This is a genomic window from Bradyrhizobium diversitatis (assembly GCF_016031635.1).
Lineage (GTDB): Bacteria > Pseudomonadota > Alphaproteobacteria > Rhizobiales > Xanthobacteraceae > Bradyrhizobium > Bradyrhizobium diversitatis.
This window is the reverse complement of sequence record NZ_JACEGD010000002.1, coordinates 171,790-335,519: the sequence shown is the minus strand read 5'-3', so window position 1 is coordinate 335,519 and position 163,730 is coordinate 171,790. Positions and strand designations below refer to the sequence as shown.

The 163,730-nt window shown below is 64.7% G+C and carries 148 protein-coding genes, 1 other RNA gene and 1 pseudogene (1 of these 150 running past the window's edge); 69 read left to right on the top strand and 81 right to left on the bottom strand.

Annotation, left to right across the window (positions count from 1 at the left end; all coding sequences use genetic code 11):
* Positions 1-235, bottom strand: a 235-nt coding sequence (locus H1B27_RS03020) for a transposase (protein ID WP_197964937.1), incomplete at its 3' end; no start/stop codon positions are given.
* A 1,324-nt stretch (positions 236-1,559) separates the two neighbouring features.
* Here H1B27_RS03020 and H1B27_RS03015 point away from each other — a divergent pair.
* A complete protein-coding gene (locus tag H1B27_RS03015; protein WP_197964936.1) occupies positions 1,560-3,260 on the top strand; it encodes a recombinase family protein in 1,701 nt (566 codons plus the stop codon).
* Positions 3,261-3,389: 129 nt separating this feature from the next.
* Here the strand turns inward: H1B27_RS03015 and H1B27_RS03005 are convergent, their stop codons facing one another.
* The 6 genes from H1B27_RS03005 to H1B27_RS02980 form a co-directional block, all read right to left on the bottom strand.
* Positions 3,390-4,310: a metallophosphoesterase gene (locus tag H1B27_RS03005; RefSeq protein ID WP_197964935.1), complete on the bottom strand. Its 921-nt coding sequence runs from the start codon at positions 4,308-4,310 to the stop codon at positions 3,390-3,392.
* A 127-nt stretch (positions 4,311-4,437) separates the two neighbouring features.
* Complete coding sequence (gene ruvB / locus H1B27_RS03000; protein ID WP_197964934.1) at positions 4,438-5,490, bottom strand: Holliday junction branch migration DNA helicase RuvB; 1,053 nt, start codon at positions 5,488-5,490, stop codon at positions 4,438-4,440.
* Positions 5,487-5,948 carry a hypothetical protein gene (locus H1B27_RS02995; RefSeq protein WP_197964933.1) on the bottom strand — a complete coding sequence of 154 codons (462 nt, stop codon included), beginning with the start codon at positions 5,946-5,948 and terminating at the stop codon, positions 5,487-5,489. The genes ruvB and H1B27_RS02995 overlap by 4 nt, the downstream gene beginning before the upstream one ends.
* Positions 5,945-6,562: a Holliday junction branch migration protein RuvA gene (gene ruvA, locus H1B27_RS02990; protein ID WP_061880907.1), complete on the bottom strand. Its 618-nt coding sequence runs from the start codon at positions 6,560-6,562 to the stop codon at positions 5,945-5,947. The genes H1B27_RS02995 and ruvA overlap by 4 nt, the downstream gene beginning before the upstream one ends.
* Positions 6,563-6,802: 240 nt before the next feature.
* Entirely contained in the window at positions 6,803-7,330 is a 528-nt protein-coding gene (ruvC, locus tag H1B27_RS02985; RefSeq protein WP_197964932.1) for a crossover junction endodeoxyribonuclease RuvC, read from the bottom strand.
* Between the two features lie 209 nt (positions 7,331-7,539).
* Positions 7,540-8,286: a YebC/PmpR family DNA-binding transcriptional regulator gene (locus tag H1B27_RS02980; protein ID WP_061880909.1), complete on the bottom strand. Its 747-nt coding sequence runs from the start codon at positions 8,284-8,286 to the stop codon at positions 7,540-7,542.
* A gap of 204 nt (positions 8,287-8,490) precedes the next feature.
* Here H1B27_RS02980 and H1B27_RS02975 point away from each other — a divergent pair, with 204 nt between their 5' ends.
* The 6 genes and pseudogenes from H1B27_RS02975 to H1B27_RS40950 all read left to right on the top strand — a co-directional run bounded on the left by H1B27_RS02975 (position 8,491) and on the right by H1B27_RS40950 (position 16,425).
* On the top strand, positions 8,491-10,239 hold the full coding sequence (locus H1B27_RS02975; protein ID WP_197964931.1) for a methyl-accepting chemotaxis protein: 1,749 nt from the start codon (positions 8,491-8,493) through the stop codon (positions 10,237-10,239).
* 118 nt (positions 10,240-10,357) lie between these two features.
* The gene (locus H1B27_RS02970; protein ID WP_197964930.1) at positions 10,358-11,782 is read left to right on the top strand and encodes a methyl-accepting chemotaxis protein; all 1,425 of its coding nucleotides are present in this window, start codon (positions 10,358-10,360) and stop codon (positions 11,780-11,782) included.
* Between the two features lie 80 nt (positions 11,783-11,862).
* Positions 11,863-12,381 (top strand): hypothetical protein, encoded by a 519-nt coding sequence (locus tag H1B27_RS02965; protein WP_197964929.1) that lies wholly within the window; start codon positions 11,863-11,865, stop codon positions 12,379-12,381.
* Positions 12,382-12,444: 63 nt separating this feature from the next.
* Positions 12,445-12,909: a (2Fe-2S)-binding protein gene (locus H1B27_RS02960; RefSeq protein WP_197964928.1), complete on the top strand. Its 465-nt coding sequence runs from the start codon at positions 12,445-12,447 to the stop codon at positions 12,907-12,909.
* A gap of 8 nt (positions 12,910-12,917) precedes the next feature.
* Positions 12,918-15,086, top strand: coding sequence for a xanthine dehydrogenase family protein molybdopterin-binding subunit (locus tag H1B27_RS02955; RefSeq protein ID WP_197964927.1), 2,169 nt, complete (start codon positions 12,918-12,920; stop codon positions 15,084-15,086).
* Positions 15,083-16,425: pseudogene (locus H1B27_RS40950) on the top strand (c-type cytochrome). The gene H1B27_RS02955 and the pseudogene H1B27_RS40950 overlap by 4 nt, the downstream one beginning before the upstream one ends.
* A 207-nt stretch (positions 16,426-16,632) precedes the next feature.
* On the opposite strand, the gene H1B27_RS02945 reads toward H1B27_RS40950, so the two are convergent.
* The 5 genes from H1B27_RS02945 to H1B27_RS02925 form a co-directional block, all read right to left on the bottom strand.
* On the bottom strand, positions 16,633-17,457 hold the full coding sequence (locus H1B27_RS02945; protein WP_197964926.1) for a TIGR00282 family metallophosphoesterase: 825 nt from the start codon (positions 17,455-17,457) through the stop codon (positions 16,633-16,635).
* A complete protein-coding gene (locus H1B27_RS02940; RefSeq protein WP_197964925.1) occupies positions 17,435-18,031 on the bottom strand; it encodes a 5-formyltetrahydrofolate cyclo-ligase in 597 nt (198 codons plus the stop codon). Before H1B27_RS02940 ends, H1B27_RS02945 begins: the two co-directional genes overlap by 23 nt.
* 170 nt (positions 18,032-18,201) lie before the next feature.
* A non-coding RNA gene (ssrS, locus tag H1B27_RS02935) (6S RNA) lies at positions 18,202-18,362 on the bottom strand.
* 272 nt (positions 18,363-18,634) lie between these two features.
* The gene (locus tag H1B27_RS02930; protein WP_028182480.1) at positions 18,635-19,018 is read right to left on the bottom strand and encodes a cell division protein ZapA; all 384 of its coding nucleotides are present in this window, start codon (positions 19,016-19,018) and stop codon (positions 18,635-18,637) included.
* Entirely contained in the window at positions 19,015-19,335 is a 321-nt protein-coding gene (locus tag H1B27_RS02925; protein ID WP_014439722.1) for a DUF4164 domain-containing protein, read from the bottom strand. The genes H1B27_RS02930 and H1B27_RS02925 overlap by 4 nt, the downstream gene beginning before the upstream one ends.
* A 366-nt stretch (positions 19,336-19,701) precedes the next feature.
* On the opposite strand from H1B27_RS02925, the gene tkt reads away from it, so the two are divergent.
* The 8 genes from tkt (at position 19,702) to H1B27_RS02885 (ending at position 29,294) form a co-directional block, all read left to right on the top strand.
* Positions 19,702-21,687 carry a transketolase gene (gene tkt / locus H1B27_RS02920; RefSeq protein WP_197964924.1) on the top strand — a complete coding sequence of 662 codons (1,986 nt, stop codon included), beginning with the start codon at positions 19,702-19,704 and terminating at the stop codon, positions 21,685-21,687.
* Positions 21,688-21,836: 149 nt separating this feature from the next.
* A complete protein-coding gene (gap, locus tag H1B27_RS02915) occupies positions 21,837-22,844 on the top strand; it encodes a type I glyceraldehyde-3-phosphate dehydrogenase (protein ID WP_061880918.1) in 1,008 nt (335 codons plus the stop codon).
* 153 nt (positions 22,845-22,997) lie between these two features.
* On the top strand, positions 22,998-24,194 hold the full coding sequence (locus H1B27_RS02910) for a phosphoglycerate kinase (RefSeq protein WP_197964923.1): 1,197 nt from the start codon (positions 22,998-23,000) through the stop codon (positions 24,192-24,194).
* 51 nt (positions 24,195-24,245) lie between these two features.
* On the top strand, positions 24,246-25,313 hold the full coding sequence (fba, locus tag H1B27_RS02905) for a class II fructose-bisphosphate aldolase (RefSeq protein ID WP_197964922.1): 1,068 nt from the start codon (positions 24,246-24,248) through the stop codon (positions 25,311-25,313).
* A gap of 259 nt (positions 25,314-25,572) precedes the next feature.
* Positions 25,573-26,598: a class I fructose-bisphosphate aldolase gene (locus tag H1B27_RS02900; RefSeq protein WP_197964921.1), complete on the top strand. Its 1,026-nt coding sequence runs from the start codon at positions 25,573-25,575 to the stop codon at positions 26,596-26,598.
* A gap of 3 nt (positions 26,599-26,601) precedes the next feature.
* Positions 26,602-27,318 carry a thiamine phosphate synthase gene (locus tag H1B27_RS02895; RefSeq protein WP_197964920.1) on the top strand — a complete coding sequence of 239 codons (717 nt, stop codon included), beginning with the start codon at positions 26,602-26,604 and terminating at the stop codon, positions 27,316-27,318.
* Entirely contained in the window at positions 27,315-28,391 is a 1,077-nt protein-coding gene (locus tag H1B27_RS02890) for a tetratricopeptide repeat protein (RefSeq protein WP_197964919.1), read from the top strand. The genes H1B27_RS02895 and H1B27_RS02890 overlap by 4 nt, the downstream gene beginning before the upstream one ends.
* A 111-nt stretch (positions 28,392-28,502) precedes the next feature.
* Entirely contained in the window at positions 28,503-29,294 is a 792-nt protein-coding gene (locus H1B27_RS02885; RefSeq protein ID WP_197964918.1) for an inositol monophosphatase family protein, read from the top strand.
* Positions 29,295-29,731: 437 nt separating this feature from the next.
* On the opposite strand, the gene H1B27_RS02880 is transcribed toward H1B27_RS02885, so the two are convergent.
* The 4 genes from H1B27_RS02880 to H1B27_RS02865 all read right to left on the bottom strand — a co-directional run bounded on the left by H1B27_RS02880 (position 29,732) and on the right by H1B27_RS02865 (position 36,690).
* The gene (locus tag H1B27_RS02880) at positions 29,732-30,859 is read right to left on the bottom strand and encodes an AAA family ATPase (protein WP_197964917.1); all 1,128 of its coding nucleotides are present in this window, start codon (positions 30,857-30,859) and stop codon (positions 29,732-29,734) included.
* A 223-nt stretch (positions 30,860-31,082) separates the two neighbouring features.
* Positions 31,083-34,241 (bottom strand): multidrug efflux RND transporter permease subunit, encoded by a 3,159-nt coding sequence (locus H1B27_RS02875; protein WP_197964916.1) that lies wholly within the window; start codon positions 34,239-34,241, stop codon positions 31,083-31,085.
* A gap of 6 nt (positions 34,242-34,247) precedes the next feature.
* Positions 34,248-35,441: an efflux RND transporter periplasmic adaptor subunit gene (locus tag H1B27_RS02870; protein WP_197964950.1), complete on the bottom strand. Its 1,194-nt coding sequence runs from the start codon at positions 35,439-35,441 to the stop codon at positions 34,248-34,250.
* Between the two features lie 229 nt (positions 35,442-35,670).
* The gene (locus tag H1B27_RS02865; protein WP_197964915.1) at positions 35,671-36,690 is read right to left on the bottom strand and encodes an SAM-dependent methyltransferase; all 1,020 of its coding nucleotides are present in this window, start codon (positions 36,688-36,690) and stop codon (positions 35,671-35,673) included.
* A gap of 168 nt (positions 36,691-36,858) precedes the next feature.
* Between H1B27_RS02865 and H1B27_RS02860 the strand changes: the two genes are divergently transcribed.
* From H1B27_RS02860 to H1B27_RS02850, 3 genes are all read left to right on the top strand, one after another.
* Positions 36,859-37,875 carry a hypothetical protein gene (locus tag H1B27_RS02860; protein ID WP_061880928.1) on the top strand — a complete coding sequence of 339 codons (1,017 nt, stop codon included), beginning with the start codon at positions 36,859-36,861 and terminating at the stop codon, positions 37,873-37,875.
* Positions 37,876-38,070: 195 nt separating this feature from the next.
* The gene (locus tag H1B27_RS02855; protein ID WP_061880929.1) at positions 38,071-39,099 is read left to right on the top strand and encodes a peptidoglycan -binding protein; all 1,029 of its coding nucleotides are present in this window, start codon (positions 38,071-38,073) and stop codon (positions 39,097-39,099) included.
* A gap of 109 nt (positions 39,100-39,208) precedes the next feature.
* On the top strand, positions 39,209-39,655 hold the full coding sequence (locus H1B27_RS02850; RefSeq protein ID WP_197964949.1) for a GNAT family N-acetyltransferase: 447 nt from the start codon (positions 39,209-39,211) through the stop codon (positions 39,653-39,655).
* A gap of 24 nt (positions 39,656-39,679) precedes the next feature.
* Here H1B27_RS02850 and H1B27_RS02845 read toward each other — a convergent pair whose 3' ends face one another.
* The gene (locus H1B27_RS02845) at positions 39,680-41,530 is read right to left on the bottom strand and encodes an ABC transporter ATP-binding protein/permease (RefSeq protein WP_197964914.1); all 1,851 of its coding nucleotides are present in this window, start codon (positions 41,528-41,530) and stop codon (positions 39,680-39,682) included.
* 197 nt (positions 41,531-41,727) lie between these two features.
* On the opposite strand from H1B27_RS02845, the gene rpmE reads away from it, so the two are divergent.
* On the top strand, positions 41,728-41,955 hold the full coding sequence (gene rpmE / locus H1B27_RS02840) for a 50S ribosomal protein L31 (protein ID WP_028182497.1): 228 nt from the start codon (positions 41,728-41,730) through the stop codon (positions 41,953-41,955).
* 178 nt (positions 41,956-42,133) lie between these two features.
* Here the strand turns inward: rpmE and rcdA are convergent, their stop codons facing one another.
* Entirely contained in the window at positions 42,134-42,643 is a 510-nt protein-coding gene (gene rcdA / locus H1B27_RS02835) for a protease adaptor protein RcdA (protein WP_028182498.1), read from the bottom strand.
* Between the two features lie 609 nt (positions 42,644-43,252).
* On the bottom strand, positions 43,253-43,444 hold the full coding sequence (locus H1B27_RS02830) for a DUF1192 domain-containing protein (protein WP_197964913.1): 192 nt from the start codon (positions 43,442-43,444) through the stop codon (positions 43,253-43,255).
* A gap of 112 nt (positions 43,445-43,556) precedes the next feature.
* Here H1B27_RS02830 and H1B27_RS02825 point away from each other — a divergent pair, with 112 nt between their 5' ends.
* Both H1B27_RS02825 and H1B27_RS02820 read left to right on the top strand, forming a co-directional pair.
* Positions 43,557-44,555, top strand: a complete 999-nt coding sequence (locus tag H1B27_RS02825) for an NAD(P)H-quinone oxidoreductase (protein WP_197964912.1) — start codon at positions 43,557-43,559, stop codon at positions 44,553-44,555.
* A gap of 151 nt (positions 44,556-44,706) precedes the next feature.
* Complete coding sequence (locus tag H1B27_RS02820) at positions 44,707-47,583, top strand: EAL domain-containing protein (protein ID WP_197964911.1); 2,877 nt, start codon at positions 44,707-44,709, stop codon at positions 47,581-47,583.
* Positions 47,584-47,823: 240 nt separating this feature from the next.
* Here the strand turns inward: H1B27_RS02820 and H1B27_RS02815 are convergent, their stop codons facing one another.
* Positions 47,824-48,087, bottom strand: a complete 264-nt coding sequence (locus tag H1B27_RS02815; protein ID WP_197964910.1) for a DUF7662 domain-containing protein — start codon at positions 48,085-48,087, stop codon at positions 47,824-47,826.
* Between the two features lie 144 nt (positions 48,088-48,231).
* Between H1B27_RS02815 and H1B27_RS02810 the strand changes: the two genes are divergently transcribed.
* Positions 48,232-49,728, top strand: coding sequence for a sensor domain-containing diguanylate cyclase (locus H1B27_RS02810; RefSeq protein WP_197964909.1), 1,497 nt, complete (start codon positions 48,232-48,234; stop codon positions 49,726-49,728).
* Between the two features lie 206 nt (positions 49,729-49,934).
* On the opposite strand, the gene H1B27_RS02805 is transcribed toward H1B27_RS02810, so the two are convergent.
* Positions 49,935-50,813: a UTP--glucose-1-phosphate uridylyltransferase gene (locus tag H1B27_RS02805; protein ID WP_061880937.1), complete on the bottom strand. Its 879-nt coding sequence runs from the start codon at positions 50,811-50,813 to the stop codon at positions 49,935-49,937.
* 208 nt (positions 50,814-51,021) lie between these two features.
* On the opposite strand from H1B27_RS02805, the gene H1B27_RS02800 reads away from it, so the two are divergent.
* Together H1B27_RS02800 and H1B27_RS02795 are read left to right on the top strand one after the other, a co-directional pair.
* Entirely contained in the window at positions 51,022-52,404 is a 1,383-nt protein-coding gene (locus H1B27_RS02800; protein ID WP_246515149.1) for a lytic murein transglycosylase, read from the top strand.
* Between the two features lie 169 nt (positions 52,405-52,573).
* The gene (locus tag H1B27_RS02795) at positions 52,574-54,277 is read left to right on the top strand and encodes an SGNH/GDSL hydrolase family protein (protein ID WP_197964907.1); all 1,704 of its coding nucleotides are present in this window, start codon (positions 52,574-52,576) and stop codon (positions 54,275-54,277) included.
* Between the two features lie 78 nt (positions 54,278-54,355).
* On the opposite strand, the gene H1B27_RS02790 is transcribed toward H1B27_RS02795, so the two are convergent.
* Both H1B27_RS02790 and H1B27_RS02785 read right to left on the bottom strand, forming a co-directional pair.
* Positions 54,356-54,724, bottom strand: coding sequence for a CsbD family protein (locus H1B27_RS02790; RefSeq protein ID WP_131871924.1), 369 nt, complete (start codon positions 54,722-54,724; stop codon positions 54,356-54,358).
* Positions 54,725-54,784: 60 nt separating this feature from the next.
* Complete coding sequence (locus H1B27_RS02785; protein ID WP_197964906.1) at positions 54,785-55,522, bottom strand: SDR family NAD(P)-dependent oxidoreductase; 738 nt, start codon at positions 55,520-55,522, stop codon at positions 54,785-54,787.
* 96 nt (positions 55,523-55,618) lie between these two features.
* On the opposite strand from H1B27_RS02785, the gene H1B27_RS02780 reads away from it, so the two are divergent.
* Together H1B27_RS02780 and H1B27_RS02775 are read left to right on the top strand one after the other, a co-directional pair.
* Positions 55,619-56,398 (top strand): SDR family NAD(P)-dependent oxidoreductase, encoded by a 780-nt coding sequence (locus tag H1B27_RS02780; RefSeq protein ID WP_197964905.1) that lies wholly within the window; start codon positions 55,619-55,621, stop codon positions 56,396-56,398.
* Between the two features lie 98 nt (positions 56,399-56,496).
* Positions 56,497-57,384, top strand: coding sequence for a TauD/TfdA dioxygenase family protein (locus H1B27_RS02775; RefSeq protein WP_197964904.1), 888 nt, complete (start codon positions 56,497-56,499; stop codon positions 57,382-57,384).
* A 252-nt stretch (positions 57,385-57,636) separates the two neighbouring features.
* Here the strand turns inward: H1B27_RS02775 and H1B27_RS02770 are convergent, their stop codons facing one another.
* Complete coding sequence (locus H1B27_RS02770) at positions 57,637-58,281, bottom strand: YqgE/AlgH family protein (RefSeq protein ID WP_061880942.1); 645 nt, start codon at positions 58,279-58,281, stop codon at positions 57,637-57,639.
* A 142-nt stretch (positions 58,282-58,423) separates the two neighbouring features.
* On the opposite strand from H1B27_RS02770, the gene H1B27_RS02765 reads away from it, so the two are divergent.
* The 3 genes from H1B27_RS02765 to H1B27_RS02755 all read left to right on the top strand — a co-directional run bounded on the left by H1B27_RS02765 (position 58,424) and on the right by H1B27_RS02755 (position 61,954).
* Positions 58,424-59,263, top strand: a complete 840-nt coding sequence (locus H1B27_RS02765; RefSeq protein ID WP_197964903.1) for a protein-disulfide reductase DsbD domain-containing protein — start codon at positions 58,424-58,426, stop codon at positions 59,261-59,263.
* A 310-nt stretch (positions 59,264-59,573) separates the two neighbouring features.
* Positions 59,574-60,941, top strand: a complete 1,368-nt coding sequence (locus H1B27_RS02760; RefSeq protein ID WP_197964948.1) for a flippase — start codon at positions 59,574-59,576, stop codon at positions 60,939-60,941.
* A 188-nt stretch (positions 60,942-61,129) separates the two neighbouring features.
* Positions 61,130-61,954 (top strand): sulfite exporter TauE/SafE family protein, encoded by an 825-nt coding sequence (locus H1B27_RS02755; RefSeq protein WP_197964902.1) that lies wholly within the window; start codon positions 61,130-61,132, stop codon positions 61,952-61,954.
* 132 nt (positions 61,955-62,086) lie between these two features.
* Here the strand turns inward: H1B27_RS02755 and H1B27_RS02750 are convergent, their stop codons facing one another.
* The 7 genes from H1B27_RS02750 to H1B27_RS02720 all read right to left on the bottom strand — a co-directional run bounded on the left by H1B27_RS02750 (position 62,087) and on the right by H1B27_RS02720 (position 68,652).
* Positions 62,087-62,875 carry a 3-hydroxybutyrate dehydrogenase gene (locus H1B27_RS02750; RefSeq protein WP_061880945.1) on the bottom strand — a complete coding sequence of 263 codons (789 nt, stop codon included), beginning with the start codon at positions 62,873-62,875 and terminating at the stop codon, positions 62,087-62,089.
* Position 62,876: 1 nt separating this feature from the next.
* Positions 62,877-64,052, bottom strand: coding sequence for a DUF3734 domain-containing protein (locus H1B27_RS02745; protein ID WP_197964901.1), 1,176 nt, complete (start codon positions 64,050-64,052; stop codon positions 62,877-62,879).
* A 78-nt stretch (positions 64,053-64,130) separates the two neighbouring features.
* Positions 64,131-64,634, bottom strand: coding sequence for a CAP domain-containing protein (locus tag H1B27_RS02740; RefSeq protein WP_061880947.1), 504 nt, complete (start codon positions 64,632-64,634; stop codon positions 64,131-64,133).
* A 197-nt stretch (positions 64,635-64,831) separates the two neighbouring features.
* A complete protein-coding gene (locus tag H1B27_RS02735; RefSeq protein WP_028178407.1) occupies positions 64,832-65,866 on the bottom strand; it encodes a sulfate/molybdate ABC transporter ATP-binding protein in 1,035 nt (344 codons plus the stop codon).
* Positions 65,856-66,767: a sulfate ABC transporter permease subunit CysW gene (gene cysW / locus H1B27_RS02730; RefSeq protein ID WP_061880949.1), complete on the bottom strand. Its 912-nt coding sequence runs from the start codon at positions 66,765-66,767 to the stop codon at positions 65,856-65,858. The genes H1B27_RS02735 and cysW overlap by 11 nt, the downstream gene beginning before the upstream one ends.
* A 9-nt stretch (positions 66,768-66,776) precedes the next feature.
* Positions 66,777-67,583 (bottom strand): sulfate ABC transporter permease subunit CysT, encoded by an 807-nt coding sequence (cysT, locus tag H1B27_RS02725; RefSeq protein ID WP_210343200.1) that lies wholly within the window; start codon positions 67,581-67,583, stop codon positions 66,777-66,779.
* A 67-nt stretch (positions 67,584-67,650) separates the two neighbouring features.
* A complete protein-coding gene (locus H1B27_RS02720) occupies positions 67,651-68,652 on the bottom strand; it encodes a sulfate ABC transporter substrate-binding protein (RefSeq protein ID WP_156505192.1) in 1,002 nt (333 codons plus the stop codon).
* Here H1B27_RS02720 and H1B27_RS02715 point away from each other — a divergent pair.
* Entirely contained in the window at positions 68,639-68,782 is a 144-nt protein-coding gene (locus H1B27_RS02715; RefSeq protein ID WP_156505193.1) for a hypothetical protein, read from the top strand. The genes H1B27_RS02720 and H1B27_RS02715 overlap by 14 nt on opposite strands.
* Here the strand turns inward: H1B27_RS02715 and H1B27_RS02710 are convergent.
* Genes H1B27_RS02710 through cysG form a run of 5 tightly spaced genes read right to left on the bottom strand, consistent with a single transcriptional unit; the run spans position 68,761 to position 73,390 of the window.
* The gene (locus H1B27_RS02710; RefSeq protein WP_061880951.1) at positions 68,761-69,486 is read right to left on the bottom strand and encodes a phosphoadenylyl-sulfate reductase; all 726 of its coding nucleotides are present in this window, start codon (positions 69,484-69,486) and stop codon (positions 68,761-68,763) included. The genes H1B27_RS02715 and H1B27_RS02710 overlap by 22 nt on opposite strands.
* Positions 69,483-69,998, bottom strand: coding sequence for a DUF934 domain-containing protein (locus H1B27_RS02705; protein ID WP_061880952.1), 516 nt, complete (start codon positions 69,996-69,998; stop codon positions 69,483-69,485). Before H1B27_RS02705 ends, H1B27_RS02710 begins: the two co-directional genes overlap by 4 nt.
* Complete coding sequence (locus H1B27_RS02700) at positions 69,985-71,640, bottom strand: nitrite/sulfite reductase (protein WP_197964899.1); 1,656 nt, start codon at positions 71,638-71,640, stop codon at positions 69,985-69,987. The genes H1B27_RS02705 and H1B27_RS02700 overlap by 14 nt, the downstream gene beginning before the upstream one ends.
* Before the next feature lie 11 nt (positions 71,641-71,651).
* A complete protein-coding gene (locus tag H1B27_RS02695) occupies positions 71,652-71,969 on the bottom strand; it encodes a DUF2849 domain-containing protein (protein ID WP_028178414.1) in 318 nt (105 codons plus the stop codon).
* Complete coding sequence (gene cysG, locus H1B27_RS02690) at positions 71,966-73,390, bottom strand: siroheme synthase CysG (protein WP_197964898.1); 1,425 nt, start codon at positions 73,388-73,390, stop codon at positions 71,966-71,968. The genes H1B27_RS02695 and cysG overlap by 4 nt, the downstream gene beginning before the upstream one ends.
* Positions 73,391-73,634: 244 nt before the next feature.
* On the opposite strand from cysG, the gene cysD reads away from it, so the two are divergent.
* The 4 genes from cysD (at position 73,635) to H1B27_RS02670 (ending at position 79,152) form a co-directional block, all read left to right on the top strand.
* A complete protein-coding gene (gene cysD, locus H1B27_RS02685; protein WP_197964947.1) occupies positions 73,635-74,429 on the top strand; it encodes a sulfate adenylyltransferase subunit CysD in 795 nt (264 codons plus the stop codon).
* Between the two features lie 14 nt (positions 74,430-74,443).
* Positions 74,444-76,360: an adenylyl-sulfate kinase gene (cysC, locus tag H1B27_RS02680; RefSeq protein WP_197964897.1), complete on the top strand. Its 1,917-nt coding sequence runs from the start codon at positions 74,444-74,446 to the stop codon at positions 76,358-76,360.
* A 296-nt stretch (positions 76,361-76,656) separates the two neighbouring features.
* Positions 76,657-78,822: a malate synthase G gene (locus tag H1B27_RS02675; RefSeq protein ID WP_197964896.1), complete on the top strand. Its 2,166-nt coding sequence runs from the start codon at positions 76,657-76,659 to the stop codon at positions 78,820-78,822.
* A gap of 129 nt (positions 78,823-78,951) precedes the next feature.
* A complete protein-coding gene (locus H1B27_RS02670; RefSeq protein WP_061880957.1) occupies positions 78,952-79,152 on the top strand; it encodes a CsbD family protein in 201 nt (66 codons plus the stop codon).
* Between the two features lie 119 nt (positions 79,153-79,271).
* On the opposite strand, the gene H1B27_RS02665 is transcribed toward H1B27_RS02670, so the two are convergent.
* The 3 genes from H1B27_RS02665 to H1B27_RS02655 form a co-directional block, all read right to left on the bottom strand.
* Positions 79,272-79,427, bottom strand: coding sequence for a Thivi_2564 family membrane protein (locus H1B27_RS02665; protein WP_061880958.1), 156 nt, complete (start codon positions 79,425-79,427; stop codon positions 79,272-79,274).
* A gap of 218 nt (positions 79,428-79,645) precedes the next feature.
* Positions 79,646-80,293: a DUF2865 domain-containing protein gene (locus tag H1B27_RS02660; protein WP_197964895.1), complete on the bottom strand. Its 648-nt coding sequence runs from the start codon at positions 80,291-80,293 to the stop codon at positions 79,646-79,648.
* A gap of 16 nt (positions 80,294-80,309) precedes the next feature.
* Positions 80,310-81,095 carry a L,D-transpeptidase gene (locus H1B27_RS02655; RefSeq protein ID WP_197964894.1) on the bottom strand — a complete coding sequence of 262 codons (786 nt, stop codon included), beginning with the start codon at positions 81,093-81,095 and terminating at the stop codon, positions 80,310-80,312.
* Between the two features lie 207 nt (positions 81,096-81,302).
* On the opposite strand from H1B27_RS02655, the gene H1B27_RS02650 reads away from it, so the two are divergent.
* The 5 genes from H1B27_RS02650 to H1B27_RS02630 all read left to right on the top strand — a co-directional run bounded on the left by H1B27_RS02650 (position 81,303) and on the right by H1B27_RS02630 (position 85,435).
* Positions 81,303-82,415, top strand: a complete 1,113-nt coding sequence (locus H1B27_RS02650) for an AI-2E family transporter (protein ID WP_061880961.1) — start codon at positions 81,303-81,305, stop codon at positions 82,413-82,415.
* 77 nt (positions 82,416-82,492) lie between these two features.
* The gene (locus H1B27_RS02645; protein ID WP_131871948.1) at positions 82,493-82,864 is read left to right on the top strand and encodes an ElaB/YgaM/YqjD family protein; all 372 of its coding nucleotides are present in this window, start codon (positions 82,493-82,495) and stop codon (positions 82,862-82,864) included.
* A gap of 94 nt (positions 82,865-82,958) precedes the next feature.
* On the top strand, positions 82,959-83,414 hold the full coding sequence (locus tag H1B27_RS02640; RefSeq protein ID WP_061880963.1) for a hypothetical protein: 456 nt from the start codon (positions 82,959-82,961) through the stop codon (positions 83,412-83,414).
* A 187-nt stretch (positions 83,415-83,601) separates the two neighbouring features.
* The gene (locus tag H1B27_RS02635; RefSeq protein WP_197964893.1) at positions 83,602-84,744 is read left to right on the top strand and encodes an OpgC domain-containing protein; all 1,143 of its coding nucleotides are present in this window, start codon (positions 83,602-83,604) and stop codon (positions 84,742-84,744) included.
* 46 nt (positions 84,745-84,790) lie between these two features.
* A complete protein-coding gene (locus H1B27_RS02630) occupies positions 84,791-85,435 on the top strand; it encodes a TetR/AcrR family transcriptional regulator (RefSeq protein WP_197964892.1) in 645 nt (214 codons plus the stop codon).
* Here the strand turns inward: H1B27_RS02630 and H1B27_RS02625 are convergent.
* The 16 genes from H1B27_RS02625 to urtA all read right to left on the bottom strand — a co-directional run bounded on the left by H1B27_RS02625 (position 85,432) and on the right by urtA (position 100,017).
* Entirely contained in the window at positions 85,432-87,093 is a 1,662-nt protein-coding gene (locus H1B27_RS02625) for a CHASE domain-containing protein (protein ID WP_197964891.1), read from the bottom strand. The two genes, H1B27_RS02630 and H1B27_RS02625, sit on opposite strands and share 4 nt — an antisense overlap.
* A gap of 299 nt (positions 87,094-87,392) precedes the next feature.
* Entirely contained in the window at positions 87,393-88,016 is a 624-nt protein-coding gene (ureG, locus tag H1B27_RS02620) for an urease accessory protein UreG (RefSeq protein WP_197964890.1), read from the bottom strand.
* A 38-nt stretch (positions 88,017-88,054) separates the two neighbouring features.
* Positions 88,055-88,783, bottom strand: coding sequence for an urease accessory protein UreF (locus H1B27_RS02615; RefSeq protein WP_197964946.1), 729 nt, complete (start codon positions 88,781-88,783; stop codon positions 88,055-88,057).
* Positions 88,764-89,396, bottom strand: a complete 633-nt coding sequence (locus H1B27_RS02610) for an urease accessory protein UreE (RefSeq protein ID WP_197964889.1) — start codon at positions 89,394-89,396, stop codon at positions 88,764-88,766. The genes H1B27_RS02615 and H1B27_RS02610 overlap by 20 nt, the downstream gene beginning before the upstream one ends.
* Before the next feature lie 12 nt (positions 89,397-89,408).
* Positions 89,409-89,708 carry a putative quinol monooxygenase gene (locus H1B27_RS02605; RefSeq protein ID WP_027573733.1) on the bottom strand — a complete coding sequence of 100 codons (300 nt, stop codon included), beginning with the start codon at positions 89,706-89,708 and terminating at the stop codon, positions 89,409-89,411.
* 123 nt (positions 89,709-89,831) lie between these two features.
* On the bottom strand, positions 89,832-91,547 hold the full coding sequence (gene ureC, locus H1B27_RS02600; RefSeq protein WP_197964888.1) for an urease subunit alpha: 1,716 nt from the start codon (positions 91,545-91,547) through the stop codon (positions 89,832-89,834).
* 34 nt (positions 91,548-91,581) lie between these two features.
* Positions 91,582-92,121 (bottom strand): HD domain-containing protein, encoded by a 540-nt coding sequence (locus H1B27_RS02595; protein WP_197964887.1) that lies wholly within the window; start codon positions 92,119-92,121, stop codon positions 91,582-91,584.
* Between the two features lie 3 nt (positions 92,122-92,124).
* A complete protein-coding gene (locus tag H1B27_RS02590) occupies positions 92,125-92,592 on the bottom strand; it encodes an endonuclease domain-containing protein (protein ID WP_246515119.1) in 468 nt (155 codons plus the stop codon).
* Between the two features lie 117 nt (positions 92,593-92,709).
* Positions 92,710-93,015 (bottom strand): urease subunit beta, encoded by a 306-nt coding sequence (locus H1B27_RS02585; protein ID WP_061880972.1) that lies wholly within the window; start codon positions 93,013-93,015, stop codon positions 92,710-92,712.
* 130 nt (positions 93,016-93,145) lie between these two features.
* Positions 93,146-93,448: an urease subunit gamma gene (locus H1B27_RS02580; RefSeq protein ID WP_007605424.1), complete on the bottom strand. Its 303-nt coding sequence runs from the start codon at positions 93,446-93,448 to the stop codon at positions 93,146-93,148.
* Positions 93,449-93,485: 37 nt separating this feature from the next.
* Positions 93,486-94,316: an urease accessory protein UreD gene (locus H1B27_RS02575; protein WP_197964885.1), complete on the bottom strand. Its 831-nt coding sequence runs from the start codon at positions 94,314-94,316 to the stop codon at positions 93,486-93,488.
* A 51-nt stretch (positions 94,317-94,367) separates the two neighbouring features.
* Positions 94,368-95,063 (bottom strand): urea ABC transporter ATP-binding subunit UrtE, encoded by a 696-nt coding sequence (urtE, locus tag H1B27_RS02570; RefSeq protein ID WP_028177269.1) that lies wholly within the window; start codon positions 95,061-95,063, stop codon positions 94,368-94,370.
* A gap of 2 nt (positions 95,064-95,065) precedes the next feature.
* Positions 95,066-95,827, bottom strand: coding sequence for an urea ABC transporter ATP-binding protein UrtD (urtD, locus tag H1B27_RS02565; RefSeq protein WP_197964884.1), 762 nt, complete (start codon positions 95,825-95,827; stop codon positions 95,066-95,068).
* A gap of 4 nt (positions 95,828-95,831) precedes the next feature.
* The gene (urtC, locus tag H1B27_RS02560; protein WP_061880975.1) at positions 95,832-97,001 is read right to left on the bottom strand and encodes an urea ABC transporter permease subunit UrtC; all 1,170 of its coding nucleotides are present in this window, start codon (positions 96,999-97,001) and stop codon (positions 95,832-95,834) included.
* Positions 96,998-98,605 carry an urea ABC transporter permease subunit UrtB gene (gene urtB / locus H1B27_RS02555; protein ID WP_197964883.1) on the bottom strand — a complete coding sequence of 536 codons (1,608 nt, stop codon included), beginning with the start codon at positions 98,603-98,605 and terminating at the stop codon, positions 96,998-97,000. The genes urtC and urtB overlap by 4 nt, the downstream gene beginning before the upstream one ends.
* Before the next feature lie 83 nt (positions 98,606-98,688).
* Positions 98,689-100,017 (bottom strand): urea ABC transporter substrate-binding protein, encoded by a 1,329-nt coding sequence (gene urtA, locus H1B27_RS02550; RefSeq protein WP_028177273.1) that lies wholly within the window; start codon positions 100,015-100,017, stop codon positions 98,689-98,691.
* A 480-nt stretch (positions 100,018-100,497) separates the two neighbouring features.
* Between urtA and H1B27_RS02545 the strand changes: the two genes are divergently transcribed.
* The 3 genes from H1B27_RS02545 (at position 100,498) to H1B27_RS02535 (ending at position 102,870) form a co-directional block, all read left to right on the top strand.
* Complete coding sequence (locus H1B27_RS02545; protein ID WP_197964882.1) at positions 100,498-102,081, top strand: DEAD/DEAH box helicase; 1,584 nt, start codon at positions 100,498-100,500, stop codon at positions 102,079-102,081.
* A gap of 23 nt (positions 102,082-102,104) precedes the next feature.
* Positions 102,105-102,392: a translation initiation factor IF-1 gene (infA, locus tag H1B27_RS02540; RefSeq protein ID WP_024340539.1), complete on the top strand. Its 288-nt coding sequence runs from the start codon at positions 102,105-102,107 to the stop codon at positions 102,390-102,392.
* 265 nt (positions 102,393-102,657) lie between these two features.
* On the top strand, positions 102,658-102,870 hold the full coding sequence (locus H1B27_RS02535) for a cold-shock protein (RefSeq protein ID WP_014439634.1): 213 nt from the start codon (positions 102,658-102,660) through the stop codon (positions 102,868-102,870).
* Positions 102,871-103,038: 168 nt separating this feature from the next.
* On the opposite strand, the gene H1B27_RS02530 is transcribed toward H1B27_RS02535, so the two are convergent.
* Both H1B27_RS02530 and H1B27_RS02525 read right to left on the bottom strand, forming a co-directional pair.
* Entirely contained in the window at positions 103,039-103,524 is a 486-nt protein-coding gene (locus H1B27_RS02530; RefSeq protein WP_197964881.1) for a pilus assembly protein N-terminal domain-containing protein, read from the bottom strand.
* A gap of 112 nt (positions 103,525-103,636) precedes the next feature.
* The gene (locus H1B27_RS02525; RefSeq protein ID WP_061880980.1) at positions 103,637-104,464 is read right to left on the bottom strand and encodes a sterol desaturase family protein; all 828 of its coding nucleotides are present in this window, start codon (positions 104,462-104,464) and stop codon (positions 103,637-103,639) included.
* 265 nt (positions 104,465-104,729) lie between these two features.
* On the opposite strand from H1B27_RS02525, the gene H1B27_RS02520 reads away from it, so the two are divergent.
* From H1B27_RS02520 to H1B27_RS02475, 10 genes are all read left to right on the top strand, one after another.
* Entirely contained in the window at positions 104,730-104,894 is a 165-nt protein-coding gene (locus H1B27_RS02520; RefSeq protein WP_028177277.1) for a Flp family type IVb pilin, read from the top strand.
* Positions 104,895-104,964: 70 nt separating this feature from the next.
* A complete protein-coding gene (locus H1B27_RS02515) occupies positions 104,965-105,111 on the top strand; it encodes a hypothetical protein (RefSeq protein ID WP_193374332.1) in 147 nt (48 codons plus the stop codon).
* 120 nt (positions 105,112-105,231) lie between these two features.
* Entirely contained in the window at positions 105,232-105,756 is a 525-nt protein-coding gene (locus tag H1B27_RS02510; RefSeq protein WP_028177278.1) for an A24 family peptidase, read from the top strand.
* A 127-nt stretch (positions 105,757-105,883) separates the two neighbouring features.
* Entirely contained in the window at positions 105,884-106,681 is a 798-nt protein-coding gene (cpaB, locus tag H1B27_RS02505) for a Flp pilus assembly protein CpaB (RefSeq protein WP_197964880.1), read from the top strand.
* Positions 106,682-106,692: 11 nt separating this feature from the next.
* On the top strand, positions 106,693-108,156 hold the full coding sequence (locus H1B27_RS02500; RefSeq protein ID WP_197964945.1) for a type II and III secretion system protein family protein: 1,464 nt from the start codon (positions 106,693-106,695) through the stop codon (positions 108,154-108,156).
* Positions 108,157-108,176: 20 nt separating this feature from the next.
* Positions 108,177-108,911, top strand: a complete 735-nt coding sequence (locus tag H1B27_RS02495) for a CpaD family pilus assembly protein (protein ID WP_061880983.1) — start codon at positions 108,177-108,179, stop codon at positions 108,909-108,911.
* Positions 108,908-110,176: a CpaE/TadZ family protein gene (locus H1B27_RS02490; RefSeq protein WP_061880984.1), complete on the top strand. Its 1,269-nt coding sequence runs from the start codon at positions 108,908-108,910 to the stop codon at positions 110,174-110,176. Before H1B27_RS02495 ends, H1B27_RS02490 begins: the two co-directional genes overlap by 4 nt.
* Positions 110,177-110,196: 20 nt before the next feature.
* Positions 110,197-111,666: a TadA family conjugal transfer-associated ATPase gene (locus tag H1B27_RS02485; RefSeq protein WP_061880985.1), complete on the top strand. Its 1,470-nt coding sequence runs from the start codon at positions 110,197-110,199 to the stop codon at positions 111,664-111,666.
* Positions 111,667-111,682: 16 nt separating this feature from the next.
* Positions 111,683-112,660 carry a type II secretion system F family protein gene (locus H1B27_RS02480; protein WP_197964879.1) on the top strand — a complete coding sequence of 326 codons (978 nt, stop codon included), beginning with the start codon at positions 111,683-111,685 and terminating at the stop codon, positions 112,658-112,660.
* A 9-nt stretch (positions 112,661-112,669) separates the two neighbouring features.
* A complete protein-coding gene (locus tag H1B27_RS02475; RefSeq protein ID WP_061880986.1) occupies positions 112,670-113,644 on the top strand; it encodes a type II secretion system F family protein in 975 nt (324 codons plus the stop codon).
* Positions 113,645-113,700: 56 nt separating this feature from the next.
* Here the strand turns inward: H1B27_RS02475 and H1B27_RS02470 are convergent, their stop codons facing one another.
* Both H1B27_RS02470 and H1B27_RS02465 read right to left on the bottom strand, forming a co-directional pair.
* Positions 113,701-114,528 carry a tetratricopeptide repeat protein gene (locus H1B27_RS02470; RefSeq protein WP_197964878.1) on the bottom strand — a complete coding sequence of 276 codons (828 nt, stop codon included), beginning with the start codon at positions 114,526-114,528 and terminating at the stop codon, positions 113,701-113,703.
* 207 nt (positions 114,529-114,735) lie between these two features.
* Entirely contained in the window at positions 114,736-114,939 is a 204-nt protein-coding gene (locus tag H1B27_RS02465; protein ID WP_028177287.1) for a hypothetical protein, read from the bottom strand.
* A 198-nt stretch (positions 114,940-115,137) separates the two neighbouring features.
* On the opposite strand from H1B27_RS02465, the gene H1B27_RS02460 reads away from it, so the two are divergent.
* The 3 genes from H1B27_RS02460 to H1B27_RS02450 all read left to right on the top strand — a co-directional run bounded on the left by H1B27_RS02460 (position 115,138) and on the right by H1B27_RS02450 (position 117,964).
* Positions 115,138-116,511, top strand: a complete 1,374-nt coding sequence (locus tag H1B27_RS02460; RefSeq protein ID WP_197964877.1) for a leucyl aminopeptidase family protein — start codon at positions 115,138-115,140, stop codon at positions 116,509-116,511.
* The gene (locus H1B27_RS02455; protein ID WP_197964876.1) at positions 116,504-117,358 is read left to right on the top strand and encodes a C40 family peptidase; all 855 of its coding nucleotides are present in this window, start codon (positions 116,504-116,506) and stop codon (positions 117,356-117,358) included. The genes H1B27_RS02460 and H1B27_RS02455 overlap by 8 nt, the downstream gene beginning before the upstream one ends.
* A gap of 279 nt (positions 117,359-117,637) precedes the next feature.
* Positions 117,638-117,964 (top strand): BA14K family protein, encoded by a 327-nt coding sequence (locus H1B27_RS02450; protein WP_061880990.1) that lies wholly within the window; start codon positions 117,638-117,640, stop codon positions 117,962-117,964.
* Positions 117,965-118,031: 67 nt separating this feature from the next.
* Here H1B27_RS02450 and H1B27_RS02445 read toward each other — a convergent pair whose 3' ends face one another.
* From H1B27_RS02445 to H1B27_RS02420, 6 genes are all read right to left on the bottom strand, one after another.
* Complete coding sequence (locus tag H1B27_RS02445; protein ID WP_197964875.1) at positions 118,032-119,669, bottom strand: ABC transporter ATP-binding protein; 1,638 nt, start codon at positions 119,667-119,669, stop codon at positions 118,032-118,034.
* Positions 119,670-119,673: 4 nt separating this feature from the next.
* Positions 119,674-120,855: an ABC transporter permease gene (locus H1B27_RS02440; protein ID WP_061880992.1), complete on the bottom strand. Its 1,182-nt coding sequence runs from the start codon at positions 120,853-120,855 to the stop codon at positions 119,674-119,676.
* On the bottom strand, positions 120,855-121,964 hold the full coding sequence (locus H1B27_RS02435; protein ID WP_061880993.1) for a microcin C ABC transporter permease YejB: 1,110 nt from the start codon (positions 121,962-121,964) through the stop codon (positions 120,855-120,857). The genes H1B27_RS02440 and H1B27_RS02435 overlap by 1 nt, the downstream gene beginning before the upstream one ends.
* A 2-nt stretch (positions 121,965-121,966) precedes the next feature.
* A complete protein-coding gene (locus H1B27_RS02430) occupies positions 121,967-123,850 on the bottom strand; it encodes an extracellular solute-binding protein (RefSeq protein ID WP_197964874.1) in 1,884 nt (627 codons plus the stop codon).
* A gap of 14 nt (positions 123,851-123,864) precedes the next feature.
* Positions 123,865-125,766: an extracellular solute-binding protein gene (locus tag H1B27_RS02425; protein ID WP_197964873.1), complete on the bottom strand. Its 1,902-nt coding sequence runs from the start codon at positions 125,764-125,766 to the stop codon at positions 123,865-123,867.
* Positions 125,767-125,978: 212 nt separating this feature from the next.
* Positions 125,979-126,533, bottom strand: a complete 555-nt coding sequence (locus H1B27_RS02420) for a c-type cytochrome (protein WP_061880996.1) — start codon at positions 126,531-126,533, stop codon at positions 125,979-125,981.
* 234 nt (positions 126,534-126,767) lie between these two features.
* Between H1B27_RS02420 and H1B27_RS02415 the strand changes: the two genes are divergently transcribed.
* Entirely contained in the window at positions 126,768-127,508 is a 741-nt protein-coding gene (locus H1B27_RS02415) for a 3-deoxy-manno-octulosonate cytidylyltransferase (protein WP_197964944.1), read from the top strand.
* A gap of 21 nt (positions 127,509-127,529) precedes the next feature.
* Entirely contained in the window at positions 127,530-128,387 is an 858-nt protein-coding gene (locus H1B27_RS02410) for a prephenate dehydratase (RefSeq protein ID WP_061880998.1), read from the top strand.
* Positions 128,388-128,474: 87 nt separating this feature from the next.
* Here H1B27_RS02410 and H1B27_RS02405 read toward each other — a convergent pair whose 3' ends face one another.
* A complete protein-coding gene (locus tag H1B27_RS02405) occupies positions 128,475-129,491 on the bottom strand; it encodes an LLM class flavin-dependent oxidoreductase (RefSeq protein ID WP_197964872.1) in 1,017 nt (338 codons plus the stop codon).
* 375 nt (positions 129,492-129,866) lie between these two features.
* On the opposite strand from H1B27_RS02405, the gene metF reads away from it, so the two are divergent.
* Both metF and metH read left to right on the top strand, forming a co-directional pair.
* Positions 129,867-130,778, top strand: a complete 912-nt coding sequence (gene metF / locus H1B27_RS02400; protein WP_061881000.1) for a methylenetetrahydrofolate reductase [NAD(P)H] — start codon at positions 129,867-129,869, stop codon at positions 130,776-130,778.
* 6 nt (positions 130,779-130,784) lie between these two features.
* Positions 130,785-134,630, top strand: coding sequence for a methionine synthase (gene metH / locus H1B27_RS02395; protein ID WP_197964871.1), 3,846 nt, complete (start codon positions 130,785-130,787; stop codon positions 134,628-134,630).
* A 299-nt stretch (positions 134,631-134,929) separates the two neighbouring features.
* Here metH and H1B27_RS02390 read toward each other — a convergent pair whose 3' ends face one another.
* From H1B27_RS02390 to H1B27_RS02350, 9 genes are all read right to left on the bottom strand, one after another.
* Positions 134,930-135,559, bottom strand: coding sequence for a glutathione S-transferase family protein (locus tag H1B27_RS02390; RefSeq protein WP_197964870.1), 630 nt, complete (start codon positions 135,557-135,559; stop codon positions 134,930-134,932).
* A 251-nt stretch (positions 135,560-135,810) separates the two neighbouring features.
* On the bottom strand, positions 135,811-136,404 hold the full coding sequence (locus H1B27_RS02385) for a GNAT family N-acetyltransferase (RefSeq protein WP_197964869.1): 594 nt from the start codon (positions 136,402-136,404) through the stop codon (positions 135,811-135,813).
* A 205-nt stretch (positions 136,405-136,609) separates the two neighbouring features.
* Positions 136,610-138,115 carry a glycerol kinase GlpK gene (gene glpK / locus H1B27_RS02380; protein ID WP_197964868.1) on the bottom strand — a complete coding sequence of 502 codons (1,506 nt, stop codon included), beginning with the start codon at positions 138,113-138,115 and terminating at the stop codon, positions 136,610-136,612.
* Between the two features lie 250 nt (positions 138,116-138,365).
* Complete coding sequence (locus tag H1B27_RS02375) at positions 138,366-139,139, bottom strand: SDR family NAD(P)-dependent oxidoreductase (RefSeq protein ID WP_197964867.1); 774 nt, start codon at positions 139,137-139,139, stop codon at positions 138,366-138,368.
* Positions 139,140-139,262: 123 nt separating this feature from the next.
* Positions 139,263-140,405: a pimeloyl-CoA dehydrogenase small subunit gene (gene pimD / locus H1B27_RS02370; RefSeq protein ID WP_197964866.1), complete on the bottom strand. Its 1,143-nt coding sequence runs from the start codon at positions 140,403-140,405 to the stop codon at positions 139,263-139,265.
* 134 nt (positions 140,406-140,539) lie between these two features.
* Positions 140,540-141,730 carry a pimeloyl-CoA dehydrogenase large subunit gene (gene pimC, locus H1B27_RS02365; protein ID WP_197964865.1) on the bottom strand — a complete coding sequence of 397 codons (1,191 nt, stop codon included), beginning with the start codon at positions 141,728-141,730 and terminating at the stop codon, positions 140,540-140,542.
* A 149-nt stretch (positions 141,731-141,879) separates the two neighbouring features.
* A complete protein-coding gene (locus tag H1B27_RS02360) occupies positions 141,880-143,067 on the bottom strand; it encodes an acetyl-CoA C-acyltransferase (protein WP_061881008.1) in 1,188 nt (395 codons plus the stop codon).
* Positions 143,064-144,746, bottom strand: a complete 1,683-nt coding sequence (gene pimA / locus H1B27_RS02355) for a dicarboxylate--CoA ligase PimA (protein WP_197964864.1) — start codon at positions 144,744-144,746, stop codon at positions 143,064-143,066. Before pimA ends, H1B27_RS02360 begins: the two co-directional genes overlap by 4 nt.
* A gap of 200 nt (positions 144,747-144,946) precedes the next feature.
* Positions 144,947-147,043, bottom strand: a complete 2,097-nt coding sequence (locus H1B27_RS02350) for a 3-hydroxyacyl-CoA dehydrogenase NAD-binding domain-containing protein (protein ID WP_197964863.1) — start codon at positions 147,041-147,043, stop codon at positions 144,947-144,949.
* Positions 147,044-147,173: 130 nt separating this feature from the next.
* Here H1B27_RS02350 and H1B27_RS02345 point away from each other — a divergent pair, with 130 nt between their 5' ends.
* The 10 genes from H1B27_RS02345 (at position 147,174) to H1B27_RS02300 (ending at position 158,513) form a co-directional block, all read left to right on the top strand.
* Positions 147,174-148,040 carry an IclR family transcriptional regulator gene (locus tag H1B27_RS02345; protein ID WP_197964862.1) on the top strand — a complete coding sequence of 289 codons (867 nt, stop codon included), beginning with the start codon at positions 147,174-147,176 and terminating at the stop codon, positions 148,038-148,040.
* A gap of 66 nt (positions 148,041-148,106) precedes the next feature.
* Positions 148,107-148,904: an ABC transporter ATP-binding protein gene (locus H1B27_RS02340; RefSeq protein ID WP_061881012.1), complete on the top strand. Its 798-nt coding sequence runs from the start codon at positions 148,107-148,109 to the stop codon at positions 148,902-148,904.
* On the top strand, positions 148,901-149,614 hold the full coding sequence (locus tag H1B27_RS02335) for an ABC transporter ATP-binding protein (RefSeq protein WP_025033919.1): 714 nt from the start codon (positions 148,901-148,903) through the stop codon (positions 149,612-149,614). The genes H1B27_RS02340 and H1B27_RS02335 overlap by 4 nt, the downstream gene beginning before the upstream one ends.
* Positions 149,615-149,627: 13 nt before the next feature.
* Positions 149,628-150,506: a branched-chain amino acid ABC transporter permease gene (locus tag H1B27_RS02330; RefSeq protein WP_028179412.1), complete on the top strand. Its 879-nt coding sequence runs from the start codon at positions 149,628-149,630 to the stop codon at positions 150,504-150,506.
* A 2-nt stretch (positions 150,507-150,508) separates the two neighbouring features.
* Positions 150,509-151,528: a branched-chain amino acid ABC transporter permease gene (locus tag H1B27_RS02325; protein WP_061881013.1), complete on the top strand. Its 1,020-nt coding sequence runs from the start codon at positions 150,509-150,511 to the stop codon at positions 151,526-151,528.
* A 38-nt stretch (positions 151,529-151,566) separates the two neighbouring features.
* Positions 151,567-152,802: an ABC transporter substrate-binding protein gene (locus H1B27_RS02320; protein ID WP_197964861.1), complete on the top strand. Its 1,236-nt coding sequence runs from the start codon at positions 151,567-151,569 to the stop codon at positions 152,800-152,802.
* A 117-nt stretch (positions 152,803-152,919) separates the two neighbouring features.
* A complete protein-coding gene (locus H1B27_RS02315) occupies positions 152,920-154,146 on the top strand; it encodes an ABC transporter substrate-binding protein (protein WP_197964860.1) in 1,227 nt (408 codons plus the stop codon).
* A gap of 256 nt (positions 154,147-154,402) precedes the next feature.
* A complete protein-coding gene (locus H1B27_RS02310; protein ID WP_197964859.1) occupies positions 154,403-155,632 on the top strand; it encodes an ABC transporter substrate-binding protein in 1,230 nt (409 codons plus the stop codon).
* A gap of 174 nt (positions 155,633-155,806) precedes the next feature.
* Positions 155,807-157,036 (top strand): ABC transporter substrate-binding protein, encoded by a 1,230-nt coding sequence (locus tag H1B27_RS02305; protein WP_194390000.1) that lies wholly within the window; start codon positions 155,807-155,809, stop codon positions 157,034-157,036.
* Between the two features lie 193 nt (positions 157,037-157,229).
* Positions 157,230-158,513 (top strand): glycerate kinase type-2 family protein, encoded by a 1,284-nt coding sequence (locus tag H1B27_RS02300; protein ID WP_197964858.1) that lies wholly within the window; start codon positions 157,230-157,232, stop codon positions 158,511-158,513.
* Positions 158,514-158,587: 74 nt separating this feature from the next.
* Here the strand turns inward: H1B27_RS02300 and H1B27_RS02295 are convergent, their stop codons facing one another.
* The 6 genes in view from H1B27_RS02295 to hyfB are tightly spaced (at most 3 nt apart) and all read right to left on the bottom strand, a layout consistent with a single transcriptional unit that may run on beyond the window.
* Entirely contained in the window at positions 158,588-159,112 is a 525-nt protein-coding gene (locus tag H1B27_RS02295; protein ID WP_197964857.1) for an NADH-quinone oxidoreductase subunit B family protein, read from the bottom strand.
* Between the two features lie 3 nt (positions 159,113-159,115).
* A complete protein-coding gene (locus H1B27_RS02290; protein WP_197964856.1) occupies positions 159,116-160,624 on the bottom strand; it encodes a hydrogenase large subunit in 1,509 nt (502 codons plus the stop codon).
* A 3-nt stretch (positions 160,625-160,627) separates the two neighbouring features.
* Positions 160,628-162,067 carry a hydrogenase 4 subunit F gene (locus H1B27_RS02285; protein ID WP_197964855.1) on the bottom strand — a complete coding sequence of 480 codons (1,440 nt, stop codon included), beginning with the start codon at positions 162,065-162,067 and terminating at the stop codon, positions 160,628-160,630.
* Entirely contained in the window at positions 162,064-162,726 is a 663-nt protein-coding gene (locus H1B27_RS02280) for a hydrogenase-4 component E (RefSeq protein ID WP_197964854.1), read from the bottom strand. Before H1B27_RS02280 ends, H1B27_RS02285 begins: the two co-directional genes overlap by 4 nt.
* A 1-nt stretch (position 162,727) precedes the next feature.
* Positions 162,728-163,684 carry a respiratory chain complex I subunit 1 family protein gene (locus tag H1B27_RS02275; RefSeq protein WP_061881022.1) on the bottom strand — a complete coding sequence of 319 codons (957 nt, stop codon included), beginning with the start codon at positions 163,682-163,684 and terminating at the stop codon, positions 162,728-162,730.
* Positions 163,681-163,730 carry the end of a hydrogenase 4 subunit B gene (hyfB, locus tag H1B27_RS02270; RefSeq protein WP_197964853.1) on the bottom strand. The gene runs 1,951 nt beyond the window's last position, so 50 of the gene's 2,001 nt are visible here — the last part of the coding sequence; the start codon falls outside the window, past its right edge; its stop codon occupies positions 163,681-163,683. Before hyfB ends, H1B27_RS02275 begins: the two co-directional genes overlap by 4 nt.

Below are 163,730 nucleotides of genomic sequence, written 5' to 3'. Positions count from 1 at the left end.
CCGCCGCATCGAGCATCTGCTCGGCCAGGAGCTTCTTCAGCTTCGCATTCTCGTCCTCGAGCGCCTTGAGCCGCCTGGCCTCGGAGACATCCATGCCGCCAAACTTGGCCTTCCAATTGTAGAACGTCGCCTCGGAGATCCCGTGCTTGCGGGCCAGATCGGCCGTTTTGGCTCCGGCCTCGTGCTCCTTCAGCACCGCGATGATCTGCTCTTCCGTAAAACGCTTCCGCTTCATCTGTCCGTCCTTCGTCAGGGCAGACTCTAAATCCTTCTGGAGGAAATTCTTAGGGGCAGGTCAGCTTGCTTTTTCATGAACGTCTCGGCTCGCTGCCGATAGCACATTGCGAATCGCGTGGACGCTGACTTCAACAGGCCACCAGTTTCGCACCAGAAACAACCCGCAAAAGCGTAGGGAACGTGGTCGAATTCCGCGAAAAGCGCAGGAAATTCGCTGGCTCCATCCGCCTATGATCAGGTTGTCGAATGGCTGATTGAGCGCTAACCGAATTCGAACCTAGTTTGGCAGCGCGGGAAATCACGGGCAAGTCGTGACCGATCGAGGCTGTTTTCCCACGGAAGAGCCGCAGCGCGGTCCAGCCCCACTGCGGCCATCCCGGACTAACTAAAAATTGGTGCTCAAATCTCTCCGGTGTTCTCACAGTAGAACACCCCGTTCCGAAAATGGATTCCGTATAACTACCGCAACTCGACGTCACACAATTGTAACTTTCGCCCTAAGATGACACGGATCGCTCTCCAGCCCCAATGCTCCCGGCTGCCGATTCAATCGCGGATCAGAGCGCCGGGAGTGCTAGGCCGCGCAGGCTTGGTGCAGATCTTAACCGGCCCGGACATTTCCGTCCGACGTTGAGCTTTTCTTGAGTTCCTCGACATTGAGTATCCCCAATGATTTAAGCCGGGAGCCGGAACGTGTTCATTTCGATACCCCAAGCTGTTGCTGGCCCCGAGCCGGCGATGCCCCCCGCCGAATCTACCCTCCTTTGTTTAGCAAATCCTCGCCCGCCCACGATCATCTTCGCAGCAACACGCTGGCGCCTGACATTTGAAAAATCTCATTTTCATTCACTATCGCAGCAGTCAACATGAACGGACTCGCCATCGCAGATCGAGACTTTCATGAGCGGTTCAAAAGCAAAAGTGATTTGTAGCTTTGTGGTGATTCTTGTCGGGTCACGGCGCTTGCCGAGTGAAGCTGCCGCTGAAGGGCGATCTAGATCTGGCGAGCCACTTAAAATCACAGAGGAGCTTCGATCGGGTCTTCGACTGGAGGATGCGAACGCCGCACACGCGATCCCTGCGACCTGTCCGTAGCGCAAGACCGAAATTTACGCTAGCTTCTGAAGGCTTTGCTGTGATGCGTACCCGAATGCGATTGCCTCGGGGTCAAAAGGCGATCATCCGACCGCTTGATCCTTCCCACCCTCAAAGTTGGGACAATCCCGATAATGAGGAACTTTGGCTTGAGCTGGCGCGTGCCATCGGACGGCAGCTTGCGCGGGATGAAAAAGGCGGTTTGGAGCAGCGGATAGGGGAACGGGATGGCGATAGCGTCACCAAACAAGAGGGCCGTGATATACGCCCGCTATTCGAGCGACATGCAAAAAGTGACCTCGATTGACGGTCAGCTATTACTCTGCCGGAAGGTCGCCGCACGCAATGACCTAGATGTCGTCGGTGAATTTGTCGACGCTGCAAAGTCTGGTCTTACGGAGGATACCCGCGATGGCTATCAGCGATTGCTCAATGGTGTGCGGAAGCAAGACTTTGACGTGATCATCGTCGAGCATTTCGACCGCCTGTCGCGCGATCCCGCCACCATCCAGCGTCTCAAGCAGGTGTTTGAGTTCAACCGCGTTGAGCTGATGGATCAGAAAGGCGTTTATGCCACCGCAACTGACATCAGCATCGCAAGTCTCTACAATACGATCTACAAGCCGCAGCTTGCTGACAAGGTTCGGCGTGGGCATGATAACGCCGTCAACAATGGAAGAATTCCTGGCTCGTACGCCTATGGTTATCGGCCAAGGCCGGGCGTGCCTGGCGAGCGGATGATCGATGAGAGCGAAGCAAAGATCGTGCGCCGTATCTTCATCGAGTATACGGCAGGCCGTTCAACGCGAGATATCGCCGCCGATCTTACCCGCGAAGGCGTAGCCTCGCCTGGGGCTACCCGTCACAAGAACAAGGCTGGTCGCACCACCTGGAATCATCAGTGCATCACTGGCGGTCGCCATGGTCGCGGCATTATCGGCAATGAGCTGTATATCGGCGAGATACATTGGAATGTTCGCTCAACAATTCTCAATCCGGAAACGCAGAAGAAGCAGAAGCGCCGCAATCCCGAAGAACGCCACATCATCGTAAAAAACGCCGAGCTGCGGATTATTCCGCAAGCGCTCTGGGATAGCGCGCAGAAGGTTCGCAATGAACGCGCTATCCATATGTTCGGGCCGTCCGGCAAGCCGCGGCGCCGACCTGTGGTCCCGCGCAACAACGAGCACCCGCTTGCGGGAGTCCTTCGGTGCGGTGTCTGCAACGGCCGTATGCGAATCGCTCAATCCTCCCGGAATGGAGGGCCGCGTGCCGCATGCGCCAACGCGCATCAGCGAGGCACCTGCGAGCATACCCGCAGCTTTGATATGGACGTTCTACTGAAGGATGTTGCCGAAAAAATGGAAGTAAGATTGCTTTCACCGAAAGCCATTGAAGAGGCGATGCGTGCCTGGAAGGAGGAGCGAAAGAAGGATCAGCGAAAGGACAGCGAATGCTCTAACCTGGAGCGTCGGCGCCGTGTGCTGAATGCCGAGATCGAACGCTTGTCATATGCGATCGCAAACAGCCGTCGCAAGCCGGATGAGTTGATCAAGCGGTTAGATGAATGCGACGTGGAACGGGAAACTGTCGAGGAACGCTTGCGCTTGCTCGGCAATGGCGTCGAAAACGTGATCCCGTTCGACCACCCGAAGTTCGGTGACCGATACCGTTCGGAAGCTAAGAGACTGGTCACCGGGCTCAAGATAAATCCGAAGGCGATTGAAACTCGCATCGCTTTCCGTAACTTGGTCGACTGCATTATAGTGCATCCCGTGCGCAAGCGGATGCCCTACGAATATACACCGTATCTGAACGCCGCTGCCCTTTTCAGCATGAAACTCTTCTCAGAAGATGGTGAGAAATCACGAACGATCAGCACTGCCTATCACGACAACGTCCAGTCCGGGAAGTCCGTGTCCTCGTAATAGACGCGGACCTGCATGTGGTGGCGGCCGTCGCGGATCTCGCCGTCCAGATGGGCAGTCACGTCGTGAGCCTCTTCGCTTGTCGCTGCCGGCCCGTTTTGCGCAAAAACCGCGGTCCGCGCAAGCGCGTTACGACACAACCGGCGCGGTCTGCCCCAGCCTCACCTCGACGATCTCTGGCGGCACCCCGACGCGGAGCGGCATGATGCTGCAACCGAGGCCACCGGAGATGATGACGTCGCATTTCAGCCTGACATGACCATAGGCGAGGCGGACGCCGTCCTGCGGCGGCACCGCGGGGGACCAGCCGAGCAGACGGACCTGGCCGCCATGGGTGTGGCCGGACAGTTGCAGCGCGACACGCGACGGCACGCGCGGCGCGATGTTGGGCTCATGCGCGAGCAGAATGACGGGCGCATCGTCCGTGACCTTGGCGAGCGTCGCGCTGAGATCGTCGGCGCCGAACCGCGCCATGCCGCGAAACCGGCGCGCCGGCAGGAACGCGAGTTGATCGCCGAGGCCGGCGAGCCAGAACGGGCGGCCGTCCTTGGTGAGGCGCACGACGTCGTTCTCGTAGACGGGGATGCCGGCCGCTTCCAGCGCGCGGTGCGCGACGGTCACTCCCTGCCCGGCTCGCTGCACGAGCCTGTCATCCCAATAGTCGTGGTTGCCCATGACGGCGTGGACGCCAAGCGGCGCCTTGAGGCCGGCCAGCACGCGTGCCCATTCGCTGCACGGAATGATGCGCGTGACCTGATGCAGGCCGGCGACATAGTCGCCGAGCAGCACGATGAGGTCGGCCTTCAGCGCGTTGGTGCGGTCGACGATGGCCGCGACCCGGTCAAGCGGCATCCAGGGATCGCAGGCATGGAGATCGGCGATGACGGCGATCTTGAGCGGAAGATCCGCCGGCCACTGCTGTGGCATCGGATGATAGGGGGTGACGCGGAGCCGCAGCATCGGCTCGACGCCGACGCCATAGGCGGCCGTCGAGACGCCGAGGGCGGACAGACCACCGATGGAACGGATGAGATGACGGCGCGTGATCATGGAAGCCCGATGATGATGCGGCGTCTTGATGATATCCGATTGGAGCGGAATTGGGGTGCGTTCGTGCAGATCGTCTGCACGAGGTTAACGGAAATTCATCAAAGCCGGAACGGCGCGGTTCAGCAGATCACTCGTCGTTGTCATCCGTGCCGAACAGGCCGAACTGCGCCGCGGCATCGCGCGAGGGCTCGGCGATGCCGAGATGGCGGAAGGCGTGCGAGGTGAGCAGGCGGCCGCGCGGCGTGCGCTGCAGATAGCCGCACTGGATCAGATAAGGCTCGATGATGTCCTCGATGGCATCGCGCGGCTCCGACAAGGCCGCAGCCATCGTCTCGACACCGACCGGGCCGCCACCATAGTTGAGCGCGATGGTCGAGAGATAGCGGCGGTCCATCGCGTCGAGACCGGCGGCGTCGACCTCGAGCGCGCTCAACGCGTGGTCGGCGATCTTGCGGTCGATCGTGGCGGCATCCGCCGCCGAGGCGAAATCGCGGACGCGCCGCAGTAGCCGGCCGGCGATGCGGGGCGTGCCGCGGGCGCGGCGCGCGATCTCGTTGGCGCCATCAGCGCTCATGCCGACATTAAGTACGCGCGCGCCACGGCTGACGATGCTCTCCAATTCCTCGATCGTGTAGAAATTGAGCCGGACCGGAATGCCGAAGCGATCGCGCAGGGGATTGGTGAGCAGGCCCGCCCGCGTGGTGGCGCCGACCAGGGTGAATTTCGACAGCTCGATCTTCACCGAGCGCGCCGCCGGGCCTTCGCCGATGATGAGGTCGAGCTGAAAATCCTCCATCGCGGGATAGAGCACCTCTTCCACCGCCGGACTGAGGCGATGGATCTCGTCGATGAAGAGTACGTCGCGCTCTTCGAGATTGGTGAGGAGGGCGGCGAGATCGCCGGCCTTGGCGATGACCGGCCCCGAGGTGGCGCGAAAGCCGACGCCGAGCTCCTTGGCCACGATCTGCGCCAGCGTGGTCTTGCCGAGGCCGGGTGGGCCGACGAACAGCACGTGATCCAGCGCCTCGCCACGCTTGCGCGCCGCCTCGATGAAGATCGACAGATTCTTGCGCGCCTGCTGCTGGCCGACGAAGTCCGACAGCGATTGCGGGCGCAGCGCGGTATCGCCGACATCGTCGCTGCGGCGCTCGGGCGAGACCATGCGCGGAGGAGTAGTCATGCTCGGGCTCTGTGGGCCATTCTGCCCACGAAAAGGGACAGCTGCACAAGAACAAACAAGACAGCGCTTTGTAGCAGGAGTTCAGACCATATGTATTGATCGATCTGTCCGATAAACACCAAAGCGAGAACGAGGTACGAGGCCGGAGCGATCAGCAAGACGTTCCACCATGTTACGTGGCCGCGAAATAGTATGATCGCAGCGACAAGAACACCGGCGATCAGGCCCGGCAAAGACCACATTTTGAAACCAATGAGCGCAACATACGGCGCATCGCGCGAGATCGAAAAACAACGGATGACGCGGGTCAGCAGACACCCCGACGCCGAGAATGCAGCCGTGGCAAGAATGCCGATTAGCACTGTCCCCGCGAACACGACACCAAAGAAATATATCGCACGCTGTATGTTCGGGAGCTTTGGACCCTCCGCGCGATCGAGGCCGTGATCGGAATTCACTTCGCGAGCTCCTTCAGGCCGAGACGGATGAGCTGCGCCGTCTCGGCGCCCTCACCGGCGCTGCGCGAGGCCGAGGCAATCGCAGCGGCCGCCTGCGGCTGGCCGTAGCCGAGATTGACCAGCGCGGAGATCGCATCCGCCACGGGCCGCGGCGCGCGCTGGTCGTCGACGGCGCCGGCAAGATGCACCACGGCCGGATCGACATTGGCGAACGCCGGCGCCTTGTCCTTCAACTCGGTGACGATGCGCTCGGCGACCTTGGGGCCAACGCCGGGCGTGCGTGCCACCGCGGCCTTGTCGCGCAGCGCAATCGCATTGGCGAGGTCGGCGGTCGAGAGCGTGCCGAGCACGGCGAGCGCCACCTTGGCGCCGACGCCCTGCACGGTCTGGAGCAGGCGAAACCATTCGCGCTCCTGGTCGGTGCGGAAGCCGAACAGCTTGATCTGGTCCTCGCGAACATAGGTCTCGATCGATAGCACCGCGGCTTCACCCGGCGAAGGCAGATGCTGCAAGGTGCGCGAGGAGCAATGCACCTGGTAGCCGACCCCGCCGACGTCGAGGATGACGAAATCCTCGCCGTAGGAATCGATCAGGCCCTTGAGCTTGCCGATCATGGCTGCGCACCCATCGCTTGAAGGACGCACGGCAACGACTCGCCGTTCCCTCCCCCCTTGTGGGGGAGGGTCAGGGAGGGGGGTGCCACACGGGGATTCTCTCGAAGGCGCGAGCACCGCGTGCGCCGCCCACCAACGACCGCGGCACCACCGCTGCGGCTACCCCTCTCCCCGGCCCTCCCCCACAAGGGGGGAGGGAGCGCACCGCCGATGCCGCTCATCTGTGCCTCGCGACGCGCATCATATCCCCACCACCTTCAGCCGCAGCGCGGTGCTCTGGCGATGATGGGCGTGGGTGATGGCTATGGCGAGCGCGTCGGCGGCGTCCGCGGACGGGGGCTCCGCTTTCGGCAGCAGGATCTTCAGCATCATCGCGATCTGTTGCTTGTCGGCGTGGCCGGCACCGACCACCGTCTTCTTGACCTGGTTCGGCGCGTATTCGGCGACAGAGATGCCGAACATTGCGGGCGCCAGCATGGCGACGCCGCGGGCCTGGCCGAGTTTCAGCGTGGCAACGCCGTCCTTGTTGACGAAGGTCTGTTCGACCGCCGCTTCCATCGGCTGGTGGCTAGAGAGAACGGAAGCAAGCCCTTCGTGGATCGCGAGCAGCCGGCCCGACAAGGGCAGATCATCCGGCGGTTCCACCGAGCCGCAGGCGATGTAGATCAGGCGATTGCCCTCAGCCTCGATGACGCCCCAGCCGGTGCGGCGCAGGCCGGGGTCGATGCCGATGATGCGGACGGGGCCACGAATCGGGAGCGCAGTCATGGGCCAGTGATAGCGGCTGGCCGCCGCGGGGGAAACAGAAACAGAACGGAAGTAACAGGGGAAAGGCGGTCTCGTGCCCCGGACGCGACGCAACGCAAAGTGGTGCGGCGCTGAACCGGGGCCCATTTTGCCAGCGATGCCCAGAGAACGATGGGTCCCGGCTCTGCGCAGCAGCGTTTCACGCTGCAGCGCGTCCGGGACAAGCGAGCCTAGCCGCCCATCTTCGCCATCAGCGCGTCCGATATCTCGAAATTGGCGTAGACCTGCTGCACGTCGTCATGCTCGTTGAGCAGGTCCATCAGCTTGAGCAGCTTCTCGCCGGTCTCGTCGTCGACCGCGACCGTGTTCTGCGGCTTCCAGATCAGCGCAGCCTTGCGCGGCTCGCCGAACTTGGCTTCCAGCGCCTTGGCGACGTCGCGATAGCCTTCGGTCGAGGCGTAGATCTCGTGGCCGTTCTCGCCCGAGACCACGTCGTCGGCGCCGGCTTCGATCGCGGCGTCCAGCACCGCATCGTCGGAGGCGACGCTGCGGTCGTATTCGATGATGCCGGTGCGGTCGAACATGAACGAGACTGAGCCGGTTTCGCCGAGATTGCCGCCGGACTTGGTGAAGAAGGAGCGGATGTCGGAGGCGGCCCGGTTGCGGTTGTCGGTCAGCGCCTCGACGATGACGGCGACGCCGCCGGGGCCGTAGCCCTCGTAGCGGATTTCGTCATAGTTCTCGCCGTCGCTGCCGAGCGCCTTCTTGATGGCGCGCTCGATGTTGTCCTTCGGCATGTTCTCCTGGCGCGCGGCGATCACGGCGGCACGCAGGCGTGGGTTCATGGCGGGGTCGGGCGTGCCGAGCTTGGCCGCGACGGTGATTTCCCGCGCCAGCTTGCCGAACAGTTTCGACTTCTGGGCATCCTGCCGCCCCTTGCGGTGCATGATGTTCTTGAATTGGGAATGTCCGGCCATGCGTGGTCTCGTTAAGGAATCGTGCGCCAAGGTGAGCGTGGGAAGCGCGGCCTTATAGGCCGCCAACCCACCGAAATGAAAGAGGCTCTACGACTTTAAGGTAACACCGTACTCGCCCGTGCCTAGAGGTCAGGCACCGTTAACCCTGATTTCATTCCGGGCTGCGAAAATAGCGCCCGACCGTTCTCCGACAAGAGAGGCCCGATGGCGTTCGGATTATTTCGGAAGCGTCTGCCGGACCCGGCTGCGCCTGCGACAGCCCTGGAGGCTCCGCAGCCGGCGGCCGATTCCGCGCGCGCCCCGGCCGCCGACAGTGATTCGGCCCGGGAAATCCTGGAACTGCTGGAACTCGAGCTCGGCGCCATGATCCGCCAGCTCGAACGCGCCGCCAATTCGGTGGCCGGAGGCGCCGAGGCGACCGCCGCGACGCTTGCCGCCATTCGCGACCGCACCGACGCCCTGACCGGTCGGACCAACGCGGCGCAGTCGACCGCCTCCACCTTCGCCCATGCCGCCGACAAGTTCACCCAGTCCGCGCAAGGAATCGGCGCGCAGGTCCGGAATGCGGGCAAGCTCGCCGACGAGGCCAGCGCCGCGGCGCAGGAAGCCCGCGCCAATGTCGAGCGCCTGCGCGAATCCTCCGCCGCCATCGGCAACGTCGTCAATCTGATCGCACAGATCGCGCGGCAGACGACGCTGCTCGCGCTCAACTCCACCATCGAGGCCGCACGCGCCGGTGATGCGGGCAGAGGCTTTGCGGTCGTCGCGACCGAGGTCAAGGCGCTCGCGGTGCAGACGCAAGGAGCGACGGAAGAGATCACAAGGAAGATCGACGCGCTCCAGCGCGACGCCGCCGGCTCTGCCGATGCCGTGCACCGCATTTCGCAGGCGATCGAGGCGATCCGCCCGGTGTTCGACACCGTCAACGGCGCGGTCGCCGAGCAGAACGCCACGACCAGCGAAGTTTCCGGAAATGCCGCCAGCGCGTCGGAGTTCATCATCTCGGTCGGCGAGAGCGCGGCCGAGATCGATGCCGCGACCAAGGCGGCCGAGACCCATGGCGAGAGCGTCGCCAGTGCCGGCAAGGCCGTCACCACTTTTGCTCAAAAGCTGAAATCGCGCTGCGCCGTGCTGCTCGGCCAGAGCGAGCACGACGACCGCCGCAAGACCGAGCGGCTGCCCTGCCATCTCAGATTCGAGACCACGCGCGGGGTGATGCCGGTCTATGAAATCGCGATGGACGGCGTTCTGATCGGCGGCGCGGATGCAGGCAGGCTCGCACCGCAAGCGCTGATCGAAGGCACACTCGAAGACATCGGCGCCTGCCGCCTGCGCGTCGTCGAGCAGTCCAAGGCCGGCGCCCGCGCGCAATTCGTTGGTGCCGGCGCCGCGCTCGGCGAGAAGGTCGAGGACAAGCTCTGGTCGATCCATGAGGAGAACACGGAGCTGGTCACCCGTGCCATGGAGGCGGGCAATGCGCTGACGAAGATATTCGAGCAGGCGGTTGCGCGCGGCGAGGTTAAGCTGGAGGACCTGTTCGACACGGACTATGTGGAAATTGCGGGCACCAATCCGCAGCAATTCCGCACGAGATATCTGGACTGGGCCGACCGGGCCCTGCCGCCGTTCCAGGAAGCTTTTCTGGCGAGGGAGCCGCGGATGGCGTTCTGCGCCATGGTCGACCGCAACGGCTTCCTGCCCGTGCACAACGAGATCTATTCGCATCCGCAGCGACCGGGCGACGTCGCCTGGAACACGGCCAACAGCCGCAACCGGCGGATGTTCAACGATCCGGCGGGGCTCGCCGCTGCGCGCAACCTGCGCTCGTACCTGGTCCAGAGCTATGCGCGCGACATGGGCAACGGCAACACGGTGATGATGCGCGAGATCGACGTCCCGATCCGCGTGCAGGGCCGTCACTGGGGCGGCTTCCGCACGGCCTACAAGCTGTAGTGCTCTCCCGAGTGCACTCTTGGGCAAGACACCGGCCGCGAATCATCCTCTAAGCCGAAACTGGAATGGGAGTGCCGCCGAGAGCCGATCAACGGCCCTGACTCGAGAGAGCCCGTACATGTCCCAGGCACAGCTTGCAGTATTGGACACCGGATCGAACCGGACGCTCGCCGAGCGGCTGATCGATCAGCTCGCCGACCGCATCGGCGGCCTTGGCGTGGAACTCGCCGACATCGCCGGCAACGTCCAGGAGGTCGCAAACCGCGTCGCGAACCAGTCGGAACGGTTCCACCACCTGCAGGAGACGGCCGAGACGATGGTGTCGGCCAACCACGACATCGCCAACGCATCGCAGGCCGTGCAAACGACGACGTCCGCGGCAGTCGGCGAGATCGCGCAATCGCGCAGCGCCGTCGACACCGCGGTCAGCCATATCTCCGAACTCGTCGCGGCCGTGGAGCGGATCGAGGCGCGCCTGTCCGCCGTCGGCTCGGCGCTGGCGCAGGTGGCGAAGGTCTCCGGCTCGATCGAGGCGATCGCGAAGCAGACCAATCTGCTCGCCCTCAACGCCACCATCGAGGCGGCGCGCGCCGGCAATGCCGGCCGCGGCTTCGCGGTGGTCGCGAGCGAGGTCAAGAACCTCGCGGAAGCCACCCGCCAGGCCACGCATGAGATCTCCGACACCGTGCGTGATCTCGACGGCCAGATCGAAGGCCTGATCGGCGAGAGCAGCGACGCTTCGCAGCGCGCCAAGACCGCCGGCGAAGGCGCGCAAGCGATCTCCGGCATCATCTCACGGGTGCAGCAGGGCTTCGCCTCCGTGGAGGCGGAGATCGGCAGCGTCACGCGCGCGGCGACCTCCAACCTCGGGCATTGCGACATCGTCATCAGCGAGCTCAACGAGCTCGCCAAGGGCGTCGACCTGTCCTCGCGCGACCTCAAGAACGCCGACGAGCGGGTGGCGAAGCTGCTCGACGCCTCCGAAGGCCTGATCGCGCTGATCGCCGACAGCGGCGTGGAGACGTCGGACGCGCCGCTGATCCGCGTCGTCGTCGACACCGCGAAGCGGATTTCGGCGGAGTTCGAAGCTGCGATCGACCGCGGCGAGATCACGCTCGACCAGCTGATGGACGAGAACTACCGCGAGATATCAGGCACCGATCCAAGACAATACCTCACCGACTACGTCGCGTTCACCGATCGCGTGCTGCCCGCGATCCAGGATCCGATCCAGAAATCCGATCCCCGCATCGTGTTCTGCGTCGCCTGGGCGAGGGGCGGCTATCTGCCGACCCACAATCCGAACTACCGGCTGCCGCAAGGCAAGGACCCGGTCTGGAACAACGCCAATTGCCGCAACCGCCGCCTGTTCACCGACCGCACGGTGAAGAAGGTCGCAGCCAACACGAAGCCGTTCCTGCTGCAGACCTACCGCCGCGACATGGGCGGCGGGCAGTTCGTGCTGATGAAGGACCTGTCCTCGCCGATCATGATCCGCGGCAGGCATTGGGGCGCCTTCCGGATGGGCTTTCGTCAGGGCTGACGGGCGCTCCTGCGGCCCTTGAATCAAAAACCTGAAAAACAACCCCATGCACAGTAGCCGGGGTGTGCGAAATCAATGGCTTGCGCCGGCAGGCCCTGACGCGCTTTGACTCGTCGGGCAAAACAGGGGTAGAATGCGACTATTCCGAAATCCTCCCCTTCCCTTCTCCCCTTGTGGGAGAAGGTGGCGCGAAGCGCCGGATGAGGGGTCTGTCTCCGCGGGTAGAACTGCTCGATAGTGACGAGGGTCATACGCGGATAGAGACCCCTCACCCCAACGCGTTCGCATCCACTGACGTCGCCGCCCTCTCCCACAAGGGGAGAGGGCACAACAATGCCGGTCGTGCTCGCGGCCGTCGCCGTTTTTCCCAATCGCACGAGTTTCGTCTTTGCATGATTTTGCGCGTTCGCACGATCATCTGCGGCGGTCGACATCGCACGCGACGAAAAGGGTCAAAACATGACGATTATCATATCAATTGGCCCAAAACCTTTGCAGCGATCGCCGCACAAATTCGTGAATGTCATGGCCTCACGCCTCGTTCGCGCAAATATGCATTGCCGGAAATTTCGACGCTTCATCGTTTCGCATCGGTATGATTATCGTCGCGCAAAATTCGTCGAATTGATCGCCGCAAGCGATCGCCGAGCAAAGGAATGCATATGGCAACTGTTCTCACCATCAATGGCGAAACGAAATCCTTCGACGCGCCACCTGACATGCCGCTGCTGTGGGTGCTGCGCGACATCCTCGGAATGACCGGCACCAAGTTCGGCTGCGGCATCGCGCAGTGCGGCGCCTGCACGGTGCATGTCGACGGCAAGGCGGTCCGCTCCTGCGTGCTGCCGGTGAGCGCGGTCGAGAACCGCGCCGTCACCACGATCGAAGCCGTCGGCAGCACGCCTGCGGGCGCGAAGGTGCAGAAGGCCTGGTTGGAGGCCGAAGTGATCCAGTGCGGCTACTGCCAGTCCGGCCAGATCATGTCCGCCGCAGCGCTGCTGGCGGCAACGCCGAACCCCGACGATTCCGACATCGACGCCGCCATGGCCGGCAACATCTGCCGCTGCGGCACCTATGTGCGCATCCGCGAGGCCATCAAGCAGGCCGCCAACGGCCGTCAGTCCTGAGGTTCGCCATGAACGCACATCACAGCATCTCCCGCCGCGCAGCTCTGACCGGCGGTCTCGCCGCCGGCTTCCTGCTCGCCTTCCATCTGCCGCTGCGCGCCGCCGTGAACGAGCCGGTGCAGCCGCGCGACACGACCGACGGCAAGTTCGCGCCCAATGCCTTCATCCGCATCGACGAGACCGGCCATACCGTGCTGATCATGCCGCAGGTCGAGATGGGCCAAGGCACCTATACCTCGATCTCCGCGGTGCTCGCCGAGGAGCTAGATGCCGACTGGAGCAAGGTCGAGGTCCAGCACGCCCCGCCTGACGACAAGCTCTACGGCAATCCGACCTTCGGCCTGCAAGTCACCGGCAATTCCAACTCGATCCGCGCCTGGTGGCTGCCGCTGCGCAAGGCCGGCGCCACCGCGCGCGCGATGCTGGTGCAGGCGGCGGCCGCAGAATGGGGCGTCGATCCGGCAAGCTGCACGGCCGCCAAGGGCGAGGTCGCGCATGCAGCGAGCGGCCGCAGGCTCGCGTACGGCACGCTGGCGCTCGCAGCCCAAGCTCAGACGCCGCCGAAGGACGCTGCGCTGAAGGACCCCAGGGACTTCGTCCTCATCGGCCAGCCCTTGAAGCGGCTCGACACGCCGGACAAGGTCAACGGCAAGGCCATCTACGGCATCGACGCCATCCTGCCCGGCATGAAGTTCGCGACCGTCGCCGCCTGCCCGGTGTTCGGCGGCAAGGTCGGCAAGGTCGACGACCGCGCCGCGGTGAAGCTTCCCGGCGTGCGCAAGGTTGTCGTGCTCGAGGACATGGTCGCCGTGATCGGCGATCACATGTGGGCGGCCAAGAAGGGGCTCGAAGCGCTCGAGATCGAGTGGGACGAAGGGCCGAACGCCGAGATCACCACCAAGGACGTCTGGGACGACCTGCGCAAGGCCAGCCGGAAGGACGGCGCAGTCGCCAAATCCGACGGCGACATCGCCAAGGCGCTCGCCGGCGGCGACAAGTTCGAGGCGGTCTACGAGCTGCCATTCCTGGCGCACGCCTCGATGGAGCCGATCAACGCCACGGTGCATGTGAAGCCCGACTCCTGCGAGATCTGGACCGGCACGCAGATCATGACGCGCGTGCAGTCGGAGGCGGCGAAGGCCGCGGGCCTGCCGATCGACAAGGTGATCGTCAACAATCACCTGCTCGGCGGCGGCTTCGGCCGCAAGCTCGAGCCCGACATGGTGGTCGCGGCGGTGAAGATCGCCAAGCAGGTCGACTATCCCGTGAAGGTGGTGTGGACCCGCGAGGAGGACATCCAGCACGACGTCTACCGCCCGGTCTATCGCGACGAGATCACGGCGTCGCTGGTCGACGGCAAGGTCGCGGGCTGGAAGTACAAGGTCGCCGGCTCCGCCGTGCTGGCGCGCTGGCTGCCGCCGGCGTTCCAGAAGGGCATCGACATCGACGCGATCGACGCCGCGGTGGATGCTCCCTACGACTTCGCCAACTTCCATGTCGAATATGTCCGCGCCGAGCCGCTGTCGGTGCCGACGGGTTTCTGGCGCGGCGTCGGCCCGAATAACAACGTGTTCGCGGTCGAATGCGCGATGGACGAGCTCGCGCGCAAGGCGGGCAAGGACCCGATCGCGTTCCGAAAGTCCATGCTGACGAAGAATCCGCGGATGCTGGCGGTGCTCGACCAGGTCGCGGAGAAATCCGGCTGGGGGCAACCCCTGCCGCCGCGCGTCGGCCGCGGCGTCTGCGTGCAGCCGTCATTCGCAAGCTTCATCGCGACGGTGGTGGAGGCGGAGATCGACGACATCGGCGAGATCACGCTCCGCCGCATCACCTCGGTGGTCGACACCGGCATCGCCGTCAACCCCGACACCGTGAAGGCGCAGATCGAGGGCGGGCTGATCTTCGGCCTGACCGCGGCGCTCTATGGCGAGATCACCATCGACAAGGGCCGCGTGCAGCAGTCGAACTTCCACGACTACCGCATGATGCGCATCAACGAGACGCCGAAGATCGAGGTCATCGTCGTCAAGAGCGGCGAAGCGCCCGGCGGCATCGGCGAAGCCGGCGTCAATGCCGGACCGCCGGCGCTGCGCAATGCGATTTACGCCGCGACCGGCGTGGCGCTGCGGCGCCTGCCGATCGACCGGAAACTGCTGGCTGCGGGGAAGAAGGCATGAGCGGCAAGATGCGTATCCTCACAAGCGTCGTCGCGATTGCCATCGTCGCGGCAGCGGTCGGCGTCTTCATCATCCGTGGGCCCGGCCCGCTCGACTTCGCCGGCGGCACGAAAGTGCCGCTGGCGGACTACCGCGCGGGCAAGCCGACCGGCGTGCCGGCGAAGCTGGAGAAAGCCGGCATCGTCGAGCGCGGCGAATATCTCACCAAGGCCGCCGACTGCATGGTCTGCCACACCAAGCCGGGCGAGAAGGAGTACTCCGGCGGGCTCGCTTTCAAGCTGCCGTTCGGCACGCTTTATTCCACCAACATCACGCCGGACAAGGACACCGGCATCGGCAATTACAGCGACCAGGATTTCCTGAACGCGGTCCAGCACGGCAAGCGCCGTGACGGCGCGCGGCTCTATCCGGCGATGCCCTACACGTCCTACACCTTCATGACCGACGAGGACGTGCTGGCGGTGAAGGCCTATCTGTTCAGCCTGCCGGCGGTGCGCGCCAAGGCGCCCGACAACACGCTGTCGTTCCCGTTCAACCAGCGCTGGGCGATGATGTTCTGGTCGGCCGTGTTCAATCCGGACACGCGCTTTGCGCCCGACACCTCGAAGAGCCCTGAGTGGAACAGAGGCGCGTATCTCGCCGAGGCGCTGGCGCATTGCGGCGAGTGCCACACGCCGCGCAATCTCGGCTTCGCGCTGGACAACCGCAGGAAGTTCGCCGGCGCCATCACGGCGGGCTGGCGCGCCTTCACATCTCCTCCGACAAGGCGACAGGTCTCGGCAACTGGAGCGACCAGGATCTGATCTCGTATCTGTCGCTCGGCCATGCGCCGGGTCATGGCTCGGCCTCGGGCCCGATGGGTGAGGCGGTCGACCACAGCTTGAGCAGGCTCGTCCCCGAAGACATCAGCAGCATCGTTGCTTACCTGCGCAGCGTGCCGCCGCAGCGCTCGCCCGACCTGCCCGCCACCACGGCGCCCGTCGCCCCCGCCTCGCACCGCGACGGCGTCACGGCGAACGCCCGCGGCAAGCAGGTGTTCGCGAGCGCCTGCGCCAGCTGCCACGGCTGGAGCGGCGAGAGCCCGGTCTCGCCGATGGCGACACTGACCGGCACCTGGGCTGTCAACGACCCCGCCGCCACCAACGTCGCGCAGATCGTGCTCTCGGGCACCAAGCGGCATACGCCCGACGGTGCGTTGTCGATGCCGGCGTTCGGCCATGCCTATACCGACGACGAGATCGCGGCGGTGGCGAACTATGTCACGGCGCGGTTCGGCGCGAAGGGCTCGAAGCTGACGGCGAAGGATGTGGCGGAGCTGCGTCAGCAGACGGCAGAGTAGCGTATGGCGAGATTGATGCGTGATCGCGCGTCAATCTCCGTTGTCGTCCCGGACAAGCGTAGCGAAGCGGAGCGCAGATCCGGGACCCATAACCACAGGATGTGGTTCGGCGAAGACTCGCAGTTACCAGCTTCGCGCAACAACTTCTCCCTGGGGTTATGGGTCCCCGCCTTCGCGGGGACGACACCTGGCGTGGAGCGTGGTTCTTCAGCTCAGCCAGAATCTTGGCGTCGCCGGCTCCAGCCGGCCGCCCACGCGCACCGGTGCAATCTTCAGCGCGAGCCCCGTCGCGTCATCCGTCTCCACGGCGACGGCGCTGAGCGTTGCCGCACCGGCTGCCGGCTCGAAGCGGCCCGACGGAATCCCCGTGGTGAACCGGCGCAGCGGTTCTTCCTTCTGCATGCCGATGATGGAATCGTAGTCGCCGGTCATGCCGGCGTCGGTCATGTAGGCGGTGCCGCCTGACAGGATCTGGTGGTCGGCGGTCGGCACATGGGTGTGGGTGCCGACGACGAGGCTGGCGCGGCCGTCGCAGAAGAAGCCGATGCCCTGCTTCTCGCTGCTCGCCTCGCAATGAAAATCGACGACAATGGCGTCCGCGGCAACGCCGAGCGGGCAGGCCCCGAGCTCGCGCTCCAGCGCCGCGAAGGGATCGTCGAACGGGGTCATGAAGACGCGGCCCAGAGCGTTGACGACGAGGGCATGCCGGCCGTTCTTGGTCTCGACCAGGGCGGCGCCGCGGCCGGGCGTGCCGCGCGGATAGTTGGCGGGGCGCACCAGGCGGTCGGCGCGCTCGATGAAGACGAGGGCCTCGCGCTGGTCCCAGGAATGATTGCCGAGCGTCACCGCGTCGGCGCCGGCCTCGAGAAACTCCTGGTAGATCGCTTCCGTGATGCCGAAGCCGCCGGCGGAATTCTCGCCGTTGACGACGACGAAATCGAGCGACCAGTCCTTGACCATGCCGGGCAGATATTCGGCGATGGCCTCGCGCCCGCTACGGCCGACGACATCACCCACGAAGAGAATGCGCAACTTCAGAACTCCGGAAATCGAACACGTCCGATTCCGTTAGCACATAATCCAGCGCGACGTCGTGGGATAGTGCCGGAACCGCCTCGATCTCCTGCACCGCAAAGGCAAGCCCGATGCCGATGATTTGCTTGGTCTTGCGCAAATGCGCGAAGGTGAAATCGTAATGGCCGGCGCCATAGCCGATGCGATGGCCGAGACGGTCGAAGGCCGCAAGCGGTGTCAGCATGATGTCGGGGATCACTTCGCTTGCTGCCGGCGACGGCTCGGGAATGCCGAGCGGGCCGAGCATCAGGCGGTCGTTCGGATGGAAGATGCGGAAGATCAGCGACTGGCCGCGCGCGGTGACGCAAGGCAGCGCCAGCTTCGCGCCCTGCTCGGCGAGCTTCCGCATCAACGGCATCGGATCGATCTCGTTGCGGATCGGCGAATAGCCGGAGACGATGCTGCCGGGCAGCAGCTCGAACGGCAACCCGCGCTTGGCGAGCTTTGCGGCCGCAGCGATGCGTTTCTTCTCGCTCAGCGCGTCGCGCCTGGCGAGGGCCTTGGCACGGAGCTCGGCTTTGGTGTTGGGCATGTGCTTCGGTCCCCACGTCATCACCCGCGAACGCGGGTGATCCAGTATTCCAGAGGCGGTGGTGATTCACACAAGGGCCGCGGCGTACTGGATTCCCCGCTTTCGCGGGGAATGACACCTGTTGAATTGGCGGCAGTCGTTTCAACAAGCACAAACCAAGCAAACAAAAGTACGAAGCCGCGAACGCCGTTGAAGCACTCGATCCCGGAGTTCCCTACGAAAGTAGGTGGGCACCATATGTCCGGGCCCACGGGCCCGGCCAGGGACAGTTCCCTAAAGGATCGATAAGGCCCCGGGGATATATGGCTCCTGACGCACGTCGCAGCCTCGCTTGGGCAATGTAACAACGATAGTGAGGAAGTGCCAGTGCGGTAAAAAGCGAGCTTCGGCCGAGCCACGGCGGAAGTGTGCTCCCTCCCCCGCTTGCGGGGGAGGGTTGGGGTGTCTCCGCGACGGGACAATCCCCTAGAGGAGAGAACCCTCACCCGGCGCGCGGGACGATGCTGCGCATCGCCCGGACGCGCCGACCTCTCCCGCAAGCGGGAGAGGCGCGTCGCCCGCGGCCAAACCGACTACAACAATAGGCAACCTCTTCTGCGGTCCCTACCCGATCGCGATGCCGCCACCGACGGTGCGGTTCAGCACCTGGGTCGACTTCTCGATGCGTTCGGCTGCGGCGTTGAGCGCGTTCACCACCGCAGTCTGCGTCATCCGGGCGCGCTCGACGGCGGCGTTGCGGAAGTCCCGGAGCTCGACCAGCTCCTGCTCCATGGTGCGGATGCGGTTGCCGGCGTCGATCAACTCGTCGCACACGGTCAGCGCCGCCATCACGGTGAGGCGCGCATCGCCGATCTCGCCGAATTTTCCGCGCAGCGACTGGATGCGTGTCTCCAGGCTCTCGGCGAGCTTGAGCAGCCGCACCTCCTGGCCCTCCTCGCAGGCCATGCGGTATTGCCGGCCGTTGATGGTGACGTTGATGTGGCTCATCCGTCCTCTCCGGTATCGAGCACCGAGCGTATCGTGACGATTGCGGAATCCAGCCGGTCGGAAATCTCGCGATTGGTGCGCTCGAGCTTGCGCGCCTTCACCAGCGCGCCGTCGAGCTCGTCGGCAAGTCGCGAGCGATCCGCGCCGAGCGCCTGGATCCGCGCCGCGAGCTCGTTCTCGTCGCGATCGGCATCGCGTCGCCGCTCGACCGCGCTTTCGAGTGCGTCGAGCGCCGCCGTGAGCCTGCGGGTCGCAATCTCGATCTCGACGGCGGATGATTCCGTCATGGCGGAGCTATTGGACACGCGATCGTTCATGCAGTCAGCGGCGGAACCTGGCGGCCTTTGCCCAGTGGCCTTTCCCTGGAGCTTGCCGTCCGGCAAAAGACTCGGTTCGGCAAGCGGTTAGAAGCAGAAATTTACGTGGCAAGCTAGCCCAGCGCAACGCCGCCGCAAAACTATGCACCGATCAATCGGGACGCGGTTGCGATCGATCGATTCCTTCCTGCACGATCCCGGCGGAAAACTGATCTCGACCGGCAACTTTTACGGCCAAACCGGCGTTTGACCGCCTTGGACTCCCGGAACCGAGGTGCTATCCCAGCGCCAACCTTCAGTGGCCGCCAGGCTTCTTCCCGCGCGGGCATACATCGCCAAGCGCCTCATTTCAGACGGATTTCAGACATGACGCAGGTCGATCACACCCGTATGGCCAACGCGATCCGCGGCCTATCGATGGACGCTGTCGAGAAGGCGAAATCGGGCCATCCCGGCCTGCCGATGGGTGCCGCCGACATCGCCACGGTGCTGTTCACGCAGTTCCTGAAATTCGACGCCGCGGCGCCGGCCTGGCCGGACCGCGACCGCTTCGTGCTCTCCGCCGGCCACGGCTCGATGCTGCTCTATTCGCTGCTGTATTTGACCGGCAATACCGAGATGACGCTGGACCAGATCAAGCAGTTCCGCCAGGTCGACTCGCTCACCCCCGGGCATCCCGAGAATTTCCGCACCAGGGGCATCGAGACCACCACCGGGCCGCTCGGCCAGGGCATCTCGACCGCGGTCGGCATGGCGCTCGCCGAGAAGATGCTGGCGGCCGAATTCGGCAAGAAGATCGTCGACCACCACACCTATGTGCTCGCCTCCGACGGCGACCTGATGGAAGGCGTGTCGCAGGAAGCAATCGCGATGGCCGGGCACTGGAAGCTCAACAAGCTGATCGTGCTCTACGACGACAACGGCATCTCGATCGACGGCCCGACCTCGATCTCCGATTCCGTCGACCAGGTGAAGCGCTTCAAGTCGGCGGGCTGGGCCGCCGAGAAGATCGACGGCCAGGATCAGGCCGCCATTGCCGCCGCCATCACCCGCGCGCAAAAATCGAACAAGCCGACGCTGATCGCCTGCCGCACCACCATCGGCTTCGGCGCGCCGCACAAGCAAGGCACCTCGAAGGTTCATGGCGAGGCGCTAGGGGCCGACGAGCTCAAGGCCGCCAAGGAAAATCTCGGCATCGCGCTCGAGCCGTTCTCGGTGCCCGACGACGTGCTGAAGGCGTGGCGCGCGGCCGGCAGCCGTGGCGCAGCCGCACGTCAGGAATGGGAAGCACGGATCAGTGAGCTCGGCAGCCGCAAGCGCGCCGAGTTCGAGCGGCGCCTGCGTCATGAGCGTCCGGCCTCGCTGGCCAAGGCGCTGAAGGCGCACAAGAAGGAGCTGCTGGAGAAGCCGCTGACGGCGGCGACGCGCAAATCGTCGGAGGCTGCGATCGAGGTGATCGCTGCCGCGATGCCGATGGAATTCCTCGCCGGCTCCGCCGATCTCACCGGCTCCAACAACAACAAGGCCAAGTCGGCGACCGCGTTCTCGGCCAAGACGCCGAAGGGCCGCTTCATCCATTACGGCATCCGTGAGCACGGCATGTGCGCCGCGATGAACGGCATCTTCCTGCACGGCGGCTTCGCGCCGAACGGCGCGACCTTCCTGGTGTTCACCGATTACGCACGTCCCGCGATGCGCCTCGCCGCGCTGATGGGCACCGGCGTCGTCTATGTGATGACGCACGATTCCATCGGCCTCGGCGAGGACGGGCCGACGCATCAGCCGGTCGAGCATCTCGCCGCGCTTCGCGCCATTCCGAACATGCGCGTGTTCCGCCCGTGCGATTCCATCGAGGTCGCAGAATGCTGGGAGCTCGCGCTTAACCGCGTCGACGGACCCACCGTGCTGGCGCTGACGCGGCAGAACCTGCCGCAGCTGCGGACCACCGCACCGAATGACAATCCCTGCGCAGCCGGCGCCTATGAGCTGGTCGCGGCCCAGGGCGAAGCCAAGGCGACGCTGTTCGCCTCCGGCTCCGAGGTCGAGATCGCGGTCGCGGCCCAGAAGCAGCTCGCGGAACGCGGCGTCGCGTCACGCGTTGTCTCCGTTCCCTCGCTCGAGCTGCTGTTAGCGCAACCAGAGGCCAAGCGTGCCGCAATCATCGGCAACGCGCCGGTCAAGATCGCGATCGAGGCCGCCGTGCGCTGGGGCTGGGACGCCGTGATCGGCCAGGACGGCGAATTCATCGGCATGCATTCCTTCGGCGAAAGCGGTCCCGCCAAGGAGCTTTACAAGCATTTCGGGATTACCGCCGAGGCCGCGGTTAACGCTGTGCTGAAGCGCATTTCCTGAGAGTTGAGCTTGCCCCAAAAAAGGACTACCTAGTCTTCCATATGATCAAGCACCGCCCGGCCGAACCGGGCGCCCGCCCCTAAAAAACCCTCGCAGGCGCACGAAAGCGCGTTGTGCGGGATGACAACGGTCATTGAAGGAGACGAAACATGGCAGTCCGCGTCGGAATCAACGGTTTTGGCCGCATCGGCCGCAACGTCCTGCGGGCTATCGCGGAGTCAGGCCGCAAGGACATCGAGGTCGTGGGCATCAACGATCTCGGCCCGGTCGAGACCAACGCCCATCTGCTCCGTTTCGACAGCGTCCATGGCCGCTTCCCCGGCACCGTCACCGTCGACGGCGACTCGATCAACCTCGGCGGCGGCAAGATCAAGGTGACCGCCGAGCGCGATCCCGCGAAGCTGCCCTGGAAGGACCTCGGCGTCGACATCGCGCTGGAATGCACCGGCATCTTCACCTCGAAGGACAAGGCCTCCGCGCATCTGACCGCCGGCGCCAAGCGCGTGCTGGTGTCCGCGCCGGCCGACGGCGCCGATGCCACCATCGTCTACGGCGTCAACCACGACACCCTGACCAAGGATCATCTGGTCGTCTCCAACGGCTCCTGCACGACGAACTGCCTCGCGCCCGTCGCCAAGGTGCTGAACGATCTCGTCGGGATCGAGACCGGCTTCATGACCACGATCCACGCCTATACCGGCGACCAGCCGACGCTGGACACGCTGCACAAGGATCTCTACCGCGGCCGCGCCGCTGCGATGTCGATGATCCCGACCTCGACCGGTGCTGCGAAGGCGATCGGCCTCGTGCTGCCCGAGCTGAAGGGCAAGCTCGACGGCGTCGCGATCCGCGTGCCGACCCCGAACGTCTCGGTGGTCGACCTCAAGATCGTCGCCAAGCGCGCCACCGACGCCAAGGAGATCAACGCGGCGATGAAGCGCGCCAGCGAGCAGCAGCTCAAGGGCATCCTCGGCTACACCAGCGCGCCGAACGTCTCGATCGACTTCAACCACGATCCGCACTCCTCGACCTTCCACGAGGACCAGACCAAGGTGCAGAACGGCACGCTGGTGCGCGTGATGTCCTGGTACGACAACGAGTGGGGCTTCTCGAACCGCATGGCGGACACCGCCGTCGCGATGGCGAAGGTGATCTGAGCAGGGTCTCGTGTCCCGGACGCGGTGCAGCGCGCTTGCGCTGCTCCGCAGAGCCGGGACCCATTCAACCGCGGGACTCGCTGTCACGTGGGTCCCGGTTCTGCAGCGCACCGCTCCGCGCTGCGCAGCGCCCGGGACAAGAGAGAGCGTCCGATGACCAACAAATTCCGCACCCTCGACGACGTCGACGTGAAGGGCAAGCGCGTGCTGCTGCGCGTCGACCTCAACGTGCCCATGGAGAATGGGCGCGTCACCGACTCGACGCGGCTCGAGCGCGTGGCGCCGACCATCACCGAGCTCGCCGACAAGGGCGGCAAGGTCATCCTGCTCGCGCATTTCGGCCGGCCGAAGGGGCGCGATGCCAAGGACTCGCTCAAGCCCGTCGCGGAAGCGCTGTCGAAGGTCGTGAAGAAGCCCGTCGGCTTTGCCGATGATTGCATCGGCGAGCCCGCGGCAAAGGCCGTGGCCGGCCTAGAGGACGGCGACATCCTCTGTCTCGAAAACACCCGCTTCCACAAGGAAGAGGAAAAGAACGATCCCGCCTTCGTCGCGGAGCTCGCCAAGCTCGGCGACATCTGGGTCAATGACGCGTTCTCGGCTGCGCACCGCGCCCATGCCTCGACCGAAGGCCTCGGCCACAAGCTGCCGGCCTATGCCGGCCGCACCATGCAGGCCGAGCTCGATGCGCTGGAGAAGGCGCTGGGGTCCCCGACCAAGCCGGTGATCGCCATCATCGGCGGCGCCAAGGTCTCGACCAAGATCGACCTCCTGGAAAATCTCGTGACCAAGGTCGACGCGCTCGTGATCGGCGGCGGCATGGCTAACACCTTCCTGCACGCCCAGGGCGTCGCGATCGGCAAGTCGCTGGCCGAGAAGGATCTCGCCCCGACCGCGTTGCGCATCATGGAGAAGGCGGACGCGGCCAACTGCGCCATCATCCTCCCCGTGGATGCGACCGTCGCCTATCATTTCGCGGCCAACGCGCCGTCGCATGCCTATGGGCTCGATGCGATCCCGGCCGACGGCATGATTCTCGATGTCGGCCCGCAATCGGTCGCCCGCGTCCACGCGGCGATCGACGATGCGGCAACCCTGGTCTGGAACGGACCGCTGGGCGCCTTCGAGATGCAGCCGTTCGACCGCGGCACGGTCGCGGCCGCCAAGCACGCCGCCGAGCGCACCAAGGCGAAGAAGCTGGTCTCGATCGCGGGCGGCGGCGACACTGTCGCTGCACTAAACCAGGCCCATGTGGCCGGTGACTTCACCTATGTCTCGACCGCCGGTGGCGCGTTCCTCGAATGGATGGAAGGCAAGCCGCTGCCCGGCGTCGAAGTTCTGCGCATCAAGTAAGCAAGCGGCCTTTCAAGTCAGCCTTGCAGGCCCCAACGGGAGAAAAGACAGATGGCTCGGATCACGTTACGTCAACTGCTCGACCACGCGGCGGAGAACGATTACGGCGTACCGGCCTTCAACATCAACAACATGGAGCAGGCGCTGGCCATTATGGACGCCGCCAACCAGGTCGACGCGCCCGTGATCATCCAGGCCTCGCGCGGCGCGCGTTCCTACGCCAACGACGTCATGCTCAAGCACATGATGGACGCGGTGACCGAGATCTATCCGCACATTCCGGTCTGCGTGCATCTCGACCACGGCAACGAGCCGGCGACCTGCATGACCGCGATCCAGGCCGGCTTCACCTCGGTCATGATGGACGGCTCGCTCAAGGCCGACGGCAAGACCCCCGGCGACTGGGGCTACAATGTCGGCGTCACCAAGACCGTGACCGACATGGCCCATCTCGGCGGCATCTCGGTGGAAGGCGAGCTCGGCGTGCTCGGCTCGCTCGAAACCGGCATGGGCGACAAGGAAGACGGCCACGGCGCCGAGGGCAAGCTCAGCCACGACCAGCTCCTGACCAATCCGGACGAGGCCGTGAAGTTCGTGCAGGAGACCAAGGTCGACGCGCTCGCGATCGCGATGGGGACTTCTCACGGCGCTTACAAATTTACCCGCAAGCCCGACGGCGACATCCTCGCCATGAACGTGATCGAGGAGATCCACCGCAAGCTGCCGAACACCCATCTCGTCATGCACGGCTCCTCGTCGGTGCCGCAGGACCTCCAGGACATCATCAACGCCTATGGCGGCAAGATGAAGCCGACCTGGGGCGTGCCTGTCGCCGAGATCCAGCGCGGCATCAAGAACGGCGTGCGCAAGATCAACATCGACACCGACAACCGCATGGCGATGACCGGCCAGATCCGCAAGGTTCTCAAGGACAATCCGGAAGAGTTCGATCCGCGCAAATATTTGAAGCCGGCGATGGAAGCGATGACCAAGCTGTGCAAGCAGCGGCTCCAGGAGTTCAATACCGCCGGCCAGGCCTCCAAGATCAAGAGGGTGCTGACCACCGCCGAGATGGCCAAGCGCTACGCCAAGGGCGAGCTCGACCCCAAGGTGGCGTAAGCGATCGCGAAAGTCGCGAGGGCCCGCACACTCTCTCCGTCATTCCGGGGCGCCGCAAAGCGGCGAGCCCGGAATCCATAACCACAGCCTGGGGTTATGGATTCCGGGCCTGCGCCTTCCGGCGCATCCCGGAATGACGGGCTCTCTTGTCGCACGATCTCCCTCCCCTTTTACCCTGCGACGAACGTTAACTCGGCAATTGCCCGAGAACGGTCTATTTTTGCGGGCAAGGGCAGAATCGATTTGGGAGGACCTCTCGATGAATCTGACTGAGCTCAACAGGATCGCCACCGCCATGGTCGTATCAGGCAAGGGCATCCTTGCCGCCGACGAATCCTCCGGCACCATCAAGAAGCGCTTCGACGCCATCGGCGTGGAATCGACGGAACAGAACCGCCGCGACTATCGCGAGATGCTGTTTCGCGCCAAGGACGCCATGAGCCAGTACATCTCCGGTGTGATCCTCTATGACGAGACGATCTGGCAGGATGCCAAGGACGGCACGCCGCTGGTCAGGCTGATCGAGCAGAGCGGCGCCATCCCTGGGATCAAGGTCGACGAGGGCACGCAGGCCCTGCCGATGTGCCCGGGCGAGCTGGTGACCGTCGGGCTCGACAGGCTCGCCGAGCGGCTGAAGAAATATTACGAGCGCGGCGCGCGTTTCGCCAAATGGCGTGCGGTGATCGACATCGGCAGCGGCATTCCCTCGATGACCGCGATCAGCGTCAACGCCCACACGCTGGCGCGCTACGCCGCGCTGTGCCAGGCCGCGCAGATCGTGCCGATCGTCGAGCCGGAAGTGCTGATGGACGGCGACCACGACATCGACCGCTGCTATGAGGTGACGAGCCGCGTGCTCAACAAGACCTTCCAGGAATTGCGCGTGCAGCGCGTTGCGCTCGAAGGCATGGTGCTGAAGCCGAACATGGCAATCTCAGGCAAGAAGTGTCCGAAGCAGGCCTCCGTCGAGGAGGTCGCGGAGAAGACGATCCGGCTGCTCAAGGCCTGCGTGCCCGCAGCGGTGCCCGGCATCGCTTTCCTCTCCGGCGGCCAGTCCGACGAGGAGGCGACCGCGCATCTCAATGCCATGCACAAGCTCGGCCCGCTGCCCTGGGGCCTGACCTTCTCCTACGGCCGCGCGCTCCAGGCCGCGCCGCAGAAGGCCTGGTCCGGGAGGCCTGAGAACGTCGCGGCCGGACAGCGCGCCTTCAGCCATCGCGCGCGGATGAACGGCCTTGCCTCCAAGGGCGAATGGCAAAGCAGCCTGGAACAGAAGGCAGCCTAGATCTTGTCGAACAAACCGCCTCCGCCGCGCCCGGCGCCGCGTCTCTACCTCGCGACGCCTATTGTCGATGACCCTGCGCGGCTCGTCGCCGATTTGCCGGGCCTGCTCGCTTCGGCCGATGTCGCGGCCGTGCTGCTGCGGCTGAAGGAGACCGACCAGCGCACCATGATCTCGCGCATCAAGGCGTTGGCACCGCCGGTGCAGAAGGCAGGCGCAGCCCTCCTCGTCGACGGCCATCCTGACATCGTCGCGCGCGGCGGCGCCGACGGCGCGCACCTCACCGGCCTTGCCGCGCTGGAAGAGGCGGCGCCCTCGCTCAAGCCCGATCGCATCGCCGGCGTCGGCGGCCTCGCCACGCGCCACGATTCCATGAGCGCGGGCGAGATGGGCGCCGACTATGTGCTGTTCGGCGAGCCCGACGAGAAAGGCCAGCGCCCGTCATCCCAGGCCATCGCCGAACGGCTGGACTGGTGGGCCGAGCTGTTCGAGCCGCCCTGCGTCGGCTTTGCCACGTCACTGGAAGAGGCCCACGATTTCGCCGCCAGCGGCGCCGATTTCGTGCTGGTCGGCGACTTCATCTGGGCCGATCCGCGCGGGCCCAAGGCGGCGCTGGTCGAGGCCGACGCTGCGATCAGGAAGGCCCATGCGACGGCACTTGCCGGCCAAGATCCTGCGAGCCAGGAGCCCGCGGGTCAGGAGCACGGCCAGCGCCCGACATGAAGCTTCCGCACATCACCATGCTGGCCGCGCTGCTGCTCACGGCGCCCGCGGCCGCGCAGCTCCAGATCACGCCGCCGGCCGCAACGCCGAACGCTCCCGCCGAAAAAAAGAAGCCCAGGCCGCACACGATCACCAAGAAGAAGGAGGCCGCTCCCGCGCCGAAACCTTCGGCCTCGCCCAAGCCGTCCCCCTCGCCCAAGCCGGCCGCGACCGTGATCCCCGCACCGCCGACCGACGATCCCAACGTCGATCTTGTCTACGGCGCCTACCAGCGCGGCCAGTACAAGACGGCGTTCGAGCTCGCCACCGCCCGTGCACAAGCCGGCGATCCCAAGGCGATGACCATGCTCGGCGAGCTCTATTCCAACGCCATGGGCATCCGGCGCGACTACGCCAAGGCGGCCGAATGGTACAAGCGCGCCGCCGATTCCGGCGATCGCGAGGCGATGTTCGCGCTCGCCATGCTGCGCATGTCGGGCCGCGGCGGCCCGGTCGACAAGGGCGAGGCGGTCAAGCTGATGGCCTCTGCCGCCAAGCTCGGCGAGCCCAAGGCTGCCTATAACCTCGCCTTGCTCTATCTGGACGGCCAGACCCTGCCGCAGGACGTCAAGCGCTCGGCGGAGCTGCTGCGCCAGGCCGCCGATGCAGGCCTGCCCGAGGCGCAATATGCGCTCGCGACCTTCTACAAGGAAGGCACCGGTGTGCCGAAGGACCCGGAACGCGCGGTGCGGCTGCTCCAGGCCGCCTCGCTCGCCGACAATGTCGATGCCGAGGTCGAATATGCGATCGCGATGTTCAACGGCACCGGCACACCAAAGAACCAGCCGGCGGCCGTAGCCCTGCTCCGCAAGGCGTCCCGCCAGGGCAGCGCGATCGCGCAGAACCGGCTGGCATGGGTGCTGATCAACGGCGTGGGCACAGCCATGGACAAGGTCGAGGGCTTCAAATGGCACCTGGTGGCCAAAACGGCCGGCAAGGGCGACCCTGATCTCGACAAGCAATTATACGATCTGCCGGCCGACGAGCGGGCCAAGGCTGAGGCCGCCGCCAAGAAATGGCTCGGGACCAAATGACTTGACGCAATGACTTGACGCAAGCGCCCTCGCAGGGCACCCAATCCCTCAAACAGGCGCGACGTCCCGTCCCTGCCCCTGATCCCCCGCCCCCGATCAAGTCCAGAGCTCATGCTGTATTCCGCCACTATCAACGTCATGGTCAAGGCCGCGCGCCGCGCCGGCCGCAGCCTCAAGCGCGATCTCGGCGAGATCGAGCATCTCCAGGTCTCGCTGAAGGGGCCGGCGAATTTCGTCTCGCTCGCCGACAAGCGCGCCGAGGAGATCCTCTATCAGGACCTCGCCAAGGCAAGGCCCGGCTACGGCTTCATCGGCGAAGAGGGCGGCACCCGCGAAGGCACCGACAAGAGCCATACCTGGATCGTCGATCCGCTCGACGGCACCACCAATTTCCTGCACGGCATTCCGCAATTCGCGATCTCGATCGGCCTCGCGCGTGAAGGCACGATCATCGCCGGCGTGATCTACAACCCCGCCAATGACGAGCTCTACATCGCCGAGCGCGGCAAGGGCGCCTTCCTCAACGACCAGCGCTTGCGCGTGGCCGGCCGCCGCCAGCTCAGCGAATGCGTGGTGGCCTGCGGCCTGCCCCATATCGGCCGCGGCGACCACGAGGAATTCCGCCGCGAGATGACCGCGATCCAGAATCGCGTCGCGGGCCTGCGCCGCTTCGGCGCCGCCTCGCTCGACCTCGCCTTCGTCGCCGCCGGCCGCCTCGACGGCTATTGGGAGCGCAATCTGCAATCCTGGGACATCGCCGCCGGGCAGATCATGGTGAAGGAAGCCGGCGGCACGGTGAGCGACATCGACACCCCGGGCGATGCGCTGGTCACCGGGCATGTGGTGTGCGGGAATGAGTTCGTGCACGGGGAATTGGTGAAGATTTTGCGGAAGCCGGCGTAGGGCGAGAACCACGCCCCACGCTGTCATCATCCGCGAAGGCGGATGATCCAATATTCAGAGAGGGCAGTTGGATGCGGAACGGCCGTGGCATACTGGATGCTCCGCCTGGGGCGCGCTATATGCTCGAGACGTAAAGCCCAGCGACGGTGAGGGCAGCAAAGATTATCCATGGAACGGCTAGGTCACTCAAGACGCCGCCCCGGCAGGCCGAAGACAGCGTTCCGGGAAGCCAGTAGAGCATAATAAACAGTGTGACCCCTATGCCGCCCCACTTGATATAGCTGGGTTGCCTATCGATCGGCTTTCGGGAATCAAGCAAAACGTAGACCGCGCCGGTAAGTAGGTAAGCGATCGCGATGGCAGCCACGCTCCTCATGGATCACTTGCTCCTTCCGAAGCCCGTTGGGTCGGCAGCGCGGCGGCTCGATCTGCAACAACTAAGCGCCGTCATCGTCGGCTTCCTCGTCCCGATATTCCCCGCCGAGGGTCAGGCCCTCGATCATGGTAGCGCCGTTTGACTTGATCACCCGGCGAAGCGGGACCGAGCTCTCGTTTCGCAAGGCCTCCATCAACTGCTCCGAGTGGGTGACGATCCAGATGTCGGCGCGGGCCGATGCCTTGACGATCAGCCGGGCCAACGGCGCCAGCAGGGACGGATGCAGGCTGGTCTCTGGTTCGTTCAGCGCGATGAACGGCGGCAGCCGATAGCCCATGAACACGGCGAGCAGGCAAATGTATTTCAGCGTGCCGTCGGACAGTTCATGCGCCCCAAACGGACGTGGCATATCCTCGAGTTGCAGGTCGAATTCACACGAGCCGTTTCTTTCCCACGCGCGGAGCTCAGCGCCCGGGAAGGCATCCTGGATCGCGTCCTGCAAGTCCGTTGCGTCTTCCCTGATGGTATAGAGTGTCGCCAGGGCCGCGGCCAAGTCGCTTCCATCGGCACCGAGCGAGGGCGTGGTGATCGCCAGGCACGGCTTTCGTATCGGTGACGCAGGATCGGTGCGAAAGTCGTGATAGAAGCGCCAGCCCAGCATTGCGCTTCTGATCAAATCGATTTCAGGACATTCCTTGCCGTTGAAGAAGCCCGCAAGCGCCGGCTCGGACGGCAGCACAGCATCCTTGTGGCTGCTCCATGCGCCGCTGTCGCTGCGGACGCTGACGTGCGAATTCTTCCGCTCCATCAGCAGAACCGTTCGTTTGCCCTGCGTCGCCTCGATACTCTCTTCCTTGATCATCGGCTCGCCGCCAAACGCTGCCGCAACCGGGCTCGGAAATCCGATCTCAATAGAGTATTTCAGGCGATCGAATCTGGCCGATAATCGCAGTCGTCCATCCTCGCCCCGTTTGCGGATGCCTGACCAGCAGACCGAATTCAATCCGCCTTCTTCGGCGATCGTGCGCGTGATTCGACCTGCCGCTGCGTCGCGCAACAGCGACAAGGACTTGTAGAGATTGGATTTGCCGACACCATTCTCACCCACGAAGACGGACAGGGGGTGGATTGGTAGGGAGAGCCGCCGGATCGAGCGATAGTTCGAAATCGCAATATCGGTCAGACGCATCAGGTGCTCTCAATGGGGAGGCATGCATTCGCGCTGCAAGGCGAATGCACGTTCCTTCAATCCAGAGATGTAGTCTGGATCGACGGACCCGAGAAGGCAAGCTCCGCTCGTCATTCCGGGACGCGCCTCCGGCGCGAGCCCGAAATCCATGGATCGACTGCGATTGCGGCACGATGGATTCCGGGCTCGTGCTTCGCACGCCCCGGAATGACGAAGAGAAGCCTCAGTGGCCGGTGTGCGCCCGAGCCGGCGGCCCATACGCCTTGCCGTCCTTCGCCGCCGCCGGCTCCCGATCCCCGCCCAGCACGCGCTGCACCGAGACGAAGAACACCGGCACCATCAGGAGCGCCAGGATCACCACCGCGATCATGCCGCCCATCACGATGCTACCCAGCGCCTGCTGGCTGGCGCCGCCGGCACCATGCGCGATCGCCATCGGCAGCACGCCGCAGATGAAGGCGAGGCCGGTCATCAGGATCGGGCGGAAGCGCAGGCGGCAGGCCTCGATGGTGGCTTCCACCAGCGGCTTGCCTTCCTTGCGCAGATCCTTCGCGAACTCGATGATCAGGATCGCGTCCTTCGCGGCGAGGCCGATGATGGTGATCAGGCCGACGGTGAAGTAGACGTCGTTGGGCAGGCCGCGCAGCATGGCGGCGGCGACGGCGCCGACGATGCCGAGCGGCACGGTCAGCAGCACCGCGAGCGGAATGGTCCAGCTCTCGTACAGCGCGGCGAGGCACAGGAACACCACGAATACCGAGAGCGCCAGCAGGAACGGCGCCTGCGAGCCCGAGAGCTTTTCCTGGAGCGATTGTCCGGTCCATTCATAGCCGAAGCCGCGCGGCAGTCTGTCGGCAAGCTGCTCCATCTCGGCGATCGCATCGCCCGAGGTGAAGCCGGGCCTTGCTTCGCCGGAGATGCGCACCGCCGGATAATAGTTGAAGCCGGCGATCTGCGTCGGACCGCGGGCCCATTCCACCGTGGCAAAGGACGAGAACGGCACCAGCTGGCCGCGGCTGTTCTTGACGTTGTAGTTGAGGATGTCCTCGGTCCGCATGCGGTCGCGCGCGTCGGCCTGCACGACGACACGCTGCATGCGGCCGCGGTTCGGGAAGTCGTTGATGTAGTTCGAGCCGAGATTGGTCGAGATCGTGTTGTTGATGTCCTCGAAGGTGACGCCGAAGGCGCCGGCCTTCTCGCGGTCGATCATGAGATTGACAACGCCAGCCTCGGGCAGGCCTTCGATATAGACCTTCTGAAGCACCGGGCTCGCATTGGCCGCCGCGATCAGCTGGTCGGCAGCGCGCATCAAGGCCGAATAGCCCTTCTGGCCGCGGTCCTGGAGGCGGAACGAGAATCCGGAGGAGTTGCCGAGATTGTCGATCGGCGGCGGCTGCAGCGCCGAGATCTTGGCGTCGCGGATCGATGAGAGGTCGCGGTTGATGTCGTTGACGATCGCCGCGGCGGAATCCTTGGGTCCGCGCTCCGACCAGTCCTTCAGCGTGATGAAGGCCTGCGCGGTGTTCATGCCCTGGCCGGAGAAGCTGAAGCCCGTGAGGAAGGTGACATCTTTGACGCCCGGCCGAGCGGCAAGATATTTTTCGACCTTCTCGATCACGGCCTCGGTGCGGGCGTAGGACGAATCCGACGGCGTCTGCACGTCGGTGGTGACGAAGCCCTGGTCGTCGACGGGCAGGAAGCCGCCGGGCAGGCTGACGAAGGCCCAGGACAGGCCGACCAGCAGCGCGGCATAGACCAGCATCAGGCGCCCGGTGCGCTTCAGCGAGAAGCCGACCGTACCTGCGTAGCGAAACCGCGCGGCCTCCAGCATGTGATTGAACCAGCCGAACACGAAATTGCTGGAATGACCGTGCCCCTTGGCGATTGGCTTGAGCAGGGTCGCACACAGCGCCGGCGTCAGCGACAGCGCGAGGAAGGCGGAGAAGCCGATCGCGGCGACCATGGTGACGGAGAACTGGCGGTAGATGATGCCGACCGAGCCCGGGAAGAACGCCATCGGCACGAACACCGCCATCAGCACCAGGGTGATGCCGATGATGGCGCCGGTGATCTGCGACATCGCCTTGCGCGTGGCTTCCTTCGGCGGCAGGCCTTCCTCGGCCATGATGCGTTCGACGTTCTCGACCACGACGATGGCGTCGTCGACGAGGATGCCGACCGCAAGCACCATGCCGAACATCGAGAGCATGTTGATGGAGTAGCCGGCGAGCAGCAGCGTGGAACAGGCGCCCAACAGCGCCACCGGCACCACGATGGTCGGAATGATGGTGTAGCGGATGTTCTGGAGGAACAGGAACATCACCACGAACACCAGCACCACGGCTTCGACCAGCGTCGTCAGCACCTTCTTGATCGAGGCCTCGACCACAGGCGTGATGTTGTAGGGGATCTCGTAGGTGATGTTGGCCGGGAAGAAGCGCGACAGCTCCTTCATCTTCGCTTCGACCGCGCTCGCGGTCGCCAGCGCATTGCCGGTCGGCGACATCAGCACCGACAGACCCGCGGTCGGCTTGCCGTTGAGGCGCGTGTTGAACTGGTAGCTGAGCCCGCCGACCTCGACGCGCGCGACATCGCGCAGGCGCACGGTCGAGCCGTCGGCATTGGCGCGCAGGATGATGGCGCCGAATTCGTCCGGCGAGGAGAGTTGCCCCTTGACCAGCACCAGCGTCGAGGTGCGCTGGCTGGACGTCGAAGGTTCGGCACCGATGCTGCCGGAGGCCACCTGCGCGTTCTGCGCGGCGATGGCCTTGTTGACGTCATCGGCGGTCAGCCCATAGCCGACGAGCTTGGCCGGATCGACCCAGACGCGCAAGCTGCGCTCGGTCGAGTACAGCGTGGCGCGACCGACGCCGGGAATGCGGCGGATCTCACCCAGCACGTTGCGGATCATGAAGTCGCCGAGGCCGACCTCATCCAGGCTGCCGTCGGTCGAGCTCAGCGTGATGATCTGAAGCACCGCGCTGGAGGCTTCCTCGATCAGGATGCCCTGCTGCATCACCGCGCGCGGCAGGCGCGCCTCGACGCGCTTGATGCGGTTCTGGACTTCCACCGAGGCGTCGTTGGTATCGGTGCCGGGCTGGAAATTGGCGATGATCTCGACCTGGCCGAGCGAGTCGCTGGTCGATTCGAAATTGAGAATGCCGGAGGCGCCGTTGAGCTCCTCCTCGATCAGCCGCGTGACGCTGTTGTAGAGGTTTTCGGGCGACGCACCGGGATAACTGGTCGAGATCGAGATCGAGGGCGGCGCGATGATCGGATATTGCGCGATCGGCAGCAGCGGCACCGCGATCGCGCCGATCAAGCAGATGAACAGCGCGACCACCCAGGCGAAGATCGGCCTGTCGATGAAGAAGCTCGGCATAGCGCGTTACCGCGTGAGCTGCTGGGCGTGCCGGTTGTCCGCGGTCGCTTCCGCCTCCGACCAGGATTGCGGCTTGACCTTGTCGCCGGCCGCGAATTTCTGGAAACCTTCGACCACGACCTTGTCACCGGCCTTCAGGCCTTCGGTGACGAACCAGAGTCCTTCCTGCACCGATCCCGTGCGCACCGGCTGGACCACGATGTGGTTGTCGTCCTTGACGACGAACACCTCGCTGCCGCCGCCGCCATTGCGCTGGACCGCCTGCTGCGGCACCGCGATCGCGTCGGAATCGAGACCCTGGTCGATGCGGACCCGGACATACATGCCCGGCAGCAGTTCGCGCCTGGGATTGGGGAACTCGCCGCGCAACGTCACCTGCCCGGTGTGGGCGTCGACCTTGGCGTCGGAGAACAGCAGCTTGCCATCGAGCGAATAGATGGTGTTGTCGTCGAGCACCAGGCGCACCTTGGCGGCATCGGCGGCGATGCGCTCGAGGTCGCCGGTCTCGAAGGCACGGCGGAGCTGGTTGAGTTCATTCACCGACTGGGTGAAGTCGGCATAGATCGGATCGAGCTGCTGGATCGTGGCGAGATTGGTCTCGTTCTGCACGGCGAGCGCGCCCTCGCTGACCAGCGCCGCACCGACCACGCCGTCGATCGGCGCGCGCACGGTGGCATAGTCGAGATTGAGTTTTGCCCGGGCGAGCTCGGCCTTGCGGCCCTCGACCTCGGCATGGGCCTGACGTTCGGCCGCGATCGCCTTCTCGTTCTCGGCTTCCGGGGCAGCGCGATCCTTGGTGAGGGCGGCGATACGATGCGCCTGCTGTTTGGCCTGCATCAATGCCGCTTCGGCCTTGGCGAGCGCGGCCTCGTTGGCCAACACCTCGACCTCAAAGGGACGCGGATCGATACGGTAGAGCGGATCGCCCGCCTTCACCTCGCTGCCCTGGCGGAACAGACGCTGGACCACGATACCGGACACGCGCGGCCGCACATCGGAGACGCGCGTCGGCGCGATGCGGCCCGGCAGTTCGCGCACCACGGCGCGCGGCTGCGGCTTGACGACGACGACGCTCACGTCAGGCGCAACCGGCTGGGCGGCGGATACGGCGGAGCTGGATTCGTCGCAAGCACCAAGAAGCGGCGCAAGGGCCGCGAGCATCAATGCAACGCATGCCGATCGCGCACGAAGTCCTGACATGAAGTGTAGTGCCCCGATGTTGTTGATACTGATCACGCGCAATGGGCCCATCCTGGACTCCGTTCGCGCGGCCGATGCCGTCAAAATAGAGTGGACTTGCTGCGACGCAACGCGTGTTGCAGGCGGCTCATTGTCACACGACCTAACTCGTTGACTTCAGAAGCCTTTTTCCGAATCACCGGATTGTGAGTCCAGTTCCACCGCCGCGTGCTGCGACCGAACACCGCAATCACTCCGCGGCTTTCAGCCGATAATGGCTGATTCCCCATTCGGTTCCACCGGCGTAGCCGAACAGGCCGGATGTTGCGAGGAGGAACCAGCGCCAGCGACGCATGCAACGAGCAGTCTCCTCGCCGTAGACCCTGCGCAAGGACGTCTCGATGGGGCCGCGATGCGCATCGAAATTGGCGAGCCAGTCGTTGGCGGTGCGCTGGTAATGCGTACCGCTCCAGCACCATTCCTTCTCGATCGCAAGGATATCGTCGAATTGCCTGACGAGATGATGACTCGGCATCAGCCCGCTCGTAAAGACATGCTGCGCGATCCAGTCGTTGCGATCGAGCCGGTCGAACAGCTGCGAGCCCGAGCGATGGGTGGCGACCTGCATAAAGAGCCGCCCCTCCGACGCCAGCCATGACCGCACGCGTGTCATCAGCTTGCGCCAGTTCGTCATCTGCCCGAACATCTCAATCGAGACGATGCGGTCGAACTGGCCTTCGGGCGCGAACACGTTCATGTCCGCGGTGACCGCGCGCAGGTTCAGGAGTCCGCGGAGCCGCGCCTCCTCCTCGACATGGGCGCACTGCGCCTGCGAGCCCGACACCACCGTCACCTTTGCATGAGGAAACTGCCGCGCCATCCACAGCGACAGCGAGCCCCAGCCGCAACCGAGCTCGAGGATGGCCTGGCCGTCGGCAAGACCGGCATGCTCGACGGTCTGGCGCAGCGCCTCCTCCTCCGCCTCCCGCAAGGTGCTCGCGTCGGTCTTGTAGAAGCAGGAGGAGAATTTGCGGTTGGGGCCGAGCATCTCGGCGAAGAAGGAAGCAGGCGCCTCGTCGTGCCGGGTCCCCGCACCCTCGGCAATCGGCCGCAGCATCATCCGCCCTGCGAAGGCGGCGTCATCGGCGGCGCCCAGCGCGGACAGGCGGCTCGCCGTGCGGGAGCACAAGCGCTGGATCGCAGCACGGATGACCACGTCCGGCAGCGGCACGTGTTCGGCACTCCCGATGATCGCGGAAACGACGCTCATGCACCTCCCGAATGGTGAGCTTCTGCAGATACCTGCTCATCAAAGCGCCGCTTCCGGCCCCGGTTCCCCAGGCTGTCCCCGAAATTGGCGCATCCGGCGCTTTTTTTGGGCGGGCGCTGTGCCATAGTGCGCACCGCAAGCAAGCTTACGTAACGGATGATACCGACCATGCCGTCTGGGACTTCCCGCTCCACCTTGGATATCGAGTACACGAAACTGTCCTCGCCCAGCGTCTTCCTGGTGCGGATGCTGGTCTTCCTGGTGCTGTGCACGCTGGTTGGCGTGGTGCTCTACAAGCAGATCATCCAAGCTTTCTTCGCCAATCCCGGGCTCAATGCCCTGATCGGGGCGGTGCTGTTCATCGGCATCGTGCTGGCCTTCCGCCAGGTCATCCGGCTCTATCCCGAAGTCTCCTGGGTCAACAATTTCCGTATCGCCGACCCCGGCCTGGCACCGGCCCGGCACCCGAAGCTGCTGGCGCCGATGGCGGCGATCCTCGGCGGCGAGCGCTCCGGGCGGATGACCATCACCCAGACCACGATGCGGCATCTGCTCGATTCCATCGCGACGCGCCTCGACGAGGCCCGCGACATCTCGCGCTATATGACCGGCCTCCTTGTCTTCCTCGGCCTGCTCGGCACCTTCTGGGGCTTGATCGAGACGGTCGGCTCGGTCGGCAAGGTGATCGACGGGCTCAAGGTCGGCGGCGACGCCGGCTCGCTGTTCGACACGCTCAAGGAGGGCCTCGCCGCCCCGCTCGGCGGCATGGGGATCTCGTTCTCCAGCTCGCTGTTCGGCCTCGCCGGCTCCCTGATCCTCGGCTTCCTCGACCTGCAATCGAGCCAGGCGCAGAACCGCTTCTACACCGACCTCGAAGACTGGCTCGCCACCACCGTGCGCGAATATGGCAACGGCGAAGCGCCGCCGGTTGCGGCAGGCGGCGGCGTCGCCAGCGGCGAGCTCCAGGCCGCGGTCGAACGGCTGCGCTCCGTGTTCGAGGAAGGCAGCGCCAGCCGCGGCACAACGGCGGCGATGGCGAGCCTTGCCGAGGCGATCCAGGCGCTGGTCTCGCACATGCGCACCGAGCAGCAGATGATCCGCGAATGGGCCGACGGCCAGGGCGAGCAGAACCGCGAGATCCGGCGCCTGCTGGAGCGCATCGCGCGTCAGCCGGAGAAGAGCTGAGGCGAGGACGGAGGTTTCGTGCCCCGGACGCAATGCAGCACCAGAAGCGCGTCCACGCGCGTCTTCGACACGCTATGGTGATGCATCGCTGAGCCGGGGCCCAGAATCTTCTACCTAACGCTGGGTCCCGGCTCAGCGGCGCATCGCCAAGGCGCTGCACCGCGTCCGGGACACGAGAGAAACGGAGAGACGTAAATGGCTCTAGCGCGCGGCCGCCGCAGCGAAGGCGCTTTCAACTACTGGCCCGGCTTCGTCGACGCGCTGTCGACGCTGGTGCTGTCGATCGTGTTCCTGCTGTCGGTGTTTCTGGTCGTACAGTTCTTCCTGTCGCAGGAGGTCACCGGCAAGGACAAGGCGCTGGAACAGCTCAACGCCAAGATCGCCCAGCTCAACGAGCTCCTGTCGCTGGAAAAGCTCGGCAAGCTCAGCCTCGACGACCAGGTCTCGCAATTGAGGGCGGGCCTCGCCTCGGCCGAGTCCGAGCGCGACCGCATCAAGGGTCTCTATGACGGCCTTGCCGCCGCCGGCAACGACGCGCAAGGCAAGACCGCCGAACTCGGCAAGGCGCTGGACTCGGAGAAGGCGGTCTCGGCGCGGGCCTTGGCGCAGATCGAGGTGTTGAACCAGCAGATCAGCGCGCTCAGGCGGCAATTGGCGGCGCTGGAAGAGGCGCTGGATGCCAGCGAGAAGCGCGACAAGGAATCGCAAAATCGAATTGCCGATCTGGGCTCTCGCCTGAACGTTGCCCTGGCGCAGCGCGTGCAGGAATTGTCGCGCTACCGCTCCGAATTCTTCGGCCGCCTGCGCGCCATCCTCGGCAACCGCCCCGACATCCGCATCGTCGGCGACCGCTTCGTGTTCCAGTCCGAAGTGTTCTTCGATACCGGCCAAGCGACGCTGCTGCCCGAGGGGCGCGCCGAGCTCGACACGCTGGCGACTGCGCTGATCGAGCTCGACAAGAAGATCCCGAGCGAGATCCCCTGGGTGCTGCGCGTCGACGGCCATACCGATGTGCGTCCGGTCAACGGCCCGAACTTCAAGTCGAACTGGGACCTGTCCGCGGCGCGCTCGATCTCGGTGGTGCAATATCTCATCTCGCTCGGCGTGCCCGCCCAGCGTCTCGTCGCGGCCGGCTTCGGCGAATTCCAGCCGCTCGATCCAGGGAACACCGAGGAGGCCTACAAGCGCAACCGCCGCATCGAGCTGAAGCTGACGGAGCGGTAGTGGAGTCGCTTGTGGCAGTCGTTCCGGGGCGATGCGAAGCATCGAACCCGGAATCTCGAGATTCCGGGTTCGCCCTCTGGGCGCCCCGGAATGACGGAGCCCAACAATGATCTCTGCGCTTCACCTCCGCCCTTACCGACCCGAGGACGAAGCCGCGGCGATCGAGCTCTGGCATCGCACCTGGCAGCAGGCCTATCCGCAGATCGACTTCGCGGCACGGCTGGAATGGTGGCGCGAGCGCTGGCGCAAGGACCTGGTGCCGAAGGCCTCGATCGCGGTGGCGGAGCAGGATGGTGCGCTGACCGGTTTCGTCACGATCGATGGCGAAGGCTATCTCGACCAGCTCGTGGTCGATCCGGAGCATTGGGGCTCGGATGCAGCGCGGCTGCTGGTGGACGAGGCCAAGCGTCTCTCGCCGGGAGGAATCACGCTGCTCGTCAACAAGGACAATGCCCGCGCCATCCGCTTCTACGAGCGCAACGGCTTTGCCCATGCCGGCGACGACGTGAACCCGACCTCGGGCCGGCCGGTGCTGAAGATGGTGTGGAAGGCGTAGGCGTTCTCTCCAGCGTTGCCCCTCTCACGCCCCCTCGAACTGCAGCCGCGCCAGCCTCGCATAGAGTCCGTTCGCCGCCACGAGCTCGGCATGCGTGCCCTGCTCGACGATCCGGCCCTGGTCCATCACCAGGATGCGGTCGCAGGAGAGCACGGTGGCGAGGCGATGCGCGATGACGAGCGTGGTGCGGTGGCGCATCAGCTCTTCCAGCGCGGTCTGCACCAGCGTCTCGCTTTCGGCGTCGAGCGCGGACGTGGCCTCGTCCAGCAGCAGCAGCGGCGCATCGCGCAGGATGGCGCGCGCGATCGCAATTCGCTGGCGCTGGCCGCCGGACAGCGTCACGCCGCGCTCGCCGAGCGCCGTCTCGAAACCTTCGGGCAGGCGGCGGATGAACTCGGCGGCGTGCGCGAGCTCGGCGGCACGCTCGACCTCGGCATCGCTCGCATCGGGCCGGCCGAAGCGGATGTTCTCGCGGGCGGTCGCGGCGAACACCACCGAGTCCTGCGGCACCAGCGCGATGCGGGCGCGGAAATCGCGCGGGTCGGCGGATCTGACCGGCACGCCGTCGAGCGAGATCGTCCCGCTGCGCGGATCGTAGAAGCGCAGCAGAAGATGAAAGATCGTGCTCTTGCCGGCGCCGGAGGGACCGACGATCGCGACCTTCTCGCCGGGGCGCACGGTGAACGACACGGCGTCGAGCACCTTGACGTCGGACCGCGCCGGATAGGCGAAGCTGACCTGATCGAAACCGACCTCGCCGCGCGCGGGCACCGGCAGCGCAAGCGGCGCCGCGGGCGCTGTGATCTCGGGCTTCACGTGCAGGATCTCGAACAGGCGCTCGGCCGCGCCGGAGGCGGCCGAGACCTCGCCCCAGACCTCGCTGAGCTGGCCGAGGCCCGCCGCGGCGAACACGGCATAGAGCACGAACTGGCCGAGCCGGCCCGGCGTAATCGCGCCGGAGAGCACGTCGTGCGAGCCGATCCAGAGGATGGCGACCACGCTTGCGAACACGATGAAGATGATGATGGCCGTGAGCACGGAGCGGGCCTGGGTCGAGGTTCGCGCGGCTTCATAGGCCTGTTCGACCTCGCCGCCGAAACGCTTCTCGGCAAACTGCTCGCTGGTATAGGCCTGGACGGTGCGGATCGCGCCGACCAGCTCGCCGGCATAGGCCGAGGCTTCGGCGAGCGTGTCCTGTGCATTGCGCGACAGGCGCCGCACCCAGCGCCCGAAGGCCACCAGCGGCAGCACGATCAAGGGAATGGCCAGCAGCACGAAGCCGGACAGCTTCGGGCTCGTGATCACCATCATCGCCGCGGCGCCCAGGAACATCATCAGGTTGCGCAACGCGATCGAGACCGAGGCGCCGACGGCCGATTTGAGCTGGGTCGTGTCGGCGGTGAGCCGCGAGATCAATTCGCCGCTGCGGGCGGAATCGAAGAAGGCGGGGGAGAGCGAGAGCAGATGGGCGAAGACGTCGCGCCTGAGGTCGGCGACGATGCGTTCGCCGATCGTCATCACGAGATAGTAGCGCGCCGCGCTCGCGAGCGCGAGCACGCCCACCACCGCGAGCATCACCGAGAAGTAGCTGTTGATCAGCTCGATGCCCTCAGGCGTCAGGCCGAAATCGATCATCCTTCGCACCGCGATCGGCACCAGCAGCGTCGTCAGCGCGGCGACCGTGAGCGCGACGAAGGCCAGCGCCGCCCGGCCGCGATAGCGGCTCACATAAGGCGCGAGCGCAAGCAGCGGCCGCAGCTTGGCGCGCCCCTTGGCGGGCTCTTCGATCAGCTCGGCCTCGATCGACGGGATGTCCGCGGCATTCATTGCGGGCCGATTGACATGCTGGTCATCAAGCCGTTCCACTGCGCTCATGATATCCGACCTATTGCATTGGTTTGCTCCCAATAGGCCGGTGTAGGGGTAGTGGCAAATCCGGGAAGTCCCTTAGGGGCAAACCCGGTTCGACGGCCCGACATGGCTTGTTTTGCGAGGTTTCGTGCGGTATAGAGCCGCCCAAATCCGTCATTCGCTAGCCACCCAAGAAGGCGCCGGAGCGCCGAGGAATTGCCATGAAAGCCGAAATTCATCCGGATTATCATACGATTAAGGTCGTCATGACCGACGGAACCGAGTACCTGACCCGCTCGACCTGGGGCAAGGAAGGCGACACGCTGAACCTCGACATCGACCCGAAGTCGCACCCGGCCTGGACCGGCGGCTCCACGCAGATCATGGACCGCGGCGGCCGCGTTTCGCGCTTCCAGAAGAAGTTTTCGGGCTTTCTCAAAAAGGATTGAGCCGGCCGCAAGGCTGGAGACGAAAAACGCCCCCGGCAGACCGGGGGCGTTTTTGTTTGCCGTCATTCCGGGGCGCCCGAAGGGCGAGCCCGGAATCCATAACCACGATCGGGAGTATGGATTCCGGGCCCGCGCCAAGTGGCGTGTCCCGGAATGACGACCGAGATTGTTGACAATATTACCGTTCGAACGCCGCCTTCAGCGCGTTGAGGTGCGGCACCAGCGGGTTGCCGATCGCCACGTGCTCGGCCGGCGGGGTGTGGATCGTGCTGTCGAGGCGGCGCACGCGGGTCTGCAGGCTCATCGAGCGATGTATCAGGTCCTGGAGCTGCGCGGGCAGCTTCTCGACGGTGTCGGCGGGACCGGGATCGGCCGCGGTGAGCTTCACCTTGGTCTTCTCGCGGTTGGCCTGGCTCAGCGTCATCTCGCCCTCCTTCACCGCGCGATGCAGCAGCAGCCAGGAGGCAAGCTGCATCAGGCGTGTCGTGAGGCGCATGCTCTCGGTCGCATAGGTGAGGCTGACGGCGCGATCGAGCGCCTTGGCCTCGACGCGGCCGGCGCCGTCGAGATAGGCGGCGGTCTCTTCGACGAGGTCCATGCCTTCACGGAACAGAACGCCGAACGCCGCAGAATTGGTGAACCGCTCGCTGAGCTGAACGAGAGCGCCTTCGGCCTGCAAACGTTCCATGGTTAACGCCCCTTACGCAACTGTCTGACTGTCCGGCTTGGCGCCGGCTTATGATGAACAAATCATTGCGCGGGCGGAGCGCGGAGTCCAGTGACAAGCGCGGATATGGTTTCCGCGGGTCATTCCTCGCGAGTGCAACTGAGGGGATATTCCTGTTTCGACACGTCTTCTCGACGCGAAACTGCATCCGCTGCGCTTTGCGCAAAAAAAGAGCCGCCGGAGACCGGCGGCTTTGAAAGTTGATAACAGGGAGGCGTCAAACAGAGTGGACAGGAGCCACTCGGTGTCCAAACGAGGACAGTTCCAGTCATAAACCCGAAAGCTTAATCGACCGTAAACGAGCTAATTTTTTGAGAGTTCGTTAGCCATGTCGGCCAGCGGCCGAGTGGGCGGAACAAGAGTTGGCGGTCACCCAACTCAGCGACACACTCCGCCGTCATCCCGGACAAGCGGAGCGCAGATCCGGGATCCATAGCCACCGGCGGATATGGTGACGGGGACTCGGAGTTGCCGGCCTCGCGCAACGACCTCGTCCTGGGACTATGGGTCCCGGATCGGCGCGCGCTTGGGGCGCGCTTGTCCGGGACGACAGTCGTTGTGTGGCGACCGCTACTTCTTGAAAAAGTGATCCGCCGCATCGCGCGAGGCGCGCTTCCTGGTGGCGGCTTCCTCTAGTCTTGCGATCTCGGTCTTGAGCAGCGCGACGCGCTCGGTCAGCTCCTCGACCGACAACAGTGAAAGATCCTGGCCGATTTCGTGCGCGATCTTCCTGCGCGGGCGGTCGTCGTCTTCGATCGGCATCCTCGTTCCTCCTGCGTTCGCGCTGGACCATGGCTGAGACGGTTGCCAGCTTGGATGGCGCTGGCTAAGCAAGGGCCTCGCTTCATCCCGCACCTTTGCTCAAGGACACATCATGGACAAGCTGCCCGCGCAAATGACCGTGATCGCCATCTCCAAGCCCGGCGGACCGGAGGTGCTGGTGCCGGAACAGCGCGCGCTGCCGCAGCCCGGCCCGGACGAGATCCTGGTCAAGGTCGAAGCCGCGGGCGTGAACCGGCCCGACGTCGCGCAGCGCTCCGGCGCCTATCCACCGCCGCCCGGCGCCAGCGACCTGCCGGGCCTCGAGATCGCGGGCGAGGTGGTGGCGGTCGGCAGCAATGCCAGGCGGCACAAGGTCGGCGACAAGGTGATGTCGCTGGTCGCCGGCGGCGGCTATGCGCAGTACTGCATCGCCCAGGATGCCCAGGCGATGAGCGTGCCGCCGGCCTTGTCGATCAAGGAAGCCGGCGCGCTGCCGGAAACCCTGATGACGGTCTGGCACAACGTGTTCGAGCGCGGCGGCCTCAAGGCCGGCGAGACGCTGCTGATCCATGGCGGGTCTTCGGGCATCGGCACCATGGCGATCCAGCTTGCGAAGGCATTCGGCGCAAAAGTGTTCGTCACCGTGGGATCGCAGGACAAGATCGATGCCTGCCTCAAGCTGGGCGCCGACCGCGCCATCAACTACAAGACCGAAGACTTCGTCGCCGTGGTCAAGGCCGAGACCAACAACCTTGGCGTCAACCTGATCCTGGACATGGTTGCCGGCGACTATGTCGATCGCAACTATGATGCCGCGGCGGTCGACGGCCGCATCGTCCAGATCGCCACCCTCAACGGCCCCAAGGTCAGCGTCAACATCGCCAAGGTGATGGTCAAGCGCCTGACCCATACCGGCTCGACGCTGCGCCCCCGTACTAATGCGGACAAGGCGGCGATGGTGGCCGCGATCGAGGCGAAAGCGATGCCGCTTTTGCGCGAAGCCCGCATCAAGCCGGTCATGGACAGCGCTTTCCCGCTGGAAAAGGCGGCGGATGCCCACCGGCGCATGGAAACCAGCGCACATATTGGCAAAATTGTGTTGGAGGCCTAGGCCGCCGGCCCACAGGTCAGGCTGGAAACCCTTTGATTTTCCTCGCTTTCGTGGCATCTATCGCGACGCGCCGAACCACTTCGGTCCGGTTTGAATCGCCTTCTAGATTCGCCTTGCACTCAGAGTTTGCGTCGAACGCGGAGAACTGACCTTGCGTCTGATCAGGTGCCTCGCGCCCATCGCGCTGGGCCTCATGATTCTTGTCGCCGCGTATCCCGCGCGCGCGCTGGACGCCGTCAGCGTCCGCAGCGACGCGCCCGCGATCGACCTCACCGGCGTGCTCGAGCATCAGCGCAGCGATGCCGATCGCATCCAGGTCTCCACCGCGCCCGGCACTGACGGCATCGTCCGCCGCATCGAGGTGCGCGCCCGCGAAGGCGGGCAGAACTGGGTGGTGTTCGCGCTCGCCAACAACACCGACGACCAGCTCGACCGCCTGATCGTCGCCCCGCATTATCGCATCGTCTCCTCGGGGCTGCTGTGGCCCGACCTCGGCCTGTCGCGCATCGCGACCATCACGCCCTCGATCGGCGACCGCCCGGAACGCCAGGAAAGCGCCACCGCCGACGTGTTCCGCATCACGCTCGACCCCGGCGCGGTCGTCACCTTCGTTGCGGAGCTGCGCACCGACAAGCTGCCGCAGCTCTATCTGTGGGAACCGGAATCCTACAAGGACAAGGTCAATTCCTTCACGCTCTACCAGGGCATCGTGATCGGCATTTCCGGCCTGCTCGCGCTGGTGCTGACCATCCTGTTCGTCGTCAAGGGCAGCATCATGTTCCCGGCCGCCGCGGCGCTGGCCTGGGCGGTGCTGGTCTATATCGGCGTCGATTTCGGCTTCTGGGGCAAGGTGCTCGACATGTCGAACAACGCCGAGCGCATCTGGCGCGCGGCGGGCGAGGCCATCCTCGCGGCAACGCTGCTGGTATTCCTGTTCGCGTACCTCAATCTCAGCCGCTGGCACGTGCGCTATTCCCACATCACGATCGGCTGGCTCGCCTTCCTCGGCTCGCTGGTGGCGCTGGCGCTGTTCGATCCGGCCGTGGCTTCCGGCATCGCACGCATCTCGCTGGTGCTGATCGCCTTCGCCGGCTTTGCGCTGATCGTCTATCTCTCCACCCACGGCTTCGACCGCGCGGTGCTGTTGATCCCGACCTGGTTCCTGCTGGTGGTCTGGGTGGTCGCGGCCGGCATGACCGTCGCGGGTTCCGTCACCAACGACATCGTCGGCCCGGCCCTGCTCGGCGGCCTCGTGCTGATCGTGATGCTGATCGGATTCACGGTGATGCAGCACGCCTTCGCCGGCGGCGGAGCCACCACCGGCATCGTCTCCGACATCGAGCGGCGGGCGCTGGCGCTCGCCGGCTCCGGCGATCTGATTTGGGATTGGGACGTGTCCGCCGACAAGGTGTTCACCAGCCCCGAGACCGAAGCCCTGCTCGGACTCAAGCGCGGCACGCTGGAAGGCCCCGCGGCGTCCTGGCTAGAGGTGCTGCATCCGCTCGACCAGGACCGTTTCCGCGCCGCGCTCGACAGCGTGCTCGACCAGCGCCGCGGCCGGCTGGTGCAGGACTTCCGCCTGCGCACGCCGGACGGCCATTTCATGTGGTTCGCGCTGAAGGCCCGCCCGGTGGTCGGCTCCGACGGCGAGGTCTCGCGCGTCGTCGGCACGCTCACCGACGTCACCGAGCTCCGCAACGCCGAGGAACGCCTGCTGCACGATTCCGTGCACGACAACCTCACCGGCCTGCCCAACCGCAAGCTGTTCATGGACCGGCTGGGCGCTGTCGCCAACTTCGCCAAGACCATGCCGACGCTGCGACCGACGCTGATGGTGATCGATCTCGACCGCTTCAAGCAGGTCAACGATTCCGTCGGCATCGCGGTCGGCGATTCCATCCTGCTGACGCTGGCCCGCCGCCTCACCCGCATCCTGAAGCCGCAGGACACGCTGGCGCGGCTGGCCGGCGACCAGTTCGGCCTGATCCTGCTGTCCGAGCAGGACCCGGCACGCATCACCGCCTTCGCCGAGACCATCCGCAAGACCATCCGCGCGCCGATCGCCTTCAACGACCGCGAGATCTTCCTGACGGCATCGATCGGCCTCGCCTTGTCCGATCCTCAGACGCAGCTCACGGACGAGATCATCAAGGACGCCGAGCTGGCGATGTACCACTCCAAGCGCATCGGCGGCGACCGCATCGACGTCTACAAGCCCGCCATGCGTGCGCGGAAGACGGACCGGCTGACGCTGGAGAGCGAATTGCGCCGCGCCATCGAGCGGCAGGAGATCACCATCCTTTATCAGCCGATCGTGCGGCTGGAGGATCGTTCGATCGCCGGATTCGAGGCCCTGGCACGCTGGGACCATCCGAAGCTCGGGCGCATGGCGCCGTCGGAATTCATCACCATCGCCGAAGAGACCGGGCTGATCGTCGACCTCGGCATGTTCGTGCTCGACCAGACCGCCAAGCAGCTCTCGGTGTGGCAACGCGCGATGCGCTCGCGCGAGCCGATCTTCGCCTCCGTCAACGTCTCCTCACGGCAGTTGCTGCGCCACGACCTGATCCACGACATCCGCACCGTGCTGTCGCGCTCCTCGGTGGCGCGCGGCACGCTCAAGCTGGAGCTGACGGAATCGCTGGTGATGGAGAATCCGGAGCACGCGGCGCAGATGCTGACGCGGATCCGCGAGCTCGGCACCGGGCTGTCGCTCGACGATTTCGGCACCGGCCATTCTTCGCTGGCCTATCTCCAGCGTTTCCCGTTCGACACCATCAAGATCGACCAGTCCTTCGTGCGCACCACCAGCCGCGGCACGCGCCCGGTGATCCTGAAGTCGATCATCGCGCTCGCGCACGACCTCGGCATGGACGTGGTGGCGGAGGGCGCCGAGACCGATTCCGATGCGGTCGAGCTCTACCAGATGGGCTGTGAATACGCGCAAGGCTTCGCCTTCGGCGAGCCGATGGATGCGGACGCGGCGATGCGCCTCTTGACGGAAGTGCGGCTGGAAGCGGCGAGCTAGGCTCTCTTCTTCCCTTCTCCCCTTGTGGGAGAAGGTGGCATAGGCGGCCTGTGGCCGCCGTTCTTAGGAACGCCGAAGCGAGCTTCGGCTATGGCGCCGGATGAGGGGTTCGTTCCGCAGGTTCAGATGCGAGAGACTGGCGCGCGGAGAGAACCCCTCACCCGTCTCGCCGCTTCGCGGTGAGCCACCCTCTCCCACAAGGCCCACAAGGGGAGAGGGGAAGAGCGCGCCTCATCGACATCAGCGCCGTCGCTCACCCTTCTGCTTCCTGAACCGCACGCTCGCACCATCAGGCATCCGTGTCGCTACGAACCCCGCGGCGAGGCAGGCTTCGCGTTGCGGCATCTGGATGTCGGGGCTGCGCAGGCTGTCCCACCAGGAGGCACGATGGGCCGCGCGCGGCAGCGCGGCGCCGATGATCTCCTCGATCTGCTCGAAGCTCAGCACGAACTCCTCCTGCTTCTGCCGCATCAGATAGTCGCGCAACGCGTCGTAGTCGTTCACAAGCGTCCTCTCGTCCGAAGTCCCGTCCGATCTGCCTAAAACCGTTCGATCCATAAACCGATTCTTAACTCATTGCGGTAGCGCCGTCCTGCCTTAAACACTACGCAAGCTTTCGGGCGCATCCACTAGTATCGGGAGCGACCGATGCCCTTTGGATGGCGCGAAATCACGGCCCGGCGGCCATGGCGGATTTCGGCGAAGCTGCTGATCATCTCGTCCGTGGTGACGGTGATCGGCTTCTCGGCCGTCTGCGTCAACGTCATGCTGGACATGCGCCGCGGCGAGGAGGCGCTCGCCCGCCAGACGCTGGAGAACCTCGCAACCTCCATCGAGTCCGACATCGGCCGCAACATCGAGATCTACGACCTGTCGCTGAAGGCGGTCGCCGGCAACATGCTGCTGCCCGAACTCGCGACGGTCTCCAAGACGATCCGCCACCTGATCCTGTTCGACCACGCGACGACGGCCCGGCATTTCGGCGCCATCCAGGTGTTCGATGCCGAGGGCCGGCTGATCATCGACGCTTCCACGCTCGATCCCCTCGTCGAGAACCGGAGCCAGGAGGACTATTTCACGGTCCACCGCGACAATCCCGGAGCCGGGCTCTTCATCAGCCGCCCGATGCTGTTCCGCGGCGCCTATTCCATCGTGCTGAGCCGCCGCATCAGCGATACCGACGGCGGCTTCCTCGGCGTCGTCGCCGGCTCGATCCGCTTCAGCTATTTCCACGAATTGTTCGAGCGGCTGAACCTGGACCCTGAAGACACCATCACCGTGCTCAGGCGCGACCGCACCATCATCATGCGGCGGCCGTTCGATCTCGACATCATCGGCACGAACCTGAACGACCGCCGGAGCTGGAAGGCCGACAATCTCCCGGCCGGTGCCTCCTATTCCGGACAGGGCCCGGTCGATCCGACGCCGCGGCTCTATGTCCGCAGCGGCGACAGCGGACCGCTGTTCGTGGTGGCGGGCAAGCCCCTGGCCGCAGTGTTCGCACTCTGGCAGAGGGAGGCGTTCCGCATCGGCGCCGTGGTGCTGGCACTCGCGCTGTTCGTGCTGGGATCGACGCTCGTGCTCGCGCGCGAGATCGGGCGGCGCGCCGAGGCCGAACGCAAGCTCGAGGAGATGGCGACGACGGATGCGCTCACGGGGCTGAGGAACCGCCGCAAGTTCGATTCCGTCATCGACGTCGAATGGCGGCGCGCCATGCGCCAGAAGGCTCCGATCGCGCTCCTGATGATCGATGCCGATCATTTCAAGGCCTACAACGACACGTTTGGCCATCAGGCCGGCGACCAGGTGCTGGTCGGCATCGCCATCTGCATTTCGGATTCCGTGAGCCGCGCCGGCGACTGCGCCGCGCGCTATGGCGGCGAGGAATTCGCCGTATTGCTGCCGAACACCTCGGCCGACGACGCCTTCAAGGTCGCCGAGAAGATCCGCCTCAAGGTGCAGGGCTGGTCCGACGATCAAACGGCCTCGACGGTCTCCTGCGGCATCGCCAGCCTCGTGCCCGCGGCCGGCATGGACTGGCCGGTCCTGGTCGCTGCCGCCGACAAGGCGCTCTATGCCGCGAAGGCCGGTGGGCGCAACCAGTCGGTGGTCGCCAGCATTCCGAAGCTGTCGCGGGTGGCGTGAGGCTTGGTCATCGCCATTACGGCGACGCGCGCCACACCACAGGTGTCGTCCCCGCGAAACGCGGGGACCCATAACCACAGGGAGCGGTTTGGCGAAGACTTGTCGTTCGGTACTCCTACCGAACACACCCGATAGACTCCGCGGTATGGGTCCCTGCGCCCCGTGCGCAATTGCGCACTAGGCAGGGACGACAGCGGAGTTTGTAGCTACTCCTGCCCCAGATACTTCTTCATCTCGGCGATCAGCCCGTCGCGCAGTTCCGGGCGCTTCATGCCGTAGGCGATATTGGCGCGCAGGAAACCGGGCTTGGAGCCGCAATCATGGCGCTCGCCCTCGAACTCGACGCCGTAGAACTTCTGCGACTTGGCGAGCCCGATCATGGCGTCGGTGAGCTGGATCTCGCCGCCGGCGCCGCGCTCCTGCGTTTCCAGGATCTTGAATATCTCCGGCTGGAGGATGTAGCGGCCGGTGATCGAGAGATTGGAGGGCGCCGTGCCCTTGGCCGGCTTCTCGACCATGCCGTCGACCTCGAACATCTTGCCGTTGCGCTTGCCGACGCCGCAGATGCCGTATTGGTGGGTCAGGTGATCGGGGACCGCCTCGACCGCAATCAGATTGGATTGCTCGCCAAGTGAGGATGCCATCTCGATCATCTGCTTCAGGCAGCCGGGCGTGTTGAGCACGAGCTCGTCGGGCAGCACCACGGCAAACGGCTCGTTGCCGACGATGTCGCGCGCGCACCAGACGGCGTGGCCGAGGCCGAGCGGCGCCTGCTGCCGTGTGAAGCTGACGGCGCCGGCTTCCGGCTGGTTCTGCGCCAGGATGTCCTGCTCGGCCTTCTTGCCGCGCGCGGCCAGCGTCGTGTCGAGCTCGAACATGCGGTCGAAATGATCCTCGATGACACTTTTGTTGCGGCCGGTGACGAAGATGAAATGCTCGATGCCGGCTTCCTTCGCCTCGTCATAGACGTACTGGATCAGCGGCTTGTCGACGATGGTCAGCATTTCCTTCGGCATCGCCTTGGTGGCGGGCAGGACGCGGGTGCCGAGGCCGGCGACGGGGAATACAGCTTTGCGAATTCTCATGTGATTGATCGAATACCTGGGGGCACATGTGACGGGAGCAATGGCTTCTTGCTAGCCTGTTTGCAGCCGCCAACAAAGGCGGATGTGGGGCCTCGCCCGGTCAGAGTTAAGAAAAACGCCGTCACCAAAATTTCACCTTTGTTAAGCTATTGGCAACGCTAACCGGGCCTCCTGTGGCGGAATTTTTCAGGCCGACGGGTGGGACATGATGCAAACGATGGCAGGGCTGGTAAAACGGGCGGGATTTCTGACCGGCGCAGCGATGGTTGCTGCCGCTTCGCTGCTGCCGGCCTGCGCACACGCCCAGGCGCAGAACGGCCTGTCCAATCTGTTCGGCGGGATCTTCTCGGGCGCCAGTCCGGCACCTTCGCAAGCGCCGCCCGGCCCCGGCGGCGCTCAACCCTGGAGCGGCGAGGACGGCGCCTCGGGCCATCCGTTGATGACGGCCGCCGCGATCCGCGAAGCCGCCGGCAATTTCAGCAATTGCGTCGCCGCGATGTGGCCCGATGCCGCACGGCGCGGCATCACGCAGGAGAATTTTCAGCGCTTCACCGCAGGCCTTGGCCCCGACCTGCGCATCATGGACCTCATGGACTCGCAGCCGGAGTTCACCAAGTCGATCTGGGACTATCTCGACATCCTGGTGAACGACAACCGCCTCGCCAAGGGCCGCGAAATTCTCGCCAAGTACAAGGCGCAGTTCGACGCCACCGAAAGAGCCACCGGCGTCGACCGCTACATCATCGCCTCGATCTGGGGCATCGAGTCCAATTACTCGACGCAGATGGGCGACCGCAGCGTGCTGCAATCGACCGCGACTCTCGCCTGCATCGGCCGCCGCCAGGCCTATTTCAAGGACGAGTTCCTCTCCGCGCTGGAGATCCTCAACCGCGGCGATCTCAGGCCTGAGCAGCTGCGCGGCTCCTGGGCCGGCGCCTTCGGCCCGACCCAGTTCATGCCGACCGCCTTCAAGCGCTTCGCGGTCGATGGCGACGGCGACGGCAGGCGCGACGTCGTCGACAATCCCACCGACCTGATCGCCTCGACCGCCAACAACCTGAAGAAGGACGGCTGGCAGTCCGGCCAGACCTGGGGCTACGAGGTCGCGGTGCCGCAAGGCTTCAACTACATGCTGGCCGACCGCGCCAAGGCGATGACGATCGCGCAATGGGAGAAGCTTGGGCTGAAGCGGGCGACGGGGCAGCCTTTCCCGCACCCGGCGGAGAAAGCCTATCTGCTGGCACCGGCCGGCGCGCAGGGACCGGGCTTCCTGATGCTGCAGAACTACCGCGTCATCATGAAGTACAACCCGGCCGAGGCCTATGCACTGGCAATCGGCCATTTCGCCGATCGCCTGCGCGGGGGGCAGCCCTTCGTGCAGCCCTGGCCGCGCCAGGAGCGGGAGCTGGCGCGCACCGAGCGGCTGGAACTGCAGCAGCTGCTGGCCCAGCGCGGCTTCTACAAGGGCACCCCGGACGGCCAGTTCGGCGGCCAGACACGGGAAGCCCTGCGCCACTTCCAGGCCTCGATCGGGGTCCCCGCCGACGGATTTGCCTCATCGGACGTGCTGGACCGGCTGCGCGGGCGGTAAAATCGCGCTAAAAGTAACCCTGAGGCGGGATTTCGACAGGCAGCCTTGACGCCGGCCGCCGTTCCCCGGCCTATGGAGAGGAATCTGCAAAGAGAATCTGCCCGTTTGCGGCCTGATTCCGTTATTATATTGAGCTGCCTCCAATCCCCTCGCGCGCGCCCGAGATCGCATGTCGAAGAAGTCCCTGTTCAAGGTGCTGACCGAGACCGGCCCGTTGATCGCGCTGGGGACGGCGCTTGCGATCCTGGTCTCGGTCGCAGGACCTGCCTCGGCGCAGTTCTTCAACTTCCCCGGTTTCGGCGGCCCGCCGCAGCGCGCGGCCCCGCCACCGCGCGGCGGCGGAGGAGGCGGCGGATGGTTCGGCGGCGACTTCTTCGCACCGTACCCGCCGCCGCAGCAGCAGGCGCCGCGTCAAGATTTTTCGCGCGCGCCGGCGCCGGCGAAACGCGACACCATCCCTGAGAAGAACGTGCTGGTGATCGGCGATGCCATGGCCGACTGGCTCGCCTACGGCCTGGAAGACGCCTACAGCGAGCAGCCCGACATGGGCGTGATCCGCAAGCACAAGACCACGTCGGGCCTCATCAAGTATCAGCCGAGGGGTGAGCCCGCGGACTGGGCGGCGGCGGCCAGGGGCATTCTCGAGACCGAGAAGCCCGACGTGATCGTCGTCATGCTCGGCCTCAACGACCGCTCCGCGATCCGCGAGCCCGTCGCCGACAAGGCGGCCACGGAGAAAGACAAGGACAAGAAGAACGACAAAGGGGCGCGCGCCAAGCCGCCAGCAAAGCCGGGCGAGGCCAAGCCCGGCGACACTGCCGCCGCCGCCAAGCCGGACGACAAGCCTGCCGATGCCGATCTGCCGCAGGACGATGCCGACAATGCCGATACGCCCGCGGCGGCGCCGGAGAAGACCGCGCGCAACCCGAACGGCCTCTACGAATTCCGCGACGACCGCTGGGTCGAGCTCTACGGCAAGAAGATCGAGGAGCTCGCCAACATCCTCAAGGCCAAGGGCGTGCCGGTGCTCTGGGTCGGCCTGCCCGCTATTCGCGGAACGAAGGGCACCGCGGACACGCTGTTCCTGGATTCGCTGTACCGCGAGGGCGCGGCCAAGGCCGGCATCACTTATGTCGACGTGTGGGACGGCTTCGTCGACGAGGCCGGCCGCTTCCTCCAGAAGGGCCCGGACTTCGAAGGCCAGATCCGTCAGCTCCGCAGCTCCGACGGCGTCTATTTCACCAAGGCCGGCGCGCGCAAGCTCGCGCATTATGTCGAGCGCGAGATCACGCGCCTGCTCGCGGCACGCTCCGGCCCGATCGCGCTGCCGAGCGAGCCTGCCACCCCCGATACCAGCGCCGAGCCGGGCAAGCCCGCGCCGCGGCCGCTGGCGGGGCCGATTGTGCCGCTGGTTGCAGCCTCGATTTCGACCGATCAATTGCTGGGCGGGCCGGGCACGCGTCCCGCCGCCGTCGATGCGCTCGCAGCCAAGACCATGGTGAAGGGTGAGCCGCTCGCGGCACCGGCCGGCCGCGCCGACGATTATGCCTGGCCGCGCCGGGAAGTCGGCCGTGAGCAGGCCAAGGGCGATACGCCGATGGCCACAACGACGCCCGAGGGCGGCACGGCTCAGGCGGCGCCAGGAGCGGCCGCGGTGATCGCGCCGCCGAAGCTCGCGCCGAAGAAGCCGCAGGTCCCGCCGCAGCAGCCGGCACAGGCGACGCCGGCTGGCCGGGATTTCTTCGGCTTCGGCTTCGGCTCTCCGCAGCCGCGCCAATGGACGCCGGCTCCAGGGCCGCGCAATCCGAATTCCAATCCAGGGATTCCGCGCCCGCCTGCCAATGTCGGGCGCTCGGCGGAGATGTTCCGGTAATCTGCCTTGTGCTGATTGAGATGTCATTCCGGGGCGCACGCAGCGCGAGCCCCGGAACGAGGTGGTATTGGCTCGGCTCTAGTAGCGCCAACGCGGCGGCGGGCGGCGCGCGGGTCGCGACATCAGGAGCGCGAGCGCGAAGCCGATGCCGCCGGCGACCAGCAGCGCGCCGAGCGGGTTGTCCTGCACCTTCTGCGCGATCGCCTTCGAGCCGTCGCGGAAGGTCTCGCCGCTGTTCTCGTAGGCGTCCTTGGCATAGCCCGCAGCGGTGTCCGTGGCATCGCGCACCGCATCCTTGGCCTGGCCGTAGAGATTCTGCACCGTGCCTGCAGCTTCCCGCGCCTTGCCCGACGCCTGCGTCTTCGCATCGCCTGCGATGTCTCCGATCGCGCCTTCCGCGCGTCCGGCATATTCCTTGGCCGATCCGACAATCCGATCCGTATCCATGTTGCTCCTCCTCAGGGGTCAACCCAAGTAACCGATCAAGAGCAGTGCAGTTCCACGGGATCAGAGAATGAGACCGCCATCGACGACCAGCGTCTGGCCGATGATGTAGGACGACAGCGGCGAGGCCAGGAACAGCGCCGCGCCGGCCATGTCGGCCGGCGTGCCCAATCGCCGCAGCGGGATGCGCGCGAGCGCGCCTTCGAGCCGCTTCGGATTGTCGGTCGTCACCTTCGTCATCTTGGTGTCGACGAGCCCCGGCGCGATGCCGTTGACGCGGATGCCGTCCTCGGCCCAGGCTTCGCCCAGCGTCCGCGTCAATCCGACCGCGCCGGTCTTCGACGCATTGTAGGCGGGATTGCCCATGGTGGAATGATAGGCCGCGGTCGAGGACACGATGATCAGCGAGCCCCTGGAATCCCGCAACATGGAATGGAAGCGCGTCGCGCAGGCCATCAGGCTCATCAGGTTGACCTCGACCACCTTGCGAAAGCCGGCCATCTCGAACTCGCCGCGGCGATAGAGCACCGCGCCCTGCGCGAGCACGAGCACGTCGAGCCTGTCGAAGGACGGCTTGAACGCCTCGATCGCTCCGGCATTGCCGACGTCGAGCTGGGCATAAGCGAGCCCCGTGAGATCGGAGCCTTCCTCGATGGAATATTCCCCAGGCCGAGCACGCGTGCCGCAAACCGCGACATGTGCGCCTCTCGCGCGAAAAGCCTGCGCGATGCCGTTGCCGATGCCGCTGGAACCGCCGACCACCAGCACCTGCTTGCCCGAGAAATCGAGTTCGTTCGCCATCGCGGCCTCCCCTTTGTCTTGCTTGTTTGACCTGTCTGCGGATCGATGCCAGCCTTGTCAATCACAACAAGAACAAGCACGGCGCGAGGAAACAGCATGTCCGACTCCAGGGAGCTCAGCCGGTCCGTCAAGGGCCTCACGGTTCTCGTCACCGGCGCGGCCAGCGGCATGGGACGCGCGACGGCGCGCGTGTTCGCCACCGACGGGGCGAACGTGGCCGTCACGGATTTCGACGAGCAGGGCGCGCATGGTGTCGCCAGGGAGATTGCGGCGAGCGGCGGTTCAGCAAGGGCGTGGAAGCTCGATGTCGCCGACGGCGGCGAGATCAAGCGCGTGGTCGGCGATGTCGCCGCGCATTTCGGGGCAATCGACATCGTCGTCAACAATGCCGGCATCTCCGTGCGTGTTGCGATCGACGACGAGGCCTATGAGGACGCCTGGGCCCGGGGCATCGCCGTGATGCTGACGGCGCATCCGCGCATCATCCGCGCTGCGCTGCCGCACTTGCGCAAGTCGAAGAGCCCGCGCATCGTCAACATCGCCTCGACCGAAGCGCTCGGGGCCACCGCATTGCACAGCCCGTATTCGGCAGCCAAGGGTGGCGTTGCCAGCCTCACCCGCTCGCTGGCGGTGGAGCTCGGCCGCGAGGGCATCACCGTCAACTGCATCTGCCCCGGGCCGATCCGCACCGCCATCACCGACCGCATCTCCGAGGAGCACAAGACCATCTACGCCAAGCGCCGAACCGCACTCGGCCGCTACGGCGATCCTGAAGAGGTCGCGCATATGACGCTGAGCCTGTGCCTGCCGGCGGCATCGTTCCTCACCGGCGCGGTGATCCCGGTCGATGGCGGGCTGATGGCCCGCAACGCGTGAGAGCCATGCGCTCGAAGCGTTGACAACGACTGACGCGGGAGTAGCTTTTTCGTCAACAGAGCGGGAACAACCGCTCGCGACCCGCGGGAGAGAACGTCATGACGATCGCCATCCGGCAGCTTCAGAAGCATTTTGTCGGCGAGGTTTCCGGCCTCGACTTGCGAAAGCCTCTCACACCGGATGAAGCGCGCCAGGTCGAGGCGGCCATGGACAAATATGCGGTCCTGGTTTTCCACGACCAGGACATCACTGACGAGCAGCAGATGGCTTTCGCGCTGAATTTCGGCCAGCGCGAGGATGCGCGGGGCGGCACCGTGACCAAGGAGAAGGACTACCGGCTGCAATCCGGCCTGAACGACGTCTCCAATCTCGGCAAGGACGGCAAGCCGCTGGCGAAGGACAGCCGCGCGCATCTGTTCAATCTCGGCAACTGCCTCTGGCACTCCGACAGCTCGTTCCGTCCCATCCCGGCAAAATTCTCGCTTTTGTCGGCGCGCGTCGTGAACCCGAAGGGCGGCAACACCGAATTCGCCGACATGCGCGCGGCCTATGACGCACTCGACGACGAGACCAAGGCGGAGATCGAGGACCTCGTCTGCGAGCACTCGCTGATGTATTCGCGGGGATCGCTCGGCTTCACCGAGTACACCGACGAGGAGAAGGAGATGTTCAAGCCGGTGCTGCAACGGCTGGTGCGGACCCATCCCGTCCATCGCCGCAAGTCGCTGTATCTCTCATCGCATGCCGGCAAGGTCGTCGGCATGAGCGTGCCGGAGGGCCGGCTGCTGCTGCGCGACCTGAACGAGCATGCGACGCAGCCGGAATTCGTCTATGTCCACAAATGGAAGCTGCATGACCTCGTGATGTGGGACAACCGCCAGACCATGCACCGCGTCCGCCGCTACGACCAGTCGCAGCCCCGCGACATGCGCAGGGCCACGGTGGCGGGGACCGAGCCGACGGTGCAGCAGCAGGCGGCGGAGTAGGCGTTCACCGCTGTCGTCCCGGACAAGCGCAGCTCTTGGCAACGCGTAGCGTTGTCGAGAGCGGAGCGCAGATCCGGGATCCATAACCACAGGGAGTGGTTTGGCGAAGACTAGTGGTTGAGAGCTCGCGCCACACTCCTCCCTGGGGTATGGGTCCCGGATCTGCGCGCGCTTGGGGCGCGCTTGTCCGGGACGACACCGGAGGATGATGATGCAGGACAGCCGAGCATGTCGCAGTAGGGACTACACCAGCTACGCGTGCCCTGCCTCGTTCGAGAGCATGCCGGGATCGATGCCGATCTTCTGCAATGCGCGGTTGTACTTGTCGTCGACGTCGTCGCCGAAGATCAGATCCGCATCCGCATCGCAATGCAGCCAGCCGTTGCTCTGAATCTCCGTCTCGAGCTGTCCCGGCGCCCAGCCGGCATAGCCGAGCGCGAGGATGGCATGCTTGGGGCCGGAGCCGTTGGCGATCGCGCGCAGGATATCGACGGTCGCGGTGAGGCAGACGCCATCATCGATCCGCAGCGTCGCATTCTCGATGTAGAAGTCGCTGGAATGCAGCACGAAGCCGCGGCCGGTGTCGACCGGTCCGCCCCGCAGCACCTTCATGCTTTCGGCATTCTCCGGCAGCTTGATGTGCTCGCCTTTCCTGATGATGCCGAGCTGCTGCAGCAGCTCGGGGAAGTCGATGCTGCCGGCGGGGTGGTTCACGATGATGCCCATCGCTCCCTCGGCCGAATGGGCGCAGAGGTAGATCACCGACCGCTCGAACCGGGAATCGCCCATCACGGGCATCGCAATCAGGAGCCGGCCGTCGAGATAACCGGCCGAATTGGGCAGTGCGGGGCCCGAGCTGCGGGTGCTTTCGCCCGTCCTCTTGCCTGTGGGAGCCATCGGTGAAGCACTCCGGTTTCAATTCCTATCCTGATGTCGGGCCGGTCCGCTGTCAAATCAAGCCTTGCGGTGACCCGGTTCAAGTGCATCCATCACAAGCAATTCAATGGTTTGCCCTGGGCCGACCCTGTAAAGACGTGCCATGCTCACAAGAGTTCCCCTGCGTGCGGCGATTGGCGTCGCGACAACCCTGCTTGCGTCGTCGTTGGCCATCGTAGCACGTGCCGATGACGCTTCGCCGTGGCAGCGCGACGGACATTCCGCGGTGCGGCTGGTGGCGGGATCGCGCAGCGGCGCGGTCTTGCTAGGCGGTATCGCGTTCCAGCTCCAGCCCGGCTGGAAGACCTACTGGCGCACCCCCGGCGATTCCGGCGTTCCACCGCGGTTCGACTTCTCGAAGTCCGAGAATGTCGAGGCGGTGACGATCATGTGGCCGGCGCCGCTGAAATTCGACGACGGCGCGGGCGGCCATTCGATCGGCTACCACAACCAGATCGTGCTGCCCTTGCGCATCGTCGCCAAGGCGGCCGACAAGCCCGTGACCTTGCGCGCCGAGATCAATTACGCGGTGTGCGAGAAGCTCTGCATTCCGGTCGAGGCCAGCGCCGAGCTCGGCTTCAACAGCGTCGCCTCGACCGAGGATGCGAACTTGCGTGCCGCGCTCGACACCGTGCCCAAGCCCGCCAATATCGGCGACCCCAATCCGCTCACCATCCGCGACGTCAAGCGTGACGGGCCCAAGAACGTGGTGGTCGACGTGGTGACGCCGGACGGCCGCAACGTCAATCTGTTCGTGGAAGGGCCGACGCCCGATTGGGCGCTGCCGATTCCCGCACCAGTGCCGCACAGCCCGCCTGGGGTGACGCGGTTTTCTTTCGAGCTCGACGGACTGCCGCCGGGCGCCAAGCCGGATGGTGCGGCGCTGAAGTTCACGCTGGTCGGGCCTGACAAGGCGTACGAGTTCAATACGAATTTGGAGTGAGGCGGAGCTGTCGTTCCGGCCGCCGTCCGGACCGTCAGCGCGACTGAATTGTACTGCTCTCGCCCACGCTCAGCTGTCGTCCCGGACACGCGCGCCGATCCGGGATCCATAGCCACAGGGTGTGGTTTGGCGAAGACTCGGAGTGACCAGCTTGCGCCGCAACTTCTCCTTGGGGTTATGGGTCCCGGATCCGCGCTTCGCTTGTCCGGGACGACACTGAGTATGGGAACCCCACCCAACCGAATCTTAACGAATGGTTGCTAGTCCCCTGGCATGCCGCTGTATGCGGGACGCCTGGGGACTGTTCGACGTGGCCGTGATGGATGCACAACCCGGAACGACCGGACCGGCCGGGCTGATCGCGCGGCTGCGGGCCAAGCTGACGGGCGGATCGACCGAGGCGTCGCTGACGCGGCGGCTCGCCGGCACCATCTTCGTCATCCGTGTGATCAGCGCGGGGCTCGCCTATGTCTCGCAGGTTCTGCTTGCGCGCTGGATGGGCACGTCCGACTACGGCGTCTATGTCTATGTCTGGACCTGGGTGCTGCTGCTCGGCAGCATGATGGATTTCGGCATCTCCGCCTCCGCGCAGAAGATCATTCCGGAGTACCGCGCCAGCGGCGAGCAGGCGCTGCTGCGCGGCTTTCTCTCCGGCAGCCGCTGGCTGACCTTTGCCGTGTCGACGCTGGTCTCGCTCGCCCTAGCCGGCATCGTCAAGCTGCTGTCGCCGTGGATCGATCCGGCCGAGGAACTGCCGCTCTATATCGGCTGCATGACCCTCCCTGCTTTCGTCGTCGCCAATACCCAGGACGGCATCGCGCGCTCGCATGACTGGATGCCGCTCGGCCTGATGCCGCAATTCATCATCCGCCAGGCGCTGATCATCGGCCTCACGGCCGCGGCCTTCCTGCTCGGCTATCATCTCGGCGCGGTCGCCGCGATGGTCGCGAGCGCAGGTGCGGTGTGGATCGCGATGACCGGGCAGATGTTGGTGCTGAACCGCAAGCTCGCCGACCACATCGAGCCGGGGCCGAAGGCCTACGACGTCAAGGGCTGGCTCGCCATCTCACTACCGATCCTGCTGGTCGAGAGCTTCTACCTGCTCCTCTCCTACACCGACGTGCTGGTGCTGCAGCAATTCCGCCCCTCGGACGAGGTCGGGGTCTATTTCGCCGTGGTGAAGACGCTGGCGCTGGTCTCCTTCATCCACTACGCGATGTCGGCCACGACGGCGCATCGCTTTGCGGAATACAATGCGCTCGGCGACAAGGCGCGCCTCTCGGCCTATGTGGCGCATGCCATCAACTGGACGTTCTGGCCGTCGCTGGGTGCGACCATCGTGCTGCTGGCGCTCGGCAAGCCGCTGCTGCGGCTGTTCGGGCCGCAATTCGTGGTCGGCTACGACATCATGTTCGTCGCCGCGATCGGGCTCGTGGTGCGCTCCGCGATCGGCCCGGTGGAGCGGCTGCTCAACATGCTCGGGCAGCAGAAGATCTGCGCGCTGGCCTATGCCCTGGCCTTCGCGATGAACCTCGTGCTCTGCATTGCGCTGGTGCCGCACTATGGCGGCCACGGCGCCGCGGCCGCGACCTCGATCTCGCTCAGCTTCGAAACGGTGCTGTTGTTCTGGATCGTGCGGCAGCGGCTCGGCCTGCATGTGCTGGCGTTCGGCAAATAGGCCGCCGCGGCCTGCGCCGCCGTTGAGGAACGCCTATTGCGTGACGAGCCCTGGGACGAAGCAAAATGTCTGCCCAGTCCCGGCCAGCGGCACAATTTTTCTTATTCCATCCAAGCAGTTGCGCCTTGGGGAAAGTTTATTCTACGTCATATTGCCCAACCGATGAGATCAACCTAACATTCCCTGAGATGCTTGATCCACTTTACGTCGCCTCCGGATTCGCCGTCGGCCTGCTTGTCGGCATGACCGGCGTCGGCGGCGGCTCGTTGATGACGCCGCTGCTGATCCTGTTGTTCGGCGTCCACCCCTCCACCGCGGTCGGCACCGACCTGCTCTATGCCGCTGCCACCAAGACCGGCGGCAGCGTGGTGCATGGCTGGTCGCGCAGCGTGCACTGGCCGGCAGTGCTGCGGCTCGCCTGCGGCAGCATTCCTGCGAGCGCGGTGACGCTGCTGGTGCTGTGGAAGCTCGACCTCAAGAGCGATGCCGAGCGCAGCCTGGTCAATCTGGTGCTGTGCTTTGCGCTGCTGCTGACCGCGACCTCGTTGATCTTTCGCAAGTCGATCATGGACCGCTATCGAAAGCGCCTCGAGCAGGTCGACGCGCGCACCACTTTGATTGCGACCGTGATCACCGGCGTCGTGCTGGGCGTGCTGGTCTCGATCTCCTCGGTCGGCGCCGGCGCGGTTGGCGTGACCGTGCTGCTGCTGCTCTATCCGCGCCTGCCGATGGCGACCATCGTCGGCTCCGACATCGCCCATGCGGTGCCGCTGACACTCGTCGCCGGTATCGGACATTGGGCGCTCGGTGACGTCGACTGGGCCCTGATGGGCGTGCTGCTGCTGGGCTCTCTGCCCGGCATCATCGTCGGCAGCTACAGCGCGACGCGCGTGCCCGAGACGGTGCTGCGGCTGACGCTTGCCTGCGTGCTGTTCGTGGTCGCCGGCAAGATCATCTTTGCCGAGCTGAACCTGTCCTCGGCATTCGTGACGGCGCTGGCCTGGAGCCATTGAGCGGCAACTGCCGCCTCGCTCTCACTCTCGTAGGGTGGGCAAAGCGCAAGCGTGCCCACCACTTCTCTCAATCGCGGAAGAATGGTGGGCACGGCGCTGACGCGCCTTTGCCCAGCCTACGACATCGCGTTCTTACTCCGCGGTCCAGCCGCCGTCGATCGACAGGTTGGTGCCGGTGATCTGCGCGGCGTCGTCGCTGCACAGGAACAGGGCGAGCGCGGCGACCTGCTCGGAAGTGACGAACTCCTTGGTCGGCTGCGCGTCGAGCAGCACGTCGTTGATGACCTGCTCGCGCGTCAGGTTGCGCGCCTTCATCGTGTCGGGGATCTGCTTCTCGACCAGCGGCGTCCAGACGTAGCCGGGGCTGATGCAGTTGCATGTGATCTTGTGGGTCGCAACCTCCAACGCCACGGTCTTGGTGAGACCGGCGATGCCGTGCTTGGCCGAGACGTAGGCCGACTTGAAGGGCGAGGCCACCAGCGAATGCGCCGACGCCGTGTTGATGATGCGGCCCCAGCCCTTCTTCTTCATGCCGGGGACGGCGGCACGGATGGCATGGAAGGCCGAGGAGAGGTTGATCGCGATGATCTGGTCCCACTTCTCCGGCGGAAACTCCTCGATCGGCGACACGAACTGGATGCCGGCGTTGTTGACGAGGATGTCGACCGAGCCGAACGTCTTCTCGCCGAGCGCGATCATGCCGGCGATCTCGGCGGGCTTGGTCATGTCGGCGGGCGAGTAGATCGCCTTGACCTTGAAGTCGGACTCGATCTTGGCGCGTTCCTTCTCGATGTCCTCGGCCGAGCCGAAGCCGTTGATGACGACATTGGCGCCGGCGCCGGCAAAGGCGCGTGCGTAAGCGAGCCCGATGCCACTGGTCGATCCGGTCACGACGGCGTTCTTGCCTGACAGACTACCCATTCTATTCGCTCCTTTTTGCCGAGGGCGCGGTGACGTCCCCCGTGAGATCGTAGGTCACCATAGTCTCGCTGGACTGGGGCCGCTCGAGCCAGTCCCTGTGGCGCATCGACAGATGCACGTCGCGCACGCCGGCCTCCCAATGCTCGACCATGGCGACATGAGAGAAGTCGTAGTCCTTGGACGAGGATTCGTAGTTCTTGCTGCGATAGATCAGATGCACCACCGTGACGGTGCTTTCGCGCGACACTTTCGCCAGGAATTCGACGGAAGGATCGTTCTTGAGATAGTCCGGCAATTTGCTGATCAGGTCACGCACGGCGCGTCGCGCGTTGTGCAGCTGCTTGTTCTTGTCGGTGTTCATCCGCGTGCGGCTGGAATAGCGGATGTCCTTCTCGCGCTCGGCCGCTTCCAGCAGCGAGTTCGGCAGGTCCCCGCGCGCGGAGAACAGATCGACCTGGAAGATCAGCATGTCGCGTTCGACCTCGGCATCGAGCACGTAGTCGAGCGGGGTGTTGGAAGCGATGCCGCCGTCCCAGTAATGTTCGCCGTCGATCATCACGGAGGGAAAGCCGGGCGGCAGCGCGCCGGAGGCCATGATGTGCTCGGGGCCGATGGTCTTGCCGAGCTTCTTGAACTCGTAATTGTCGAAGTATTTGAAGTTGCCCGAGGTGACGCCGACTGCGCCGACCGACAGCCGCGTCTTCAGATCGTTGATGCGGTCGAAATCGACGAGACGCTCCAGCGTCTTCTTCAGCGGCGATGTGTCGTAATAGCTTTCCGCTTCGGGGTGCCCTGGCGGCCAGAGCGGCGCCGGCGGAATGCGCGGTGTGAAGAAGCCGGGCACGCCGAAGGTCGCAATCAGCGCAGCGCTGGTCGAATTGAACAGCTCGCGGCTGTGGTCGCTCTTGCCGATCGGCTTCCACGGGACCGGCGCCGAGACCATCTCCCAGAATTCCTTGAGCCGCTTGACGCGCATCTGGCCCTCGTTGCCGGCGATGATGGCAGCGTTGACCGCGCCGATGGAGATGCCGGCCACCCATTCCGGCTCGAAGCCGTAGCCGCACAGCGCCTGATAGGCCCCGGCCTGATAGGAGCCGAGCGCGCCGCCGCCCTGGAGAACCAGGACGCGTTGCGCATTCGTCGGGATCGTTGCGATGTCCGGACTATGATCTGTCATTCGGGAACAATAGCAAAAGGCTGGCCACCGTGGCGACACTCCGCCGCGGCGTCAATGCGCCCCGAGATCAAGTCTGGCTTATCTCGGGTCCGTCGAGGCCAGGATCATGGTCCAGAACACCTTGTACTTGGTGCCGGGAGCATAGCTCGCCGCGATGCCTAATTTTGTGACACCGCCCTTGAGCATGTTGGCGCGGTGAGGCGGCGAGTCGCGCCAGCCAGAAAACGCTTCCGCCAGCGTATGATAGCCGGCCGAGATGTTCTCGACCGCCACGGTCGCGGGATAACCGCCGGCGGCGAGGCGCTTGGCGAGCGGCGCGCGGACGTCGTGGTCCATCTTGTTGGCCGCCGCCATCGCGCCCGACTGGGACTCGGCGAGCCGCATCAGGTCGGAATCGATCACAACGGTGCCCAGCCCGTTGTTCTGGCGGTATTGCGAGATCATCACCGCAGCCGCCTGCGCATCGAGCTTGGAGCCCGGAACCGCCATGTCGGTGTACATGGATGGCTGCTGGACCGGTGCTTCGTTGCCGGCACAGCCGGCGAGCAGCAAAATGATGAGAATTGCGGCCGCAGCGCGCATGAATCGAGGCCCCCAAATGAGGGTCCGTTGTTGCATATCAACCGTGGCTGAAAGGTGAATTTTGAGGAAAATCTGAGCCGTCATTCCGGGGGCGCGCGTCAGCGCGAACTATGGTGCGCAATCGCGCACCTGAGAATCTCGCGCCTCAATCTCGGGATTCCGGGTTCGATGCTCTGCATCGCCCCGGAATGACTGTGCTAGCCCGCAAATATCCGGTAGCGGCGGGGCTCCAATCCGATGGTGTCGCCGGCGCGAAGTTCCTTGTCGCGAGGGGCGTCGATCTCGATGGTCTGGCCGCCCGAGAGCGCGACCTCGGCGCGCTGTACGGGGCCGAAATTGCGGACATGCCGGACCGCGCCCTCGAAGGCGCCGCTGCCGGGCGGGCCGACCAGCATGTCATGTCGCCGCACGAACAGTTTTGACGCGCCAGGCGCAAGCCCGTCCGCTGTGAGCCGAAGCGGCCGGCCGCCGAGCGTGACAGCACCACCTTCGACTTCAACCGGCAGTTCGATCGATTCACCGATGAAACCGTGGACGAAGGCGGTCGCGGGACTTGCATAGACGTCATCGGGCGAGCCGATCTGCTCGATCCTGCCCTTGTCCATCACCACGACGCGGTTGGCGACTTCCAGCGCCTCCTCCTGGTCATGGGTGACGAAGATCGAGGTGACGTGGATTTCATGATGCAGCGAGCGCAGCCATTTGCGCAGCTCTTTCCTCACCTTCGCATCGAGCGCGCCGAACGGCTCGTCGAGCAGCAGGATGCGCGGCTCGATCGCCAGCGCGCGGGCGAGCGCGATGCGCTGGCGCTGGCCGCCGGAAAGCTGGCTCGGGTAGCGATCGGCGAGCCAGTCAAGCTGTACAAGATCGAGCAGTTCCTTGACCCGGGCGCGGATCGCCGCCTCGTCCTTGCGGACCGTGCGCGGCTGCACGCGCAGGCCGAAGGCGACGTTCTCGAACACCGTCATGTGGCGGAACAGCGCATAGTGCTGGAACACGAAGCCGACGTGACGCTCTCGCGCGCCTTGCGCCAGTGCGTCCTCGCCATTGATGAAGACCTCGCCGGAATCAGGCCAGTCGAGCCCGGCGACGATCCGCAGCAGCGTGGTCTTGCCCGAGCCGGACGGACCGAGCAGCGCCACCAACTCGCCGCTGTCGACCTTGAGATCGACGCCGTCGAGGGCTTTGAAGCTGCCGAACGACTTGACGAGATTTCTGACTTCAATGGTCACTTGGCTCTTGTCCTTCGTCCAGATGGCGTTCGAGAACGGTCTTCACGATCAGCGTGATCAGCGCCAGCATCGCCAGCAGCGAGGCGATCGCGAAGGCGGCGACGAACTGGTACTCGTTGTAGAGAATCTCGACAAGGAGCGGCATGGTGTTGGTCTCGCCGCGAATGTGGCCGGAGACGACCGAGACCGCGCCGAACTCGCCCATGGCGCGGGCGTTGCAGAGCAGGACGCCGTAGAGCACCCCCCATTTGATGTTGGGCAGCGTGACGCGGAAGAAGGTCTGGAGGCCCGAGGCGCCCAGCGAGATCGCGGCCTCCTCCTCCTGCGTGCCCTGCTCCTGCATCAGCGGGATCAGCGCACGGGCCACGAAGGGAAAGGTGACGAAGGTGGTGGCGAGCGCAATGCCGGGCACCGCGAACAGGATCTGGATGTCGTGGTCGCGCAGCCAGCTGCCGAAATAGCCCTGTGCGCCGAACAGCAGCACGAAGACGAGACCCGAGATCACCGGACTGACCGAGAACGGCAGGTCGATCAGCGTGATCAGGAACGTCTTGCCCGGAAAATCGAACTTGGCGATGGCCCAGGCGGCGACGAGGCCGAACAACAGATTGAGGCCTACTGAGATCGCTGCGACCAGCAACGTCAGCCTGATTGCAGCCAGCGCCTCCGGCTCCGCGAGCGCGGCGAGATAGGCGACGACGCCCCTCGAGAACGCCTGCGCAAAGACGACGACGAGCGGGAGCACGACGAAGATGGTGAGAAAGATCATCGCGAGCGCGATGATGGTGATGCGCACGGCGCGCGGTTCGGTACGCAAATTGTCCTGCGCTGCCGCCGCCTGCGCACGCGCCTTCGCGTCGGAGGCCGAGAGCGGTATGGAATCTGCGATCTGCATCGTCATGATCCGCCCTCAGCGCGCCGGAATCCGGCTCTGCGCCCAGCGCTGGAGCCGGTTGACGGCAAAGATGATGACGAAGGAGACGACGAGCATGACCACCGCGATCGCGGTCGCATCGGCGTAACGGAATTCGGACAGGCGTATCACGATCAAGAGCGGCGCTATTTCGGAGACGTTGGGCAGATTGCCGGCGATGAAGATCACCGAGCCGTATTCGCCGACGGCCCGGGCGAAGGCGAGCGCGAGGCCGGTAAGCAGCGCCGGTGCGAGCGACGGCAGGATCACGCGGAAGATGGTCTGCCAGCGGCTGGCGCCAAGGCTGCCCGCGGCTTCCTCGATCTCGGGGTCGAGATCCTGGAGCACCGGCTGCACCGTGCGAACCACGAAGGGAATACCGATGAAGATCATGGCGACGAAGATGCCGACCGGCGTGAACGCGACCTTGATGCCGAGCGCGGCAAGCGGCGCGCCCAGCCAGCCCTTCTCGGCGAACAGCGCGGTCAGCGCCACGCCGGCCACCGCGGTCGGCAGCGCGAAGGGCACGTCCACGATGGCGTCGAACAGTCGCCGGCCCGGGAAACGGTAGCGCACCAGCGCCCAGACGATGACGCTGCCCATGACGAGATTGACGCAGGCCGCCGCAAAGGCGAGGCCGAACGAGACGCGAAGCGCGTTCAGAGTGCGGCGGCTCGAAAGGATGTTCCAGAACTGCTCGGGGCTGAGCTCGAGCGATTTCAGGAACAGGCCGGCGAGCGGAATCAGGATGATCACGGACAGCCAGGTCAGCGTCAGTCCCATGGTGAGACCGAAGCCCGGCAATGTCCGGCGTTGTGCTGCAACTGCGCTCACCAGGCCCCCTGCAAAAGCCTCCTAAGACAGCGCCTGATCAGTTCTTGTAGATCTGATCAAAGACGCCGCCGTCGGCAAAATGTTCCCTCTGTGCCTTGGTCCAGCCGCCGAAAACGTCGTCGATCGTGAACAGCTCGACCTTGGCGAAGGCATTTTCATACTTCTTGGCGATTTCGGCATCGCGCGGACGGTAGAAGTTGCGCGCGGCGATCTCCTGCCCCTCCTTGGTGTACCAGTATTGAAGGTAGGCATCGGCCGCATTGCGGGTGCCCTTTTTGTCGGCAACCTTGTCGATGATCGCGACCGGCGGCTCGGCAAGGATCGATTGCGGCGGCGCCACGATCTCGAACCTGTTCGTGCCGAACTCCTTCAACGCAAGGAACGCCTCGTTCTCCCAGGCGAGCAGCACGTCGCCGACACCGCGCTCGACGAAGGTCACGGTGGCGCCGCGCGCGCCGGTATCCAGCACCGGGACCTGCTGATAGAGCTTGCCGATGAAGTCCTTGGCCTTGTCGGCCGAGCCGAACTTCTTCTGCGCAAATCCCCAGGCGGCCAGATAATTCCAGCGCGCCCCGCCTGACGTCTTCGGGTTCGGGGTGATGATGGCAACCCCGGGCTTGACCAGGTCGTCCCAGTCCCTGATGCCCTTGGGATTGCCCTTGCGCACCAGGAATACGATCGTCGAGGTATAGGGGGATGAATTCTGCGGCAGCCGCTTTTGCCAATCCGCCGCCACCAGGCCCTTGGCAGCGATGGCATCGATGTCATAGGCGAGCGCGAGCGTCACCACGTCGGCCTGCAGTCCGTCGATCACCGCGCGCGCCTGCGAGCCGCTACCGCCATGCGACTGCTTGATCTCGATGCTCTTGCCGGTCTCCTTCTGATAGGCATGCGCGAACGCCTTGTTGAACTCGCCATAGAGCTCACGCGTCGGATCGTACGACACGTTCAGCAAACTGATGTCAGCAGCGAGAGCCGAGCTTGCCCAGAGGAGTCCTGCAGCGAGCGGAACGATACGGCGCATCATGTCCATCTCCATTCACCTCGACGACATCGGCGTCATCGACGGCAGGCATAACTCGGGGCGAAACGCACTCAAGTCAACGGAACCGGATTTTCTTGTTCGCAGCGTGGCGGCGCAACCGTGCTACGAAACCTTCATCGTGTGAATGCCGCATTCTGTTTTGGCGCGGCCCCGCCATCGGCCGGCGCGGGAATCCTCGCCCTCGCCCGTTCTGCTGGTGCAAGGCATACAGCCAACCGACAGAAATCCTGACGCAACCAGAGGGTGCCGCGGCAATTTGGCACGAGTGAAGATCGCCTCGATCTCCTCGCGCGAGACGTTGGCGAAGGGATTGAACTTCAGCCGCGCGCCGTCATCCTCGACGACGGGAATGTCGGCGCGCGCACTGCCCTGGAAGCGCTTGCGGCCGTTGAGCCAGGCCGAGAACGGCTTCAGCGCCCGCGCCAGCGGCTCGACTTTTCGAATGCGGCAGCAGGCGTCGGGATCGGAGAACCAGAGGTCGCGGTCGGGATCTTCGCGCGACAGCGTCTCGTCGGCCGGCTTGATCGACCGGACGTCCTTCAGGCCCAGCTTCGCGATCAGCGTGTCGCGATAGGCCAGCGTCTCCTCGAACAACCAGCCGGTGTCGAGAAAGATCACCGGAATCGCGGGATCAACGTCCGCCATGACCTTCAGCAGCGTCGCCGATTCCGTACCGAAGGACGATACCAGCGCGAGCTTGTCGCGCCCGACCGTCTTCAGCGCCGCAGCGACGATCTCCGCGGGCGAGGCATCGCGCAAAGCGCGATCGAGCTCTTCCGCCGAGGGCAACGCAGAGACCGTCGGAACCTGAGGCGCGATCGCGGTCACGTGCCGACACCTTCGGAATGACGCAGCTGCATGCGCCGGTGCAGCGCCGTGATGCGGCCATCGCCGGTCGGCTGGTAGAATACCGAATAGCGCCTGGCCGTCTGCATGAAGGCTTCCGCGTCCGCCTGCTTCTTGACCTCGAAGGCGTCGAAGCCGGCGCGCAGCATGAACACGAACTGGTCGCGCAGCACCTGGCCGGTGGCGCGCAATTCGCCGCGATAATCGTAGCGTTCGCGCAGCAGCCGTGCCTGACTGTAGGCACGCCCGTCGCGGAAGGTCGGGAACACCAGCGCGACGGCCGCGATCCTGCCGAGATACGGCACGAGTTCGGCGATGTCGCGATTGTTCGGCCAGATCACGCCGACCTTGCCGGCGCGCTGGAGCAAGCCCTCGGCCTCGCCGAGGAAACGCTCGGCCGGCACAAGAATGTCGCCGCGCTCGGGCAGCGGCGTATCGACGGCGAGCTTGACGAAGCCGTCATCGACGATCTTTCCGCCGTTAACGAGTGGCATAGACGCGCTCCTTGAAGGGTTCGACGCCGAGGCGCTTGACCGTGTCCATGAACAGCTCCTCGGGCCGCTCACGCAGCGCCAGATAGGCTTCCACGATGTCCTCGACGACATCGGCGACCTCGTCGAACTTGACGCCCGGTCCGATCAGGGTCCCGAGCGCCGCGTTCTCGTCGGCGCGGCCGCCGATGGTGATCTGGTAGACTTCCTCGCCGTTCTTCTCGACGCCGAGAATGCCGATATGGCCGACGTGGTGATGGCCGCAGGCATTGATGCAGCCTGATATGTTGATGTGGAGCCGGCCGATCAGATTGGCGAGTTCGTGATTGGCGAAGCGCCGCGTCAGCTCCTGCGCGATCGGGATCGAGCGCGCATTCGCCAGCGAGCAATAATCGAGCCCCGGGCAGGCGATGATGTCGGTGATCAGGTTGACGTTGGGCGTCGCCAGCCCGAGCTTGTCGAGCGCCTTCCACAGCGCCGGCAGGTCGCGCTTGGCGACGTGCGGCAGCGCCAGGTTCTGCTCGTGGCCGACGCGGATCTCGCCGAAGGAATATTTGTCGGCGAGATCAGCCAGCGCGTCCATCTGCTCGGCCGTGGCATCGCCCGGAGGCCCGCCGGTCGGCTTCAGCGAGATCGTGACGATGGAATAGCCCTGCACCTTGTGCGGAGCCACCGAGTTCTTGCGCCACGCCTCGAAATCCGGATCGGCCGCGGCCTGGCGCAGCTCGTCGGGCATGTGCGGCAGCTTCTCGTAGGCCGGATAGGTGAAGCGCGAGCGGATGTCCTCGATCACCTCGTCGTCGATCTGAAGCGAGGAGTTGCGGATGTGCTGCCACTCGTCCTCGACCTCGCGGGAGAACTTCTCGATGCCGAGCTCGTGCACCAGAATCTTGATCCGCGCCTTGTAGATGTTGTCGCGGCGGCCATACTGGTTGTAGACGCGTAAGATAGCCTCGATGTAGCTGAGGATGTCGCGGCCGTGCACGAAGTGCTTGATGGTCTTGGCGATGAACGGCGTGCGGCCGAGACCGCCACCGACGAGAACCTCGAAGCCGGTCTCGCCCTTCTCGTTCTTGATCAGCCGCAGGCCGATATCGTGGATCCTGATCGCGGCGCGGTCATGGTCCGACGCGGTGATCGCGATCTTGAACTTGCGCGGCAGGAACGAGAATTCGGGATGCAACGTGGTGTGTTGGCGGATCAGCTCCGACCAGATGCGGGGATCCTCGATCTCGCCGGGCGCGACGCCGGCCCACTGGTCCGAGGTGACGTTGCGCATGTTGTTGCCGGAGGTCTGCATCGCGTGGATGCCGACCTTGGCAAGATCTTCGAGCGCGTCCGGCAGCTCGGCGAGCTTGATCCAGTTGAACTGGATGTTCTGCCGCGTGGTGAAATGGCCGTAGCCGCGATCGTATTTGCGCGCGACATGGGCGAGCGCCCGCAGCTGGTTGGTCGCCAGCGTGCCGTAGGGGATCGCGACGCGGAACATGTAGGCGTGCAGTTGCAGATAGACGCCGTTCTGAAGCCGCAGGATCTTGAATTCGTCCTCGGTGAGCTCGCCGGAGAGGCGCCGCTTCACCTGGTCGCGGAACTCCGAGACGCGCTCGTTGACGAGCGTGCGGTCGATTTCGTCGTAAGCATACATAAGTGCGTGCCTTAAACCTGGGCCGGCTGTCCGATGGTGACGCCGGTACGGCGGATCTGTTCGCGCAGATTGCCGGGCAGGATCTTGCCGTCCTCGCCGATCTGCACCGGCGCGATATAGGGGCCGATCGCACCGACATCATCGGCGATGGACTCCGCAAGCAACGCCCTGGCCTCGTCGGAGTTGCGTACGATCGCGGCTTCCGAGAGTTCCGCGGACCAGCCCTTGGCAGCGGTGCGGTAGACCACGATGCCGTCCCAGGTGCGGTTGGCGGTCACGACCGAGGGGCCGGCGATCTTGATCTTCTTCTGTTCGAGCGGGGAGGTCATTCGGCTGCATCCAATAGGTCAGAGATGATTTGTTTGGGTGTGTGGCGGCGAAGCGAGCCGGCATGCCGGACCACGTCGCCGATGATGAGGATGGCGGGACCACCTTGGATCCGCCGCGCCAATTCCGGCAGGTCGCGCAGCGTGCCGATCGCGCCCTGCGCATCGGGCCGCGTGACACGGGCGAACACGCCGACCGGCGTTTCCGGCGAGCGGCCGGCCGCGAACAGGCCGGCGCGCACGGCCGGCGCCGCCGTCATGCCCATGTAGACCACGACGGTCATCCTGGTGTCGGTCAGCGTCGACCAATCCACGTTCTCGGCATCGCGCGCCTTGTGCGCGGTCAGGAAGGTGATGCGAGTCGCCTCATGGCGGTAGGTAAGCGGCACCTCGAAATCGGCAGCGCCGCCGAGCCCTGCGGTGATGCCGGGAATGATCGAATAGGCGACGCCGGCGGCGCGCAGCGCTTCGACCTCTTCACCACCGCGGCCGAACACGAAGGGATCGCCGCCCTTCAGCCGCACCACACGTTGGCCGGCTTGCGCGGCTTCGATCATGCGCTTGTTGATGGCGTCCTGGCCGATGCCGGGCTTGCCGACGCGGCGGCCGACCGCAACGCGCGTGGTGTCGCGGCGGATGCGGTCGAGAATCTCGGGCGAGACCAGCTCGTCATGGAAGACGATGTCCGCATCCTGCAAGGCACGCAACGCCTTGATGGTGAGAAGGTCAGGATCGCCGGGGCCGGCGCCGACCAGCGCGACCGAGCCTTCCGGCTTGTCGACGCGCGCGAATGCGGACGGGTCGGAGATAGCCTTGAGCGATGCATCCGCTTCGCCCTTGCGGCCGGCGAGCACGGCTGCGCCGATCGGACCGTCGATGACGCGCTCCCAGAAACGACGGCGCAGCGGAAACTCGGCGATGCGCTCGTTGATCGACTTGCGGAAGGTGCCGATGAACTCGGCGAGCTCGCCGATGCGCGCCGGTAGCAGCGCCTCGATCTTCTCGCGCACGCGCCGCGCCACCACCGGCGAGGTGCCGCCGGTGCCGACCGCGACCACGACATCGCCGCGATCGACGATCGCCGGGAAGATGAAGCTGGAGTGCTCGAGATCGTCCATGACGTTGACGGGCAGGCCGAGCGCCTTCGCCCGAGCGGACATCGCAACGCCGATGTTGCCGGCACCCGCGCAGACAATTGCGATGACACCTGAGAGATCGGCCGTGAGCGGATCGCCGCTCGCGATTTCGACGCGCGCCGCGTCCCCGGAGCTGAGGCCGAGGTCATGATTGCCGTCGATCGCATGCACGCGCATGCGCGCGCCGGCGGCGGCGAGCACGCGCAGCTTGGCGCGCAACAGCTCACCCGCGCCGATGAGGACCACCGGGCCGGCCTTAAGATCGAGAAACACCGGCAAGAACCGCATGCGCTACTCGCTTCCCCACAAACGGGGTTGACTGGAATTATTTTCTATATATGTCTCGTTTCGAGCGCGAAAAGAGAAAATTTTTTCTTCTCTTCCGCCATGCAACTATAGAATTTTCGCCTCCAAACGCAAAGTGGCAGAGATGCATCTTCTCAAGGACGATTCCGCTGCTGATCGGCTGAGCAATCCGGCGCTAGCTGAGCGCGTGCGCGCGCAAGAATTTTCTGCCGAGCTTGCCCCGAGCATGGACCATCTCGACCAGCTCGAAGCGCAGAGCATCTACATCTTCCGTGAGGCCTTTGCCCGGCTGAAGAAGATCGCCCTGTTGTGGTCGCTCGGCAAGGACTCCAACGTCATGATCTGGCTGGCGCGGAAAGCCTTCTTCGGCAAGATGCCGTTTCCCGCCCTTCACGTCGATACCGGCAAGAAGTTTCCGGAGATGTATCGCTTCCGCGATCATTACGGCAAGGAATGGGATCTCGATCTGCGCGTCGAGCCCTGCCCGCCGATCGATGCCGTCGACCCAACGCTGCCGCCGGCCGCCCGTTCCGCCGCGCGCAAGACCGAGGGCCTCAAGATGGCGCTGGCCAAATACGGCTTCGACGGCCTGATCGCCGGCATCCGCCGCGACGAGGAAGCAACGCGCGCCAAGGAGCGCGTGTTCTCCCCGCGCGGCTTGGAGGGCAATTGGGACGTGCGCGACCAGCCGCCGGAGTTCTGGGATCATTTCAACGCCTCGCCGCCGCAAGGCGCGCATTTGCGCATCCATCCGATCCTGCATTGGACCGAGGCCGACATCTGGGCCTACACCAAGCGCGAAAACATTCCGATCATCCCGCTGTATCTCGCCAAGGACGGCAAGCGCTATCGCTCGCTGGGTGACCAGGACATCACCAACCCCGTCGCCTCGACAGCGTCGAGCATCGACGAGATCCTGGTCGAGCTCGAACAGACCAAGGTGCCGGAGCGCGCCGGACGCGCGCTCGACCACGAGACCGAGGACGCCTTCGAGCGCCTTCGCGTCGCCGGCTATCTCTGATCAAGGACGCGGCCATGAACATGATTGTCACGTCAGCTTCGTCCGCCACGCCGAACGGCACCACGCGTCCCCAGGTGCGCATCGTCATCGTCGGCCATGTCGACCACGGCAAGTCGACGCTGGTCGGCCGCCTCCTGCACGAGACCGGCAGCCTGCCCGAGGGCAAGCTCGACATGCTGAAGGCCGTCAGCGCACGGCGCGGCATGCCGTTCGAATGGTCGTTCCTGCTCGACGCGCTGCAGACCGAGCGCGACCAGGGCATCACCATCGACACCACGCAGATCCGCTTCCGCACCAATTCGCGCGACATCGTGCTGATCGACGCGCCCGGTCACGCCGAATTCCTGCGCAACATGATCACCGGCGCCTCGCAGGCCGACGGCGCGGTGCTGATCATCGACGCGCTCGAAGGCGTGCGCGACCAGACGCGGCGGCACGGCTATCTCCTGCACCTGCTCGGCGTGAAGCAGGTCGCTGTCGTCGTCAACAAGATGGACCGTGTCGATTTCTCCGCCGCGCGCTTCAAGAACATCAGCGACGAGATTTCCGCGCATCTCAATGGCCTCGGCGTGAAGCCGACGGCCGTGATCCCGATCTCGGCGCGCGACGGCGACGGCGTCGCGGAGCGCACCGGCCGGATCGGCTGGTACAAGGGACCGACCGTGGTCGAGGCGCTCGATAGGCTCGAGCCGGCGCGGCCGCTGGAAACGCTGGCGCTGCGGCTGCCGGTGCAGGCGATCTACAAGTTCGACGACCGCCGCATCGTCGCCGGCCGCATCGAATCCGGCAGCCTGATTGCCGGCGACGAGATCGTGATCATGCCTGCGGGCAAGATCGCGAAGATCAAGACGGTCGAGAGCTGGCCGGTGACGCCGGTGGCGGGACGGCAGGGCGCGGGCCGCTCGGTCGGCATCACGCTCGACCGCGAATTGTTCATCGAGCGCGGCGACATCATCGCGCATGCGGGCAGCGCCCCGCGCGAGACGCGGCGGCTGCGCGCACGCATCTTCTGGCTGCACGACAAGCCGCTTGCGAAGGGTGACCAGATCCTGGTGCGCAGCGGTCCGAAGGAGAGCCGCGCCACCGTCGTCGCCATCGAGAAGGCGGTCGATCCCGGCGAGCTCTCGAGCACCGAGAACAAGGCGATTGCCCGCAACCATGTCGGCGAGATCGACATCTCCCTGTCCAATCCGATCGCGACCGATCCCTACACCGAAAATCCGCGCACCGGCCGCCTCGTGATCGAGGTCGCGGGGCGCATCGCCGGCGGCGGCCTGGTGCTGTCGGTCGATGCCGGTCAGCGTGCCGTCCCCGTCGACATCGTGCCAGTGGAATCGGCGCTGCGCAGCGACGAGCGCTCGGCACGCTACCGCCACAACGGTGCCGTGGTCTGGCTCACCGGCCTGCCCGCCTCCGGCAAGTCGACGCTGGCGCGGGCGCTGGAGCGGCGGCTGTTCACCAATGGCGGCTCGCCGGTGCTGCTCGATGGCGACACGCTGCGCGCCGGGCTCAACAGCGATCTCGGCTTCTCCGCTCCCGATCGCAGCGAGAACATCCGCCGCCTCGCCGAGGTCGCGACGCATCTGGCCCGCAACGGCCATATCGCGATCGTCGCGGCGGTCTCGCCCGCGCGCGAGGACCGCGCCGCCGCGCGCCGCATCGCCGACACCGCGTTCCGCGAGATCCATGTCGCGACGCCGGCCGAGATCTGCGAGGAGCGCGATCCCAAGGGCCACTACAAGAAGGCTCGCGCCGGCGCGCTGGCCTCGTTCACCGGCATCGGCAACGACTACGAGAAGCCTGAGAGGGCGGAGCTCGTGATCGATACCTCGACGCGGACGGTCGCGGAGGCGGCCGACGAGATCGAGCAAATGCTGAAGACCACCGGCGTACTGTTCGACGAGGTCGTCGACCTCGCTGCGAATATTTGAGGCTGCCCTGGTCCCCGCCGTCGTCGCCCGGCTTGGCCGGGCGACCCAGTATTCCAGAGACAGCGTTGGGATACAGAGAAGCCGCGGCGTACTGGATTCCCCGCTTTCGCGGGGAATGACACCGGTGGTGGGGCCTTTCCTCTCTCTTCTTGACATTTTGACAAGCCCCCGGGGGTCTTCTCACCGCCCTGATTTTGGGGCTAATAGGTCTCCGAAAGCCGCCCCGCGTGGGCGCATTTTGCTGCTGTCGGGTCAAAAGCAGCCAAAAACAGCCATTTCCAACAAGAAAGCCCATCATGAAACGCGTCGACGCCCACGGATTGAAGATCGCTCCCGTCCTGTTTGACTTCATCGCCAAGGAAGCCGCCCCGAAAACGGGGATCGCGCCGGATGCGTTCTGGGCCGGGCTTGCCGGCATCATCAAGGAGCTGGGACCGAAGAACCGCGAGCTGCTCGCATTCCGCGACAATCTGCAGGCCAAGATCGACGACTGGCACCGCGCCAACAAGGGCAAGGCGTTCGACCTCGATGCCTACACCGCCTTCCTGAAGGAGATCGGCTATCTCGTCCCGGAGCCGGCGACGCAGAAGGTCGAGACCGCCAATGTCGACGAGGAGATCGGCAAGATCTGCGGCCCGCAGCTCGTGGTGCCGCTCACCAATGCGCGCTACGCGCTGAACGCGGCGAATGCGCGCTGGGGCTCGCTCTATGATGCCTTTTACGGCACCGATGCGATCCCGCATGACCCGTCCGAGAGCGGCAAGGGCTACAACAAGGCGCGCGGCGACAAGGTGATCGCCAAGGCCAAGGCGTTCCTCGACGCCGCCGTGCCGCTCGCGACCGGCAGCCACACCGACGTCACCGCCTACAGCGTCGTCGCGGGCCAGCTGGCGGTGAAGCTGAAGAGCGGTAATGCCACCGCGCTGAAGAACGCGGCACAGTTCGCGGGTTTCCAGGGCGATGCGGCGGCGCCGAGCGCAGTGCTGCTCGTCAACAATGGCCTGCATGTCGAGGTGAAGATCGACCGCAGCAGCGCGATCGGCAAGGACGATCCGGCCGGTGTCGCCGACATGATCATGGAGGCTGCGGTCTCGACCATCCTCGACATGGAAGACTCGGTCGCGGCGGTCGACGCCGAGGACAAGGTGCTGGTCTATCGCAACACGCTCGGCCTGATGAACGGCACGCTCTCGGCCGATTTCGAGAAGGGTGGCAAGACGCTGACGCGCTCGCTCAACGCCGACCGCAACTACAAGACGCCGGACGGCAAGGGCGAGGTGAGGCTGCACGGCCGCAGCCTGCTCCTGATGCGCAATTGCGGTCACCACATGTTCACCGACGCGGTGCTGGACGAGAAGGGCGAGGAGGTCCCCGAGGGCCTGCTCGATGCCGCCGTCTCCGGCCTGCTCGCCATTCACGACCTCAAGGGCAATTCCAAGGTCAAGAACAGCCGCACCGGCTCTGCCTATATCGTCAAGCCGAAGATGCACGGCCCCGACGAGGTGTCGCTGACCTGCGAGATCTTCGACCGCGTCGAGAAGATGCTGGGCCTGCCTGAGAACACGCTCAAGGTCGGCATCATGGACGAGGAGCGTCGCACCACCGTCAACCTCAAGGCCTGCATCCAGCGCGCCTCCAAGCGCATCATGTTCATCAACACCGGCTTCCTCGACCGCACCGGCGACGAGATCCACACCTCGATGGAAGCGGGCCCGATGATCCGCAAGAACGAGATGAAGGCACAGGCCTGGATCAAGGCCTATGAGGACTGGAACGTCGACATGGGCCTGATCGATGGTCTGCCCGGCCACGCCCAGATCGGCAAGGGCATGTGGGCCGCGCCCGACAAGATGGCGGACATGCTGGCGCAGAAGCTCGGCCATCCACAGGCCGGCGCCACCACCGCCTGGGTGCCATCGCCGACGGCGGCTACGCTGCACGCGCTGCACTACCACCAGGTCAACGTGATCGCGCGCCAGCAGGAGCTCGCCAAGGGCGGACCGCGCGCAAAACTGTCCGACATCCTCACCATTCCGGTGTCGAAGTCGAACTGGGCGCCGGATGACGTCAAGCAGGAGATCGACAACAACTGCCAAGGCATCCTCGGCTATGTCGTGCGCTGGATCGACCAGGGCGTCGGCTGCTCCAAGGTGCCCGACATCCACGATGTCGGCCTGATGGAGGACCGCGCCACCTTGCGCATCTCCAGCCAGCATCTCGCCAACTGGCTGCATCAGGGCGTCATCACCGAGGCGCAGGTGATGGAATCGCTGAAGCGCATGGCCGTCGTCGTCGACAAGCAGAACGCGGGCGATCCCGTCTACAAGCCGATGGCGCCCGCCTTCGACGGCGTCGCCTTCAAGGCGGCCTGCGACCTCATCTTCAAGGGGCGCGAGCAGCCGAACGGCTACACCGAATACATCCTCACCGCCCGCCGCCGCGAGGCCAAGGCGACGGGCTGAGTGCCGATAGAGAACTTCAAAAGCCCCGGCCCACGCCGGGGCTTTTTTGTGGGCGAAACGCCGCGGCGGGCCGCGGAACGGCTGCACCGTGGACCGCGTTGTCCGGCCATCAACCAACGGGAGACGGTCATGGACTGGAATCGGATCGAAGGAAACTGGAAGCAATTCAAGGGCTCGGCCAAGGAGAAATGGGCCAAGCTCACCGACGACGATCTCCAATTGATCGAGGGTCGGCGCGAGCAGCTCGAGGGCCGGCTCCAGGAGCGCTACGGCAAGGCCAAGGATCAGGTTCGTCAGGACGTCGACGACTGGCTCAAGGGGCTGCACTAAAGCAGCACAAACGAAGCCCCGGCTTACGCCGGGGCTTTTGTTTTTGAGGTATAGATATCCGGGAGGACGCAACAAAGGTCCCGGATATCGCTTCGCTCATCCGGGCTACGATACCTTCGCTAGAATACCGCCAGATACTTCAGCAACGACACGATGCCGATGATGATGACAACCACGCGCGCGATCTGCTTGGCCCGGCCGTCCAACGGCAGCATGTTGATGAGATAGAGCACGAGAATGACGACGAGAAAGGTAACGAGTACGCCAACCAGCATTGCAGGACCCCCTTCAGGCAAATTGTGCCACTGTTCTTAACGCGCTGCACTCTGGTCGGTTCCACTTCTGCAACCCGCTGAATCCTTTCGCGAAATCCCAACGATCGGCCGAGTCACCCACGATTTCGTTCTTGCAGATGCGGACCCGCATGCGCTCGCGGCGAGCTTGTCCGGAGACCACTGCCGATGGGGCGACAGCCTGCTTCGTTGCGGCAACCTTACTCCTTCGCCACCACGGGGACCTGGCGGAATTTGGCGCGCACCGAGTCCGGCAGCGGCGAAAAATTCATCGCGACGCCGCGGCGGTCGTTGGCGTTGCGGCTGGCGACCACGAGGCCGTTGGCGCCGGCGACGATGTCGCCCTTGCGCAGGGTGGGATCATCCTCGACCTTGACTTGGGCGAGCCCAGCCGGGTCCTTGCCGTTGCAGGTGCACCCCGCGACGATCTCGTTACGATAGCGGAACGCGTTCGGCAGGTCGGAATAGGACTTCCCGTTCTCCGTCGTGGCGTCGTCGATATTGCTGCCGTAGACCAGCGAAGTTTCCGAGGCCGGGCAGAAGCTCTTGCAGGACTGCGCCTTGCTCGCGGCATCGGTGCCTTGCGCCGGGAAGTAGCGGCCGTCGCAGCCGCGCACACAATAGGCGGTGCCGGCGCCATAGGACGACCGCCGCGGCGCGTCGTAGCGCGGCGCGTCGTCGTTCGGAAACGGCATCCGGATCTCCGGCGGCGGCCGCATCCGGAAGCCGCCGAACAATGCCGAGAAAAAATCCTCCGCATGCGCCGACGGTGCCGACACCAGACCGGCGGAGACAGCGATCAACATCGCCGTACCGCCAGCCAATTTGCCAACCAGGCGCCTGCTCATACGACCTCACTCACTCTCAGTTCACGGCCGACGTCGTGATGTTCAGCGCCTGGCGGCCGGTGGGCAGCGTGCTCACGGCCGGGCGCTTTCGCGCGGGATCTGCGCCTTTGGCCATCAACGGCGCGTTCTTCGGCAGCACCACGACCTTGGCACCGACATTGACCCGGTTGAACAGGTCGATGACGTCCTCGTTGGTCATGCGGATGCAGCCGGACGAGACGAACTTGCCGATGGTGGAGGGATCGTTGGTGCCGTGGATGCGGTATTCGCTGGAGCCGAGATACATCGCACGCGCGCCGAGCGGATTGCCGGGGCCGCCGGCGACGAAGCGCGGCAGATAGGGCTGGCGCGCGATCATCGCGGTCGGCGGATGCCAGTCCGGCCATTCCGCCTTGCGGCTCACGCTCTGCACGCCCGACCAGGTAAAGCCCTCGCGGCCGACGCCGACGCCGTAGCGGATCGCGCGGCCATTCCCGAGCACGTAGTAGAGATAGGTGTTGTTGGTGTCGATGACGATGGTACCGGCCGGCTCGCCCCTGTCGAAGCTGACGATCTGCTTGCGCAGGCGGTCGGGCAACCGGGCGTCCTCGTCGGCGGCCTGCGGCGCCTCGTTGAGGTCGCCTTGAGAGTAACCCTGGGAATAATCCTGGTCCGGCGGATAGGCCTGCGGCTGCATCGGAGCATAGCCGAAGGTTTGCGCGCTCGCGCCACCACAGGTTACCGCGAGAAAGGCAGTAGCGAGCGCGAGCGCGGCGACAGCGCGCGGCGCGGAGCTGCGGCGAACTACAGAAAACTTGGTCATGTGCTGCCCCGTTGGATGTCTGCATCAGGGTGACGCAGCTAGTCCAAGCAACGCAGCGGTGCCGATTCGAGTTCCATCCCAGGCTGCGGCAGCTTGGTCACAGTCAAGCGAGCACATCTTCACGAAGCTGCGATGGAACTCTCGCTTCCTCCGCAACGTTATGGAATGGGCGCGCGGATCGCTAGCCTTCCATGCGGGAGATATGTCGTGCGCGTCCTTCCCAGCGAACGCCTGATGTCCGGAAACAGCGAAGGCGAACCGCTCCCCGAGAGCCGTGGCGAGCTGCCGCCGGTGATCCGCCGCACCGAGTTCGTCGCTTTCGCGCTCGCGGGCCTGCTGCTGATTGCGGTCGTCACCGTTCTCTATGTCGGAAGGGCATTCTTCCTGCCCGTGGTGATGGCCTTCGTCACCGGCACCATGCTGTCGCCGGCGGCGAACTTCCTGGAGCGGTACAAGGTGCCGCGGGGGCTCGGTGCTGTCCTGATCGTGATCGCGGGGACGACAGTGGTCGCCTTTGTCGTCGCCCTGATCGCTTCACCCGTGATGGAGTGGAGCACGCGCCTGCCGGAGCTCGGCGCTCAATTGAAGGACAAGCTGCACGTATTCAACCGGCCGCTGGCGCTGTGGCGAGAGCTGCAGGGCATGATCGGCGGCTCGGAGGGCTTCCCCAGCATTGAGATGCCCAAGGTCGAGTGGGTGCAACCCACGCTGGAATTCCTCTCGCCGACTTTTACCGAATTCCTGCTGTTCTTCGTCACCCTCATTCTGTTCATCGCGAGCTGGCGCGACCTGCGGCGAGCCATGATCATGACATTCAGCGATCGCGACGCCCGCCTGCGCACCCTTCGCATTCTCAACGAGATCGAGGTTCATCTCGGCAACTACCTCCTGACCGTCACCCTGATCAATGTGGGCGTCGGCATCGGCACCGGCCTTATCTGCGCGCTCACCGGCATGCCCAATCCGGCCGGGCTCGGCGCGCTGGCGGCAACGCTCAATTTCATCCCGATCATCGGGCCGGTCGCAATGTTCGTGGTGCTGGTCGTGGTAGGGCTGGTCGCCTTTCCCACCATCGGCGGCGGCCTCATGGCCGCGCTCGCCTTCGGCGGGCTCACCTTCCTGGAGGGGCACTTCATCACGCCGACCATAATCGGCCGGCGACTGGCGCTGAATGCACTTGCGGTCCTGCTTGCGCTGGCCTTCTGGACCTGGATGTGGGGTCCCATGGGCGCGTTCCTGTCATCGCCGCTTCTGATCATGGCCCTGATCCTCAAGGAGCATCTGCTGCCGACGGACGCGCCGCATCTGCCGCAGGCCTGACTGGTTTCCCTGACGGAACTTCCCCGACGACGAAACGTTCTCCGGCTATCTCAGCCGTCAACAGTTTGGAGCTCCCGATGTCCACGCCCAATGCCGAAGCCGGGATGAAAGACTGGACCGACAAAGCCACCCGAGAACGCCTCGAGAAGGATGTAGCAGCCGTGAAAAGCGATATCGCCGCCCTCACCGACCAGATCACCGACGCGCTCAATACTTTCGCCAACTCCACCGGCAAGCAGGCTCGCCGCGGCTATCGCCAGGCGCGCGAAAACGTGGATTCCGCGATGGACGACATGTCCGAGCGCGGCAGCGCGATGATGGAAGCTGCGCAAGACGCCTACGGCTCGATCGAGGAGACGCTGGAAGAGGCGATCACGCAGCGACCGCTCGCGACCGTCGGACTGGCGCTCGGCATCGGCTTCCTGATCGGCGTCGCCTGGCGCCGGTAAGATTGCGGAACGGATGCTGAGACGGCGGCGCTGCCGCGCCGCCGATGTTGGCTTGTGACGTTTCGGCTTGTGGGGGGATTTGAGGAGCAAGGCCATGTTTCAGCGCATCATCGACGGGATCAGTGCATCCACCGGCACGACAATTCGGCTGACCTCCCTTGCCGCAGGCGCGGCCTTTGCGCTGTTGGTGACGACAGGCTTCCTATGTGCCGCCGTCTTCATCTCGGTCCTGGAGGCATATGGCCCGGTGCAGGCCTGCCTGGCCGGCGCCGGCATCTTCTTCCTGCTGACCCTGGCGGCAGCAGGCTCCTACTGGGGTTACAAGCGCGAGGTGCAGAAGCGTGCCCGGATCGCGGCCGAGCGCGCCGCGAAGTCGGCCGCGCAGAGCATGCTTGCGGATCCGATGCTCCTCGCCACCGGACTCCAGATCGTTCGCGCCATCGGCATGAAGCGGCTGTTGCCGATCCTGGCGATCGGCGGCGTCGCCCTCGGCATCCTGGCAAGCCGCGCCGGTGTGCCCGACGAGGTGTCGGCTGAACCTGCCGAGTAGCAGTCGGAGCCGGTCAGAAAATTTCGTCGTAAGTCCTGCGATCGCATCTATCGGCATTCGATAGAAGCCGCGCCGCGCAATTTTGCACCAGCCGGTGCATATCGGTCCCACTCACGCAAACGCTACTCGGATAGGCAGGAGGTTGCCGGTAAAAGCATCATCCTGATTCCAAAAGCTATTTTACTCAATGAAAACGTCCGTCAAGGCGAACCTCGCCGCGTTCCATCACGACGCCAGGCTGTATTTGACGCTCGGCATCGCCAACTGGTCGGTCTTCGTCGACCACGTTCCGAACAATGTCGTCAATCTGCTGACGCTGCGCAATTTCGGCTTCAGCGGCGCGGCGGATTTGTTCGTGTTCGTGGTGGGCTATGGCGTCGCCATCATCCACGGCAGGATGGCGCTGGAGCGTGGCTACTTGGTCGCGGCGACGCGAATCTTTCGCCGCGTCTGGCGGCTCTACGCCGCCTATGTCGTGCTGTTCGTGATCTATATCGACGCCATCGCCTATGTGGCCTCGCAATCGATGGCGCCGGAGATCATCCACGAATACAACATCTCGGGGATTCTCGAGCACCCGCTGCGGATCCTGATTGGCGGCCTCGTGCTCCAGGAGGAGCCGCTGAACCTTGACCTTCTGCAGCTGATGATTCCTCTGATGGCCTTCTTTCCGTTCGCGCTGTGGGGTCTGTTGCGACGGCCGAACGTGACGCTTGCGGCATCGGTCGCGCTGTATCTTGCCGCACGCTGGTTCGAGTGGAATTTTCGGGTCTCTCCAGACCAGGAGTGGACCTTCAATCCGCTCTGCTGGCAGATGCTGATGGTGCTGGGCGGCTGGTTCGCCGTCACCGGCGCACCGGGACGGGCGCTGCGCGACCTTCCCTGGCTGCGGCTACTCGCGGGGAGCTATCTCGTTTTCGCGATGGCGGTCACCCTGTTGCGCCATTCGCCGGAACTGTCCGCCTATCTGCCCGGCCTGCTCCTCGATAGCATCGCGCCGACCGACAAGGAGAATCTTGCGCCTTATCGCGTGATTCACTTCCTCGCGCTCGCCTTGCTTGCGACCCATCTGGTTCCAGCCGATCACCCCGGCCTGCGATTGAAGCCGCTTCAGGCGGTCATACGATGCGGCGAGGAATGGCTCGCCGTGTTCTGCGTCGGCGTGTTCCTGTCCTTTGCCGGCCATCTCATCTTGATCACCGGCCCCAATCTGGTGGCGATGCAGATCGTGGTGAGCCTCGTCGGCTTCGCCGCGATGACCGCCGTCGCCTACTACGTCGCCTGGTCGAAGCGGCAGGACATGCCTGCCGCCCTGAGGCAGCAGGCCTAGTCGCAAAATCGTGCGATTCTGCTAGGCCGAAGGCCATGGCTGCGCTATGCCGGGAGTCTGTGTGAGGAGACCGGGCGTGGCGGGGGCGAAAGGCGGGAGTGACGAGGCTGACAGCGCGCCCCGGCGCGGCCGGCCGAGGTCAATCGAGACCAGCAACGCCATTCTCGAGAGCGCCTATGCGCTGATGGCCTCCACCGGCCTTGCCACCACCACCATCGACGCGGTCGCGCGCCATTCCAGCGTCTCCAAGATGACGATCTACAAATGGTGGCCATCCCGCGAGGCGCTCTTGATCGACGCCTTTCTCCACCACGCCGCGCAGATGCTGCCGCTGCCGCCGGCGAGTTCCGGCAGCCCCGCGGCGCGCGCGCGCCGCCATGCCGCGGCCTATGCCGAAGCGCTCCAGGGCGAGTTCGGCAAGGTCCAGCTCGCCGTTATCTCCGAATGCATCTCGAAGACCGGCTCGGCGGAGCTGTTCTACGCGCGCTACCTGCAATTCCGCCGCGACGCGCTCGTCGAGATGATCGCCGCGGGCCAGCAGGATGGCAGCATTCTAGCCGAGGGGCTTCCCGAGGATCTCTACGATGCGATCTATGGCAGCCTGTTCTATCGCTACGTCTTCGGCATCACGCCGGTCACTCCGGCTTACGCACGCAGCCTCGTCGATCTCGTGTTGCGGCCGAAGGGTTAGCTGCGCACAGGCCTGACCGGCGCCGAGAGCTTGTCCGTGCGGTCGCGCTCGGTCATGTCGACCACCGTCTCCATCGGGGCGGTCAATTCATAGACGTAGGAGACGTCGGTGAAGAAGCGCTTGGCGGTGCCCCCTAGCGCCTCGGGCGCGACGCGGTCGAGCAGGATCAGGCCGAAATCGGAATCCGGCCGACGCGTCGCCTCGCTGGTGTTGAACTCCTCCCAGCGGAAATGGAAGACCTCGTTGCCGTCCTCTCCCGTCACCGTCCAGTTGGCGGTGATGTGCGGATGCTTTCCAACCAGCGACAGGCCCTCGTCGGAATGCGAGGCGAGCTCGAAGAACAGCAGCGACAGGCTCTGCGCCGCGCGTGCGCTGACCGCGATATCAGGACCGGTGACGGCGATGCGGTCCGCATGCGGGATGGCGCGCGCCTCGAACAGGCCCTTCAGCTTGACGCCCTGCCACTGGCTCTCGCTGAGCAGCGAGACCACGTTGGACATGGCGTGGATGCGCCCGATCAGCAGCTCGCGCGCGATGTCGATGTCCGAGCCGTGGCGCAAGGTGCGCGTCACGATCGACTGGATCACCGCCAGGATGTTCTTGACGCGGTGGTTGAGCTCGTCGATGACCGCGGTCAGCCGGCGCTCGAACCCGATCCTGACCTGTATCTCCCGGCTGAGTCGCAGATTGTTGTAGGCGACATAGCCGAACAGGCCGCACACCATTGCCGTGATCGCAAAGCCGATCGCCGCGACGATGATGGCGGTCTGCTCGGCACGACGCGCCGAGTTGGTTTTCGCGTAATAGCTGAGTTGCCAGTCACGCCCACCGAAGCTCACGGTGCGCGTCGCCGACGGCGCCGGCCCGTCCGCTGCAACCCTGCGCGTCGAGACCACGCCCTGATCGTTGGCGATCAGCTCGCCGCCTTCCTTGCGCGGATCCTTAAGCGCGACCGCGAACAACGACATGTCATCGTTGGTGAGCATCAGCGTGGCGAGCTCGTAGGAGAATGTGACGAAGCCGGCAGGCTCCGTTGCTCCCTCGGGAATGACGGGCGCGGCCACGATGATGCCGATCGCGCCGTTCCCGCTGATCAACGGCACCGGGTCCGAGGCAACCGACCTCTTCTCGGCGCGCGCACGCGTCAGCATGGCACTGCGAACCGGATCCTGATCGTAGCTGCGGCCGGGCAGCGTCTTGGTCTCGTTGCTGCGTGGCTCGAGGTCCATCAGCACGTCGATCGGCTGCGTGATCTCGGCCGGATTGATCGGCTTGTCGTCATAGGACCGAATCTGCGGATTCGGGAAGCCTGCGCCGGCGATGGCGGCCTGCGCCGCCGCGAGCTCGTTCGGCTTCAGCCGGGCGATCCAGCCGGCCACCACGAAATCGGTCTTGAAGGCGTAGATCGCCGAGCGCAGCGGCTCCAGCATGTTCGGTTTGACCACGGATGGCGTGCGGAACAGGCCTGAGGCGACACGCGCGAGCAGCTCCCGCTCGGTGAGGCGGTCCTGAACCAGGCTCGCATGAACGTCGATCGCGCGCGCGAGCGCAATCCGATCCAGCGCCAGTTCCTGGTCATGGACGCGATAGGCTGCAAGCCCGGAGAGCAAAGCCCCGAGCAGAGCGATGAAGCCGATGATGAAACCGAGCCTGACCACGCGATTACTCAGGCGAAAGCAGGAGGTCGGCAATAAACACGGAGCATATGAACGCCGCTCGAACGGCCATCTGCCGAAACAGGGTAGACCCCAGTGGCGGAGATAATGGAGGAGGAGGCATCAGTACGCAACTTGGGTCGCCTGAAAAGCTTAATCCGCCCGGCCGATGGACTGGCCGGGATGAATTCGCCCCGGGCGCCGGAGGTAGTTAATCGCCGTGTCCGAAATTTGTTCCGCGGTTACGGCGCCGCCCAAATGTTAACGGCGAGGAAATGCCTGCGCCAAGTGGTCGCGTCCGGTCAGCCCGGCCGTTTCAGGCCGCCTTTGGCTTCGATGAAGCCGACGATTCGGTCGAGCCCCTCGCTTTTCTTCAGGTTGGTCATGACGAAAGGACGCTCGCCGCGCATGCGCTTGGCGTCCGTCTCCATCTTCTCCAGGGAGGCGCCCACATGGGGCGCGAGGTCGATCTTGTTGATGACCAGGAGGTCCGACCGGGTGATGCCGGGGCCGCCCTTGGACGGGATCTTGTCGCCGGCGGCGACGTCGATGACGTAAATCGTGAGGTCGGCCAGCTCCGGTGAAAAAGTAGCAGCGAGATTGTCACCGCCGGACTCGATCAGCACGAGATCAAGTCCGGGAAACTTGGCGCGCATGTCCGCGACCGCGGCGAGATTCATCGAGGCGTCCTCGCGGATCGCGGTGTGCGGGCAACCGCCGGTCTCGACGCCGGCGATGCGATCCGGCGTCAGCGACCCCGAACGCACGAGGAACTCTGCATCCCATTTGGTGTAGATGTCGTTGGTAATCGCCGCAATGTCATAGCGCTCGCGCATGGTCTTGCAGAGCAGGTCCATCAGCGCCGTCTTGCCAGACCCGACCGGGCCGCCGACACCGACGCGCAAGGGGCCGTGAGATTTCGACATGTGATCCGCTCTCTCTCGATTGGTTGAAGCCGCGCCGGTCACGAGCGAAACAGCCGCGTGTATTGCGCCTCGTGCCGCAGGCTGGCGAGATCGGCCCGGAACGTCGCGCTGCCGAGATCGTCCAATGCCGCGTTGAGCGCACGATTGGCGGTCGCAGCGACTGCGGCTTCCAGCCTTGCCAGCACGCGCTGGCTATCGCTCTGACCGAGCGGAATGAGCCGGCTGGCCGCCGAGATCCAGTTCGAGACCAGCGCATGCAGAAAGGCGTGCAACGTCGGCGCCAGCGGCACGGCGTGCTGAGCTGCGACGACACCGACGGCGACCGGATAGACCGGTGGCGTGCTGCATGCCGCAATCACGGCATCCAGTCCGTCGGCATTCCACGCGGCGCGGGCGATGTCGATGAAGGCGCGGCCCTGCGAGGCCGTCTCCAGCTGCCGTTCGCGCGACGGCACGAAGGCGGCGGCGAGCTCGGCGATCTCGTTCAAAGCGGTGGTCTCGCCCGCTTCCGCGGCGCGATAGGCATGGACCAGAAACGTCGCGTCACAGAAGCCGGAGCCCTCGGCGAGCATCGCATCGAGCCAATCCGCGAGCGAGGCGGCGTCGGTGATGTCGCCCGCCTCGACGGCCCATTCGAGGCCGCTGGAATAAGAGAATCCGCCGACCGGGAACGCCGGCGACAGCCAGGTCATCAGCCGGTACAGCGCCGCCGCCTCGCCTTCGGCAAGGGCGCGGGCGCCGACCGGCTCATTTGTGGTCATGAGCATGCTTGTGGCCGTGGTGATGGTCGGGGTGGTCGCAGTGCTCATCGTGGTGATGGTGGTGACCGTGGCCATGATCATGCGCGGCATGATCATGCGCGGCATGATCATGATCGTGGTGACCGTGATCGTGGTGATGATGGCCGTGGTCGTGATGCGCATGGTCATCGTGCCCATGCGCGTGGCCGGCATCGGCATAGGCCCCGCCTTCGGGATCGAACGGCGCCTCGATCTCGATCACGCGCGCGCCGAGGCCCTTCACCATGGCCTCGATGACGTGGTCGCGGCGGATGCGCAGGGCCTTGGCCATGATCTGCGTCGGCAGATGGCGATTGCCGAGATGCCAGCCGACCCGGATGAGGTGGTGCGGATCGCGGCCGCGGATCTCCAGCAGCGGCTCGGGCGCCGCGACGACTTCGATCAGCCGGCCGTCCTCCAGCACCAGCGCGTCGCCGCCGCGCAAAGCGACCGCATGCTCCAGGTCGAGCAGGAATTCGAGCCCCCGCGTGCCGGTCATCGCCATGCGGCGGCGGTGCCGATCGTCGAAATCGAGCACGACCGTATCGACTGGCGCTTCCGTGAAGCGGTGCTGTCCCCTGACCTGCGTCGCCCGGATCATCCGTTTACCCCGCTACCGCGTTTCGACCTTCTCGGGCGTGATCACTTCGATCTTCGGCGGCGCCGTGAAGCACTTCACCGCGACGCGGCCGAACGTCTTCATGTGCTCCATGCCCCGATGCGGCACCAGCGCCTCGGCATTCTCCCACTGCTCGACGAACACCATTTTGCTGGGATCGGTGACACTCTCGTGCAGATCATAGGCGATATTGCCGGGCTCCTTCCGGGTCTCCTTGATGCAGGCGGTGGCGGCTGCAATGAATTCGGCGCGCGTTTCGGGCTTGATGGTCAAGGTGGCAACGACGTAAATCACGAGAAATCCTCCCGGCTTTTCTTCTCGAAGTTGGATACCGGGCGGGACATTAGACCAGGCGGGATCGAACGCAAAACCGAAAAACCACCCGAACATGCTCCAGCGGCATGCAAGCGCGCTATTTCAGTACATGAAATATCGCTGCGCCATCGGCAACAGCTCGGCAGGGGCACAAGTGAGCAACTCGCCGTCGGCGCGCACTTCATAGGTCTCCGGATCGACCTCGATATTGGGCGTGGCGTCGTTGTGGATCATGCTCTTCTTCGAGATCTTGCCGCGGGTATTCTGGACCGCATAGAGCTTCTTCTCGATGCCGAGCTTTCGCGCGAGGCCGCCGGTGACCGCCGCCTTCGAGGTGAATACCACGGACGACGCGGTGCGCGCCTTGCCGAAGGCGCCGAACATCGGCTGGTAGTGCACCGGCTGCGGCGTCGGGATCGAGGCGTTGGGATCGCCCATGGGCGCGGCGACGATCGTGCCTCCCTTGACGATGCAATCCGGCTTGACGCCGAAGAACGCCGGCGACCACAGCACGAGATCGGCGAGCTTGCCCTTCTCGACCGAGCCGATCAACTTCGACACGCCGTGCGCGATCGCGGGATTGATCGTGTACTTGGCGATGTAGCGCTTGACGCGGAAATTGTCGTTGTCCTTGCCCTTGTCCTGCGGCAGCGAGCCGCGCTGCTTCTTCATCTTGTCGGCTGTCTGCCAGGTGCGGATGATGACCTCGCCGAGGCGGCCCATGGCCTGCGAGTCCGAGGACATCATCGAGAGCGCGCCGAGGTCGTGCAGGATGTCTTCGGCCGCAATCGTCTCCTTGCGGATGCGGCTTTCGGCGAACGCCAGATCTTCCGCGATCGAGGGATCGAGGTGGTGGCACACCATCAGCATGTCCAGATGCTCGTCGATGGTGTTGCGGGTGAAGGGCCGCGTCGGGTTGGTCGAGGACGGCAGCACGTTTTTCAGGCCGGCGATCTTGATGATGTCAGGGGCGTGACCGCCGCCGGCGCCTTCGGTGTGGAAGGCATGAATGGTGCGGCCCTTGAAGGCCTTGACCGTGTCCTCGACGAAGCCGGATTCGTTCAGCGTGTCGGTGTGGATCATGACCTGGATGTCGTGATCGTCGGCAACCGACAGGCAATTGTCGATCGCCGCCGGCGTGGTGCCCCAGTCCTCGTGCAGCTTCAGCGCACAGGCGCCGGCCTTGATCATCTCGACCAGCGCGGCGGGACGCGACGCGTTGCCCTTGCCTGAGATGCCGAGATTGACTGGGAAGGCGTCGAACGACTGGATCATCCGCCCCATGTGCCACGGCCCCGGCGTGCAGGTGGTGGCGAAGGTACCGTGCGACGGGCCGGTGCCGCCGCCGAGCATCGAGGTGACGCCACTCATCAGCGCGTGCTCGATCTGCTGCGGACAGATGAAATGGATGTGGCTGTCGAAGCCGCCGGCGGTGAGAATCTTGCCTTCGCCCGCGATCACATCGGTCCCGGGGCCGATGATGATGGTAACGCCCGGCTGGATGTCGGGATTACCGGCCTTGCCGATGCCTGCGATCATGCCCTCCTTGATCGCGACGTCGGCCTTGACGATGCCCCAGTGATCGACGATCAGCGCATTGGTGATGACCGTGTCGGCCGCACCCTGCCTGTTGGTGACTTGCGACTGCCCCATGCCGTCGCGGATGACCTTGCCGCCGCCGAACTTCACCTCCTCGCCGTAGGTGGTGAAATCCTTCTCGACCTCGATGATGAGGTCGGTATCGGCCAGCCGCACCCTGTCGCCGGTGGTCGGGCCGAATATGTCGGCATAGACGGAACGCTTCATTTTGACGGACATCACAAGCCCCGTTTGCGTTTGAATATCTGGTGGATCACAACAGCGCCCTCGCTGCTTTCACGGCATCATCGAACTTCTCGTCCAGCCACGCATTTCCGCCGCGGCAGCCCGCAACGACCTGCGTGGCCCACGCGATATAGTCGGCGAGATCCTCGCGCTCCTCGTCACTCGGATCGGTTTGAATGCGCGCGCCCGTATTGCTGATTTTATCGGCGATCTTGATCAGCTTGGCCCCGGCGGATTTCTTCGGCGCGTCCAGCACCTGAAGCCGCCGCCGCTCGGCCTTCGGCAAGCTCATGTCATCGGTGCATTCGACAACGAGCGAGGCGACACGTTCGGAAAATCTCCGCGCGAGCTCGTCGCGTGTGGTGTCGGTGTCCTCGATCGTGTCGTGCAGCCAGCCGGCCGCGACCAGTTCGGCATCGGCACCGTCAGTCGCGGTCGCAAGCAGGTTCGCGACCTCGGCGAGATGATTGATATACGGCTCATTGCCGCGCCCCTTGCGCGCCATGCCGTTGTGGCGGCGCGCGGCGAGCTCGGCAGCTTCCGAGACGAGGCGGATGGCGGACAGCATGCTTCAGGCCTCCTCGACTCCGGGAGATGCGCCACTCCTGTCGTCAGTCAGGGACGCATCGCTGGACAGGTTCCCTCCCCCCTTGCGGGGGAGGGTTAGGGAGAGGGGTGCCGCTTGCTCCGCTGCTTCGAAGATGGAAAGAACAACGCCCTCTAGGTGCTTCATCACGTCGTCATTGGTGAAGCGAAGGACCCGATAGCCGCGGGATGCGAACCATTGGTCGCGCCGTTCGTCATGCTGGATACGTTCTCCGAAGTCGTGGCTTTCACCGTCGAGCTCAACGATGAGCTTGCAGGAATGCGCGACGAAATCGGCGATGTAATTGCCCATGGGAGTCTGGCGACGAAAGGCCAAGCCCGCGAGTCGATCCGCCTTCAGGTGGCGCCACAGCAACGCCTCCGCGCGAGTCATCTCGCGCCTCAGTCGTTTGGCGCGGATTCTTTGGAACTGAGGGACCTCGTCGTGTGGCATACCCCTCTCCCCAACCCTCCCCCGCAAGGGGGGAGGGAGCCTGACCGGCGTGCTCACCTCACTGTCGATCACTGCACTCGCCTCAACCGTGCCGCGCCGCGCTCGTTCCTCCGGATGTCACAGCTTCCCCATGACCTCGCCGCGGAAACCGTAGATCGTCTTCTTTCCCGCCATGGCGACGAGCTGGACGTCGCGGGTCTGGCCGGGCTCGAAGCGGACGGCGGTGCCGGCGGCAATGTCGAGGCGCATGCCGCGGGCCTTCTTGCGGTCGAATTTCAGCGCGGGGTTGGTCTCGAAGAAATGGTAGTGCGAGCCGACCTGGATCGGGCGGTCGCCGGTGTTGGCAACCGTCAGCGTCACGGTCTTGCGCCCGGCATTCAGCTCGATTTCGCCGTCCTGGATGAAGAGTTCGCCGGGGATCATGTGCTACCTCGTCTTGCTCCGCTGCGTCATGGCCGGGCTTGTCCCGGCCATCCACGTGGGGCCGCTTGGTTGATGGTCGTGGATGCCCGGGACAAGCCCGGGCATGACGATGTTGATACAGTTTCGCGCTTCAACGGATCGGCTCGTGCACGGTGACGAGCTTCGTTCCGTCAGGGAATGTCGCCTCGACCTGGATGTCGTGGATCATCTCGGGAATCCCCGGCATCACCTGGTCGCGGGTCAGGACCTGCGCGCCGGATTGCATCAGCTCGGCAACGGTACGACCGTCGCGCGCGCCTTCGAGGATGAAATCGGAGATGATCGCGATCGCCTCGGGATGGTTGAGCTTGACGCCGCGGTCCAGCCTGCGGCGCGCCACGATCGCCGCCATCGAGATCAGAAGCTTGTCCTTTTCGCGGGGAGACAGATTCATGCGACATCTCTTCCGTTCAACACGTCAATTCAACCACTCAATTCAGCCAGAGCCGCGGCAGGGCGACGCCGGTGCGCGCCAGCACGGCCATCATGTCGGCGCGCAAACGCGCCGCATCTTGGGCACAGAACCGCGCCATTGCAAAGCCATTCCAGGCGGATATCCCGACCTCGCCGGAGAACGACTCCGATGCCTCGCGGATGCGCTCGACCAGCGCCTCATCGCCGGGCACGATCAGGGCCGTGCCGATCGCCGCGCCGCCCTTGGCAACTGCTGATCGCGCGAGCTTTGCGCCGATATCGCCGCCGAGCCTGACCGTCTCAGCAAGGACCAGCCTGCCGCCGCGGCGCATCCGCCAGCGGTCGACGAATTCGCCCTGCTCCATCCGCTCGCCCATGGCGGCGCGGCCGAACACGACGATCTCGCAAAGCAGGAGCGAGGCGCTCTCGTCGAGCGCGATGTCGAAGCGGCGCTGAACCCGGGCGCGATCGAACAGGATCGTCTCCTGAGGCAGCCAGGCAAGACGCGCACCCGCGCCGGCCTTCAGGGCGATGTTGAGCTGCGCCGCCGAGCCCGGCGCGCGATAGACCTTTTCAGCCGCCGCCGTCGTCAGTGTCAGCCGCGAGCTATCCGCCGCCGATATCTCGATGTCGAAGCGATCACCGCCAGCAACGCCGCCGGCGGTATTGACGAACACGCCGGAGAGGCCCTCGTCTTCGGGCGAGGGAAAGCGCACGCGGAGCGAACCGGATTCATGCAAGGCCCCGCGCCGCGTCACGCCGTCACGCGCGTGCACGTCGAACCTGACAGCGCCACGGGCGCGGTTGGCCTCGAACACCGAATTTGTCGCTAAAGCGTCGCTGCGCATCCGTCTCCCCAGCCGGCCGCGGCAGGATTACTTGGCTTACTGGCCCCTGGCCTACAGCGCCATCTGGCGGCTGATCTCGCCGGGGTCCAGGTTGGCGCGATCACAGGTGAACTTCACCGCGCCGCGATCCATCACCGCGAAACTGTCGCCGAGTTCGCAGGCAAAGTCGAGATATTGTTCGACCAGCACGATGGCGATGTTGCCGAGGTTGCGCAGGTAGGAGATGGCGCGGCCGATGTCCTTGATGATCGAGGGCTGGATGCCCTCGGTCGGCTCGTCCAGCAGGAGCAGCTTCGGCCGCATCACCAGGGCGCGGCCGATGGCGAGCTGCTGCTGCTGGCCGCCGGAGAGGTCGCCGCCGCGCCGGCCGAGCATGGATTGCAGCACCGGAAACAGCGAGAAGACGTCGTCCGGAATATGCCTGTCCTCGCGCTTGAGCGGCCCGAAGCCGGTCTTGAGGTTTTCCTCGACCGTCAGCAGCGGAAAGATCTCGCGGCCCTGCGGCACGAAACCGATGCCCTTGCGCGCACGCTCATAGGGCTTCAGGCCGGTGATGTCGCTGCCATCGAACACGATCGCACCCGAGGAGATCGGATACTGCCCGACCATGGCGCGCAAGAGGGACGTCTTGCCGACGCCGTTGCGCCCGAGCACGCAAGTCACCTTGCCCGGCTCGGCCGAGATCGAGACGCCGCGCAGTGCCTGCGCCGCGCCGTAGAACAGGTTGATGTCCTTGACCTCAAGCATGCTCAGCGTCCCAGATAGACTTCGATGACCCGCTCGTTGGACGAGACCTGGTCGATGGTTCCTTCCGCGAGCACGGTGCCTTCGTGCAGGCACGTGACCTTGACCCCGAGCTCGCGCACGAAGGTCATGTCGTGCTCGACCACCATGACCGTGTGAGTCTTGTTGATCTCCTTCAGCAACTCGGCGGTGAGATGCGTCTCGACGTCGGTCATGCCGGCGACAGGCTCGTCGACGAGGAGCAGCTTGGGATCCTGCGCCAGTAGCATGCCGATCTCCAGCCACTGCTTCTGGCCATGGCTGAGGCTGCCGGCGAGCCGGTTGCGGGCCTCGGTGAGACGGATCGTCTCCAGCACCCTGTCGATGCGCTCGGCTTCCGCCCTGCTGCCGCGCCAGAACAGCGTGGCCTTGACGCTGTGATCGACATTGAGCGCGAGCAGCAGGTTGTCCTGCACGGTCTGACTCTCGAACACGGTCGGCTTCTGGAATTTCCGGCCGATACCGAGTTCGGCGATGCGGGTCTCGTCGAGCCGCGTCAGGTCGGTGACGCCGTCGAACAGCACGGTGCCCTCGTCGGGCTTAGTCTTGCCGGTGATGATGTCCATCATTGTGGTCTTGCCGGCGCCGTTCGGGCCGATGATGGCGCGCATCTCGCCGGGCTCGAGCGTCAGCGACAGATTGTTGATGGCGTGGAAGCCGTCGAACGAGACGTGCACCCCGTCCAGATAGAGCATCGCGGAAGTCGCGCGGGTATCCATGACGTTCATCGCGCTACTCCGCCATCTTGGGTTCGGTGACGCCGTCCTCGGCCGCCGCGCTCACGGAGGCCGCGGCGGTGCGTTTTTCCTTCGACGAGTCCCACCAGGCGTTGAAGGTGCCGACGATGCCCTTCGGCAGCAGCAGCGTCACCAGGATGAACAGCGCGCCCAGCATGAACAGCCAGTACGGCGCGAGCATGCCGGAGGTGAAGAACGTTTTTGCGTAATTGACGACGACAGCACCCAGCGCGGCGCCGACCAGCGTGCCGCGGCCGCCGACCGCGACCCAGATCACCGCCTCGATCGAGTTGCCCGGCGCGAACTCGCTCGGATTGATGATGCCGACCTGCGGCACGTAGAGCGCGCCGGCGACGCCGGCCATGCAGGCCGAGACCGTGAACACGAACAGCTTGTAGGATTCGACACGGTAGCCCAGGAAGCGCGTCCGCGATTCCGCGTCGCGCACCGCGATCAGCACCTTGCCGAGCTTGGACGAGACGATGGCGCGGCAGATCAAGAAACCTACGATCAGCGCCAGGCAGCTCAGCGCGAACAGCGCGGCACGGGTGCCCTCCGCCTGCACGTTGAAGCCCAGAATGTCCTTGAAATCGGTGAGGCCGTTATTGCCGCCGAAGCCGAAGTCGTTGCGGAAGAAGGCAAGCAGCAGCGCATAGGTCATCGCCTGCGTGATGATCGACAGGTACACGCCGGTGACGCGGGAGCGGAACGCGAGCCAGCCGAAGCAGAAGGCGAGCAGGCCGGGCACGACCAGCACCATCAGCGCGGCGAACCAGAACATGTCGAAGCCGTACCAGTACCACGGCAGCTTCTCCCAGTTCAGGAACACCATGAAATCGGGCAGGACCGGATTGCCGTAAACGCCGCGGGTGCCGATCTGCCGCATCAGGTACATGCCCATGGCGTAGCCGCCGAGCGCGAAGAAGGCGCCGTGCCCGAGCGAGAGGATGCCGCAATAGCCCCAGATCAGGTCGATCGAGAGCGCCAGGATGGCGTAGCAGACATATTTGCCCCAGAGCGCGACGAGATAGGTCGGCACTTGCAGGAACGAGCCCGCGGGCAGCAGCAGGTTGGAGAGCGGGATGAGGATGCCGCAGGCCGCGACGACGGCGAGGAAGATCGTCGCGCTGCGGTCCAGCGATCGCGTCAGCATGTGAGGGGTCATGCTTCCACCGCGCGGCCCTTGAGCGCGAACAGGCCGCGCGGCCGCTTTTGAATGAACAGGATGATGAGGACCAGGATCGCGATCTTGCCGAGCACGGCGCCGGCGACCGGCTCCAGGAACTTGTTGGCGATGCCGAGCGTGAAGGCGCCGACCAGCGTGCCCCAGAGATTGCCGACGCCACCGAACACCACGACCATGAAGCTGTCGATGATGTAGCTCTGGCCAAGATTGGGGCTGACATTGTCGATCTGCGACAGCGCCACGCCGGCGATGCCGGCGATGCCCGAGCCGAGGCCGAAGGTCAGCGCATCGACGCGCGAGGTGGCAATGCCCATCGAGGCCGCCATGCGGCGGTTCTGCGTCACCGCGCGCATCTCGAGGCCGAGCGCCGTGTAGCGCAGCATCGCGAGCAGGATCATGAACACGGCGAGCGTGAAGACGAGGATCCAGAGCCGGTTATAGGTGATGGTGATCTGGCCGAGCTCGAACGCGCCGCTCATCCAGGAGGGGTTGCCGACCTCGCGGTTGGTCGGACCGAACATGGTTCGCACCGCCTGCTGCAGCACGAGCGACAGGCCCCAGGTTGCCAGCAGCGTCTCCAGCGGCCGGCCATAGAGGAAGCGGATGATGCTGCGCTCGATCAAGACGCCGATGGCGCCGGCGACGAGGAAGGCGAGCGGCACGGCGATCAGCAGCGAATAGTCGAACAGGCCGGGATAGCGAGTGCGGATCACCTCCTGCACCACGAAGGTGGTGTAGGCCCCGATCATCACCATCTCGCCATGCGCCATGTTGATGACGCCCATCACGCCGAAAGTGATGGCGAGTCCGATCGCCGCGAGCAGCAGCACCGAGCCGAGCGAGAGGCCGTACCAGGCGTTCTGCACCATGGACCAGACCGCCAGCGAGCTCTGGATCGAGCCGATCGCGCTCGCGGCGGCCTTGGTTACAGACGCCGGCTGGTCGCCCATGCCGGTCAGCAGCGCCAGCGCGTCCTGGTCGCCGCGCGCCTTGAGGGTGGCGACGGCCTCGAGCTTCTCGACCTCGGTGGCGTCGGACTTGAACAGCAGGATCGCGGCGCGGGCCTCGCCGAGCGCGGTCTTGACGGATCTGCTGGTTTCCTTGGCAAGCGCCGCATCGACCGCCTCGAGCGCGGTCTCCTCATGCGACTTGAAGACGGACTGCGCGGCCTGCAGCCGCGTTCCGACGTCCGGCGACTGAAGCGTCAGGCCGCCGAGCGCGGCATCGACGCTGCGGCGCAGGCGGTTGTTGAGGCGGACCGCGCTCGCACTGTCGGGAACGCTGGCGACGGCCGCGCCCGTCGCGGCGTCGATCGACTTGCCGTCGGCGCCGGTGACGTAAACCTTCTTGCTGTCTGGATCGGCCATGAGACGGCCGTCCTGGAGCGCGCTGATGATGGGGAAAGCCAACGGGTTGCCGCTGCCCGCGACCACGCCGATCGCCTCCTCCGTGTCGGAAAAATCATCATTGGCGAATTTGGCGACCGCATCCTCGAACGGCCCGGCGAAGGCCGGCAACGCGAACGCGATCAGAAACAACGAGAGTGCAAGCGAACAGAGACGGGCGGACAAATGGGCTGGCACTGTGAATGACCCCGGCAGAAATGAATGGAGAAGGCGGCGGGATCGCCGCCCTCTCCGATCTTGCAATGGACGTCAGATCCGGATCAGGAGCCCGAACCGAGACACTTGTTGGTCTTGGTGTTGAAGTTGCCGCACTTCTTGCCGACCCAGTCGCCGATCAGGTCCTTGGAGCCTTCCAGCTCCTTCGACCAGGCATCGCCCGCGACGAGGCCCGGCGTCTTCCAGACCACGTCGAACTGGCCGTTCGCCTTGATCTCGCCGATGAACACCGGCTTAGTGATGTGGTGGTTCGGCAGCATCTTCGACACGCCGCCGGTCAGGTTCGGCGCCTCGATGCCGGGAAGCGCGTCGATCACCTTGTCCGGATCGGTCGACTTCACCTTCTCGACCGCCTTTACCCACATGTTGAAGCCGATCACGTGCGCTTCCATCGGGTCGTTGGTCACGCGCTTGGGGTTCTTGGTGTAGGCCTGCCAGTCCTTGATGAACTTCTCGTTCGACCCGTCCTTGGTCTTGATCGACTCGAAGTAGTTCCAGGCAGCGAGATGACCGACCAGCGGTTTGGTGTCGATGCCGGCGAGCTCTTCCTCACCCACGGAGAACGCGACGACCGGGATGTCCTTTGCCTTGATGCCCTGGTTGCCGAGCTCCTTGTAGAAGGGAACGTTGGCGTCACCATTGATGGTCGAGACCACCGCGGTCTTCTTGCCGGCCGAGCCGAACTTTTTGATGTCGGCCACGATCGTCTGCCAGTCGGAGTGACCGAACGGCGTGTAGTTGATCATGATGTCTTCCTGGGCGACACCCTTCGACTTCAGATAGGCTTCCAGGATCTTGTTGGTCGTGCGCGGATAAACGTAGTCGGTGCCCGCGAGCACCCAGCGCTTCACCTTCTCTTCCTTCATCAGATAGTCGACGGCCGGGATCGCCTGCTGGTTCGGTGCCGCACCCGTGTAGAACACGTTGCGCTCGCTCTCCTCACCCTCGTACTGCACGGGGTAGAACAGGATGTTGTTCAGCTCCTTGAAGACCGGCAGCACCGACTTGCGTGACACCGAGGTCCAGCAGCCGAACACGACCGAGACCTTGTCCTTGGTGATCAGCTCGCGCGCCTTTTCGGCGAACAGCGGCCAGTTCGAAGCGGGGTCGACGACGACGGCTTCCAGCTTCTTGCCGAGCACGCCGCCCTTCTTGTTCTGCTCATCGATCAGGAAGAGGATGGTATCCTTCAGCGTGGTTTCGCTGATCGCCATGGTGCCGGACAGGGAGTGGAGCACGCCGACCTTGATGGTGTCGTCCGCGGCCTTCGCGCCAGTCAATGAAGCCAGACCAAGCACCAGTCCGGCGGTCGCGGCGAGCACGCCACGGCGGCTAAATGAAGCCGCTATATCGTGAGTGGATTTGCTAAACATGAGTGTCTCATCTCCCTGACGCAGACGTGAAAATGCTGCGAAACGGCCCCACGGCCGCCTGCGATTAACGGAATCGCAAGAACCATGCCATGGGCTGAGCACCCATCAACGCTTTGATGTCGCTTATAGAATCGGCCGAAATCGAAGTTTGGCCATAGTCAGACTGACTAAATTCTAGGCGTCCGAAATGTGTGCGAAAGCGGCATGCAGTTTATTTTATGGGCAAATCGCCAGTTCTGGCTAAATTTCCGGCATCACTATTTTTGCACCGCAATCGCTATTTCAGGCGCGCCTGCCTTGAAAGCGCCCCTTCAATGTTCCATATGACCACCCGAGACCTCTTGCGAATCAAGAGGTCATAGCGAGCCGCGTGTTCTTAAGCCCATACGGGCGTCTGGCTTGCCCCACATCTCCCAAGCCCATCCGACACCCCAAACACGCAGGTGTCTTCTCGACACCTTTTTGCGCGCGCCGCGCCGAATGCGCCGGGCGCTCGCTTTTGACATGGAAAGAACCCCTCTTTTGACTTCGTTTCAGGATTTCGGCCTCGCCGAACCCATCGCGCGCGCTCTTCGTGAAGAGAATTACGTCACCCCCACCCCGATCCAGGCCCAGACCATCCCGCTGGCGCTGACCGGCCGCGACGTCGTCGGTATCGCCCAGACCGGAACCGGCAAGACCGCGTCCTTCGCGCTTCCGATCCTCCACCGGTTGCTCGAGAACCGCATCAAGCCGCAGCCCAAGACCTGCCGCGTCCTCGTGCTCTCTCCGACCCGCGAGCTGTCCGGCCAGATCCTGGACAGCTTCAACGCCTATGGCCGTCACCTGCGGCTGGCGTCGACCCTCGCCATCGGCGGCGTGCCGATGGGCCGTCAGGTCCGCGCCCTGATGCAGGGCGTCGACGTTCTGGTTGCCACTCCAGGCCGCCTGCTCGACCTCGTGCAGAGCAACGGGCTGAAGCTTGGAAGCGTCGAGTTCCTCGTGCTCGACGAAGCGGACCGCATGCTCGACATGGGGTTCATCAACGACATCCGCAAAATCGTCGCCAAGCTGCCGATCAAGCGGCAGACGCTGTTCTTCTCGGCCACCATGCCCAAGGACATCGCCGAGCTCGCCGACGCCATGCTGCGCGATCCGGCCCGCGTCGCGGTGACCCCGGTCTCCTCGACCGCCGAGCGGATCAACCAGCGCATCATCCAGGTCGACTTCTCTTCCAAGCCCGCCTTCCTGACCAAGCTCCTGAAGGACGAGCCGATCAACCGCGCACTGGTGTTCACCCGCACCAAGCACGGCGCCGACAAGGTCGTGAAGACCCTTGAAAAGGCCGGCATTGCCGCCAGCGCCATCCACGGGAACAAGTCCCAGAACCATCGCGAGCGGACGCTCGCCCAGTTCCGCTCCGGCGAGATCCGCACCCTGGTGGCGACCGACATCGCCGCCCGCGGCATCGACGTCGACGGCATCACCCACGTGATCAATTTCGACCTGCCCAACGTCCCCGAGACCTACGTCCACCGCATCGGCCGCACCGCGCGCGCCGGCGCCGACGGCACCGCGATCTCGCTGGTCGCAGGGGGCGAGGAGCTCAGCTATCTCCGCGACATCGAACGGCTAATCCGCGTCGCGCTGCCGCGCGAGGACCACCGCACCGACGCCGGGCGCCGCGATGCCGGCCCCGCCCCGTCGCAGCAACGGCAGGGCCGGCCGGGTGGCCGCCCAGGCCAACGCCCGCAAGGGACGCGGCACGGTGACGGGCGGCGTGCTGACGAAAGACATGCCGACGGGCGTCACCATGGTGCCGGCAAGCAAAGTGACGGAAGGCACGGTGAAGGACGGCACGCCGAGGCGAGGCATGCTGACGGACGACCCGGCAATGGCCCGAATGCTTCGAAGGGGTCTCGGCGCCGCCGCTCCGGTGGTAAGATGCATTCATCGCCTGTCGACCGTCCGGAACAACGTTCCGCGCATAGCGCCGGGACGCCTGATGGGATACAAGGCGTTGCCTTTTTGCGCCGCGAGAGTCGGCCAAACAGCCAACCGAACCGCAAACCCTATTCGCACTAGCCGTCCACGACCTGGAGAAATTCATGGCTAAGGAAGAGCTGATCCAGTTCGAAGGACTGGTCACCGAAATCCTCCCCGACGCCCGTTACCGCGTGCAACTCGACGCCGGACACGAGATCGTTGCCTATACCGCCGGCAAGATGAAGAAGAACCGCATCAAGACGCTCGCGGGCGACCGAGTGACGGTGGAGATGTCGCCGTACGACCTGGAGAAGGGCCGGCTCATTTTCCGCCACAAGGACGAACGTCCCAGCACGGCGGGCGGACCGCCCCGTCCCGGCCAGCGCGGCGGCCAGTTCCGCCGCCGCTGATCGGCTAGGGCGCGCACGCGCGAGATAAAACCCCGACTTGGATCTTGATCCGCCGTTGGCAGCACGGCGGATCAAAAAATCGTGCGCGTCGCGATTGTCTCGAATCCCTGTTTCTGATAAAATGAATTAATCGATTTTCGGCCGGACGACATTGGCATCCACCGGTACAGCCGGTTCAGACACCCTGACGACCCTTCCAGAAATTCGATCTAAACCTGCCCGCGCGAGCGGGCTCCGACATTGTGTATCTGAGAAGGAACTACCCATGAGCATGGGAACCGTGAAGTGGTTTAACGCGACCAAGGGCTTCGGATTCATCCAGCCCGACGACGGCGGCCAGGATGTGTTCGTTCACATCAGCGCCGTGGAGCGCGCCGGTCTCGGCTCGCTGCGCGAAGGCCAGAAGATCTCCTACGAGATCGTGGCCGACCGCCGCTCTGGCAAGTCGGCGGCGGACAACCTCCGCGCCGCGGGCTGAGCCCACCGGGCTCTTGGCCCGACCGAGGAAACAAGAAGGCCGTGCGTCGCGCACGGCCTTTTTTATTCTACGACATGATCCGGAAAAGTGTGCAGCGCTTTCCCGAGAAGAACATGCTCGAACAATAACCTAGAGCGCGCCGACCATTCATCCTGATCGCATCGCGCCTTAGTTGGGTTTGGTGCTGCCGCTGGCACTGCTGCTCAGCGAACCAGCCTGGCTCATCGTGTTGTTGAAGTAGGCGTCGCTGTCGCCGAGCGTCACGCGACGCTGGCAAAGCGGTACGCAGCTGTAGGACTCGCGCTCGATCCCACGATAGACGGTGACGAGCCGGTCGCTCGGACCTTCAACCTGGATCTGGCGGTCGACCAGGATCTCGCCGCCCCGGTCGAGCGCGATGAAGTTGGTGGCACCATAGCCTTTTCCGGTCACGACGATCATGCCGCCCGGCTGGAGCGTGACGTCGGCGATCAGGGGATTGCCGACCACGATGGTTGCCACCTTGCCGGGCAGCCGTACCAGCTTGGCCTGATCGACATTGACGGCGATCGTGTCGGCGGTGGACTCGGCAAGGCCGAGGGCCGGCCATGCCAGAACCGCAGCGGCAACCAGAAGACACACCCGCGCATGACGGCGCAGCAATTCCTTACGCATACTCTTACCCCCGGGACGTCACAAACCGGCAGAAGCGACCAGACAACAGCGGAGCCGGCGCCCGACCCGGCCAACCTGCCTTTAATTCATGAACGTTCCGCAAACTCGCCGGCTATTGTTTGAACGGATAGGAGAGTTGGCCCCAGATCTCCTTCGGCATGGTCGCTTCGTCCTTGCCGTAGTCCTGAGGCAGCTTCCCCTCCGGCATGCGGAAGGTGCCGAACAGCACGTCCCAGATCGGAAACGTCCCCGCGAAATTGGTGTCGCCGCCCTCTTCGAGCGAGGTGTGGTGCCAACGGTGGAATACCGGCGTCGCCAGCACGTATTTGAACGGTCCGAAGGTCCAGTTCAGGTTGGCGTGCACGAAGGCCGAATGGAAGGTGGTGAACGGGCCGACCCAGATCATGACGTTGGGGGAGATACCGGCCATCAGCAGCACGACGTCGACGCTGATCGTCCCGAGCAAGAGATTGACGGGATGGAAGCGGGCCGCGGAGATCCAGCCGATCTCCTCCGACGAATGATGGACGGCGTGGTACTTCCAGAAGCCGCCGTCGTGGAAAAGCCGGTGCAGCCAGTACAGCATGAAATCGGACAGCACCAGGAACAGCAGGGCCTGGACCCACAGCGGCAGCTGCGACAGCGGACCATGGCCATTGTCGTAGAAAGCAATGAGCTCGTCGGCGTCGTGGATGTTGAAGACGACGCTGGCGCCGACGATCAGAAGCCCGATCCGCATGGTGCGGGCGAACACCGGGACGAAGAACCAGTAGCAGATGTCGGTGATGATCTCCCGCTTGCGCCACCACGGCGCGCCGGGATTGCAGGCCCAGAAATGCTCCAGCACGGTGAAGACGGCCGCGAGTACGAAGGTGACGGGGATCACCTTGACGATGGTCTCGCCGAGCATCAGGGCGACTTGCATGGGCAGGCTCGACATCGTCGCCTCTCTTGCGAATTCCAGTCCTGCCTAGGCGTACTCCGCGAAATTTAAGGGAGCGTGAAGCAGGCACCGCGCTGCCGATGCACCGGGAACCGGAATGCATCGCGGCTGCCGTCTTAAGGCGAAATTCACTCTGCGCGAAAGCTTCGCGCCGGACCTTGGTTTATGCGATCGATTTAACTTTACCGAAAGAGCTCGGCTCTCATGGTCTTCGCCGCAGACAGCGCCGAAAGAGGCGATTTCACCCAGACGGAGTTTGTTCATGAAGAACTTGATCGCGCGTTTCGCGAAGGATGAATCCGGCGCCACCGCCATCGAATACGGTCTGATCGCCGCCGGCATCGCGCTGGCCATCATCACCGTCGTCAACAATCTCGGCACCGCGCTGAACGGCAAGTTCACCTCGATCAGCACGTCGCTGAAGTAGGCAACCGACGACCGACGACAAACGCCCCGGGCCTCCGGGGCCTTTGCTTTTCTGAAGACGGCAAGTTCCAGTGGCGTTGTATAAGTTCAGAACCGATGCCGCGGTCGCGGCGAAAGAGGTGGGGGCGGCTCAAGCCGGCTCGCCGGCCTATTGGATCTGCCTTGCGCTGCTGCTTGCGACGGTCGCGCTCGCCGCACGCATTGCCAGCTTCTGGTGAAAACGCATTCGGCGGCCTTGGCCGCACGCCCCTGTCGCCGTTGTCGGTTTGTTTAGCACTACGCGCTAGCATCCGGCGACGCCAGCTCCCGCGGCCAACCCAGGCCTCAAGACGCAGCCCATGATCCTCGACCTTGCGCGCCTTCTGCTCTTCCCGGCCCTGATGGCATTCGCTGCCGCGAGCGATCTCTTCACGATGACGATCTCGAACCGCGTGTCGCTGGCGCTTGTCGCAGGCTTCTTCGTGCTCGCCCTTGCTGGTGGCATGGCACCTTACGAAATCATGAGTCATGTCGGCGCCGGAGCGCTCGTCCTAGTCGTGGCCTTCACCTGCTTCGCGATGGGCTGGGTGGGCGGCGGCGACGCCAAGGTCGCGGCTTCCGTCGCGCTCTGGTTCGGCTTCGCGCAGCTGATGAACTTCCTGCTCTACGCCTCCCTGTTCGGCGGCGCGCTGACGCTGCTCCTGCTCCAGTTCCGGCAATGGCCGCTGCCCTACGGGCTGGCGGGTCAGGCCTGGCTCGCACGGCTGCACGCCAAGGAGAGCGGCATTCCCTACGGCATCGCGCTCGCCTTGAGCGCGTTGATGGTCTACCCGGAGACCGAATGGGTGAAGGCGATCGACCTCACTCACCTCGCACTGCGCTGAACGCACTGGGTAACCCGGCGTTAAGGCGATTTAGATACGCCTCATTAACCATGCTTTGACGAATAGCTGGTCAACTGCCGATCACGGCGGCGGCAGCGTCGCGGCGTATTGTTGGAAAGTGAAGCGTATGAATAGGGCACGCATTGTCGTCCTGACGGTCGCCATCTGCGCCGGCGGCGTCGCCGCGTACCTGGCGAGCGGCACCGACAATTCTGCGCCGCCTCCGCTTCCGGTCGCGCAACTGCCGACCGTCGACGTCCTCGTCGCCAAGAACGACATCGGCCTCGGCCAGACCGTGAAGCCGGAAGACGTGCAATGGCAGACCTGGCCGACCGCGACCGCTAGCGCCACCTTCATCCGACGCAACGAGCGTCCCGACGGCGCGACCCAGGTGGCCGGCTCGATCGCGCGCGCGCCCTTCATTCAGGGTGAGCCGATCCGCGACCAGAAGCTGGTCAATGCCGAAGGCTCCGGCTTCATGGCGGCGATCCTGCCCACCGGCATGCGGGCGATCTCGACCGAGATCTCGCCGGAGACCGGCGCGGGCGGCTTCATCCTGCCCAACGATCGCGTCGACGTGCTTCTCACGCGCCGGTTGAAGAACCCGGACGAGAGCAGCGGCGCCCCCGACCTCGTCACGTCCGAGATCATCCTGGCGAATATCCGCGTCCTGGCCATCGACCAGGCGCCCAAGGAGAAGGACGGCCAGAACGCGGTGATCGGCAAGACCGTCACCCTCGAGCTCAATCCAGCGCAGACCGCAACACTCTCCGCGGCGCGGCAGAGCGGCACGCTGTCGCTGGCGCTGCGCAGTATCGCCGACGTCAAGCTGAGCGAAATCACGCTCGACGACTCCGCGCAGAAGCGAGACGGCGTTTCGATCATTCGCTACGGCATTCCAAGTCAGACGGCTAAGGTACGATGAAGACAGTCGATATGAAATGCAGGGCGGATTCGGCCACGATACGAACCTCACTGGTCCGCGCCCTGTCGTTTTCGGCAGCCTTCGCGCTGGCGTTCAACCCGGTGATCGCTGCCGACTACCGCCCCGTGGCGCCGGCCGCGGCGGACGGCCAGATCAACGCGCGCTTCCTCTCGCTCGGCATCGGCAAGTCCATCGTGATCGACCTGCCGCGCGACATCAAGGACGTGCTGGTCGCCGATCCCAAGATCGCCAATGCGGTGGTTCGCTCGGCGCAGCGCGCCTATATCATCGGCGCCGCGGTGGGCCAGACCAACATCGTGTTCTTCGATTCGGCCGGTCAGCAGATAGCGGCCTATGACATCGCGGTGAAGCGTGATCTCAACGGCGTGCGGGCCGCGCTGAAGCAGATGCTGCCCAATTCAGACATCCAGATCGATGGCCTCGGCGACGGCATCGTCCTGACCGGAACGGCTGCCAACCCGATGGAAGCTCAGCAGGCCAACGAGCTCGCCGCGCGCCTGGCCGGCGGCGCCGACAAGGTGGTGAACTCGATCGTGGTGCGCGGCCGCGACCAGATCATGCTCAAGGTGACGGTGGCCGAGGTCCAGCGCAGCATCATCAAGCAGCTCGGCATCGACCTGACCGCCAACCTCAACTACGGCACGTCGGTGGTGAGCTTCTCCAACTCCAATCCGTTCACGGCTCTCGGCAAGAACCTCGTGGACGGCAACAACCTGACCACGAAGTTCGGCGCGACGCCATCCGTGCAGGCCACCCTGCGTGCGATGGAAACCGCTGGCGTGATCCGCACGCTGGCCGAACCGAACCTGACCGCAATCTCCGGTGAATCGGCGACGTTCGTCGCCGGCGGTGAATTCCCGGTGCCGTCAGGCTATGCATGCGATCCCGTCACTCACGTCTGTACAACGCAGATCAACTTCAAGAAGTTCGGCATCTCGCTGAACTTCACGCCCGTGGTGCTGAGTGAAGGAAAAATCAGCCTGCGGGTGATGACGGAAGTCTCGGAGCTGTCGAACGAGAATTCGATCACGCTGTCGCAGGCGGTGACATCGACCACGGTGAACTCGCTGACGGTGCCCTCGATCAGGACCCGCCGCGCGGAGACCTCGCTGGAAATTCCGTCCGGCGGCGCGATGGCGATGGCCGGCCTGATCCAGCAGCAGACCAAGCAGGCGATCAGCGGATTGCCGGGACTGATGCAACTCCCGATCCTGGGAACGCTGTTCCGCAGCCGCGACTTCGTCAACAACACGACCGAACTGGTCGTGATCGTGACGCCCTATGTCGTTCGCGCGGTGGCGCCGAAGGACCTGTCGCGGCCGGATGACGGCTTCGCTCCGCCTGCGGATCCGCAGGCCCAGCTGATCGGCAATATCAACCGGCTCTACGGCGTGCCCGGACGGGCCGAGCCGGGCAAGAGCTACCGCGGCACCTACGGCTTCATCACCGACTGAGGCGGAACGGGGACTTCACGATGATCACGAGACCACCCCAGCTTCGCAGACGCGCCATCCGCCTCGGTGGCGCGCTCGTCGGCATGGCGCTCGCGCTCGGCGGCTGCCAGCACGACGAGGTCGCCACGGCCTCCATTCCCGACGATTACAAGCAGCGCCATCCGATCGCAATCGAGGAGCAAAATCGCTCGATCGTCGTCTTCGTCGGCCATGCCCGCGGCGGACTGACCGCCGCCCAGCGCGCCGACGTGATGGGGGTCGCATCGGCATGGTTGCACGAAGGCACCGGCGCCATTCGCATCGACGTACCGTCCCAGACGCCCAACGCTCGTCCGATCGCGGATACGATGCGAGAGATCCAGGCGATGCTGGCGGCGGCTGGCATTCCGCCGCGCGGCGTCAGCGTTCACCCCTACCGGCCGGAGGACAAGCGCTTCCTGCCGCCGATCCGGCTCACCTATTCCAGGATCGCCGCGATCGCCGGTCCCTGCGGCCTGTGGCCTGAGGACATCGGCCCCTCGATGAAGAACAAGCGCTGGTTCGAGAACAAGGACTACTACAATTATGGTTGCGCCTATCAGCGCAACCTCGCGGCCATGGTCGACAATCCATCGGATCTGGAGCAGCCGCGGCCCGAAACTCCGTCATACACGCCACGGCGCATCACCGGTCTCGAGAAATATCGCAAAGGGCTCTCGACGGCGACGACCTATCCCGAGGCCGACAAGGCCAAACTCAGCGAAACCGGCAGATGATCAGCTACGCGCGCCAGACACAAGAAGAGCAGCAGCAAGCCGCTCCTCCGCCGATGGAGGAGCATATTGCGCCTGCGCCGCGCGTCTCGGTCCAGGCCTTCTGCGAAACCGTTGAGACTGCCGCCGCGGTACAGGCGGCCGGCGAGGATCGCCGTCTCGGCAAGGCCCACCTGAAGATCCAGATGGGCGGCATGGCGGCCGCGATCGAAGCCTATCGCTCGGCTCCCACGCCGAACGTGATCGTGCTCGAGAGCGACGGCCGCAGCGATCTGTTGAGCGGGCTCGACCAGCTCGCCACCGTCTGCGACGCCGGCACCCGCGTGGTCGTGATCGGCCGCATCAACGACGTCACGCTCTATCGCGAGCTGGTTCGCCGCGGCGTCAGCGACTACGTGCTCGCGCCGGTCGGCGCGATCGACGTCGTACGCTCGATCTGCAACCTGTTCTCGGCGCCGGAAGCCAAGGCGGTCGGCCGCATCATCGCCGTGGTCGGCGCCAAGGGTGGCGTCGGGGCTTCCACCATCTCCCACAATGTCGCCTGGGCGATCGCGCGTGACCTCGCGATGGACGCCGTCGTCGCCGATCTCGACCTCGCCTTCGGCACCGCCGGGCTCGACTACAACCAGGATCCGCCGCAGGGCATTGCCGACGCCGTGTTCTCGCCCGACCGCGTCGACACTGCCTTCATCGACCGACTGCTGTCGAAATGCACCGACCATCTCAGCCTGCTGGCGGCGCCTGCGACGCTCGACCGGGTCTATGATTTCGGCACCGACGCTTTCGACGCCGTGTTCGACACGCTGCGCTCCACCATGCCCTGCATCGTGCTCGACGTTCCGCATCAATGGGCGGGCTGGACCAAGCGCGCCTTGATCGGAGCGGACGACATCCTGATCGTGGCCGCGCCTGACCTCGCCAACCTGCGTAATACCAAGAACCTGTTCGATCTGTTGAAGGCCGCACGCCCCAACGACCGGCCGCCGCTCTACTGCCTCAACCAGGTCGGCGTACCGAAACGGCCCGAAATCGCCGCCACGGAGTTCGCCAAGGCGATCGAGAGCCAGCCGGTCGTCTCGATCCCGTTCGAGCCGCAGATCTTCGGCTCGGCAGCCAACAACGGCCAGATGATCGCGGAGATCTCCGCCAACCACAAGTCGATCGAGATGTTCCTGCAGATCGCCCAACGCCTGACCGGCCGCAGCGAGACCAAGAAACAAAAGTCGTCCCTGCTTTCACCTCTGATTGAGAAGTTGCGGGGAAGATAAGCGCCGCATGGAGCTGTTAAGTGTTCGGTAAGCGTAGCGGAACAGACACCGACTTTCGGGCGCCTAAGCCCGGCGCCGTGTCGCACGAGCCTGCCCCGGCTCCGGCGCCGACGATGTCGCGCGCCCCAACTCCGCCGGCCGTCGCCTCGCCGCCGCTTGCCCCTGCCAAGGTCGCGCCGCCTCCGGCCATGGAGAGCCGGCGTTCGGACAATTACTACGAGGTCAAGGCGACCATCTTCGGCGCACTGATCGAGGCGATCGACCTCGCCCAGCTCGCCAAGCTCGATTCGGAGTCCGCGCGCGAGGAAATCCGCGACATCGTCAACGAGATCATCGCGATCAAGAACATCGTGATGTCGATCGCCGAGCAGGAAGAGCTGCTCGACGACATCTGCAACGACGTCCTCGGCTACGGTCCGCTCGAACCGCTGTTGTCGCGTGACGACATCGCCGACATCATGGTCAATGGTGCCAATACCGTCTACATCGAGGTCGGCGGCAAGATCCAGCGCACCGGCATCCGCTTTCGCGACAACCAACAGCTTCTCAATATCTGCCAGCGCATCGTCAGCCAGGTCGGCCGGCGCGTCGACGAATCCTCGCCGATCTGCGACGCGCGCCTCGCCGACGGTTCTCGCGTCAACGCCATCGTGCCGCCGCTGTCGATCGACGGCCCGACGCTCACCATCCGCAAGTTCAAGAAGGACAAGCTGACGCTGGATCAGCTCGTCAAGTTCGGCGCCATCTCGCCGGAGGGCGCCGAGATCCTCCAGATCATCGGTCGCGTCCGCTGCAACGTGCTGATCTCCGGCGGTACAGGCTCGGGCAAGACGACGCTGCTCAACTGTCTGACCAACTACATCGAGCACGACGAGCGCGTCATCACCTGCGAGGACGCCGCCGAGCTCCAGCTACAGCAGCCCCACGTGGTGCGGCTGGAGACCCGTCCGCCCAACATCGAGGGCGAGGGCCAGGTCACCATGCGCGAACTGGTGCGCAACTGCCTGCGCATGCGGCCCGAACGCATCATCGTCGGCGAAGTCCGCGGACCCGAGGCGTTCGACCTGCTCCAGGCCATGAACACCGGCCATGACGGCTCGATGGGCACGCTGCACGCCAACAACCCGCGCGAAGCGCTGTCGCGCTGCGAATCCATGATCACGATGGGCGGCTTCTCGCTGCCCTCGCGAACCATCCGCGAGATGATCTGCGCCTCGATCGACGTCATCATCCAGGCCGCGCGCCTGCGCGACGGTTCACGCCGCATCACCCACATCACCGAGGTGATGGGCATGGAAGGTGACACCATCATCACCCAGGACATCTTCCTCTACGACATGGTCGGAGAGGACGCCAACGGCAAGATCATCGGCCGGCACCGCTCGACCGGCATCGGCCGTCCGAAGTTCTGGGAACGCGCCCGCTATTACGGCGAGGAGAAGCGCCTTGCCGCTGCGCTCGACGCAGCGGAAGTCGCTCCGAAGACGTGAGCAGGTCAGCACCGCCATGAACATGCAGGTCCTCGCCCTCGCCTTCCTCGCCACCGCAGCCGTCGGTGGCATCGCCTGGGTCTTCCTCTATCCGTTGCTGTCCGGGGAGCGAAAGGCGGAAAGCCGCCGCGCATCGGTCGCGCGCGCCGAGGCGCCGACGGCCCGCCAGACCGAGAAGACCCAGCGCTCGCGCCGCGAGCAGGTCGAGACCACGCTCAAGGACCTCGAGGCGCGGCGCGCCCAGGAGAAGAGTGCTCCGCTCAGCGTCCGCCTGTCGCAGGCGGGGCTTGACTGGACGCCGCAGAAATTCTGGATCGCGTCCGCCGTCGTGGCGGGCTTGTTCTTCGCAGTCGCGCTGATCGGCGGCGGCGGCATGATCGGCGCCACCGGGCTCGCCTTCGCCGGCGGCTTCGGCCTGCCGCGCTGGGCGCTCAGCTTCCTGAAGAAGCGTCGCGAGGCCAAGTTCCTGGCTGCGCTGCCCGACGCGGTCGACGTGATCGTTCGCGGCATCAAGGCGGGCCTGCCGCTGTTCGAATCGATCAAGGTCGTCGCCGCCGATTCTCCCGAGCCGCTGCGCAGCGAATTCCTGGCTATCATCGAGACGCAGGCCATCGGCATGCCGCTCGGCGAGGCCTGCGCGCGGCTCTACGAGCGCATGCCGCTGCCGGAGGCCAATTTCTTCGGCATCGTGGTGTCGATCCAACAGAAGTCGGGCGGCAACCTCTCCGAAGCGCTCGGCAACCTCTCCAAGGTGCTGCGCGACCGCAAGAAGATGCGGGAGAAGATCCAGGCGATGTCGATGGAAGCCAAGGCCTCGGCCGGCATCATCGGCTCGCTGCCGCCGATCGTGATGTTCCTCGTCTATCTCACGACGCCGCAATACATCTCCGTGCTTTGGACTCATCCTACCGGCCAGCTGATGCTGGTCGGCTGCGTCGTCTGGATGTCGATCGGCATCATGGTGATGAAGAAGATGATCAACTTCGATTTCTGACGGTGCCGTATGGTCGAATTCCTCGTCTCGAAACTGCACGACGTCCGTTTCATGACCATGCTGCTCGCGGCCGTCGCCGCCAGCGCAACCGTGTATACGCTGGTGATGCCGTTGTTCGCCGGCGAGGGCCTCTCCAAGCGCATGAAGGCGGTGGCGAGCGAGCGTGAGCGCATCCGGCAGCGCGAGCGTGAGCGTCTTCACAAGAGCGAAAAAGTCTCGCTGCGCCAGACCCCCAAGCAGCTCGTCTCCAAGGTGGTCGAGGACTTCAACCTGACCAAATGGCTCGCGCAGGAAGCTGCGCGGGACAAGCTCATCATGGCAGGTTACCGCGGCCAGGCGCCCTACATCACCTTCCTGTTTGCCCGCATGGTCGCCCCGATCGTGCTCTTCATCGGCTCGGCCCTCTACGTCTTCGTGATCGCGCGCATGGAACAGGCGCTGCCGGTCAAGATCGGCATCTGCATCGGCGCTGCCTATCTCGGCCTTCAGGCGCCGATGCTGTTCCTCAGGAATGCGATCGCCAAGCGCCAGCTCTCGATCAAGCGTGCATTTCCCGACGCGCTCGACCTGCTCCTGATCTGCATCGAATCCGGCATGTCGGTCGAGATGGCGTTCCGGAAGGTCGCGACCGAAATCGTGGGCCAGTCGATCGCGCTCTCGGAGGAGTTCACCCTGACCACGGCCGAACTGTCCTATCTGCAGGATCGCAAGGTCGCCTACGAGAACCTCGCACGGCGCACCGGGCTCGAGGGCGTCAAGTCGGTGTGTCTCGCGCTTCAGCAGGCGGAGCGCTACGGCACCCCGCTCGGCCACTCCCTGCGCGTCATGGCGCAGGAGAACCGCGACATGCGCATGAGCGAGGCCGAGAAGAAGGCCGCCGCCCTGCCACCGAAGCTGACGGTGCCGATGATCCTGTTCTTCCTGCCGGTGCTGTTCGTGGTCATTCTCGGGCCGACCGCCATCAAGGTCACCGAGTTGCACTGAGCGAGAGCGGACCGCGCGGCTCGTCGCTCAGGCTGAGATCGGGCGATCAGATCTGATCAGTCGGGCTGGCTGAGCGAAGCAACCGGCGTCCGCTTCGGTGCACCGTGCGGGGCGTCGTTGCGGCTGAGCATGTCCTTGAGATAGGCGACATTGGCGGCGGCCTGGTCCGGCGGCAGGTCCGCTTTCACGATGGTCTCCGCTTCCGCGAAGCGACCCTGGAGACCAACGACCAAAGCGAGGTTCTGCCGCACCCGCGCGCTCGCACGCGGCGAGGCGTAGGCCTGCCGCAGCGCCTCTTCGGCTTTCGGCAGCTCTCGCGACAACATGTAGGACAGGCCGAGATTGGAGAGCACGCCGGGATCACCCGGTGCGATCTTGAGCGCGCTCGCGTAGTAGGATCGCGCCTCCTCATGACGGCCCATCTGGTCCAGCGCCGTGCCCTGCACCGAAAGCAGGCGCCAGTCCGGATTGTCGGGCGAGTGCGCCTTCGAGAGGACGTCGTAAGCCTGCTGAAAATTGCCGTTGTCGGCGAGTGCGCGGCCGTACTGGGCGAGCAGCGCCTTGTTGCCGGGATTGGCGATGGTCGCCTGCTCGAGCACGGCGGCGGCCTGGGCGCGCTGGCCGTTGGCGCGCAAGGCCTGTCCGTAGGCGAGTGCGGCGTCGGCATCCCTGGGATTGGCGCGGTAGCGCTGGCCATAGGTGTCGACGGCCCGCGCCGGATCGGTGGACGCGCGGTCGGCGGGAGCCGACTCCGCCCGAGGGCCGACCGAGCCCGTCACGTCGGAGAGTTTCGACATGGCCGTGCAACCGCCGAGGCCCATGGCCACCGCTGCGATCAGCGACGTCGAGGCAAGAAGCCGGGCAGGACTGATCCGTTGACGCATGAGGCCTTGATTCTGGAACCGCTTGATCGAGCCGAACGCGCCAGCAATAGAATGTTAACCCTAACGGCCGGTTAACGACGCCCTCTGGCCTCTCGCGGCGGCATCACGGGCCGCAACGCTCGCAAAGGCGTGAGGCCGTCCCCTTTCCAACCGTAGCTCTCGGCGCGAGATACGGGATCCGCCCGAGGACGGCGTCCTCTCACCCGGTCAATATTCGATGGCGAGCCGCCTGCGGATTTCGTCGATGCGCTTGTCGAGCGCATCGAACCGCGCGTGGACGGAGCGGTCGTGGAGATAGAAGACGTAGCCGCCGGCAAGGAATGCGAAGATCCAATGGTGATGTTCGATATAGCCAAAAATCGCCTCGACGGCCTGGCCGACGAATGTGACCACGCTCCACACAAATTCCATCGCATTTCCTCCCGGCGCTTCCTGGTCGATCGCCTCCGATCTCCACATCTGGCGGCCGCACCCCGAACCTAGCATGGCCTTGCTGCGCGCAGCAGTTCGCTGAACGGTGACGGCAATGCCGATTGCAGCGGCGCCGAAACTCTGCGAAGTCTCGTCAGTTCGCATGACCCCGCTTGATCTGACGATCCGGACCCGCCAATGCCCTCTGTCTTCGAGACGTCGCCCACCGCCATCCCGATCACTTTCGTCACCAAGTCGAGCTGGGATCAGATTGCCGAGACGCTGCCCCCGGCGCAGCGCCAGTTCGCCGCCGCGAGCGCCTTTGCCGCAAAGCCGGGTGGCTATCTGGCACTTCCCGCGCCGGACGGGACGATTGCTCAGGTGCTGTTCGGCCTCGAGGATGAGGGTGCAAGATCGCGGGACCTGTTCCGACCCGGGGCCCTGCCCGGCCTGTTGCCGCCGGGAACCTATCGCTTTGCCAACGCACCGCACGATCTGCGGCTGGCGGCGCTCGCCTTCGCACTGGGGTGCTACCGCTTCGCCCGCTACCGCAAGGCCGATCGCCCGGAGGTCCGGCTGGTGCCGCCTGACGGTGTCGACGCAGCCGAGATCGAGCGGATCGCCGATGCCGCAATGCTGGCGCGCGACCTCATCAACACGCCGTCCAACGACATGGGCCCGGCGGAACTCGCCGCAGCCGCGCAGGCGCTCGCAACCGAGTTCGGCGCGAGCTTCGCCTGCACCATCGGCGACGATCTGAAGACGAATTTCCCGCTGATCCACGCCGTCGGCATGGCCTCCAGTCGTGCGCCGCGGCTAATCGACATCGGCTGGGGCGATCCTGATCATCCCAAGGTGACGCTGGTCGGCAAGGGTGTGTGTTTCGACACCGGCGGACTCGACCTGAAGCCGTCGAGCGGCATGCTGATCATGAAGAAGGACATGGGCGGCGCCGCCAACGTGCTGGCGCTCGCGCGCATGGTGATGGACGCGAAGCTGAAGGTGCGGCTGCGCGTGCTGATCCCGGCCGTGGAGAACGCGGTCGCCGGCAATGCCTTCCGCCCCCTCGACATCTTCACCTCGCGCAAGGGCATCACAGTCGAGATCGGCAATACCGACGCGGAAGGCCGGCTCGTCCTCGCCGACGCGCTGGCGCTGGCAGACGAGGAGAAGCCCGAGCTGCTGATCGATCTGGGCACGCTGACGGGCGCGGCCCGCGTCGCGCTGGGGCCGGATTTGCCGCCCTTCTACACCAATGATGAGGCGCTGGCCGCCGACGTCGCGCGCTGCGCGGCGAAGGAGAACGATCCGTTGTGGCGCATGCCGCTGTGGCCGCCTTACGACGCCTGGCTGGATTCCAAGACGGCCACCATCACCAATGCGCCGTCCGGCGGCTTCGCCGGCTCGATCACCTGCGCGCTGTTCCTGCAACGCTTCGTCGAGCACGCCGCGAGCTGGCTGCATGTCGACATCTATGGTTGGACGCCATCGGCGAAGCCGGCGCGGCCCGAGGGCGGCGAGTGCCAGGCCGCTCGCGCCCTCTACACATTGCTGAGCGAGCGCTATGCATGATCCCAAACATGATCCACGGCTGACGCCGGCGCGGGGGGATATCGCCGCGAAATATCTCGAAGGCAAGGTCGAGGCGGAGCGCTTCGTCACCGGCGAAGAATTCGAGGTGGTCCAGGCGATCGCGCCGATGCGCGAGCAGCCGTCGTCGAATGCCATGCTGATGACGGAGGCGCTACGCGGCGAGCGCGTCACGGTCTACGACCGCAATGGCGAGGGCTGGGCCTGGGGCCAGCTCGATGGCGACGGCTATGTCGGTTGGCTTCCCGACGCGGCGCTCCTGAAGCCGACGGCCGCGCCGATGCACAAGGTGGGCGCGCTGCGAACGCTCGCGTTCCCCGGTCCCTCGATCAAGCTGCCGCCGGCCGACACGCTCGTGATGGGATCGAAGATTGCCGTGGCGCGCGAGGACGGCTCTTTCGCCGTGACGCGCGACGGGAGATTTCTGCCGGGGACGCATCTCGTCCCTCTCGATCATCGCGAGGCAGATTTCGTGTCGGTAGCCGAGCGCTTCGTCGGCACGCCCTACCTGTGGGGTGGCAAGAGCAGCCTCGGCATCGACTGCTCGGGCCTCGTGCAGATCTCGCTGACCGCCGCAGGCATCGGCTGCCCGCGCGATAGCGATATGCAACTAGCCGGACTCGGCCGTGCGCTGGAGCCTCACGAGCGAGGCAGCTTGCTGCGCGGTGATCTGATCTTCTGGAAGGGCCATGTCGCCATCGTCCGGGATACCAGCACCATGGTTCACGCCAATGCATATCACATGGCGACCGTGGTCGAGCCGATCGAGCCCGCGATTGCGCGGATCAGGCAGGCCGGCAGCGAGGTCACCGCGATCAAGCGACTCTAAAGCATGATCCGGAAAAGTGCGCAGCGGTTTTCCCAAAAGATCATGCTTAAACAACAGCCTAAAGCGCGATGACGATTCATCCTAATCGCATCGCGCTTTAGCGGGCCTCCCTCGACCACTGCCTCTCGTTCCACAAACACACGACGCTTTCTGTGTTTGAACGACAGCATTGGGCCGGACTGCAAGTATGGCGCACAACGAGCTTGTTGACCGCACCATGTCGATCCACATCTCACCGCGCCGGCTGCACGACGCGCCGGCTGGTGATGGAGATCGACTATGACTGGACTTAAGATTCTCGCTGCCGCGACCTTGCTGTCGAGCCTGACCTTAAGCACCGCCTACGCGCAGTCTGGCTTTGCGAGCAGCCATCCGGATACGTACGAGGCCGAGTACCCCAACCGCAACCTGAATGGCACACTGACGCCGGCAGGTCGGATAGGCCTCGAGTTGCCGGATGGCGCGGCTCCTTCGCGGAGGGTGGACAACGCCCTGGCTCGCATTGACGGCGTCGCCTCACGTTCTTGCGCGGAGCGCTACCGATCCTACGATCCGGCAACGGGCACCTACATCGGTCGAGACCGTCGCCGTCATCTCTGCAGGTAGTGGCGCAAATTGCGGACGTGCATCCGCGGCAGGACTTGAGGCGACGCTCGGGCGGCGCCTCAAAAAGCTACGTCGCGACCGAGCCATTCCCAGCCGTCTCCAGCCGGAACGCGGCCGCGAACAGCGCGCGCGTGTAATCCGTCTTCGGATTCTTGAACAGCTCGGCGGCCTGACCTTCCTCGACCACCTTGCCGCCGCGCATCACGATGAGATGGCTGGCGAGCGAGGCGACGACGCGCAGATCGTGCGAGATGAACATGTAGGTGAGATCGCGCTTGCGCTGGAGCTCGCGCAAGAGATCGACCATCTGCGCCTGGAACAGCATATCGAGCGCGCTGGTCGGCTCGTCCAGCACGACGAAATCCGGCTCCAGCACCACCGCGCGCGCGATGCTGATGCGCTGGCGCTGGCCGCCGGAGAATTCATGCGGATAGCGGAAACGCGTCTCCGGATTGAGCCCGACATCCTCCAGCGCCTTGACGACGCGCGCCTCGCGCTCCTCGCGCGACAGCTTCGGCTGATGCACGGAAAGACCTTCGGCGATGATGTCGGCCACCGACATGCGCGGGCTGAGCGAGCCGAACGGATCCTGGAACACGATCTGCATGTCGCGCCGGAACGGCCGCATCTCCTTGAAGCGCAGGCCCTGGATATCCTTGCCCAGGAACACGATGCGCCCGTTTGAGGAGATCAGCCGCAGCAATGCGAGACCCAGCGTGGTCTTGCCCGAGCCCGATTCGCCGACGACCCCGAGTGTCTCGCCCTTGCGCACGGCGACGCTGACGCCATCGACCGCTTTGATATGGCCGACCGTCTTGCGCATCAAGCCGCGCTTGATCGGAAACCAGACTTTGAGATCATTGGCCGACATCACGACGGGCGCATCCGGCTGCGGCGGCGCCGGATCGGGCTTCGGCTCCGCCGCGAGCAGGTCGCGCGTATAGGGATGTTTCGGGGACTTGAAGACCTGCTCGACCGGTCCCTGCTCGACGACCACGCCCCCCTTCATGACGCAGACGGTGTCGGCGATGCGGCGGACGATGCCGAGATCGTGGGTAATGAACAGCAGGCTCATGCCGAGCCGCGAACGGATCTCGGCGAGCAGCGCCAGGATCTGCGCCTGCACGGTGACGTCGAGCGCCGTCGTCGGCTCGTCCGCGATCAGGAGGTCCGGCTCGTTGGCGAGCGCCATCGCAATCATCACGCGCTGGCGCTGGCCGCCGGAAAGCTGGTGCGGATAGCTCTTCAGCCGCGTCTCGGGCTCGGGAATGCCGACCTGCGTCAGCAGTTCCAGCGTCCGCCTGCGCGCCTGCGCATTGCTGGTCGGATTGTGCAGCTGGATGATCTCGCCGATCTGCGCCTCGATCGTGTGCAGCGGATTGAGCGAGGTCATCGGCTCCTGGAAGATGATGGAGATGTCGCTGCCGCGGATCTCGCGCATCTTCTGCTCGGACCGGTCGATCAGTTCCTGCCCCTTGAAGCGGATGCTGCCCGAGGGGTGCGACGCGTTCGGATAGGGCAACAGCTTCAGGATCGAGAGCGCGCTGACCGACTTGCCGGAGCCGGATTCGCCGACCAGCGCCACGCATTCGCCGCGCTTGATCTGGAACGAGACCTTGTCGACCGCGAGCGTGGTGGCGCCGCCCTGGTGGAAGGCCACCGAAAGGTCGCGCACGCTGAGCAGGGGCTGGTTGATTGCGTCCATCGCCTTACCTGAACGTCTTGCGCGGATCGAAGGCGTCGCGCACGGCCTCGCCGATGAAGATCAACAGCGACAGCATGATCGCAACCGAGAAGAAGCCGGAAAAGCCGAGCCAGGGTGCCTGCACATTGGACTTGGCCTGCGACAGCAATTCGCCGAGCGAAGGCGATCCCGGCGGCAGGCCGAAGCCCAGGAAATCGAGCGCCGTCAGCGTCATCACCGAGCTGGACACGATGAAGGGAAGGAACGTCATGGTCGCGACCATCGCGTTCGGCAGCAGGTGGCGGAACATGATGACCGGGTTGGAGACGCCGAGCGCCCGCGCCGCCTGGATGTATTCGAAGTTGCGCCCGCGCAGAAACTCGGCCCGCACGAGACCGACCAGCGAGACCCAGGAGAACAGCAGGAGGATGCCGAGCAGCACGAAGAAGCCGGGCACGAGGACCGAGGACAGGATCAAGAGAAGGTAGAGCGAAGGAATCGCCGTCCAGATCTCGATGAAGCGCTGGAAGATCAGGTCGACCCGACCGCCGAAATAGCCCTGCACCGCCCCCGCCGCGATGCCGATGACGGACGAGACGATCGTGAGACAAAGTCCGAACAGCACCGAGATACGGAAGCCGTAGATCAATCGCGCGACCACGTCGCGGCCCTGATCGTCGGTGCCGAGCCAGTTATATTCGAGGTCGCGGCAGCTCTTCAGCCCCTTCTTCTCCACCACCGGCTGACACTGCTTCTCCGTCAACATCCAGGTCGGCGGCGACGGCGCCGGCGTCGGCAAGTCGAGATTGTGAGTATCGTAGGAATAGCGGATCAGAGGCCAGACGATGCTGCCGCCCTTGTCCTTGATCAGCTTCTGCAAGTACGGGTCGCGATAGTCGGCCGCCGTCTCGAAATCGCCGCCGAAGGTCGTCTCCGAATAGGTGACGAAAGCCGGCCAGTAGAGCCGGCCGTCGAACTTGATCAGGAAGGGCCGATCATTGGCGATCAGCTCGGCGAACAACGAGATCACGAACAGGCTGATGAAGATCCAGAACGACCAGTAGCCACGCCGGTTGGCCTTGAAGTTCTGCCATCGTCGCCTGTTGAGCGGCGAAGGCGCGAACGGCTTGCGCGTGATCGGCACCGAATCGCCGAGCGGCGATTTCGCCGTGGTTTCGATCGGCGTCGTTGGGGCGGCCAGCGTCATCAGACCTCCCGCGCCTCGAAATCGATCCGGGGGTCGATCCACATATAGGTCAGGTCGGAGATCAGGTTGATCACGAGACCGACCAGCGAAAAGATGTAGAGCGTGCCGAACACGACGGGATAGTCGCGGTTGAGCACGCTCTCGAAGCTGAGCAGCCCCAGCCCGTCCAGCGAGAAGATGGTCTCGATCAGAAGCGAGCCTGAAAAGAAGGCGTGGATGAAAGTCCCGGGGAAGCCGGCGATCACGATCAACATCGCATTGCGGAAGACATGGCCGTACAGCACCCGGTTCTCGCTGCAGCCCTTGGCGCGCGCGGTCATGACATATTGCTTGCGGATCTCGTCCAGGAACGAGTTCTTGGTCAGGAACGTCATGGTGGTGAACGCGCCGAGGCCCATGGCGATCAGCGGCAGCGTCAGATGCCAGAAATAGTCGATGATCTTCCAGTACCAGGGAAACTCCGACCACCCGTCCGAGGTCAGCCCGCGCAGCGGAAACCAGTTGAAGAAGGAGCCGCCGGCGAACAGGATGATCAGAAGAATGGCGAAGAGGAATCCGGGAATGGCATAGCCGAGCACGAGCACCGTCGACGTCCAGGTGTCGAGGCGCGTACCGTCGTTCATCGCCTTGCGGATGCCGAGCGGGATCGAGATCAGATAGGTGATCAGCGTCAGCCAGATCCCGAGCGAGATCGACACCGGCAGCTTCTCCTTGATGAGCTGGATCACGCTGACATCGCGAAAGTAACTCTTGCCGAAATCGAAACGGGCGAAATTCCAAACCATCAGCGCGAAGCGTTCCGGTGCCGGCTTGTCGAAGCCGAACTGCACCTCCAGCTTCTTGATGAAATCAGGATCGAGCCCCTGCGCACCGCGATATTTCGAGTTGATGGCGTCGCCCCCGGCACCGACCTGCCCAGGCGCGCGCTGCGCAAAATCGCTGCCGCCAGAGATGCGCGAGGTACCGCCGGTGTCGGCGCCCGAGAGTTGGGCGATGACGCGCTCGACCGGGCCGCCGGGCGCGAACTGCACAACGATGAAGGACACGAAGAGAATCCCGAGTAGCGTCGGGATCATCAGGAGGAGGCGGCGGGCGATATAGGCGCTCATGGCTATTTTGCCTGCTCGAGCTTGGCCGCCTTGGCGGGTTCATGCCACCAGATGTCCGGCGCGCCGACGCCGTTGGCATAGCGCGGCAGCTTCTGCGGATGGCCGAACTGGTCCCAATAGGCCAGCCGGTGCGTCTTGTTGTACCATTGCGGCACCCAATAGCGGCCGGCGCGGAATAGCCGATCGAAAGCGCGGCAGGCGACGGTCAGCTCTTCGCGGGTGTCAGCCGACATGATCTTTTCGATCATGGCGTCGATGGCCGGGCTGGCGATGCCCGCGAGATTGTACGAGCCCTTGGTATTCGCGACCTGAGAGGAGAAGAACGAGCGCATGGCGTCGCCCGGCGTCGCCGACATGCTGAAGCGCTGGATCGTCATGTCGAAATCGAAGTCATCCTGCCGCGCCCTGTATTGCACCGCATCGACGAGGCGCACGTTCGCTTCGATACCGAGCGTCGCGAGATTCTTGACGTAGGGCGCATGATGCGGCTGGAAGGAAGGCTCATCCAACAGGAACTCGATCTTGAACACCTCGCCATTCGGCAGCATCCGCTTGCCGTCCTTGATGGGCACACCGGCCTCGTTCAGCAGTTGCTGCGCCTTGCGCAAGAGGCTGCGGTCCTGCCCGGAGCCGTCCGTGACCGGAGGCGTGAACGGTACGGTGAAAACGTCGTCCGGAACCTGGCCACGAAACGGCTCCAGCAATTTCAGCTCTTCCGGCGAAGGCGGCGCATTGCCTGCCATGAGGTCCGAGTTCTGGAATGGCGACACCGTACGGGCATAGGCGCCGTACATGATGGTCTTGTTGGTCCATTCGAAATCGAAAGCGTTGATCAAGGCCTCGCGCACGCGAGGATCCCTAAATTTCTCGCGTCGCGTGTTGATGAACCAGCCTTGCGCTCCGGAGGGCGTGTCATCGGGCACGACCTCCATCTTGACGCGGCCATCCTTCACCGCCGGAAAGTCATAGCGCGTCGCCCAGATGCGCGAGGTGAACTCCTCGCGATAGAGATAGCTCTTGCCGGTGAAACCTTCGAAGGCGACGTCACGGTCGCGATAGAACTCGTAGCGCACGACATCGAAATTGTAGCTGCCGCGGCAAACCGGCAGATCGGCGGCCCACCAATCCTTGACCCGCTCGAATTCGATGTAGCGATTGACCTCGAACCTGCCGACCCTGTACGGACCGGAGCCGAGCGGAATATCCAGCGTCGATTCATCGAACGGCCGGGACGCATAATAGGCCTTCGAGAAGATCGGCAGTCCGGCGACATAGAGCGGCACGTCGCGGGCGCGTCCCTTCGCGAAGGTGACGACGAGCGTCGCGTCGTCGATGGCTTCCGCGTTCACAAAGTCACGCATCTGCACGATGATCAGCGGATGGCCCTTGGCCTTCAACGTCGTCAGCGAGAACGCCGCGTCGTGGGCGGTGAGCTTGGTGCCGTCGTGGAATTTCGCCTCCGGCCGCATCGTGAAGCGATAGACCAGCCTGTCCGGCGATATCTGCACGGATTTTGCGGCAAGTCCGTACATCGCGTCCGGCTCGTCGCTGCCGCGCACCATCAGCGGCGAAAACGTCATGTCCATGCCTTGCGCGCCATCGCCCTTGAGGATGTAGGCGTTGAGCGAGTTGAAGGTCTGGTAGGACTGGTTATACGACCTCGTCGATGGGATCAGCGAGAACGTGCCGCCCTTCGGCGCAGACGGATTGACGTAGTCGAAATGGTGGAAATCGGCGGGATATTTGAGATCGCCGAACGCAGAGATGCCGTGCGCGTCGGTCCCGGCTTCCGAGGCACACGCACTGCGCAACGGCGCACCGATGGACGCCCCGAGGGCGCCGCCAACACCCAAGGCCAGCACATGGCGGCGTGACATCTGCGTCATGCGGGGAATGTCCTTCACGACTTCTTTGCGATCCGCGCCGCCTTGTCTGCGTCGTACCACCAGATAAACGGGAAACCGGACTGACCATATCTGGGCAATTCCGCCGGCCGGCCGAAGCGGTCCCAGCGCGCGGTGCGCACCTTGTTGTAGGTCCACTGCGGCACGACATAGTGATTCCACAGCAGCACCCGGTCCAGCGCCTTTGTTGCAGCCACCAGGTCGTCGCGATCGGTGGCGTAGATGACCCGTTCGATCAGCTTGTCGATCGCCGGATTCTTGATGCCGCCGATGTTGCGCGACCCGGCAATGTCGGCCGTCTTGGACGACCAGAACTCGCGCTGCTCATTGCCCGGCGACTGCGACTCGCCCCATGAATTGGTGACGACGTCGAAATCCCACTCGCGGGTCCTGTTCTCGTATTGGGTCGGATCGACCGTCCGCACGCTGACGGCAATGCCGAGCCGCTCCAGCGACGGCTTGTAGAACAGCGTGATCCGCTCGAAGCTCGGATCCTGGTTCAACAACTCCAGCGAAAACTGGGTGCCGGTCTTGACGTCGATCAGCTTGCGGTCGCGCACCTCATAACCAGCCTCCTTGAACAGACGCAGCGCCTCGCGAAGATTCTCCCGGACGGCCTCCGGGCTGCCGCCAACCGGATTGCTGTAGGGCGTCGTGAAGACCTCGGGCGGGACCTGGGCACGGACGGTCTCGAGGATCTCGAGCTCCTTGCCCTGCGGCAAGCCGGTCGCCATGAGCTCCTCGATACCGTCGAAATAGCTGCTGATACGCTTGTACTGACCAAAGAAGATCTGCTTGTTCATCTCCTCGAAGTCGAAGGCGAAGTTGAGCGCACGACGCACGCGGGGGTCGCTGAATTTGGCGCGTCGCAGGTTCGGCACGAAGGCCTGCATCACGCCCGAGCTGCGATTGACGAATTCCTCCAGGATCACGCGCTTTTCGCTCACGGCGGGAAAGTCGTAGGCCGTCGCCCAGCTCTTGGCGCTGTTCTCGGTGCGCCAATCGACCTGATCGGCCTTGAAGGCCTCGATCGCGACCGTGGCGTCTCGGAAATATTCGTAGCGTAGCTCGTCGAAATTGTTGCGGCCAACATTGGCGGGGAGGTCGCGGCCCCAATAATCCTTGACGCGCTCCAGCGCGATCGACCGTCCTGCGACGAACTCCTTGACCTTGTAGGGGCCCGAACCGAGCGGCACTTCGAGCGTGGTGGCGGAGACATCGCGCCTGCGGCCCTGCGCGTCCGTCCCCTCCCACCAATGCTTCGGCAAGACCGTAAGCTGTCCCACGATTTGCGGCAATTCGCGATTGCCCGGCGCGTCGAATACGAACTTCACCTCGCGCTCGCCGACCTTCTCGGCCTTCACCACATGGCTGTAGTACGCCGAATACATCGGATGGTGCTTCTTGAAGGAATCGAGCGAGAAGATCACGTCCTCCGGCGTGACGGACTTGCCGTCATGCCATTTCGCCTGCGGCCGCAAGCGGTAGGTGACGAAGGAGAAATCGTCCGGGTGGCTGACCGCTTCCGCCAGCGCGCCGTATTCGGTCGAGACCTCGTCAAGCGAGGGCGTGGTGAGGGATTCGTAGATGAAGGCGACCGCACCGGCGACCTGCCCCTTCACACCCGACACGACGATGTTGAAATTGTCGAAGGTGCCGACCGCGATCTGGCGCGCGATGCCGCCCTTGGGCGCGTCCGGATTGACATAGTCGAAGCGCTTGAAATCGGCGGGGTACTTGATCTTTCCGAACAGGGACAGCGCGTGGCGCCAAGGCAACTCATTGGAAGACTGCGCCTCGGCCGCGCCGACGACGGGAACGCCCGCCACGGAACCGAGGACGGGAAGCGCTGCGGCCGCAGTGCCGGTGAGCAGAAGATCGCGTCGGGTGATGGCCAAATCAACATCCCTGTCTTGAAGGAGGCTACTCCTTTAAGTTCCTAATATAGACGAGGTTTCGACCGAATATGTGTTGCTTTTTCCTCATCTTGGAGGCCGGGCGGCCGATCGGATGCGGCCAAACGCCCCGATAAACTGGCCGCGAGGCCTGGATAAGCAAACGGCCAGGCATTTCAGCCTGGCCGCTCATTCCAAGATGCGTTCCGGCGACCTTATTTGGAGGCCGTCGGCAGCGGCTGCGGATGTTCCGACAGCGAGTTCAGATAGGCAATGACGTCGGCGCGCTCGGAATCCTTCTGGATGCCGGCGAAGCCCATCGCGGTGCCGGGAATGAAGCCCTTTGGATTGGCGATGAATTTGTTGAGATCGTCGAACGTCCAGTCGCCACCCTTGGCCTTCATGGCGGCCGAGAAGTTGAAGCCACCACGGCCCTGGCCCTTTGGCTCACCGACGACGCCATAGAGGTTTGGACCGACCCGATTCGGGCCGCCCTTCTCGAACGTATGGCAGGCGCCGCACTTCTTGGCGGCCGCCGCGCCCTTCTCGACGGAGGCAGTCTGGAGCAGCTTCTCGATCGGCTCGGACGGTGCGGCCGCAGCGGCGCCTTCCTTGCCATGGCCGGCATCTTCCTTCACCGCAATTTCGAAGCCCGGCTTTTCCGGCATCTTGGGGGAGAACAGCGCACTCGCGGTGAAGCTCGTCACCAGCAGAAAGAGGCAGGTGCCGAGCACGGCACCGAGAATCTTGTTGAGTTCGAAAGAGTCCATTTCCGGCCAGGCCCCACCGCAAGAAGGAAACAGCGGCCGAAGCGGCCGCCAGGACGAGCCTCGGGAGAATCAAAACATTCCTTATTGTTTCCCCGAGTTTTGCCATTGAGATATCGGTTTGCCCGGGGTCTGGCAACCCGTATAAGCGAGCCGGCTTTCAGCCCGTCCCCACTCCATTTCCCGGCGCGGAAAACGCCCCGTTTCCAGGCTCTTGACCCCAGACCTTTGAACCCAATGATCGATCCTCGCATCCTGGTGCTGATCCCGGCCCGCATGGCCGCCACTCGCCTGCCGGGCAAGCCGCTCGCCGATATCGCGGGATTGCCGATGATCGTGCATGTGCTGCGCCGGGCCGAAGCCGCTGCAATCGGCCGGGTCGCGGTGGCCACCGACACCGATGAGATCGCCTCCGTGGTGACTGCCCATGGCGGCGAGGCGGTGATGACCCGCTCCGACCACCCTTCCGGCTCGGACCGCATCCACGAAGCCATGCAGAAGCTCGATCCAGACGGCAAGGCCGAGATCGTGGTCAATGTCCAGGGGGATTTTCCGACCATTACGATCGACAACATCCGCGAGGTGCTGCCGCCGCTGCAAGACCCGGCCGTGGACATTGCGACGCTCGCCTCGCAGATCCACACCGAGGAAGAGGATCTTGCCCCAAGCGTGGTGAAGGCGATCGGAACCTCGGTTGGCGGCAGGCGGATGCGTGCACTTTATTTCACCCGCGCGACCGCCCCGACCGGCGACGGACCACGTTACCACCATATCGGCCTCTATGCCTTTCGCCGCGCCGCGCTGGAGCGCTACGTCTCGCTTCCGCCGTCTCCGCTGGAATTGCAGGAGAAGCTCGAGCAGCTCCGGGCGCTTGAGGCCGGAATGCGCATCGATTTCACCATCGTCGATACCGTGCCCCGCGGGGTCGATACGCCGGCGGACCTCGAAACTGCGCGCAGCATCCTTTCCAAATCCTGAGCCGCTGTTACAAGGCCGATCATGAGCAAGATGAAGATCGCATTCCAGGGCGAACCCGGCGCAAATTCCCACATCGCCATCGTCGAGGCCTATCCCGAGGCGGAACCGATGCCCTGCGCCACCTTCGAGGATGCGCTGTCGGCGATCTCGTCGGGCGAAGCCGAGCTCGGCATGATCCCGATCGAGAACTCGGTCGCCGGCCGCGTCGCCGACATCCATCATTTGCTGCCGGCGTCGGGCCTCTTCATCATCGGCGAATGGTTCTTGCCGGTCCGGCACCAGCTGATGGCGGTGAAGGGGACCAGGCTCGAAGACATCAAGAGCGTCGAGAGCCATGTCCATGCGCTCGGCCAGTGCCGGCGCATTATCCGCAAGCTGGGCATCAAGCCGATCGTGCACGCCGACACCGCCGGCAGCGCCCGCGACATCTCCGAGCGCAAGGACAAGACCGTGGCCGCGATCGCCTCGCGTCTCGCCGCAAAGATCTACGGCCTCGACATTCTCGCCGAGGACATCGAGGACGAGGCCCACAACACCACGCGCTTCGTGGTGCTGGCACGCGAGCCGAAATGGGCGCCCCAAGGCGCGGGCCCGCTGGTCACCACTTTTGTGTTCCGGGTGCGCAATTTGCCGGCCGCGCTCTACAAGGCGCTCGGCGGCTTTGCGACCAACGGCGTCAACATGACCAAGCTCGAGAGCTACATGGTCGACGGCAACTTCTTCGCCACCCAGTTTTATGCCGACGTCGACGGCCACCCCGATGACAAGGGCCTCGCCTTCGCGATCGAGGAGCTGAAATTCTTCTCGCGCGAATTCCGCATCGTCGGCGTGTATCCGGGACACCCGTTCCGCGCGACGTTCAGCGAGACGCAGGACTGATAGCGTCGTTCCGGGGCGCGCGTAGCGCGAACCCGGAACCTCGAGATTCCGGGTTCGATGCGATGCATCGCCCCGGAATGACGGTAACTATTCCGCCTGCTTCACCAGTCCGAACGCCTCCGCCAGCAGCGAATACGATTTCTTGCGCGCCTCGTGGTCGTACACGGCGGTGATCACCATCAGCTCGTCCGGCTTGCTGGCGTAGATCAGCGGCTGAAGCTTCTTCTGCACCGTCGCGGGACCGCCGACGAATAGGCGCGAGCGGTTGCGCAGGATCGAGGTGCGCTCGGCGTCCGTATATGGATAGGCGATCGCCTCCTCGACGCTCGGCAACGGCAGATATTGACCGCGATCACGGCGCAGCCGGTTGAGGTCGAAGGACGAGGCGAGCCTCTCCGCCTCCTCGTCGGTATCAGCCGCAATGACGGCAACCGCGAGAATGGCATGCGGACTCGCACGCCAGGCCGAGGGCTGAAAACGATTGCGGTAATGGACCATCGCATCGATCGCGTCGTGGGTGGCGAAATGGTGGGCGAAGGCGAAGCCCATGCCGACTTGCGCGGCCAGTTCCGAGGAATAATCGCCGGAGCCGAGCAGCCAGATCGGCGGCAACCTGGTGTCGTCGGGCATCGCGACCACGTTGTTGTAGGGGTGTCCCGCAGGAAATTCGCGGGTCTCCCACAGAATCAGCTCGTGCAGGCGCTCCAGGAAATCGTCGCCCTCGCGCCGATCGAGCCGGCTGCGCAGCGCGTAGGCCGTCGCACCATCGGTGCCCGGCGCGCGACCGAGGCCGAGATCGATCCGGCCGGGAAACAGCGCCTCCAGCATCTTGAAGCGCTCGGCCACCACCAGCGGCGCGTGGTTGGGCAGCATCACGCCGCCGGACCCGACGCGGATGTGCTTCGTCACCGCTGCGATCTGCCCGATCATGACGTCGGGCGCGGGACTCGCGACGGAAGCGAGGTTGTGATGCTCGGCGAGCCAGTAGCGGAGATAGCCGAGCCCGTCGACATGGCGCGCCAGATCGATGCTGTTGCGCAGCGCCGCGGCGGGCTTGGTGCCTGTCGTAACGACAGAGAGGTCGAGGACTGAGAGCGGGATCATGGCGCATTAACCTAACGAAGGACCGTGCGGCGGCAATGGCAGGCTGCGCAGGTCAGAGGGTACGGAGGGGCGGGTCGCGGACGATTCCCGGTTGGGACAAATTACCTTCGCAACACAACAACCTCATCATGCCCACCAGCCGCATTGACATTTTGAAAAGCACCTGAATCAAATAAATCTACTATAATACAATATGTTATAGCAATTGACCCGCCTTCCCACGACAAAGGCCATTGAGCATAAAATTTCAGAGTATTCGGGCATTGGTGGGCCATTTCCCATCATCGATGGGCTGTCGGCCAAACTGCCTTTGCCTTATCTTTGGCCCTCCCAAGCTAGACCCCGCGGCCGGCGGAAATTGGAGCGAGCGGTGCCATGACTGACGTGACGACCCCTGCGACCGCCGACGGGCACCTGAAGCGGCCTGCGATCTCGTTCGAGTTCTTTCCGCCCAAGACCGAGGAGATGGAGCGCAATCTCTGGGACACCATCAAGCGGCTCGCCCCGCTCGAGCCGAAATTCGTCTCGGTGACCTATGGCGCCGGCGGTTCGACCCGCGAGCGCACCCATTCGACCATCGCGCGAATCCTGAAGGAGACCGCGCTGCTGCCCGCCGCGCATCTGACCTGCGTCGGCGCCTCGCGCGGCGAGATCGACGAGATCGTCGACCGCTATCACGAAGTCGGCGTCCGCCATATCGTGGCCTTGCGCGGCGATCCCGTCGGCGGCATCGGCACGCCCTATTCAAGCCATCCCGAGGGTTATCAGAGCTCGGCCGACCTCGTCGCGGGAATCAAGAAGCGGCACGGCGACATCGAAGTGAGCGTGTCGGCCTATCCCGAGAAGCACCCCGAGGCGCGCGATTTCGACGCCGACATCGACACGCTCAAGGCCAAGGTCGATGCCGGGGCGACGCGCGCGATCACCCAGGTGTTTTTCGATAACGACCTCTACTTCCGCTATCGCGACCGCGTCCGCGCCCGCGGCATCGACATCCCGATCGTGCCGGGCATCATGCCGATGCACAATTTCAAGCAGGCGCGCAATTTCGTGACCCGTGCCGGCACCACGGTGCCGGACTGGTTCGCCGCGAAATTCGACGGCCTCGATGACGATGCCGAGACACGCAAGCTGGTGGCCGCGACCGTCGCGGCCGGCCAGGTGCAGAAGCTCGCCAAGCACGGCGTCGACACGTTCCACTTCTACACCATGAACCGCGCCGATCTCGTATTCGCGATCAGCCATTTGCTCGGCATTCGCGCCAAGAGCGTGCAGAAGGCTGCGTAAGAGAAAATGACCGTACCCACTTCGCCCAAGCGAACCGCCCTCCTCAACGCCGCACGCGAGCGCATTCTCGTGCTCGACGGCGCCATGGGCACGATGATCCAGAACCTCCAGCTCGACGAAGCCGCCTTCCGCGGCGAGCGCTTCAGGAGCTTTCATCGCGACCTGCGCGGCAACAACGACCTCTTGATCCTGACCCAGCCGCAGGCGATCGAGGACATCCACGCCGCCTATTTGCGCGCCGGCGCCGACATCGTCGCGACCAACACCTTCTCCACGACCTCGATCGCGCAGGCCGATTACGACCTCACCGACATTGTCCACGAGATGGCGCGCGAAGGCGCCCGTCTCGCCGGCAATGCCGCACGGCGCGTGGAGGCGGAAGACGGCAAGCCGCGCTTCGTCGCCGGTGCCATCGGTCCCACCAACCGCACCGCCTCGATCTCGCCCGACGTTTCCAATCCCGGCTACCGCGCGGTCACCTTCGACGATCTGCGCAAGTCGTACGGCGAACAGATCCGCGGGCTGATCGACGGCGGCGTCGATCTGCTGCTGGTCGAGACCATCTTCGACACCCTCAACGCCAAGGCGGCGCTCTATGCGATCGCCGAGATCACCGAAGCACTCGGCATCGACGTGCCCGTGATGGTGTCGGGCACCATCACGGATAAGTCCGGCCGCCTGCTCTCGGGCCAGATGCCGGAAGCGTTCTGGAATTCGGTGCGGCACGCAAAACCCATCACCATCGGCTTCAACTGCGCGCTCGGCGCCGAGGACCTGCGCGCGCATATTGCCGATATCGGCCGCGTCGCCGATACGCTCGTCTGCGCCTATCCCAATGCCGGCCTGCCCAACGAGTTCGGCCAATATGACGAGACGCCGGAATACATGGCGCGCCTGATCGGCGAGTTCGCCCGCGACGGCCTCGTCAACATCGTCGGCGGCTGCTGCGGCACCACGCCGGACCATATCGCGGCGATCGCAGCCAGCGTCGCCCCTCACAAGCCGCGCATCGTGCCGGAGATCGAACCTCGCCTCCGGCTCTCCGGCCTCGAGCCGTTCATGCTGACCGACGCAATCCCGTTCGTGAATGTCGGCGAGCGCACCAACGTCACGGGATCGGCCCGCTTCCGCAAGCTGATCACCGCCGGCGACTACACCGCCGCGCTGCAGGTCGCGCGCGACCAGGTCGAGAACGGGGCTCAGATCATCGACGTCAACATGGACGAGGGCCTGCTCGACTCCGAAGCCGCGATGGTGACCTTCCTCAATCTCGTCGCCGCCGAGCCCGACATCGCCCGTGTCCCCGTCATGGTCGATTCCTCGAAATTCTCGGTGATCGAGGCCGGCCTGAAATGCGTGCAGGGCAAGCCGGTCGTCAACTCGATCTCGATGAAGGAGGGCGAGGAGAAATTCATTCACGAGGCGCAGATCGCGCGCCGCCACGGCGCGGCCGTGGTGGTGATGGCGTTCGACGAGGCCGGCCAGGCCGACACGTTCGCGCGCAAGACCGAGATCTGCAAGCGCGCCTACGACATCCTGGTGAACCGGGTCGGCTTCCCGCCGGAAGACATCATCTTCGATCCCAACATTTTCGCGATCGCGACCGGCATCGAGGAGCACAACAATTACGGCGTCGACTTCATCGAGGCGACGCGCTGGATCCGGCAGAACCTGCCCGGCGCACATATCTCGGGCGGCGTCTCGAATCTCTCGTTCTCGTTCCGCGGCAACGAGCCGGTGCGCGAGGCCATGCACTCGGTGTTCCTGTATCACGCCATCAAGGCCGGCATGGACATGGGCATCGTCAATGCCGGACAGATGATCGTCTACGACGACATCGATCCGGAGCTGCGCCAGACCTGCGAGGACGTCGTCCTCAACCGCGATCCCGGCGCGGCCGAGCGCCTCTTGGCCCTGGCGGAGAAATTCCGCGGCAAGAAGACGGAAAGCAGGGAAGCCGATCTCGCCTGGCGCGAATGGCCGGTAGAGAAGCGGCTGTCGCATTCGCTGGTGCACGGCATCACGGAGTTCATCGAGCAGGACACGGAAGAAGCCCGCAAGACATCGTCGCGCCCGCTCGACGTGATCGAGGGGCCGCTGATGGCCGGCATGAACGTGGTCGGCGACCTCTTCGGCGACGGCAAGATGTTCCTGCCGCAGGTGGTGAAGTCCGCGCGCGTGATGAAGCAGGCGGTTGCCTATCTCATGCCCTTCATGGAGGAAGAGAAGGCACGCAACCTCGCCAACGGCATCGGCACGGAGGGCTCCTCATCCGCCGGCAAGATCGTGCTCGCAACCGTCAAGGGCGACGTCCACGACATCGGCAAGAACATCGTCGGCATCGTGCTCCAGTGCAACAATTTCGAGGTCATCGATCTCGGCGTGATGGTGCCTGCGGCCAAGATCGTCGAGACCGTGAAGGCGGAGAAGGCCGACATCGTCGGGTTGTCGGGCCTGATCACGCCCTCGCTCGACGAGATGGCGTTCTTCGCCGGCGAATTGCAGCGGGAAGGCCTGAAGCTGCCGCTGCTGATCGGCGGCGCCACGACCAGCCGCGTGCATACGGCCGTCAAGATCGACCCGAGCTATCGCGCCGGTCCCGTCGTGCACGTCAACGACGCCAGCCGCGCGGTCGGCGTCGCGTCCTCGCTGCTCTCGCCGGAGAAGCGCGAGGCCTACGCCGCCGAGGTGCGGGCCGAATACGCCAGGATCTCGGAAGCGCATCTGCGGGCACAGGCGGACAAGAAGCGCCTGAAGCTGACTGACGCCCGTGCCAACCGCGTGCCGGTCGACTTTGCCAAGAGCAAGCCGGTGAAGCCGACCTTCCTCGGCATTCGCAGCTTCGACGACTACGACCTCGCCGAGCTCGTGCCCTACATCGACTGGACGCCGTTCTTCCAGACCTGGGAGCTCGCCGGACGCTTCCCCGCCATCCTCGACGATGCCAAGGTCGGCGAGGTCGCGCGATCGCTCTATGACGACGCGCGCAAGATGCTCGACACCATCGTGAAGGAGAAATGGTTCCGGGCCCGTGCGACGATCGGATTCTGGCCGGCGAATGCGCTAGGCGACGACATCGTGCTCTATTCCGACGAGAGCCGGACCAGGCCAATCGCGACGCTGCACACGCTGCGCCAGCAGCTCGAGAAGCGCGAGGGCCGCTTCAACGCGGCGCTCGCCGACTTCATCGCGCCCGCCGGCGTACCCGACTACATCGGCGGCTTCGTCGTCACCGCCGGCATCGGCGAAGACGCGGTCGCCGACCGCTTCAGAAGCGCCAACGACGACTACTCCTCGATCCTGTGCAAGGCGCTGGCCGACCGCCTCGCCGAAGCCTTCGCCGAACGCATGCATACCCGGGTGCGCCGCGAGTTCTGGGCCTATGCACCAGACGAGGCGCTCACCAGCGAGGAGCTGATCCTGGAGAAGTACTCTGGGATTCGTCCCGCGCCGGGCTATCCCGCCCAGCCCGATCACACCGAGAAGGCGACGCTGTTCGAATTGCTCGATGCCGAGGCGACGGCCGGCGTGAAGCTGACCGAGAGCTTTGCGATGTGGCCGGGCTCTTCGGTCTCAGGGCTCTATTTCGCAAACCCCGAGAGCTACTATTTCGGCGTCGGCAAGATCGAGCGCGACCAGGTCGAGGACTACGCCGCGCGCAAGGGCATGACGGTGGCGGAGACCGAACGCTGGCTCGCGCCAGTGCTGAACTACATCCCGTCGCAGCAGGACAAGTCCTTCGCGGCAAAGCCGGCGAACGACGAGATGCCGAAAGACCTCGCCTCGCATCCGCCGGGCTGCACCTGCGCGGTGCACCTCGTCTGGCAGAAGAAGCGCGCGGGCGCGGGCTAGGCGCGCCTGCAAAACAAAAACTGCGAAAACAACCCCATGCACAGTAGCGATGGGGTTGAAAAGGCTGGGTGATTTCGGTCTTGCCGAAAAGCGCGTTGCGACGTCGGGCAAAACAGGGGTATCATGGCATCATCGGGTGCTGTGGCCCCTGGCGGATAGGTGCCGCCCTCACCTTGCTCTCGGTCTCGTGCCCCGGACGCTGCGCAGCACGAAGTGATGCGCTGCAGAGCCGGGGCCCACGTCTCCCAGCAATCCGTGCCGCCTGGGTCCCGGCTCTGCGGCCGGGACACGAGAGCGCCTCACCCCTTCGGCGGCGCCAGCGGCTGCACGATCTCCTTGAACGGGGCCAAGGCCTCGCAGCGCTCGGCATGTGCCGCCAGCGCGGGATAGCGCGAGGCGTCGAACAGCTGCGGATGTGCCTCGCGGGTGAAGCGGACGACGCAGGCGACCGCGACGTCGGCATGGCCGATGCGGTCGCCCAGCCAGTACGGCGTCGTCACCTTGGCGCGCTCGGCCTCGAGCACCTTCAGGACATCGCCGATCTGCGCCTGGCAGCGCTCGACCCAGAGCGCAAGCTGCTCCTTCCGCAGCACGCGCTCGTAGAGCAGGCTCACCGCCTTGTCGCCGAGGCCGGAGGCGAGCGCGCAGATGCGTAAATGCCTGCGCCGCTCGGCACCGCCGCGCGGCAGCATCGCCTTCCCCTCGCCGACCAGCTCGTCGAGATAGTCGAGGATGATCGTGCTCTCGATCAGCGCCTCGCCGTCGTCCAGCACCAGGGTCGGCACGCGGCGCAGCGGATTGTACGGCGCGATCTTGTCGGCATCGCCGAAGGTCGACCACGGCTTGTGCTCGAAGGCGAGCCCGTAGAGCCGGAGCGCAATCGCGACGCGGCGGACGAAGGGGGAATCATATTGGCCGATCAGGAACATGGTTCTCGCTCTTGTCAGTTTTTGAACACGGCATGGCCGATCAGTTCATCGTCAATGCGAAGGTGCCGCAACAACTATCTCGGAACAAGAGCATTGCGCATGACGCAACAAAGCGGGATCAAATGGACAACCGGCCGGGGCTCTCGTCAGCGCTTCCCCCGGGATATCGCTGCTCTCATCCGAGCTACAGCCTGCTGGATTGCTTCGTCGCAAGTGCTCCTCGCAATGACGTTGGGGACGCAGCCGTGCACTTACTCGATGATCGTCACATGCGGCGCTGCATCGCGCGGCGCGGTGCCATCCAGGCGCGGGTCGTCGGCGATCTCGATCTGGCGGCGGAACGCGCGGAAGCCGGAACGCTGGTAGAAGGCGACGGCGGAGGGATGATCGAAGGTGCAGGTGTGGACCCAGACGCGGCGGACATCGCGTGACCAGGCGCGCTCCAGCGCGCGGTTCATCAGGAAGCGGGCGGCGCCGGTGCCGATCAAGGGCGCGGTGACGCCGAAATAGACCAGCTCGCATTGGCCGGGCTCGCGGAAATCCAGCTCGAGCAGGCCTTCGTCGCGGCCGTCGGCGACCAAGGCATAGATCTCGATTCCCGGCGCGTGGATGATTGCGGCGAGCTCTGCATCGCTCATGCGGGCGCGCGAGAACCACAGCCAGTCCTCGCCGACGCGGCGGAAGAGATCGCGGTACCAATCGAGCTCGGGGGCATCGACCTTGCGCAGGGTCCAGGCGCCTGGCGGATCGGCGCGGCGTGTCGGCGGCGCGGTCATCTCCAGATGGGTGACGACGGCGGCGATCTTGCCGGCCGGGACGTCGGAATAGCCGTCGGGGAGGATCATGGTTGTTGCTTCACTTGGGAACAGCTAGCGTGTGGCGTCGTTTTGAGGAAAGACAGCAGCACCGCACTCCGTCATTGCGAGCGCAGCGAAGCAATCCAGAATCTTTCCGCAGAGGCAGTCTGGATTGCTTCGTCGCAAGAGCTCCTCGCAATGACGACGTGGAGGCAGTGAGCGCGCCTCGCGGCATCGAGCTGCGAGGCTGTGCCTACCCCTCCCCCTCGTCGCTCGCCAGCACGCCCTTCACCGCCCTTGCCCACCCCGCGAGCTTCCGCTCGCGCGTGGCCTGGCTCATGTTCGGCTTGAAGCGGTGTTCGAGGCGCCAATTGTCGGCGAATTTGGTCGGCTCGGGATAGACGCCCGCATTGAGTCCGGCGAAGTAGGCGGCGCCCAGCGCCGTGGTCTCCTGGATCACGGGGCGGTCGACCGGTGCGTCGAGCAGATCGGCGAGGCGCTGCATGGTCCAGTCGGAGGCGGTCATGCCGCCGTCGACGCGGAGCACGACGCTGGCGGTTTCCGAGCTCGGCCAGTCCGCGCGCATCGCGGCCCAGAGGTCGAAGGTCTGGTAGCAGACGCTTTCCAGCGCGGCGTGGGCGAGCTCGGCCGGGCCGGTGTTGCGGGTGAGGCCGAACAGCGCGCCGCGCACGCGCGGATTCCAGTAGGGCGCGCCCATGCCGACGAAGGCGGGGACGAGATAGACGCTCTGCATGGAGTCGGACTGGTCGGCGAGAGGTCCGGTCTCGGCGGCGTGCTTGATGATCCCTAGGCCGTCGCGCAGCCATTGCACGGCCGAGCCTGCGACGAAGATCGAACCTTCCAGCGCATAGGTGCGTTTGCCGTCGAGCTGATAGGCGATGGTGGTGAGCAGCTTGTTCTTGGAGACGACCGGCGTGGTGCCGGTGTTGAGCAAGGCAAAGCAGCCGGTGCCGTAGGTGGACTTCATCATGCCCGGGCGGAAGCAGGCCTGGCCGATGGTCGCGGCCTGCTGGTCGCCGGCGATACCGGAGATGGCGATGGCGCCGCCGAACAGGTCCGGCGTGCTCTCGCCGAAGCGGGCGGAGGAATCCTTCACCTCGGGCAGCATCGAGCGCGGCACGCCGATGATCTCCAGCAGCTCGTCGTCCCACTGTCCCGTGTGGATGTTGAACAGCAGCGTACGCGAGGCGTTGGTGGCGTCGGTGGCGTGCACCTTGCCGCCGGTGAGCCGCCAGAGCAGATAGCAATCGACGGTGCCGAACATCAATTCGCCGCGCGCGGCGCGGGCGCGGGCGCCCGGGACGTGGTCGAGGATCCAGGCGACTTTCGTTCCGGAGAAATAGGGATCGATGATCAGGCCGGTCTTCTCAGAGATCACGGGCTCGCGGCCGTCGGCTTTCAGTTTGGCGCAGATGTCGGCGGTGCGGCGGTCCTGCCAGACGATGGCGCGGTGCACGGCCTGGCCGGTGGCGCGGTCCCACACCACGGTGGTCTCGCGCTGGTTGGTGATGCCGATCGCGGCGATGTCCTTGGCGCTGATGCCGGCGTGCTCGATCGCCTCGCGGCAGACCATCACGGTCGAGGTCCAGATGTCCTCGGGCTCGTGCTCGACCCAGCCCGAGGCCGGAAAGTGCTGCGGAAACTCGGCTTGCGCTTTGGCGGCGATGGATATATCGCCGCGAAACACGATGGCGCGCGATGAGGTGGTGCCCTGGTCGATGGCGAGGACGAAAGACATGGCGGCTTACCTCGGCGTTTCCCTGGTAGGGGATCGTTTTGTGATGCCAAAGGGAGCGGATTAGGGCGGGAAGGTCAATACCAGCGGCGCCGTCTTGTTCACCTCGCCCCGCTTGCGGGGAGAGGTCGGAATTCGCGCAAAGCGCGGATTCCGGGTGAGGGGGTACAGGTACCTCGACGATATCACGCGTGGAGAGAAGCCCCTCACCCCAACCCTCTCCCCGCAAGAGCGGGGCGAGGGAGTCAACCGGCTACACCGCCGCCGTCGTGACGCCGCCGTCGATGACGATGGTCTGGCCGGTCATGAAGCTCGATGCGTCGGAGGCGAGGTAGGCGACCGCGCCGGCGATTTCGTCGGGTTCGCCGATGCGGCGCAGCGGCGTGGTGGCGGTGCGGCGCTTGAGGTTGGCTTCGTCTTCCCATAGCGCGCGGGCGAAGTCGGTCTTGACGAGGCCGGGGGCGATGCAGTTGACGCGGACACCCTTCGGGCCCCACTCGCCGGCGAGTGAGCGGCACAGCGCGAAATCGGCGGCCTTGGAGATGCCGTAGGCGCCGATCACGGTGGAGCCGCGCAGGCCGCCGATCGAGGAGATGATGATCACGGAGCCGTTGCCGCGCTCCGCCATCTGCGGAATCGCGAGCGCGGAGAGCCAGATGTTGCTCTTGACGTTGGAGCCCATGATCTTGTCGAAGGCTTCATCGGTGATGTCGAGCAGCGGGCCGTAGTAGGGATTGACCGCGGCGTTGCAGACGAGGATGTCGATCTTGCCGTAGTGCTTCGTCGCACCCGCGATCAGTGCCTCGACCTCGGCCTTCCGCGCGATGTTGCAGGGGATGACGGTGGCCTCGCCGCCGGCCGCATTGATGCCGTCGGCGACTTCCTTGCAGGCGTCCGCCTTGCGCGAGGAGACCACGACCCTGGCGCCGAGTTTCGCCAGCAGTTCGGCGGAGGAGCGGCCGATGCCGCGGCTGGAGCCGGTGACCACGGCGACCTTGCCGGTGAGATCGAACGGGGTGTTTTTCATTTTTGGTGCCTCGTTGCTTCAACAACCTCCGTCATTGCGAGGAGCGAAGCGACGAAGCAATCCAGAGATGTCCCAGCGGAAAGACCCTGGATTGCTTCGCTTCGCTCGCAATGACGGCAAGCGTCAGATCAACCCGCCCGCATCGGCGACGCGGCGCTGGTGGTAGTCGGTGTCGCCGAACGTGTTCTCGATCATGGTGAGGCGCTTGAAGTAGTGGCCGATCTTCGCCTCCATGGTCATGCCGATGCCGCCGTGGAGCTGGATCGACTGCTGGCCGACGAATTTCAGCGACTTGCCGATCTGCACCTTGGCCGCGGCGATCGCATTCGTGCGCTCCTTGGCGTCCTCGAAATCACCGGCCATGGTCGCGAACATCGACATCGAGCGCGCCTGCTCGGCCGCGACGAACATGTCGGAGGCGCGGTGCTGCAGCGACTGGAACGAGCCGATGGCGACGCCGAACTGTTTTCGCGTCTTGATGTACTCGACCGTGGTCTTGAGCGATTCGTCCATCAGGCCGACCGCCTCGGCGCAGAGCGCGACGCGGGCTTCGTCCACCACGCGCTCGATCAGCGCGAGCGAATCCTCGGGGTTGCCGAGCACGGCATCGGCACCGACCTCGACAGCGGTGAAGGTGACGTCGGCGGCGTGCAGGCCGTCCTGGGTCGGATAGCCCTTCCTGGCGACGCCCTTGGCATTCGCTGGAACCAGGAACACGCCGATGCCGGTCTTGTCACGGCGACCGCCCCTGGTGCGTGCGGTGACGATCAACGTGTCGGCGCTCTCGCCGTTGAGCACGACGAACTTCTCGCCGTCGATCACGTAGGCGTCGCCCTTCTTCTTCGCGGTGGTCGAGACGTCGAACAGATCGTAGCGCGAGTTCTTCTCGAGCTGGGCGAAGGCGAGCGTCTTGCTGCCGTCGATGATGGCAGGCACGTGCGCGGCCTTCTGCGCATCAGTGCCGGCATGGCGCAGGAAGCCGCCGCCGATCACGACCGTTGCGAGATAGGGCTCGAGCACCAGCGCCTTGCCGAGCGCTTCCATCACGATCATGGTCTCGACGCCGCCGCCGCCGAAGCCGCCATCGGCCTCCGCGAAGGGCAGGCCGAGCAGGCCCTGCTCGGCGAGCTTGAGCCAGACCGCTTTGCTCCAGCCGCCCTTCTCCTTCATGTACTTCTTGCGCTGCTCGAAATCGTAGGAATCGGTCAGCAGGCCGTCGATGCTTTCCTTGAGAAGCCGCTGCTCCTCGGACAGATCAAAATCCATTTTATTCGTTCCTCGTACCCGAAATTATCTGGCTTCGTCATCCCGGGGCGCGCGCAGCGCGAGCCCGGGATCCATACTCCCGATCGTGGTTATGGATTCCGGGCTCGCGACTACGTCGCGCCCCGGAATGACGCCTAGAGCCCCAGCACCGCCTTGGCGATGATGTTGCGCTGGATCTCGTTGGAGCCGCCGTAGATCGAGACCTTGCGGTTGTTGAAGTAGCTCGGCGCGATCTGGGCGGTCCAGTCCATGGCTTCGTTCGAGCCGTCGTCGCCGTGCTCGTCGTAGGGCGCGGCGAACGGGCCGATCACTTCCATGAGCAGCTCGGTGGTGGTCTGCTGGATCTCGGAGCCCTTGATCTTCAGCACCGAGGACGCCGGGTTGGGCTTGCCCTTGCCGTGCTTGCCTTCGTCGGCGACGACGCGGAGCTGCGTGAGCTCGAGCGCTTTCAGCTCGATCTCGCAAGCGGTGAGCTTCTCGCGGAACGCCGCGTCCTGGATGATCGGCTTGCCGCCGGATTCGACCTTGGACGCCAGATCCTTGATGCGGCGGATGCGCTCCTTGGAGACGCCGACGCGGGCGATGCCGGTGCGCTCGTTGCCGAGCAGGAATTTCGCGTAATCCCAGCCCTTGTTCTCCTCGCCGATCAGGTTCTCGATCGGAACTTCGACGTCGTCGAAGAACACTTCGTTGACCTCGTGGCCGCCGTCGATGGTCTGGATCGGGCGCACGGTGACGCCCTTCGACTTCATCGAGAACACGATGAAGGAGATGCCCATCTGCTTCTTGGCGTTGTTGTCGGTGCGGCAGAGGCAGAAGATCATGTCGGCGTGCTGGGCGAGCGTGGTCCAGGTCTTCTGGCCGTTGATGATCCACTTGTCGCCGCGGCGCTCGGCCTTGGTCTTGAGCGAGGCGAGGTCGGAGCCGGAGCCGGGCTCGGAGAAGCCCTGGCACCACCAATCGTCGACATTGGCGATGCGCGGCAGGTACTTCTTCTTCTGCTCCTCGTTGCCGAAGGTGTAGATGACCGGACCGACCATGCTGACGCCGAAGGCGAGCGGCTGCGGCGCCGGGTGAGCCTGAAGCTCCTCGTTGAAGATGTAGTGCTGCACGGCGGTCCATCCCGTGCCGCCATATTCCTTCGGCCAGTGGCTGACGCCCCAGCCCTTCTTGTTGAGGATGCGCCACCAATTCACCATCTCGTCCTTCGAGAGGTGGCGGCCTTCGACCATCTTGCGCCGCGTATCCGGCGGCACGTTGTCGCGGAAGAACGACCGCACTTCCTCGCGAAACGCCTGCTCTTCCCTAGTGAATGCGAGATCCATCGGATCCTCCTGTGAGCGATTTATTCTTGACCAGTTCCGCCGTCATTCCGGGATGCGCCGCAAGGCGCAGGCCCGAAATCCATATCCCCGACTGGTGGTTATGGATTCCGGGCTCGCCGCTTCGCGGCGCCCCGGAATGACAGAAACTCCTACTGCAGCACCTCGAACAATCCCGCCGCGCCCATGCCGCCGCCGACGCACATGGTGACGACCGCGTATTTGGCCTTGCGGCGGCGGCCCTCGATCAGGGCGTGGCCGGTGAGGCGCGCGCCCGACATGCCGTAGGGATGGCCGACCGCGATCGCGCCGCCGTCGACGTTGATCTTCTCGGGGTCGATGCCGAGCTTGTCGCGGCAATACAGCACCTGCACGGCGAAGGCTTCGTTGAGCTCCCAGAGGCCGATGTCGTCGACGCTGAGGCCGTGGCGCTTGAGGAGGCGCGGCACCGCGAAGACCGGGCCGATGCCCATCTCGTCCGGCTCGCAGCCGGCGGAGACGAAGCCGCGGAAGATGCCGAGCGGCTTGAGGCCGCGCCTGGCGGCTTCCTTGTCGCTCATGATCACGCAGGCGCTGGCGCCGTCGGAGAGCTGGCTGGCGTTGCCGGCTGTGATGCTGAAGCCGTCGCCGCGCACGGGCTTGAGGCCGGCGAGGCCTTCGATGGTGGTCTCGGGGCGCGGACCTTCGTCCTGCGACAGCGTGATCTCCTTCATCGAGACGGTGCCGGTCGCCTTGTCGGTGACCGCCATCTGCGTCGTGATCGGGGCGATCTCGTCCTTGAACCTGCCGCCCTGCTGCGCGGCTGCGGTGCGGCGCTGGCTCTCCAGCGAATATTCGTCCTGGCGTTCGCGCGAGATGCCGTAGCGCTTGGCGACGACTTCCGCGGTGTCGATCATGGGCATGTAGACCTCGCCCTTGATCTTGAGCAGCGCGGGGTCCTGGGCGTGGAAGCCGTTCATCTTGTCGTTCTGCACGAGGCTGATCGACTCGCCGCCGCCGCCAACCGCGATCTCGACGCCGTCGAAGAGCACCGATCGCGCGGCCAGCGCGATCGCCTGCAGGCCCGAGGCGCACTGCCGGTCGATCGTGGTGCCGGCGACGGTGACGGGAAGGCCGGCGCGCAGCAGCGCCTTGCGCGCGATGTTGCCGCCGGTCGCGCCCTGCTGGAGGGCGGCGCCCATCACGACGTCCTCGATCTCCTTCGGATCGACTTTTGCGCGCGCGACAGCCTCGCCGATGGCATGGCCGAGCAGCGTTGCGCCCTCGGTGGCGTTGAGCGCGCCGCGATAGGCCTTGCCGATCGGGGTGCGGGCGGTGGAAACGATGACGGCGTCGGTCAAGAACGGACTCCTGATGCGGTTTGGGTGGATTGTGACGGTTTCTGCTGCTGGCGCAATTCGTGGCGCGACAATTTTCCGACCGGCGTGCGCGGCAGGTCGTCGACGAATTCGACCGCGGCCGGCAGTTCGTGCTTGCCGAGCTTGCCGTTGAGCTGCGCGCGCAGCTCGTCGACCGAGAACGGCTTTGCGCCGGGCTTCAGCTTGATGAAGGCCTTTGCGGCCTCGCCGCGGTACTGGTCGGGGATGCCGAGCACGATCACTTCGTGCACGCCTGATATGGTGTAGATCGCCTGCTCGATCATCTGCGGATAGACGTTGAAGCCGCCGGAGATGATCATGTCCTTCTTGCGGTCGACCAGGAAGAAATAGCCGTCGGTGTCGACATAGCCGATGTCGCCGGTGAGGAAACGGCCGTCGACGAAGGCATCCGTGGAGCCTTCCGGCCTGTTCCAGTAACCCTTGGTGACGTTCGGACCCTTGATGCGGATCTCGCCGACTTCGCCCGGCGGCAGCACGCGCCGGGGATCGTCCAGCGCAACGACGTCGAGCTCGATGCCGGGCAGCATCAGGCCGACCGAGCCCGGTTTCTCGGGACCGTCGGGCGGATGGCCGGTGCCGGGCGAGCAGGTCTCGGTCATCCCCCAGCCGCTGCGCAGCTTCTTGCCGACCTTGCGCTCGAAGAAATTCGCGATCTCCACCGGCAGCGGCGCGCCGCCGGAGCCGATGGTGGCGAGCGAGGAGAAGTCGCGCTTGTCGAGGTCTGGGAGCGCGGCGATCGCGATCCACATCGTCGGCACGCCCGGAAAGTAGGTCGCGCGCTTGACCTCGATGTCGCGCATGACAGCTTCGACGTCGAAGCGCTGGTGCAGCGAGATCAGATTGCCGCGGCTGAGCGAGGACAGCAGCACGACGGTGAGCGCGTAGATGTGGAACAGCGGCAGCACGCAGATCACGCGCTCGATCGTCTCGCCGCGCGTGGCACGCGTCGGCTTGCCCCAGACGTCGTAGATCGACACCGCCGCGGTGAGATTGCCGTGGGTCAGCATGGCGCCCTTGGGCAGGCCGGTGGTGCCGCCGGTATATTGCAGCAGCGCGACGTCGTCGGCGGTCACCGTCGGCCATTGCGCCGGCGCGATCGCGCCCTCGACGAAGGTCTTGAAGGTCACGATGCGGGGATCGTCGGGAATTGCCGCCTGCGGCGTGCCGATCTTGCCCCAATGATCGTCCTCGCAGACGACCAGGCGGTCGATCAGCCCCTTCTCCAGGAATTTCAGCGCGGTCGGCAGCAAGGCCTGGAGGTTCGACGTGACGAGCAGGCGCGAGCCGGAATCGGAGACCTTGTGGGTCAGCGCGATCTCGCCGTCGAGCGGCGAGAGGTGCGCAACGCGGGCGCCCGCCTTCAGCGCGCCGAAGAAATTGACGGGATGGTCCGGCGTGTTGCCGAGGAACAGCGCGACGGAAGAGTTCCTGCCGCAGTCGGCGCGCAGGAACGCCGCCGCCGCGCGCTCGGCCTGAGCCGCGAGCTCGGTGTAGGTGATCGGACGGTCGCGGAATTCCAACGCGGTGCGCGGGCCGTACTCGGCGGCGGCTTTCGCCAGCAGGTCGGGCAATGTGCCCTGGACGATCGGATCGTCCCAACGCACGCCCTCGGGATAAAACTGTTCGCCGGGATGGGTCATGGAAGCTCGTTACTTTGCACGTAAGGCAGGCACCGGCGGATGGGCTCCCTCCCCCCTTGTGGGGGAGGGTTGGGGAGAGGGGTAGCCACAAACTCGAACCTCGCCCGGAGCCACCCCCCTCCCTGACCTTCCCCCACAAGGGGGGAGGGAACGGAGAGAGTGTGCCTCGGAGGACGAAATCGCCGCCACTGCCAATTCGATCACGCCGCTTTCGACGCCGCGGCCAGCGACGCGAACGTCTTGCCTTCGGCGGCGAGCTTCTTCAGCAGCGGGGCGGGCTCGAGGCTCGGATCGTTGGTCTCCTTGGCGTAGAAGGCGAGGCGGTCGGCGATGTGCTTGAGGCCGACGCTGTCGGCCCAGAACATCGGACCGCCGCGGTAGATCGGCCAGCCATAGCCGTAGAGCCAGACCACGTCGATGTCGGACGGGCGCGCGGCGATGCCCTCTTCCAGGATCTTCGCGCCCTCGTTGATCATGGGATACATCATGCGCTCGAGGATCTCCTCGTCGCTGACGACGCGCTTCTTGCGGCCGAGGCGGGCAAGCGTCTCGTCGATCAGCTTCTCGACATCAGGGTCGGGCAGCGGGGCGCGGCTGCCGGCTTCATACTTGTAGTAGCCCTTGCCGGTCTTCTGACCGAAGCGGCCGGCCTCGCACAGCGCGTCCGCGATCTCCGACTTGATGCCGCGGTCCTTGCGCGAGCGCCAGCCGATGTCGAGGCCGGCGAGATCGCCCATCGCGAACGGGCCCATCGGCATGCCGAACTTGGTGACGACGGCATCGACCTGCTGCGGCAGGGCACCCTCGAACAGCAGCTTCTCGGACTGCTTGCCGCGCTGGGCCAGCATGCGGTTGCCGACGAAGCCGTCGCAGACGCCGACCACGGCCGGCACTTTTGCGATTTTTCGCGCGATCGTGACGGCCGTCACGAGCGCGTCCGGCGCGGTCTTGTCGGCACGCACGATCTCGCACAGCTTCATGACGTTGGCCGGCGAGAAGAAGTGCATGCCGAGCACGTCCTGCGGACGCTTGGTCGACTTCGCGATTTCGTCGATGTTCAGGTACGAGGTGTTGGAGGCGAGCACCGCGCCCGGCTTGGCGTACTGGTCGAGCTTGCCGAATACTTCCTTCTTCACCGCCATGGTCTCGAACACGGCCTCGATGACGAGGTCGGCGTCGCCGACATTCTCGATGCCGACCTTGCCGTCGATCAGCGCCATGCGCTTGGCGGGCGCATCCGCCGGGATGCCGCCGCGCGCAGCGGTCGCTTCCCAGTTCTTCTGCATGACGCCCATGCCGCGCTTGAGCTGCTCCTCGGCGGTCTCGATCAGGGTGACGGGAATGCCGGCATTGGCGAACGACATCGCGATGCCGCCGCCCATGGTGCCGGCGCCGAGAATGGCGACACGGTTCACAGGGCGCGACTTGGTGCCTTCGGGGACACCCGCGATCTTGGCGGCTTCGCGCTCGGCGAAGAACGCATAGCGCTGCGCCTTGGACTGGTCGCTGGCGACGAGCTTCAGGAAGCCCTCGCGCTCCTTCTTCAACCCTTCGTCGAACGGAAGGTCGATGGCGTAGCCAACGGCATCGGCCGCCGCGAATGGCGCCTCCAGGCCGCGTGACTTCTTGGTCATGGCGGCGACGGCATTGGTGAAGATCGAGCGGTCGGCCTTGGCGGCCGCGATCTTGGAATCGTCATCGCGCAGGCGGCGCAGCGGGCGTTTCTCCGCCAGCAGCTTGCGCACGAAGGCTTCGCCGCCCGAGGCCGGACCTTCGACGATCTCCTCGATCAGGCCGTTCTTCAGGGCTTCCGCCGCACCGATCGGATCACCGCCGACGATCATCTTGACCGCGAGCTCAGGCCCGACCGCGCGGGGCAGGCGCTGGGTGCCGCCGGCGCCCGGCAACAGACCGAGCTTGACCTCGGGCAGGCCGAGCTTGGCCTCTTTGACCGCAACGCGGAAATGGCAGGCGAGCGCGACCTCGAGGCCGCCGCCGAGCGCGGTGCCGTGGATCGCGGCGACGACCGGCTTCGGCGAATTCTCGATCTCGGACAGCACGTCGTTGAGGGCCGGCGGCTTCGGCGGCTTGCCGAATTCGGTGATGTCGGCGCCCGCAATGAAGGTGCGGCCGGCGCAGGTCAGCACGATGCCCTTGATGGCGGGATCGGCGATGGCGGCCTTGATGCATTCCAGAATGCCGCCGCGGACCGCGGCACTCAGCGCATTGACCGGCGGGCTGTTGACCGTGACGATGCCGACCTCATCATGACGCTCAAGCTTGACCACTTCGCTCACGGTGTCCCTCCTTGGTGGGGATTTGCTTTTGTTCGATTTCGCGGTGCGGAATTTAATTCCGCATCTTGACGGCAGGGTTATTTTGAAGCACGGACGTTGTCAACGACTCCGCGCAAGAAGCAGATCAGGGATGAAGCGTACAGGAAAGAAGACTGCGACCGATCGGAATTTCGTCGTCGCGCTTTCCCGCGGACTGGATGTATTGCGCGCGTTCCAACCCAATGACGGCCTGCTCGGCAATCAGGAGATTGCGGCGCGCACCAATCTGCCCAAACCGACCGTGTCGCGGCTGACCTACACGTTGACCAAGCTCGGCTATCTGACGCCGGTTCCCCGCTTCGAGAAGTACCAGCTCGCACCCGCCGCGATGTCGCTCGGTTACGCGGCGTTGGCCAATCTGGGCGTTCGGCATCTGTCGGAGCCGTTCCGCGAGGAAGTGATGCGCGCGACCGGGGGCGCCGTCGCCGTCGGCGGCCGCGACCGTCACAGCATGATCTATTTCGGGCAGAGCCGCGGCAGCGAGACGGTCGGCGTTCAACTTGACGTCGGCTCGCGCGTGCCGATTGCAACCAGTGCGATGGGCCGCGCCTATTTCTGGGCGCTCGACGACGAGAGCCGCGCTGAAGTGTCGCGCATTCTGCGCGAACATTACGGCAGCCGCTGGCCGAAGATGCGCGAAGGATTGGAACGTTCCGGCGAAACGGTCGCGAAATACGGCTTTGCGATCTCGGTCGGCGACTGGCACGACGACATCGGCGCAGCCGGCGTCGCGCTCAAGCTCAACGACGGAACCGGACCTTACGCATTCAATTGCGGCGCGCCGGCATTCCGCTTCACGGAAGAGCGTTTGATCAACGACATTGGACCGCGTCTGCTGGCGATGGTAAGGAACATCGAAGCGGCGCTCGGGGGTCTGATGCCGCATTCAAAAAAAGACAACAGCAAAAAGCTGAAATCAGGAGGAAAAGTTGCGCGTGTGGCCGAGGGGTTCAGATAGCCTTTGTCATCATCGGGAGCGGTTCGCATCGCCCCATCGCTCACTGAACGACGTGAGCGAGACGACATGACGCAGGCACAGCTCGCGCGGGGGACATCGCCCCTGCTCGCGGTTCGCGACGTCAGCGTCGTGTTCGGCGGCATCATCGCGCTCAACGGCGTGTCCTTCGACATGCACAAGGGCCAGATCCTCGGGCTCATCGGCCCCAACGGCGCCGGCAAGACCACGCTCTTCAATTGCCTTTCGCGGCTGTACCAGCCGTCGTCCGGCGACATCCTGCTGGACGGCGTCAGCATCCTGTCGCGGCCGCCGCACCGCATCGCCGAGATCGGCATCGGCCGAACCTTCCAGAACGTGGCGCTATTCCCGAATTTGTCGGTGATGGACAATGTCCGCGTCGGCGCGCATTCGAAGACCTCTAGCGACATCATCAGCGATTCCTTGAGATTGGCCTGGGTCCGGCGCAGCGAGACCAGCGTCAACAAGAAGGTGCACGAGATTCTCGCCTATCTCGACCTCGAGGACGTCGCCCACACCATCGTCTCCGGCCTGCCCTTCGGTACGCAGAAGCGGGTCGAGCTGGCGCGCGCGCTCGCGGCCGATCCGAAGATCCTGCTGCTCGACGAGCCTGCCGGCGGCCTCAACCACGAGGAAGTCTACGTGCTCGGAGCTCTCATCCGCCGCATTCGCGACGAGCGCCACATGACCGTGCTCCTGGTCGAGCACCACATGGGCCTCGTGATGTCGATCGCCGACCACGTCGTCGCGCTGAATTTCGGCAAGAAGCTCGCGGAGGGGACGCCCGCCCAGGTGCAGGCCGACCCCGACGTCATCAAGGCGTATCTCGGGAGCAAGGACCAATGACGACGCTGCTCAACGTCAAGGACCTGCGCGCCTATTACGGCCAGGTCCAGGCACTCCATGGCCTGTCCTTCTCGCTCAATGAGGGTTCGCTGGTGACGCTGCTCGGTGCCAACGGCGCCGGCAAGACCACGACGCTGCGCGCGATCTGTAACATGGTGCGCTCGACCGGAGCGATCGAGTTCGAAGGCAAGCCCCTGAACAACCGCTCGACCGAAAGCATCGTGCGGTTCGGCATCGCCCACGTGCCGCAGGGCCGCGGCACCTTCACCACCATGACCGTCGAGGAGAACCTCCAGCTCGGCGCCATCACCCGCAAGGACAGCGCCGGCATCGTCTCCGACATCGAGCGCATGTACGCCCACTTCCCGGTGCTGAAGCAGCGGCACACCCAGGTGGCCGGCACGCTGTCCGGCGGCGAGCAGCAGATGCTCGCGGTTGCCCGCGCCCTGATGCTGCGGCCCCGGCTGATGCTGCTGGACGAGCCGTCCTTCGGCCTCGCGCCGCTGGTGGTGCGCGATCTGTTCGGCATCCTCGGCAAGATCAACCGCGAGGACAAGGTGTCGATCCTGGTGGTCGAACAGAACGCCCAGCTGGCGCTCGAGCTCGCCGACCAGGCCTATGTGATCGAGACCGGTCGGATCGTGATGTCGGGCAAAGCCAAGGACATCGCGAACAACGAAGAAATCCGCAAATCCTATCTGGGTTACTGAGGGAGCCGGGACAATGGAACTGTTCACCAACCAGGTCCTGGCCGGCATCGCCACGGGCGCGATCTACGCCTGCATGGCGCTCGCCGTGGTCATGATCTACCAGGCCATCGACCATCTCAATTTCGCGCAAGGCGAGATGGCGATGTTCTCGACCTTCATCTCCTGGCAGCTGATGCAGTGGGGCCTGTCCTATTGGGCGGCCTTCCTGATGACGCTGGCATTCTCCTTCGTCGCCGGCATCGCGATCGAGCGCATCCTGTTCAAGCCGCTCGCCAAGGCGCCGGTTCTGACCAACGTCGCCGGCTTCATCGCGCTGTTTGCGATCATCAACTCCTCGGCCGGCCTGATCTGGGACTTCACCATCAAGCAGTACCCGACCCCGTTCGGCTCCTCGCCGTTCCTGGGCAGCCAGCTGATCTCGACCCACCAGGCCGGCATGATCGGCGTCACCGTGCTGCTCCTGCTCGGCCTCTACTTCTTCTTCCAATACACCCGGATCGGCCTTGCAATGCGCGCGGCCGCCTCGGTGCCTGAATCGGCCCGCCTCGTCGGCATCAACACGAGCTGGATGATCGCGCTCGGCTGGGGCATGGCGACCGCGATCGGCTCGATCGCCGGCATGCTGATCGCCCCGGTCGTGTTCCTCGAGCCCAACATGATGGGCGGCGTCCTGATCTACGGCTTCGCCGCGGCGGTGCTCGGCGGATTGAGCAGCCCGTTCGGCGCCGTGGTCGGCGGCTTCCTGGTCGGCGTCTTCGAGAACCTCGCCGGCACCTACATCCCCGGCGTCGGCAACGAACTGAAGCTCCCGATCGCGCTCGCGCTGATCATCTCCGTCCTGGTCGTCAAACCCGCTGGCCTGTTCGGCCGGCACATCGTCAAGCGAGTTTGATCATGAGCGCTGCAGAAGAAGTCGTCGCCGAAGGCCACCAGGCGGTCGAGGCGGTTCCGAAGCGGGCCATGACGCTGGGCACCGGCACCTCGCTGGTGGTGCTGGCGGCGCTGTTGGTCGTGCCGATGTTCGTCAAGAACTTCATCATCTTCCAGATGACGATGCTCCTGATCTACGGGCTCGCCGTGCTGGCGCTGAACATCCTGACCGGCGGAAGCGGCCAGTTCTCGCTCGGCCAGAGCGCGTTCTACGCCGTCGGCGCCTATACTTCGGCGGTGCTGATGGAGCACGCCAACGTCAACTACGCGCTGACCATTCCGATTTCCGCGGCGATCTGCTTCGGCTTCGGCTACCTGTTCGGCAAGCCGGCGCTGCGGCTGTCCGGCGTCTATCTGGCGCTCGCGACCTTTGCGCTCGCCACCGCGATGCCGCAACTGTTGAAGCTGAACTTCCTCGAGCACTGGACCGGCGGCGTGCAGGGCCTCGTCGTCACTAAGCCGGACGCGCCGTTCGGCCTGCCGATGTCGCAGGACATGTGGCTGTACTACTTCACGCTCGCCGTGACGATCGCGATCTACATCTTCTCGGTGAACCTGCTGCGCTCCCGCTCGGGCCGCGCATTCATGGCGATCCGCGACAACGAGATCGCGGCTTCCTCGATGGGTGTCAACGTCGCGCTCTACAAGACGCTGGCTTTCGGGGTGTCCGCCGGCATCACCGGCGTCGCCGGCTCGCTCGGCGCCATCGCCGTGCAATTCGTCGCGCCCGACAGCTACACCATCACGCTCGCGATCTCGCTGTTCCTCGGCATGGTGGTCGGTGGCGTCGGCTGGCTGCCCGGCTCGTTCGTCGGTGCCGCCTTCATCATCTTCGTGCCGAACATGGCGGAAAGCATCTCCAAGGGTCTCTCCGGCGCGGTGTTCGGCGTGCTGTTGTTCCTCGTCATCTACCTCGTGCCGCATGGCGCGAGGCAGGTCGCGGTCCTGGGCCAGCAACTCGTCGGCAAGCTCAGGAAGAACTGAAAACTCTCAAGGACTGTCGTTTAACCAAGGAGACCCAATTGCTTTTCGGGAGAACACTGCGAGCCGCCGCGCTGATCACGGCAACGGCGGCCGTCACCCTCACCTCCGGCGCTGCACTCGCCCAAAAGAAATACGACACCGGCGCGTCCGATACCGAGATCAAGATCGGCAACATCATGCCGTACAGCGGTCCGGCCTCGGCCTATGGCATCATCGGCAAGACCGAAGAGGCCTATTTCAGGATGGTCAACGACAAGGGCGGCATCAACGGTCGCAAGATCAACTTCGTAACCTATGACGACGGCTATTCGCCGCCGAAGGCCGTCGAGCAGGTCCGCAAGCTGGTTGAGAGCGACGAGGTGCTGGCTGTCTTCAACCCGCTCGGCACGCCCTCGAACACGGCGATCCAGAAATACCTCAACGCCAAGAAGATCCCGCAGCTGTTCGTTGCCACCGGCGCAACCAAGTGGAACGATCCGAAGAACTTCCCCTGGACCATGGGCTGGCAGCCTTCCTACCAGAGCGAAGCGCACATCTACGCCAAATGGCTGATGAAGGAGAAGCCGGACGCCAAGATCGCGATCCTCTATCAGAACGACGATTTCGGCAAAGACTACCTCAAGGGCACCAAGGACGGTCTCGGCGCGAAGGCCTCGTCCATGATCATCATGGAAGAGAGCTACGAGATCTCCGAGCCGTCGATCGACGGTCACATCGTCAAGATCAAGGCGGCCAATCCCGACGTGCTCCTGATCTACACCACGCCGAAGTTCGCGGCCCAGACCATCAAGAAGACCGCCGAGCTCAACTGGAAGCCGCTCCAGATCCTCACCAACGTGTCGATCTCGGTTGGCAGCGTGATGAAGCCGGCCGGATTCGAAAGCGCGCAGGGCGTGCTGTCGGCAGCCTACGCCAAGGACTCCACCGACCCGCAATGGGCCAACGATCCCGGCATGAAGAGGTGGAACGAGTTCGTCGACAAGTACATGCCGGGTGCCGACAAGTCCGATACCAGCATGGTCTATGGCTACGGCGCCGCGTCGACCCTGGCCAAGGTGCTCGAAATGTGCGGTGACGACCTCACCCGTGCCAACCTCATGAAGCAGGCCGCGAGCCTGAAGGACTTCGCGCCGGATACCCTGCTGCCCGGCGTCAAGATCAACACCAGCGCCACCGACTTCGCCCCGATTGCGCAGCTTCAGATGATGCGCTTCAAGGGCGAGAAGTGGGAACTGTTCGGCGAGATCATCAGCGGCGATATCGCCTCCGAGTGACACGCTGACGCGATCATCCAACGTAAATTGCCCCCGCGGGCAACCGCGGGGGCTTTTTGTTGACGGCCGGCCCCAATCTTGTTCAATGCGCCCGATCCGCCCGGGGGAAGGAGAACAATGGTCGCCGTTCGTTTCCAGGTTGCGTCCCTCTGGGTCGCGCTCGCCTTGTGCACTGCAATGAGCAGCGAAGTGCTGGCGCAGAAGAAATACGACAACGGCGCTTCCGATACCGAGATCAAGATCGGTAACATCATGCCCTATAGCGGGCCGGCCTCCGCCTATGCCGCGATCGGCAAGACCGAGGAAGCCTACTTCAACAAGATCAACGCCGAGGGCGGCATCAATGGCCGCAAGATCAAGTTCATCTCCTATGACGACGCCTATTCGCCGCCGAAGACGGTCGAGCAGGCGCGCAAGCTGGTCGAGAGCGACGGGGTGCTGCTGATTTTCGGCTCGCTCGGCACCTCCACCAATAGCGCCATCCGCAAATACATGAACGAGAAGAAGGTGCCGCAATTGTTCGTGGCGAGCGGCGCGTCGAAATGGAACGATCCCAGGCAATATCCCTGGACCATGGGCTGGCAGCCGAACTACGCGAGCGAGGCCCGCATCTACGCCAAATACCTCATGAAGGAGAAGCCGGACGGAAAGATCGGTGTGCTCTATCAGAACGACGATTTCGGCAAGGACTATCTGAACGGGCTGAAAGAGGGCCTCGGCGCCAAGGCCTCGATGATCGTGCTGGAAGAGCCCTACAGCACCTCGGAGCCGGCGATCGACGAGCACGTAGTCAAACTGAAAGCCTCCGGCGCTGACGTCTTCATCAGCATCACCACACCGAAATTCACGGCGCAGGGCATCAAGAAGGCGGCGGAGATCAACTGGCATCCGGTCCACATCATCTCGAACGTCTCGGCTTCGGTCGGCGGCGTGCTCGAACCGGCCGGGCTCGAGATCTCGCAAGGCATCCTGTCGGCGAGCTACACCAAGGACGGCTCCGATCCGCAATGGAATGCCGATGACGGCATGAAGAAATTCTACAACTTCCTCGCCCAGTATGACCCCAAGGCCAACAAGCTCGATGCCGGCGTCGTGTTCGGCTATGCCGCCGCGCAGACCATGGTGAAGGTGCTGCAGATGTGCGGCGACGATCTCACCCGCGAGAACGTCATGAAGCAGGCCGCCAGCTTGAAGGACTTCGAACCCGATACGCTCTTGCCCGGCATCAAGATCAATACCGCGCCGGACGATTTCGCTCCGATCGAACAGCTCCAGATGATGCGGTTCAAGGGCCGGAAATGGGAGCTGTTCGGCGACGTCATCTCGAGCCACGTCGGCGACTGACCGCCGCGACGGCTCAATTCAAGATAGCCGCTTCTTCTGAAAGCAACTCCAGCGGCGGATTGGCGGCACGAAATCTCACGTGCCGGAATATTTCAGGATCGTCTTCGACGAGAATCGCCCGCCCCGCGACGCTTATGCGGGGGCGTTCTTCTTGCTGACGGCCGTGGATAGGTATTGAATGTACGATGGAGCGAGGAGCAACCATCGCCCCCAATAAGAACAATCGACACATTCAAACCTTCCCAGGGAGAACAAGATGCCTGCAATGCATGTGCGATTGGGGGCCTTCTCGGCTGCCCTCGTGCTGGCTGCCGCTCTTTCCACGGCAGCATCCGCGCAGAAGAAATACGACACCGGGGCATCCGACACCGAAATCAAGATCGGCAACATCATGCCCTACAGCGGACCCGCCTCCGCCTACGGCGTGATCGGCAAGACCGAGGAGGCCTATTTCCGCAAGATCAACGCAGAAGGCGGCATCAATGGCCGCAAGATCAATTTCATCACCTATGACGACACCTACTCGCCGCCCAAAACGGTGGAACAGGCGCGCAAGCTCGTCGAAAGCGACGAGGTACTGCTGATCTTCAACTCGCTCGGCACGCCGCCCAACACGGCGATCCAGAAATACATGAACTCGAAGAAGGTGCCACAGCTCTTCGTCGCCACCGGGGCCACCAAGTGGAACGATCCGCAGAACTTCCCGTGGACGATGGGCTGGCAGCCCAACTACCAGATCGAGTCGATCATCTATGCCAAGTACATCCTGAAGAACCATCCGAACGCCAAGATCGCCGTGCTCTACCAGAACGACGACTACGGCAAGGACTATCTGAAGGGATTCAAGGACGGGCTCGGCGCCAAGGCCGCCTCGATGATCGCCATTGAGGACAGCTACGAAGTCTCCGAGCCAACCATCGATTCCCACATCGTGAAGATGAAGGCGACGGGCGCGGATATCTTCTTCAACATCACCACGCCGAAATTCGCGGCGCAGGCCATCAAGAAGAACGCCGAGATCGGCTGGAAGCCGCTGCATTTCCTCAACAACGTCTCGGCCTCGATCGGCAGCGTGATCAAGCCGGCCGGCTTCGAGAACGCCCAGGACATCATCTCGTCGCAATATTTCAAGGATCCGACCGACGCGCAGTGGAAGAACGACAAGGCGATGATTGGCTGGAACGAATTCCTGGATAAGTACTATCCGGAAGCGAACCGCGCCGACGCCTCGGTGATGTACGGCTACATCGTGGCCCAGGGTCTCGTTCACGTGCTCAAGGCCTGCGGTGACAATCTGACCCGCGAGAACATCATGAAGCAGGCCGCCAACATCAAGGAGTTCGAGCCCGCCGGCCTGCTGCCGGGCATCAAGGTCAACACGTCGGCCTCCGATTTCGCGCCGCTCTCGCAGCTGCAATTGATCCGCTTCAAGGGCGAGCACTGGGAGCGATTTGGCGAGATCTTGAGCGGCGACGTCGGCGGCTAACCTTACCCAGTTGCTCAAGATGTAGCCAAATCGACTAAAGACGCAGCCCCTGCGGCCATGCCGCAGGGGCTTTTCCTTGAAGCTTCCGGGCAAATCGTATTGAATTGCGGTCGCGTCGCCAAAAAACGAGACAAGAAAAGGGACGCGCACACAAAGAAAGATAGGGAGATTGGAATGCCTGCTGTCACCGGCAAGCTCGCGGCCGCATCATTGGCGCTCGCGCTCATTGCGGCTTCGACTTCAACTGCATCGGCCCAGAAGAAATACGATACCGGCGCGACCGACACCGAGATCAAGATCGGCAACATCATGCCCTACAGCGGACCAGCCTCCGCCTATGGCATCATCGGGCGCACCGAAGCCGCCTATTTCAAGAAGATCAACGACGAAGGCGGCATCAACGGCCGCAAGATCAATTTCATCTCCTACGACGACGCGTACTCGCCGCCGAAGACGGTGGAACAGGCGCGCAAGCTGGTCGAGAGCGACGAGGTGCTGCTCGTCTTCAACTCGCTCGGCACGCCGCCGAACACGGCGATCCAGAAATACATGAACTCGAAGAAGGTGCCGCAGCTGTTCGTCGCCACCGGCGCCACCAAGTGGAACGATCCGCAGAACTTCCCCTGGACCATGGGCTGGCAGCCCAACTACCAGAGCGAGACGCAGATCTACGCCAAATACATCCTGAAGGAGCTGCCCAACGCCAAGATCGGCGTGCTCTACCAGAACGACGATTACGGCAAGGACTACCTGAAGGGCCTGAAGGACGGCCTCGGCGCCAAGGCCGCAAGCATGATCGTGCTGGAGGAAAGCTACGAGACGTCGGAGCCGACCATCGACAATCACATCGTCAAGCTGAAGGCGACCGGCGCCGACGTCTTCATCAACATCACCACGCCGAAATTCGCGGCGCAGGCGATCAAGAAGAATGCCGAGATCGGCTGGAAACCGATCCACTTCCTCAACAACGTCTCGGCCTCGGTCGGAAGCGTGATCAAGCCGGCGGGCTTCGAGAACGCGCAAGGCATCATTTCGGCGGCCTATCTGAAGGACACTACCGACGCGCAATGGGCCAATGACGCGGGCATGAAGGCGTTCCTCGACTTCATGACGAAGTACTTCCCCGAAGGCGACAAGACCGACGGCGGCACGATCGTCGGCTACGGCGTCGCGCAGACGCTGGTCCAGGTGCTGAAGAACTGCGGCGACGACCTCACGCGCGCGAACGTCATGAAACAGGCCGCGAGCCTGAAGGACTTCCGCACCGAAGCGCTGCTGCCCGGCATCAAGATCAACACGTCGGCGACCGATTTCGCCCCGATCAGCTCGCTGCAGCTGCAACGCTTCAAGGGCGAGCGATGGGAACTGTTCGGCGACGTCATCAATGCGGAAGCCGGCGGCTAGCTGGCGCCTGAAAGGCACGACGGGAAATCCCCTGCGCCGGTCGCGCAGGGGATTTCTGCTTGCGCGGCGGTTTTGATCACGCGATTGCACAATCGAATGATGGCAGAGGCCGCTTACGCTTTGGCGCACGATGCGGTAGGCAGATGACCGGCGACCTCATCGCCGCCACTTCAGTCTGCCGAAGGCCATCGTCATGACCGACCGACGTCCCCTGCTCCGCGCGCTCTACGACGCCGCCGTTGCCGCCGCCCATCCGAATACGATCCTGGCGCCGCATCTGCGCCCGGCGCCGAGGGGACGCGTGATCTGCCTTGCCGCGGGCAAGGGCGCAGGCGCGATGGCCGCGGCGGCCGAGCGGCATTATCTCGACGCGCTCGGGCTGCCGCCGGAGCGGCTGGTCGGCATCGCCACCACGCGCCACGGCTACGGCGTGCCGACCCGCCGCATCCGCGTGGTCGAGGCCGGCCATCCCGTGCCTGACGAAGCCGGCCTGAAAGGCGCCGTCGACACGCTCGCGCTCGCGGGCGAAACCGGGCCTGACGATCTGCTCCTGGTGCTGCTCACCGGCGGCGGCTCGGCCAACTGGATCGCGCCGGCGAATGGCATCAGCTTCGCGCAGAAGCAGGCGGTCAACAAGGCGCTGCTGCGCTCGGGCGCGCCGATCGGCGAGATGAACATCGTCAGGAAACATCTGTCGCGGATCAAGGGCGGACGGCTGGCGCGCGCCGGCAGAAACGCCGCCGAGATCGTCACGCTCGCGATCTCCGACGTGCCGCATGACGATCCTTCCGCGATCGCCTCCGGCCCCACCGTGCCGGATCCGACGACGCTTGAGGATGCGCGCGCGATCGTGGCCAAGTACAAGCTCGACGTCGACGATGCGGTGCGCCGCGCGCTCGACGATCCCGCCAATGAGAGCTGCAAACCGGGTGACGCGGCCTTCGGGCGCGCGACCTTCGAGCTGATCGCGCGGCCCAAGCAGTCGCTCGACGCCGCGGTGAAGCTGGCGCGCGCCTCCGGCTACGAGACCATCGATCTCGGCGCCGATCTCGAGGGCGAGGCGCGCGAGGTCGCCGCCGATCACGCCAGGCTGGCGCTCGAGGCGCGTGCGCAAGGCAAGCGCATCGCCATCCTCTCAGGCGGCGAGCTCACGGTCACCGTGCGTGGCCAGGGGCGCGGCGGACCGAACCAGGAATACGCGCTGGCGCTCGCCGGCCTGTTGCAGGACACCGCCGGCATCTCGGCGCTCGCAGGCGACACCGACGGCGCCGACGGCGGTGCCGGCAACCCCACCGACCCGGCCGGCGCGGTGATCGACGCTGCAACGTTCGCAAGGATGAAGGCGCAGGGACTGCAGCCGCAGGCCTATCTCGACAACAACGACGCGACCTCGTTCTTCGAGGCGACGGGCGACCTGCTCATGCCGGGGCCGACGCTGACGAACGTGAACGACATCAGGGTGATCCTGGTGGATTAGGACTCGCTTTTGTTCGATGCCATCGCGGGCGCGGATTCCAGTATGCCGGCAATGACGGAGTGTGTGAGCGCGGCTTAGCGCTTTCCGCTGACGTGCTCCAGCAGCGCCAGCAGGCCCTTCAACAAGTCCGTCGGCGACGGCGGGCAGCCCTTGATGTGCAAATCCACCGGAACGATCTCGGACACGCCGCCGACGCAGGCGTAGCTGCCTCTGAAAATGCCGCCATCGATCGCGCAGCCGCCGACCGCGACGACCCATTTCGGGTCGGGCGTCGCGGTGTAGGTCCGCTCCAGCGCCTGTCGCATGTTCTTCGTCACAGGACCCGTGACCAGAAGCACGTCGGCATGGCGCGGCGAGGCGACGAAGCGCAGGCCGAAACGTTCGATGTCGTAGAAGGCGTTGGACAGCGCATGGATCTCAAGCTCGCAGCCGTTGCAGGACCCGGCATCGACCTCGCGAATGGCAAGAGAACGCCCGAGCCGGGCCTGGGCAGCACGGTCGACCTTCGCTGCAAGCTCGGCCAGCGCCGAACCGTCCGGCGCCGGAGCGGGCTCCGTCAGCGAACCATGGGTGAGGCTTTCGAGCAGGGTCTTGCGCATGGCTTAGAGGTCCACGCCAGAATAGGAACAGTTGAACGATTTATTGCAGAGCGGGAAGTCGGCAATGATGTTGCCCTCGATCGCGGTTTCCAGCAGCGGCCACTGGAACCACGAGGCGTCGCGCAGGTGGCAGCGTTCGACGCGCAAGTCGCCGTCGAGCCGCAGCCACACCAGTACGTCGCCGCGGAAGGCTTCCGTCAGCGCCAGGCCTTCGCATGCGCCGCGCCCCGCCGGCGGCGCGCTGCTGATCTCGCCCGGCTCCATCAGGTCGAGGATCTGCGCAATCAGCTCGACGCTCTGCTCGACCTCGCGGATGCGGATCCAGACCCGTGCGTTGACATCGCCGGCTTCCAGCACCGGCACCTCGAACGACAATTGATCGTAGGGCGCGTAAGCAAGCGTGCGTCGTGCATCGAAATCGCGGCCAGAGGCGCGGCCGACATAACCGCCGGCGCCAAACTGGCGCGCATACTCCGCCTTGACGATGCCCGTGGTGACGGTGCGGTCCTGCAAGGATGCGGTGTTGTCATAAAGCTCGATCAGGCGCGGGAATACCTTCTTGATTTCAGCAAGCAGCGTTCGCAGCGCCGGGATACCGTCCGGCGCGATGTCGCGCGCCAAGCCACCGGGCAAGACGACGTCCATCATCAGGCGATGGCCGAACGCAGCATCCGCAGCGCGCAGGGTCCGCTCGCGCAAAATGCCGGTCTGGGCGTGCATCAGCGCGAACGACGCATCGTTGCAGATCGCCCCGATGTCACCGAAATGATTGGCGAGCCGCTCCAGTTCCGCCATCAGCGCCCGCAAGTACGTCGCGCGCCGCGGCACCTCGATGTCGAGCGCGGCTTCCGCCGCGCGGGCAAAGGCGAAGGCATAGGCGACGGCGCTGTCGCCGGAGGTGCGGTTGGCGAGCTTTGCCGCGGCCTCGAGGCTCGCGCCCTGCATCAGCGACTCGATGCCCTTGTGGGTGTAGCCGAGCCGCTGCTCCAGCCGCACCACATGCTCGCCATTGGCGGTGAAGCGGAAATGGCCGGGCTCGATGATCCCGGCATGGACCGGGCCGACCGCCACTTGGTGCAACGCCTCGCCCTCGGCCGGCAGGAATCGGTATGGCCGCACGTCGCGCGATGCGTTGCGGCCGGAGAGCGGACAGGATTGGCCCCAGGCATCGTGATCGAGCCACGGCCGCAGATCGTGCGCAGCGGCCGGAACAAGCCCGAACAGATCATGGATGGTCCGCTCCAGCCGAAGCGCCGGCGGATGTCGGTTGGCGATGCTTGGAAATGTGCCGCCCGTACACGCGTAGGTCACGACCGCGATCTCGGCAGAGCCTTCATCGAGCATCGCCATATGCACCGCGGTTGGCTCGCCCCAGAAGCCGAGCAGTGTGAGGCCCCCCTCGACCAGCCGATCGATCGCCGCCTGCCAGCCCGCCTCCGTCACGACCGCGCGCGGCCAGGGCCGGTGCGACGGCACCGCATTGACATGGGGGATGCTGTCGAGGATGCCCATCGCTTATCCCAGGAGCTTCGCGACGTTCTGGAAGCCGGTGACCAGCACCGGCGGCAGATAGATGCCGGCCATCAGCACCAATCCGAGGTGTGTGAACATCGGCACGTAGGAGGCTTCGGCGGGTGCGGTCTTGCCCTTGGGCTCGCCGAACATCACCACGCCGACCCGCAGGAAAAGCCCCCCGAGCGCGATGATGATACCGAGCACCAGGATCACCGTCAGCCAGGGTGCGCGGGCGAACGTCGAGCTCACCACCAGAAACTCGCTCATGAAGATGCCGAACGGCGGCAGCCCGACGATGGCGATGACGCCGAGCATCAGGCCCCAGCCGAGCACGGGGCTGGTCGTCGTGAGGCCGCCGATCTCGGCGATCTTCTGTGTGCCCTTGACCTGTGCGATATGACCGACGGCGAAGAAGATTGCCGACTTGGTCAGCGAATGCATGGCCATGTGCAACAGAGCTGCGAAATTGGCGAGCGGGCCGCCCATGCCGAAGGCGAAGACGATGATGCCCATATGCTCGATCGAGGAATAGGCGAACATCCGCTTGATGTCGCGGCGCCGGTACAGCATCAGCGCGGCGAAGATCACCGAGATCAGGCCCATGGTCACCATCAGCGGACCCGGCGCGATCGCCTCGGAGTTGATCGCAAGCATCATCTTGAAGCGCAGCAGCGCATAGAGCGCGACATTGAGCAGCAGACCGGACAGCACCGCCGAAATCGGCGTCGGGCCCTCGGCATGCGCATCCGGCAGCCAGGCGTGCAGCGGCGCGAGGCCGACCTTGGTGCCGTAGCCCAGCAAGAGGAACACGAAGGCGACGTTGAGCAACGCCGGGTCGAACTGTGCGGCGTGCTTCACCAGCACCGTCCATACCATACCGTCCAGCCCCTCGCCCACCGCAGGGCGCGCCGCCATATAGACCAGGATCGTGCCGAACAGCGCGAGCGCGATGCCGACGCTACCGAGGATGAAGTATTTCCATGCGGCTTCGAGCGCCTCATGGGTGCGGTAGATGCCGACCATCAGCACGGTCGTCAGCGTCGCCACCTCGACCGCGACCCACATCAGGCCGATATTGTTGGCGACGAGCGCGAGGTTCATCGCGAACATCAGCACCTGGTACATCGCGTGATAGAAGCGCAGGAAGGCCGGCGTCAACCGCCCGATCTCGATCTCGTGGTGGATGTAGCTCGCGCTGAAGACCGAGGTCGTGAAGCCGATGAAGGTCGTCAGGACTATGAAGACCTTGTTGAGGTCGTCAAGCAGCAGATATTGCCCAGACGTCGGCTCGATCACGAACAGGGACAGCGAAGTGAGGAAGGTCGCGAGCGCCGCGACGATGTTGAGCTTCGCCGCCAGCATGTAGCCAGGCAGGATCGCGAGCAGAGCGGCCGAAAGGGACGGGATCAGCAGGATCGCACCGAGCGCATCGATCGTCATCGCCGCTCTCCCCGGAAGCGATCGAGCGCCTGCACGTCCACGCTGTCAAAACGCTCGCGGATACGGAACAGGAATATCCCGATCACGATGAAGGCGATCAGCACCGAGAAGGCGACGCTGATCTCCACCACCAGCGGCATGCCCTTGGCTCCGGTTGCCGCCAGCACCAGCCCGTTCTCCAGCGACATGAAGCCGACGACCTGGCTCACGGCGTTGCGTCGCGTAACCATGATCAGGAGCCCGAGCAGCACCACCGACAGCGCGAAGGCGAGGTCCTCGCGCGCGAGTGCATCGGCGCCCGGCGTCACCCGCAACATCACCACCATCGACAGCGCGACGAGGCCTATCCCGGCCATCATGGTCAACCCGATGCCGATCACGTTCTCGATCTCGCGGTGGATACCGAGCCGCTTGATGATCCGGTGCAGCGCCACGGGGATGATGATGGCCTTGAAGACCAGCGCGATCAGCGCCGTGATATAGAGATGCGGCGCTTGCTGCACATAGGCCTGCCAGCCCACCGACAGCGCCAGCACACCGGCATGCAGCACATAGACGTTGAGCAGCGCATAGAGCCGATCCTGGTAGAGCATCATGAAGCTCGCCAGCACGAGGGAGCCGGCGAGCAGATGGGCGATATCGAATTGCAGGCTGCTCATCTCAGAGGCTCCCCGACACGAAGCGCAACAGCGTGGCAAGCAATGCCAGCATCAGCGCCGCGCCCAAGAACTCCGGAATCCGGAACACGCGCATCTTGGCGATCGCGGTCTCGAACACGGCAAGCAGGAAGCCGAGGACCGTCAGCTTGCCGAGATAGACCAGCGCGCCAAGAGCGAGCCTTGCAACGCTCGCATCTGCGGTCGCCGTACCCCATGGCAGGAACACGCAGGCGATCAACGAGACATAGAGCAGAAGCTTGAGCTGCGACGACAAGTCGATCAGCGCGAGATGCCGCCCTGAATATTCCAGCACCATGGCCTCGTGCACCATGGTGAGCTCGAGATGGGTGGCGGGGTTATCGACGGGGATACGGGCATTCTCCGCCAGCGCCACGATGGTCAGCGCCACGAACGCCATCCCCAACGACACGCGCAGGCCGACCGCGTCCGAGCCCATGAACTCGGCCACCGTGGGAAGCTGCGTCGAGCCGGCGATCATTGCAACCGAGAACGCGGTGATCAGCATCGCGGGCTCGGCGAGGGAGGCTATCATCACCTCACGGCTGGAGCCGATGCCGCCGAAGGCGGTTCCAACGTCCATGCCGGCGAGCGCCTGGAAGAAGCGGGCGCTGCCGAGCAGCGCAGTGATGGCGATGAGATCGGCGGTCCAGGAGAACAACAGTCCATTGCCGAAGGTCGGCACCAGCGACGCGGCGACCCAGGTGCCCGCGAAGATCAGATACGGAATGACGCGAAACAGCCAGGATGCGGTGTCCGCGAGCACGACATCCTTGCGCATCAGGCGAATGAGGTCGCGATAAGGTTGGAGCAGCGGCGGTCCGCGCCGGCGTAGCAGCCGAGCCTTCACCTTCCGCACGAAACCCGTCAGCAGCGGCGCGAGTCCCAGCACCAGCGACATCTGCGCGCCCTGGGAGAGGATGTCGCGCAGCTCGTTCATAGGGCCACCACCAGCAGCAGCACGACCAGGGCCACGAACACCAGCG

Bases quoted from the DNA above. Each gene is read 5' to 3' on its own strand.
- H1B27_RS03015 (WP_197964936.1), top strand. From the start codon at position 1,560: ATGGCGATAGCGTCACCAAACAAGAGGGCCGTGATATACGCCCGCTAT.
- H1B27_RS03005 (WP_197964935.1), bottom strand. From the start codon at position 4,310: ATGATCACGCGCCGTCATCTCATCCGTTCCATCGGTGGTCTGTCCGCC.
- ruvB (WP_197964934.1), bottom strand. From the start codon at position 5,490: ATGACTACTCCTCCGCGCATGGTCTCGCCCGAGCGCCGCAGCGACGAT.
- ruvA (WP_061880907.1), bottom strand. From the start codon at position 6,562: ATGATCGGCAAGCTCAAGGGCCTGATCGATTCCTACGGCGAGGATTTC.
- ruvC (WP_197964932.1), bottom strand. From the start codon at position 7,330: ATGACTGCGCTCCCGATTCGTGGCCCCGTCCGCATCATCGGCATCGAC.
- H1B27_RS02980 (WP_061880909.1), bottom strand. From the start codon at position 8,286: ATGGCCGGACATTCCCAATTCAAGAACATCATGCACCGCAAGGGGCGG.
- H1B27_RS02975 (WP_197964931.1), top strand. From the start codon at position 8,491: ATGGCGTTCGGATTATTTCGGAAGCGTCTGCCGGACCCGGCTGCGCCT.
- H1B27_RS02970 (WP_197964930.1), top strand. From the start codon at position 10,358: ATGTCCCAGGCACAGCTTGCAGTATTGGACACCGGATCGAACCGGACG.
- H1B27_RS02960 (WP_197964928.1), top strand. From the start codon at position 12,445: ATGGCAACTGTTCTCACCATCAATGGCGAAACGAAATCCTTCGACGCG.
- H1B27_RS02955 (WP_197964927.1), top strand. From the start codon at position 12,918: ATGAACGCACATCACAGCATCTCCCGCCGCGCAGCTCTGACCGGCGGT.
- H1B27_RS02940 (WP_197964925.1), bottom strand. From the start codon at position 18,031: ATGCCCAACACCAAAGCCGAGCTCCGTGCCAAGGCCCTCGCCAGGCGC.
- H1B27_RS02930 (WP_028182480.1), bottom strand. From the start codon at position 19,018: ATGAGCCACATCAACGTCACCATCAACGGCCGGCAATACCGCATGGCC.
- H1B27_RS02925 (WP_014439722.1), bottom strand. From the start codon at position 19,335: ATGAACGATCGCGTGTCCAATAGCTCCGCCATGACGGAATCATCCGCC.
- tkt (WP_197964924.1), top strand. From the start codon at position 19,702: ATGACGCAGGTCGATCACACCCGTATGGCCAACGCGATCCGCGGCCTA.
- gap (WP_061880918.1), top strand. From the start codon at position 21,837: ATGGCAGTCCGCGTCGGAATCAACGGTTTTGGCCGCATCGGCCGCAAC.
- H1B27_RS02910 (WP_197964923.1), top strand. From the start codon at position 22,998: ATGACCAACAAATTCCGCACCCTCGACGACGTCGACGTGAAGGGCAAG.
- fba (WP_197964922.1), top strand. From the start codon at position 24,246: ATGGCTCGGATCACGTTACGTCAACTGCTCGACCACGCGGCGGAGAAC.
- H1B27_RS02900 (WP_197964921.1), top strand. From the start codon at position 25,573: ATGAATCTGACTGAGCTCAACAGGATCGCCACCGCCATGGTCGTATCA.
- H1B27_RS02890 (WP_197964919.1), top strand. From the start codon at position 27,315: ATGAAGCTTCCGCACATCACCATGCTGGCCGCGCTGCTGCTCACGGCG.
- H1B27_RS02885 (WP_197964918.1), top strand. From the start codon at position 28,503: ATGCTGTATTCCGCCACTATCAACGTCATGGTCAAGGCCGCGCGCCGC.
- H1B27_RS02880 (WP_197964917.1), bottom strand. From the start codon at position 30,859: ATGCGTCTGACCGATATTGCGATTTCGAACTATCGCTCGATCCGGCGG.
- H1B27_RS02875 (WP_197964916.1), bottom strand. From the start codon at position 34,241: ATGCCGAGCTTCTTCATCGACAGGCCGATCTTCGCCTGGGTGGTCGCG.
- H1B27_RS02870 (WP_197964950.1), bottom strand. From the start codon at position 35,441: ATGTCAGGACTTCGTGCGCGATCGGCATGCGTTGCATTGATGCTCGCG.
- H1B27_RS02865 (WP_197964915.1), bottom strand. From the start codon at position 36,690: ATGAGCGTCGTTTCCGCGATCATCGGGAGTGCCGAACACGTGCCGCTG.
- H1B27_RS02860 (WP_061880928.1), top strand. From the start codon at position 36,859: ATGCCGTCTGGGACTTCCCGCTCCACCTTGGATATCGAGTACACGAAA.
- H1B27_RS02855 (WP_061880929.1), top strand. From the start codon at position 38,071: ATGGCTCTAGCGCGCGGCCGCCGCAGCGAAGGCGCTTTCAACTACTGG.
- H1B27_RS02845 (WP_197964914.1), bottom strand. From the start codon at position 41,530: ATGAGCGCAGTGGAACGGCTTGATGACCAGCATGTCAATCGGCCCGCA.
- rpmE (WP_028182497.1), top strand. From the start codon at position 41,728: ATGAAAGCCGAAATTCATCCGGATTATCATACGATTAAGGTCGTCATG.
- rcdA (WP_028182498.1), bottom strand. From the start codon at position 42,643: ATGGAACGTTTGCAGGCCGAAGGCGCTCTCGTTCAGCTCAGCGAGCGG.
- H1B27_RS02830 (WP_197964913.1), bottom strand. From the start codon at position 43,444: ATGCCGATCGAAGACGACGACCGCCCGCGCAGGAAGATCGCGCACGAA.
- H1B27_RS02825 (WP_197964912.1), top strand. From the start codon at position 43,557: ATGGACAAGCTGCCCGCGCAAATGACCGTGATCGCCATCTCCAAGCCC.
- H1B27_RS02810 (WP_197964909.1), top strand. From the start codon at position 48,232: ATGCCCTTTGGATGGCGCGAAATCACGGCCCGGCGGCCATGGCGGATT.
- H1B27_RS02805 (WP_061880937.1), bottom strand. From the start codon at position 50,813: ATGAGAATTCGCAAAGCTGTATTCCCCGTCGCCGGCCTCGGCACCCGC.
- H1B27_RS02800 (WP_246515149.1), top strand. From the start codon at position 51,022: ATGCAAACGATGGCAGGGCTGGTAAAACGGGCGGGATTTCTGACCGGC.
- H1B27_RS02795 (WP_197964907.1), top strand. From the start codon at position 52,574: ATGTCGAAGAAGTCCCTGTTCAAGGTGCTGACCGAGACCGGCCCGTTG.
- H1B27_RS02790 (WP_131871924.1), bottom strand. From the start codon at position 54,724: ATGGATACGGATCGGATTGTCGGATCGGCCAAGGAATATGCCGGACGC.
- H1B27_RS02785 (WP_197964906.1), bottom strand. From the start codon at position 55,522: ATGGCGAACGAACTCGATTTCTCGGGCAAGCAGGTGCTGGTGGTCGGC.
- H1B27_RS02780 (WP_197964905.1), top strand. From the start codon at position 55,619: ATGTCCGACTCCAGGGAGCTCAGCCGGTCCGTCAAGGGCCTCACGGTT.
- H1B27_RS02775 (WP_197964904.1), top strand. From the start codon at position 56,497: ATGACGATCGCCATCCGGCAGCTTCAGAAGCATTTTGTCGGCGAGGTT.
- H1B27_RS02770 (WP_061880942.1), bottom strand. From the start codon at position 58,281: ATGGCTCCCACAGGCAAGAGGACGGGCGAAAGCACCCGCAGCTCGGGC.
- H1B27_RS02765 (WP_197964903.1), top strand. From the start codon at position 58,424: ATGCTCACAAGAGTTCCCCTGCGTGCGGCGATTGGCGTCGCGACAACC.
- H1B27_RS02755 (WP_197964902.1), top strand. From the start codon at position 61,130: ATGCTTGATCCACTTTACGTCGCCTCCGGATTCGCCGTCGGCCTGCTT.
- H1B27_RS02750 (WP_061880945.1), bottom strand. From the start codon at position 62,875: ATGGGTAGTCTGTCAGGCAAGAACGCCGTCGTGACCGGATCGACCAGT.
- H1B27_RS02745 (WP_197964901.1), bottom strand. From the start codon at position 64,052: ATGACAGATCATAGTCCGGACATCGCAACGATCCCGACGAATGCGCAA.
- H1B27_RS02740 (WP_061880947.1), bottom strand. From the start codon at position 64,634: ATGCGCGCTGCGGCCGCAATTCTCATCATTTTGCTGCTCGCCGGCTGT.
- cysW (WP_061880949.1), bottom strand. From the start codon at position 66,767: ATGACGATGCAGATCGCAGATTCCATACCGCTCTCGGCCTCCGACGCG.
- H1B27_RS02715 (WP_156505193.1), top strand. From the start codon at position 68,639: ATGTCCATCTCCATTCACCTCGACGACATCGGCGTCATCGACGGCAGG.
- H1B27_RS02720 (WP_156505192.1), bottom strand. From the start codon at position 68,652: ATGGAGATGGACATGATGCGCCGTATCGTTCCGCTCGCTGCAGGACTC.
- H1B27_RS02705 (WP_061880952.1), bottom strand. From the start codon at position 69,998: ATGCCACTCGTTAACGGCGGAAAGATCGTCGATGACGGCTTCGTCAAG.
- H1B27_RS02700 (WP_197964899.1), bottom strand. From the start codon at position 71,640: ATGTATGCTTACGACGAAATCGACCGCACGCTCGTCAACGAGCGCGTC.
- H1B27_RS02695 (WP_028178414.1), bottom strand. From the start codon at position 71,969: ATGACCTCCCCGCTCGAACAGAAGAAGATCAAGATCGCCGGCCCCTCG.
- cysG (WP_197964898.1), bottom strand. From the start codon at position 73,390: ATGCGGTTCTTGCCGGTGTTTCTCGATCTTAAGGCCGGCCCGGTGGTC.
- cysD (WP_197964947.1), top strand. From the start codon at position 73,635: ATGGACCATCTCGACCAGCTCGAAGCGCAGAGCATCTACATCTTCCGT.
- cysC (WP_197964897.1), top strand. From the start codon at position 74,444: ATGAACATGATTGTCACGTCAGCTTCGTCCGCCACGCCGAACGGCACC.
- H1B27_RS02675 (WP_197964896.1), top strand. From the start codon at position 76,657: ATGAAACGCGTCGACGCCCACGGATTGAAGATCGCTCCCGTCCTGTTT.
- H1B27_RS02670 (WP_061880957.1), top strand. From the start codon at position 78,952: ATGGACTGGAATCGGATCGAAGGAAACTGGAAGCAATTCAAGGGCTCG.
- H1B27_RS02665 (WP_061880958.1), bottom strand. From the start codon at position 79,427: ATGCTGGTTGGCGTACTCGTTACCTTTCTCGTCGTCATTCTCGTGCTC.
- H1B27_RS02660 (WP_197964895.1), bottom strand. From the start codon at position 80,293: ATGAGCAGGCGCCTGGTTGGCAAATTGGCTGGCGGTACGGCGATGTTG.
- H1B27_RS02655 (WP_197964894.1), bottom strand. From the start codon at position 81,095: ATGACCAAGTTTTCTGTAGTTCGCCGCAGCTCCGCGCCGCGCGCTGTC.
- H1B27_RS02645 (WP_131871948.1), top strand. From the start codon at position 82,493: ATGTCCACGCCCAATGCCGAAGCCGGGATGAAAGACTGGACCGACAAA.
- H1B27_RS02640 (WP_061880963.1), top strand. From the start codon at position 82,959: ATGTTTCAGCGCATCATCGACGGGATCAGTGCATCCACCGGCACGACA.
- H1B27_RS02635 (WP_197964893.1), top strand. From the start codon at position 83,602: ATGAAAACGTCCGTCAAGGCGAACCTCGCCGCGTTCCATCACGACGCC.
- H1B27_RS02630 (WP_197964892.1), top strand. From the start codon at position 84,791: ATGCCGGGAGTCTGTGTGAGGAGACCGGGCGTGGCGGGGGCGAAAGGC.
- ureG (WP_197964890.1), bottom strand. From the start codon at position 88,016: ATGTCGAAATCTCACGGCCCCTTGCGCGTCGGTGTCGGCGGCCCGGTC.
- H1B27_RS02615 (WP_197964946.1), bottom strand. From the start codon at position 88,783: ATGCTCATGACCACAAATGAGCCGGTCGGCGCCCGCGCCCTTGCCGAA.
- H1B27_RS02610 (WP_197964889.1), bottom strand. From the start codon at position 89,396: ATGATCCGGGCGACGCAGGTCAGGGGACAGCACCGCTTCACGGAAGCG.
- ureC (WP_197964888.1), bottom strand. From the start codon at position 91,547: ATGTCCGTCAAAATGAAGCGTTCCGTCTATGCCGACATATTCGGCCCG.
- H1B27_RS02595 (WP_197964887.1), bottom strand. From the start codon at position 92,121: ATGCTGTCCGCCATCCGCCTCGTCTCGGAAGCTGCCGAGCTCGCCGCG.
- H1B27_RS02590 (WP_246515119.1), bottom strand. From the start codon at position 92,592: ATGCCACACGACGAGGTCCCTCAGTTCCAAAGAATCCGCGCCAAACGA.
- H1B27_RS02585 (WP_061880972.1), bottom strand. From the start codon at position 93,015: ATGATCCCCGGCGAACTCTTCATCCAGGACGGCGAAATCGAGCTGAAT.
- H1B27_RS02580 (WP_007605424.1), bottom strand. From the start codon at position 93,448: ATGAATCTGTCTCCCCGCGAAAAGGACAAGCTTCTGATCTCGATGGCG.
- H1B27_RS02575 (WP_197964885.1), bottom strand. From the start codon at position 94,316: ATGCGCAGCGACGCTTTAGCGACAAATTCGGTGTTCGAGGCCAACCGC.
- urtE (WP_028177269.1), bottom strand. From the start codon at position 95,063: ATGCTTGAGGTCAAGGACATCAACCTGTTCTACGGCGCGGCGCAGGCA.
- urtD (WP_197964884.1), bottom strand. From the start codon at position 95,827: ATGAACGTCATGGATACCCGCGCGACTTCCGCGATGCTCTATCTGGAC.
- urtC (WP_061880975.1), bottom strand. From the start codon at position 97,001: ATGACCCCTCACATGCTGACGCGATCGCTGGACCGCAGCGCGACGATC.
- urtA (WP_028177273.1), bottom strand. From the start codon at position 100,017: ATGTTTAGCAAATCCACTCACGATATAGCGGCTTCATTTAGCCGCCGT.
- H1B27_RS02545 (WP_197964882.1), top strand. From the start codon at position 100,498: ATGCGCCGGGCGCTCGCTTTTGACATGGAAAGAACCCCTCTTTTGACT.
- infA (WP_024340539.1), top strand. From the start codon at position 102,105: ATGGCTAAGGAAGAGCTGATCCAGTTCGAAGGACTGGTCACCGAAATC.
- H1B27_RS02535 (WP_014439634.1), top strand. From the start codon at position 102,658: ATGAGCATGGGAACCGTGAAGTGGTTTAACGCGACCAAGGGCTTCGGA.
- H1B27_RS02530 (WP_197964881.1), bottom strand. From the start codon at position 103,524: ATGCGTAAGGAATTGCTGCGCCGTCATGCGCGGGTGTGTCTTCTGGTT.
- H1B27_RS02525 (WP_061880980.1), bottom strand. From the start codon at position 104,464: ATGTCGAGCCTGCCCATGCAAGTCGCCCTGATGCTCGGCGAGACCATC.
- H1B27_RS02520 (WP_028177277.1), top strand. From the start codon at position 104,730: ATGAAGAACTTGATCGCGCGTTTCGCGAAGGATGAATCCGGCGCCACC.
- H1B27_RS02510 (WP_028177278.1), top strand. From the start codon at position 105,232: ATGATCCTCGACCTTGCGCGCCTTCTGCTCTTCCCGGCCCTGATGGCA.
- cpaB (WP_197964880.1), top strand. From the start codon at position 105,884: ATGAATAGGGCACGCATTGTCGTCCTGACGGTCGCCATCTGCGCCGGC.
- H1B27_RS02500 (WP_197964945.1), top strand. From the start codon at position 106,693: ATGAAATGCAGGGCGGATTCGGCCACGATACGAACCTCACTGGTCCGC.
- H1B27_RS02495 (WP_061880983.1), top strand. From the start codon at position 108,177: ATGATCACGAGACCACCCCAGCTTCGCAGACGCGCCATCCGCCTCGGT.
- H1B27_RS02490 (WP_061880984.1), top strand. From the start codon at position 108,908: ATGATCAGCTACGCGCGCCAGACACAAGAAGAGCAGCAGCAAGCCGCT.
- H1B27_RS02480 (WP_197964879.1), top strand. From the start codon at position 111,683: ATGAACATGCAGGTCCTCGCCCTCGCCTTCCTCGCCACCGCAGCCGTC.
- H1B27_RS02475 (WP_061880986.1), top strand. From the start codon at position 112,670: ATGGTCGAATTCCTCGTCTCGAAACTGCACGACGTCCGTTTCATGACC.
- H1B27_RS02470 (WP_197964878.1), bottom strand. From the start codon at position 114,528: ATGCGTCAACGGATCAGTCCTGCCCGGCTTCTTGCCTCGACGTCGCTG.
- H1B27_RS02465 (WP_028177287.1), bottom strand. From the start codon at position 114,939: ATGGAATTTGTGTGGAGCGTGGTCACATTCGTCGGCCAGGCCGTCGAG.
- H1B27_RS02460 (WP_197964877.1), top strand. From the start codon at position 115,138: ATGCCCTCTGTCTTCGAGACGTCGCCCACCGCCATCCCGATCACTTTC.
- H1B27_RS02455 (WP_197964876.1), top strand. From the start codon at position 116,504: ATGCATGATCCCAAACATGATCCACGGCTGACGCCGGCGCGGGGGGAT.
- H1B27_RS02450 (WP_061880990.1), top strand. From the start codon at position 117,638: ATGACTGGACTTAAGATTCTCGCTGCCGCGACCTTGCTGTCGAGCCTG.
- H1B27_RS02445 (WP_197964875.1), bottom strand. From the start codon at position 119,669: ATGGACGCAATCAACCAGCCCCTGCTCAGCGTGCGCGACCTTTCGGTG.
- H1B27_RS02440 (WP_061880992.1), bottom strand. From the start codon at position 120,855: ATGACGCTGGCCGCCCCAACGACGCCGATCGAAACCACGGCGAAATCG.
- H1B27_RS02435 (WP_061880993.1), bottom strand. From the start codon at position 121,964: ATGAGCGCCTATATCGCCCGCCGCCTCCTCCTGATGATCCCGACGCTA.
- H1B27_RS02430 (WP_197964874.1), bottom strand. From the start codon at position 123,850: ATGACGCAGATGTCACGCCGCCATGTGCTGGCCTTGGGTGTTGGCGGC.
- H1B27_RS02420 (WP_061880996.1), bottom strand. From the start codon at position 126,533: ATGGACTCTTTCGAACTCAACAAGATTCTCGGTGCCGTGCTCGGCACC.
- H1B27_RS02415 (WP_197964944.1), top strand. From the start codon at position 126,768: ATGATCGATCCTCGCATCCTGGTGCTGATCCCGGCCCGCATGGCCGCC.
- H1B27_RS02410 (WP_061880998.1), top strand. From the start codon at position 127,530: ATGAGCAAGATGAAGATCGCATTCCAGGGCGAACCCGGCGCAAATTCC.
- H1B27_RS02405 (WP_197964872.1), bottom strand. From the start codon at position 129,491: ATGATCCCGCTCTCAGTCCTCGACCTCTCTGTCGTTACGACAGGCACC.
- metF (WP_061881000.1), top strand. From the start codon at position 129,867: ATGACTGACGTGACGACCCCTGCGACCGCCGACGGGCACCTGAAGCGG.
- metH (WP_197964871.1), top strand. From the start codon at position 130,785: ATGACCGTACCCACTTCGCCCAAGCGAACCGCCCTCCTCAACGCCGCA.
- H1B27_RS02390 (WP_197964870.1), bottom strand. From the start codon at position 135,559: ATGTTCCTGATCGGCCAATATGATTCCCCCTTCGTCCGCCGCGTCGCG.
- H1B27_RS02385 (WP_197964869.1), bottom strand. From the start codon at position 136,404: ATGATCCTCCCCGACGGCTATTCCGACGTCCCGGCCGGCAAGATCGCC.
- glpK (WP_197964868.1), bottom strand. From the start codon at position 138,115: ATGTCTTTCGTCCTCGCCATCGACCAGGGCACCACCTCATCGCGCGCC.
- H1B27_RS02375 (WP_197964867.1), bottom strand. From the start codon at position 139,139: ATGAAAAACACCCCGTTCGATCTCACCGGCAAGGTCGCCGTGGTCACC.
- pimD (WP_197964866.1), bottom strand. From the start codon at position 140,405: ATGGATTTTGATCTGTCCGAGGAGCAGCGGCTTCTCAAGGAAAGCATC.
- pimC (WP_197964865.1), bottom strand. From the start codon at position 141,730: ATGGATCTCGCATTCACTAGGGAAGAGCAGGCGTTTCGCGAGGAAGTG.
- pimA (WP_197964864.1), bottom strand. From the start codon at position 144,746: ATGACCCATCCCGGCGAACAGTTTTATCCCGAGGGCGTGCGTTGGGAC.
- H1B27_RS02345 (WP_197964862.1), top strand. From the start codon at position 147,174: ATGAAGCGTACAGGAAAGAAGACTGCGACCGATCGGAATTTCGTCGTC.
- H1B27_RS02340 (WP_061881012.1), top strand. From the start codon at position 148,107: ATGACGCAGGCACAGCTCGCGCGGGGGACATCGCCCCTGCTCGCGGTT.
- H1B27_RS02335 (WP_025033919.1), top strand. From the start codon at position 148,901: ATGACGACGCTGCTCAACGTCAAGGACCTGCGCGCCTATTACGGCCAG.
- H1B27_RS02330 (WP_028179412.1), top strand. From the start codon at position 149,628: ATGGAACTGTTCACCAACCAGGTCCTGGCCGGCATCGCCACGGGCGCG.
- H1B27_RS02325 (WP_061881013.1), top strand. From the start codon at position 150,509: ATGAGCGCTGCAGAAGAAGTCGTCGCCGAAGGCCACCAGGCGGTCGAG.
- H1B27_RS02315 (WP_197964860.1), top strand. From the start codon at position 152,920: ATGGTCGCCGTTCGTTTCCAGGTTGCGTCCCTCTGGGTCGCGCTCGCC.
- H1B27_RS02310 (WP_197964859.1), top strand. From the start codon at position 154,403: ATGCCTGCAATGCATGTGCGATTGGGGGCCTTCTCGGCTGCCCTCGTG.
- H1B27_RS02305 (WP_194390000.1), top strand. From the start codon at position 155,807: ATGCCTGCTGTCACCGGCAAGCTCGCGGCCGCATCATTGGCGCTCGCG.
- H1B27_RS02300 (WP_197964858.1), top strand. From the start codon at position 157,230: ATGACCGACCGACGTCCCCTGCTCCGCGCGCTCTACGACGCCGCCGTT.
- H1B27_RS02295 (WP_197964857.1), bottom strand. From the start codon at position 159,112: ATGCGCAAGACCCTGCTCGAAAGCCTCACCCATGGTTCGCTGACGGAG.
- H1B27_RS02290 (WP_197964856.1), bottom strand. From the start codon at position 160,624: ATGGGCATCCTCGACAGCATCCCCCATGTCAATGCGGTGCCGTCGCAC.
- H1B27_RS02285 (WP_197964855.1), bottom strand. From the start codon at position 162,067: ATGACGATCGATGCGCTCGGTGCGATCCTGCTGATCCCGTCCCTTTCG.
- H1B27_RS02280 (WP_197964854.1), bottom strand. From the start codon at position 162,726: ATGAGCAGCCTGCAATTCGATATCGCCCATCTGCTCGCCGGCTCCCTC.
- H1B27_RS02275 (WP_061881022.1), bottom strand. From the start codon at position 163,684: ATGAACGAGCTGCGCGACATCCTCTCCCAGGGCGCGCAGATGTCGCTG.